Origin of the sequence: Streptomyces sp. NPDC005863 (genome assembly GCF_042871345.1) — a bacterium.
Taxonomy (GTDB): Bacteria; Actinomycetota; Actinomycetes; order Streptomycetales; family Streptomycetaceae; genus Streptomyces.
The window spans coordinates 328,511-524,227 of sequence record NZ_JBIAII010000006.1 but is presented as its reverse complement, the minus strand read 5'-3'; the positions used below and the strand labels follow the sequence as shown (position 1 = coordinate 524,227).

Annotated in this window: 164 protein-coding genes, 2 tRNA genes and 1 riboswitch; of the genes, 76 read left to right on the top strand and 90 right to left on the bottom strand. The window is 72.1% G+C overall.

The annotated features are described in order from the left end of the window. The coding region (locus ACFYO9_RS23795; RefSeq protein ID WP_358776126.1) for a hypothetical protein at positions 1 to 193 on the top strand (193 nt) is incomplete at its 5' end. Between the two features lie 228 nt (positions 194 to 421). On the opposite strand, the gene ACFYO9_RS23790 is transcribed toward ACFYO9_RS23795, so the two are convergent. After that, a complete protein-coding gene (locus ACFYO9_RS23790) occupies positions 422 to 1,429 on the bottom strand; it encodes a stage II sporulation protein M (protein ID WP_358776128.1) in 1,008 nt (335 codons plus the stop codon). Positions 1,430 to 1,516: 87 nt separating this feature from the next. Between ACFYO9_RS23790 and ACFYO9_RS23785 the strand changes: the two genes are divergently transcribed. Further along, on the top strand, positions 1,517 to 2,533 hold the full coding sequence (locus ACFYO9_RS23785; RefSeq protein WP_358776130.1) for an RDD family protein: 1,017 nt from the start codon (positions 1,517 to 1,519) through the stop codon (positions 2,531 to 2,533). Between the two features lie 16 nt (positions 2,534 to 2,549). On the opposite strand, the gene ACFYO9_RS23780 is transcribed toward ACFYO9_RS23785, so the two are convergent. Both ACFYO9_RS23780 and ahcY read right to left on the bottom strand, forming a co-directional pair. Further along, positions 2,550 to 3,176 (bottom strand): hypothetical protein, encoded by a 627-nt coding sequence (locus tag ACFYO9_RS23780; RefSeq protein ID WP_358776132.1) that lies wholly within the window; start codon positions 3,174 to 3,176, stop codon positions 2,550 to 2,552. A 181-nt stretch (positions 3,177 to 3,357) separates the two neighbouring features. Then, complete coding sequence (gene ahcY / locus ACFYO9_RS23775) at positions 3,358 to 4,812, bottom strand: adenosylhomocysteinase (protein WP_355820253.1); 1,455 nt, start codon at positions 4,810 to 4,812, stop codon at positions 3,358 to 3,360. Positions 4,813 to 5,170: 358 nt separating this feature from the next. On the opposite strand from ahcY, the gene ACFYO9_RS23770 reads away from it, so the two are divergent. Beyond that, positions 5,171 to 7,318, top strand: a complete 2,148-nt coding sequence (locus ACFYO9_RS23770) for a fructose-specific PTS transporter subunit EIIC (protein WP_358776134.1) — start codon at positions 5,171 to 5,173, stop codon at positions 7,316 to 7,318. A gap of 79 nt (positions 7,319 to 7,397) precedes the next feature. Here ACFYO9_RS23770 and ACFYO9_RS23765 read toward each other — a convergent pair whose 3' ends face one another. The 7 genes from ACFYO9_RS23765 to ACFYO9_RS23735 form a co-directional block, all read right to left on the bottom strand. Then, positions 7,398 to 8,357: a cation diffusion facilitator family transporter gene (locus ACFYO9_RS23765; protein WP_355820249.1), complete on the bottom strand. Its 960-nt coding sequence runs from the start codon at positions 8,355 to 8,357 to the stop codon at positions 7,398 to 7,400. Positions 8,358 to 8,468: 111 nt separating this feature from the next. Further along, positions 8,469 to 9,620, bottom strand: a complete 1,152-nt coding sequence (gene manA / locus ACFYO9_RS23760; RefSeq protein WP_358776136.1) for a mannose-6-phosphate isomerase, class I — start codon at positions 9,618 to 9,620, stop codon at positions 8,469 to 8,471. Between the two features lie 55 nt (positions 9,621 to 9,675). Next, positions 9,676 to 10,875 (bottom strand): SIS domain-containing protein, encoded by a 1,200-nt coding sequence (locus ACFYO9_RS23755; RefSeq protein WP_358776138.1) that lies wholly within the window; start codon positions 10,873 to 10,875, stop codon positions 9,676 to 9,678. A 55-nt stretch (positions 10,876 to 10,930) separates the two neighbouring features. Beyond that, on the bottom strand, positions 10,931 to 11,107 hold the full coding sequence (locus ACFYO9_RS23750) for a Trm112 family protein (protein WP_098242904.1): 177 nt from the start codon (positions 11,105 to 11,107) through the stop codon (positions 10,931 to 10,933). 198 nt (positions 11,108 to 11,305) lie between these two features. Continuing rightward, entirely contained in the window at positions 11,306 to 12,670 is a 1,365-nt protein-coding gene (locus ACFYO9_RS23745) for a phosphomannomutase/phosphoglucomutase (RefSeq protein WP_358776140.1), read from the bottom strand. Between the two features lie 196 nt (positions 12,671 to 12,866). Next, positions 12,867 to 14,483 carry an L-lactate permease gene (locus tag ACFYO9_RS23740; RefSeq protein ID WP_358776142.1) on the bottom strand — a complete coding sequence of 539 codons (1,617 nt, stop codon included), beginning with the start codon at positions 14,481 to 14,483 and terminating at the stop codon, positions 12,867 to 12,869. Positions 14,484 to 14,609: 126 nt separating this feature from the next. Beyond that, entirely contained in the window at positions 14,610 to 14,987 is a 378-nt protein-coding gene (locus tag ACFYO9_RS23735) for a DUF3499 domain-containing protein (RefSeq protein ID WP_355820241.1), read from the bottom strand. A 310-nt stretch (positions 14,988 to 15,297) separates the two neighbouring features. On the opposite strand from ACFYO9_RS23735, the gene ACFYO9_RS23730 reads away from it, so the two are divergent. Further along, entirely contained in the window at positions 15,298 to 15,750 is a 453-nt protein-coding gene (locus ACFYO9_RS23730) for a metallopeptidase family protein (protein ID WP_355820239.1), read from the top strand. Between the two features lie 116 nt (positions 15,751 to 15,866). Here the strand turns inward: ACFYO9_RS23730 and ACFYO9_RS23725 are convergent, their stop codons facing one another. The 3 genes from ACFYO9_RS23725 to ACFYO9_RS23715 all read right to left on the bottom strand — a co-directional run bounded on the left by ACFYO9_RS23725 (position 15,867) and on the right by ACFYO9_RS23715 (position 21,683). Then, a complete protein-coding gene (locus ACFYO9_RS23725) occupies positions 15,867 to 17,357 on the bottom strand; it encodes a DUF5719 family protein (protein ID WP_358776144.1) in 1,491 nt (496 codons plus the stop codon). Beyond that, entirely contained in the window at positions 17,354 to 21,118 is a 3,765-nt protein-coding gene (locus ACFYO9_RS23720) for a glycosyltransferase (RefSeq protein ID WP_358776146.1), read from the bottom strand. Before ACFYO9_RS23720 ends, ACFYO9_RS23725 begins: the two co-directional genes overlap by 4 nt. 301 nt (positions 21,119 to 21,419) lie before the next feature. Further along, complete coding sequence (locus tag ACFYO9_RS23715) at positions 21,420 to 21,683, bottom strand: WhiB family transcriptional regulator (RefSeq protein ID WP_016642094.1); 264 nt, start codon at positions 21,681 to 21,683, stop codon at positions 21,420 to 21,422. A gap of 672 nt (positions 21,684 to 22,355) precedes the next feature. Between ACFYO9_RS23715 and ACFYO9_RS23710 the strand changes: the two genes are divergently transcribed. Genes ACFYO9_RS23710 through ACFYO9_RS23700 form a run of 3 tightly spaced genes read left to right on the top strand, consistent with a single transcriptional unit; the run spans position 22,356 to position 25,205 of the window. Beyond that, the gene (locus tag ACFYO9_RS23710) at positions 22,356 to 22,910 is read left to right on the top strand and encodes a cysteine dioxygenase family protein (RefSeq protein WP_358776148.1); all 555 of its coding nucleotides are present in this window, start codon (positions 22,356 to 22,358) and stop codon (positions 22,908 to 22,910) included. A gap of 34 nt (positions 22,911 to 22,944) precedes the next feature. Then, positions 22,945 to 23,901, top strand: a complete 957-nt coding sequence (gene cofD / locus ACFYO9_RS23705; protein WP_358776150.1) for a 2-phospho-L-lactate transferase — start codon at positions 22,945 to 22,947, stop codon at positions 23,899 to 23,901. Further along, entirely contained in the window at positions 23,898 to 25,205 is a 1,308-nt protein-coding gene (locus ACFYO9_RS23700) for a coenzyme F420-0:L-glutamate ligase (RefSeq protein WP_358776152.1), read from the top strand. Before cofD ends, ACFYO9_RS23700 begins: the two co-directional genes overlap by 4 nt. A 644-nt stretch (positions 25,206 to 25,849) precedes the next feature. On the opposite strand, the gene ACFYO9_RS23695 is transcribed toward ACFYO9_RS23700, so the two are convergent. The 3 genes from ACFYO9_RS23695 to ACFYO9_RS23685 all read right to left on the bottom strand — a co-directional run bounded on the left by ACFYO9_RS23695 (position 25,850) and on the right by ACFYO9_RS23685 (position 29,499). Beyond that, on the bottom strand, positions 25,850 to 26,863 hold the full coding sequence (locus ACFYO9_RS23695) for a DNA-3-methyladenine glycosylase 2 family protein (RefSeq protein WP_358776154.1): 1,014 nt from the start codon (positions 26,861 to 26,863) through the stop codon (positions 25,850 to 25,852). 53 nt (positions 26,864 to 26,916) lie between these two features. Continuing rightward, complete coding sequence (locus tag ACFYO9_RS23690) at positions 26,917 to 27,999, bottom strand: NDP-sugar synthase (protein WP_358776156.1); 1,083 nt, start codon at positions 27,997 to 27,999, stop codon at positions 26,917 to 26,919. A gap of 138 nt (positions 28,000 to 28,137) precedes the next feature. Then, on the bottom strand, positions 28,138 to 29,499 hold the full coding sequence (locus tag ACFYO9_RS23685; RefSeq protein ID WP_358776158.1) for a peptidoglycan recognition protein: 1,362 nt from the start codon (positions 29,497 to 29,499) through the stop codon (positions 28,138 to 28,140). 137 nt (positions 29,500 to 29,636) lie between these two features. Here ACFYO9_RS23685 and ACFYO9_RS23680 point away from each other — a divergent pair, with 137 nt between their 5' ends. From ACFYO9_RS23680 to ACFYO9_RS23665, 4 genes are all read left to right on the top strand, one after another. Beyond that, on the top strand, positions 29,637 to 30,389 hold the full coding sequence (locus tag ACFYO9_RS23680) for a TIGR03089 family protein (protein WP_358776160.1): 753 nt from the start codon (positions 29,637 to 29,639) through the stop codon (positions 30,387 to 30,389). Between the two features lie 176 nt (positions 30,390 to 30,565). Continuing rightward, positions 30,566 to 31,930, top strand: coding sequence for an LCP family protein (locus tag ACFYO9_RS23675; RefSeq protein WP_358776162.1), 1,365 nt, complete (start codon positions 30,566 to 30,568; stop codon positions 31,928 to 31,930). Positions 31,931 to 32,155: 225 nt separating this feature from the next. Continuing rightward, positions 32,156 to 33,910: an LCP family protein gene (locus tag ACFYO9_RS23670; protein ID WP_355820218.1), complete on the top strand. Its 1,755-nt coding sequence runs from the start codon at positions 32,156 to 32,158 to the stop codon at positions 33,908 to 33,910. An 86-nt stretch (positions 33,911 to 33,996) separates the two neighbouring features. After that, on the top strand, positions 33,997 to 35,667 hold the full coding sequence (locus ACFYO9_RS23665) for an LCP family protein (protein ID WP_358776164.1): 1,671 nt from the start codon (positions 33,997 to 33,999) through the stop codon (positions 35,665 to 35,667). Between the two features lie 103 nt (positions 35,668 to 35,770). Here the strand turns inward: ACFYO9_RS23665 and ACFYO9_RS23660 are convergent, their stop codons facing one another. Then, a complete protein-coding gene (locus tag ACFYO9_RS23660) occupies positions 35,771 to 36,808 on the bottom strand; it encodes a glycosyltransferase family 2 protein (protein WP_355820214.1) in 1,038 nt (345 codons plus the stop codon). Positions 36,809 to 36,956: 148 nt separating this feature from the next. Between ACFYO9_RS23660 and ACFYO9_RS23655 the strand changes: the two genes are divergently transcribed. Beyond that, positions 36,957 to 38,432, top strand: a complete 1,476-nt coding sequence (locus ACFYO9_RS23655; protein WP_358776166.1) for an LCP family protein — start codon at positions 36,957 to 36,959, stop codon at positions 38,430 to 38,432. 218 nt (positions 38,433 to 38,650) lie between these two features. Here the strand turns inward: ACFYO9_RS23655 and ACFYO9_RS23650 are convergent, their stop codons facing one another. Next, the gene (locus tag ACFYO9_RS23650) at positions 38,651 to 39,232 is read right to left on the bottom strand and encodes an acyl-CoA thioesterase (RefSeq protein WP_358776168.1); all 582 of its coding nucleotides are present in this window, start codon (positions 39,230 to 39,232) and stop codon (positions 38,651 to 38,653) included. Between the two features lie 130 nt (positions 39,233 to 39,362). Here ACFYO9_RS23650 and ACFYO9_RS23645 point away from each other — a divergent pair, with 130 nt between their 5' ends. Both ACFYO9_RS23645 and ACFYO9_RS23640 read left to right on the top strand, forming a co-directional pair. Continuing rightward, on the top strand, positions 39,363 to 40,712 hold the full coding sequence (locus tag ACFYO9_RS23645) for an LCP family protein (protein WP_358776170.1): 1,350 nt from the start codon (positions 39,363 to 39,365) through the stop codon (positions 40,710 to 40,712). Between the two features lie 172 nt (positions 40,713 to 40,884). After that, positions 40,885 to 42,210, top strand: coding sequence for a dipeptidase (locus tag ACFYO9_RS23640; RefSeq protein ID WP_358776172.1), 1,326 nt, complete (start codon positions 40,885 to 40,887; stop codon positions 42,208 to 42,210). Positions 42,211 to 42,256: 46 nt separating this feature from the next. Here ACFYO9_RS23640 and ACFYO9_RS23635 read toward each other — a convergent pair whose 3' ends face one another. Beyond that, positions 42,257 to 42,670 (bottom strand): VOC family protein, encoded by a 414-nt coding sequence (locus ACFYO9_RS23635; RefSeq protein ID WP_355820189.1) that lies wholly within the window; start codon positions 42,668 to 42,670, stop codon positions 42,257 to 42,259. 23 nt (positions 42,671 to 42,693) lie between these two features. Continuing rightward, a complete protein-coding gene (locus ACFYO9_RS23630) occupies positions 42,694 to 43,092 on the bottom strand; it encodes a VOC family protein (protein ID WP_358776174.1) in 399 nt (132 codons plus the stop codon). 107 nt (positions 43,093 to 43,199) lie between these two features. Between ACFYO9_RS23630 and ACFYO9_RS23625 the strand changes: the two genes are divergently transcribed. Next, positions 43,200 to 43,715, top strand: coding sequence for a CGNR zinc finger domain-containing protein (locus tag ACFYO9_RS23625; protein WP_358713404.1), 516 nt, complete (start codon positions 43,200 to 43,202; stop codon positions 43,713 to 43,715). A gap of 351 nt (positions 43,716 to 44,066) precedes the next feature. On the opposite strand, the gene ACFYO9_RS23620 is transcribed toward ACFYO9_RS23625, so the two are convergent. Further along, positions 44,067 to 45,410, bottom strand: a complete 1,344-nt coding sequence (locus ACFYO9_RS23620; protein WP_358776176.1) for a UDP-glucose/GDP-mannose dehydrogenase family protein — start codon at positions 45,408 to 45,410, stop codon at positions 44,067 to 44,069. 174 nt (positions 45,411 to 45,584) lie between these two features. On the opposite strand from ACFYO9_RS23620, the gene ACFYO9_RS23615 reads away from it, so the two are divergent. Then, positions 45,585 to 46,742: an acyl-CoA dehydrogenase family protein gene (locus ACFYO9_RS23615; RefSeq protein WP_355820182.1), complete on the top strand. Its 1,158-nt coding sequence runs from the start codon at positions 45,585 to 45,587 to the stop codon at positions 46,740 to 46,742. Between the two features lie 53 nt (positions 46,743 to 46,795). On the opposite strand, the gene ACFYO9_RS23610 is transcribed toward ACFYO9_RS23615, so the two are convergent. The 8 genes from ACFYO9_RS23610 to ACFYO9_RS23575 form a co-directional block, all read right to left on the bottom strand. Beyond that, positions 46,796 to 47,314, bottom strand: a complete 519-nt coding sequence (locus ACFYO9_RS23610) for a hypothetical protein (protein WP_358776178.1) — start codon at positions 47,312 to 47,314, stop codon at positions 46,796 to 46,798. Positions 47,315 to 47,402: 88 nt separating this feature from the next. Beyond that, positions 47,403 to 47,633 (bottom strand): DUF397 domain-containing protein, encoded by a 231-nt coding sequence (locus ACFYO9_RS23605; RefSeq protein WP_358776180.1) that lies wholly within the window; start codon positions 47,631 to 47,633, stop codon positions 47,403 to 47,405. 384 nt (positions 47,634 to 48,017) lie between these two features. Continuing rightward, the gene (locus ACFYO9_RS23600) at positions 48,018 to 48,848 is read right to left on the bottom strand and encodes a helix-turn-helix transcriptional regulator (protein ID WP_358776182.1); all 831 of its coding nucleotides are present in this window, start codon (positions 48,846 to 48,848) and stop codon (positions 48,018 to 48,020) included. Beyond that, positions 48,845 to 49,375, bottom strand: coding sequence for a DUF6879 family protein (locus ACFYO9_RS23595; protein ID WP_358776184.1), 531 nt, complete (start codon positions 49,373 to 49,375; stop codon positions 48,845 to 48,847). The genes ACFYO9_RS23600 and ACFYO9_RS23595 overlap by 4 nt, the downstream gene beginning before the upstream one ends. Then, entirely contained in the window at positions 49,359 to 49,565 is a 207-nt protein-coding gene (locus ACFYO9_RS23590; RefSeq protein WP_125055969.1) for a hypothetical protein, read from the bottom strand. The genes ACFYO9_RS23595 and ACFYO9_RS23590 overlap by 17 nt, the downstream gene beginning before the upstream one ends. A 370-nt stretch (positions 49,566 to 49,935) precedes the next feature. Further along, on the bottom strand, positions 49,936 to 51,120 hold the full coding sequence (locus ACFYO9_RS23585; protein WP_358776186.1) for a dipeptidase: 1,185 nt from the start codon (positions 51,118 to 51,120) through the stop codon (positions 49,936 to 49,938). Positions 51,121 to 51,124: 4 nt separating this feature from the next. After that, complete coding sequence (purE, locus tag ACFYO9_RS23580) at positions 51,125 to 51,658, bottom strand: 5-(carboxyamino)imidazole ribonucleotide mutase (protein WP_355807255.1); 534 nt, start codon at positions 51,656 to 51,658, stop codon at positions 51,125 to 51,127. After that, positions 51,655 to 52,788: a 5-(carboxyamino)imidazole ribonucleotide synthase gene (locus ACFYO9_RS23575; protein WP_388666537.1), complete on the bottom strand. Its 1,134-nt coding sequence runs from the start codon at positions 52,786 to 52,788 to the stop codon at positions 51,655 to 51,657. Before ACFYO9_RS23575 ends, purE begins: the two co-directional genes overlap by 4 nt. 247 nt (positions 52,789 to 53,035) lie before the next feature. Here ACFYO9_RS23575 and ACFYO9_RS23570 point away from each other — a divergent pair, with 247 nt between their 5' ends. Continuing rightward, on the top strand, positions 53,036 to 53,545 hold the full coding sequence (locus tag ACFYO9_RS23570; RefSeq protein WP_355807259.1) for a GtrA family protein: 510 nt from the start codon (positions 53,036 to 53,038) through the stop codon (positions 53,543 to 53,545). A 19-nt stretch (positions 53,546 to 53,564) separates the two neighbouring features. Here ACFYO9_RS23570 and ACFYO9_RS23565 read toward each other — a convergent pair whose 3' ends face one another. Then, positions 53,565 to 54,845 (bottom strand): ATP-binding protein, encoded by a 1,281-nt coding sequence (locus tag ACFYO9_RS23565; protein ID WP_358776190.1) that lies wholly within the window; start codon positions 54,843 to 54,845, stop codon positions 53,565 to 53,567. A 250-nt stretch (positions 54,846 to 55,095) separates the two neighbouring features. Further along, positions 55,096 to 55,773 (bottom strand): response regulator transcription factor, encoded by a 678-nt coding sequence (locus ACFYO9_RS23560; RefSeq protein ID WP_150168682.1) that lies wholly within the window; start codon positions 55,771 to 55,773, stop codon positions 55,096 to 55,098. 467 nt (positions 55,774 to 56,240) lie between these two features. On the opposite strand from ACFYO9_RS23560, the gene ACFYO9_RS23555 reads away from it, so the two are divergent. Both ACFYO9_RS23555 and ACFYO9_RS23550 read left to right on the top strand, forming a co-directional pair. Continuing rightward, the gene (locus ACFYO9_RS23555; RefSeq protein WP_358776192.1) at positions 56,241 to 57,737 is read left to right on the top strand and encodes an oligopeptide:H+ symporter; all 1,497 of its coding nucleotides are present in this window, start codon (positions 56,241 to 56,243) and stop codon (positions 57,735 to 57,737) included. 203 nt (positions 57,738 to 57,940) lie between these two features. Then, positions 57,941 to 58,831, top strand: coding sequence for an alpha/beta hydrolase (locus ACFYO9_RS23550; protein ID WP_358776194.1), 891 nt, complete (start codon positions 57,941 to 57,943; stop codon positions 58,829 to 58,831). Between the two features lie 890 nt (positions 58,832 to 59,721). Here the strand turns inward: ACFYO9_RS23550 and ACFYO9_RS23545 are convergent. The 6 genes from ACFYO9_RS23545 to ACFYO9_RS23520 form a co-directional block, all read right to left on the bottom strand. Continuing rightward, the gene (locus tag ACFYO9_RS23545; RefSeq protein WP_358776320.1) at positions 59,722 to 61,062 is read right to left on the bottom strand and encodes a hypothetical protein; all 1,341 of its coding nucleotides are present in this window, start codon (positions 61,060 to 61,062) and stop codon (positions 59,722 to 59,724) included. Continuing rightward, on the bottom strand, positions 61,062 to 62,255 hold the full coding sequence (locus ACFYO9_RS23540) for a hypothetical protein (RefSeq protein ID WP_358776322.1): 1,194 nt from the start codon (positions 62,253 to 62,255) through the stop codon (positions 61,062 to 61,064). The genes ACFYO9_RS23545 and ACFYO9_RS23540 overlap by 1 nt, the downstream gene beginning before the upstream one ends. Before the next feature lie 68 nt (positions 62,256 to 62,323). Further along, positions 62,324 to 63,409: a hypothetical protein gene (locus tag ACFYO9_RS23535; RefSeq protein WP_358776196.1), complete on the bottom strand. Its 1,086-nt coding sequence runs from the start codon at positions 63,407 to 63,409 to the stop codon at positions 62,324 to 62,326. Positions 63,410 to 63,480: 71 nt separating this feature from the next. Further along, a complete protein-coding gene (locus ACFYO9_RS23530) occupies positions 63,481 to 64,224 on the bottom strand; it encodes an LPXTG cell wall anchor domain-containing protein (RefSeq protein ID WP_355807268.1) in 744 nt (247 codons plus the stop codon). Between the two features lie 238 nt (positions 64,225 to 64,462). Beyond that, on the bottom strand, positions 64,463 to 64,972 hold the full coding sequence (locus tag ACFYO9_RS23525) for an ATP-binding protein (protein ID WP_358776199.1): 510 nt from the start codon (positions 64,970 to 64,972) through the stop codon (positions 64,463 to 64,465). 272 nt (positions 64,973 to 65,244) lie between these two features. Next, positions 65,245 to 65,613 (bottom strand): STAS domain-containing protein, encoded by a 369-nt coding sequence (locus ACFYO9_RS23520; protein WP_355807272.1) that lies wholly within the window; start codon positions 65,611 to 65,613, stop codon positions 65,245 to 65,247. A 249-nt stretch (positions 65,614 to 65,862) separates the two neighbouring features. Here ACFYO9_RS23520 and ACFYO9_RS23515 point away from each other — a divergent pair, with 249 nt between their 5' ends. Then, positions 65,863 to 66,801, top strand: a complete 939-nt coding sequence (locus ACFYO9_RS23515; RefSeq protein WP_358776200.1) for an RNA polymerase sigma factor SigF — start codon at positions 65,863 to 65,865, stop codon at positions 66,799 to 66,801. Between the two features lie 93 nt (positions 66,802 to 66,894). On the opposite strand, the gene ACFYO9_RS23510 is transcribed toward ACFYO9_RS23515, so the two are convergent. Then, positions 66,895 to 67,635, bottom strand: a complete 741-nt coding sequence (locus ACFYO9_RS23510) for an ABC transporter permease (protein ID WP_355807276.1) — start codon at positions 67,633 to 67,635, stop codon at positions 66,895 to 66,897. Position 67,636: 1 nt separating this feature from the next. Then, positions 67,637 to 68,602 (bottom strand): ABC transporter ATP-binding protein, encoded by a 966-nt coding sequence (locus ACFYO9_RS23505; protein ID WP_358776203.1) that lies wholly within the window; start codon positions 68,600 to 68,602, stop codon positions 67,637 to 67,639. A gap of 247 nt (positions 68,603 to 68,849) precedes the next feature. Here ACFYO9_RS23505 and ACFYO9_RS23500 point away from each other — a divergent pair, with 247 nt between their 5' ends. The 9 genes from ACFYO9_RS23500 (at position 68,850) to ACFYO9_RS23460 (ending at position 77,084) form a co-directional block, all read left to right on the top strand. Further along, positions 68,850 to 69,020: a hypothetical protein gene (locus ACFYO9_RS23500; protein ID WP_157877838.1), complete on the top strand. Its 171-nt coding sequence runs from the start codon at positions 68,850 to 68,852 to the stop codon at positions 69,018 to 69,020. Between the two features lie 66 nt (positions 69,021 to 69,086). After that, positions 69,087 to 69,665: a VOC family protein gene (locus tag ACFYO9_RS23495; RefSeq protein WP_358776205.1), complete on the top strand. Its 579-nt coding sequence runs from the start codon at positions 69,087 to 69,089 to the stop codon at positions 69,663 to 69,665. A gap of 41 nt (positions 69,666 to 69,706) precedes the next feature. After that, the gene (locus ACFYO9_RS23490) at positions 69,707 to 70,633 is read left to right on the top strand and encodes a SagB/ThcOx family dehydrogenase (protein WP_358776207.1); all 927 of its coding nucleotides are present in this window, start codon (positions 69,707 to 69,709) and stop codon (positions 70,631 to 70,633) included. Next, entirely contained in the window at positions 70,630 to 71,880 is a 1,251-nt protein-coding gene (locus ACFYO9_RS23485; RefSeq protein ID WP_358776209.1) for a coproporphyrinogen-III oxidase family protein, read from the top strand. Before ACFYO9_RS23490 ends, ACFYO9_RS23485 begins: the two co-directional genes overlap by 4 nt. Positions 71,881 to 71,901: 21 nt before the next feature. Beyond that, positions 71,902 to 72,942, top strand: coding sequence for a TOMM precursor leader peptide-binding protein (locus tag ACFYO9_RS23480; RefSeq protein ID WP_358776211.1), 1,041 nt, complete (start codon positions 71,902 to 71,904; stop codon positions 72,940 to 72,942). After that, complete coding sequence (locus tag ACFYO9_RS23475; RefSeq protein ID WP_358776212.1) at positions 72,935 to 74,305, top strand: YcaO-like family protein; 1,371 nt, start codon at positions 72,935 to 72,937, stop codon at positions 74,303 to 74,305. The genes ACFYO9_RS23480 and ACFYO9_RS23475 overlap by 8 nt, the downstream gene beginning before the upstream one ends. After that, positions 74,283 to 75,140, top strand: a complete 858-nt coding sequence (locus tag ACFYO9_RS23470) for a CPBP family intramembrane glutamic endopeptidase (RefSeq protein WP_358776214.1) — start codon at positions 74,283 to 74,285, stop codon at positions 75,138 to 75,140. The genes ACFYO9_RS23475 and ACFYO9_RS23470 overlap by 23 nt, the downstream gene beginning before the upstream one ends. Next, entirely contained in the window at positions 75,137 to 75,913 is a 777-nt protein-coding gene (locus ACFYO9_RS23465) for a type II CAAX prenyl endopeptidase Rce1 family protein (RefSeq protein WP_358776216.1), read from the top strand. The genes ACFYO9_RS23470 and ACFYO9_RS23465 overlap by 4 nt, the downstream gene beginning before the upstream one ends. A 67-nt stretch (positions 75,914 to 75,980) precedes the next feature. Next, complete coding sequence (locus tag ACFYO9_RS23460) at positions 75,981 to 77,084, top strand: LLM class flavin-dependent oxidoreductase (protein WP_358776218.1); 1,104 nt, start codon at positions 75,981 to 75,983, stop codon at positions 77,082 to 77,084. A 2,433-nt stretch (positions 77,085 to 79,517) separates the two neighbouring features. On the opposite strand, the gene ACFYO9_RS23455 is transcribed toward ACFYO9_RS23460, so the two are convergent. The 5 genes from ACFYO9_RS23455 to hutU form a co-directional block, all read right to left on the bottom strand. Next, positions 79,518 to 80,165, bottom strand: coding sequence for a response regulator transcription factor (locus ACFYO9_RS23455; RefSeq protein WP_358711535.1), 648 nt, complete (start codon positions 80,163 to 80,165; stop codon positions 79,518 to 79,520). 130 nt (positions 80,166 to 80,295) lie between these two features. Beyond that, complete coding sequence (gene hutI / locus ACFYO9_RS23450; RefSeq protein ID WP_358776220.1) at positions 80,296 to 81,468, bottom strand: imidazolonepropionase; 1,173 nt, start codon at positions 81,466 to 81,468, stop codon at positions 80,296 to 80,298. Between the two features lie 235 nt (positions 81,469 to 81,703). Next, on the bottom strand, positions 81,704 to 83,068 hold the full coding sequence (locus ACFYO9_RS23445; RefSeq protein WP_358776324.1) for a formimidoylglutamate deiminase: 1,365 nt from the start codon (positions 83,066 to 83,068) through the stop codon (positions 81,704 to 81,706). Beyond that, positions 83,065 to 84,267 (bottom strand): allantoate amidohydrolase, encoded by a 1,203-nt coding sequence (locus tag ACFYO9_RS23440; RefSeq protein ID WP_358776326.1) that lies wholly within the window; start codon positions 84,265 to 84,267, stop codon positions 83,065 to 83,067. Before ACFYO9_RS23440 ends, ACFYO9_RS23445 begins: the two co-directional genes overlap by 4 nt. A gap of 29 nt (positions 84,268 to 84,296) precedes the next feature. Beyond that, complete coding sequence (gene hutU, locus ACFYO9_RS23435) at positions 84,297 to 85,979, bottom strand: urocanate hydratase (RefSeq protein WP_358776222.1); 1,683 nt, start codon at positions 85,977 to 85,979, stop codon at positions 84,297 to 84,299. Between the two features lie 227 nt (positions 85,980 to 86,206). On the opposite strand from hutU, the gene ACFYO9_RS23430 reads away from it, so the two are divergent. Together ACFYO9_RS23430 and ACFYO9_RS23425 are read left to right on the top strand one after the other, a co-directional pair. Continuing rightward, the gene (locus tag ACFYO9_RS23430; RefSeq protein ID WP_358711551.1) at positions 86,207 to 87,574 is read left to right on the top strand and encodes a diaminopimelate decarboxylase; all 1,368 of its coding nucleotides are present in this window, start codon (positions 86,207 to 86,209) and stop codon (positions 87,572 to 87,574) included. 339 nt (positions 87,575 to 87,913) lie between these two features. Next, positions 87,914 to 89,269 (top strand): APC family permease, encoded by a 1,356-nt coding sequence (locus ACFYO9_RS23425; protein WP_358776223.1) that lies wholly within the window; start codon positions 87,914 to 87,916, stop codon positions 89,267 to 89,269. Between the two features lie 66 nt (positions 89,270 to 89,335). On the opposite strand, the gene ACFYO9_RS23420 is transcribed toward ACFYO9_RS23425, so the two are convergent. Beyond that, positions 89,336 to 92,296: a BTAD domain-containing putative transcriptional regulator gene (locus tag ACFYO9_RS23420; protein WP_358776225.1), complete on the bottom strand. Its 2,961-nt coding sequence runs from the start codon at positions 92,294 to 92,296 to the stop codon at positions 89,336 to 89,338. A 182-nt stretch (positions 92,297 to 92,478) separates the two neighbouring features. On the opposite strand from ACFYO9_RS23420, the gene ACFYO9_RS23415 reads away from it, so the two are divergent. From ACFYO9_RS23415 to ACFYO9_RS23405, 3 genes are read left to right on the top strand one after another with little or no spacing between them, the layout of a single operon-like run. Next, on the top strand, positions 92,479 to 93,408 hold the full coding sequence (locus ACFYO9_RS23415; RefSeq protein WP_358776227.1) for a hypothetical protein: 930 nt from the start codon (positions 92,479 to 92,481) through the stop codon (positions 93,406 to 93,408). 17 nt (positions 93,409 to 93,425) lie between these two features. Then, complete coding sequence (locus ACFYO9_RS23410; protein ID WP_358776229.1) at positions 93,426 to 95,765, top strand: protein kinase; 2,340 nt, start codon at positions 93,426 to 93,428, stop codon at positions 95,763 to 95,765. A gap of 2 nt (positions 95,766 to 95,767) precedes the next feature. Beyond that, a complete protein-coding gene (locus ACFYO9_RS23405; RefSeq protein WP_358776328.1) occupies positions 95,768 to 98,002 on the top strand; it encodes a PQQ-binding-like beta-propeller repeat protein in 2,235 nt (744 codons plus the stop codon). A gap of 41 nt (positions 98,003 to 98,043) precedes the next feature. On the opposite strand, the gene ACFYO9_RS23400 is transcribed toward ACFYO9_RS23405, so the two are convergent. Together ACFYO9_RS23400 and ACFYO9_RS23395 are read right to left on the bottom strand one after the other, a co-directional pair. Next, entirely contained in the window at positions 98,044 to 98,877 is an 834-nt protein-coding gene (locus ACFYO9_RS23400) for a MurR/RpiR family transcriptional regulator (RefSeq protein ID WP_358776231.1), read from the bottom strand. Further along, positions 98,874 to 100,433: an aromatic amino acid ammonia-lyase gene (locus ACFYO9_RS23395; RefSeq protein ID WP_358776233.1), complete on the bottom strand. Its 1,560-nt coding sequence runs from the start codon at positions 100,431 to 100,433 to the stop codon at positions 98,874 to 98,876. Before ACFYO9_RS23395 ends, ACFYO9_RS23400 begins: the two co-directional genes overlap by 4 nt. Before the next feature lie 142 nt (positions 100,434 to 100,575). On the opposite strand from ACFYO9_RS23395, the gene ACFYO9_RS23390 reads away from it, so the two are divergent. The 6 genes from ACFYO9_RS23390 (at position 100,576) to ACFYO9_RS23365 (ending at position 106,077) form a co-directional block, all read left to right on the top strand. After that, entirely contained in the window at positions 100,576 to 101,859 is a 1,284-nt protein-coding gene (locus tag ACFYO9_RS23390) for an ATP-binding cassette domain-containing protein (protein ID WP_358776235.1), read from the top strand. Beyond that, a complete protein-coding gene (locus tag ACFYO9_RS23385) occupies positions 101,856 to 102,503 on the top strand; it encodes an ABC transporter permease (RefSeq protein ID WP_358776237.1) in 648 nt (215 codons plus the stop codon). The genes ACFYO9_RS23390 and ACFYO9_RS23385 overlap by 4 nt, the downstream gene beginning before the upstream one ends. Before the next feature lies 1 nt (position 102,504). Beyond that, positions 102,505 to 103,176 (top strand): ABC transporter permease, encoded by a 672-nt coding sequence (locus ACFYO9_RS23380; RefSeq protein ID WP_358776238.1) that lies wholly within the window; start codon positions 102,505 to 102,507, stop codon positions 103,174 to 103,176. Between the two features lie 22 nt (positions 103,177 to 103,198). Further along, positions 103,199 to 104,131, top strand: a complete 933-nt coding sequence (locus tag ACFYO9_RS23375) for an ABC transporter substrate-binding protein (RefSeq protein WP_358776330.1) — start codon at positions 103,199 to 103,201, stop codon at positions 104,129 to 104,131. An 87-nt stretch (positions 104,132 to 104,218) separates the two neighbouring features. Further along, the gene (locus tag ACFYO9_RS23370; RefSeq protein ID WP_358776240.1) at positions 104,219 to 105,646 is read left to right on the top strand and encodes a cytosine permease; all 1,428 of its coding nucleotides are present in this window, start codon (positions 104,219 to 104,221) and stop codon (positions 105,644 to 105,646) included. Between the two features lie 11 nt (positions 105,647 to 105,657). Beyond that, a complete protein-coding gene (locus ACFYO9_RS23365; protein WP_358776242.1) occupies positions 105,658 to 106,077 on the top strand; it encodes a hypothetical protein in 420 nt (139 codons plus the stop codon). Positions 106,078 to 106,099: 22 nt separating this feature from the next. Here the strand turns inward: ACFYO9_RS23365 and ACFYO9_RS23360 are convergent, their stop codons facing one another. Next, complete coding sequence (locus ACFYO9_RS23360) at positions 106,100 to 106,861, bottom strand: SDR family oxidoreductase (protein ID WP_358776244.1); 762 nt, start codon at positions 106,859 to 106,861, stop codon at positions 106,100 to 106,102. Positions 106,862 to 107,033: 172 nt separating this feature from the next. Here ACFYO9_RS23360 and ACFYO9_RS23355 point away from each other — a divergent pair, with 172 nt between their 5' ends. Continuing rightward, positions 107,034 to 107,876 (top strand): helix-turn-helix transcriptional regulator, encoded by an 843-nt coding sequence (locus tag ACFYO9_RS23355; protein WP_358776245.1) that lies wholly within the window; start codon positions 107,034 to 107,036, stop codon positions 107,874 to 107,876. A 478-nt stretch (positions 107,877 to 108,354) separates the two neighbouring features. Here the strand turns inward: ACFYO9_RS23355 and ACFYO9_RS23350 are convergent, their stop codons facing one another. Then, complete coding sequence (locus ACFYO9_RS23350; RefSeq protein ID WP_355807316.1) at positions 108,355 to 109,743, bottom strand: cystathionine beta-synthase; 1,389 nt, start codon at positions 109,741 to 109,743, stop codon at positions 108,355 to 108,357. A 164-nt stretch (positions 109,744 to 109,907) separates the two neighbouring features. Here ACFYO9_RS23350 and ACFYO9_RS23345 point away from each other — a divergent pair, with 164 nt between their 5' ends. The 3 genes from ACFYO9_RS23345 (at position 109,908) to ACFYO9_RS23335 (ending at position 113,663) form a co-directional block, all read left to right on the top strand. Continuing rightward, a complete protein-coding gene (locus tag ACFYO9_RS23345) occupies positions 109,908 to 110,930 on the top strand; it encodes an SGNH/GDSL hydrolase family protein (RefSeq protein ID WP_358776247.1) in 1,023 nt (340 codons plus the stop codon). Between the two features lie 342 nt (positions 110,931 to 111,272). Beyond that, positions 111,273 to 112,490: an acetyl-CoA C-acetyltransferase gene (locus tag ACFYO9_RS23340; RefSeq protein ID WP_358776249.1), complete on the top strand. Its 1,218-nt coding sequence runs from the start codon at positions 111,273 to 111,275 to the stop codon at positions 112,488 to 112,490. Positions 112,491 to 112,748: 258 nt separating this feature from the next. After that, positions 112,749 to 113,663 carry a hypothetical protein gene (locus ACFYO9_RS23335; RefSeq protein WP_355807322.1) on the top strand — a complete coding sequence of 305 codons (915 nt, stop codon included), beginning with the start codon at positions 112,749 to 112,751 and terminating at the stop codon, positions 113,661 to 113,663. A gap of 75 nt (positions 113,664 to 113,738) precedes the next feature. On the opposite strand, the gene ACFYO9_RS23330 is transcribed toward ACFYO9_RS23335, so the two are convergent. Continuing rightward, on the bottom strand, positions 113,739 to 114,050 hold the full coding sequence (locus tag ACFYO9_RS23330) for a hypothetical protein (protein ID WP_358711507.1): 312 nt from the start codon (positions 114,048 to 114,050) through the stop codon (positions 113,739 to 113,741). Between the two features lie 102 nt (positions 114,051 to 114,152). Between ACFYO9_RS23330 and ACFYO9_RS23325 the strand changes: the two genes are divergently transcribed. Next, positions 114,153 to 114,383, top strand: coding sequence for a DUF4287 domain-containing protein (locus ACFYO9_RS23325; RefSeq protein WP_355807324.1), 231 nt, complete (start codon positions 114,153 to 114,155; stop codon positions 114,381 to 114,383). A 99-nt stretch (positions 114,384 to 114,482) separates the two neighbouring features. On the opposite strand, the gene ACFYO9_RS23320 is transcribed toward ACFYO9_RS23325, so the two are convergent. The 3 genes from ACFYO9_RS23320 to ACFYO9_RS23310 all read right to left on the bottom strand — a co-directional run bounded on the left by ACFYO9_RS23320 (position 114,483) and on the right by ACFYO9_RS23310 (position 118,027). Beyond that, entirely contained in the window at positions 114,483 to 115,412 is a 930-nt protein-coding gene (locus tag ACFYO9_RS23320) for a Bax inhibitor-1/YccA family protein (RefSeq protein ID WP_355807325.1), read from the bottom strand. A gap of 66 nt (positions 115,413 to 115,478) precedes the next feature. Continuing rightward, positions 115,479 to 116,831 (bottom strand): MFS transporter, encoded by a 1,353-nt coding sequence (locus ACFYO9_RS23315; protein WP_358776251.1) that lies wholly within the window; start codon positions 116,829 to 116,831, stop codon positions 115,479 to 115,481. Continuing rightward, on the bottom strand, positions 116,828 to 118,027 hold the full coding sequence (locus ACFYO9_RS23310; protein WP_358776253.1) for a 4-hydroxybenzoate 3-monooxygenase: 1,200 nt from the start codon (positions 118,025 to 118,027) through the stop codon (positions 116,828 to 116,830). The genes ACFYO9_RS23315 and ACFYO9_RS23310 overlap by 4 nt, the downstream gene beginning before the upstream one ends. Before the next feature lie 199 nt (positions 118,028 to 118,226). Between ACFYO9_RS23310 and ACFYO9_RS23305 the strand changes: the two genes are divergently transcribed. Further along, positions 118,227 to 119,894, top strand: a complete 1,668-nt coding sequence (locus ACFYO9_RS23305; protein WP_358776255.1) for an IclR family transcriptional regulator C-terminal domain-containing protein — start codon at positions 118,227 to 118,229, stop codon at positions 119,892 to 119,894. Between the two features lie 135 nt (positions 119,895 to 120,029). Here ACFYO9_RS23305 and ACFYO9_RS23300 read toward each other — a convergent pair. Continuing rightward, positions 120,030 to 120,112: transfer RNA gene (locus ACFYO9_RS23300), tRNA-Leu, on the bottom strand. Between the two features lie 420 nt (positions 120,113 to 120,532). Between ACFYO9_RS23300 and ACFYO9_RS23295 the strand changes: the two genes are divergently transcribed. Beyond that, positions 120,533 to 121,303 carry an ABC transporter ATP-binding protein gene (locus ACFYO9_RS23295; RefSeq protein WP_355807331.1) on the top strand — a complete coding sequence of 257 codons (771 nt, stop codon included), beginning with the start codon at positions 120,533 to 120,535 and terminating at the stop codon, positions 121,301 to 121,303. Positions 121,304 to 121,480: 177 nt separating this feature from the next. Then, complete coding sequence (locus ACFYO9_RS23290) at positions 121,481 to 123,994, top strand: ABC transporter permease (RefSeq protein WP_358776257.1); 2,514 nt, start codon at positions 121,481 to 121,483, stop codon at positions 123,992 to 123,994. Between the two features lie 143 nt (positions 123,995 to 124,137). On the opposite strand, the gene ACFYO9_RS23285 is transcribed toward ACFYO9_RS23290, so the two are convergent. Then, positions 124,138 to 125,436: a cyclopropane-fatty-acyl-phospholipid synthase family protein gene (locus ACFYO9_RS23285; protein ID WP_355807334.1), complete on the bottom strand. Its 1,299-nt coding sequence runs from the start codon at positions 125,434 to 125,436 to the stop codon at positions 124,138 to 124,140. Positions 125,437 to 125,667: 231 nt separating this feature from the next. Beyond that, positions 125,668 to 127,071, bottom strand: coding sequence for an NAD(P)/FAD-dependent oxidoreductase (locus ACFYO9_RS23280; protein ID WP_358776259.1), 1,404 nt, complete (start codon positions 127,069 to 127,071; stop codon positions 125,668 to 125,670). Positions 127,072 to 127,523: 452 nt separating this feature from the next. Here ACFYO9_RS23280 and ACFYO9_RS23275 point away from each other — a divergent pair, with 452 nt between their 5' ends. From ACFYO9_RS23275 to ACFYO9_RS23265, 3 genes are all read left to right on the top strand, one after another. Continuing rightward, a complete protein-coding gene (locus ACFYO9_RS23275) occupies positions 127,524 to 127,733 on the top strand; it encodes a hypothetical protein (RefSeq protein ID WP_355807338.1) in 210 nt (69 codons plus the stop codon). A 99-nt stretch (positions 127,734 to 127,832) separates the two neighbouring features. Continuing rightward, a complete protein-coding gene (locus ACFYO9_RS23270) occupies positions 127,833 to 128,105 on the top strand; it encodes a type II toxin-antitoxin system Phd/YefM family antitoxin (protein WP_355807339.1) in 273 nt (90 codons plus the stop codon). Continuing rightward, entirely contained in the window at positions 128,102 to 128,371 is a 270-nt protein-coding gene (locus ACFYO9_RS23265) for a type II toxin-antitoxin system RelE/ParE family toxin (RefSeq protein ID WP_358776261.1), read from the top strand. The genes ACFYO9_RS23270 and ACFYO9_RS23265 overlap by 4 nt, the downstream gene beginning before the upstream one ends. A gap of 9 nt (positions 128,372 to 128,380) precedes the next feature. Here the strand turns inward: ACFYO9_RS23265 and ACFYO9_RS23260 are convergent, their stop codons facing one another. The 11 genes from ACFYO9_RS23260 to ACFYO9_RS23210 all read right to left on the bottom strand — a co-directional run bounded on the left by ACFYO9_RS23260 (position 128,381) and on the right by ACFYO9_RS23210 (position 140,985). Continuing rightward, the gene (locus ACFYO9_RS23260) at positions 128,381 to 129,334 is read right to left on the bottom strand and encodes a Ppx/GppA phosphatase family protein (protein ID WP_358776263.1); all 954 of its coding nucleotides are present in this window, start codon (positions 129,332 to 129,334) and stop codon (positions 128,381 to 128,383) included. Continuing rightward, a complete protein-coding gene (locus tag ACFYO9_RS23255) occupies positions 129,331 to 129,870 on the bottom strand; it encodes a DUF501 domain-containing protein (protein WP_358776265.1) in 540 nt (179 codons plus the stop codon). The genes ACFYO9_RS23260 and ACFYO9_RS23255 overlap by 4 nt, the downstream gene beginning before the upstream one ends. A gap of 21 nt (positions 129,871 to 129,891) precedes the next feature. Beyond that, entirely contained in the window at positions 129,892 to 130,371 is a 480-nt protein-coding gene (locus ACFYO9_RS23250; RefSeq protein ID WP_355807347.1) for a septum formation initiator family protein, read from the bottom strand. Between the two features lie 131 nt (positions 130,372 to 130,502). Beyond that, the gene (eno, locus tag ACFYO9_RS23245) at positions 130,503 to 131,792 is read right to left on the bottom strand and encodes a phosphopyruvate hydratase (RefSeq protein ID WP_355807349.1); all 1,290 of its coding nucleotides are present in this window, start codon (positions 131,790 to 131,792) and stop codon (positions 130,503 to 130,505) included. Positions 131,793 to 132,100: 308 nt separating this feature from the next. Next, on the bottom strand, positions 132,101 to 132,820 hold the full coding sequence (locus ACFYO9_RS23240; protein WP_358776267.1) for a transglycosylase family protein: 720 nt from the start codon (positions 132,818 to 132,820) through the stop codon (positions 132,101 to 132,103). 4 nt (positions 132,821 to 132,824) lie between these two features. Continuing rightward, positions 132,825 to 132,994, bottom strand: a riboswitch (cyclic di-AMP (ydaO/yuaA leader). Between the two features lie 228 nt (positions 132,995 to 133,222). Continuing rightward, a complete protein-coding gene (locus tag ACFYO9_RS23235; protein ID WP_358776269.1) occupies positions 133,223 to 134,302 on the bottom strand; it encodes a transglycosylase family protein in 1,080 nt (359 codons plus the stop codon). A 139-nt stretch (positions 134,303 to 134,441) separates the two neighbouring features. Continuing rightward, positions 134,442 to 135,752, bottom strand: a complete 1,311-nt coding sequence (locus ACFYO9_RS23230) for a cytochrome P450 (RefSeq protein ID WP_358776271.1) — start codon at positions 135,750 to 135,752, stop codon at positions 134,442 to 134,444. Between the two features lie 107 nt (positions 135,753 to 135,859). Beyond that, positions 135,860 to 138,112 (bottom strand): hypothetical protein, encoded by a 2,253-nt coding sequence (locus ACFYO9_RS23225; protein WP_358776273.1) that lies wholly within the window; start codon positions 138,110 to 138,112, stop codon positions 135,860 to 135,862. A gap of 43 nt (positions 138,113 to 138,155) precedes the next feature. Next, positions 138,156 to 139,223: a nucleoside triphosphate pyrophosphohydrolase gene (locus ACFYO9_RS23220; RefSeq protein WP_358776275.1), complete on the bottom strand. Its 1,068-nt coding sequence runs from the start codon at positions 139,221 to 139,223 to the stop codon at positions 138,156 to 138,158. A 40-nt stretch (positions 139,224 to 139,263) separates the two neighbouring features. Next, positions 139,264 to 139,932, bottom strand: a complete 669-nt coding sequence (locus ACFYO9_RS23215; RefSeq protein WP_358776277.1) for a SurA N-terminal domain-containing protein — start codon at positions 139,930 to 139,932, stop codon at positions 139,264 to 139,266. Positions 139,933 to 140,214: 282 nt separating this feature from the next. Further along, positions 140,215 to 140,985, bottom strand: a complete 771-nt coding sequence (locus tag ACFYO9_RS23210) for an N-acetyltransferase (protein WP_355807363.1) — start codon at positions 140,983 to 140,985, stop codon at positions 140,215 to 140,217. 161 nt (positions 140,986 to 141,146) lie between these two features. Between ACFYO9_RS23210 and ACFYO9_RS23205 the strand changes: the two genes are divergently transcribed. From ACFYO9_RS23205 to ACFYO9_RS23180, 6 genes are all read left to right on the top strand, one after another. Further along, complete coding sequence (locus ACFYO9_RS23205) at positions 141,147 to 141,428, top strand: phosphopantetheine-binding protein (RefSeq protein ID WP_355807365.1); 282 nt, start codon at positions 141,147 to 141,149, stop codon at positions 141,426 to 141,428. Next, positions 141,418 to 142,644, top strand: a complete 1,227-nt coding sequence (locus ACFYO9_RS23200; RefSeq protein ID WP_355807367.1) for a beta-ketoacyl-[acyl-carrier-protein] synthase family protein — start codon at positions 141,418 to 141,420, stop codon at positions 142,642 to 142,644. The genes ACFYO9_RS23205 and ACFYO9_RS23200 overlap by 11 nt, the downstream gene beginning before the upstream one ends. A 47-nt stretch (positions 142,645 to 142,691) precedes the next feature. Beyond that, on the top strand, positions 142,692 to 144,818 hold the full coding sequence (locus tag ACFYO9_RS23195; protein ID WP_355807369.1) for an MMPL family transporter: 2,127 nt from the start codon (positions 142,692 to 142,694) through the stop codon (positions 144,816 to 144,818). Continuing rightward, positions 144,799 to 145,911: a type III polyketide synthase gene (locus ACFYO9_RS23190; protein ID WP_355807371.1), complete on the top strand. Its 1,113-nt coding sequence runs from the start codon at positions 144,799 to 144,801 to the stop codon at positions 145,909 to 145,911. Before ACFYO9_RS23195 ends, ACFYO9_RS23190 begins: the two co-directional genes overlap by 20 nt. Before the next feature lie 95 nt (positions 145,912 to 146,006). After that, the gene (locus ACFYO9_RS23185) at positions 146,007 to 146,939 is read left to right on the top strand and encodes an acyl-ACP desaturase (RefSeq protein WP_355807372.1); all 933 of its coding nucleotides are present in this window, start codon (positions 146,007 to 146,009) and stop codon (positions 146,937 to 146,939) included. Beyond that, positions 146,936 to 147,472: an isoprenylcysteine carboxylmethyltransferase family protein gene (locus tag ACFYO9_RS23180; protein ID WP_355807374.1), complete on the top strand. Its 537-nt coding sequence runs from the start codon at positions 146,936 to 146,938 to the stop codon at positions 147,470 to 147,472. The genes ACFYO9_RS23185 and ACFYO9_RS23180 overlap by 4 nt, the downstream gene beginning before the upstream one ends. A gap of 49 nt (positions 147,473 to 147,521) precedes the next feature. Here the strand turns inward: ACFYO9_RS23180 and ACFYO9_RS23175 are convergent, their stop codons facing one another. Further along, a complete protein-coding gene (locus ACFYO9_RS23175; protein ID WP_355807376.1) occupies positions 147,522 to 148,247 on the bottom strand; it encodes an HNH endonuclease family protein in 726 nt (241 codons plus the stop codon). Next, positions 148,244 to 148,972, bottom strand: coding sequence for an MOSC domain-containing protein (locus ACFYO9_RS23170; RefSeq protein WP_355807378.1), 729 nt, complete (start codon positions 148,970 to 148,972; stop codon positions 148,244 to 148,246). The genes ACFYO9_RS23175 and ACFYO9_RS23170 overlap by 4 nt, the downstream gene beginning before the upstream one ends. A gap of 142 nt (positions 148,973 to 149,114) precedes the next feature. On the opposite strand from ACFYO9_RS23170, the gene ACFYO9_RS23165 reads away from it, so the two are divergent. After that, the gene (locus ACFYO9_RS23165; RefSeq protein WP_358776281.1) at positions 149,115 to 149,573 is read left to right on the top strand and encodes a nuclear transport factor 2 family protein; all 459 of its coding nucleotides are present in this window, start codon (positions 149,115 to 149,117) and stop codon (positions 149,571 to 149,573) included. 24 nt (positions 149,574 to 149,597) lie between these two features. Here the strand turns inward: ACFYO9_RS23165 and ACFYO9_RS23160 are convergent, their stop codons facing one another. The 4 genes from ACFYO9_RS23160 to mfd all read right to left on the bottom strand — a co-directional run bounded on the left by ACFYO9_RS23160 (position 149,598) and on the right by mfd (position 157,045). Continuing rightward, complete coding sequence (locus tag ACFYO9_RS23160; protein WP_355807380.1) at positions 149,598 to 150,185, bottom strand: Uma2 family endonuclease; 588 nt, start codon at positions 150,183 to 150,185, stop codon at positions 149,598 to 149,600. A gap of 49 nt (positions 150,186 to 150,234) precedes the next feature. Next, the gene (locus ACFYO9_RS23155) at positions 150,235 to 151,167 is read right to left on the bottom strand and encodes a helix-turn-helix domain-containing protein (protein WP_355807381.1); all 933 of its coding nucleotides are present in this window, start codon (positions 151,165 to 151,167) and stop codon (positions 150,235 to 150,237) included. A 298-nt stretch (positions 151,168 to 151,465) separates the two neighbouring features. After that, entirely contained in the window at positions 151,466 to 153,478 is a 2,013-nt protein-coding gene (locus ACFYO9_RS23150; protein ID WP_358776283.1) for an NACHT domain-containing protein, read from the bottom strand. 36 nt (positions 153,479 to 153,514) lie between these two features. Next, on the bottom strand, positions 153,515 to 157,045 hold the full coding sequence (mfd, locus tag ACFYO9_RS23145) for a transcription-repair coupling factor (protein WP_358776285.1): 3,531 nt from the start codon (positions 157,043 to 157,045) through the stop codon (positions 153,515 to 153,517). Between the two features lie 287 nt (positions 157,046 to 157,332). Here mfd and ACFYO9_RS23140 point away from each other — a divergent pair, with 287 nt between their 5' ends. The 3 genes from ACFYO9_RS23140 to ACFYO9_RS23130 are packed head-to-tail and all read left to right on the top strand — an operon-like array spanning position 157,333 to position 159,804. Then, positions 157,333 to 157,836 (top strand): SigE family RNA polymerase sigma factor, encoded by a 504-nt coding sequence (locus tag ACFYO9_RS23140; protein WP_358776287.1) that lies wholly within the window; start codon positions 157,333 to 157,335, stop codon positions 157,834 to 157,836. After that, positions 157,829 to 158,266: a hypothetical protein gene (locus ACFYO9_RS23135; RefSeq protein WP_358776289.1), complete on the top strand. Its 438-nt coding sequence runs from the start codon at positions 157,829 to 157,831 to the stop codon at positions 158,264 to 158,266. The genes ACFYO9_RS23140 and ACFYO9_RS23135 overlap by 8 nt, the downstream gene beginning before the upstream one ends. Before the next feature lie 56 nt (positions 158,267 to 158,322). Next, positions 158,323 to 159,804, top strand: coding sequence for a DUF2079 domain-containing protein (locus tag ACFYO9_RS23130; RefSeq protein ID WP_355807390.1), 1,482 nt, complete (start codon positions 158,323 to 158,325; stop codon positions 159,802 to 159,804). A 121-nt stretch (positions 159,805 to 159,925) separates the two neighbouring features. Here ACFYO9_RS23130 and ACFYO9_RS23125 read toward each other — a convergent pair whose 3' ends face one another. Then, the gene (locus ACFYO9_RS23125) at positions 159,926 to 162,508 is read right to left on the bottom strand and encodes an FtsX-like permease family protein (RefSeq protein ID WP_358776291.1); all 2,583 of its coding nucleotides are present in this window, start codon (positions 162,506 to 162,508) and stop codon (positions 159,926 to 159,928) included. After that, on the bottom strand, positions 162,505 to 163,293 hold the full coding sequence (locus ACFYO9_RS23120) for an ABC transporter ATP-binding protein (RefSeq protein WP_355807394.1): 789 nt from the start codon (positions 163,291 to 163,293) through the stop codon (positions 162,505 to 162,507). Before ACFYO9_RS23120 ends, ACFYO9_RS23125 begins: the two co-directional genes overlap by 4 nt. A 458-nt stretch (positions 163,294 to 163,751) precedes the next feature. On the opposite strand from ACFYO9_RS23120, the gene ACFYO9_RS23115 reads away from it, so the two are divergent. Then, positions 163,752 to 165,287 carry an MFS transporter gene (locus ACFYO9_RS23115; protein ID WP_358776331.1) on the top strand — a complete coding sequence of 512 codons (1,536 nt, stop codon included), beginning with the start codon at positions 163,752 to 163,754 and terminating at the stop codon, positions 165,285 to 165,287. Positions 165,288 to 165,334: 47 nt separating this feature from the next. On the opposite strand, the gene ACFYO9_RS23110 is transcribed toward ACFYO9_RS23115, so the two are convergent. From ACFYO9_RS23110 to ACFYO9_RS23100, 3 genes are all read right to left on the bottom strand, one after another. Further along, a complete protein-coding gene (locus ACFYO9_RS23110; RefSeq protein WP_355807396.1) occupies positions 165,335 to 166,237 on the bottom strand; it encodes a cellulose-binding protein in 903 nt (300 codons plus the stop codon). Between the two features lie 301 nt (positions 166,238 to 166,538). Next, a complete protein-coding gene (locus ACFYO9_RS23105) occupies positions 166,539 to 169,142 on the bottom strand; it encodes an SUKH-4 family immunity protein (protein ID WP_388666534.1) in 2,604 nt (867 codons plus the stop codon). 847 nt (positions 169,143 to 169,989) lie between these two features. Further along, positions 169,990 to 170,976, bottom strand: a complete 987-nt coding sequence (locus ACFYO9_RS23100; RefSeq protein ID WP_355807400.1) for an SMI1/KNR4 family protein — start codon at positions 170,974 to 170,976, stop codon at positions 169,990 to 169,992. A 441-nt stretch (positions 170,977 to 171,417) separates the two neighbouring features. On the opposite strand from ACFYO9_RS23100, the gene ACFYO9_RS23095 reads away from it, so the two are divergent. Together ACFYO9_RS23095 and ACFYO9_RS23090 are read left to right on the top strand one after the other, a co-directional pair. Beyond that, entirely contained in the window at positions 171,418 to 171,912 is a 495-nt protein-coding gene (locus ACFYO9_RS23095; protein ID WP_388666531.1) for a YwqJ-related putative deaminase, read from the top strand. An 83-nt stretch (positions 171,913 to 171,995) separates the two neighbouring features. Beyond that, the gene (locus ACFYO9_RS23090; RefSeq protein ID WP_355807404.1) at positions 171,996 to 172,529 is read left to right on the top strand and encodes an SUKH-3 domain-containing protein; all 534 of its coding nucleotides are present in this window, start codon (positions 171,996 to 171,998) and stop codon (positions 172,527 to 172,529) included. Between the two features lie 25 nt (positions 172,530 to 172,554). Here ACFYO9_RS23090 and ACFYO9_RS23085 read toward each other — a convergent pair whose 3' ends face one another. After that, the gene (locus ACFYO9_RS23085; RefSeq protein WP_355807406.1) at positions 172,555 to 173,865 is read right to left on the bottom strand and encodes a histidine kinase; all 1,311 of its coding nucleotides are present in this window, start codon (positions 173,863 to 173,865) and stop codon (positions 172,555 to 172,557) included. Between the two features lie 167 nt (positions 173,866 to 174,032). Between ACFYO9_RS23085 and ACFYO9_RS23080 the strand changes: the two genes are divergently transcribed. The 6 genes from ACFYO9_RS23080 (at position 174,033) to pth (ending at position 179,160) form a co-directional block, all read left to right on the top strand. After that, on the top strand, positions 174,033 to 174,920 hold the full coding sequence (locus ACFYO9_RS23080) for a hypothetical protein (protein WP_358776297.1): 888 nt from the start codon (positions 174,033 to 174,035) through the stop codon (positions 174,918 to 174,920). 24 nt (positions 174,921 to 174,944) lie between these two features. Continuing rightward, a tRNA-Gln gene (locus ACFYO9_RS23075) sits at positions 174,945 to 175,019 on the top strand. Between the two features lie 123 nt (positions 175,020 to 175,142). After that, positions 175,143 to 176,591 (top strand): bifunctional UDP-N-acetylglucosamine diphosphorylase/glucosamine-1-phosphate N-acetyltransferase GlmU, encoded by a 1,449-nt coding sequence (glmU, locus tag ACFYO9_RS23070; protein WP_358776333.1) that lies wholly within the window; start codon positions 175,143 to 175,145, stop codon positions 176,589 to 176,591. A 114-nt stretch (positions 176,592 to 176,705) separates the two neighbouring features. Continuing rightward, positions 176,706 to 177,680, top strand: coding sequence for a ribose-phosphate diphosphokinase (locus tag ACFYO9_RS23065; protein ID WP_358776299.1), 975 nt, complete (start codon positions 176,706 to 176,708; stop codon positions 177,678 to 177,680). A gap of 165 nt (positions 177,681 to 177,845) precedes the next feature. Next, positions 177,846 to 178,442: a 50S ribosomal protein L25/general stress protein Ctc gene (locus tag ACFYO9_RS23060; protein ID WP_355807412.1), complete on the top strand. Its 597-nt coding sequence runs from the start codon at positions 177,846 to 177,848 to the stop codon at positions 178,440 to 178,442. A 115-nt stretch (positions 178,443 to 178,557) separates the two neighbouring features. Beyond that, positions 178,558 to 179,160, top strand: coding sequence for an aminoacyl-tRNA hydrolase (gene pth / locus ACFYO9_RS23055; RefSeq protein ID WP_358776301.1), 603 nt, complete (start codon positions 178,558 to 178,560; stop codon positions 179,158 to 179,160). Between the two features lie 3 nt (positions 179,161 to 179,163). Here pth and ACFYO9_RS23050 read toward each other — a convergent pair whose 3' ends face one another. Beyond that, a complete protein-coding gene (locus ACFYO9_RS23050; RefSeq protein ID WP_358776303.1) occupies positions 179,164 to 179,775 on the bottom strand; it encodes a Uma2 family endonuclease in 612 nt (203 codons plus the stop codon). A gap of 110 nt (positions 179,776 to 179,885) precedes the next feature. Continuing rightward, positions 179,886 to 182,630 (bottom strand): phosphoenolpyruvate carboxylase, encoded by a 2,745-nt coding sequence (gene ppc / locus ACFYO9_RS23045; protein ID WP_358776305.1) that lies wholly within the window; start codon positions 182,628 to 182,630, stop codon positions 179,886 to 179,888. A gap of 292 nt (positions 182,631 to 182,922) precedes the next feature. Between ppc and ACFYO9_RS23040 the strand changes: the two genes are divergently transcribed. Further along, positions 182,923 to 183,960, top strand: a complete 1,038-nt coding sequence (locus ACFYO9_RS23040) for a fatty acid desaturase (RefSeq protein WP_355807418.1) — start codon at positions 182,923 to 182,925, stop codon at positions 183,958 to 183,960. Further along, a complete protein-coding gene (locus tag ACFYO9_RS23035; RefSeq protein WP_355807419.1) occupies positions 183,957 to 184,643 on the top strand; it encodes a TetR/AcrR family transcriptional regulator in 687 nt (228 codons plus the stop codon). Before ACFYO9_RS23040 ends, ACFYO9_RS23035 begins: the two co-directional genes overlap by 4 nt. A gap of 6 nt (positions 184,644 to 184,649) precedes the next feature. Here ACFYO9_RS23035 and ACFYO9_RS23030 read toward each other — a convergent pair whose 3' ends face one another. The 3 genes from ACFYO9_RS23030 to ACFYO9_RS23020 form a co-directional block, all read right to left on the bottom strand. Next, positions 184,650 to 185,270: a Uma2 family endonuclease gene (locus tag ACFYO9_RS23030; RefSeq protein WP_358776306.1), complete on the bottom strand. Its 621-nt coding sequence runs from the start codon at positions 185,268 to 185,270 to the stop codon at positions 184,650 to 184,652. A gap of 124 nt (positions 185,271 to 185,394) precedes the next feature. After that, positions 185,395 to 185,760, bottom strand: a complete 366-nt coding sequence (locus ACFYO9_RS23025; RefSeq protein ID WP_358776308.1) for a glyoxalase — start codon at positions 185,758 to 185,760, stop codon at positions 185,395 to 185,397. After that, the gene (locus ACFYO9_RS23020; protein WP_358776310.1) at positions 185,757 to 186,593 is read right to left on the bottom strand and encodes a trans-aconitate 2-methyltransferase; all 837 of its coding nucleotides are present in this window, start codon (positions 186,591 to 186,593) and stop codon (positions 185,757 to 185,759) included. The genes ACFYO9_RS23025 and ACFYO9_RS23020 overlap by 4 nt, the downstream gene beginning before the upstream one ends. Before the next feature lie 141 nt (positions 186,594 to 186,734). Here ACFYO9_RS23020 and tamR point away from each other — a divergent pair, with 141 nt between their 5' ends. Further along, on the top strand, positions 186,735 to 187,232 hold the full coding sequence (gene tamR, locus ACFYO9_RS23015) for a MarR family transcriptional regulator TamR (protein ID WP_355807425.1): 498 nt from the start codon (positions 186,735 to 186,737) through the stop codon (positions 187,230 to 187,232). Here the strand turns inward: tamR and ACFYO9_RS23010 are convergent. Further along, positions 187,191 to 187,964 (bottom strand): response regulator transcription factor, encoded by a 774-nt coding sequence (locus ACFYO9_RS23010; RefSeq protein ID WP_355807427.1) that lies wholly within the window; start codon positions 187,962 to 187,964, stop codon positions 187,191 to 187,193. The genes tamR and ACFYO9_RS23010 overlap by 42 nt on opposite strands. A 263-nt stretch (positions 187,965 to 188,227) precedes the next feature. Here ACFYO9_RS23010 and ACFYO9_RS23005 point away from each other — a divergent pair, with 263 nt between their 5' ends. Next, the gene (locus tag ACFYO9_RS23005) at positions 188,228 to 188,683 is read left to right on the top strand and encodes a GNAT family N-acetyltransferase (protein ID WP_358776335.1); all 456 of its coding nucleotides are present in this window, start codon (positions 188,228 to 188,230) and stop codon (positions 188,681 to 188,683) included. Positions 188,684 to 188,693: 10 nt separating this feature from the next. Here the strand turns inward: ACFYO9_RS23005 and ACFYO9_RS23000 are convergent, their stop codons facing one another. From ACFYO9_RS23000 to galT, 4 genes are all read right to left on the bottom strand, one after another. Next, positions 188,694 to 189,041: a DoxX family protein gene (locus ACFYO9_RS23000; protein ID WP_358776312.1), complete on the bottom strand. Its 348-nt coding sequence runs from the start codon at positions 189,039 to 189,041 to the stop codon at positions 188,694 to 188,696. Between the two features lie 155 nt (positions 189,042 to 189,196). After that, entirely contained in the window at positions 189,197 to 190,351 is a 1,155-nt protein-coding gene (galK, locus tag ACFYO9_RS22995; protein ID WP_358776314.1) for a galactokinase, read from the bottom strand. 30 nt (positions 190,352 to 190,381) lie between these two features. Further along, the gene (gene galE / locus ACFYO9_RS22990) at positions 190,382 to 191,335 is read right to left on the bottom strand and encodes a UDP-glucose 4-epimerase GalE (protein ID WP_358776315.1); all 954 of its coding nucleotides are present in this window, start codon (positions 191,333 to 191,335) and stop codon (positions 190,382 to 190,384) included. Beyond that, positions 191,332 to 192,393 carry a galactose-1-phosphate uridylyltransferase gene (galT, locus tag ACFYO9_RS22985; protein ID WP_358776317.1) on the bottom strand — a complete coding sequence of 354 codons (1,062 nt, stop codon included), beginning with the start codon at positions 192,391 to 192,393 and terminating at the stop codon, positions 191,332 to 191,334. The genes galE and galT overlap by 4 nt, the downstream gene beginning before the upstream one ends. A 213-nt stretch (positions 192,394 to 192,606) precedes the next feature. Between galT and ACFYO9_RS22980 the strand changes: the two genes are divergently transcribed. Next, complete coding sequence (locus ACFYO9_RS22980; RefSeq protein WP_358776318.1) at positions 192,607 to 194,292, top strand: sodium:solute symporter family protein; 1,686 nt, start codon at positions 192,607 to 192,609, stop codon at positions 194,290 to 194,292. Positions 194,293 to 194,315: 23 nt separating this feature from the next. After that, positions 194,316 to 194,615, top strand: a complete 300-nt coding sequence (locus ACFYO9_RS22975) for a hypothetical protein (protein ID WP_355807438.1) — start codon at positions 194,316 to 194,318, stop codon at positions 194,613 to 194,615. Between the two features lie 34 nt (positions 194,616 to 194,649). On the opposite strand, the gene ACFYO9_RS22970 is transcribed toward ACFYO9_RS22975, so the two are convergent. Continuing rightward, complete coding sequence (locus tag ACFYO9_RS22970) at positions 194,650 to 195,387, bottom strand: LuxR C-terminal-related transcriptional regulator (RefSeq protein WP_355807440.1); 738 nt, start codon at positions 195,385 to 195,387, stop codon at positions 194,650 to 194,652. Between the last annotated feature and the right edge of the window lie 330 nt (positions 195,388 to 195,717).

The following is a 195,717-nucleotide window of genomic DNA, read 5'->3' as shown; positions in this document are numbered from 1 at the left end:
GGCGTTGACTTTTGGCACGCTGTTGAGTTCTCAAGGAACGGACGCTTCCTTTGTACTCACCCTCTCGGGCTTTCCTCCGGGCGCTTCCCTTCGGTATTTCGTGTTTCCAACCTTACCAGATCCGTTTTCCGTTCCGTTTCCGGTTCGGGTTTCATTTCCGGTGGCCGTTGGAGGGCCTTTGCCTTTCGGCTGATCCGACTTTATCAGAAGTTTTCCGCCGGACTTACCGGCTTCGGATTCCGATTGATCGGGGGTGGCTTCTCGTATCGATGAAATTCGAGAAGCAAGCAGATGTTAACTGCCGCCGCTGGACGCTGTCCAGCTCTAGGCAACTGTTCGAATCTACCTCCCCGGTCCTGCCGTGTCAACGGCTTTTCCGGGGCGAGAAGGAGACTAGCAGGCCTGGAGGGTCGAACGCACATCACGCTGCGAGCGGGACCGACGCGCTGCGTTCGTGCTGGTCGACGTCGCCCGTCTCGCCCGCGCGGGCCGCTCTGCCGCCCAGTACGTAGACGTACGCGAGGAAGGTCAGCTCGGCGCCCACTCCGATCGCGATGCGGGCCCATGTGGGGAGGCCCGAGGGGGTGACGAAGCCTTCGATGGCTCCGGAGACGAACAGGACCAGGGCCAGGCCGATGGCCATGCCCAGGGCTGAGCGGCCCTCTTCCGCCAGGGCCGTGCGGCGGGTGCGAGGGCCCGGGTCGATGACCGTCCAGCCGAGCCGCAGACCCGTACCGGCGGCTACGAAGACGGCGGTCAGCTCCAGGAGGCCGTGGGGCAGGACGAGTCCCAGGAAGGTGTCGAGGCGGCCGGCCGAGGACATCAGGCCGATGCCGACGCCGAGGTTGAGCATGTTCTGGAAGAGGATCCAGATGACCGGGAAGCAGAGGAAGGCGCCCAGGACCAGGCACATCGCGGCTGCCTGGGCGTTGTTCGTCCAGACCTGGGCGGCGAAGGAGGCCGCCGGGTGGCTGGAGTAATACGTCTCGTACTCGCCGCCCGGACGTGTCATCTCGCGGAGGTCGCCGGGAGCCGCGATCGAGGACTGGACCTCGGGGTGGGTGGCGATCCACCAGCCGATGACGGCGGCCAGGACGGTCGAGAGCAGGGCGGTGGGGATCCACCAGCGGCGGGAGCGGTAGACCGCCGCCGGGAAACCGCGGGTCAGGAAGTGGGTCACGTCCCGCCAGGATGCACGGCGCGTGCCCGTCACGGCGCTTCGCGCGCGGGCCACCAGGTGGGTCAGGTGGCCGGTGAGCTGCGGGTCCGGGGAGCTGGACTGGATCAGGGAGAGGTGGGTGGCGGTGCGCTGGTAGAGGGCGACGAGTTCGTCGGCCTCGGCGCCGGTGAGGTGGCGTCGGCGGCGCAGCAGGGCGTCAAGACGGCCCCATTCGGCCCGGTGGGCGGAGACGTAGACGTCGAGGTCCATCGGATGGCTGCTCCTCGTACTGCGGCGCGGGATGGTTCAGCTTGGCAGACTGGCCACTCCTACGGCAGTGCGGGAAGGGCGGCAGGCGTGAGTGAGCTTGTGACGGGTGAGGCGGTGGCGTTGGAGCTGCGCCCCGCGAAGCTGCCGAGCCGGTCGCTCGCCGTGCTGATCGACCTGGCGGTGGCGTGGACGGTCTATCTCCTGGTGACCATCGGGGTCCTCGCATCGACGGCGTCGCTGGACGACGCAGCCATGGCCGCCGTCGCGGTCGCCGGCTTCGTACTGATCCTGGTCGGCGGGCCCATCGCGGTGGAGACGCTCAGCCATGGGCGCTCGCTCGGGAAGCTCGCGTGCGGGCTGCGGGTGGTGCGGGACGACGGGGGGCCGATCCGGTTCCGGCACGCGTTGGTGCGGGGGGCCGTGGGGGTCGTCGAGATTCTGCTGACCTTCGGGGTCGTCGCGTGCATCGCGTCGCTGGTGTCCGCGCGCGGGCGGCGGCTCGGGGACGTGTTCGCGGGGACGCTGGTCGTACGGGAGCGGGTGCCCACGGTGCAGGCCGCCTTTGTGCCTCCGCCTCCGCCCTGGCTGGCGGGGCGGTTCTCCGGGCTTGACCTGTCCGGGGTTCCCGAGGGGTTGTGGCTGGCGATCCGGCAGTACCTCTCGCGGGCGGGGCAGCTGGATCCGCAGGTGGGCTGGACCATGGCCGAGCGTCTCGCCGGTGATCTGGTGGAGTGCACCGGGGCGCCCGCGCCGTACGGCGTTCCGCCGGCCGCCTTCCTGGCCGCGGTCGTGCACGAGCGCCAGGCTCGGGACGCGCGGCGGGCGTTTGGGGCTGGGGGTGTGTTTGCGCCCTCGGGGGCTGGGGGTGTGTTTGGCGGGGAGGCCGGTGCGGGGACTTCGCGCGGTGCGGCTGGGGCGGTCGGTGCCGCTGGTACGGCTGGTTCCGGCGGCTCCACCCACCTCCCCGTCTCCCCCGGTACTCCAGCCCCTCCTGCCCCTTCTGCCCCTCCCGTCTCCCCCAGCCACTCCGCCCAGCCCGGCGCCGCCGACGGCTCCGGTGGCGAGGACTCGCCTCCGGCCACCGGGTTCGTGCCGCCCGTCTGAGCCGTCCGCGGGGGCCTCACGTGAAGGTCGACGGTGGGTTTTCCAGGCGTTCGAGTTCGATGCCGGGGGCCGCGAGGACCACGTCGCCGGTGAGGTGGACGGTATGCTGTTCGCCGGTGTCCAGGGCTGTGACCTGGTATTCGTCGACGGTCAGGGGTCCGTTGTCAGTGGCGTGTGCTTCGCTTTTCAGCAGGGTCCAGGACTGGTCGAGGGTGCGGGGGGCCAGGACCGGGTCCGTGAAGGCGACCAGGCGGATGCGGGTCGCGGGGGACGCGGGGGTCAGGCGCAGGAGCCGGGCCGTCGCGATGAGGAAGGCGGGGGATGTGCCGGTGAAGGCGTGGGCGGGGGCGTTGTCTTCGGTGGCGCGTGTGCCGGTGGGGTCGGTGCGGACCCAGGTGACGCCGTTGAGGGCGCCGGCGCGCACCTGCCAGTCGCCCGCGCGGAGTTCGAGGCGGATGGGGCGCCCGCGGTCGTCGAGAGCGAGGTCGACGGAGCCGGCGGGGATGCCTGTGGGGGTTCCTGAGGGGGTGGTCCGTTGGGAGACGTAGCGCCAGCCGGAGGGGCCGGGGGCGCAGTGGAAGTGTTCTTCACCGAGGGGGGTGTGGTCGTGCGGATCGTGGAGCGAATATCGGCCGCGGGGCATGGGCTCTGTTCCTGGTCCTCGGGTGGGTGGCCGTCTCACAAGGGATGGGTTGCCGTCTCAAGGTGACGGTGGCCGTCGTAGGGGGCTGGGTGGCCGTCTCACAGGGGCAGGCCCCCGCCACGGGGGCGAGGGCCTGCTGAAGTGACGCTGACCGGCGGCCGGTCGGCCGACGGCCGCGGTCTCAGTAGCGGTAGTGGTCGGGCTTGTACGGGCCCTCGACCTCGACGCCGATGTAGGCGGCCTGCTCCGGGCGGAGCGTGGTCAGCTTGACGCCGAGCGAGTCGAGGTGGAGGCGGGCAACCTTCTCGTCCAGGTGCTTGGGCAGCACGTACACGTCGGTCGGGTACTCCTCCTGCTTCGTGAACAGCTCGATCTGGGCCAGCGTCTGGTCCGCGAAGGAGTTGGACATCACGAACGAGGGGTGGCCCGTCGCGTTGCCCAGGTTCAGCAGGCGGCCCTCCGACAGGACGATGAGGACCTTGCCGTCGGGGTAGGTCCAGGTGTGCACCTGGGGCTTGACCTCGTCCTTGACGATGCCCGGCGTCGCCGCCAGACCCGCCATGTCGATCTCGTTGTCGAAGTGACCGATGTTGCCCACGATCGCCTGGTGCTTCATCTTGGCCATGTCCGCGGCCATGATGATGTCCTTGTTGCCCGTCGTGGTGACGAAGATGTCCGCCTTGTCCACGATCTCGTCGAGCGTCGTGACCTGGTAGCCGTCCATCGCCGCCTGCAGCGCACAGATCGGGTCGACCTCGGTGACGATCACGCGGGCGCCCTGGCCGCGCAGGGATTCGGCGCAGCCCTTGCCGACGTCGCCGTATCCGCAGACGACGGCGGTCTTGCCGCCGATGAGGACGTCGGTGGCGCGGTTGATGCCGTCGATCAGCGAGTGGCGGCAGCCGTACTTGTTGTCGAACTTCGACTTCGTCACGGCGTCGTTCACGTTGATCGCCGGGAAGAGGAGGGTGCCGTCACGGTGCATCTCGTAGAGACGGTGGACGCCGGTGGTGGTCTCCTCGGTGACGCCGCGAATCTCCGAGGCCAGCTGGGTCCACTTCTGCGAACCCTCGGTGATCGTGCGGTTCAGCAGCTGGAGGATGACGCGGTGCTCGTCGTTCTCGGCGGTGTCCACCGAGGGGACCTTGCCGGCCTTCTCGTACTCCACGCCCTTGTGTACGAGGAGGGTGGCGTCACCGCCGTCGTCCAGGATCATGTTCGGGCCGCCGGTGGGCGTGTTCGGCCAGGTCAGCGCCTGCTCCGTGCACCACCAGTACTCCTCGAGCGTCTCGCCCTTCCAGGCGAAGACGGGGATGCCCTGCGGGTCCTCCGGCGTGCCGTTCGGGCCGACCGCGATGGCGGCGGCGGCGTGGTCCTGGGTGGAGAAGATGTTGCAGGAGACCCAGCGGACCTCCGCGCCCAGCGCGACCAGGGTCTCGATGAGCACGGCGGTCTGCACCGTCATGTGCAGCGAGCCCATGATGCGGGCGCCGGCGAGCGGCCGGGTGGCGGCGAACTCCCTGCGGATCGCCATCAGACCGGGCATCTCGTGCTCGGCGAGGGTGATCTCCTTGCGGCCGAAGGTGGCCAGGGAGAGATCGGCGACCTTGAAGTCCTGGCCGTTGATGAGAGTCATGAGTGAGCTGCTCCTCGTGAGTGGAGTCGAGGGTGGACATGGCTGACCTGCGGCGTCGGGCACATGGGTGCACGGACGCGCGCAGCGCAGTCCGTCGGAGGCCCTCTCTCCCTCGGACAGTCCGTGCGGGGACTGCCCGACCGCCATCAGCAGCGACGTCTGGCTCATCCCCAAGCTACACCGATCGGCCCAGTCCGCCCCAGCCCGCCTCCGAGCACCGCATGTCTGGCGGATAGGCCGTCAGACCCGGACGTTATGGGACCTTTGCGAGTTTGATCCTGGGCTTATGTGTTGCAGGATGCCTTGAGATCGGGAACATATGCGCGATCTTGTGCGGCAAAGGTGTTAGGAGATCTACGTGACCAGTCCGGCCGATCCCCCCATAGGCGGGGCCAGCAGCGGGCAGCGGAGGCTGAAGCTGCTCGCCGTGACCGCCTGTCCGACCGGTATCGCCCACACGTACATGGCCGCCGAGAAGCTCTCGCAGGCGGCGGAGAGCCTCGGCGTCGACATGAAGGTGGAGACACAGGGTTCCATCGGAGCCGAGAACGTTCTTTCTGACAACGATGTCAGAGAGGCGGACGGCATCATCATCGCAGCCGACAAGGATGTGGATCGCAGCCGGTTCGCAGGCAAGCGTGTGCTGTCCGTCGGGGTGTCCGAGGGCATCAGCCATCCGGAGCGGCTGATCGAGCAGGTGCAGAGCGCGCCCGTGCACGACGGGGGTGGGGCCGGCGGCGGTGCCGGGCAGCCGTCCGGTGGCGGTACGGGCGGCGGCGGCGGTGGAGGCGGCCGGGAGCGGAGCGTCGCGTACAAGGCGCTGATGAACGGCGTCTCGTACATGATTCCGTTCGTGGTCGTCGGCGGGCTGCTGATCGCCGTCTCGCTGTCGCTCGGCGGGCACACCGACCCCAAGGGCGGGCTCGTCATCCCGGACGACTCGTTCTGGATGCACGTGAACCAGATCGGCACCATCGGGTTCACGCTGATGGTGCCGATCCTGTCGGGTTACATCGCCTACGCGATCGGGGACCGGCCCGCGCTGGTGCCGGGCATGATCGGCGGGTGGATCGCCAACACCGGTGAGCTGTACGACTCCAAGGCGGGCGCGGGCTTCATCGGGGCCATCGTCACCGGCTTCCTGGCCGGTTATCTGGTGCTGTGGATCAAGAAGGTCAAGGTCCCCAAGTTCGTCCAGCCGATCATGCCGATCATCGTGATCCCCATCATCGCGACCACGGCGCTCGGGCTGTTCTTCATCTACGTCATCGGCAAGCCCATCTCGTGGGTCTTCGAACATCTGACGAGCTGGCTCAGCGGGATGACCGGGACCAGCGCGATCCTGCTCGGCGCGATCCTCGGCCTGATGATCGCGTTCGACATGGGCGGTCCGGTCAACAAGACGGCGTTCCTCTTCGGCACCGGGCTCATCGCGACCGGCAACCAGACCGTCATGGGCATGTGCGCCGCCGCCATTCCGGTCATGCCGCTGGGGCAGGGGCTCGCGACGCTGATCCGTAAGCGGCTCTACGACGAGCAGGAACGGGAGACCGGGCTCGCGGCGTTGTTCATGGGCTTCTTCGGGATCTCCGAAGGTGCGATTCCGTTCGCGGCGGCGCGGCCCGCGCAGGTCATCCCCGCCAACATGCTGGGCGGCGCGGTCGCCGGTGCCATCGCCGGCATGGCGGGCGTCAAGGACGCGGTGCCGCACGGCGGGCCCATCGTGGCGGTGCTGAGCGCCGTCGGCGGCGTCCCGATGTTCTTCCTGGCGATCGCCGTCGGTTCGGTCGTCACGGCGCTCACAACCGTGACGCTGGTCGACCTCAGCGAGCGCAAGCGGCGCGGGGCTCCGCTCGTCGACGCTCCGGGCGGTCCCGAGCCTGTGCCGGCCGGGGTCGGGACCGGTGCCGGGGCGAGCGCGGGTTCCGCCACGGCGGGCGGTCTGCGCAAGGCGCCGGAAGCGGCGGCTCCCGTACCGGCGGCGGCTCCTGAGCCGAAGCCGAAGCCCGAGCCGGAGCCCGCCACCGAGCCGGAGCCCGAGCCCGCCGGTGAGGTCCTCTCCGGTTACCTCACCGAGCAGACCGTCGAGGTCCGGCTCGCCGCGTCCGACAAGGAGGCCGCGATCCGCGAGATGGCCGCGCTGCTCGCCTCCACCGGCAAGGTCAACGACGTGGAGGAGCTGGTGCGGACCGCGCTGCGGCGCGAGGAGCAGGGCACCACCGGGCTCGGCGAGGAGATCGCCATCCCGCACGCCAAGACCGACGCCGTGGACTCGCCGCTCGTCGGGTTCGCCCGGTCGCCCGAGGGCGTCGAGTGGGGTTCGCTCGACGGTACGAAGGCCAGGCTGATCTTCATGATCTCGGTACCGGAGGCCGCCGCCGGCGACGAGCACCTGCGGATTCTCGCGCTGCTCTCCCGGAAGCTGATGGACCCCGGCTTCCGCGAGCGCCTGGAGACGGCGCCGGACGACGCCGCGATCCTCGACGTGCTGCGCGAGGTGCGGTAGCCGCTCACCGGATGCCCGTACGTGGAGGGGCCCCGCACCACACCGGTGCGGGGCCCCTCCACGTACGTACGAAAAGGGCTCAGTGGCCGCCCGGCGCCTTCGCCGGGTTGGTGCCCGCGGCCGCTGCCGTCTCGCTGAAGATGTCCGGCTCCAGGTAGATGACGCGGGCGATCGGGACGGCGGTGCGGATGCGCTCCTCGGCGGCGTTGATCGCCGCGGCGACCTCGGCGGCGGTCTCGTCGTGCCGGACGGCGATCTTCGCGGCGACCAGCAGCTCCTCGGGGCCGAGGTGGAGCGTGCGCATGTGGATGACCTTGGTGACGGTGTCGCCGTCGACCACGGCCTTCTCGATCTCGGCGACCTCCGCGGTGCCCGCGGCCTCGCCGAGCAGCAGCGACTTGGTCTCGGCCGCCAGGATGATCGCGATCAGGATGAGCAGGATGCCGATGCAGAGGGTGCCGACGCCGTCCCAGACGCCGTCGCCGGTGGCCAGGGCGAGGCCGACGCCGCCGAGCGCGAGGACGAGGCCGACCAGCGCGCCGAAGTCCTCCAGGAGGACGACCGGCAGTTCGGGGGCCTTGGCGCGGCGGATGAACTGCGCCCAGCTGAGGCCGCCGCGCGTCTCGTTGGACTCCTTGATGGCGGTACGGAAGGAGAAGCCCTCCGCGATGATCGCGAACACCAGGACCCCGACGGGCCAGTACCAGTGCTCCAGCTCGTGCGGGTGCTTGATCTTCTCGTAGCCCTCGTAGATCGCGAACATGCCGCCGACCGTGAAGAGGACGATCGAGACGAGGAAGGCGTAGATGTAGCGCTCGCGGCCGTAGCCGAAGGGGTGTTGCGGGGTCGCCTCGCGCTGGGCCTTCTTGCCGCCGAGGAGCAGCAGTCCCTGGTTGCCGGAGTCGGCGAGGGAGTGGACGCTCTCGGCGAGCATCGACGAGGAACCGCTGAAGATGAACGCGACGAACTTCGCCACCGCGATCGCGAGGTTCGCGCCGAGTGCCGCGACAATCGCCTTTGTTCCGCCTGACGCGCTCATGAGTGCCCGGGGTCCCTTCGCCTTCGTACGTTCTCGGCCGTCGCGGACGGGCCGTGCTTTGCCCGCCCTTTGCGGTGGGTCATTGTTGCAGCACGCGAGGGCGGCGGGGCGTCAGGCCACCACGGTGGCGCGGAATACCGTGCCCGTTCCGGACACTTCGGCCTTTTCGCCCGCTGGGACAAAGGCGGACTCGCCGGGCTTCAGGGGCAGTTCGCCCGCGCGGACCGAGCCGGCGGTGCAGAGCAGGATCTGCGGGGTCGCGGCGGTGAGGTCGTGCGCGGCGGCGCCCTCGGGCAGGACGAAACGGGAGAGGCGGAACTCGTCGATCGGGGTCTCGTAGACCTCCTCGCCGTCGACCGAGGCCTCGGGGCGCAGGACGCCGGGGTCGGTCGCCTCGAAGCGGACGATGCGCAGGAGTTCGGGTACGTCGACGTGCTTCGGCGTCAGGCCGCAGCGCAGCACGTTGTCGGAGTTGGCCATGATCTCGACGCCGAGGCCGTCGAGGTAGGCGTGCGGGACGCCGGCGCCGAGGAACAGAGCTTCGCCGGGCTGCAGTTGGACGTAGTTGAGGAGCATGGCCGCGATGACGCCCGGGTCGCCCGGGTAGTGGTGGGCGATGTCCGCGTACGGCTCGTGGGCGCCGCCGAGGCGCCGGGCGGCGGCCGTGACCTCGGTGACCGTCTCGGCCATCTGCTCGGGGTCGGCGCTGAGCACGGCGGTCAGGACCTCGCGCAGGGCGGCCTCTTCGGGCTGGGCGTGCAGCAGGTCGACGTACGGCTTGAGGGAGTCGACGTCGAGGGCCTCCAGGAGGTCCGCGGTCTCGGCCGGGTCCCGGAAGCCGCACAGGCCGGCGAACGGCGTGAGGGCGCAGATCAGTTCGGGCTTGTGGTTGGCGTCCTTGTAGTTGCGGTGCGGGGCGTCGATCGGGACGCCGCGGCGCTCCTCGTCCTCGTACCCCTCCTTCGCCTGGGCGAGGTCGGGGTGGACCTGGAGGGAGAGGGGGGCGCCCGCGGCGAGGAGCTTGAGCAGGAAGGGCAGCCGGGGGCCGAATTTGCTGACGGCCGCCGGGCCGAGTTCGCGCTCCGGGTCCGCGTCGACGACCTCGTTCAGCGCGCCGCGGTCGGTGCGCGAGGGTGCGCCGGGGTGGGCGCCCATCCACATCTCGGCCTGCGGTTCGCCGGTCGGCTCGGCGCCGACGAGCTCCGCGATGGCGGTGGTGGAACCCCAGGCGTAGGGGCGGATGGTGTTGCTGAGGCGGTCCACGGAGGGGTGCTCCCTTACGTACGCGAATGCTGAACTGCTGCCGGTGCGGCCGGGGTCATGATGGGTCCCCCGCGGCGAGCGCCAGGTAAACGGCGGCGAAATCCGTGACGGCGATCAGCTCCGCGAGCGCTTCGAGGTCGTCGTCGCTCTCCGGTTCGAGCTCGCTGATCGCGACGTCGTGGCCGTGCGCGAGCTCGCGGGCGGCGGGCGCCGCGGTGAGGCCGCCTGCGTCGACCGGGGAGTCGCGGAGCAGCACCACGCGCGCGCGAAGGGCCGCCGGGTCCTCGACCCGGTCGCGGAAGAAGTCGTCGGTGGCGTCGCCGCCCGCGGGGTTGCCGGCGAGGAGGGCGCCGTGCGCGGGCAGCGCCTCGGGGAGCTCGGCGGCGAGCGCGGCGTGGCCGGCCAGCTCGGCGAGGGTGGCGGCGAAACGGCGGCCCGCGCGGGCGGCTGCGGGTCCCTCGGTCCAGATCAGCGGGAGGGCGTCGGCCAGCTCGGCGGCGAGCGTCTTGGCGGGGTTGCTGTAGGTCGCGATGGCCGGACCGCAGCGTTCCGCGAGGTGGTCGAGCCGGTCGGCGACCTTCTGCAGGGTGTCTACGGGGGCGGCGATCAGCCCGGTGCGGTCGAGCAGCACGAGGAGCGGGACGAGCAGGGCCCACAGGGTGCCGGGGGCGCCGGGCGCGGACTCGTCCTCGACGCGGCGTGCCTCGTACGTGGCCAGGTCGCGGTCGGCGTCGTCGTGTGCCCCTTCGTACGCGCCGTAGGGCGAGCAGGCCATGGGGACGGTGAGGCCGTGGCTGCCGTCCACGCTCTCGGCGAGCGGGGTGCGGGCGGGGGCCACCGCGACGACCGTGCAGCCGCGGCGGTAGGCCTGCTCGGCGAGGAGCGAGAGGCCCGGTTCGGTGCCGTCCGGGGTGGCGATGAGCAGCAGGTCGACGGGGCCGGCCCAGCCGGGCAGCGCCCAGCGCAGGGCGCCCGCTGCGGGGGCGACGCCGGTCGGGGCGAGGCGGATGACGGGGCAGCCTGCGCCCGCGAGGCCGTCGAGCAGGTCGGCGACGCAGACGGCGGCGGTGCCGGGTCCCGCGATCAGGACGGCCCTGGGGCGCCCGTCGGGCTTGAGTTCCGTGAGCCCGGCCTCCGCGGCGTGCCGGACGGCGGTACGGACGCGGGCGCCCGCCTCCGCCGCGCCGCGCAGCAGTCCGCGGCGGTCGGCGCGGGCCAGTGCCTCCGGGGCGTCCAGCAGCGACTCGTCGAGCATGGGGTCGGCCTTTCGGTTCGCCGTGCGCGGTCTCCTGCGGGTGCCGGTACGGCCGTTACGCGGGGCGGCGGGCCTCGTCGACCAGGAGGACGGGGATGCCGTCGCGGACCGGGTAGGCGAGGCCGCACTCCTTGGCGTCCGCCGTGCAGATCAGCTCGGTGTCCGTCTCCTTGAGGGGGGCGTGGCAGGCCGGGCAGGCGAGGATCTCCAGGAGGCCGGCTTCGAGCGGCATGGGGTGGGTCCCTTCGAGCTGATGTGATGGCGTGGTGGTGCTGGCCCGCGCGCGGTGTCCGCGCCGGTTCCGCTCAGGATGCGGCCTGGTCAGCCTACCTCCGTGCGGGGCGGGGCGCGGGGGTGCGGAGGGGCCGGTGGGCGGGCCCCTCCGCGGGGTGCGCGGGGCGCGCGGGTCGGCCGGGGCGGACCGGCGGGGTCAGCCGCGGATGATGGCCAGGGCCTCGTCGCGCGTCTTGGCCATGGTCGCCTCGTCGCGGGCCTCCACGTTGAGGCGCAGGAGGGGCTCCGTGTTGGACGCGCGGACGTTGAACCACCAGTCGGCGGTGGTCACGGTGAGGCCGTCCAGCTCGTCCAGGGTGACGCCGTCCCGGCCGCCGTACGTCTCCTTGATGGCGGCGAGGCGGGCGGTCTGGTCGTCGACGGTGGAGTTGATCTCGCCGGATCCCGCGTAGCGGTCGTACTGGGCGACGAGGCCGGAGAGCGTGCCCTGCTGGCCTCCCAGGGCGGCCAGGACGTGCAGCGCGGCGAGCATGCCCGTGTCCGCGTTCCAGAAGTCCTTGAAGTAGTAGTGCGCGGAGTGCTCGCCGCCGAAGATCGCGCCGGTCCGCGCCATCTCGGCCTTGATGAAGGAGTGGCCCACGCGGGTGCGCACCGGCGTGCCGCCGTTCTCCTTCACGACCTCCGGGACCGACCAGGAGGTGATGAGGTTGTGGATGACCGTGCCCTTGCCGCCGTGCCTGGCCAGCTCGCGGGAGGCGACCAGGGCGGTGATGGCGGACGGCGAGACCGGGTCGCCGTTCTCGTCGACCACGAAGCAGCGGTCCGCGTCGCCGTCGAAGGCGACGCCGAGGTCGGCGCCCTCCTCGCGCACCCGCTGCTGCAGGTCGACGATGTTGGCCGGGTCCAGGGGGTTGGCCTCGTGGTTGGGGAAGGTGCCGTCCAGCTCGAAGTACATCGGCACGAGTTCGAGCGGCAGGCCCTCGAAGACGGTGGGGACGGTGTGGCCGCCCATGCCGTTGCCCGCGTCCACGACGACCTTCAGCGGGCGGATCGCGGTGAGGTCGACGAGGCCGCGCAGGTGGGCGGCGTAGTCGGTGAGGGTGTCGCGCCGCGTGAGGGTGCCGGCGGTCGCCGCGGGCTCGGGGGCGCCGGTGCGCTGCCAGCCCTCGACGAGGGCGCGGATCTCGGCGAGGCCGGTGTCCTGGCCGACGGGGGCGGCGCCCGCGCGGCACATCTTGATGCCGTTGTACTGGGCCGGGTTGTGCGACGCCGTGAACATCGCGCCCGGCAGGTCCAGCGCGCCCGAGGCGTAGTACAGCTGGTCCGTCGAGCAGAGCCCGATCTCCGTGACGTCGACGCCGCGCGCGGCCGCCCCGCGCGCGAAGGCCCGCGACAGGCCCGGCGACGAGGGGCGCATGTCGTGCCCGACGACGATCGCGTCCGCGGACGTGATCTGTGCGAAGGCCGCCCCGAACAGCTCGGCGAGCGACTCGTCCCACTGGTCCGGGACCACTCCGCGGACGTCGTACGCCTTGACGATCTGGGACAGATCAGCAGTCACGGCCAACCCTCTCTGCAGGTTCTGCGAGTTCAGCGAGTCCATCGAGTACATCGAGCACGTCGCGCACATCGAGTACGGAGTGCTCTCCGCGGTCACCACAAAACTACCCGCTGGCACCGACACCGAGCCGTGCGTGGCCGATCACCGCCCCGGCGACGCCGCGTATCCCTCCCCCGGCGAGACCCCGCGCCCGGGCTCACGGCAGCATCCAGCCGAGTACCGCCGTGCTCTGCCCCACCACGATCAGGCACATCACGAGGAGCAGCCCGAGGCTCCAGGGCAGCACCTTGCGCAGCAGGTCGCCCTCCTTGCCCGCGAGTCCGACGGCGGCGCACGCGATGGTCAGGTTCTGCGGCGAGATCATCTTGCCGAGGACGCCGCCCGAGCTGTTGGCGGCCGCGAGGAGTTCCGGGGAGAGCCCGGACTGCTGGGCCGCCGTCACCTGGAGGGCGCCGAAGAGGGCGTTGGACGAGGTGTCGGAGCCGGACACCGCGACGCCGAACCAGCCCAGTACCGGCGACAGGAAGGCGAGCCCGGCGCCGGCGGCCGCTACGTAGTGCCCGATCGTGGCGGCCTGCCCGGAGAGGTTCATGACGTACGCGAGGGCCAGTACGGACGTCACGGTGAGGATGGCGTGGCGCAGTTCGTGGACCGTGGCGGCCCATTCCCGTACCGCCACGCGCGCGTGCACCCCGATGACCGCCGCGGTGGCCACACCGGCGAGCAGCACGAGCGTGCCGCCGGTGGAGACGAGCGGCAGCGAGAAGACGTTGCCGCCGACCGGCTTCCCGGAGGGGTCGCTTACGTTCAGGAAGGGCCAGTCGAAGGTGCGGGTCGCGCGGGCGAGGAAGTCCTTGACGGCGGGGATCTGGGCGATCGAGAAGATGGCGACGATCAGGGCGTACGGGGCGTAGGCGCGCACCACTTCGGGGCGCGGGTCGTCGTGGTCGAGGTCCTCGCTGCGGGCGCCGGTGAGGACGGCGGCGCGGACGGGCTCGGTGGCCGGCCTGCGCGCGTGCGGCACCGCGAGGAGCGCGCCGGCGCCCGCGAGGGCCGCGCCGATGTCGGCGAGCTGTGCGGAGACGTAGTTGGAGGCCGCGAACTGCGCGGTGGCGAAGGCGAGCCCGCATGCGAGGGCGGGCACCCAGGTCTCGCGCAGGCCGCGCCGCCCGTCCACGAGCCCCACCAGGAGCAGCGGCACGACCAGGGCGAGCAGCGGCGTCTGGCGGCCGACCACCGAGGCGACGGTGTCCAGCGGAAGGTCCGTCACCTGAGCGAGCGTCACCACGGGGGTGGCCATGGCGCCGAAGGCGACGGGCGCGGTGTTGGCGACGAGGGAGACGACCGCGGCGCGCACCGGGTCGAAGCCGAGGGCGACGAGCATGACCGCGCTGATCGCGACGGGCGCCCCGAAGCCGGCGAGCGCCTCCAGGAGCGCGCCGAAGCAGAAGGCCACGACGAGGGCCTGGATGCGGGGGTCGTCGGAGAGCCGTCCGAAGGAGCGGCGCAGGATGTCGAAGTGCCGGGTGCGGACCGTCATGCGGTACACCCACAGGGCGTTGACAACGATCCACAGGATGGGGAAGACGCCGAAGAGCGCGCCCTGTGCGGCGCTGGAGGCGGTCTGGCCGAGCGGCATGCCGTAGGCGAGCCAGGCGACGAGGACGGCGACGGCGAGGCCGATGAGCCCCGCGCGGTGTGCCTTCATGCGGACGGCGCCGAGCAGGACGAGGACGGTCAGGAGGGGCAGGGTCGCGACGAGTGCGGACAGGCCGAGCGAGTCGGCCACGGGCTCCAGTTGCTGCACGAACACGGGCGCCTCCCGGGCGATGGGGTGGCGAAATCGTCATGTCCGCAACAAACGGACGTCAATGCTCCGGACGGAGAAGATCCGGTGAGATCTAGTGAGGGCCCGGGCGGGGTGCTCCGGAGCGGCGCGTCAGGAGTCCGGCGAGCGCAGCACCCGCAGATGGCCGCGGCGCGCGACCTCCATCGGGTCCGCCGCACGCGCACCGCCGCCGCCGGCCTCGGCCGTACGCTCCTGCGGGCGGGCCGCCTCGCGCACCGCGTTGGCGAGCGCTTCGAGGTCGTCGCCGGAGGGGCGGGCGGGACCCGACGCGTCGGCGAGCCGGACGACGTCCCAGCCGCGGGGCGCGGTGAGCCGCTCGGAGTGCTCGGCGCACAGGTCGTAGCAGTGGGGTTCGGCGTAGGTGGCGAGGGGGCCGAGGACCGCGGTCGAGTCGGCGTAGACGTACGTCAGCGTCGCGACGGCGGGACGGCCGCAAGCGGTGCGCGAACAGCGACGTACAGGGCTCACGACGTTGGACGGTACCGCACTCTTGAGCGGGCCGCGACGACTCTCCCTGAGGTCACCCCACCGTGTCGTGTCCTCACGCGCGTGCCGTGGTGTGCCGCACGGACCTCGCTGACCTGCGTGGACACCAGTGGTCCCAAGGGCTCACGGTGTTGAAACCGGTCACCACATGGCGCGGATCACGTCATTTGGCGCGGGCCCGACGGTCCCGGAGAGATACGGAATCGAGTCCAAGCTTGGCCGGAACGGTCAGGAAGCGACATGTCGCGCACCGCGCGGAAAGGGCGATCTCGGGGACTACGCTGCGTCAGTGATGGACGACCCCGTACAGCCACCTCCCGCCGACCCGAGGCCCCGCCGCCGCGACCGCCACGGCCGGGGCATGCGCGGCCCCGTGGCACCGCCGCAGGTCCCGCTCTCCGCGAGCCGCGGCGAGGCCTTCACCGACCTCGTGCAGGACTCCGTGGAGCGCCTGGAGCGGCGCTGGCCCCAGCTCACGGAGATCGAGTTCCTGGTCCTCGAGGTGCCGCCACCGGCGCGCCCCGACGCGGAGTGGCAGGACGAGGTGGTGCCGCTGGGCGGCACGATCACGGCGGCCGAGGGGCGGCCCGCCCGCGTCGTCATCTACCGGCGCCCGGTGGAGATCCGCACCAAGGGGCGCGAGGAGCGCGCGGCGCTGGTGCACGAGGTGGTCGTCGAGCAGGTCGCCGAGCTGCTCGGCCTCTCCCCGGAGTCGGTCGACCCGCGCTACGGGGACGAGGAGTAGCCCGCCCGTACGCCGGCGCCTGCGCACCCCGCCCCCGGGAAGCCTCCGCGCCCCCGGGAAGCCTCCGCGCGGCCCTACTTCTCCCCCGCACGGCCCTACTACTCCGCCGCGCGGTCCTACTTCTGCAGAACCGACAGGTCCCGCTCGGCCGTCGGCACCGCGACCGTCCCCCGGTCGTCCGGCAGCGTCTGGACGGTGAACATCGGGATGCCCTCATCGGTCCGCGACAGCATCCGCGACGCGTGGACCGCGCCTCCGGAGACCGGCTCGACGGTGAGGGCGTAGGCGCCCTTGAGGCCGCTCGGCACCGGCGGGTGGTCGATCTCCAGGGTCGTGCCACCCTTGACCGTGTACGTCTTCGAGGCCGGCGTGCCGCCCTCCGTACCGGCCGACGCCGTGACCTTCACCCGCGCCGACTTGCCCGGCGCGACGAGCGAGAGGACCGAGCCCTTGGCGCGGTTGTCGGCGACCGTCGCGCGGGTGCCGACCGCCTCCGTCGCCGGGATGAACGCCGTCTCCTGCTTGCTGTCCTTGCCCCGGGTGACCCGCAGCGCCGCCACCACGGGCACCGCCTTGTCGGTCGGCGTCAGGAGCAGCGAGCCGGCCTCGCCCTTGGTGACGTCGTCGAGGTCGACGGCGGCCGTCATGCCGGACTTGACCTGGAGGCTCTCGTGCCCGGCCGGGGTGATCGTGCCGGTCGGCGAGGCCAGCTGGACCTTGAGGTCGGCGTCCTCGGCGCCGGGGGCGTAGGCCACCAGGCGCACCGAGGTGGCGTCCTTGGGGATGCCGGGCAGCACCAGGCTGTCGGCGGGGTCGGCGGAGGCGGGCAGCCAGTCGCCGCCCAGCTTGTCGTCGGAGGACTGCACGGCGGCCGCGACCCGGCCGCTGCGCGCGGTCACGTGCATCGTCAGGTTCGGGTACTGCTTGTCCGCGAGCGTGGAGAGCAGCACCGGGACGCTGGAGTGCGGCTGCACCTGGATCGAGTCGCCCACCTGGGAGGTGACCTCGCCGTCGGGGCCGAAGAGCTCCACGTCGACGACGGCGGCGGAGTCGTCCGGGTTCGTCAGGTGGATGTAGTCGCTGCGGCCCTTGGCGGTGCTCGCGCCCGGGAACCAGAAGTCGGTGTCCGGCGCGGTGCAGTTGGCGCCCTGCATGCCGCGGCCGCTGCCCGCGGCGTACGTGGTGGTCTGCTGCACGGTCCAGCCGGGGGCCAGCGCGCCGTCGGCCGTGCCGATCAGGGCGGGCGCCTCCGCGCCGGACTCCTCGCCCGCGACCGGCTCGCCCGGCGCCTTCTGGGTGAGGAACGGCTTGGTCTTCTTGCCGTCGTCCTTGGGCGCGTCCGTCAACGCCTTGGTCACGGGCACCAGTTCCGCGGTGCCCTTGGCCGCGCCGCCGCTCCCCTTCGGGGTGTACGCGGTGTACGAGGTCTCGGCGAGGTCGGAGCCGCTGGGCACCGGGCAGAGCAGGCTGGTGCGTTCGACGGGCTGGTGCGCCGCGCTCTTCGCGCCGTCGCCGCCGGTGCCGTCCCGGCCGCCGAACGCGGCGAATCCAGTGACCGCGCCGAGCGCGACGGCCACGGCGATCAGGGACTGGGTGGTGCGGTTCACTGCTGGCTCCCGTCGGGGCGCTCACTGTCGGTGCCGTGCGGCGGTCGCGGGGGCAGCGGCGGCATCGGGGGCTGCTGCTCGTCGTACGAGGGGTCGTACGGCTGCCCGTACTGCTGGTCGCCGCCGTACTGGTCACCGCTGTACCGGTCACCGCCGTACGCCTCGTTGCCGTACGTCTCGTTCCCGTACTGCCCGCCGCCGTACTGCTCGTTGCCGTAGACGCCGCCGGCCCCGCCGTAGGACGCGTACGGGTCGTACTGGCCGTCCTGCTGGGCGTCCTGCTGGTATCCCTGCTGCTCGTACGTCCCGTCCGGGTGGGCGCCCTGGTAGGAGCCGTCCTGGTAGCCCTGCCCGGCGCCGTACGCGGCCTGTTCGGCGCCCGCGTGGGCGGGGGCCTGCCACGCCTCGTGGGACGCCGCCTGCTGCGGCACCGCGGCCAGTGCCTCCTCCGAAGGAGGAGGCGGTACGTCCTGGCCCGCCTCCTGGGCGGCCTGCTCGCTCTGCGCGCGCAGCCTGCGCGCCCTGCGGCCCTCGCCCTCGACCGCCTGGGCCGGCACGACGGGCTCCTCGGGGAGGTCGTCGTCGACGTCGCGGCGGCGCCCCGGCAGGGCGAGCACCACGAGGACGACGCCGAGCGCGCCCTGCGCCCACAGCCAGGCCGTGTGCGTCAGCGGGGTGTCGAACGTGACGTCCAGGTGGCCGCCCGCGGCGGGCAGTTCGAAGCCCTGTGCCCAGCCGTCCACAGTGGTGCGGGGCAGCGGGCGGCCGTCGAGGGTCGCCGTCCAGCCCGGGTCGGCCGAGTCGGCGAGCCGCAGGACACGGCCCGCGTCACCGGAGTCGATCTTCGTGTGCAGCTCGACGGGTCCTGCCGCGACGGGCTCCGGGTCGCCGGTCTTCGGCACGACGGCGGCGCGCGAGACCTGCCGGTCCACCCGCCACAGGGCGCTCCCGTCCTCCTGGCTGAGCCGGGTCAGGCCGGGGGTCGCGTCCAGGGTGCGGCCCATCTGGCGGGGCGCCCCGTCCCGTACGAGGACGTAGCGCACCGCGAAGCCGCCGAGCTGGTCGGCCTGGTCGGCGCCGGATCCCGCGACGAGGTGGGCGACGATCCTGTCGAGCCGGTCGTCGTCGGCGGCCGCAGCGGCGAGTTCGGCGTCGCCGAGCCGGCCGCCGGAGCCCCGTACGAGCGTGTAGGCGACGTTCGCCGCCGTGTCGCTGTCGAGGACGAGCGTGCGGGCCTGGTCCTCGGTGCCGCTCTCCTCGGCGACGAACGCGGGCACCTGCACCGGGTCCCGCCGCTCCAGGGGGCCGTCGGCGCCGCCGATCATCCATCCGGCGGCGATGCACAGCGGCCCCGCGGCCGCGGCGAAGGCGATGAGCGCGGCCACCGGCTGACGCCAGCCGAAGCTCTGCTCGGCGACCCGCGCGCGGGCACCGTCCGCGCCGAGCGCTGCGGCGGCCAGGAGCGCGATGCCGTAGGCGAGGGTGGCCGGCCCCGCCCACGTCGAGCCGTTCGACAGGACGGCGAAGACGAGCGACACCAGGGCGGCCGCCCAGGCGGTGTGGACCGCGCGGCGGCGCTCGGTGCGCAGCAGGGCGCCGAGGGCGGCGAGGACGATGCCGACGAGCAGCAGTCCGTGCACGGTGCCGGGGCCGCCGGGGCTCGCGCCGAGCAGGTCGAGGGCGCCGGCCGAGTCGGCGCCGAACTCCAGGCCCGCCTCCCGGAAGAAGCCGAAGGGCAGCAGCGTCAGGGACCACGGCGCGAGGAGGAGCAGCGGGGTGCCGAGCGCGGCGAGGAAACGCAGGCCGTAGGCGGTGATGTCGCCGCGGCGCAGCACGAGGAGGGCGAGGCCGAGCACCAGGGCGATCGGCCAGACGATCGGCGTGAAGGCCGTGGCGAGGGTCAGCAGCAGGGCGTACGCCCACGTGGCGCGCCAAGTGCCGCGGGTGCCCCGCGCGGTGGCCAGGCCGCTCGCCGCAATGCCCGCGCGCGCGATGAGCGGCAGCAGGACGGCGAGGACGGCGGTGCCGATGCGGCCGCCCGCGAGCGCGCCGGTGGCGGCGGGCAGGAAGGCGTACGCGATCGACGCCCACGCGCGCAGCAGGCGCGAGGTGACCAGCGGCCGTGAGGCGAAGTACGCGGCGAAGCCGGCCAGCGGCACGGAGCCGACGAGCAGCACGGTGACCGCGAGCCCGGTGGAGCCGAGGAAGAGGGTGCACAGCCCCGCGACGAGCGCGACGTAGGGCGGCGCGCCCTGGGTGCCGCCGGTGCCGACGGGGTGCCAGCCGTCCAGGTAGCGCGCCCACAGCTCCGCGGAGTCGGCGGGTGCGGGCAGCAGCGCGCCGCCCGCGAGGGCTCCGGTGCCCAGCAGTTGGCGGCAGGCGATGAGCGAGGCGAACAGGAGCACCACGAAGAGCATCGGTCCCGGTTTACGGGCGACGCGCTTGAGGCGGGCGAACTGTTCGATCTGCAGGAAGTCGGCGTCGTCGCCGCCGGGTCCGGATTCGACGACCCCGTGCCGCCCCGCGCCGGCGGGGGCTTCGGCGTCGGCGCGGCCCATGAGGCCGCCCGCGGCCTGTTCGACGGTGGCGCGCACGGTGGCGCCGGGCGGCGGGAAGAGCTGGCGCAGCTCGCCCGCGTCAAGGGCGGACCTGCCGCGGGTCTTGCGGGCGGCAAGGACGCGTCCTGGCCGCAACAGCGTGGTGAGGAGTCCCGCGATCTCGTCGACGGCCTGTCCGGGCGCCTTGCCGACGAGGTAGGCGACGGTGCGCAGCAGGGTGCCGACGACGATTCGGAAGAGGACCCACGCCAGCACGGCCGAGCGGGCGTTGACGAGCAGGGTGTAGGTGGCGCCCGCCTTGTCCACGCGGTGCGGGGAGGTCGCCGTGCGGCCGACGCAGTCGACGGTGCGGCGCTCGCGCGAGGAGGCCTCGGCGTGCCGCACGACGGCTTCGGGGGCGACGAGGACGCGGTGGCCCGCGGTGTGCGCACGCCAGCACAGGTCGACGTCGTCGCGCATCAGCGGCAGCCGGCGGTCGAATCCGCCGAGCTCTTCGTAGACGTCGCGGCGGATGAGCATGCCGGCGGTGGAGACGGAGAGCACCGGGCGGACGTGGTCGTGCTGGCCCTGGTCCTGCTCGCGCCGGTCGAGGCCGGTCCAGCGGCGGCCGCTGTTGGCGATGGTGACGCCGACCTCCAGGAGCTGCCTGCGGTCGTACCAGCCGCGGAGCTTGGGGCCGACGACGGCGACGTCCTTGCCGAGCTCGTGTTCGTTCTCCACGACGCGCAGCAGTTCGGTGAGGGCGTCGGGGTCGGGCGCGCAGTCGTCGTGCAGCAGCCAGAGCCATTGCACGGGCTCGCCGTGCGGCAGCTCGGGCAGGTCGTACGCGTCGTCGCGCCAGCTGCGGCTCACCGGGTCCCAGCCGCTGGGGCGTTTGAGGTACGGCAGCTCTTCGGGGGTGAGCACCTCGGCGGTGCGGACGGCCTCGTCGACGGCGGTGCCGAAGCCGGAGCGGCGGGCGAGGTGCAGCACGCGGTCGGCGCCGAGGGCCTCGGTGACCAGGCGGGCGGAGTCGTCCGCGCTGCCGGTGTCCGCGGCCACCGCGTTCTGCACGGGGCGCTCCTGGCCGAGGAGCCCGGCCAGGGCGTCGGGCAGCCAGCGGGCGCCGTCGTGGGAGACGAGCACGGCGGTCACGACGTGCCGCGGGAACTCGGGTGCGGCAGCGTCGTGGTGACGGGCTGCCGAATGGCTGTGCACGGACATCGAGGTACGGGCCCCGGTTCGATGGACTGCGGTGGACGCCTGCGCCCTGCGGGGGCGCCGGGGCGTCTCGGACGGGGCCCCACACTAACGGCTGGCATGAGGACGGCCCGCCGCCTGTGGATAACCCACGGGTGACGGGCCGTTCGTTGCGCATTGGTTGAGGGAGGTGTGTGCCGAATTGATCGGGCGGCACGCCCCGTCGGGGTCGGGTTCCTTCACGTGCTTCCTTCGTCCTGCCTGCGCGTACCGCCGTCCTGCCTGCGCGTACCGCCTTCTCGTACGCGGGCGGGAGCGCTCGGCCTCAGACCGCGGCCTTCTTCAGCCGGCGCCGTTCGCGCTCCGACAGGCCGCCCCAGATACCGAATCTCTCGTCATTGGCGAGTGCGTATTCGAGGCATTCCGAACGGACCTCGCAGGCGAGGCAGACCTTCTTGGCCTCGCGCGTGGAGCCGCCCTTCTCGGGGAAGAAGGACTCGGGGTCGGTCTGGGCGCACAGTGCGCGCTCCTGCCAGCCGAGTTCCTCGTCCGCGTCCTCGACCAGCAGTTCCTGAACCAGCTCGGTCATGTGCGCCCCTCGTCTGTCTGTGCGTCCCCGTGGTGCTGCCGCTACCGATTTCGGCTGAACGACACGAGTGAAATTACAAGTGCGCCGATCCGGGCCAGTCAAGCCGAGATCTGCTATTGGGCCCCTTATTCACTCTGCGGAACCAAGGGTATGCGGAAAGTGTTCAAATCGGCATAAACCATGACACCGGTCGACGGCCCGTCCGACGCTCCGTCGAACGTTCCCACTCGGCGGACCCCGTGAGGTCTCACTAGGGAGGACGTCGATGTTTGAGAGCCGGTTGCTGCGCCATGTGTCCCCGGAGTCGGGTGCACAAACCTTTCGCCTGACAGAACAACCGGATGAGGTGAACCATGTTCCACATACCGGACATCGAGTTGACACCGAAGGTGTGAGCCGGTCTTCTGGTGGGCATGCTCGCGAACATGGCTCTTTCGATGACCCGCACCAGCGGGTCCATCGGTGCTGCCCACGCGCGTTGTCGCTGTTCCTGCTCCAGCTGTTGAGCCACTCCAGCTGTTGAGCCGTTTTCCCCGCTCCACCCCGTGACGGGCGTTTCCGGCCCCGGCCTCGGTCCCGGTCTCCGCGACCGTTTCCGGCCGCACCGCCCTCCGCGCGCTCCACCCTTCTTCGCGCCACCCCAGCACCCATACGTTGAGGAACCACCGCACGATGAACAGCGACAGCGACCTCCAGATCGCCGGCGACCTCCTCGAGGTCCCGCACCTCCTGCAGCCCGTCCGCGAGCACCCCGCCACCGTGGCCGGGTTCGCCGGCCTCGCCCGCGCCATCGCCGCCGACCGCTCCCAGTGGGAACACCTCGTCGAATACGACGCCACCAGCCGCTGGTACCACCGGCTGCGCACAGTTCCCCAAGCTCTCGGCTCCGCTCGAGCAGGGGAGGCCCCTATCGGCTACGAGGTGTGGCTGCTCTCCTGGGTGCCCGGACAGGGCAGCGGACCGCACGACCACGGGCGCTCGTCCGGCATCCTCACCGTGCTGCGGGGCGAGTTGACCGAGCACACCGAGCGGGGCTCACGGGCGCTCGGCGCGGGCGCGCAGCGCGTCTTCGCGCCCGGGTACGTCCACGAGGTCGTCAACGACTCCCTCGAACCCGCCGTCAGCCTGCACGTCTACTACCCCGGCCTGACCGAGATGCCGATGCACGCCGCCCGGTGCGCCGCCGCGCTTGCCCCCGACACCACCGAGGATGTCGTGACCGCCTGACGCACTGTCGTACCCGCCTGACATGCTGGGGGCCATGCGCATTGTGGTTCTGGCCGGCGGCATCGGCGGCGCCCGTTTCCTCCGCGGGCTCAAGAAGGCCGCGCCCGACGCGGACATCACGGTCATCGGCAACACCGGTGACGACATTCACCTGTTCGGGCTGAAGGTCTGTCCCGACCTCGACACCGTGATGTACACGCTGGGCGGCGGCATCAACGAGGAACAGGGCTGGGGGCGTACGGACGAGACGTTCAAGGTCAAGGAAGAGCTCGCGGCGTACGGCGTCGGGCCCGAGTGGTTCGGGCTCGGCGACCGGGACTTCGCCACGCACATCGTGCGGACGCAGATGCTGGGCGCGGGCTACCCCCTCAGCGCCGTCACGCAGGCCCTGTGCGAGCGGTGGCAGCCCGGAGTGCGGCTCATCCCGATGTCCGACGACCGCGTCGAGACGCATGTCGCGGTCACCGTCGACGGCGAGCAGAAGGCCGTGCACTTCCAGGAGTACTGGGTGCGGCTGCGCGCCTCCGTCGACGCGCACGCCGTGGTGCCGGTCGGCGCCGAGCAGGCCAAGCCCGCGCCCGGCGTCCTCGAAGCCATCGCCGAGGCCGACATCGTCCTCTTCCCGCCGTCCAACCCGGTGGTGAGCGTCGGCACGATCCTCGCGGTGCCGGGCATCCGCGAGGCCATCGCGGACGCGGGCGTGCCGGTCGTCGGCCTCTCCCCCATCGTCGGCGACTCCCCCGTGCGGGGCATGGCCGACAAGGTGCTCGCCGCCGTGGGCGTGGAGACCAGCGCGGCGGCCGTCGCCGAGCACTACGGCAGCGGGCTGCTCGACGGCTGGCTCGTCGACACGGTCGACGCGGGTGTCGTGGAGCGGGTGGAGAGCGCCGGGATCCGGTGCCGGGCGGTGCCGCTGATGATGACCGACGTCGACACCACCGCCGAGATGGCCCGTCAGGCCCTCGCCCTCGCCGCGGAGGTACGCGCGTGACCTCGCCGTCCTACCGCGTGTGGGCCGTGCCGGGACTCCCGGAGGTACGGGAGGGCGACGACCTCGCCAAGCTGATCGCGGCCGCCGAGCCGGGGCTCGCCGACGGCGACGTGGTCCTCGTCACCTCCAAGATCGCCAGCAAGGCGGAGGGGCGGATCGTCGAGGCGGCCGACCGTGAGGCGGCCATCGACGAGGAGACCGTACGGGTGGTGGCGCGCCGCGGCACGCTGCGCATCGTCGAGAACCGGCAGGGCCTCGTGATGGCGGCGGCCGGCGTCGACGCGTCCAACACGCCCGCCGGCACCGTGCTGTTGCTGCCGTCGGACCCCGACGCGTCGGCGCGGGCGGTGCGGGAGGGGCTGCGGGACGCGCTCGGCGTGGACGTCGGCGTCATCGTGACCGACACGTTCGGGCGGCCCTGGCGGGCCGGGCTCACCGACGTCGCCATCGGGGCGGCCGGGGTGCGGGTCCTCGACGACCTGCGGGGCGGGAGTGACGCGTACGGCAATCCGCTGAGCGCGACCGTCGTCGCGACCGCGGACGAACTCGCCGCGGCGGGCGACCTCGTGAAGGGCAAGGCCGCGGGACTGCCCGTCGCGGTGATCCGCGGGCTGCCGCACGCGGTGGCCGCTCGTGACGAGCCGGACGAGGGGGCCCGTCCGCTGGTGCGCGGTGCGCGCGAGGACATGTTCCGGCTCGGCACGTCCGAGGCGGTGCGGGAGGCGGTGACGCTGCGGCGTACGGTCCGTGAGTTCACGGACGAGGAGGTCGACGGGGGCGCCGTGCGGCGGGCGGTCGCGGCGGCGGTCACCGCGCCGGCGCCGCACCACACGACGCCGTGGCGGTTCGTGCTCCTGGAGTCCGCCGAGACGCGGGTGGAGCTGCTCGACGCCATGCGGGACGCGTGGATCGCGGATCTGCGGCGGGACGGCAGGTCCGAGGAGGCCATCGCCAGGCGGGTGCGGCGCGGGGATGTGCTGCGCAGGGCGCCGTATCTGGTGGTGCCGTGCCTGGTGATGGACGGCTCCCACACGTACGGGGACGCGCGGCGGGACGGGGCGGAGCGGGAGATGTTCGTGGTCGCTGCGGGGGCGGGCGTGCAGAATTTCCTGGTCGCGTTGGCCGGGGAGCGGTTGGGCTCCGCGTGGGTTTCGTCGACGATGTTCTGTCGGGGTGTGGTGCGGGAGGTTCTTGGGCTGCCGGGGGGGTGGGACCCCATGGGGGCGGTTGCGGTCGGCCACCCGACGGGGGAGCCTGCGGCTCGGGCTGGGCGGGGTTGGGGGGACGTTGTGGTGGTTCGTTGAGGGTCCCCTGCGGGGGGCTGGGACGGTCTTTTTGCGCAGTTCCCCGCGCCCCTGAGGTGTCCCCGCGGTCCGTCGTCTGCTGCGGGCCGTGGTCGTTCTTTTGCGCAGTTCCCCGCGCCCCTGAACGTCTGGCCTCCGGTCCGTTGTCGACTGCGGGCCGTGGTCGCTTTTTGCGCAGTTCCCCGCGCCCCTGACGTGCCCCCCCCTGGTTCGTTGTCTGCTGCGGGCCGGGGGTCGCTTTTTGCGCAGTTCCCCGCGCCCCTGAGGTGCCCCCTCCGGTCTGTCGCCCGCTGCGGGTCGTGGTCGTTCTTTTGCGCAGTTCCCCGCGCCCCTGAACGTCTGGCCTCCGGTCCGTTGTCTGCTGCCGGTCGTGGTCGCTCTTTGGCACCCCTGGTCTGCACCCGGCGCGTCAAATCGCCCGCCACCCGCACCCGGCCGCGGACAGGACCGCCCTCAGGGGCGCGGGGAACTGCGCCACCAGCCAGCGCGCGCCCGCAGAGAAACACCCGCCGGAACCACCCCCCAGGGGCGCGGGGAACTGCGCAAAAAACGACCCCCGGCCCGCACCAAAACAACCGACCAAAGCCACCCCTCAGGGGCGCGGGGAACTGCGCAAACGCACCCGTTACGCGGCCCCCGCCCCCTCACCACGCCGCGATGTTCGTGCGCCGCATCCGTGGCTCGCGGCGCGGGGGCGTGTGGCCGCTCAGGCAGATGAGGCGGGTCGCCCGGTGGCGTTGGCCCGCGTAGGGGGTCAGCAGGCGCAGCATCTCCGCGTCGTCCGCCTCGCGGTCGTCCGCGAGCGCGTACCCCACGATGCCGGGCAGGTGCACGTCCCCCACCGTCACCGCGTCCGCCGCCCCATTGCTCCGCTGCACCGTCTCCGCCGAGGTCCAGGGGCCGATGCCCGGGATCAGTTCCAGGCGGGCCTGCGCCTCCGGCGGATCCATCGCCGCCGCCTCCTCAAGACGTGCCGCCCGCGCCACCGCGCGCAAAATCGTGGACGCCCGCTTGTTGTCCACGCCCGCCCGGTGCCACTCCCAGGAGGGGATCAGCGCCCAGGTGCGGGGCGCCGGCATCACGTACAGGTCGGGGCCTGGCCCCGGGGCCGGCTCGCCGTACGCGCGGAGCAGCAGGCGCCACGCGCGGTACGCCTCGTCCGTGGTGATCTTCTGTTCCAGGATCGAGGGGATCAGGGCCTCCATGACCAGACCCGTACGGGTCAGCCGCAGGCCGGGCCGTCGGCGTTCCGTCACCGCGAGCAGCCGGTGGTGGGGGGCGAAGGCGCCCGGGTCGTCCGACGCGCCCAGCAGATCGGGGAGCCGGTCCAGGAACCACTCCGCGCCCGGCCCCCACGCCTCCGCCTCGACCGTCCCGGAGCGGACGGTGACCCGCAGCGTGCCGGGCCCCTCCGGCGTTCGGCTCGCGCGCCAGACGGAGCCGTCGGGGGTCCTGCGGAACGCCGGGTCGGCCGGTCCGCGGCGCAGCGCGCCGAGGGTCAGGCCGAGGTCGACGGGGAACGGCGGCTTCCAGGCGCGGGTCCGGGCGGCGGCCGGGTGCGGCGCCGTGTTCTGGTGCGGGAGGGCGTCCTTCGGTACGACCGTCTCGCCACCGCGCACGGTGGTGCGGGTGGGGCGCGGGGCGAAACGGGACGACATCTTTATGAGGGTAGGCGACGGCCCGCCCCCGCGGGGCACCTACGGGAGGGCCCCTACCGGTCCGAGGAGAAGCGGACCGCGCCCGCCGGCAGCGTCGCCCCGCACCAGACCCGTACGCCCTCGCGCAGTTCGTTGTCGGCGCCGACGACCGCCCCGTCGCCGATCACCGCGCCGGTGAGCGCCGCGCGGGCGCCGATCCGCGCTCCCGCGCCGATCAGGGAGTCCGTGATGACCGCGCCGGGTTCGACGACCGCGCCGGCGAGGATCGTGCTGCCGCAGACGCGGGCGCCCTCGCCGATCCGCGCGTCCTCGCCGACGACCGTGCCGCCGGTGAGCTTCGCGTCGGGGGCCACGAGGGCGGTGGGCAGGGTCAGGCTCTCGCCGCGGCGGCCGGGCACCGCCGGGGAGGGCGCGCGGCCGAGGACCAGGTCGGCGGAGCCCCGTACGAACGCCTGCGGGGTGCCCAGGTCCAGCCAGTACGTGGAGTCGACCATGCCCTGGAGGTGGGCCCCGGCGGCGAGGAGGCCGGGGAACGTCTCGCGTTCGACGGAGACCGGGCGGCCCGCGGGGATCGTGTCGATGACCGAGCGGCGGAAGACGTACGCGCCCGCGTTGATCTGGTCGGTGACGATCTCCTCGGGGGTCTGCGGCTTCTCCAGGAAGGCCGTGACCCGGCCGGTCGGATCGGTGGGGACCAAGCCGTAGGCGCGCGGGTCGTCGACCTTGGTGAGGTGCAGCGAGACGTCGGCGCCGGACTCCTCGTGGGTGGCGACCAGGGCGCGGATGTCCAGGCCGGTGAGGATGTCGCCGTTGAAGATCAGGACCGGTTGGTCGGGGCCCGAGCGCAGCCGGGACGCCACGTTGCGGATCGCGCCGCCGGTGCCGAGCGGCTCGGTCTCCGTGACGTACTCGATGTGCAGGCCGAGCGCCGAGCCGTCGCCGAAGTACGGCTCGAAGACCTCGGCGAGGTAGGAGGTGGCGAGGACGATGTGCTCGACGCCCGCGGCGCGGGCCCGCGCCAGCTGGTGGGTGAGGAACGGGACGCCGGCCGCCGGGACCATCGGTTTGGGCGTGTGCACCGTGAGCGGCCGAAGCCGGGTTCCCTTGCCGCCGACCAGGAGGATCGCTTCTGTCACCTGTCGTCTCTGCTTCCTGCTGGGGCCGGCCGAACTTCGCGTTTCGGCCGGCCAGTGTATGCAGACGGATGTGCAGATCGTGCAGATCGCGCAGTTCGGACGGTGCGTCGGAGCTCAGCGGCCCTGGAGTTCAAAAGCTCAGCGGCCCTGGAGTTTCGCCGAACTCGTCCGGGTCGAACCGAGCTTCTTGTACAGGCGGTTCCCGGGGCACTCGGTGGCGAATCCGTCGCGGTGCCCGGAGATCACGTGGAGCCGGACCTTCTTGCCCTTCTTGTACTTGCCGCCGCCGGACGTCAGGACGGTGGTGCCGCGCGGGTTGGCGCCGTACAGACCGAGCTTCCACGCGGTCAGCTTGGCGACGGCCTTGACGGCCGCCTTCGGCGGTGCGGTGGTGCTGTACGTGCCGAGGACCGCGATGCCCGTGGTGTTGGTGTTGAACCCGAGAGTGTGGGCCCCGAGGACCGGCTTGGCCACACCTCCGGCACGGCCCTCGTAGATGGTCCCGCACTTGTCGATCGCGAAGTTGTAGCCGAAGTCCCGCCAGCCGCTGCTCTTGACGTGGTAGCGGTAGATGCTGCGCAGCACGGACGGCGCCTGTGAGCAGCGGTAGTTGTTGCCGGACGCGCTGTGGTGCACGAAGGCCGCCTTGACGGTCTTGGTGTACGCGAAGTTCTTCTCGCGGAGCCGTTCGTCGGCGCCCCAGCCCTTGCGCGTGACGATGCGCGGCCGCGGGCCGATGTGCGGGCGCGCCTTGCCGGCCGCCTCCGGACCGCCGCGGGCGGCGATCAGGTCGTCCTCCGACTGGCGCTTGGTCAGTTCGGGGATGACGGCGGCGCCGATCGGCGCGAGGTCCGCGTTGACCGCGGAGGACGCGGCGGACTCGGCGGTCAGCGCGCCGGCGTGCCCCACGTCGAGCTTGGCGCCCTGCGGCGGGGCCTCGTCGCCGGGGTCGACCAGTTCGATCCGCAGCCCTTCCGGGAGCCGGGGCGGGGCGGCCCGGTCCGCGCCCTGGGGCCGTTCGGGCCGTACGCGGATCTCGACGCCGTCGGACGCGCCGACCCACAGCGGCGCGGTGGAGCCGCGGACCGTGCCGGTGCCCCGCTCGGCGGTGTCGAGGTCGGCGGCGTGTTCGTGGTTGTGCGTCTCGACGTGCTGCCAGCCGGACCAGGTGCGGGTGCCGGTCGCACGGGTGCGGACCTGGACGGTGCCGAGCAGTTCGGCGTCCGGGTCGTTCCAGACGACGCCCACCAGGGAGAAGCGGCGCACATCGCGCTGGGCCAGGCCCTGTTCGCTCACCTCGGCCGGGCCGAGCGAGCGGTCGGAGTCGAGCGGGACGAGGGGCAGGGACTGGGTGCTGCCGGGCACCGCCTCCGTGGCGGGGCCGGCGGCCGACGGTGCGCCGGGCGTCGCGGCCCGGGCGCCGGACGCCGGCAGGGTGAGGGGCAGGGCGAGGGCGGCCGCGCACGTGACGCCGATCGAGGAAGCAAGGAATCCACGCATACGACTGATAGTTGGCATATCCGTGCATATCTGTCCATCGGGAAACTGACGGGTCGTCGGCCGAGTGCGGGTCATCGGATCGCTCGCACTCCCCGCCACGCCGGGGCCGAGCGCACCGCCCGCGTACCCTTGCGCCCGTGAACGCCAACGACCGCACCCCTGCCGACCTGCTGCGATCCGCGCTCGCCTCGGACCCGGCCCGTCCCCTCGTCACCTTCTACGACGACGCCACCGGCGAGCGCGTGGAATTGTCCGTGGCCACCTTCGCCAATTGGGTGGCCAAGACCGCCAATCTGCTCCAGGGCGACCTCGCCGCCGAGCCCGGCGACCGGGCCGTGCTGCTGCTGCCCGCGCACTGGCAGACGGCCGTGTGGCTGCTCGCCTGTTCGTCGGTGGGGGTCATCGCCGACGTGGGGGGCGACCCGGCCTCGGCCGACCTCGTCGTCAGCGGCCCGGACTCGCTGGACGCCGCGCGCGCCTGCTCCGGGGAGCGGGTCGCGCTCGCGCTGCGCCCGCTCGGCGGACGCTTCCCGCAGCCGCCGGCCGGCTTCGCGGACTACGCGGTGGAGGTGCCGGGGCAGGGCGACCGGTTCGCCCCGTACGCGCCCGTCGACCCGGACGAGCCCGCGCTCGCCGTGGACGGCGTGGAGCTGACCGGCGCCGCCCTGGTGGAGCGGGCGGCCGCCGACGCGGAGCGGCTCGGCATCGCGCCCGGCACCCGGATCCTGTCCGGCCTGCCGTACGCCACCTGGGAGGGGCTGAGCGCCGGGCTGTACGCGGCGCTCGCGGCGGGCGGCTCCGTGGTGCTCTGCCGCCACCTCGACCGGCTCGCCGAGGACGGCCTCCGCAAGCGGATCGAGGACGAGCTGGTGACGGTCACGGCGGGCTGACGCCTCCGGCCCGCCCCCGCCTCTCCTCCTGCACCCCTCCTCCAGCCCCTCCATCCCCTTTTTGTCCCCCGTTCGGCCCACACCGTCCCCGGGCCCGGAGGCCCCCGGCGCCGCGCCGGTCCATGGTCGTAGGAACCGACCACGCACCGACGCAGCCATGAGGGGTGGACGCTCACGTGACCGAGACCGCAGGCACGCCTTCCGGACCGGACGAGCCGCCGGCCCCGGAGGGCGCACCGCCTGAGCCGAAGGCCACGTACGGACCCGGGACCGGCGCGAGCGCCACCGGCACCGGCGTCGTCCGCCGCAGACGGCGCTGGCTGCGCTACACGGCGCTCGGCGTCGCCGTCCTGGTGCTCGGGGCGGGGGGCGTGGGCTGGGCGGCGTACCAGAAGCTCAACGGGAACATCACGACGGACACCGACGCCGCGGACGAGCTGGCGCGGTTCGAGAAGGAGCGTCCGACGGCGCTGGTCAGCGGCGCCCAGAACATCCTGCTGCTCGGCTCCGACACCCGCGCGGGCCCCGGCAACCGCGAGTACGGCCGGGATCCGGGGACCCAGCGTTCGGACACCACGATCCTGCTGCACCTGGCGGCCGACCGGCACAGCGCGACGGCCGTGTCGATCCCGCGCGACCTGATGGTGGACATCCCCGGCTGCCTCCGCTCGGACGGCAGCCGCACCCAGCCCCAATTCGCCCAGTTCAACTGGGCGTTCGAGTTCGGTGGGACGGCCTGCGCGATCCGTACGGTGGAGAAGCTCACCCGGATCCGCGTCGACCACCACATGGTCGTGGACTTCGCGGGGTTCAAGGACATGGTCGACGCGGTCGACGGCGTCCAGGTCTGCATCAGGGCGCCGATCGACGACACCGACGCCAAGGTGGCGCTCCCGCCGGGCCTGCGCTCCCTCAACGGCGAGCAGGCGCTCGGCTACGTACGCGCCCGCAAGAGCCTCGGCAACGGCAGCGACACCGACCGGATGGACCGCCAGCAGCAGTTCCTCGCCGCGCTGGTCAACAAGGTGCAGAGCAACGACGTCCTGCTCAACCCGACGAAGCTCTACCCGGTGCTCGACGCGGCCACGTCCTCGCTGACGACCGACCCCGGTCTCGCCAGTCTGCGGGGCCTGTACGACCTGGTGCGCGGCATGCGCGACATCCCCACGGAACGGGTGCAGTTCCTGACCGTTCCCCGGCAGTCCTACACGTACGACGCCAACCGCGACGAGCTCGTCGAGCCCGCGGCGGACCAGCTCTTCACCCGGCTGCGTACGGACAGCCCGGTCGTGGTGGACCCGCGGCGGACCGAGAGCTCCGGCCCCGGCGAGGCGCGCACCCGCACGGAATCCCCGGCCACCCGACAGCCGTCCGCCTCGGAACGGCCCCCGGCCGAGGAGCAGCCCTCCCCCGACGAGGACGGCGACGGCGACGGCTCCGGCGAGGACGGGAGCGACGACAAGCCCGACGATCCGGCGCCCACGCCGTCCCCCGTACCGACATTCCGGGGCAACACGGCCGCCGGATCCACCTGTAAGTAAAACGATCCCCAAGGGATGGCGCCGCCCCACAAAGAAATGGGGCGGATTGCCCAGTTGTAGGGGAGTGGAATTTGTCACCGGCGTCGTCCGACGCTGAACTGGGCGGATAGTGTGAGCGATCCGGTGCGCCGGGCCCCGACGGCCACGCATCGCTGGAACGACTGACCGAGCGCCTTCTTGAGGGGGTAAGGCGCCGCGTGGCCCCGACGGAGGACGCTAACAACCGTGGACGCGCAAGGCCGTGGGCGGGCGGAGAACATCGATCCCGCAGACCAGTGGGTGCTCAATCCGGACACCGGTGACTACGAGTTGCGGCTGAGCCCTTCCGCAGGGCAGTCGACCGTGCCGGGTCCCCGTGGCTCGTCGACCCGCAGAAGCGGCCGCGGCCGCACCGAAACGGGCCGTGAGCGCTCTCGTCGGGACGAGCGCGACGAGCGCCACGAGGAACGACGCGAGGTGCCGGGGCAGCGGCGGCGGCGCGTCAAGGAGCCGGAGCCCGGCTCGGGCGGCGGCCGGCGCAAGCAGAAGCCGCGCAAGTCCAAGGGCAAGAAGGTCCTCGTCTGGACGGGCGGCACGCTGGCGTTCCTGCTCGTCGCGGGGTGTGCCGGCGGCTACCTCTACTACCAGCACCTCAACGACAACATCACGTCGATAGACGACGACGGCGCGGGCACCGGCGGCTTCAGCAAGGACCGGGCCATCAACATCCTGGTGATGGGCACCGACAAGCGCAGCGGCAGCGGCAACAAGGGGTACGGCGACGAGGGCAGCGTCGGTCACGCAGACACGACGATCCTGCTGCACGTCTCCAAGGACCGTACGAACGCGACCGCGTTGAGCATCCCGCGCGACATGATCGTCGACATCCCGGACTGCCCGACCAAGCAGGACGACGGCAGCACGAAGAACATCGCCGGCACGCAGAACTCCCGCTTCAACGAGAGCCTCGGCCAGTCCGACCGCACGCCGAGCTGCACGATGCGCACGGTCAAGGCCATCACCGGCATCACGCCCGACCACTTCATGGTGGCCGACTTCAACGCGGTCAAGACGCTCTCCAGCGCGGTCGGCGGCGTGGAGGTCTGCCTCGGCAAGGACATCGACGACCCCAAGTCGCATCTGAAGCTGCCCAAGGGCAAGCACACGATCGAGGGCGAGGACGCGCTGGCGTTCGTCCGCACCCGCCACTCGGTGGGCACCGGCGGCGACTTGAGCCGGATCGAGCTGCAGCAGCAGTTCCTCAGCGCGCTGATGCGCAAGCTCAAGTCGAACGACACCCTCACCAGCCCGACGAAGATGGTCAAGCTCGCCGAGGCCGGCACCGAGGCGCTCACCGTCGACTCCAAGATCGCCGACATAATGAAGCTCAAGGACCTCGGCATGGAGGTCGGCAAGCTCGACGTGAAGAACCTGAGCTTCGCCACCGTCCCGGTCGTCGACAACCCCAACGAGAAGGTCCACACCACGGTCGTGCCCGACCCGACCAAGGCGGAGCAGCTCTTCGCGATGATGCGCGCGGACCAGTCGCTGACCGCGGTGAAGAAGAAGCAGAAGAAGGAGAAGGCCGAGGTGGCCGCCCGCCTCAAGGGCCCCAAGGCCGACGCCTCCGAGGTGCGGGTCGACATCTACAACGGCAGCGGCAAGACCGGCGCCGCTCAGACGACTCTCACCTGGCTGCAGAACAATGAGGGCGTGCTCAAGTCCAGCCAGCTGGGGAACGCGCCCTCGAACCTGAAGAAGACGACGCTCGAGTACGCGCCGGACCAGGCGGACCAGGCCCGTCGGCTCGCCGACATCATGGGTCTGCCCGCCGCCGCCCTGAAGCCGGGCAAGAGCGAGAAGAACGCACAGGGTCTGCCGGCCATGAAGCTGACGCTCGGTGGCGACTTCGAGGGCGCGGGGGTGCCCGTCGACGCCTCGGCGAAGGTGCCGAAGGACATCAAGAAGGTCGAGGCGGACAAGACTGTGTGTGCCAAGTGACCTGAAGCGGTCGTTCTGCATCTAACAGTGCGCCAAGGCGCCGCAGAGCGGCCGCAGTTCGGGAATGGGGCGGGGAGGGGCTGGGGATGAGGCAGAACAGCGTGCGTAAGGAGGGGACACGACGACGTGTCCCGCACGCCCGTGATCACGGCTGGGACGGCGCGCACGAGGACGCGGCAGGCCCCGACAAGCCCGCGCGGAGCGGCGCCGAGCCCCCTCAGGGCAGTAACGGGCACCGCCGCGGCCGCGGTGCGGGCGGCGGTGGCCGGCCACCGCGCCGCAAGCGCCGGGTCCTGCGGTGGTCGGCGACGATCCTCTCGGTGCTGATACTCGGCACGGCCGGCGCCGGATACCTGTACTACCAGCACCTCAACAACAACCTCGAGACGGACGACCTGAACCTCGGGGAGCACCGGGCGCCCGCGCCCACCCCCAACGCCGCGGGTCAGACCCCGCTGAACATCCTCCTCATCGGCTCGGACGCGCGGGACTCCAAGGCCAACCAGAAGCTCGGCGGGGCCAAGGACACCTTCGGCTCACCGCCGCTCGCGGACGTACAGATGCTGCTGCACCTCTCGGCCGACCGCTCCAACATGTCGGTCGTCAGCATGCCGCGCGACACCCTGCTGCAGATCCCCAAGTGCACCGACCCGGACGACGGCAAGGTCTATCCGCAGACCGGCCCGCGGAACATGACGAACGAGTCCCTGGGGCGCGGGGGTCCCGGCTGCACGGTCGCCACCTGGGAGAAGCTCACCAACATCCACATCAACCACTTCATGATGGTGGACTTCTCGGGTGTGGTCTCCATGGCGGACGCCATCGGCGGCGTCCCGGTCTGCGTGGACCGCAACATCCACTCGCGGGACAGCCAGGGCCACGGCTCGGGCCTGAAGCTGAAGAAGGGCACCACCGAGGTCAAGGGCAAGCAGGCCCTGCAGTGGCTGCGCACCCGTTACGGCTTCGAGGGCGGCACCGACATCAGCCGCGCCAAGGCCCAGCACATGTACATGAACGCGCTGGTCCGCAAGCTCCGCGAGAACACCGGCCTGACCAGCCCCAACCAGCTGCGCAAGCTCGCCGAGGAGGCGACGAGCGCGCTGAAGGTAGACGACGGCCTCGGCACCATCAAGAAGCTGTACGACCTGGGCAACGAGCTCAAGAAGGTCTCGCCGAGCCGTACGACGATGACGACCATGCCGTTCGACTACGCGGGCGCACGCGTCGTCCCCAAGCCCGGCGACGCGGAGCAGCTCTTCCGGCTGGTCCGCGACGACGTCCCGCTGGACGGCAAGGGCGTGAAGAAGCCGGCCAAGGAGAAGGCGTCGGACGATCCCGCCGCCGCCGACGACGAGATCGCGGTGCAGGTCCAGAACGGCACCCGGACCGACGCGGAGCCGCCGGTCAGCGGCCGGGCGGCGACGGTGGCGCAGCTCCTGGCCGGCAAGGGCTTCAAGAAGGCGACGCCGGACGCGGCCACCGCGCTGACCGAGGAGCGGACGCTCGTCCGCTATCCCAGCAAGGACCTGGAGGGCGACGCCCAGCGGATCGCCAAGTCGCTCGGTCTGCCGCTGAGTTCGGCGAAGAAGTCGACGGACGTCTCCGGGGTGACCCTGGTCGTCGGCGCCGACTGGCGCGAGGGCGAGCGGCCGCCCAAGCCGAAGAAGAAGGACGACAGCACGCCGGACTCCGCGGACGCGCTCAGCGGTTCCGACAAGAAGGCGTGCATGAAGGTCGACCCGAACTTCAGCTGGTAGGCGTACGGGAACGTACGAGAACGCAGGTGTACGGGAGACGGCCCGGCCCCACCTCATCGGTGCGGCCGGGCCGTCTCGTCCCGTATCGGCGGGCCCGCGGCCGTCAGGCCTCCTGCGCGGTGCCCAGGACGGCCGGGCGGCGCGAGGCGATGACCCGCTTGGCGAGCGAGCGCGGGCTGGTGAGGAAGCCCCAGCCCCACGACATGTGCATGGTGGCGAGCGCCACCGGGATCTGCAGGCGTGCCTTCAGGGGCAGGCCCTTGCCCGCGGGGACCGACCCGGCGGCTATCGCCGCGAGGTAGCCGCCGGGGACGACGAAGCCCCACGGGGTGAGCGCCGCGCCCACCACGATGCCCGCGGCGATGGCGCAGACCGCGGTCGGCGGCGCGAGGTAGCGCAGATTGATCGAGCCCTCGTGGTAGCGGGCGACGACATGCCGCCAGCGGCCGTAGTCCTTGTACTGCTTGGCCAGCGCCTTCATGCTCGGCCGCGGGCGGTAGGAGACCTTCAGCTCGGGCGAGAACCAGATGAGGCCGCCGGCCTCACGGATGCGGAAGTTCAGCTCCCAGTCCTGGGCGCGGATGAACTCCTCGTTGTAGCCGCCCTGCCGCTCCAGGGCCTCGCGGCGGAAGACGCCCAGGTAGACCGTCTCGGCCTGCTGGGGTTCGCCGCCGGTGTGGAAGGCGGCGTTGCCCACGCCGATCTTCGAGGTCATGGCGGCGGCGACCGCGTGCTCCCAGTCGTTCTGGCCCTCGGCGTGCATGATGCCGCCGACGTTCATCGCGCCGGTCTCCTCAAGGAGCCGCACGGCGGTGGTGATGTAGCCGGGCGAGAGCGCGGCGTGGCCGTCGACGCGCACCACGACGGGGTGCCGCGACGCCTTGATGGCGGCGTTCAGCGCGGCGGGCGTGCGGCCGGTCGGATTGGGCACCGTGTGCACCCGCGGGTCCTCCCGGACCAGCTCGGCGGCGATCTCGTCCGTGCGGTCGGTGGAGGGGCCGAGCGCGACGACGACCTCCATCTCGCCCGCGTACTCCTGCTGCAGGATCGCGTGCACGGCCTCACGCAGATGCCGCTCCTCGTTGAGGACGGGCATGATCACGGATACGGCTGGAGGCAGCGCCTCGGACTTCGCGTTCATCACGCGTCACGTTACCGCGAATGGGGGACACGGGTGCGCGCCAACCGGGTCGCTACCCCGGGCCGCATTTCGTATGGCCTTACCTTTCTCGGGTCCCCCGGCCCGTCTCCCACCCCCAGCCGCCCGTCACCGCGGAGGTGTTCCGCACGTGCCCACACCGCCCCGCTCCCCCGCCCCCGCGCCGCGCCCCCGCCCACCGGCCCAGCGCGCCCGGCGGACGTCCGCCGGGCGGCGGAAACGGCCCCGCTGGGCGATGCGGCTGGCGTGCACCGTCTCGGTGACGGTGCTGGCCGCGGCGGGCATCGGGCACTCGGTCGTCACCAGCCTGGACACGGGCATCCGACGGGTGGACGTCTTCCGGGACATGAAGAACAGGCCCGAGTCGGGCCACGGCATCAACGTGCTGCTCGTCGGCACCGACGGCCGGGACAAGATCACCCCGGAGGAGAAGGAGAAGTACCGGCTCGGCGGCGCGCCCTGCCACTGCACGGACACGATCATGATCGTGCACATCTCGGAGGACCGGGACCGCGCCAGCGTGGTGAGCCTGCCCCGGGACAGCTACGCCGACCTGCCCCCGCACACCGACCGGAACACCGGCCAGAGGCACCGCGAGCACCCCAACAAGATCAACGCGGCGTACGCGGAGGGCGGCCCCAACCTGACCGTGCAGACCGTCGAGCACATGACGAAGGTCAAGATCGACCACTATCTGGAGGTCGACTTCCTGAGCTTCATGAAGACGGTGGACGTGCTCGGCGGGGTGCGGATCTGCACGGCCCGCCCGCTCCGGGACTCCCACACGGGGCTCGACCTGGCGGAGGGCACGCACCAGCTGAACGGCGGCGCGGCGCTCCAGTACGTACGCTCCCGTTACGTGGACGGCGCCTCCGACCTGGGCCGCATGCAGCGCCAGCAGCGTTTCCTCGCGGCGCTCATCGCGAAGGCGACGAGCAGCGGGGTCCTGCTGAACCCGGTCAAGTTCCGCGACGTGACGCGGACGCTGCTCGGCTCCGTCCGGGCCGACAAGGGCTTCGGCACCGGCGACATGCTGGACCTCGGGCGAGCGATGCGGGGCTTCTCGCCCTCCTCGTCGGAGTTCACGACGGTGCCGCTGGACGCCACGGGGCAGGTGGTGCCCGGCATCGGCTCGACGCTGAAGTGGCACCCGGTGAAGGCGGGGCGGCTCTTCGAGGCGCTGCGCCAGGACCAGCCGCTCGCGGCGCACCGTCCCAGGAGCAAGGCCACGATGGTCGACGTCTCGCCGCAGCAGGTCCGGGTCCAGGTGGAGAACGGCACGGGGGCGCCGGGGCTCGGCAAGAAGGTCGACGCGGGGCTGCGGGCGACCGGCTTCCAGACCACGGGGGCGCCGGCGGACGTGCCGGGCGCGGCGGCCCGCCCCGCCCCGCGGACGGTCATCGCCTTCGACCCGCGCTGGGACCGCTCGGCGAAGTCCCTGGCGACGGCGCTCCCGGGCGCGGAACTACGCCCGGTACCGGGCCAGGGCCCGACCCTGAAGGTCATCGCGGGCACGGACTTCAAGGAGGTCCGCAGGGTCCGGGCGGAGGACGCCCAACAGGGAGAATTCGGAGCGATCAGAGGCGACGAGGTGACGTGCGACTAGCGAGCCCCGTAAGGGGCGCGGGCCCGAGCGGGGGCGCCCCGTAAGGGGCGCGGGGAACGGCGCGAGCAACCCCACGCAGCCCGCACGGGAGAACGCACCGGAACCACCCCTAGGGGCGCGGGGAACGGCGCGACAAGCCACAACAAACCCGCACCAGAAAACCCCCCGAAGCCCCCACCCCCCACCCCACCCCGCCCAAGGCCCAGGGGCCAGCAACCTCAGTCCTCGAACCCCTCGGCCACCCGCGCCTCCCGCAACTCCTTGATCGCCCGGCGCCGCGCCAACCGGTGCGTGCGCCGGATCTGCGCCTCCTGGTAGCGGCGCCGGTCACGGTCCGTCTCGGGCACCACCGGAGGAACCGTACGCGGCTTGCCGTCCGCGTCGACCGCCGCGAAGACGAGGTAGGCCGAGCCCACCTGCTGCGCGGGCGTCGACTCGTTCCAGCGCTCGGCGAGGACCCGGACGCCGACCTCCATGGAGCTGCGCCCGGTCCAGTTGACCTGCGCCTTCACATGGACGAGGTCGCCCACCCGCACCGGCTCCAGGAACACCATCTCGTCCATGGACGCGGTGACCGCGGGGCCGCCCGAGTGGCGTCCGGCGACCGCTCCCGCCGCGTCGTCCACGAGTTTCATGATCACGCCACCGTGCACCGTACCGAGGAGGTTGGTGTCGTTGTGGGTCATGATGTGGCTGAGCGTGGTGCGGGAGGCCGATGTCGGCTTGCCCTCGATCGCCCCGCGGGCCTGGGGATTCTCCTCCGGCCTGGACGCCGTCGGACGGGGAGCCTGGTCTGTCATGCCCTCCACCCTATGCCGGGCTTCCGCCCGCCCCCCTCCCCGCCCGCTTTGCATCAGCTCTGCTACAGCACTGCGTCGAATTCCCGACCGCCCTGTAAGGCGCGGGGTGCGAGACGGCACACTGGGCCACATGAGCGATTGGCCTGACGATCAGGGCGGCGGCCGGGGGTACGGCCGCGGCAGCGGGGACTCCCAGCCCGACGGCGCCCGCGTGATGCGACATGTGCAGCGCGGCCCGGCGTCCCGTCCGGCCGGTCCGCCGCCGGGCGGGGTGCCGCAGCAGCCCGCGTACGACGACGGCTACGGCGAGGGGTACGGCGACGGCCGCCCGTACGGCGACGCCCGGGACGACGTCTTCGAGCCGCGCGCCCCGCGCCAGGGCTCGTACGGCCAGAACCCCGACAGCGCGTACGACAGCGGTTACAACACCGGCCAGGTCTACGGCCAGGGCGGCGGCAACGGCGGCGGCCCCGCCTCGGCGACGCGCGCCCCGCGCCCCGCGCCGAACTGGCGCAAGCGGCTCAAGTGGGGCGCGATCACCCTGGTCACGGTGCTGGTCGTGGTCTCCGTCGCCACGTACTTCTGGGCCGACTCCAAGCTCAAGCGCGAGGTCGACCTCTCCAAGGTCATCGAGCGGCCCGAGGGCGGCGCCGGCACGAACTACCTGATCGTCGGCTCCGACAGCCGCGAGGGCATGACCGCCGAGGACAAGAAGAAGCTCCACACGGGTTCGGCCGAGGGCAAGCGCACGGACTCGATGATGATCCTGCACGTCGCGGACGACGGCGGGAACACGATGATCTCGCTCCCCCGCGACTCGAACGTCACGATCCCCTCGTTCAAGGGCGCCGAGTCCGGCAAGCTCTACCCGGGCACCGGTCGGCAGACCAAGCTCAACGCCGCGTACGCCGAGGACGGCCCCGAACTCCTCGTGCGCACCGTCGAGTTCAACACCGGCCTGAAGATCGACCACTACGCGGAGATCGGCTTCGGCGGCTTCGCCAAGATCGTGGACGCGGTCGGCGGTGTCGAGATGGACATCCCCAAGGCCTTCAAGGACAAGTGGTCGGGCGCCGACTTCGAGGCGGGCAAGCAGACGCTCAACGGCCAGGAGGCCCTGGCCTTCGTCCGCACCCGGCACGCCTTCTCCAGCGACCTGGACCGCACGAAGAACCAGCAGAAGTTCCTCGCGGCCCTGGCCCACCAGGCGGCGACGCCCGGCACGGTCATGAACCCGTTCAAGCTCTACCCCACCATGGGCGCGGGCCTGGACACCCTGGTCGTCGACAAGGACATGGGCCTGTTCGACGTGGCCTCGATGTTCTGGGCGATGAAGGGCGTCACCGGCGGCGACGGCAAGTCGATGAACATCCCGATCTCGGGCTCCGCCGGCGGCAACCTCGTATGGGACAAGGCCAAGGTCAAGAAGCTGGTCGAGGAGCTCAACAACGACGACGCGGTGACCGTCACGAGCAGCTGAGGCGTCCGTCCACCGCCGAAGGGCCCCGCCGATCCGCCGGCGGGGCCCTTCCGTGTGCGGCGGGCCCGTCGGCGGGGGTTACCCCGAACGCTCCGCCCGCCGAGAAGCCGCGGCCGCTCCGTGTCACGGTGGTGCGAACTGGCCGCCCCCGCCGACGTCCGGAGCACCCGCCATGGCAGACCTGCAGGAGGACCTCTCCACCACCGCCGAGGCGGGGGAGCTCGACACGCCCCCCGTCCCGCCCGAAGCCATCCCCTCCCCCGACACCGGGACCCTGCGCGAGCCGGCCACCGAGCCCGTACCCGTAAGGGATCCGCTGCCGTTGCGGCATCCGCTGCCCACCCGGGAGCCGCTCCCCGTACGGGAACCCCTCCCCCTACGGGAGCCGCTGCCGGCCCGGGAGACCGGGACGGGCCGCCCCGAGCCGGTCGGGTCCGCGGATCCGGTCGATCCGGCTGAGCGGGCGGATCCGGCTGACCCGGCCGACCCAGCCGACCCGGCCGAGCGGGCTCGTGCGCTGCTCGCCGCCCATCCGGTCGCCGACGGCTACAGCGGTCTGCCGTGGGCGCTGCGCCAGCTGTCCTGGCATGACTTCGAGACGGGCGACAGCGGCCTGGAGAGCGACGTGCCGCGGCTGCGCGCGGGACGGGTCGGCGCGCAGTTCCTGTCGGTGCACGTGCCCGAGGGCCCCCGCGCCGACCGGCCCGTCGGCGCGACGCTCGAACAGATCGACTTCGTACGGCACCTCATCGCCGCCCACCCCGAGGGGCTGCGGCTCGCCCGCAACTCCTCGGAGGCGGCCGACGCGCGCAACTGCGGGCGCATCGCCACGCTGATCGGACCGGCCTGCGGGGCCGCGCTCGGCGACTCGCTGGGGGCGCTGCGCGCGCTGCACAGCCTCGGCCTGTGCGCGGTGACGCTCTCCGGCACGTCGTGGGCGGGGCCGGGCGGCCTGACCCCGTTCGGCGAGGAGGTCGTCAGGGAGATGAACCGGCTCGGGGTCCTCGCGGACCTGTCCGGCGCGTCCGAGGCGACGGCGCGGCGGGTCCTCGCGGTCTCCAAGGCTCCGGTGATCTTCACCCGCTCCGGGGCCCGCGCCCTGCGCGACCATCCGGCGAACCTCACCGACGAGCTGCTGACGGCGGTGGGCGCCGCCAAGGGGCTGTGCCTGGTGCCGCTCTCCGCGGACCGCACGGGGCCCTCGGTGCGCGAGGTGGCGGACCATTTGGACCACGTGCGGCGGATCGCCGGGCCGGAGTGCGTCGGCCTCTCGGGGACGTACGACACGACCGAGGCGCGGCCCGACGAGCTCGCCGACACGGCGAGTTACCCCCGGCTGATCGCCGAGCTCGTCGAACGCGGCTGGCCCGACGCGGAGTTGGCGCTGCTCACCTGGGGCAACGTCCAACGCGTCCTGCGCGGAGCGGACTTCACGGCACGGGCCACGCGGGACCGTCGGGCGCCGTCCACGGCGCGGGTGGAGCGCCTGGACGGCTGAGCGGGCCGGCCGGCCGGGCGGGTTGGCCGTCTCTTCTCCGGGTCCCCTAGGGGATCTTGCAGAGGCAGAAGGGGTGGCCCACCGGGTCGGCGTACACGCGGAAGTCGCGCTTGCCGCCGTCGTCGTCCAGGTCCAGCGGCCGGGCGCCGAGGGCGATGACCTTCTTCTCGGCGGCCTCGATCTCCTCCATGGTGCGTCCCGCGTCGAGGTCCAGGTGGACCTGCTGGGCGTTCGCGTCGGAGCGGGGCCACTCCGGCGGGCGCAGGTCGCTCACCCGCTGGAACGACACCTTGACGCGGCCGGGCAGGACGAGGTCCACCCAGTCGCCGTCGTCCTCGATGGTGCCGCCGATGATCTGCGCGTAGAACTCGGCGAGCCGGCGCGGCTCGGGACAGTCGAGGACGACGTTGCGCAGCGTGGCGAAGGGGGTGGGGGTGTCCTGGGCGTGGGCCTCGGTCATGTCTCGCTCCTTCGACGGGTGGATCAACAAGCGCAGAGGCAGAACGGGTGCCCGGCGGGGTCCGCGTAAACCCGCCAGGAACGGTCGCGGTCGGCGGCGTCGAGGACGGTGGCGCCGAGCGCGAGGATCTCCTTCTCCACGGCGTCCATGTCGTCCATGTCCTCCACTGTGAGGTCGAGGTGGAACTGTTGCGAGGCGTCGGGGGACGGCCAGGACGGGGGTACGAAACCGGGGGCCTCCTGGAAGGCCAGGGTGGCTCCCCCTTGGCCCCCGTGGCCCCCGTGGTCCTCGTGGGTCTTCAGGTCGTACCAGCCCTCGTCGCCGGGGGTGGGGGTGCCGCCTATGACGGCCGCGTAGAACTCGGCGAGGGCGAGGGGGTCGGGGCAGTCCAGGACGACGACGTTGAGCTTGGCGAGGGGCATGGTTCCCGCTTCCGTCAGGAGGGATTACCGGTCACGGATTACCTGTTAAGGGCGTTCAGCCGGTAACGGTTACTCCATACTCCCGCCAAAGGGGTAACGTCGCAACCATGAACGACAGAGCGCCCGCGCCGGGAGGGCTCGCGCTGATCCAGGAGCTGGTGAACACGCTCAACCTGGAGACGGGTGCGGACTCGCTCGCGACGGAGGAAGGGCTGCGGGCGTTCGGGCTCGCGCCGGGTGACGCGGGGGCGCTGCGGGGTGCGCAGGAGCTGCGGGAGTCCTTGCGGGCGGCGTGTCTCGCGCACGCCGGGTATCCGCCGCACCGGTCCGTGCGGGGGTTGACCGAGCTTCTCGCGGAGGGGCCCGTACGGGTACGGGTGGACGCCGCGTCCGGCGCCGCGTCGCTCGCGGCGTCCGACTCCGGGTCGCTGACGGCGCGGGTGGCGGTCGCCGTCGCGGAGGGGCTGGTCGCCGGGACGTGGCTCCGCCTCAAGGCGTGTGAGGCGGGGGACTGTCACTGGGCGTACTACGACCGGAGTCCCGCGGGGCGGGGGCGGTGGTGTGACATGGGGGTTTGTGGGGCGCGGGCCAAGATGCGGGCGTATCGGCTGCGCCGGGCTTGAGCGGATTTGGGGTTGGGGTGGGGGGCGGTTGCTCTTCGGGTGCGGGTTTGTTGTGGCTTGTCGCGCCGTTCCCCGCGCCCCTGGGGGTGGGCCCCCGGTGCGTTCTCCCGTGCGGGCCGCGTGTGGTTGCTCGCGCCGTTCCCCGCGCCCCTTAGGGGTGGTCCCCGTTGCGTACTCCCGTGCGGGCCGCGTGTGGTTGCTCGCGCCGTTCCCCGCGCCCCTAGGGGTGGTCCCGGTGCGTTCTCCCGTGCGGGCCGCGTGGGGTTGCTCGCGCCGTTCCCCGCGCCCCTTAGGGGGCCTCCGGGCGCCCTCGGGGCTGGCGCCGGTGGTATCCGCTCGAGCCCCGCCGGGTTACGCCTGGGGGCGGCCCATGGCTCGGTAGGTCCAGCCTGCTGTGCGCCAGCTCGTGGGGTTCAGGGCGTTGCGGCCGTCCAGGATCAGCGGGGTCGTCGCCGCCGCCGCCAGTTCCGCCGGGTCCAGGTCGCGGAACTCCTGCCACTCCGTGAGGTGCAGGACGACGTCCGCGCCGCGGACCGCTTCCAGGGCCGTGTCCGCGTAGCCGAGCGTGGGGAAGAGGCGGCGGGCGTTCGCCATGCCCTTGGGGTCGTACACCGTGACCTGGCCGCCCTGGAGGTGGATCTGGCCGGCGACGTTCAGGGCCGGGGAGTCCCGTACGTCGTCCGAGTCCGGCTTGAACGTCGCGCCGAGCACCGCGACCCGCTTGCCGAGGAACGAGCCGCCGCCCAGCGCCTCCCGCGCCATCTCGACCATCTGGCCGCGCCGCCGCATGTTGATGGAGTCGATCTCGCGCAGGAAGGTGAGGGCCTGGTCGGCGCCGAGTTCGCCGGCCCGCGCCATGAACGCGCGGATGTCCTTCGGCAGACAGCCGCCGCCGAAGCCGATCCCGGCCCGCAGGAACTTCTTGCCGATCCGGTCGTCGTACCCGAGGGCCTCCGCCAGCATCACGACGTCGCCGCCCGCCGCCTCGCACACCTCGGCCATGGCGTTGATGAAGGAGATCTTCGTGGCGAGGAAGGAGTTGGCGGAGGTCTTCACCAGCTCGGCCGTCGGGAAGTCCGTGACGACGAACGGGGAGCCTTCGGCGATCGGCGTCGCGTACACCTCGCGCAGCAGCTCCTCCGCGCGCTCGCTGCGCACGCCGACGACGATCCGGTCGGGGTGCAGCGTGTCCTTGACGGCGAAGCCCTCCCGCAGGAACTCGGGGTTCCAGGCCAGCTCGACCCGGTCGCCCGCGGGGGCCAGCTCCGCGAGGCGCGCCGCGAGCCGGTCCGCGCTGCCCACCGGCACGGTGGACTTGCCGACGACCAGGGCCGGCTTGGTGAGGTGCTTGGCGAGGGACTCCAGGGCGCTGTCCACGTAACTCATGTCGCACGCGTACTCGCCGTGCTTCTGCGGGGTGTTCACGCAGAGGAAGTGGACGTCGCCGAAGTCCGCCGCCTCCGCCCAGTCCATGGTGAAGCGCAGCCGGCCGCTCGCGCCCTCGAAGCCCGCGACGTGCTTGCGGAGCAGCTCCTCCAGACCGGGCTCGTACATGGGGACCTCGCCCCGCGTGAGCATGTCGATCTTCTCGGGCACGACGTCGAGCCCGAGCACCTCGTAGCCGAGCTCGGCCATGGCCGCGGCGTGCGTGGCGCCGAGATAGCCGGTGCCGATCACGGTGATCTTGAGGGCCATGCGGTGCTCCAGAGGGCTGTGGCGTCAGTGCGCAGACGAGCATAGTCCCCGTGTCCCGGCCGCTCACCGGGCACGATTTCTGCTGTCGCGAAGCTCACGTATCCCTTGCGTGGGGCGCACCACTAAAATTTGGGTTACTTAACGGTAATTAGCGTCCTTGGAGCGTGAGAGACCTTGGCCGGATCGGCTGATTTCGACCTGTACCGCCCGTCCGAGGAGCACGACATGCTCCGCGACGCGATCCGCTCGCTGGCCGAGGCGAAGATCGCGCCCTTCGCCGCCGCGGTCGACGAGGAGGCCCGCTTCCCGCAGGAGGCGCACGACGCGCTCGTCGCCAACGACCTGCACGCGGTCCACGTACCGGAGAGCTACGGCGGCGCCGGCGCCGACGCGCTCGCGACGGTCATCGTGATCGAGGAGGTGGCGCGCGTGTGTGCCAGCTCCTCGCTGATCCCGGCCGTCAACAAGCTCGGTTCGCTGCCGGTCATCCTCTCCGGCTCCGAGGAGCTGAAGAAGAAGTACATGTCGGCGCTCGCGGGCGGCGAGGGCATGTTCTCGTACTGCCTCTCCGAGCCGGACGCCGGTTCCGACGCGGCGGGCATGAAGACGAAGGCCGTGCGCGACGGCGACTTCTGGGTGCTCAACGGCGTCAAGCGGTGGATCACCAACGCGGGCGTCTCCGAGTACTACACGGTGATGGCCGTGACGGACCCGGAGAAGCGGTCGAAGGGCATCAGCGCCTTCGTCGTCGAGAAGGGCGACGAGGGTGTCTCCTTCGGCGCCCCGGAGAAGAAGCTCGGCATCAAGGGCTCCCCCACCCGCGAGGTCTACCTCGACAACGTCCGCATCCCCGCCGACCGCATGATCGGCGAGGAGGGCACGGGCTTCGCCACGGCGATGAAGACCCTGGACCACACCCGCATCACCATCGCGGCGCAGGCCCTCGGCATCGCGCAGGGCGCCCTCGACTACGCCAAGGGGTACGTCAAGGAGCGCAAGCAGTTCGGCAAGCCGATCGGCGACTTCCAGGGCATCCAGTTCATGCTCGCCGACATGGCGATGAAGATCGAGGCGGCCCGCCAGCTGACGTACGCCGCCGCGGCCAAGTCGGAGCGGGGCGACAGCGACCTCACCTTCCAGGGCGCGGCCGCCAAGTGCTTCGCCTCGGACGTGGCGATGGAGGTCACGACGGACGCGGTCCAGCTCCTCGGCGGCTACGGCTACACCCGTGACTACCCGGTCGAGCGCATGATGCGCGACGCGAAGATCACCCAGATCTACGAGGGCACGAACCAGGTCCAGCGGATCGTGATGGCGCGCAACCTGCCGTAGAGACCCCGGCACGGACGACAGCCCCTGGTATCTCGCCAGGGGCTGTTCTGGCATCAGCACGGTCGCGGTGGTCGAGGCGAGTGGACCTTGGTCGGGGCGTCCCCGGTGTGGACAGTCGGGCAGCCAAGGTCCGGTGCCGCCCGGTTCGGGGAGCACGTCACTAGGGCTACGGACAGAAATGCGGGCCTCTCCAGGTAGAAGCCGTGGGACACGTCTCCGCCCCAACCGAGCTGTTCCGCAGCGGAGTTGACCAGAAGCGCCAGCCGCGTACTGTCGCGGTCCGACTCGCAGGCGAACCGGGGTGCATACGCGGTCAGTTGTTGCCCGAGCCACTCCGCCGCTTCCTTCGGCTCCTCCCAGGTATCGCGCACCAACTTCGCGGGCTTGATCAGCCAGTGCGCCGTTTCCAGCGGCGGCAGGTCCACGGTCGGGAACTCCGCCTTCACTTCCTGGTACCGCGCGATCAGCTCCGGCTTGTCGGCCGGAGGAGGATCAGGATGCGGAGGCCGTCTCAGCGCCTCGTCGTCGAACCGTTGCTTGGAGCCGGTCCACAGGTAGCCGTGGTGGTGCAACTGTCGTCCCGTTCCATGCGAGAAGAGAGGAGCGCCCCCGGCCGCGCCTCGCGGGGCGAGCCGGGGCCGGCGGCGCCAGAGGTGGCCGTCAGGCAGACAGGCCGAAGCGGACCGGGTCGATACCGGCCGCGCTCAATTCCTCGGTGGTGAAGCGCAACGGCTCCGCACCCGGCCGCTTGCTGTCGCCCAACGCCCACGCGGCGGGGCCGATCTTCGCCAGCGTGGCGCAGGACTCGCCGTCCGGATGCGTGTTGCCTCCGCATGCCTTGTAGAACGTGGCGCCGTCGATGGGCAGGCTGTACAGGTCGGTTTCGGGCATGGGTGTGCCTTCCTGTGGGGTGAGTGCTGGGGCGGACTAAGAGCCGGCACTGATCCGTTTTCGACACGTACAAGACACCCGGGCCAACAGCCGTCGCGGACTCCCGCAAGAGCTCATGCAGCGTCGACCTGGCGTTGTCTTTCATGGCGTTGGTCAGGCTGTCGACCAGTAGTGCGGCCTCAGACGGGAGCAGATCCATCTCCGTGTCTGCCGTATGCCGACCGTTCTTCGTCAACCACATGGGGACACGAATGTTCCCATCCACATCCCGGTACGCCGGACGGCTTGGGATCGGGTCCATCCGCCAACCCTGCGGGACCTTCTGGCTGTCGTTCTTCGGTTCGGTCGGCATGAGTACATCCTCGGACCGTCACCGAGGAACCTCTAGCCCGTTTCCTGTTGCCTCAAGAAGTCGTCCCGGAGCCCTGCAACGAAGTGCCTCATTTCCTCGCCCGTGACGGCCGCGCCCTCGAAGCCATCGAACTTGTTCAGGTATAGCTCGACGTCCCTGGCTTCGGTGGTGGTGATCTCAGCATGAGGGATCTCCATGATTGCCAGGTTGGTGTCGAAGAGAACAAAGGAGGAACTGGGCAAGTCAGCCATAGGTGACGACAGGGGAAGCACCCCGATACCCACATTCGGCATTCTCGATATGGTGATGAGCTTGTCCAGCTGCGCTGCCAGCATCGAGGGGCGAACGATTTTCCATCTCAGCACGGACTCAGTGACCACGAACCGAAAGGTTCGGTCGGTGTCGTGCAAGACCTCTTGCCGGAGCAGGCGTGCACCCATCATCTTCTCTAGGGCGCCTTGCGTGTAGCCGTGTCTACTAAGGATGGCGCGAGCGTATTCGGGGGTCTGGAGTAGGCCAGGAATACATGACGGCTGGAAGAGCCGCATGAGGGTCGTTTGTGCCTCTATCGCCCGGATCTCGTCCTGGTGCTTGTGAAGCCCGGTACGCCGCAGGATGCGCCACGCCGTCGCCTCCGTGGCGGCCTTACGGGCAGCTTCGGTGAGTCGGGCCTTGACCTCCTCCGAGACCTCCAAGGCAGTGAGGATGCGCTCCACGTCTATCAGGCTCGGCGCAAGCGCTTCGTTCTCAATCTTGCTGAGCTTGCTCGGAGACATGACAGCGCTACGGGCGACCGCCTTGGCCTGCTTTCCGCTGGCTTCTCGCAGTTCCCGTAGCGCTCGACCGATACTGATGTTGTTCACGCTGGCTTGTGCTGCTCCCACCAGCCGCGGAACGGTACAGCCTTACTCAAGGCTGCGTCTCGACGCTCTAGCCATTCCTGCGCCTGCTCCTCGGGGAATATTTCTGCACCTAGGAACTCTCCGCCATCGCCGTACCGCATAGTCACGATCGAGCGTTCATCGAAGGCCCAGAAGTCCGGCACACCCTCAAGCGGGTTCGGCTGTTCGGTGGTGTCCAGGATGAAGAACTCTTCCCCGGCTTCCTGGTTCCGGACGTAACCCCAACCGAGTTCGAACCGCAGGTAATCACTCAGGGGGCGAGCCAGGATGTGCACGCGGTACATGCGCTTACCGGCATGTGTGGCATCTCGTACGGTCGTGACCCAACCGGCCGACTTATACTCTTCCGGCTGTGACTTACCGGCCAAGAATGCGTGGTAAGCGTCGACCCCACCCGACTTGCTGTAGTCGTCCAAGGTCTCAAGGCGGAACGCTTCACGCTGAAACTCCGTGAAGAGCTTTCCGAACTCGTCAGGCGAGATGTTCACGGGCCACCCTCAGAATCAGCGACATTGGGATACGCACGGCGGTTTCGTTGTTCGGTAGCTGCATGGTGGTGAGCGCTTCCTCGTCATCCACCTTGAAGCCTTGCACTAAGACGCTCCCCGTGCCCTCTACCGCCCACACGGTCGGGCACGGCCCCTCGTCGCACTCGCTTGCGAGCTGGTTGAGCTTCACTGGCCGACCCCCTGCGTAGGTTGGTGTCCTGTTCGATCCTCGCGATGCCGTGACAGGCGGGTCAAGGTGGCCCAGTTGAGAGAACAGGAAACTCGGCACGCTCGCCGCATGCCGCAGCCGTGCGGGAAGGGAAGGAAATGCTGGGGAAGCACCCCGCGGAGGGGGTGGCTCCCCAGGTCAGAGCCGTGTTCGCTGTAAAGCACGCAGATCTACGAGGGCACGAACCCGGTCCAGCGCATCGTGATGGCGCGCAACCTCCCGTAACGCGCCCTCCCGGCGCCGGGGCTGAACCAAGGTTCCACGCACCCGGCGCCGTGGCGCTGTGCCCACCCGTTCCGCCGTGCGGAATGCCTGCCCACAGCGGGAACGACTAGCCGTCCAGCTGCTCCAGCGTCGCGATCGACGGCCCCCTGTGGGACTTGAGGTCGCGGGACACGTCCTCCGCCGCGCCCAGCACCCGTACCGCGTTCCGCCACGTCAGCTTCGCGAGGTCGGACGTGGACCAGCCTCGGTCGAGGAGTTCCGCGATCAGGTTCGGGTAGCCCGAGACGTCGTCCAGACCGTTCGGCGTGAACGCCGTGCCGTCGTAGTCGCCGCCGATGCCGATGTGGTCCACGCCCGCCACCTCGCGCATGTGGTCGAGGTGGTCGGCGACCGTCGCCGCGGTGGCGATCGGGCGGGGGGTCGACTCCTCGAAGGCCGCGTGGACCTTCATGCCCGCCACCGAGGTGTCGAGGTGGTGGAAGCCGTTGGCCCGCATGTTCTCGTCGGCGGCCGCCGTCCAGTCGACCGCCGCCTGCAGGACGAACTTCGGTACGAAGGTCACCATCGCCACGCCGCCGTTGGCGGGCAGCCGCTCCAGGACGTCGTCCGGGATGTTGCGCGGATGGTCGCAGACCGCGCGCGCGGAGGAGTGCGAGAAGATCACCGGGGCCACCGACGTGTCCAGGGCCGCCCGCATCGTCGTCGCCGCGACGTGCGAGAGGTCCACCAGCATGCCGACGCGGTTCATCTCGCGCACGACCTCGTGGCCGAAGGCGGAGAGGCCGCCGACACCCGGCTCGTCCGTCGCCGAGTCCGCCCACGCGATGTTGTCGTTGTGCGTGAGCGTCATGTAGCGGACGCCCAGCGTGTGCAACGCCCGCAGCGTGGCGAGGGAGTTGTTGATGGAGTGGCCGCCCTCGGCGCCCATCAGGGAGGCGATGCGCCCCTCGGAGCGGGCCTGCTCCATGTCCGCGGCGGTCAGGGCGCGGGCCAGGTCCGCGGGGTGGCGGGTGAGCAACTGCTCGACGCAGTCGATCTGTTCGAGCGTGGCGCTGACCGCCGAGTCGCCGGTCAGGTCGGTGCGTACGTACACCGACCAGAACTGCGCGCCGACGCCGCCCGCCCGCAGCCGGGCGATGTCCGTGTGCAGGCTGCCGGTCTGGTCGGCGGCGATGTCGAGGCGGCCGAGGTCGTAACCGGCCTTCTCGCGCAGCGCCCACGGCAGGTCGTTGTGGCCGTCGACGACGGGGAAGTCGGCGAGGAGCGCGCGTGCTTCGTCGAGGGAGCTCATGCGATCACTTTCCCGAACCGAAGCCGAATCCGGAACCCGCGCCCTCGACCTTGGTCCGCAGCCGCTTGCCCTTCTCCGTCGCCTGGTCGTTCAGCTCCTGCTGGAACTCCCGCATACGGGCGAGGAGTTCGGGATCGTGCGCGGCGAGCATCCGGGCCGCGAGCAGGCCCGCGTTGCGCGCGCCGCCCACCGAGACCGTGGCCACCGGGACGCCCGCCGGCATCTGCACGATGGAGAGCAGGCTGTCCATGCCGTCCAGGTACTTCAGCGGGACGGGGACACCGATCACCGGCAGCGGCGTCACCGACGCCAGCATGCCGGGCAGGTGGGCGGCGCCGCCCGCGCCCGCGATGATCGCCTTGAGACCGCGGTCCGCGGCCTGCTCGCCGTACGCGATCATCTCGTGCGGCATGCGGTGCGCGGAGACGACGTCGACCTCGAAGGGGATCTCGAACTCGGCGAGCGCCTGCGCGGCCGCCTCCATGACGGGCCAGTCCGAGTCGGACCCCATGACGATGCCAATAACGGGGGAGGTCATTCGGTGATCGTTCCTCGGAGGTAGCCGGCTGCGTGGCGGGCGCGGTCGAGGACCTCGTCCAGATCGTCGCCGTAGGTGTTCACGTGGCCGACCTTGCGGCCGGGCTTCACGTCCTTGCCGTACATGTGGATCTTGAGCTGCGGGTCGCGGGCCATGCAGTGCAGGTACGCGGCGTACATGTCGGGGTAGTCGCCGCCGAGGACGTTGGCCATCACCGTCCACGTCGCGCGCGGGCGCGGGTCGCCCAGCGGCAGGTCGAGCACCGCGCGGACGTGGTTGGCGAACTGCGAGGTGATCGCGCCGTCCTGCGTCCAGTGGCCGGAGTTGTGCGGGCGCATCGCCAGTTCGTTGACGAGGATGCGGCCGTCGTGCGTCTCGAAGAGCTCGACGGCGAGGTGGCCGACCACGCCGAGCTCCTTGGCGATGCGCAGCGCGAGCTCCTGCGCCTCCCCCGCGAGGGCCTCGGAGAGGCCGGGCGCGGGGGCGATGACCGTGTCGCAGACGCCGTCGACCTGCTGGGACTCGACGACGGGGTAGGCCACGGCCTGGCCGTGCGGGGAGCGGACGACGTTCGCCGCGAGCTCGCGCACGAAGTCGACCTTCTCCTCGGCGAGCACCGGGACACCGGCCCGGAAGGGATCTTCGGCGTCCTCGACGGAACGGACGAACCACACCCCCTTCCCGTCATAGCCGCCCCGCACCGTCTTGAGGATCACGGGGAAGCCGTCGCCGCCGTCCACCGCGCCCTCGGCCGCGAAGGCGGCCACGTCGGCCGGGTCCTCCACGATCCGGTGGCGCGGGCAGGGCACGCCGATCTCCGTGAGCTTCTCGCGCATCACGCCCTTGTCCTGGGCGTGCACCAACGCGTCGGGCCCCGGACGGACGGGGATGCCGTCCGCCTCCAGGGCTCTGAGGTGCTCGGTGGGTACGTGTTCGTGATCGAAGGTGATCACGTCGCAGCCCCGCGCGAACTCACGCAGCGTGTCCAGGTCGCGATAGTCGCCGATGACGACTTCGCCGACGACCTGGGCCGCGGAGTCCTGCGGGGTGTCACTGAGGAGCTTGAATTTCAGGCCGAGGGGGATGCCCGCCTCGTGGGTCATGCGGGCGAGCTGACCGCCGCCGACCATGCCGACTACCGGGAACGTCACACCCCCAGGGTATCGGCCGGTATCCGCCGCCGGACATCGGCCGGATCCGGTGCCCTCCGTGACCCCCGCGTCACAGCGGTGCCACAGTGTCCGGGCGCCCGCGCGCGCCGGGCAGGCCCGCTGGTTAGCATGGCTGGGTCGACACGACCGAAACACCAATCCGTCGGCACGTACACGACCGGGACGCATCGACCGGTACGCATCGACGGGGGCTGGGGCGACGACCATGACGGAACGCGGCGCACTGCGGGTGCGGCTGAACAGCCTCAAGCGCGAGATCGCCAAGTTCGGGGCCGTGGGGGCGGTCGGGACCCTGGTGAACTTCGGCGTCTTCAACCTCGTACGGCACGTGACGGATCTGCACGTGGTGCGGGCCAGCGTGATCGCGACGGTGGTCGCCATCGCCTTCAACTACGTGGGGTTCCGCTACTTCACGTACCGCGACCGCGACAAGAGCGGCCGCACCAAGGAGCTCACGCTGTTCCTGCTGTTCAGCGTGGTCGGCCTGGTGATCGAGAACGGCGTGCTCTACGCCGCGACGTACTGGTTCGGCTGGGACGGCAAGCTGCAGGCGAACTTCTTCAAGTTCCTCGGCATGGGCATCGCGACGCTCTTCCGCTTCTGGTCCTACCGCACCTGGGTCTTCAAGGCGCTGCCCGCCCGCGAGACCGTCGCGCATGCGGAATCGTTCCTGGAGGAGCCGGAGGAGCCGCCGGTCGTACGACGGGCGAGCTGAGCGGTCCCTTCGTCCTCGCTCACCGCACCGTGTGGTCCTCCGGGGCGTCGGGGTCGACGCCCCGGGAGAGCGGCGTGCGCGACAGGAAGAGGCCGAACACCGGCGGCTTGGTCTGCAGCATCTCCAGGCGGCCGCCGTCCGCCTCGGCCAGATCCCGGGCCACCGCGAGGCCGATTCCCGTCGAGTTGCGGCCGCTGATGGTCCGCTCGAAGATCCGCGCGCCGAGGTCGGCGGGGACGCCCGGCCCCTCGTCCGTGACCTCGATGACGGCCTGGTTGCCGGTGACGCGGGTACGCAGGGCGACGGTGCCTCCCCCGTGCATCAGCGAGTTCTCGATCAGCGCGGCGAGCACCTGCGCCACCGCGCCCGGCGTGCCCACCGCCTCCAGGTGCCGCTTGCCCGAGCTGACGATGGCGCGGCCCGCGCTGCGGTAGGCCGGGCGCCACTCCTCCAGTTGCTGCTTGACGACCTCGTCCAGGTCGAAGGCGACGGCCGAACCGGTGCGCGGATCACGGGAGTTGGTGAGCAGCCGCTCCACGACGTCGGTCAGCCGCTCGACCTGGGCCAGCGCGATCGTGGCCTCCTCCTTCACGGTGTCGAGCTCCTCGGTGACGGTGATCTCCTCGAGGCGCATGGAGAGCGCGGTGAGCGGGGTGCGCAGTTGGTGCGAGGCGTCGGCGGCGAGCCGGCGCTCGGCGGTCAGCATGCGGCCGATCCGCTCGGCGGAGGAGTCCAGGACGTCGGCGACCCGGTCCAGCTCCGGCACCCCGTACCGCTTGTGGCGGGGGCGCGGGTCGCCGGAGCCGAGGCGCTCCGCGGTCTCGGCGAGGTCGGTGAGGGGGGAGGCGAGGCGGTTGGCCTGGCGCACCGCGAGGAGTACGGCGGCGACGATGGCGAGCAGCGCCACGGCGGCGATGATCAGGAGGGTACGGCCGACCTCACGGGTGACGGCGGCCTTCGGCTCCTGGACGGTGACCTGCTCGCCCTGCTCGCCGGGGCGGGTGACGCTGATGACCTCGCCGCCGGGGCGGGTGCCGATCTCGATGGGCGCGCGGCCCGGGAGCTCGATGCGGGCGTAGCGGTCGGTGGCGACCTGGTCGCGCAGGATGTCGCCGGTGATCTTCTCCTCGCTGATCAGCCGGCTGTCGACGATGCTGGCGAGGCGCAGCGCCTCGGAGTCCACGCGCTCCTTGGCGCTGCTGCTGATCGTCTTGGTCTCGACGATGACGAGGCTCACGCCGAAGACGGCGATCACGACGAGGACCACGGCGAGGGTGCTGTTGATCAGGCGACGGCGCATGGGGTCAGTCTCTCGCGTGCGCCCCTCCCGGGGCACGGGGGACGGTTTGCCTCACCCCGTCAGGGGCGTGGGGAACTGCGCGGCCGGCCCTCCACAACCCGCAGACGCGTCTGCCTGCGGCGGTTCAATGGCGGCTGCGGGCCGTCCTCGCCCGCTCGCGCCGTTCCCCGCGCCCCTTACGGGGCTCGGCCCCCCGGAGGCGCGGGGAACTGTGCGCCGTCCGGGGCCAGGCCCCCCGGAGGGGGTGCCGTCAGCTTTTTTCGAAGCGGAAACCTACGCCCCGTACCGTCGCGATGTACCGGGGGTTCGCCGCGTCGTCGCCCAGTTTCTTGCGGAGCCAGGAGATGTGCATGTCGAGCGTCTTGGTCGACGACCACCACGTCGTGTCCCAGACCTCGCGCATCAGCTGGTCGCGGGTGACGACCCGGCCCGCGTCCCGTACGAGCACCCTCAGGAGGTCGAACTCCTTGGCGGTGAGCTGGAGTTCTTCGTCGCCCATCCACGCGCGGTGCGACTCGACGTCGATCCGTACGCCGTGCGTGGCGGGCGCCTCCTTCGGCTCGCTCGCCCCGCGCCGCAGCAGCGCCCGGACCCGGGCGAGCAGCTCGGCGAGGCGGAACGGCTTGGTCACGTAGTCGTCGGCGCCCGCGTCCAGACCGACGACGGTGTCCACCTCGTCGGCGCGCGCGGTCAGGATGAGGATCGGCACCGTGAGCCCGTCGGCGCGCAGCCGGCGCGCCACCTCCAGGCCGTCCATGCCGGGCAGCCCCAGATCGAGGACGACAAGATCGACACCGCCCTGCAGACCGGCGTCGAGGGCGGTCGGGCCGTCCTCACGCACTTCGACCTCGTAACCCTCCCTGCGCAGGGCGCGAGCCAGTGGCTCCGAGATGGACGCGTCGTCCTCGGCGAGCAGTACACGGGTCATGGAGTGATGGTAGTCCGCACTGGACAGCCCTCGTGAGCTGCTCGCACAGTGGAGGTGCGAGCCTGCGTCCCTGGGATGCGATTCTGAGAAACACCTTTGAATGTGTGCCATTGGTTGCAGCGACACCTGTGATCCATGTCTCAAGTCCTTCCATATGCATCCCTGCCGTGTCGTATGGTGACCCAACGCCTGATGCACTACTCAAGGACCTTTGGCCCGCTGTGCGCGCCTTAGGTCTCTTTTATGTGCGGGCCGGCTCCGGCCAGCCTTGAAAGGAATGACCTGTGGTCGGGCCCTGAGCGTGAGGATGCGCCAGGGTGTGGATCCCGGAGTCGCCGTCCCTCATCTCTCGACAGGGGTGAATCTCCCCTGGGCGTGGGGTTGGACGCCGCGACAACGGTGCCGACCGCCCCCCACCGGGCGCGCTCACGCTCCTGCCGCGCGTCCCGAACCCACGAGGATCGACCATGGCGTCCAGCCTGACGAAGGACTCGGCCAGTACCCCTGGCAGCGAGAAGACCTTCTTCGGCCACCCCCGCGGACTGGCCACACTCTTCATGACCGAAATGTGGGAGCGCTACAGCTTCTACGGCATGAAGGCCCTGCTCCCGCTGTATCTGATCGCCCCCGGCGGCATGGGCATGAGCGCCACGACGGCGACGGCGATCTACTCCGTCTACATGTCGATGGTCTACCTGCTCGCCATGCCCGGCGGCTGGATGGCGGACCGCTTCTGGGGTCCGCGCAAGACGGTCGTCATCGGTGCCTCCGTCGTCATCCTCGGACACATCACGCTCGCGCTGCCGACCTCGACCTCCTTCTTCGCCGGCCTGGCGCTCGTCGCCATCGGTTCCGGCCTGCTGAAGGCGAACATCTCCGTGATGGTCGGCCACCTCTACAAGGGCCCGCAGGACCCGCGCCGTGACGGTGGCTTCACGCTCTTCTACATCGGCATCAACCTCGGTGCCTTCCTCGCCCCGCTGTCCATCGGCACGGTCGGCGAGAACGTCAACTGGCACTTCGGCTTCGCGCTCGCCGCGGTCGGCATGGCGCTCGGCCTGGCCCAGTTCATGCTCGGCTCGCGCCACCTGAGCGAGCAGAGCAGCGTGATCTCCCAGCCCGCGACGCCCGAGCAGCGCCGCTCCGCGCTGCGCACCGGCCTGATCTGGCTGATCGTCGCCGCCGCGCTCTACACGCTGATGGGCGTCACCGGCAACTTCGCCGACTGGGCGCTGATGCCGCTGATCATCGCCGGTCTGGTCATCCCGGTCACGGTCCTCGCCCGCATGAAGCGCGACAAGGAGCTCTCGCAGCTGGAGCAGTCGAAGCTGTCCGGCTACATCTGGTTCTTCGTGGTCGCCGCCGTCTTCTGGATGATCTACGACCAGAACGGCTCGACCCTGTCGATCTTCGGCAAGGGCTCGACGACCAACAACCTGCTCGGGTTCGACTTCCCGACCTCCTGGTACCAGTCGCTGAACCCGATCTTCATCATGGCGCTGGCCCCCATCGTCGCCTCGGCCTGGCTGTGGCTGAACAAGCGGGGCAAGGAGCCGAGCACGGCCGTCAAGTTCGCCTCCAGCCTGACGCTGATCGGCATCTCGTTCGCCGTCTTCCTCATCCCGCTGATCGACACCGCCAACAACGGCGGCCGGGTCAGCCCGATGTGGCTCGTGGCGATCTACTTCATCCAGACCGTCGGCGAGCTCTGCCTCTCCCCGGTCGGCCTCTCGCTCACCACGAAGATGGCGCCGGAGAAGTACAGCGCGCAGATGATGGGTGTCTGGTTCCTCGCGGTCACCGCGGGCGACTCGGTGACGGGTCTGCTGACGTCTCCGCAGCTCGGGGTCGATCTGAACAACTCGGGCGCGGTCGCGGTCGAGGCGATTCTCGCGGTCCTCGCGGGCTTCGGGATCTGGACGTCGCGCAAGAAGGTCAAGGAACTGATGGGCTCGGTCAACTGACCGTTTCCCACCATCTGTGAGGCCTTCCGCCGTGGAAAGGGCCGCTGCTCCGGGTGACGGAGCGGCGGCCCTTTTCGCTGCTGTGTCTCCGTTGCTTGTGTTTCCTTCGCGGCATGCGAACAGAGGGCCGTTCGGCCACTCGCGGTGGTGGTGCGGAGCGTTTCTGCGGGTGCGGGGCGGCCGTGGCGTGGAGCATCTGGCCCATGCGTCGTACGTTGCTGTCCTTGGCCCTCTGCGGGGCGCTCCTGTCGTCCAGCGCGGCGGCGGAGGCGACCCCCGAGGTCTCGTCCCGGCCGGCTGCCGGGCTGCCCTCCGCCCCCTCCGCCTCCCCCTCCCCTGGCCAGGTCTTCCGGTACGGGGGACATCCGCGCCAGAACATCACCGTGTACGGGCGGAAGGGGCCCGCGCTGGTGATCCTGCACGGTGGTTACTGGGCGCACGACACGGACTGGAGCGGGTGGGCGCGGTGGTTCGCGGCACGCGGGTTCACCGTGTACGACACGGACTACCGGCTGACGTCGGACGCGGTGTGGCCCGCGCAGCGGGACGACGTGCTGGCGGCGCTGCGGTGGGTACGGCGGCACCGGGGCGGTGGGCGCCCGCTCGTCCTCGGCTCGTCGGCGGGCGGGCACCTTGCGCTGCAGGCCGGGTTGTACGGGGCCGGGCGGGACCGGGTACGGGGGGTCGTGGCCCTCTCCCCCGTGGCGTCGCCGTACCGCGCCTGGCGGGACGGGGCGCGGCTCGGGGCGTCCGCGGAGCGGCGCAGGCTGCGGGGGGCCGCGGAGCGGCTTGCGGGGTGTGTGCCGGGGTTGTTGGGGGCGGGGCGGGGGTGTGGGCGGACGTGGGAGGACCTGTCCGTCGCCTCCCACGCGTCTGGGTCGACTGACGCGCCGTTGTTGCTGGTCCACTCCGTGGGGGACTTTGTGCCGGTGGCGCATTCTGTGGAGGTGGCGGAGGCGGAGAGGGGGGCGGGTTCGGGTTCGGGTTCGGGTGACGTCACCGTCCCGACGGTGGCGGGGTCTGCGCACGGGGGTGCGGTGCTCAAGGGGCGGGGGGTGGCTGGGGCGGTCGTGAGCTGGCTCAGAAGGCGGTAGCCCTGCGGTCGGCTTGAACAGAGCTTGCGCAGTTCCCCGCGCCCCTGAACGTCTGCCCGCGCCAGTCCGTTTCCGAGTGCGGGCCGCACTCGGTCGCTCGCGCAGTTCCCCGCGCCCCTCAGCGTCTGCCCCCCGCCCGTCCATTTTCGAGTGCGGGCCGCCCTGGGTTGCTCGCGCAGTTCCCCGCGCCCCTCAGCGTCTGCCCCCGACGGTCCGTTTTCGGGTGCGGGCCGCCCTCGGTTGCTCGCGCAGTTCCCCGCGCCCCTGGACGTCTGCCCGCGCCGGTGCGATTTCGAGTGCGGGCCGCCCTCGGTCGCTCGCGCAGTTCCCCGCGCCCCTAAGCATCTGCCCCCGCCGGTCCGTTTTCGGGTGCGGGCCGTGCCTGGTTGCTCGCGCAGTTCCCCGCGCCCCTGGACGTCTGCTCGCGCCGGTCCGTTTTCGGGTGCGGGCCGTGCCTGGTTGCTTGCGCAGTTCCCCGCGCCCCTTGGCGTCTGCCGGCGACCCTTTGTCTTCGGCTGCGGGTTTCTTCTTTGGTTGCTCGCGCAGTTCCTCGCGCCCCTTGAAGGGGGCCCCGCTGAGGGGGCTTTAGGGGCGCGGGGAACTGCGCGAGCAACCCCCGCGGCGCCGCAGACACACCACCACAGGCAGCCCCCAAACCCTCGCACCGCGCCGGCCCGCCTCAACGAGGCCCCGCCGAAGTGGCCCTCAGGGGCGCGGGGAACTGCGCGAACAGCCCCCGCGGCGCCGCAGACCAACCACCACAGGCAGCCCCCCCAGGTCCCCCAGGGGCGCGGGGAACTGCGCGAGCAACCCCCCGCCGCGCCGCAGACGAACCACCACAGGCAGCCCCCAAGTCCCCCAGGGGCGCGAGGAACTGCGCAGGATCAACCTCAGCGCACGCCGCCACGCCTAGGCAAGAACGTGAAGACCGCCCCGCCCAAAAGGATCACCGTGCCGGCCACCAGACCCAGCGCCCGCAACGCGCCATCGTGCTCCGCGCCCGTCTCCGCCAGACCGCCTCCGCCCGAGGAGGAACCGCCACCCGCGGCGGAGCCGCCCGCCGCAGAACCCCCCGACGCCGTACCCCCCGACGCCCCGCCCGGCAGGGCCTTCGTGTCGATCTCCAAGGAGACCTCACTCTTCGTCGGCGTACACGTCGTCGTCGTACCCAGCGCCTTCACCGTCAGGACGCCCGGCGACAGCGTCGACTTGCCGTCCGCGCCCGGCTTGTACGTGCCGGTCAGGTCGGAGATCGTCATCGGGTCACCGGACTTGATGGGGTCCTTGTTGGTCGGGCCCTCCACATGCACCGTGCCCTTGTCCGCGCCGCCCAGCTTGACCTCCATCGACGGCTTCACCGAGTCCGCCGGGATGTCGGCGGGGCTGTCCATGACGGCCTTCTTGAACTGGACCGTGAGTCCGTAACTCCCGCCGTCCTTCTTGGCGTTGATCTGGACCGGCGACGTGGCTTCCTTGTCGCCGATGGGCGTCTTGCACTTGTAGGGGGTCTGGACCTCCTTGCCCGGGAAGTCGGTCTGACCGTCCCCGCCCCCCGTGGTGCCACCCCCGGAGGTCCCGCCGCCCGGCGTTCCTCCGCCGGAGGTCCCGCCACCCGTGGTGCCCCCACCGGACGTGCCGCCGCCCGAGTTGCCCCCACCGGAGGCGCCCCCGCCCGACGTGCCGCCGGCCTCCGTCACCTTGATCGTCGCGCCCGCCTTCACCGACTCCTCGGGCTTGCACTTCGTGTCCGTGGAGATCGGCTTGCTGACGTTGATGTCGTACGCGTCCGGCGTGAGCGTCACCTCACCCGGTGCTGTCAGCTTCAGTTTGCCCTTCATGTCCGACAGGAGCATGGGGCTGTTCTTCTTGATGGGCGGATTCGTGCGCTCCCCCGCCATCGCGACGTCCCCGGTCTGGCCGCCGGCCACCTTCAGCGTGCCGGTCGGCTTCACCGTGTCCTTGTCGAGGTCGAGCACGTCCGGGTTGTTGGACGCGGCCTGCGTCGTCTTCCAGACGATGTCGACCTCGTCGCCGACCTTCGCCGTGGCGGGCGCGGTGATCTCCACCTTGGTCGTGCCGTGCACGGGCGGCAGACCGGAGATCGACGGGGGTATGCACTCCGTCTTGTAGGCCACTTCGGCGGCCTGCGCGGGGCCCGCGGCCAGCAGGATGCCCGCTCCGCCCAGCAGGAGCGCGACCGAGGTCGCGCCCGCTCTCCGTCGATGCGTGATCACGTGGTTCCTTTCGTCGGACTGTTGTCGGACGGTGCGGAGAGCCGGCCTGCGGGTGCGCCGGGGTCTGTGTCGGGGGTGAACCAGGGCAGCGGGGTCGCCGGCCCACCGGCGGCGGAGCCGCTCGTACCGGATCCGGCGGCACCGGACGACGTGGGCCCGCCCGCCCCCGCACCCGTACCCGTGTCCGTGCCCCCGAGAGCTTGCGTACGTGTCGTCGGCGCCGCGTGCGCCGCCCGCCGGTCCGCCGCCAGCGCCCCCTGCGGAAGCCTCAACTGCGGCAGGAGGCGGGCGAGTTCGGCCAGGCGGCCCGTGCGGTGCCGGCCCGCCCGCGCGGACCTGCGCCGGTTCGGGCGGAGCCGGTCGACGACCGCCATGCCGATGCGGAAGACAGCCGCGGGCACCACGACGCAGAGCAGGAGCCAGAAGACGGTCACGCCCCACGGGCGGCCCACGCCCCACGGCTGCTCGGCGAGGACCTTCCCGCCGAACTTCAGCGAGACCAGGTAATCGCCGTGCGCGCCCGCCGAGAGCTCCACCGGCAGCGTGATCCGCGCCTTCTTGCCCGGCGCGATGGTGCCGCGCCACTGTTGCTCCTCCCACTGCGGCGCGAACACGCCGTGTGAGGTGCCGACTTGGAAGACCGGGTCCTTGACGGGGGCCGAACCGACGTTGCCGACGGTGAACTCCAGCTTGCGCTGCGCCGGTGCGCCGAACCAGGTCAGAACCCCGCTGGAGCCTTCGAGCCCGGTGTCCGTCAGGACGGAGAGCCGCCCGCCTCCGGCCTGTTCGGGCAGCGCCTTCACGGGATGGCCCGCGACCTTCAGCACCGCGTCGACCTGCTGGGTGTCGCCCGTCACCGTGGCGACGTGGACCACGCAGGGGCAGGGCGCGGGCGGCTCCGCCACGGGGAGCTTCTTGCGGAAGGCGCCGGACTTGTCCGTGGTGACCGCGCGTCCTTCGGAGTTGGCGCAGGAGTTGGTGCCGCCGACGACGCCCTTGCCGGGCTCGGCCTGACCGCAGACGAGCATCATCAGCAGGGCATCGGGCCGCCACCCCGTGCCCTTGACGGTGACGGACCCGCCCTTGCCCGCCTGCGACGCGGAGAGCCGCACGGCGGGCCTGTCGTCGGCGGCCGCCGCGCGGGTCTGCGGCAGCAGCAGGAAGCCGAGCACGGCCAGCGCGGCAAGCACGGCGAGTACGGCGCCGGCCGCGGGACCGTCAGCGGGGCCGTCAGCGGGGCCGGGCCTGTTCTTCCCGTTCACAGTTCTTCTCCCGTCCCCGCTCGGGCCAACTCCCGCGCGCCGTTCTCCTGTTGGGCCTCCGGGTCCTGGTGGGCCTCCGGTTCGGGCTCTTCGGGGCGCCGCCGCCGTCTGCGTACGAGAGCGATGACGCCGCCCGCGGCACCGAGCAGCAGCGCGCCCACGCCCGCCACGGCGCCCCACGGCACGAGGCGGGCCGAGCCCGACGCAGTGTCCCTGGCGCCGCCCGCCGCCGTGGCCGTGAGCTCGACGTCGACCGCGTCGAACGCCGGGGCGTCCTTCCACGGCTCGGTCAGGGAGACGCGGCGGCCGGGCAGCAGCTCGACGGGCAGCGTCCGCGCGGGGCGGTCGAGGAGGGTGCCGAACAAACCCTCCGCGTGCACCGCGAGTCGCGGGGTCAGCACGGTGTTGCCCCGGTTGACCAGGCCGTACGTGATGCGGTCCGCGTCGGCGTCGAGTTTGACGCGCTCGACGGTGAGCGCAGAGAGCGTCGGCCCGCCCACCCGCAGGTGCACCCGCACGCCCACCGTGCGCCCGCCGCCGCTCGCGACGATCGCGCCCGGATGGTCGCCGGGCAGCGCGCCGGCGGGGACGGTCACCGTGAACGGCACCTCGGCGCGGGTCCGCGGCGGCACCGTCACCCGCCGGCGCGCGAAGGTGAGCCACGCCCCGGTCTCCTTCGGCCTGCCCTTGGCCGGGGTGACGGAGACCGCCCCGGACGCGGTGTTGTCCGCGTCCGCGCCCCGCAGCGAGACGGTGCGGGGCTTCGGCCCCGGGTTGGTGACGGACAGGGTGTCCTGGAGCACGGAGCCGGGGGTGCCCTCCGCGTAGAAGGCGGGCCGCCCGTCCTTCGCCGGCCGGGTGCCGCCGCCCGCGGAGGGCGCGACCGTCCACGGCGCGGAGCCGCCGCCGTCCGCGTGCGCGGGGGCCGCGCCGGCCGCCACCAGGGCGACGGCACACAGCACGGCCCGCGCGGCGGACCGCCTCGGCTGCCTCGGCCGCCCCGGCTGCTTGTGCTGCTTCGGCGGCATTGACGGCACCGACGGCTCGGGCGGCTTCGGCGGCTCGGGCGGCTTCGGCGGCATCGGCGGCTCCTGGTCCGGCGTACGCGGTCGGTCTTCTGCGCCTGCGGGGGCGTCGGCGGCGTCCGGGCGCGCTACCGCGTGCGTGCCGCCTGGTTCCTGCGGGTCAGCCAGAGCGCGCCGGCCGCACCGGCGAGCAGCACCGTGCCGCCGAGGGTGCCGAGCGCGACGGCGGAGTCCGCGGGTCCGGTCTGCGGGAGCTCCTCACCGCCGGAGGGAGCGTTGTTCGAGCCGCCGGAGGTGCCGGAGCCGCCGGTCCCGCCCGAGCCACCCGTCGTACCGCCGCTGCCGGAGTCGGAGCCGCCGGAGCCCTTCACGTCGAGTTCGAGGGAGGGCTTGGGGTTGTTGGACGGCGTGCACGTGGTGGTGGTGCCGAGCGCCTTGATGGTGAGGACGCCCGCGGTGAAGGTGACCTTGCCGCTCTTCTTGGGCGTGTACGTCCCCGACAAGTCACTGATCTTGATGGGGGTGTTGGCCGGGATCGCCGCGGAGTTCGGGGCTCCGGAGACCGGCACGGTGCCGCTGTCGGCCCCGCCCACCTTGATCACCGCGCTGGGCTTCATCGCGCCCTTGCCCAGCTCCACGGGGCTGGAGGAGACGCCCTTCTGGAAGGACATGGTGAGCTTGTAACCGCTGCCGCTCTTGACGCTCTTGATGTCGATCGGCGAGACCGCCCCCTTGTTCCCGATGGGCGTCTTGCACTGGTAGTTGACGTCCTGGACGGCGGCCTGCGCGGCGGGGGCGGCCATCAGCACCGCTGAACCGCCGGCCAGGGCGGCGGCAAGCGCGAGCGCGGCCGATTTCTTCGTGTGCGACACCTCGTTGTCCCCTCATGCCGGTCGTGGCGTGCCGCGGTGCGGAGTTACCTGTGTTACTGACGGCACATCAGATTGGGCGCTCAAGGTACGCCCGGGACCTTGCCGAGGGAAGACAAAGAACGCGCCGGATCCAGGTGATCCGGCGCGCGTACGAACCGTGGGTAACAGGGGCGGGCCCCGAGCGGGAGTCGACCCGAGAGGGAGCCGACCCTGGAGGGGTGGACCCAAGCGGGCGGGCCTAGGCGGGAGCGCCCAGTTCCGCCCACACCGTCTTGCCCAGGACCCCGGGGCTCCGCACGACGCCCCAGTCCAGGCAGAGCCGCTGGACGATGAACATGCCGTGGCCGCCGGGCCGGCCCGCGCGGTGCGGGGTGCGGGGCGTGGGCTCGCCCGTACCCCGGTCGGAGACCTCGATGCGCAGCACCTTGCCGTCGCAGGAGAGCCAGAGCTCGTCGGGGCCCTCGGCGTGCAGGCAGGCGTTGGTCACCAGCTCGGAGACGACCAGGAGCACGTCCTCTGCGGCGGCGCGCCGGTCGGCGCCCTCGGCGGGCAGCCAGCCCCACGCCTGGAGCGCCTGGCGGGTGTAGTCCCGGGCGAGCGGGACGATGCCGCTCTCCCCGGTCAGGCTGAGCCTGCGGACCTGGCGGCCCGCAGACGATCCGGAGACCCGGTCCGCGGGAGCGTCCGCGACTGCGGCCTCGGACTCCGGGCCGCGGTCGCCCGGCGAGTAAGGCCGGGTGGTGCTCATCAGCGCTTCACCTCACCGACAAGAGGACTGAGGACTCTGGATGGGAAGAGAACTCTGGACGAGTAGAGGACATCGGCTGCTTGCCGTTCTGACGATTGGCGTGAGGGTCCGTTGTCGACGGATCCAGGTCTCTCCTGCCCGGCCGAACCGTGAGAACACCCACTTGTTCCACACGGATCTTGTGACACCGGTAACGTCATGATCACACAGTGGCAACTGACGCATAACTTTCGCGTGCGGCCCCTGCGTCCTCACTCTCCGACGCCACCGGTTCACTCACCGAGAGCCTCGTCGAGTGTCGCGTGGACGGAGAAGACGGCCTCGGCACCGGTGATCTCGAAGACCCGGGCGACCACCGGCAGCATCCCGGCCAGGTGCACCCCGCCCCCCGCGGACTCGGCCTTGAGCCGCGCCCCGAGGAGGACATTGAGCCCCGTGGAGTCGCAGAACTCCAGCCGCGAGCAGTCGACGACCAGGCGCGCATAGCCCTCTTCCAGGCACTTCTCGAGTGGCTCGCGCAACACGTCGGCGGTGTGGTGATCCAGCTCACCCGCCGGGGTCACCACGGCACTGGTGCCCGTCTTTCGCACTTCGACCAGAAGCCGGCCCCTGTGCGCGCTGCCGACCGTCCCGCGGTCCATCGTCACTCTCTTCCGACCGTCGTAACTGTTGATGACGCCCCCGAACACTACGCCCTCACCACGCTCCCCGGTAGCCGAACATCGCCCCGAATTCGGACATTTCACCGCCTAACGCACTTGCGAGCGACGCGCGGAAGCGGGTAGGGGTAGTAGAGACAGCAATCGACACGGACGGCTTTGGAGGCGCCGCACACCGCAGTGCACGTATGGGCATCGGCAGCCATATGCCGAGAACGATGGAGGACACCCATGTCACCCCGGCTCGACGAATCGCATACTGACCAGGCGTCGTCGACACTTCCGCCGCACCGCTCCGCGACCACGATCCCGGACCCCGCCGACACGTCCCTGTCGGTTCCCGAGGCCGTGGCGGAGATCCACGAACTTCCCGAGCTCCCGGAGATCCCGCCGTACGCCACGGTGGGCCCGGTGGACGCGAGGGCCCTGTCCAAGACCCTCTTCGAGCGCGTCGAGTCGCTGGAAGAAGGCACGCACGAATACGCGTACGTCCGCAACACCCTGGTCGAACTGAACCTCGCCCTGGTGAAGTTCGCGGCCTCCCGGTTCCGCTCCCGCAGCGAGCCGATGGAGGACATCATCCAGGTCGGCACCATCGGCCTGATCAAGGCGATCGACCGCTTCGAGCTCAGCCGCGGCGTGGAGTTCCCCACCTTCGCGATGCCGACGATCGTCGGTGAGATCAAGCGCTTCTTCCGTGACACCAGCTGGTCGGTACGGGTTCCGCGCCGGCTGCAGGAGCTCCGACTGGACCTCGCCAAGGCGGGCGACGAGCTCGCCCAGCAGTTCGATCGCGCCCCCACGGTGGGCGAGCTCGCCGAGCGCCTGGGCATCTCCAACGACGAGGTCGTCGAGGGGATGGCCGCGTCCAACGCCTACACGGCGAGCTCCCTGGACGCGCAGCCCGAGGAGGACGACTCCGAAGGCGCGCTCGCGGACCGCATCGGGTACGAGGACCACGGCCTCGAAGGCATCGAGTACGTCGAGTCGCTGAAGCCGCTGATCGCCGAACTGCCGCCGCGCGACCGGAAGATCCTCTCGCTGCGTTTCGTCGCCAACATGACGCAGTCCGAGATAGGCGAGGAGCTGGGCATCTCCCAGATGCACGTCTCGCGCCTGCTCTCGCGCACGCTCGTCAAGCTCCGCAAGGGGCTGACGGTCGAGGAGTAGCAGTACGTCGCACTGTGCTTGAACGGCCTTGTGGGGCCCGCCTGTTGAAGACGGCGGGCCCCACAGTCGTTCCCCTGCCCGTCCCGCCCCGGCTCACACCCGGGCCAGGACCGCCGCCTTCGAGCGGGCCAGGACCACCCCGCCGAGGACCACGCCCCACCCGGCCAGGACGAGGAGCGGGCGCAGGGGGGGCGGGTCGGGGCCGCCGGGGGTGACCAGCGCGGCCAGTTGGTCGAGGCAGCGCGTCGGGAGGTAGTCCGCGGCGCGCCGCAACCCCGCGGGGAAGTCGTCGAGCGGGAACCAGAGGCCGCCGAGCAGCGCCAGCGGGAAGAAGACGCCGAGGCAGGTGAACTGCGCGGCCTCGCCGACCGCGACCAGGCCGACCGCCAGGCCCGCCACCACGAAGACGAGGCTGGCGCCCCAGATGACGGCGAGCGCGGCGAGCCAGTCGGCGGCGGGCATCGACACGTCGTTGACCAGCGCGCCGAGGGCGAAGACCACCACGGTCGCGGGGAGCGTGGCGAGCCACGCGGTGAGCGCCTTGGCGCCCAGGTAGGCGCGGGCGGAGAGCGGGGTCAGCAGGATCTGCCGGGCCCAGCCCTCGCCGCGCTCGGCGCCGAGCCGGATGCCCGCGCCGTTGAGCGCGCCGAAGAACGCGCCGGAGACCGACATGGAGAGCATGTAGTCGCGGGCGAAGTGCGGGCTGTCGGAGATCGCGTCGGAGGCCACCACGGTGAACATCAGGTAGAAGCCCGCGGAGAACAGCACCGAGAAGGTGAGGAAGTAGCCGCTGCGGATGAGGCACAGGGTGTCCAGCTTCGCGTAACGCAGCACGTCAGCGCTCCTCCTCGTCGAGCAGGGTGGCGACCGCGTCCTCCAGGGAGGCCGAGGTGAGCGTGAGGCGGCGCGGCACGGTGCCCTCCGCGCCGCCGGCCTTGGCGTAGAGCGCGGCGAGCGTCGCGTCGCTGTCGGTGGTGGTCAGGACGTGCGTGCCGTCGTCGCACTTCTCGGCCGTGCGGACCCCGGGCAGGCCGCGCAGCAGGCTGCCGGGCAGCGGCTCGTCCGTACGGAAGGAGATGCGGCTCTCGGTGAAGGCGGAGCGCAGGTCGCCGACGGTGGCGTCCGCGACGATCCGGCCGGCCCTGAGCACCACGACGCGGTCGGCGAACTTCTCCGCCTCGTGCAGGTAGTGGGTGGTGAAGAGCACCGTCGCGCCGTCCCTGGCCCGCTCGTTGAGGATCTCCCAGAAGCGGGCGCGGGCCGCCACGTCGAGGGCGACGGTGGGCTCGTCGAGGAAGAGCAGCTTCGGCAGCCCCGCGAGGGCGAGGCCGAGCCGCAGGCGCTGCCGCTCGCCGCCGGACAGCCGGGTCACCTGCCGGGTGCGCAACGGGCCGAGGCCGCACTCGTCCAGGACCTCGGCGGCGGTCCGCCGGCCGTACAACTCCGTGACCAGGGTGAGGAGTTCACCGACGCGCACGTTGCGCATCAGGCCGGACTCCTGCAGCATCGCGCCGAGTTCGCCGGCCGCGAGGGCGGGGCCCGGCGGGCCGCCGAGCACCTCGACGGTGCCGGCGCGCGGGCGCAGCAGGCCGAGCATGACGTGGGTCAGCGTCGTCTTGCCCGCGCCGTTGGCGCCGAGCAGCGCCACCCGCTCGCCGCGCCGCACGGCGAGGCTGACCCCGGACAGGGCGTGCACCTCGGATTCCTCGCGGCGCCGGGATGCTCCGCGGCGCCGGGACCCCCCGCGGCGCCGTACGACGTCGACCTCGCGCACGCGCACCAGCACCTCTGCCGCCGCCATCCTCGCCCCTCGCCGCTCGCCCCAATTCCCGACGTAACCGAGCCGCGCCAGAGTAGCAGTAGATCGTTTTCGTAAAGGTCCACCATCGCTTACCGATGACATTTGTCACCGGTAATTGATGACGCAACATCTGGAATCCTTCGTTGACAGCCGCGCTCCGCACTTCCAATACTTTGGGCACTTGTGCGGAACATTCCCGATTTACGTTCCGCGCCGCACCGATAAATGATCCGGGAGGTGAATTCACTTGAAGATCGAGAGCGTGATCGTCGTCGAGCACCGCAGTTCGGCCCTGCAGCCGGGCCTGGTGTCCGCGGCCGACGGCGCCGCCTTCGGTGTCGTGGTGCCCGGGGCGTCCTCCTGCTGCGCAGGCTGTACGTCCACGTCCTGCGGGGCCGTGGTGCGCCCGCTGGCGTGAGAGAAGGGGTGCCGGGCGCGAGGGTGTGGCCCGGCACCTCCACCCCGGAAGGAGAGAGGCGATCCGATGATTCCCAAACCCGTCATCATCAATGTGCCCGTCGACGACGTCGACGCCGGAATCGATTTCTACGAGAGTTTCCTCGGGCTCCGGCTCGCCCGCTCGCTCTCGCCCGACCAGATATCTTTCCACGCGCCGGTCTCCAGCGACGGGATACTCCTCACCGTCAACAAGCGGAATTTCCCGGGCGAGGGCGTGACACTGATGTTCGCCGTCGAGGACATCGACGCGGCGCTCGCCTCGTGGAAAGCGGCGGGCGGGACCGTCGTGGCCGGTCCCTATGACCTTCCGCTGCCCCGGAAGATCCGCGACGAGTTCCGCGATCAATTCCGGGACAGCCCCTTCTTCCGGGGCGAGGCGGGCGACTCGATGGGCCGGGGCGCGAGCCTGCACGACGCCGAGGGCAACCGGATGGGGATCGTCGAGCTCAGCGAGTGGGCGCACGCGACGTTCGCCCTCGGCGCGTACGCGCGTCCGGTCACCGCGGAGCAGCTCAAGGACCAGTCCATCGCGCTCGCCCGCCGGGTGCCGGCCACCACCGAGATGTTCGACGCCAACGATCCGGCCGACGCGGCCGACGACTGAAGCCGACGTCTGAAGCGGCACCGGTCAGGAGGGCCCACCGCATGAACGAGGATTCCGGTCTCACCCAGTTCAGCCTCGGCATCAACGCCTACCGCGTCCTGGCACCCGAGGCGCGGGCGGTGGGTGTGCGCACCCACCAGCTCCGGTTCGACAACCTGGGCGCCGAACCGGCCGGCCCCGCCGGCAGCCGGGTCGCCGAGGAGTTCCTCGCCGCGGGCCGGTTGCGGGCCCACGACCGCGAAGGCGCCCTGTCCGCTTCGGACTACTTCGGCGACGCCATGGTCACCACCCTCGCCCAGCTCGACGACGACCCCGTCGCCGCCCACCAGCGCACCGAACTCCCGCCGTCCGTCGCGGCCACCATGGAGCTCGGCGAGGCCCTGATGCGGCGGCGCAGCGTACGCCGTTACAGCGGGGATCCGATCGCCGCGGCCGAGCTGGCGACCGTGCTGCGCCTTGCCGACGGGCTCACCGCGGAGGCCGACGTGGAGCTGCTGCGCGGCGGCCACGAGACGTTCCGCTTCCGTACGGCGCCCAGCGGGGGCGGTCTCTTCCCGGTGGCCCTGCACGTGGTCGCGCTCGACGTCACCGGCCTGGACACGGGCGTCTACCGCTACCAGCCGGTGCGCGACGTACTGGTCCGCGAGGACGGCCGGGCCGGCGTCGACCGCGTACTCGACGCCTTCACGACGCCCGGCACGGCGATCGCCTTCGACACCGCGGCGGCGCTCGTCGTCATGGTGGCGAGCCCCTGGCGGAGCATGCGCAAGTACGGGCCGCGCGGCCTGCGTTTCGTCCTGCACGAGGCCGGTGCCATCGCGCAGAACATGCATCTCGCGGTGACCTCGCTCGGCCTCGGCTCGACCGACTGCGCCAGCTTCGTCGACGACGAGCTGCACGCGGCGCTCGACATCGACGGGGTGCTGCGGGCGGCCGTGCACGCGGTGGTCCTGGGGAGGCTGGAGTGAAGGGTTACGCCGAGGGCGCCGACCGGGACCTCCTCGTCTATCTGCACATCCCGTTCTGCCGCTCCAAGTGCCACTTCTGCGACTGGGTGACGGAGGTCCCCACCGCCGAACTGCTGCTCACCGAGACCGACCAGCCGCGCCTGCGGTACATCGACGCCCTCTGCCGTGAACTCATCGAGCGGGGCGCGGCGTTGGGGGCCGCGGGCTACCGGCCGACCATCCTGTACTGGGGCGGCGGCACCGCGTCCATCCTCACCCTGGAGGAGATCGGGAAGGTGGGCGCGGCCCTGCACGCCGCGTTCCCGCTCCGCGACGGGCTGCGCGAGGCGACGATCGAGTGCAGCCCCGAGACCCTCGACCCGGCGAAGCTCGCCGCCTTCCGCGAGGTCGGCTTCACCCGGCTGAGCAGCGGCGTGCAGTCCTTCGACGACAGCCGGCTGCGCACCCTGGGCCGCAGCCACGACGCGGACCGGGCCCGCCGCATCGTCCAGGAGGCGTCCGACGCCGGGTTCGAGGACATCAGCATCGACCTGATCTGCGGCTTCCCCGGCCAGCCGCCGTCCGAGACCCGCGACGCCGTGCGCACCGCCCTCGACCTGCCCCTCACCCATGTCGCGCTCTACCCCTACCGGCCCGCGCACGGCACCGTGATGCGCCGCCAACTGGGCCGCGGCAACCGGCACATCGACCGCGACGAACAGAAGCGCGGGTACGCCGTGGGCGCCGAACTGCTCGTCGACGCGGGCTTTCCGGAGTACGCGATGAGCCACTTCGGGACTCCGGACCACCTCTGCCACAGCGACCTCGCCTACTTCCAGCTGCGCTCGGACTGGGCGGGCTTCGGCTCCGGCGCCACCTCGGTGCTCGGCGGCCGCTACCTCGCGCACGCCCGCGGCCGGCTCCTCGACTACAACCGCGACCCGTTCGCCTTCGACGAGGAGTACGACCTTGCCTCGCCCGCCATCGCGCCCCGGCTGCTCTACCAGTCCCTCACCACGTACGAGGGGGCCCGCAGGCAGTGGTGGGAGCGGCGCACCGGGCGCCCCTTCGACGAGGTGATGGACCAGCGGGCCTGCCGCACCCTCCTGGACTTCTTCGCCTCCGTCACCACCGTGGAGCGCGACGAGGACGGGCTGCGGCTGCCTCCCGGCGACATCGCCGACGCCTTCATCGAGCTGCAGTACCTGAACGCGCCCCGGCAGGGGCGCACCGACCTGTCCGTGACTGCCGCCGCACTCATGGGCTGACCCGACCGGGAGGAGAAGTCCGTGCCCACGCGACGCACCAGCCGCACCGTGCGCATCAAGTCCGTCTATTCGGTGGTCCCGCACGACCGCGACACGGTGGAACTGCGCTCCGGCGTATGGAATCCGCAGTCCATCACGCTCGTCGACCACAGCGGCGCGGGCCGCCTCAGCACCCTCGTCAGCGGGCTCGACGGCACCAGGGACCGGGCCGAACTCGCCAAGGAGGCCGGCGTCACCCGGACCGAACTGGAAGCCCTGATCGACCACTTGGACCAGCTGGCCGTCCTGGAGCACGGCCCCTCCAGCGCGCTCGACGCGTTCCTCGACCGCACGGCGAGCGGACGCGTGGAGCGGGCCACGCTGCCCGACGTACGCGTCCTCGGCGGCGCGGCGGCGGCGCGGGTGTCCGGGCTGCTCGGCGCGCACGAGCAGCTCACCGTCGGCGCGCCCGGCGCCCACGCCGAGCAGCTGCGGCTCCTCGACGACTGCCCGCTCGACGTCCTGGAGGACGGCCTGGCCTTCGAGCGGTTCGTGGAACACTTCGAGGACTGGCGCGGCAGCCTCCTCGTCCACGTCGCCGACACGGTGCACCCGCTGCGGCTCGCCGTCCTGAACCGCGTCGCGCTCGCGCTCGGCACGCCGTGGATCCAGGCGGCGCTGGACGGCCCGCTGCTCCTGGTCGGCCCGACCTTCGTGCCCCACAGCACGGCCTGCTTCACCTGCTTCGAGACCCGCGTCGTGATGAACCTGCGCGAGGGCGCCGCCTACCAGCGCTACAAGAAGGCGCTGGCCGGCGCCGAAGGACCGGGCGCGGAGCACGGCGACGGCGGCACCGGCGTCCTCTCCTCGCTGCTCGCCTCGCACACCGCACTCGAAGCGCTGAACATGGCGGTCACCGGCATGACCAGCACGGTCGGCAAGGTGCTCGGCGTCTATCTGCCGTCGATGGAGATGGTCTACTCCGAGGTGCTCAGGCTGCCCGGCTGCCCCTCCTGCGGCGCGGTGCCCGAACGCGACGGCACCGAGGTGTACTTCGACGTCAGGCGGTGGGTCGATGCCTGAGCTGCGCACCGCGTCGGGGCTCCGCGTGGTCGAGCCGCCCGACGTCCAGACCCGGCGCCTGCGCCGCCGCATGCACGCGCCGCTGTGCGGGCTCATGCCCCAGCTCGGCTTCCTCACCCGGCCCCGGTACGCGCCCCGCCTCATGGTCTCCGGCGGCGACCTGACCGGCGTGCACGTGCTGCGCGACCAGCCCCGGCCGAAGCTGGGCAGCTACCACATCGGTGGCTACGGCGTGCGCCCGTACGAGTCGCACATCCGCACCCTGGGCGAGGTCGTGGAGCGCTACGCCGGGTACGTGGCCGCCGTCAGCGAGGCGTTCCCGGTCCGGTTCACCGCCGAGGCGGAACTCGCCGACGAGCCGCACTTCCCGGTGAGCTCCTATCTCCCGTACACCGACGAGCAGTTGGCGGGCGAGGGCTTCCCCTTCCGGCGCCCGCTCCCCGGTGACCCGCTGGGCTGGAGCCGCTTCACCTGTCTGCGCGACGGTACGGACACCTGGGTGCCGGCCCAGCTGACCACCGTCGGCTATGTGATCCGCGACGCGGAGGGCGAGCCCTGGGTGCAGCCGGCCGTCACCACCGGCACCGCCGCGCACACCGACCCGCACAAGGCGGCCCTCGGCGCGCTCCAGGAGATGGTGCAGATCGACGCGGCCGTCGGCCACTGGTACGGCGGGACCAGGTCGGTGCGGATCCGGCCCGGCGCGCGCTGCGCGGCGCTGTTCCGGCTCGTCGACCGGCACTGTCATCCGCTGGGCGGGCGGCCCGAGTTCCATCTGCTGCCCAGCGCCGACCTGCCCGGCTTCACCGTCGCCTGTCTGATCCGCGAACCCGGTGGCCAGATCCCGGCGGTCGCCGTCGGCCTCGGCGCCGACGTGTCCCTGGAGTCGGCCCTGTACAAGGCGTTTCTGGAGGGCGTGGGGGTGCGGGCGCTGGCGACCTGGACGAGCGTGCAGGACCACGCGACGGGTACCGGAGGCTCCGGCACCGCGGGCGGTGACGAGGCCATCTTCGACCTGGAGAGCAACGTCGTCCTCGCCGCGTCCGCCAAGGGCGCCCGCGTGGTCGAGGCGCGCTACGGCGACTGCGACGAGGCCGGCGCCGACGAGCTGCCGCCCGACCCGGTGGCCGTCGCCCCCGAAACCTCCGTACGCGCCCTCGTCCGCGCCTTCCACGACACGGACAAGCGCCTCTACTGCGGCGACCTCACCACCGTCGACGCCGCCGAACTCGGCTTCGTCGTCGCCCGGTTCTGGAGCCCCGACCTGCTCACGCTGCCGCTGCCCAGCGCGCCGACGGCGGCCCATCCCCGGTTCGGGGCGTACGGAGGGTTCCGGCGGCATGCCCCTCATCCGTTCCCCTGAACCGGCCGGTGAGCTGTCCGGTGAACTGGCCGCTGAACTGACCGGCTTCGTACCGGCCGACACCCGTCCGCTGCTCGCCGCCACCGTGGTGGTCCTCGGCCTCGCGTCGATGACCGTCGCCGCCCATCTGCACACCCGCTGGGCGGGCCTGCGCCGGCTGCCGATGCTCGGCCTGCACCTCGGGGTGTGCGCGCTGACGGTGCTCGGTGGCGCCGCGCTGCTCGGCACCGGCGTCCTGCGTCCGGTGCGGGACGCGGGCTGGGCGGGGCTCGTCGCGGGGCTGCTGCTCGGCCCGGCCGTGGGGTACGCGGCGACCGGCGCCGACCGATCCGTGACCCGCTGGTGGGGGCGGCGTGCCGGGCACGCCGTACGGGACGACCGGCCGGTGGCGCTCCGGTCGGGGCACGCGCGGCCCGCCGGGGTCGCGGTCGGCGGCGCCGCTCCGGCCGGGCGGCGCACCGGGCTCATCGAGGCGCGCAACGACTTCGCGCCGACCTCGGCGGACCTGCGGGTCCACCTTCCGCTGCTGCTCGCGGTGGCGGCGGCCGAGGAACTCGTCTACCGGGGCGTGCTGTTGGGCCTCGCCCTGCGCGCGGGCCCGGCGGTCGTGGTGGCGGGCGCGGTGCTCGGCGTCCAGCTCGTCTTCGCCGTGTCCCACGTCTTCTTCGGCTGGGGCCAGGTGCTGTCCAAGCTGCCGCTGGCCGCGCTGTGCACGGCGGCCGTGCTGCTCACCGGGACGGTGCTGCCCGCCGTGACCGGGCACGCGCTGTTCAACCTGCTGGTCTGGCGCTACCACCGGGCACGCCCCTCGGCGGTTCGCAGGACCGGCCCATGAGTACGCCGCTGCGCGTCCTCGTCCTGGTCACCGTCGTGATCGTCTACTACTGGCTGGGCAAGGCCCTGTTGTTCCGCGCCGTGCGCCGGCTCGCGGCCGTGACCCGGGTCGGCCCCGCCCGCTGGGGCACCGCCCAGCGCGCGGACGTCTTCGAGCTGGCGGCGGCGGGGGCGAGCCACGTCGTGGTGGTGGCGGTGCTTCTCGCCGTGAGCGGCATCGGTCCCGGCATCCTGGTCGGCGGTCTGGGCCGGCCGGAGCTGCTCGCCCTGGGCGCGCTCCTCGGCGTCGGCGAACTGGCCATCGGGTCGCTGCTCTGCCGGGCGCTGATCGAGGTGCGGTTGGCGGGAGGCGGGGGTGGGGGTGGGGGGTCTGTCCGGTCGCGGGCCCGCGAGGATCACGGGATGTCCCTGCGCTCCTGGCTGGGGCGTTCGCGCGGCGGATGGATCCGGCACCACCTCACGGCCCTGAAGGTGCTGCCGCTGTGGGCGGCGCTCGGCCTCACCGGGGTCCAAGTCGCCTCCGAGGAACTGGTGTTCCGCGGTATCGCCCTGACCTGGCTGCGCGACGCGGGCCCCGCGGTCGCGCTCACCACGTCCATCGTGCTGTTCGTCGTCATGCAGGCGTTCTTCATGTCCTCCTGGCGGGGGGCGATGTTCCCCGTCGTGGGCGGCGTGGTGATGGGGGTCGTGCACGGCCTGGTGTTCTGGGCGGTGCCGGATGTGGCGCCGCTGGTGGTGGCCCACGTCGTGTTCTTCGTCTTCGCCGTCATCTAGGTCACCGGGTCACCCAGGTCACCCAGGTCATCCAGCATTCGAAGCAAGGAAAAGGGGCACATCCACCATGGAACTGGAGCACGGTCTGTCGTTCCTGCCCGACGCCGAACACCACGGGCTGCCCGCGCCGGAGTACTTCCGGACCCTGCTCGATCTCAGCCGGTACGCCGACGAGGCCGGGCTCAGCCATGTGAAGATCACGGAGCACTATCTGCGCGCGTACGGCGGTTACTGTCCGAGCCCGCTGGCGTTCCTGGCGGGCGTCGCCGCCGTGACCAGCCGGGTGCGGCTGATGACCGGCTGCGTGCTGCCGGTCTTCCACCATCCCCTCCAACTCGCCTCGGAGGCGGCGATGGTGGACGCGCTCAGCGACGGCCGGCTCGACGTCGGGTTCGCGCGGGCCTATCTGCCGTACGAGTTCGAGGCGTTCGAGGTGCCGATGGACGGCAGCCGTGAACGGTTCGTCGCCACGGTGGACGCCGTGCGGCGCCTGTGGACGGAGGAGAAGGTCACGGTCGACACGCCGTTCTTCCGGTTCGCGGAGGCGACGGCGCTGCCGCGGCCTGTGCAGGTCCCGCATCCGCCGACGTGGATAGCGGCGGTGCGCTCCCGGTCGAGTTTCGCCTGGGCGGGCGAGCAGGGGCACGGCCTTCTGGTGACGCCGGCGTTGACTCCGCTGGAGGAGATGGCCGACCACATCGCGGTCTACCGGGAGAGCTTCGAGCAGGCCGGGCACGGGGGCGGGGGCGAGCGTTCGCGGGTGCTGGCGAGCCTGCCGTTGTACGTCGGTGTGGACGACCGCGAGGCGTTCGCGACGGCGGATCCGTTGCTCGCCCACTACCTGCGGGTGTGGGCCGAGTCGACCGACGCGTGGACGTCGACGGTGTCGTCGGACTACCGCGGCTATACGGGCATGAGCCGGGCGATCCGCGCGATGACCCCCGAGTCGTTCCGCACGCTGGGCGGGGCGGTCGTGGGCGGCCCACGCCGGGTGACGGACCGCGTCGCCCAGATCGCCGAGATCCTCGGCGTGGACGGCTTCCTGTGGCAGGTGGACTTCGGGGCGGTGGGTGGGGTGGTGGCGCGGGCGAGTGTGGAGCGGTTGTGCGCGGACGTGCTGCCTGAACTGGCGTCGGGGGGTTGGGGCCCGACGCCGTCGGTGGGCCGGTGACGTCGATTCTCACCGGGCCCGCCCGGGTGCGAGGCCGGCGGACAACTCCGCGCCACCCGGAGGTGACCCTTCGCTGGCCCGGTACCTTCGATTCTTACCGGGGCCACCCAGATGTGAGGCCGGCGGGCAACACCGCGACACCCAGAGGTGACCCCTTCGCTGGCCCGGCACCTTCGATTCTTACCGGGGCCGCCCGGGGTTTTGCGAAGTGTGGCGCCTCCGGGCCGGCAGTAAAGGGCGCCCTACGGGCGTCGGCTTCGCCGATTCCGCTCCGCTCCACCCTTGACTCCCGTCCCTCCACCGCGACTTGACCTTCGACCCGGACGGCCAGGGGTGGGGCCGGCGGGGTCTGGGGGTTGGGTCATCACGTTTCGCTGCCGGGTGCGGACCGGTCCAACGTGGGCGGAGGCCACGGTGCGAGCTCGGCCCACGGCCGGTGTGGTCGGGTCATCAGCTTTCGCCGCCGGGTGCGGCCCCGTCCATCGTGCGCCGAGGCCACGGTGCGAGCTCGGCCACCCCAGCGACCTCGCCGCTCGGGTCATCACCTTTCATCGCCGGGTGCGGACCGGCCCATCGTCGGCAGGTGTCACCTTCGATGCGCTGCCCGGGGCAGGGGCCTGCCGTCCCGGCGCCTGTCACCTACTTTGGGAAAGTTGCGAATGAATATGCCGCGCGCCCCCCTGTCACGCTCCAAGCGCCCCCCGGAATCGTTCCATCCGCCGAAGGAAATGGGGTGGGTGGGTTCTCTGCAGGCTGTGGAAATCGTGGGACTGGTGGGTTCTCGTGGCACATGAGGTGTGTGGGGCGGATGGGGTCGGTGGGGCCGCCGGGCTGGGTGGATGGGCCGGACCCTGTGATCGAGCACCTGCTGGGCGGCGCGCGGGGCGTGGCAGGGGGGCGCGCGGGGATCTGATTCGCAACTTTCCCAAAGTAGGTGCCAGACCCCCAGCGCCACGGTCCGCATCGGTAGCTCGACACGCACTCCGACTCTGACGCCCACCCACGATGAGCCGCCCCGCACCCGGCAACGCGAGTCCACGATCCGAGCCGCGAGGCCGCCGGGTTGGCCGCGCACGCACGTGGCCCGCACCCACGATGGGCCGGGCCGCACCCGGCCGCGAGAGGTGATGACCCGAGCGGCGAGGCCGCGTTGACGGCGGAGCTTCGCCCCTGGCATCCGCCCGCGATGGGCCGGGCCGCACCGGGCCGCGCGAGCTGATGGCCCGAGCATCGTGGCCGCGTGGACGGCCGAGCCTCGCCCCTGACGCCCGCCCACGATGGGCCGGGCCGCACCCGGCCGCGCGAGCTGATGGCCCGAGCATCGTGGCCGCGTGGACGGCCGAGCCTCGCACCTGACGCCCGCCCACGATGGGCCGGGCCGCACCCGGCCGCGCGAGGTGATGACCCGAGCGGGGAGGCCGCTGGGGTGGCCGGGCACGCACCGTGGCCTGCGCCCACGATGGTCCGGTCCGCACTCGGCAGCGAGAGCCGATGACCCGACCGGGCTGGCCGTGGGCCGAGCGCGCACCGGGGCCTCCGCCCACGATGGACCGGTCCGCACCCGGCGGCGAAAGGCGAGGACCCGACCACACCGGCCGTGGGCCGAGCTCGCACCGGGGCGCCCGCTCACGATGGACCGGTCCGCACCCGGCAGCGAAAGCCGATGACCCATCCCAGCGAGTCCGCCGCCTCACCCCTGGCCGTCCGGGTCGAAAGTCAAGTCGCGGTGGAGGGACGGGAGTCAAGGGTGGAGCGCAGCGGAATCGGCGAAGCCGACGCCCGAAGGGCTCCCTTTACTTCCGGCCCGGAACCGCCACACTCCGCAAAACCCCGGGCGGCCCCGCCCACCGGCAAAGGCACCGGCCCACCGAAGCGTGACCTCCAGGCCCCACCCCTACCATGGCCCCCGCCCACGATGGACCGGACCGCACCCGGCCGCGAAAGCCGATGACCCGACCACACCGGCCGTGGGCCGAGCACGCACCGTAGCCTCGGCGCACGATGGACCGGGCCGCACCCGGCAGCGAAACGTGATGACCCAACCCCCAGACCCCGTCGGCCCCACCCCTGGCCGTCCGGGTCGAAAGTCAACGTGCGGTGGAGGGACGGGAGTCAAGGGTGGAGCGCAGCGGAATCGGCGAAGCCGACGCCCGAAGGGCTCCCTTTACTGCCGGCCCGGAACCGCCACACTCCGCAAAACCCCGGGCGGCCCCGGTGACCAGCAAAGGCACCGGGCCAGCGAAGGGTGCCTCCAGGCCCCACCCTTACCGTGGCCCCCGCCCACGATGGGCAGAGGCGCCCGCCACCCCCACCCCCGGCCGCCCGGGTCGAAGGTCGACGTGCGGTGGAGGGGTGGGAGTCACTGCCGGACCGGAGGCGCCACACTCCGCAAAAACCCGGGCGGCCCCGGTCACCGCCAACCTCTCCGGCCCCTCAGATCCACCCCAACCTCGCCGCCGCCGCAGCCGCCTCATGCCGATTCCGCGCCCCCGTCTTCGCAATCGCCCGCGACAAATAGTTGCGCACCGTACCCGGGGACAACGACACCGCCGCCGCAATCTCCGCCACCGTCGCCGACTGCCGCGCCACGCCCAGGACTTCGCACTCCCTCGGCGTAAGGGGACATCGCTCGGTGAGCAGCGCCCGTACGGAGAGCTCCGGGTCGAGTACCCGCTCTCCCGCCATGACCCGCCGGATCACGTCCCACAGCCCCGTCACCGACACCGTCTTCGTGACGAACGCGCACGTCCCCGCCGCCACCGCCCGACGCAGCTGCGCCACGTCCCCCGCCGTCGTCAGGACGATGCACCGCGCACACGGACAGCGTCTGCGCAGGGTCGCCACCGTCTCCAGGGCCTTCTCGGTCCGCTCCAGGTCCACCAGGACGACGTCCGGGGCGCACCGGACCGCCTCGCGGACCACGTCGGCCCCGCCCCCGGCGACCCCCGCGCCGCCGACCAGCCGCAGTCCCGGCTCCTGTTGCAGCAGGCGCGTAAAGGCCTTGCGGTCGAGCGTGTCGTCCTCCGTCACCAGCACGGTGATCTCACGGTGCCGGGTCCATACGACGTTGTCGGTCTCCACTCCGTGCCTCCCCCGTAAGACATCCGTCCAAGGCTGCCACGCCCTCCCGGCCATACGCCCCATGGGAATCCGGCCAAGGGCGGGCGTCCCAGCCACCCCAGGCCTTCACACGGGGCACAGTCCGGACGCGTCAGACCGCCCGGACTCCCCGCCGCCACACCCCGCTCACCAGCGGCACCCCCGGGCGGTAGGCCAGGTGGACGTGGCTCGGGGCGTTCAGGAGGGTCAGGTCGGCTCGGGCGCCCTCGCGGAGGACGCCGATGTCGTCCCGGCGCAGCGCCGCCGCGCCGCCCGCCGTCGCCGACCAGATCGCCTCGTCCGGCGTCATGCCCATGTCCCGTACCGCCAGGGCGATGCAGAACGGGACCGAGGAGGTGAAGGACGAGCCAGGGTTGCAGTCCGTGGAGAGGGCCACCGTCGCCCCCGCGTCCAGGAGGCGGCGGGCGTCCGGCCACTCGGCGCGGGTGGAGAACTCCGCCCCCGGCAGCAGCGTCGCCACCGTGTTGCCGCTCGCGAGCGCGTCGACGTCCGCGTCCGTGAGGTGCGTGCAGTGGTCCGCCGACGCGGCGTCCAGTTCCACGGCCAGCTGGACGCCGGGACCGTACGAGAGCTGGTTCGCGTGGATGCGGGGGTGCAGCCCCTTCGCCTTGCCCGCGGTCAGGATCGCGCGGGCCTGGTCGCCGTCGAACGCGCCCTTCTCGCAGAAGACGTCGATCCAGCGGGCGTGCGGGGCGCAGGCCTCCAGCATCTCGCCGGTGACGAGGTCGACGTACGCCGCCGGGTCGTCCGCGTAGTCCGGGGAGACGATGTGCGCGCCGAGGAACGTGACCTCCTCCGTGTGGCGGGCCGCGATGCGCAGGGCGCGGGACTCGTCCTGCGTCGACAGGCCGTAGCCCGACTTCGTCTCGAAGGTGGTCGTGCCCTGGCGCAGGGCCTCCGCCAGGTAGTGGGTGAGGTTCGCCTCCAACTCCGCGTCCGTGGCCGCGCGGGTCGCCGCCACGGTCGTACGGATGCCGCCCGCGGAGTAGGCGCGGCCCGACATGCGGGCGTTGAACTCCTGGGTGCGGTCGCCCGCGAAGACCAGGTGGGAGTGGGAGTCGACGAAGCCGGGGATGACGGCGTGGCCCGCCGCGTCGTGGGTCTCGTCCGCCGCGGGCGCCTTGGCGGCGGGGCCCACCCAGGCGACCTTCTCGCCGTCCAGGACGACGGCCGCGTCCGTCAGGAGGCCGAGGGGGCCGCCGTCGCCCCGGGCGGGGTCGTTGGTGACGAGGCTCGCGATGTTCGTGATCAGGGTGGTGGTCATGGGGTCCGGGTCCTCTGAGAGTGCGGGTGGGTGGGGGCGGACGGTGTGCCTCCGGCGGTTCTCTCCCCGATCCCGCCCCTTCCCGAAATCACCGGCTCCGCCGGCCACGTGGCTCGGGAGATCACCGGCTCCGCCGTGTTCGTCCTCAAGCGCCGGACGGGCTGACATCTCTCCGGCTCGGGCACGGGCACGGGCTCGGGCTCGGGCTCGGGCTCGGGCACGATCAGGCAAAGCGTCAGTCTCGCAGCGCCGCCACCGCCTCCCCCAGCGCGGACGCCACGTCGGGCACCAGCACGTGCGCCCCGTCCCGTACGACATGACGGCCCCCGACCACCGTGTCGCGGACGTCCGCCGCCGTCGCCGCGAACACCGCTGTCTCGGCGGCGAGGCGCGGCACCGGGCCCGCCGTGCGGACCGAGTCCAGGGCGATGGTCGTCAGGTCCGCGAGCGCGCCCGGCTCGATCGTGCCCGCGTCCGGCCAGCCCAGGGCCGCGTGGCCGTCGGACGTCGCCGCGCGCAGCAGCGCCGCCGCCGTCCAGTGGCCTCGCGTGTGCGAGCGGAGGCGTTCGTTCAGCTCCATCGCCCGCGCCTCTTCGAGGATGTCGATCACCGCGTGGCTGTCGCTGCCCAGGGAGAGCGGGCTGCCGGCGCGCTGCAGGCGGACCGCGGGGCCGATGCCGTCCGCCAGGTCGCGTTCCGTCGTCGGGCACATGCACGTACCCGTGGCGGAGTCGCCGAGGAGCGCGATGTCCTCGTCCGTGAGGTGGGTGTTGTGGACGCCCGTCGTGCGCGCGCCGAGCACGCCGTGGTCCGCGAGCAGCCGCGTCGGCGTGCGGCCGTGGACCGCCTGGCACGCCTCGTTCTCCGCCGTCTGCTCGGAGAGGTGGACGTGGAGGGGGGCCCGGCGGGCCGCCGCCCACTCCGCCACCGTGCCCAACTGCCGTGCGGGGACCGCCCGTACGGAGTGGATCGCCGCGCCGATCCGGGCGTGCGCGCGGTCCTTGAGGGAGGAGACGCGCTCCGCCCAGCCCTCCGTCGTACCGTCGGAGAAGCGGAGCTGGTGGCGGTCGGGCGCCTTGCCGCGCTCCGCGTCGAGCAGGCCCGACGCCACGTACGCCGTGTCCAGGAGGGTGATGCGCACGCCCGCGTCCGCCGCCGCCTGGATCAGCGCCTCGCCCATCGCGTTGGGGTCGGCGTACGGCGTGCCGCCCGGCGCGTGGTGCAGGTAGTGGAACTCGCCGACCGTGGTGATGCCGGCCAGCGCCATCTCCGCGTACACCGCCCGCGCCAGCGCGTGGTACGTCTCGGGGGTGAGGCGGTCCGCCACCGAGTACATGACCTCGCGCCACGTCCAGAACGTGCCGGAGCCCACCTGGACGGTGGAGCGCAGCGCGCGGTGGAAGGCGTGCGAGTGGGCGTTGGCCAGGCCCGGGAGCGTCAGGCCGCGCAGGACCGTCGCGCCGGGCGGGGGCGTCTCCACCTCCGTGCGGACGGCCGTGATCCGGTCGCCCACCACGTCGACCGCGACCCCCGGCTCGACGTACGTGTCGAGCCAGGCGTGCTCCAGCCAGTAGGTCCCCGTCGAGCTCTCCGTCGTCACCTGCACGCCAGCCCTTCCAGTACGTCGGCCAGTGCGGTCACCCCGGCCAGGCAGTCGTCCTCGGCGGCGTACTCGGCCGGGGAGTGCGAGACACCCGTGGGGTTCCGTACGAACAGCATGGCGGTCGGGATCGACCCGGACAAAATACCCGCGTCGTGTCCGGCGCCCGTGCCGAGGACGGGGAGCGGGCGTTCCGCGCGGGCGCCGAGGATCCGGCCCAGCTCGTCGCGGAGGGCGTCCTCGAAGTCGATGACCGGCGTGAAGGACTCCCGGACCACGTCGAGGTCGACGCCGTGCCGGTCCGCGTACTCGCGGGCCGCCTTCTCGATGCCGGTGACGACCGTGTCGAGGGTGGCCTGGTCGGCCGCCCGCGAGTCCAGCCAGCCGCGGACCAGGGACGGGATCGCGTTGACGCCGTTCGGCTCGACGGAGATCTTGCCGAACGTGGCGACGGCGCCCGCGAGTTCGGCCTCGCGGCGGGCGGCGAGGACGGTCTCCGCGTACGACAGCATCGGGTCGCGGCGGTCCACGAGCCGGGTGGTGCCCGCGTGGTTGGCCTCGCCCCGGAAGTCGAATCGCCAGCGGCCGTGCGGCCAGATGGCGGACGCGATGCCGACGGGGTCGCCGGTGAGGTCGAGCGCGCGGCCCTGCTCGACGTGCAGCTCCACGAACGCGCCGATGCGGGCGAGCCGTTCGGGATCGGGGCCGATGCCGTACGGGTCGTGGCCGGCCGCCTCCATCGCCTGCGGCAGGCTCACGCCGTCGCCGTCGCGCAGCTTGTGCGCGGCCTCGACGGTGAGCTGTCCCGCGGTGAGCCGGGAGCCGACGCAGGCCAGGCCGAAGCGGGCGCCCTCCTCGTCGCCGAAGTTGGTGACGGCGATCGGCCGACTGAACTCGACGCCGCGGGCGCGGAGTTCGTCGAGGGCCGCGAAGGAGGTGACGACGCCGAGCGGTCCGTCGAAGGCGCCGCCGTCGGGGACGGAGTCCAGGTGGGAGCCGGTGACGACGGCGTCCCCCTGGCTCGGGTCGCCGTGCCAGGCCCACTGGTTGCCGTTGCGGTCCAGCTCGTAGGTGAGGCCGCGGGCGTCGGCCTGCGCCTTGAACCAGGCGCGGCAGTCTGCGTCGGCGCCGGTCCAGGCGTAGCGCCGGTAGCCGCGGGTGCCGCTGTCCCGTCCGATGGGTTCCAGGTCCCGCCACATGTCCAGGAACGACGGGGGCCGCGCGTCGCTCACGCGCCCTCACCCTCCCGCATGGGAACCCGTACACCCTTGTCGTCCGCCACGGACTCCGCGATGTCGTATCCCGCGTCGACGTGCCGGATGACGCCCATGCCGGGGTCGTTGGTGAGGACGCGCCGGATCTTCTCGCCGGCGAGCGGCGTGCCGTCGGCGACCGAGACCTGGCCGGCGTGGATGGAGCGGCCCATGCCGACGCCGCCGCCGTGGTGCAGGGAGACCCAGCTGGCGCCGGAGGCGACGTTGACCATGGCGTTGAGCAGCGGCCAGTCGGCGATCGCGTCGGAACCGTCGAGCATGGCCTCCGTCTCGCGGTACGGGGAGGCCACGGAGCCGCAGTCCAAGTGGTCGCGGCCGATGGCCAGCGGGGCCTGGAGCTCGCCGGAGGCCACCATGTCGTTGAAGCGCTCCCCCGCCTTGTCGCGCTCGCCGTAGCCGAGCCAGCAGATGCGGGCGGGCAGGCCCTGGAAGTGGACGCGCTCGCCGGCCATCTTGATCCAGCGGTGCAGCGACTCGTTCTCCGGGAAGAGTTCGAGCAGCGCCTTGTCCGTCTTGTGGATGTCGGACGCCTCACCGGAGAGCGCCGCCCAGCGGAACGGGCCCTTGCCCTCGCAGAAGAGCGGGCGGATGTACGCGGGCACGAAGCCGGGGAAGTCGAACGCCCGCCCGTAACCGGCGAGTTGGGCCTCGCCGCGGATCGAGTTGCCGTAGTCGAAGACCTCGGCGCCGGCGTCCATGAAGCCGACCATGGCCTCGACGTGCCGGGCCATGGACTCCCGGGCGCGGGTGGTGAAGCCCGCCGGATCCTTCGCCGCGTACGTCTGCATGTCGTCGAAGTCGACGCCGACGGGGAGGTAGGCGAGCGGGTCGTGGGCGGAGGTCTGGTCCGTCACGATGTCGATCGGGGCGCCCTCGGCGAGCATCTGCGGGAGCAGGTCGGCGGCGTTGCCGAGCAAGCCGATGGAGAGCGGGCGGCGGGCGTCCCTGGCCTCGACGGCGAGCTGGAGCGCGTGGGCCAGGTTGTCGGCCTTCACGTCCAGGTACTTGTGCTCGATGCGTCGCTCGATGGCGCGCGGGTCGACGTCGATGCAGATCGCGACGCCGTCGTTCATGGTGACGGCGAGCGGCTGGGCGCCGCCCATGCCGCCGAGCCCCGCGGTGAGGGTGATGGTCCCGGCGAGCGTGCCGCCGACCCCTTTGCCCATTGAATGCAGCTTGGCGGCGACGGCGGCGAACGTCTCGTACGTGCCCTGGAGGATGCCCTGCGTGCCGATGTAGATCCACGAACCGGCCGTCATCTGCCCGTACATGGTGAGGCCGAGCTGCTCCAGGCGGCGGAACTCCTCCCAGTTCGCCCAGTCGCCGACCAGGTTGGAGTTGGCGATCAGGACGCGCGGGGCCCACTCGTGGGTCTGCATGACGCCGACGGGGCGGCCGGACTGGACGAGCATCGTCTCGTCCTGCTTGAGGGTGCGCAGGGTGCGGACCATCGCGTCGAAGGAGCGCCAGTCGCGGGCCGCCTTGCCGGTGCCGCCGTAGACGACGAGCTTGTCGGGGTGCTCGGCGACCTCGGGGTCGAGGTTGTTCTGCAGCATCCGCAGGGCGGCTTCCTGCTGCCATCCCAGGGCGCTCAGTTCGGTGCCGCGCGGCGCACGTACGGGGCGGGGTCCTGACATGGCGGTGCCTCCTCGGAACTGTGACCTTGTTATTCACATCCTGGGGTCCTGAATAGAGCTAGTCAATAGCGAACGGATGCGCGAGTACGGCAGCGGGGGCGTGCGGCGGGTGATTGGCTGGATCAATGGGCACCACCGAAGAACCTCGAGCGCCGCGCGCGGCAGAACCCCATACGCCTCGCGAGGCAGGCCCCCGTACACCGGACGTCGTGGAGCCGCCGACCGAGGTGCTCGCCCGGGCGGCCGACCGGAGCGCCGCCGCCCGCACCGACGCCGCCGCCCGCCGCGACCAGGCCGTCCGTGCCGCCGTCGAACAGGGCGTCGTCGGCCCCGCCGCACCCGTCGTGGGCCTGCTCGACGTCGTCGGGATCCGGGCGAGCGCCGCCGCCCTGCACGCCGCCTTCGAAGCCGTGACCCCGCCGGGCACGCCTGTCCTGCACGCCTTCGCGGTGAAGGCGGCCCCGCTCGTCCCGGTCCTTCGGCTGCTGCGGTCGGCCGGCATCGGCGCGGAGGTGGCGAGCCCCGGGGAGCTGGCCCTGGCGCGGGCCGCCGGGGTGCCACCCACCCGGACCGTCCTGGACTCGCCCGCCAAGACCCCCGCCGAACTGCGCGAGGCGCTGGCGCTCGGCGTCGCCGTGAACGCGGACAACCCGCAGGAGCTCGACCGCATCGACGCGATGACCCGCTCGGCGGTGACCGGCTCGCCCCTCGGCATCCGCGTCAACCCGCAGATCGGCGGCGGGGCGATCGGCGCGCTGTCGACGGCGACGCCCACGTCCAAGTTCGGGGTGCCGCTGCGGGACGAGGACGCCAGGCAGTGGGTGGTCCGGGCCTTCCTCGACCGCCCGTGGCTGACCCGCCTGCACGCGCACTCCGGGTCGCAGGGGATGCCCCTGGAGATGATGGTGCGGGGCGTCGCGGCGACGTACGAACTGGCCGAGGAGATCAACGAACGCGTCGGGCGGCGCCAGGTCGACACCATCGACATCGGCGGCGGCCTGCCGGTCAACTTCGGCTCGGAGGAGGAGACCCCGACCCACGCGCAGTACGCGCGGCGCCTCAAGGCGCGGGTGCCGGGGCTGCTCGACGGGCGGTACGGCCTGGTCACGGAGTTCGGCCGCTCGCTCCTCGCCAAGCACGGCACGATCCTCGCGCGCGTGGAGTACGCGAAGCGGGCGGGCGGCAGGTTGATCGCCGTGACGCACGCGGGCGTGCAGGTGGCGACCCGGACCGTGTACATGCCGGCGTCGTGGCCGCTGCGGATCGGGGCGTACGACGGAAAGGGGCGCCCCAAGGGTGGGGCGGCCGTCGGCCAGGACATCGCGGGGCCCGCGTGTTTCGCGGGCGACCTGCTCGCCGAGAACAGGCCGCTGCCGCTGCTGGAGGCGGGGGATTATGTGACGGCGCTGGACACGGGGGCGTACTACTTCGCACACCACTACTCGTACAACAGCCTTGGCAGGCCCGGGGTTTACGGGTTCGCGGAGCGGGGGGACGGGGTGCGGTTCGCCGTGGTACGGGAGGTGCAGACGCGGGAGGAGATCGTACGGGAGGCGGGCGGCGGCCCGGAACGGGACGGTTTGCGCCAGCTGTAACCCTGTTCCCACGCCGACGTCCACGGTGGCCCGGCGCCCGTCCGGTGCGGGGTCATCAGGATCGTTTCAAACCGCGGGGCGGTGGGGGCTGGTCGCGCAGTTCCCCGCGCCCCTGAACGGCACCTGCGGCTCGCTACCCGTTCAGTGCGGGGTTGTCCGGGGTTCCTAGGGGCGCGGGGAACTGCGCGATCAGCCACACACCACCCGCACCCATCCACGCACCCGCCCCACCCACCCCCGAAATCCTCTGAGGTTGCTCAAATCGCGCATGGGCGCGCACGCACCGGGCAGACCCACCCACCAGGACGTGTTCCCGGCCCCAGGGAAGGCTGGCCCCACGTGACCGAACCCCGCACCGCCCCATCGCCCGCCGAACACACACTGCACCGCGCCATCGGCCCCAAGCTGCTGATCCTCTTCGTGATCGGCGACATCCTCGGCACCGGCATCTACGCCACCACCGGCAAGGTGGCCGGCAAGGTCGGCGGTGCGTTGTGGGTGCCGTTCGCCATCGGGTTCGTCGTCGCCGTCCTCACGGCCGCCTCGTACGTCGAACTCGTCGGCAAGTACCCGAAGGCCGCCGGCGCCGCGCTCTACACGCAGAAGGCGTTCAAGACGCCGTTCCTCACCTTCATCATCGCCTTCATGGTGATGTGCTCCGGACTCTCCTCGGCGAGCGCCGCGGCCCGCGCCTTCAGCGGGGACTACCTCGGCGAGCTCACCGGCGACGCGCTGCCGCCGACCCTCGTCGCCATCACCTTCATCCTGCTGCTCGCCGCGCTGAACCTGCGCGGCGTGTCGGAGTCGGTGAAGGCGAACGTCGTCCTCACCCTCGTGGAGCTGACCGGCCTGGTCATCATCCTCGCGATCGGCGCGTACGCGGTCCTGACGGGCGACGGCGAACCGTCCCGCCTCACGGAGTTCGAGACCGGCGACGGCACCGGATTCGCCCTGATGACCGGCGTCCTCGGGGCGACAGCCCTCGGCTTCTTCGCCTTCGTCGGCTTCGAGGACTCCGTCAACATGGCCGAGGAGACCAAGGACCCCGTCCGTACCTTCCCGCGCGCCATCTTCATCGGCGTCGCGGTGACCGGCACGATCTACGTCCTGGTGGCGCTGGTCTCGTCCCTCCTGGTCGACAGCAAGACCCTGGAGGGGTCCAGCGGCCCGCTGCTCGAAGTCGTCAAGGCGGGCGGCGTCGACTTCCCGCACAAACTCTTCGCGCTGATCGCCCTGTTCGCGGTCACCAACTCCGCGCTGATCAACATCATGATGGCCTCGCGGCTCTGCTACGGCATGGCCAACGAACGCATCCTGCCGCGCGCCATGGGCCGCGTCCTGCCCCGCCGCCGCACGCCGATCGTCGGCATCGTCTTCGTCTCGCTGCTCGCCATCGGCCTGGTGTCGACCGGCGAGATCGAGGGCCTCGGCGACACGACGGCGTTCCTGCTCCTGTGCGTGTTCGCGGTGGTCAACGTGGCCGTCCTGGTGCTGCGTCGCGACCCCGTCGAGCACCGGCACTTCCGCGCGCCGACCGTCGTACCCGTACTCGGCGCGATCACCGCCCTGATCCTCGCGAGCCCGCTCGCCGACCGCCCCGCCGAGGTCTACGTACGGGCCGGCGTCCTGGTCGCGATCGGCGTCGGCCTGTGGGTGGTCAACCAGGTGGTGCTCCGGGCCAAGGGCGAGGAGTAGTGGCCAGGGGCGAGGAGTACCCCTGCCCCGCGTAACCCCTGCCCCGCCCCCTGGCGGGCCCGGCCCTCACGCCGGGCCCGCCAGGGAACGGGCGATACGGAACTGGCGCTCCGCCTCCGCCGGGTCGCCCGCCGCCGCGTACGTGCGGCCGAGCCTGCGGCGGACCTCCATCTCCAGGGGGCGACTGGTGTGCTCGGTGAGCGTGGCCAGGGCCTCCCGCTGGAGGGTGATGGCCGAGGGCAGGTCTCCGCGGCCGTGTTCCGCGGCGCCCAGCAACGACAGGCTCGTCGCACGCAGTTGGAGGTCGCCGACTTCCTGGGCCAGCTCCGCCGCGCGCCGCGCCAGGTCCTTGACCTCGGTGTGCCGGCCGAGCGCCAGGTGGGCCTCCGCGGTGAAGCAGAGGGTCTTGCTGATCATCCGGGGGCGGCCGATCTTCTCGGCGAAGGTGAGCGAGGTGGCGTAGTACGTGAGCGCCTTCTCGTGCCGGCCCTCCTGGTCGTGCAGCGCGCCGAGCTGGCAGCTCGACATCCCGGCCAGCCAGTCGTCGTCGAGCCGGGAGGCGAGGCCCATGACCTCGCTCAGGTGGGCGGCCGCCTCCGGAAGGCGGCCCAGCGCGCGCTCGGCGGCGCCCATGACGGCGATGGCCCGTGCCTGCTCGCGCAGGTCGCCCCGGGGGCGGGCGATGCTCAGCGCGTCCGCGCACCAGGCGTACGCCTGCCGGAAGCGGCCCTGGTAGATGTCCGCGATGGCCAGGCAGTTGCGCAGGGAGGACGGCATCCGCCGGTCCTCGGCCAGGTCGGCGCCGGGCAGCGCGAGCTCCAGGGCGGAGCGGCACTCGTGGAAGCGGCCCTGCCGGACCAGCGGGTCGACCAGGGACTCGGCGATCCAGCAGGCGTCGTCGCGCCGCCCGGCGGCCGCCGCGAAGGCGACCACGTCGAGGAGTTGGCCGCCCGCGGCCTCCAGCCACGCGTCGGCCTCGCGCCAGTCCGCGAAGGGGGCGTCGGAGACGTCGGGCCCGGTCGGATACCCCTCGGGGCCCCAGTCGCTGGCGATGCGCCCGGCGGCCGTGTAGAGGTGCAGGACGGCGGCGCGGTCCGCCGCGGCCTCCTCCGGTGCGGTGGCGGCGAGGCGGCGCGTGTGGTCGCGTACGAGGTCGTGCAGCCGGTAGCGGCCGGGCCGCGGCTGCTGCAACAGGCTCGCGTCGACCAGCCGCTCCAGGAGGTCCTCGGCGTCGTACTGCGAGCCGCCCAGCATGGCGGCGGGCGTGAGCCCGTCGAACTCCGCGGTCGGCGCCTGCCCCAACGCACGGAAACCGCGCCGCAGTTCGGGGGCGAGCAGGTCGTACGACATCCGGAAGGCGGCCTCCACGCTGCGGTCCTCCGCACGGAGCTCGCCCAGCCTGCGTTCGTCGCCCGACATCCGGCCGACCAGATGGGCGACCGTCCAGGACGGCCGGTTCTGCAGCCGGGCCCCGGCGATCCGCAGCGCCAGCGGGAGGCCGCCGCACCGGCGGGCGAGCTCCTCGGCGGCCTCCGGTTCCCGTCCGGCGCGCGTCTCGCCGAGGAGGCGCGAGAGCAGGGCGACCGCGTCGCCGGTGTCCAGCGGTTCCACGGTGACCCTGCGGTCGGCGTCGAGGCCGGGCAGGCGCTGGCGGCCGGCCACGAGGACGCGGCTGCCGGGGCCGGCGGGCAGCAGGGGGCGTACTTGTTCCGCGCTGCGGGCGTCGTCCACGACGAGCAGCAGCCGCAAGGAGCTGGTGGCGGCGCGCCAGGCGGTAAGCAACTCGTCCATCTCGTCGGGGAGTTCACCGTCGGCGCCGTTGACGGCGCGGAGCAGCTGGTGCAGGGCGCGCTGCGGGCGCAGACTCTCGTGCGGGGCGCCGTGCGTGTGCAGGTCCACGAACAGGCAGCCGTCCGGGTACTGGTCGTGCAGCGTCCAGGCGGCACGGACCAGGAGCGCGGTCTTGCCGACGCCCGCGGTGCCGTCGACGGCGGCCACGGCGACGGAGTCCGCGGGCACCGGCGCGGTGAGCAGGGCGAGTTCCGGCTCCCGGCCGACGAGCCAGGCGGTGTCGCCGGGGAGTTCGTTGCGGCGGGGGCGCGAGGGGGCGGTCGCTTCCGGGGGTGGGGTTCCCGTGGCGGCGGGGGTGGTGCGTTCGGCGCGGGGTGGCGGGGCGGTGCCGAGCAGCGCCGGATCGTCCCGGCGCAGTACGGCCTGGTGCACCCGGCGCAGTTCGTCGCCGGGTTCCACGCCCAGCTCGTCGCGGAGCCGGTCCCGGGTCTCCCGGTAGGCGGCGAGCGCTTCGGCCTGGCGGCCGCCGCCGTACAGGGCGCGCATGCGCAGGGCGGCGAGCGGTTCGTCGTACGGCTGCGCCATGGGCGCGGCCAGCAGCTCGTCCAGGGCCTCCGCGTACCGGCCGAGGAGGACCAGGCACTCCACCCGCTCCTGGTGCAGGGTGCGGCGCTGCCGGGCGAGGCGTTGTCGCTCGGCGTCGGCGAGCGGTCCGGGCAGGCCGGCGAGCGGCTCCCCGCGGAACAGGTGCAGGGCGCGGGTGCAGCGGTCGAGGGCGGCGGCGAGGTCACCCGCGGCTCTCGCCCGGCGTACGGCGTCGCCGTGCTGGGTCAACTCCCCTATGTCCGTGCGGGTTTCGCCGGGTACGAAACGGTAACCGCCGCGCTCACCGCGGATGACGGAGGCGGTGGGTCCGGCGCCGGGGGCGTCCAGCGCCTTGCGCAGGGGGTAGACGTAACTGGGCAGGACGCGGCGGCCGGTGCCGGGTGGTTCGAGTCCCCATACGTCGTCGAGGAGTTGCTGCTGGGTGACGAGGGTCTCCGCGCGCAGGACAAGGGCGGCGAGGACCGCCTGCCGGCGCACGGGCCCGAGGTCGAGCGGGACGTCGCCGCGGTGGGCGGTGACGGGGCCGAGCAGGGCGAGCCGCGGCGGTCCTTCGGCGGCCCCGGCGACTGCGGGGCCCTCGCCACCCTCCGTGCCGGGCCTGCCCCGTGTACCCGCTCTCTTGGTTCCCACTGCGAACTCCCCCATGGTCTACGCACCGTTTCCCGCTTCAGCAGAATTTCATCGGCATTGCAGTGTCTCGCGAGAGGGTTCGGCGCGTCGTGTCCGGTCCCGGGCGATCTCCGTTCCGGCCCGCTCCGGGACGGGTTCCCGCCGGTCCCGAGGGTGTGAACCGTAGGAAAGCGAGCTGCTCCGTGAGCGAGAACCCGCAGGTGGATCCCCTACAGGGCTTCGGCGAGGCGCACCAGGGCGCCGGCCAGGCGTACCAAGGCGCCGGCGGCCAGGCGTATCAAGGCCCGGGCCAGGCCCCGCCACCCATGCCCGGTCAGGCGCCGCCACCCGTCCCGCCGCAGGCGCCGGGCGGCGCGCCCTCGGCGTGGTCGCAGCCGGTACCGCCCGGCGGCACGGGCGGACCCGGCGCCTCGGGCCCCGGCGGCGGCCGTTCGCGTGCCTGGCTGATCGGGGGCGCCGCGGCGCTCGTCGTGGCCGTGATCGTCGGCGTCGTCGTCGCCACGTCGGGCGACGACGACAAGGACACCTCGTCGGGCAAGCCCGCGGGCGTGCCGGGCGGCGTCGCCAAGCCGAAGGGGCCCAAGGGGCCCATGGACGAGGAGCCTTCGGGCGGCAAGGCGTACAGCAAGGTGCCCGACGGCTGCGAGCTGATCAAGGCGTCGACCGTCGAGAAGATCCTGCCCGGTGGCGCGTGCACGCCCAGCGCGATGGACAAGGGAGAGGCCGACACGCCCCTGATGATCACCAGGATGCCGCGATGGGAGTCCGACGACTCGGCCAGCTATCAGAGCCTGTCGGTGAGCCTCACGATCGGCGCCAGCGTGAAGGGCCAGTACGACCTCAAGAAGCGCAGCGCTCTCAACGATCTCAACGGCACGCTCAAGGTGGAGGGTTCGCGGCCGGTGAAGGGACTCGGACAGGAGGCCCTCGTCGTCGACACCGTCGACGCCCGGCAGGGCACGATGGCCAAGGGAGAGGTGGTCGTCAGGGACGGCAACGCCTCGATCAGCGTGGAATTCAACTACAGCCGGGACGACTCCGGCACCACCCGGAAGCAGGCCGACGGCGCCGCCATCACCGCCGCCCGCGACGTGCTCGGCTCCCTGAGCTGACCGCCGCGGCGACGACCGTGCCCACCCACCCCTACGCGGACGGCGACCCCACGGCCGTACAGGCCCCGCACACCACCGTGCCGCAGCCGCCAGCCGCCCCCGCCACCCCGACCCGGCCGCTGACCGCCGCCCCGGAGCCGCCGGGCCAGGGCCACCGCGCCCACCCGCCGCGACACGGCCCCGCCCGCATCGGCCCCTACGAGGTCTTCCAGCTCCTCGGCGAGGGCGGCATGGGCCGGGTGTACCTGGCCAGGTCGCCGGGGTCGCGGCTGGTCGCCCTGAAGGTGATCCGGCCCGAGTACGCGGAGGCGCCCAACTTCCGCGGACGGTTCCGGCGCGAGGCCGAGTCCGCCCGCCGCGTCAACGGCTTCTTCACGCCGCCCGTGCTCGACGCGGACGCGGACGCCCCGCAGCCCTGGCTGGCCACGGCCTACGTCCCCGCGCCCTCGCTGCACGATGTCGTACGCGGCTTCGGCGTGCTGTCCGAGGCGGGGCTGCGGGCCTTGGGCGCCGGCCTCGCGGAGGCGCTGCCCGCCATCCACGACGCGGGCATCGTGCACCGCGACCTCAAGCCCGGCAACGTACTCGTCACCGAGGACGGGCCCCGCGTCATCGACTTCGGCATCAGCAGCGCGGTGGACGCCACCCAAGTGACGCGTACCGGCGCCGTGATGGGCACGCCCGGGTTCATGGCGCCCGAGCAGATCGTGTCGAGCCGCGACGCCGGTCCCGCGGCGGACATCTTCTCGCTGGGCTGCGTCCTGGTCTACGCGGCCACCGGGCGCGGCCCCTTCGGCTCGGGAGGGACGGCCGAGATCCTCTACCGGGCCGTCCACCAGCCGCCCCAACTCGACGGCGTACCGGCCGCGTTGACGGAGCTCATCGGCGCCTGCCTGGACAAGGACCCGGCCCGCAGGCCGACCGCCGCCGCCGTCCTCGCCGCGCTGGGGGCCGCCGATCCCGCCGCGCTGCTCGTGCCGGGCCTGCGCGATGACCTGGCGCGGCGACGGGCGCACGCCGACGTCCTGGTGTCCGCACCGCCCGTGCCCGCGGCGTCCCTCGTGGCGTCCGCCGACTCCTTCGACACCGCCACCCGCGGGAGGCCCAGCCGCCGCAGGTTCCTGTGGCTCGCCGCGGCCGGCACCACCGTCGCGGCGGGCGGCGGGGCGGCGGCGCTGGCAGGCTGGCGCCCGGCGCCCGGCACTAACCCGGCCCGCGACGGCGGCAGCAGCGGCAGCGGAAGCAGCAGCGCGGGCAGCACCGGCAGGTCCGCGCCCAAGGTCCCGGCCGGCCCCGCGCCCCGGTGGTCGGTCCCCCTGAAGAAGCTCTCGACCCCGCAACTGCAGCTCCTCGGCGACGTGCTGGTGCACTGGGAGCAGCGGCGCGCGACCGCCTACGGCACCGCCGACGGGAAGGAGCGCTGGGAGGGGGAACTGCGCATGCCCTCCGGCGTCTCGGGGACCCCGACGTGGCTGGGCGTGGGCGGGTCGACGCTGTTCGCCTCGGTCTGGAGCGGCGAACGCGGCCTCCTGTTCGGCCTCGACGCCACCGGCAGACAGAAGTTCACGCACACGGTCACCGAGTCGAAGGCCGGTGCGCTCTCCGCCGACTTCGTCGAGAGCCTCCTGTCCGTCGCCGGCCCGGTCGCGGTCGTCGGCACCAGCGGCCACAAGGGGTACGGGGTCGCCGCGGTCGACCTCGGCTCGGGCGAGGTGCTCTGGTCGCGCAAGGTCAACGGCAGCGACTTCCAGGCGTACGCGGACGGGGACCGCTGTTTCCTCCAGGACAACGGCACCCTCCGCGGTCTCGGCCTGCGCTCGGGCGACGAACGGTGGAAGGTCGGGAACGTCATCGAACCCGGCGCCTATCCCCGGCTCTCCACCGACGGGAAGACCCTGCTCGTCGCGAGCACCAAGGTGCAGGCCTTCCGCGCGGCCGTCGGCAAGAAGCTGTGGACCGCCGTCAACGAGACGACGTCCATCGGCGCGGCCCGGGTCCGCGGCGAACGGGCGTACCTCTACGACAGTCCGGGCACCGTGTTCGCCCTGGACATGCGCGACGGAGAGCAGGTCTGGCACCGGGCGAGCCCGGTCCATCTGACGTCCCCCGGCGGCGCCCACGACCAGGGGCCCGCCGCCTCCTCGGCCGTCCTGGCCATCCCCACCTGGGCCACCGGCGACGTCCCGGGCTTCATCGTGCTCCGCCGCTCCGACGGGAAACCGCTCTGGGCGCACCAGCCCGCCGGCGACGGGGACGGGGCCGGGGGCAAGAGCAGCTGGCTGCTCCAGCTCACCGGCGACATGCTCTACGCCGCGTCCGACACCACCCTCCACGCCTTCCGGAGCGACACGACGTGACCATGCCGCCCACCCCGCCCCTGCCGCCGTCCACACCCTCCGTGCCGCCGTCAACCGGCCCCGCACCCGTCCCCGCACCCGCGCCGCCCTCGCAGGCCGCCCCGCCCCCGCAGGCCGCCCCCGTCGCGTACATCGGCCCCTACCGGGTGATCCGGGAGCTCGGCGCGGGCGGCATGGGCCGGGTCCACCTCGCCGCGTCGCGCAGCGGCCGCGCGGTGGCCGTCAAGGTCGTACGGCCCGAACTGGCCGCGGACCCCGACTTCCGCCGCCGCTTCAAGGCCGAGGTCGACGCCGCCCGCGCGGTGTCCGGCGCCTTCACCGCGCCGGTCGTGGACGCCGACCCCGAGGGGCCGCAGCCGTGGCTCGCCACCGCGTACATCCCCGGCCCCTCCCTCACCGACGCCCTGGACGCCCACGGGCCGATGCCCGAGCCCACCCTGCGCGTGCTCGGCGGCGGCCTGGCCGAGGCGCTGGCCGCGATCCACCGCGCCGGGCTCATCCACCGCGACCTCAAGCCGTCCAACATCCTGCTCACCCTCGACGGGCCCCGGGTCATCGACTTCGGCATCAGCCGGGCCGTCGACGGGACCGTGCTCACCGCCGAGGGGCAGGTCGCGGGCTCGCCCGGTTTCATGTCGCCGGAACAGTCGAGAGGGGGTGAACTCACCGCTGCCAGCGATGTGTTCGCCTTCGGCGCGGTGCTCGCCTTCGCGGCCACCGGCGTGCCGCCCTTCGGCACCGGCGCGGTGCACGCCCTCCTCTACCGGGCCGCCTACGAGGAGCCGGAGCTGACCGGCGTCCCGCACGGCCTGCTCGGCATCGTCACCGCCTGCCTCGCCAAGGATCCCGCCCACCGCCCCACTGTGGAGCAGTTGCAGACCTGGCTGCGCCCGGAGACCACCGCGGGCTGGCTCGGCGCGGTCGAGCTCCAGGTGACCGAGGACCAGCGCACGCTGGCCGGCGCGCTGCGCGGCCCGCTGCTCGGCCGCCGCGGGCTGCTGGCCGGCGGCGCCGCGCTCGCCGTGACCGCTGCGGCGGGCGGCACCGCCTGGTTCCTGAGCTCGCGCGGGGACGGCGCGGGCCCGTCGGCCACCCCCGAACTCGTCTGGACCAAGGAACTTCCGCGCCCCGGCATGTTCCTGGACGAGGTGACCCGGTCCACGCTGCTGTGCACCGAGAAGGCCGTGGGCGCCTGCTTCGACCGGAGCACCGGCAAGCTCCTGTGGAAGGACCTCGACGGCCAGAACACCGACGCCCTCGCGGACGACAAGCACGTCTACACGGTGCGCACCGACGGCAAGGTGTACGGGTTCGACGGCCGGTCGGGGAAGAAGCTGTGGGACGCGCCGGGCGGCGATGACGCTCCCCAACTCGGCTTCACCGACGGTGAGTTGGTGCTGACCAGCAGCCGCGGGCGGTTCCGGGCCCTGGAGGCGTCGAGCGGTGAGGAGCGGTGGACCTCCCCGGAGACGAAGGAAGTCGGCTCGGTCATCGGCGTCACCCCGGCGGGCGCGCCGCTGCTCTGGGGCAGCGCGTCGAAGGTCACCCCGGGCGCGATGCTCATGGGTTGTGCCGCACTCGACCGCAAGACCGGCGAGCGGCTGTGGGCGAAGGACCTCGTCACCCTCCAACCGCCGGAGAAGGGCACGAAGAGCAAGGTGCTCCACGGCATCGACGCCGACATGAAAGTGCTCGCCCTGGACCCCGAGGCCGGCCGGACGCTCTGGAGCAGGCCGACCCGGCTGCCGCCGACGAACAGCGAGATCATCGGCTACTCACGATCCCTGAGCCTGCTCGACGGCACCCTGTTCTGCTACCCGAGCACCGGCTTCAACGGCTCGACCCGCGGCCTGCTCGCCGCCTTCGACCCCGGCTCGGGCAAGACCCTGTGGTCGGTGCGGACCACCGCCCGCGGCAACCGCGGCTTCGCGCGCGCCGGTTCGACCGTCTGTTACCTGGACAAGAAGGTCCTGTACGGTCTCGACGCCGCGACCGGCGCGAAGCGCTGGACGGCCGGGTCGGGCCTCGCCGACCTCGACCTGCTCGGCGCCGTGCGCGGACTCTTCTTCGCCGCGGGCACGAAGGGCCTCTACGCCTTCGACGCGGGAACCGGCGAGCAGGTCTGGCACCACCGGGTCTCCGGCGGCTCGGGGAAATGGTCGGGGCGGGCCGTCGGCGGCGACCTGTACGCCGCCTGGTCGGGCAGGCTGTTCCGGGTCAGGGTGCCGCAGGCGTAGGGCGGACCGCGCCCGCCCCACACACAGCGACGGGGGCGGGGTCACTCCACGAACAGCCCCCGCGCCGCCGCCCCCGCGTCGAACTCCTCCAACCGGGCCTGGGCGTCCGGCAGGTCGTCGCACATCGCCTCCAGCAGGACGCGGCCGAGGAGCATCGGGGCGCACGCCGTGTCGAAGGCGAGGCCGGTGCCGACCGCGGCCGGCAGGAGGAGGTCGGAGTGGGCGGCGACCGGGGCGAACGCGGAGTCGGCGACGGTGACCACCGTCAGGCCCGCGGCCCGCGCGTGGGCGAGCGCGTCGACGACCTCGCGGGGGTGGCGCGGCAACGCGAAGCAGAGCAGCGTCGTGGCGCCCGCCCGCACCGCCGCGTCGACGCGGTCGGCCAGCATCGTGCCGCCCTCGTCGAGCAGGCGCACGTCGGGGTGGACCTTCGCGGCGAAGTACGAGAAGCCGTACGCCTGCGACGCGGCGGCCCGCAGGCCGAGGACGAGCAGGGGGCGGGACGCGGCGAGGAGCCGGCCCGCGCGCTCGACCGGCGCGGGGTCGGCGAGGACCTCCGCCAGGTGCCGGAGGTTCTCGATCTCCGCCTCGACCGCCTGCTGGTACTCGTTGGCGGCGGCCGCCCCCGAACTCTCCGCGGGGGCCACGTCCCGCAGGTGCCTGCGCAGCGCCGGGTAGCCGTCGAAGCCGAGGGCGACGGCGAAGCGGGTGACCGACGGCTGGCTCACCCCGGCCAGTTCGGCGAGCTCCACGCTGGAGAGGAAGGGCGCGTCGGCGGCCCTGCGCACCATGCAGTGCGCGATGCGCCGCTGCGTGGGCGTGAGCCGGTGGCCCTCGAAGAGCACCTGCAGTCGCGCGGCAGGGCTGTCAGTCATGCCGTCCCCCTCAGAAGGTCCGTACCCGCACTCGTTCCGGCGCCGGGCTCCGACCACAGTCCGGTGAACCGGTCCAGCAGCCCGGTCGCCGCCGTCACATCATCCGTCAACGGCCGGTCGGCGAGCTCCGCGTCCAGGACCGCGTCGGCGAGTTCGAAGGCGCGGGCGAGCGGGGTGTCCGGGTCAAGGCGCAGGCCGCGCTCGCGCAACGCCCGGGTGGCCGCGACCAGTTCGCAGCCGACCACCAGACGGTACGCCGCGCAGGCGCGCAGGGTCTGGCGGGCGGCCAGGGAGGCGAAGCTGGCCTGTTCCTCGACGCCGCGGGAGAGCACCGCGTGGCCGAGGGAGGCGGGCGCGGAGAGGGCGCGCAGGTCGCCGAGTGCGGCGCCGGCGGCGTATTCGAGGATCATCACGCCCGACGAGGCCGGTTCGCCGTCGGCGAGGAAGGGGCGCAGGCGGGTGAAGGCCGGTTCGTTCAGGGTGGACAGGCGGGAGGTGGAGAGCCGGGCGACCTGGGTGGTGGCGAGCCTGAAGTGGTCGAGTGCCAGGGTGAGTTGGGCGAGGTAGAAGCCGCCGTGGTGGTAGGCGGCCAGGTCCTCGGGGCAGATCAGCGGGTTCTCGGCGGCCGCGTTGATCTCGACGGTGAGGACGTCCTCCAGGGCGGTGGCCGCGTCGTGCGCGGGGCCGTGGATCTGCGGCAGACAGCGGAACCCGTAGGGGTCCTGGATGCGGCCGAGCGGCGGCGTTGGGCGGTCGGGGGCGCCGAGCAGGTGGCGCATGCGGGCGGCGACCGCGTGCGAGCCGGGGTGGCGGCGCGCCTCGTGGACGGGCAGCGCGTACGCCTCGTACGACCCGTCGACCGCCATCAGGGACAGCGCGGCGACCACCTGGGTGGCGCCGATCAGGCCGCGCAGTTCGTGCAGGGCGAGCGCGGACTGGCCGAGGGTGAGGGCGTTGCTGCTGATCAGGGCGAGGGCGTCATTGTTGTCGAGGGGCTGGGGGGCGGGCGGCTTCCCGGGGCCCTGCCAGGGGTGTTCGCCGGCGAGCGCGAGGCCCATCTGGGCGAGGGCGGCGATGTCGCCGGTGCCGACCGAGCCGAACTCGTTGACCGTCGGGTAGGCGCCGGCCTCCAGGGCCTCGCAGAGGGCGGTGACGACGCTGGGGCGCAGGCCGGCGCCGCCGGCGAGCAGCTGGTTGGCGCGGACGGCGAGCATCGCGCGGACCTCGCGGGCGGGCAGCTCCTCACCGATGGCCCCGGCGTGCGAGCGCAGCAGCCGCAGGCCGTGGTCGGCGGCCGCCTCGGTGGGCACATCCTCATTCCGGTTCGCGCCGACGCCGGTGGAGCGGCCGTAGACGCGGCCCCACGCGGCGATCTCGCGGGCGGCGTTCCAGGAGTTCTCGGCGCGCTGCATCCCGTCGGTGGCGGGCACCGGCCTGGCATCGGATTCGGCCAGGCGTACGACGTCTGCGACCATCATTCCCCGGCCGTCGAGGATGACGACCGCTCCCCTGTCGCCGGTCGCCGTGTCCGCGATACGAGACGACTTCACTCGCATTCCCTCCTCAATCGGACGTCCTGTCTTGCCCATCGGCCACTTGTTACCAGGGTTTTCTGCCGGAAGCGCCGAGAACTATTGACAACCTATTCAGACAGCAAGAACTCTGCATGACGATATACAGCCGGGCAAGGGACTCCACATGATCCAGTTCGATACGGTCCACAAACGCTTCCCGAACGGCACCACAGCGGTCCACGACCTCACCCTCGAGATGCCGGAAGGCGGCGTGACCGTCCTCGTCGGATCTTCCGGTTGCGGCAAGACGACGACGCTCCGCATGATCAACCGGATGGTCGACCCGACCTCCGGCACCATCCGCGTCGGCGGCCGCGACGTCCTGGAGCAGGACGCGGCGGAGCTGCGCCGCTCCATCGGTTACGTCATCCAGCAGGCCGGGCTCTTTCCGCACCGCACGGTCCTCGACAACGTCGCCACGGTGCCGCTGCTGCTCGGCTGGGGCCGGCGCAAGGCCCGCGCCCGCGCGGCCGAGCTCCTGGAGACGGTGGGGCTCGCCCCGGACGCGGGCAAGCGGTACCCGCACCAGCTCTCCGGCGGACAGCAGCAGCGGGTCGGCGTGGCCCGCGCGCTCGCCGCGGATCCGCCGGTGCTGCTCATGGACGAGCCGTTCGGCGCGGTCGACCCGGTGGTCCGCACCCAGCTCCAGGACGAACTGCTGCGACTCCAGCGGGAGTTGAACAAGACCATCGTCTTCGTCACGCACGACATCGACGAGGCGGTGCGGCTCGGCGACCGGATAGCCGTCTTCCGTACGGGCGGGCACCTCGTGCAGTGCGCCGAGCCGACGGAGCTCCTCGCCCGCCCTGCGGACGACTTCGTCGCGGACTTCCTGGGCGCGGAGCGGGGCCTGAAGCTGTTGTCCCTGACGACGCTGGCGGGTGTCCCGCAGGGGCCGGCCCCCGAGGGCGGGGCGTGGACGCTCCGCATGGACGCGGCGGGGGTGCCGGTTGCCTGGCGGCACAAGGACGGTGACGCGGCCGACGTTCCCGTACGGGCGCTGCGTGACGCGGACTCGCTGCTGTCCGCCCTCAACGAGTCCATATCCGCCCCGACGGGGCTGGTGGCCCGCGTCGACGCGGCGGGCGTCCTGACCGGCGTGTCGTCCCGGGAGGACATCCACGACGGGGCGGGAGCGGCCCACGAGAGAGGCCGCGGCCCGGTGGGGGCGGGGCAGTCGGCTGCGGGCCCGGTGGGGGCTGGTCGCGCAGTTCCCCGCGCCCCTGAGTCGACCACCGGGCCCGGCACGGAGGAGTCCCGCCCAGAGGTGCGGGCCGAGGAGGACCACCTAGGGGCGCGGGGAACTGCGCGACCAGCCGAGAGCGATCCGCACCCGCCAGAGGACCCCCCGCGGCAGACGGACCCGCGCCCCAAGGGTGACGCCGCCCCCGCCGAGGGCCCCGCATGACCATCGACTGGTCGTGGATCGGCGACCATGCCGATGACCTCACCACCCTCACCCTCTCCCACCTCCAGGCCGCCCTCTCGGCCGTCGCCCTGGGGTTGCTCATATCTCTCCCGCTGGCCGTCGTCGCCCACCGCGTCCGCCCCCTGCGCGGACTCCTCCTCGGGCTCTCCAACGTCCTGTTCACCATCCCGTCCATCGCCGTCTTCGTGCTGCTCCTGCCGGTCAGCGGACTCACCCGTACCACCACCGTCACCGGCCTGACGATCTACACGCTCGTCGTGCTGCTGCGGAACACCGTCGAGGGCCTCGACTCCGTGCCCGCGAGGACCAAGGAAGCCGCCAAGGCCATGGGCACCCGGCCGCTGCGCACCCTGCTCACCGTCGAACTCCCCCTCGCCCTGCCGGTGATCATGGCGGGCGTACGGATCGCGACGGTCATGTCGATCTCGCTGGTCTCCGTGGCGACGTACATCGGCGACGGCGGACTCGGCCAGCTCTTCACCGACGGCTTCCAGCGCAACTTCCCCACCCCGGTGATCGTCGGCGTCGTCCTCACGCTGCTGCTCGCGCTCGTCGCGGACGCCCTGCTCGTCACCCTCCAGTACGTCCTGACGCCCTGGACCCGCCGCCGCAGGAGTGCCTGACATGTACGAACTCTTCAAGGACCTCGGCGCCTGGCTGGTCAGCGACGAGCAGTGGACGGGCCCGGACGGCATCGCCCACCGCCTCGCCGAGCACCTGCAGTACTCGCTGCTCGCCACCTTCATCGCCGCCGCCATCGCGCTGCCGCTCGGCCTGCTCATCGGGCACACGGGGCGTGGCGCCTTCGTCGCCATCAACCTGTCCTCGTTCGGCCGCGCGCTGCCCACCGTCGGCCTCGTCGTGCTGGTCTTCCTGGCGAGCGGGCTCTCCATGTGGCCCGTCTACATCGCGCTCGTCGCGCTCGCGGTGCCGGCCATCGTCACCAACACGTACGCGGGCATGACCGCCGTCGACCTCGAGGTGAAGGACGCGGCGCGCGGCCAGGGCATGCGCGCCCACCAGGTGCTGTTCCAGGTCGAGTTGCCGCTCGCGCTGCCACTCATCATGACGGGGCTGCGGCTCGCGCTGATCCAGGTCGTCGCGACGGCCACCATCGCCGCGTACGTCTCCTTCGGCGGGCTCGGCCGGTACGTCTTCGACGGCCTGGCCCAGCGCGACCTGGTCCAGGTGCTCGGCGGCGCCGTGCTCGTCGCGCTCGTCGCCGTCGTACTCGACCTCGCGCTCGCCGCCCTGCAGCGCACCCTCTTCCGCCACCGCCCCGCCCGACAGGCCTAGGAGCACACACCAGATGGCCCCCATATCCCGCAGAAACCTCATCGGCGGACTCCTCGCCACCGCATCCGTCCCCGCGCTCGCCGCCTGCAGCGGCGGCATCACCTCGCTGAACGGCGACGGGTCCGGCGGCGGCGGAGGCGGCTCCAGCAAGGGCGGCGTCACCATCGGCACCGCCAACTTCACCGAGAACCAGGTCCTCGGATACCTGTACGCGGCCGCCCTGGAGGCGGCCGGCGTGAAGACGAGCGTGCGCCCCAACCTCGGCACCCGCGAGATCCTCATCCCCGCCCTCAAGGGCGGCGACATCGACCTGCTGCCCGAGTACCAGGGCGCGCTCCTGCACTACCTGGACCCCAAGGCGAAGGCCGCCGAGGAGGGCGAGATGCAGAACGCCCTCGCCATGCGCCTCCCGCGCGGCCTGCAGATCCTCCCGTACGGGAAGGCCGAGGACTCCGACGCGTTCGTCGTGACCCGCGAGACCGCGAAGGAGTACGGCCTGAAGTCCCTCGCCGACCTGGCGAAGCACAACGGCAAACTCGTCATCGGCGCCGCCGCCGAGGTGAAGAAGCGCACCGTCGGCGCGGTCGGCCTGAAGGACGTCTACGGCGTCGAGTTCAAGGAGTTCAAGTCGCTCGACTCGTCCGGGCCGCTGGTGAAGGGCGCGCTGCGCAAGGGCGACGTCGACGTCGCGAACCTCTTCACCACCGACACCGACATCGCCGCCGAACACTGGGTCGTCCTCACCGACCCCAAGCACCTCGTCCCCGGCCAGCACGTCGTCCCGCTCGTCGCCGACCGCAAGGCCGACTCGACCGTGCGCAAGGCGCTCGCCCGGCTCGGCGCGCTCCTGACGACCGAGCAGCTCACCGAGCTCAACCGCCTGGTGGACAAGAACAAGAAGGACCCCGAGGACGTCGCACAGGACTGGGCGGAGCGGCACGGCCTCACGAAGTAGCAGCACGGCCTCACGAAGCAACAGCACGGCCTCACGAAGTGACAGCAGGGAAGTCCCGTACGGAACGGAACAAGGGAGTTGACCGGCATGGCGGCAGAGGACCTGGTGGAGCGGCGCTCCATCGACGTCGTCCCCGACGACGAACGGCACGGCACGGCGTTCAGCCAGTTCACGCTCTGGCTCGGCGCCAATCTCCAGATCACCGCGGTCGTCACGGGCGCGCTCGCCGTCGTCTTCGGCGGCGACGTGGTGTGGTCCCTCGTGGGCCTGGTCCTCGGCAATCTGCTGGGCGGCGCGGTGATGGCCCTGCACTCGGCGCAGGGCCCGAAGCTCGGCCTGCCGCAGATGATCCAGTCGCGGGCCCAGTTCGGGGTGAAGGGCGCGGTCGTCCCGCTGCTCCTGGTCATCCTCATGTACGTCGGGTTCTTCGCGAGCGGCAGCGTGCTCGCCGGACAGGCCACCGCGGAGCTCACGCACACCGACGACACCACCGGCATCGTGCTCTTCGCCCTGGTCACGGCGGTCATGGCGGCGGTCGGCTACCGCGTCATCCACACCCTCGGCCGGGTGGCGAGCGTGATCTGCGCGCTCGCCTTCGTCTACCTCGGCATCCGGCTCCTGGACCGCGTGGACCTCTCGGCGCTGCTGTCGGACGCCCACTTCGACCTGCCGATGTTCCTGCTCGCCGTCTCCCTCTCGGCCTCCTGGCAGCTGGCCTTCGGCCCGTACGTGGCCGACTACTCGCGCTATCTGCCGCGCACGACGTCGGCGAAGGCCACGTTCTGGTGGACCCTTTCCGGTTCGGCGCTCGGCTCGCAGTGGTCGATGACGTTCGGGGTGCTCGTGGCGGCGAGCGCGGGGGACGCCTTCCTCGCCGACCAGGTCGGCTATGTGGTCGGCCTCGGCGGCACCGGTCTGATCGCCTCCTTCCTGTACTTCGTGATCGCGCTCGGCAAGCTGACCATCAACGTGCTCAACACCTACGGCGGCTTCATGTCGATGGTGACGAGCATCAGCGGCTTCCGCGGACAGCGGGTCCTCGGGCAGCGCGGGCGGGCCGCGTACATCGCGGTGATCATGGTGGCGGGCACGGCGGTCGCGCTGCTCGGCAAGGACAGCTTCCTGACGTCGTTCAAGGACTTCCTGCTGTTCCTGCTGACCTTCTTCACGCCCTGGTCGGCGATCAACCTGGTCGACTACTACCTGATCTCGCGCGAGCGGTACGACATCCCCGCCCTCTTCGACCCGCGCGGCCGTTACGGCGCGTGGCGCTGGGACGCCCTCGTCGTCTACGGGGCCGGGGTCCTCGCCCAGCTCCCCTTCCTCGCCACGCACTTCTACACGGGCCCGCTGGTCGAGCCGCTGGGCGGCGCCGACGTCTCATGGATCGTGGGGCTCGTGGTGCCCGCGGTGCTGTACTGGGCGCTCGCCCGCCGGAACCGGCCCGTTCCTGGGGGTGGTGCCCGGACGGAAAGGGGGGTTAGCCCCACCGCGACCGAGGCGCCCGCGCCGTAACGTAACCGGGTATGGAAGCCCGTGACCCCGAACTCAAGAAGGAACTCGACGCCACTCTGCACGCCCGCAGAGAGCTCGGCGAAGAGTACGACGCCGCCTTGGTCGACTCGTTCCTGGGGAAGATCGAGCAGCGCCTGGACGGCACGGTCGACCGCCGGATGCGCCGCCACCTCGCCGAGCAGCAGATGGTGGTCGCCCGCGGCGCCCGCACCCCCGGCAGCCCCGTCGACTCCTGGAGCGAACGCTGCGGGTTCGGCGTGATCTCGCTGATCCTGGCCATCCCGCTGTCCGCCATCGCCGTGGTCAACGCCGACCTGACCGGCCTCTTCGTCTGCTGGGCCGGCATCTTCGGCGTGAACGCGGTGCACGCCCTGCGCGGCGCCGACCTGGGAGGGCGCCGCAGGGAACGCTCCTCGGAGTGGGACGACTGAGGGCGCACCGCGCCCCGGCGGCTCACGCCTGGCGGGTGGGCAGCACGATCAGCTGACGCAGGTTGACGTGGCGCGGCCGGCTCGTCGCGTACGCGATGAGGTCGGCGACGTCGTCCGCGGCCAGCGAGCCGATCGCGCCGAACATGCCGTCCAGCTGCCCGCTCAGCTCCGTGTTGTCGATGTGCCCGCGCAGCCCGGTCTCGGTGAGGCCCGGCTCGACGTTGGTGACGCGCACGTCCCGCGGGCCGAGCTCGGTGCGCAGCGACTCCGACAGATAGGTCAGCGCGGCCTTCGTCGCCCCGTACACCGCGTAGTGCGGGAAGGTGACGTGCGCGCCGACGGACGAGATGTTGACCAAATCAGCTGTCCCGCCCCCGTCGGCCGCGGCGATCAGGTCCGGCGTGAAGGCGCCGATGATCCGCAGCGCGCCCGCCACATTGGTGTCCAGCATGCGCTGCCACTCGTCGGTGCGGTGGGCGGTCACCGGGTTCGGCAGCATCACGCCCGCGGCGTTCACCACCAGGTCGACGCGTCCGTACGCCGCGTGCACGCGCTCCACGGCGGCGTCCACCGACGCCTGGTCGGTGACGTCGGCGGTGACGGCGAGCGCCCGGCCGCCGTCCGCCTCGATCTTCCCGGCCAGCTCGTCGAGCAGCTCCGCGCGCCGGGCAAGCAGGACGACGCGGGCGCCCCGGGCGGCGAGCAGCCGGGCCGTGGCCTCGCCGATGCCGCTGGCGGCGCCGGTGACGAGGGCGGTGCGGTCGACAAGGTTCTCGTACGACATGGCTGAACTCCCTGTGTGATCAGTGGGGTCGGTGCGGGGTCGGTGCCGTCCGGGGCGTTCCCCGGCGGCGAGAACCACTCTGCGCGTCCCGTGCCGCGCTACCCAGGGCTGTGCTTTTCCTGGGTCCGGCAGTACCAGGCTGGAATCCGGCCGCCCCTCTAGGATCGACCGCATGGACGGCGACCTCGGAGACTTCCTGCGCTCACGGCGCGGCCGCATACAGCCCGCGGACGTGGGCCTCACCGCGCACGGGCGGCGGCGCGTGCCGGGCCTGCGTCGCGAGGAGGTCGCGCAGCTGGCGGGCGTCAGCGTGGACTACTACATCCGCCTCGAACAGGGGCGCGGGCCCTCGGTGTCCGACGCGGTGCTCGACGCGATCGCCCGGGTGCTGCGCCTGGACGAGACGGAGCACGCCTATCTGCGCACCGTGGCCCGGCCCCGGCCGCGCCCTCGCCGGCCCCGGGCCCCCGCGCAACGGGTCCGCCCCGGCCTGCGGTTGCTCCTGGACACCATCGACCGGGCGCCGGCGTTCATCTTCGGCCGCCGCATGGACGTGCTGGCCTGGAACGCGCTGGCCGACGCGCTCAACGGCTTCTCCGCGCTGTCGCCCGCGGAACGGAACGTCCCGCGCCAGGTGTTCCTGGAAGGCCCCGGGCGCGACTGCTACCCGGAGTGGGAGGCGGTGGCCGCGGAGACGGTCGCGTATCTGCGCCTGGACGCGGCGCGCTGCCCCTCGGACGCGGAACTCTGCGCCCTGGTGGGCGAGTTGTCCGTCAAGAGCGAGGATTTCCGGCGACTGTGGGCCGACCACCAGGTGAAGGAAAAGACCCACGGCGTGAAGCGGATGAACCATCCGGTGGTGGGGGAACTCGTCCTCCCCTACGAGACGTTGGCGCTGCCCGGCGATCCCGACCAGCTCATGGTCGTCTACACCCCCGAGCCGGGCTCGGAAAGCGCGGACCGACTGTCCCTCCTGGCCAGCTGGACCACCCCGACCGAACCGGCCCGCCCCTGAGCTCCCCGGTTGCGCAGTTCCCCGCGCCCCTAAGTGATTCGTCCTTCTGCGGGCGCGCCGTGGCTGATCGCGCAGTTCCCCGCGCCCCTGGGTGGGCCCCGTGAACGCCCGCCGTCAAGTGCCGCCCGCCGGAGGTGCCGTCAGGGGCGCGGGGAACTGCGCGACAAGCCCCCACCGGGCCGCAGACGAAGACCGCAGGTCAAGGCCGCTCACGGGGACCACCGCACCGCCGGAGAGGTCCCCGGAGGCCGGGACGACGGTGGTCCCCGTGAGGGACGTGCGGCCGGGTCAGAGCCGGACGCACGTCCAGACGTACGAGGAGGCCCGGGAGCCGCTCCGGAGTTCCTGACGCCGACAAACACCACTGTGCCGGAGCCGTGTTAAGCGGGTGCTGCGCACACATGACACCCACGTACCACTTCGGAGAAGCCCCGTACCACTTCGGAGAAGCCCCGCACCCCCTCCGCCAAGACCAGCGTCAGCGCCCCTGCTCCGCCAGGAACGCCAGCAGGTCCTGCCGGCTCACGACCCCCGTCGGCTTCCCCTCGACCAGGACGATCGCCGCGTCCGCCGCACCGAGCACCGACATCAGGTCCGCCACCGGCTCCCCGGAGCCGACCTGCGGCAGCGGCGCCGACATGTGCTTCTCCAGCGGGTCGGAGAGCGAGGCGCGCTGCGTGAACAGCGCGTCCAGGAGCTCGCGTTCGACGACCGAGCCGATGACCTCCGCGGCCATCACGTCGGGGTGCCCCGCGCCCGGCTTCACGATCGGCATCTGCGAGACCCCGTACTCCCGGAGCACCTCGATCGCCTCGCCGACCGTCTCCTCGGGGTGCATGTGCACCAGCGAGGGCAGCGCGCCGCCCTCCTTGCGGCGCAGCACGTCGCCGACGTCCGGCTGGTCGCCGTCCTGCTCCAGGAAGCCGTAGTCGTTCATCCACTCGTCGCTGAAGATCTTGCTCATGTAGCCGCGGCCGGAGTCGGGCAGGAGCACCACCACGACGTCGTCGGGGCCGAGCCGCTCGGCGACGCGCAGCGCCGCGACGACGGCCATGCCGCAGGAGCCGCCGACGAGCAGCCCCTCCTCCTTGGCGAGGCGGCGGGTCATCTGGAAGGAGTCCTTGTCGGACACCGCGATGATCTCGTCCGTGACGTTCCGGTCGTACGCCGTGGGCCAGAAGTCCTCACCGACGCCCTCGACGAGGTAGGGCCGCCCGGAGCCGCCGGAGTACACGGACCCCTCGGGGTCGGCGCCGACGATCGTGACGCGCCCCTCGGAGATCTCCTTGAGGTAGTTGCCGGTACCGGAGATCGTGCCGCCGGTCCCGATGCCCGCGACGAAATGGGTGATCTTCCCCTCCGTCTGCTCCCAGAGCTCGGGGCCCGTGGAGTGGTAGTGGGAGAGCGGATTGTTGGGGTTGCTGTACTGGTCGGGCTTCCAGGCGCCGGGCGTCTCGCGGACGAGGCGGTCGGAGACGTTGTAGTACGAGTCCGGGTGCTCGGGGTCGACGGCGGTCGGGCAGACGACGACGTCGGCGCCGTACGCGCGCAGCACGTTGATCTTGTCGAGGGACACCTTGTCGGGGCAGACGAAGATGCACTTGTAGCCCTTTTGCTGGGCCACGATGGCGAGGCCGACCCCGGTGTTGCCGGAGGTGGGCTCGACGATGGTGCCGCCGGGCTTCAGCTCCCCGCTCTGCTCCGCCGCCTCGATCATGCGCAGCGCGATGCGGTCCTTCACGGATCCGCCGGGGTTGAAGTACTCGACCTTGGCCAGGACGGTCGCCTGGATGCCCGCGGTCACGTTGTTGAGCCTCAACAGCGGGGTGTTGCCGACGAGGCTGATCATCGAGTCGTGGAATTGCACCGTTGTCTCCGGGCTGCGATGTAGTGCGACGAATTGGTGCGGTCAGCCTAAGGGTCCACCTCATCCGTTCACCTCCGCTTGCGATTGGCCGACCGTGCTTACGGGGCAATGAGTGGATGTACGGCCCTTTGGCGCGGTACGGCACGAGGAGGTGGCTGCAGGGCATGTCGAGGGCGAGGGTGGCACGACGGATCGCGGCGGGCGCGGCGTACGGCGGAGGAGGCATCGGGCTGCTCGGGGCGGCCGCGGTGGGCGTGGTGCTCGCCGAGGTGCAGCTGGCGAAGCGGAACGTGGGCAACGGCGGGCACGCGGATCCGCCGCGCGCGGACGGCCGCTACGGCGGGGCGTTCGCCGACAGCGCCGCGCGGGCCACCGGCCTGGAACCGGTGCGGTTCGCGATGCTCGGGGACTCCACGGCGGCCGGGCAGGGCGTTCACCGGGCCAAGCAGACGCCGGGCGCGCTGCTGGCCTCCGGGCTCGCCGCGGTGGCGGAGCGCCCCGTCGACCTGCGGAACGTGGCCCTGCCCGGCGCCCAGTCGGACGACCTCGACCGGCAGGTGACGCTGATCCTCTCCGACCCGTCCTGGGTGCCGGACGTCTGCGTGATCATGATCGGCGCGAACGACGTGACGCACCGGATGCCGCCGACGCGGTCGGTGCGGCATCTCTCGGCGGCGGTCCGCAGGCTCCGTACGGCGGGGGCGGAGGTCGTCGTCGGCACGTGTCCCGACCTCGGCACGGTGGAGAACGTCTACCAGCCGCTGCGGTGGATGGCCCGGCGCGTCTCGCGCCAGCTGGCCGCGGCGCAGACGATCGGCGTGGTGGAGCAGGGTGGCCGGACGGTGTCGCTCGGCGACCTGCTCGGTCCGGAGTTCGCGGCGAATCCGCGGGAGCTGTTCGGTCCGGACAGGTACCACCCCTCCACGGAGGGGTATGCGACGGCGGCGATGGCGGTCCTGCCCACGTTGTGCGCGGCGCTCGGCGTGTGGCCCGAGGAGGAGCGGCCCGACGTCTCGCGGCGCGAGGGCTTCCTGCCGGTCGCCCGGGCGGCGGCGCGGGCGGCGTCCGAGGGCGGTACGGAGGTCACAGCGGCCATGCCTACGGGCCCCCGGGGCCCATGGGCCCTCCTCAAACGCCGGCGCCGCCGCCGCATCCACGCCCCAGAACCGTCCCCACTCCCCCACTGAGGCCCGGGGGGCCCGGGGGGGGCGTGTCCTTACCTGCGGGTGGGCGGGGGCTGATCGCGCAGTTCCCCGCGCCCCTGGGTGGTCTCCGTGGCCGTGCGCCTTCAGGTGCCGTCGGCCGGAGGTGCCGTTAAGGGGCGCGGGGAACTGCGCGGCCAGCCCCCACCGGGCCGCACGGCAGGAGCGAGACCCAGTCCGCTCAGGGCCCCGCGGCCTGAGCGCCCGCTTAGAAATGCGTCCCGTCTCACACCCCCCACCCGGTGACCGACAGCGATACGTGCAGGTAACTTCCCAAGGAGTTCCGCCCCGTTCCGTCCCGCCGCCCTCTCGCCACAGGAGCACTCGATGCCCGAAGCCGTGATCGTCTCCGCCGCCCGCACCCCGATCGGCCGCGCCTTCAAGGGCTCCCTGAAGGATCTGCGGCCGGACGACCTGACCGCCACGATCATCGAGGCCGCCCTCGCCAAGGTCCCGGAGCTCGACCCGAAGCTCATCGACGACCTGATGCTCGGCTGCGGCCTGCCCGGCGGCGAGCAGGGGCACAACCTCGGCCGCATCGTCGCCGTGCAGATGGGCATGGACCACCTGCCGGGCTGCACCATCACCCGTTACTGTTCCTCCTCGCTGCAGACCAGCCGCATGGCCCTGCACGCCATCAAGGCGGGCGAGGGCGACGTCTTCATCTCCGCCGGCGTGGAGATGGTCTCGCGCAGCAAGAACGGGACCAGCGACCACCCCGACACCCACAACCCCCTCTTCGCCGACGCCGAGGCCCGTACCGCCGCCGTCGCCCAGTCCGAGGGCTCCACCTGGCACGACCCGCGCGAGGACGGCCTGGTCCCGGACGCGTACATCGCGATGGGGCAGACCGCCGAGAACCTCGCCCGCGCCAAGGGCGTCACCCGCAAGGACATGGACGAGTTCGGGGTCAGGTCCCAGAACCTCGCCGAGGAAGCCCTGAAGAACGGCTTCTGGGAGCGCGAGATCACCCCCGTCACGACCCCCGACGGCACCGTCGTCAGCAAGGACGACGGGCCCCGCGCCGGCGTCACCCTCGAAGGCGTCCAGGGCCTCAAGCCCGTCTTCCGCCCCGACGGACTCGTCACGGCCGGCAACTGCTGCCCGCTGAACGACGGCGCCGCCGCCCTCGTGATCATGAGCGACACCAAGGCCCGCGAGCTCGGCCTGACCCCGCTCGCCCGGATCGTCTCGACCGGCGTCACCGGCCTCTCCCCCGAGATCATGGGCCTCGGCCCGGTCGAGGCGAGCAAGCAGGCGCTCAAGCGGGCCGGCCTCACCGTCGACGACATCGACCTCTTCGAGATCAACGAGGCCTTCGCCGCCCAGGTGATCCCCTCCTACCGCGACCTGGACATCCCGATCGACAAGCTCAACGTCAACGGCGGCGCCATTGCGGTCGGCCACCCCTTCGGCATGACCGGCGCCCGCATCACCGGCACGCTCATCAACTCCCTCCAGTTCCACGACAAGCAGTTCGGCCTGGAGACGATGTGCGTCGGCGGCGGCCAGGGCATGGCGATGGTCATCGAGCGCCTCAGCTAGGGCGCAACCCCCCGATTTCGTTGACACACAGTTCGCGGTGTTGACCCTCAGTCCCTGCATCACTTCGTGACCCAATCTCCCCCAGGATGTGACCTATCTCCTGGGGGAGATACATATGCCCAGCTCAGCGTGGTGCGGGGGTAAACCCCGGGCCCAAAGACCTGTCCCATTCGTGACGTAATGCACTGACAGGTGGATCGTGCAGGCTTCAAGCTGATGTAGGAAGTCGGGGGTCGACTTGAAACCGGGAGTACGTCAGTGAGCGCCTTGCCTCTTGCCCTGCTGCTCTCCACGGCCGCTGCCACGGCCGTGGGCGCCGCTGCCCTGCACGCGGTGCACGGACTGCGGAAGCAGCTCGCCGAGATCACAGCCCTGCACACCGAACTGGCCGAGAGTCGTGCCGCCGTCGGTCCGCACCCCACGGTGCCGGCCGCCCGCACCACGGTGGACACCGACGAGATACGCGCGGCCGTCTCCGAGGCCCTCGCCGAGGAGCGCGAGCGCGAGCTCGCCGAGGCCCGCGCGTTCTGGGCCGCCCAGGAGGCCCGCGACGGCTCCGACGGGGCCGCGCTGCTCGGCGGGCTCCCCGGCCTGTCCGGCCTGCCCGAGAGCATCGCCGACGAGCTGTTCCTGCCGCGCCAGGCGGACTTCGCCGGCCTGGACGCGGAGAGCCTGGAACCGGTCGTCGAGCCCTTCGCCGACCCGGCGGGCGCCGGCGAGTTCGCCGGCGGCACCTCCCAGGACGGCGTCTTCGGGGGAGACTCCCCGGAGCTGGCCGCGGCCCGGCGCCGGCACCCCTCGCACCCGGACTTCGTGCCGGTGCAGACGCCGGCGTCCCCCGACCACGACGGCCGCAGCGACCACGACGCCCCCGGCGACCACGAGCGCACGGTCGCCTGCCTGGAGGAGCTGGCCGACGCCCGCACCGCCCTCGCCGACGTCCGCCCGGGCCCGCTCGGCACGCTGGACGTGTACGTCTTCGCGGACGGTACGACGCTGTGCATGACGCCCGGCCACCGCGAGACCGCGGAGCTGCTCGCCGCCGCGCTGCGCGAGGGCCGCACGCCGTTCCTGCTGGGAGGCTCCGGCATCTCGGGCGCGTACGCGCTGACCTTCGAGTGCGGCACCGAGAACATCTACATCCTGGCCGACCGCGTCATCGCGTCGGTCTGACGGAGTCCGGCCACGCGCGTGGCCGGACCCGCCCCGCCCAGCCCGCCCCGGGCCGAGGTCCTGGACCGAACCGTCCTAGACCCCGGCCTTTTTCTGCGCCTCGGCCACGAGGTCCAACGCCCGCGCGAGGTCCTCGGGCCCGGTCAGGACAAGGGCGAGATCGCGCCCCGCGACGGTGATCTGGTCGGCCGCGGCGAACATCCCGGCGTCCGGCATCTCCCGCGGCTGCGCCGCCGGTTCCTCCACACGCTGCGTCCACAGCGCCAACTCCCTGGCCAGCGCCAGCGCTTCGGCCGCCGCCCCGCGTTGCAGCCGGCTCTGCGGCGCGGCCCGCAGGCGGTCGGCGAATTGGTCCACTGCGGCCGTCAAAGGCGTCGTATCGAGCACCACGCGAGCCTATGTGCCTTTCCGGGACTGTTGCCAACGCCCCGGCGCTCAGGCACGGTGGCGTGAAGGACGGAACACATCGCGACGCGTCCGGAGGCGCCGATGTCCCAAGTCTTCTCCGAGGAGACCCACCGCAACCTGCTCGCCCGTATCCCCCAATGCACCGGTCGTGAAGTGTCCGACTGGCTCCGTGCCGTGGACGAAGGCCCCTCTCTCTTCCGCTTCGAGGAGAAGGTCAGCTGGCTCCGCGCCGAACACAACCTCGCGTACGGCCACGCGAAGGCGATCATCCACGAGTACGACCTCAGGCGGGCCGCCCGCAAACTGCTCTGACCGCGCTCCCTCACCCACCACACGGCGAAGGGCCCGCGGACCGTTCCCGGTCCGCGGGCCCTTCGGGGTTGCTCGTCCTGTGACGACCGACCGCCTGGGTCAGTCGTTGCCCGAGAAGATGGCGATCAGGCGCAGGAACTCCATGTAGATCCAGACGAGCGTCATCGTCAGACCGAACGCGGCCAGCCAGGCCTCTTCCTTCGGCGCGCCGTACGCGATGCCGTCCTCGACCTGCTTGAAGTCGAGGGCCAGGAAGCACGCGCCGAGCAGGATGCCGACGATGCCGAAGACGATGCCGAGGCCGCCGGAGCGGAAGCCCAGACCGTCGCCGCCGCCGAAGACCATGAACAGCAGGTTCACTGCCGTCAGCAGCAGGAAGCCCATCGCCGCGGCCATCACGAAGCCGTAGAAGCGGCGGTTGACGCGGATCCAGCCCGCCTTGTACGCCACGAGGACGCCGATGAAGACCGCCATCGTGCCGAGCACGGCTTGCATGGCCGCGCCGCTCGCGATGCGGTTGTCGACGACGCTGGAGACGACGCCGAGGAAGACGCCCTCCAGTGCGGCATACGTCAGGATGAGCGCGGGCGAGGCCTTGCGCTTGAACGCCTGGACCAGGCCGAGCACCATCGCGACGAGGCCTGCGCCGATCGCGATGCCGTACGACTTGCTGATGTGGGCGTCGTCCACCGGCAGCAGCGCCCAGGCGAGCGCGGCCGTGACCACGAGCGTGCCGAGCGTGGTGGCGGTGCGCATGACGACGTCGTCCATCGTCATGCGGCCGGCGCCTACGGGTGCCTGGGGGGCGCCGTGCTGCACGTCCTGCTGCGCGTACGGATTCGTGGCGTAGGGGTTGCCCGCGGGGGCCTGCTGGCCTCCGGCGTAGGGATTGCCCTGCACGTACGGATTGCCCTGGTGGGTCTGGGTCGCGCTCGCGGGGCCCCCGGCCTGCGGCTGCCCGCCGAAGCCGGCGTAGCCGTTGTCGCGGCTGAACCCCCGTCGCGAGAAGACCGGGTTACTGCTCCTCATTTCACTCCTCCATGGCCACCGTGCGTGGCTTTGCCTCAAGAGTAATGCGTAGGCAAAAGGATGGACCTAGTGCTTGGGGAGGATCTTTCCCTCTCTGTGACCGAGAACGCACGGGGAGGCCCCCACTGTTCCCGTATCGGAATCGTTCGCCCGCGCGAGTGGCACCAGGGAGATGGCGACCGCCCCGAGGACCGCGGCGACCGCGAAGGTGGTGAAGCCGAGCGAGGCGTCGCCGTCCGTGACGACCGCGCCGCCGAGCCAGGGCCCGACGACCGCCCCGGTGCGCCCGACGCCGGTGACCCAGCCGAGCCCCGTGGCGCGCTGCGCGGGCGGATAGACGGAAGGGGCGGCCGCGTACACCATGACCTGCGCCGAGAAGAGCCAGATTCCGGTGACGAAGACGACGGCGTAGGCGACGGTGAGCGGCAGCTGGGCCTTGAGCAGGAAGGCGCCGCAGGCGGTGAGCAGGAACCAGACCGCGGAGACCGGGACGGCGCCGAAGCGGTCGGCGGTGCGCCCGGCGATCAGCATGCCGACGATGCCGCCCGCGTTGATCACCATGAGGAAGGTCACGGAGGAGGAGAGCGAGTAGCCGGAGGCCCGCATGAGCTCGGGCAGCCAGGTGGAGACGCCGTAGACCAGGAGCAGCCCGGCGAAGGAGGCGAGCCACAGCAGCGGGGTGGCCAGGCGCCGCCCCGGCGCGAAGAGCGCGAGGACGGCGGCGAAGCGTCCCCGGGCGCCTGCCTCGGCGGCCTGCGCCGGGGTCGGGGCGGGCAGCGCATAGCGGGCGGCGACCGTCTCCGCGTCACGGGTGCGCCCCTTGGCGAGCAGCACGCCGGGCGACTCGGGCAGCCACCGGAGGACCAGCGGGACGGCGACGAGGGCCGGGACGACGCCGGCCCAGAAGACGACGCGCCAGCCGTGGTCGGGGCCGAGCGCGAGCCCGAGGCCCGTCGCCGCCATGCCGCCCGCGTGGTACGAGGTCATCATCAGGCCGGTGGCGAGCGCGGCCCGGCGCGGCGGCGCGAACTCGGCGACGATCGCGAGCCCGATCGGCATCAGCCCGCCGAGCCCGAGCCCGGAGACGAAGCGCCCGGCGCCGAAGACGGCGACACCCGGCGCGAGCGCGCACAGCGCGGAGCCGAGCGAGAAGACGACGACGCTGCCCGTCACCATCGGCTTGCGCCCCAGCCAGTCGGTGAGGGTGCCGCAGCCGAGGGCGCCGACGAGCATGCCGAAGGTGGTCCAGGAGCCGACGGTGCCCGCGGTCGACGCGGTGAAGCCGAAGTCCTTGTCGTCGATGAGGTGCGGCATGACGGCGCCGTAGATGTTCACGTCCATGCCGTCGAAGAAGACGACGAGCCAGCACAGGGCGATGACGGGCGCGACGGCCCGGAAGGTGCGCTCAGGGGGGTTCACCGGCTCTGCCTCTCGGTCTGGGTCAGGGGGAAGCCGGTGTAGGCCTCCGCGAGGTCGGTCTCGGCGGACCGCGCGGTGGTGATGCGGTCCAGGCGGGCGAGCTGGATGCGGTCGTCGAAGGGGGTGGCGTCGGGCGCGCGGTGCAGCAGGGTCGTCATCGCGTAGCTGAAGCGCTCGGCCTGCCAGACGCGGCGCAGACAGGTCGCGGAGTACGCGTCGAGGCGGCTCGGATCGCCCGTGTCGCGGTGGTGGACCAGCGCGCGGGCGAAGGTGGTGACGTCGCCGACGGCGAGGTTGAGGCCCTTCGCGCCGGTCGGCGGGACGATGTGCGCGGCGTCCCCGGCGAGGAAGAGCCGCCCGTGCCGCATCGGCTCGTGGACGTAGCTGCGCATGGGGCTGACGGAGGTGGCGGTGAGGGGGCCGCGGCGCAGCGTCCAGGCCGGGTCGTCGGTCTCCAGGCGGCGGTCGAGCTCGTCCCAGATCCGCGGTCCGGTCCACTCGCGCGGGTCGGTGCCGTCGGGAACCTGGAGGTACGCGCGCGTGACGGTCGGCGAGCGCATGGACAGCAGGGCGAAGCCGCGCTCGTGGCGGGCGTAGACGAGCTCGTCGTGGGAGGGCGCCACGTCGGCGAGGACGCCGAGCCAGGCGAAGGGGTACGTGCGCTCGAAGGTCCGGGAGAGCCCTTCGGGGACGGCCGCGCGGGACACGCCCCAGAAGCCGTCGCAGCCCACCACGTAGTCGCACACCAGGGTGGACTCGCGGCCCTCGTGCCGGAACCGCACGCGCGGGCTCGTGCTCTCGGCGCCGGTCACCTCCAGTGCCTCCGCCCCGAAGAGCAGCGGCCCGCCCTCCGCCAGCTGCAGTGCGATGAGGTCCTTGCAGACCTCGGTCTGGGCGTAGGCCATGACGGATCTGCCGCCGGTCAGCGCGGGGAAGTCGACGCGGTGGCGTCGGCGGTCGAAGCGGAGTTCGATGCCGTGGTGCGGCAGGCCCTCGCGGTCCATGCGGGCGGCCGCGCCCGCCTCGCGCAGCACGTCGACGGTGCCCTGTTCCAGGATTCCGGCGCGCTGGCGCCGTTCCACGTACGCGCGGTCCCGGCTCTCCAGGACGACGGATTCGATGCCGGCCCGGTGCAGGAGGCGGGCGAGGAGCAGCCCGGCCGGTCCGGCCCCGATGATCCCGACGGTGGTGCGCATCGCTCGATCCCCTCCCGCGTCCACCCCGCGCACGCCCCGCTCTTGTTCGCCTGGTGAACTTTCGTTCATAATGTGTTGCCGGGAGTCTCTGGCCGCGCCTGTGCGCTGTCAACGGTCGTGCGGCATCCGATTTCCCGGCCTTCCGGCTTCCGGTCTTCCCGGGGCCGCGGGTCTTCCCGGCAGCGAGGAGCGCGGCGCCATGTCCGACGAGTCCGTGGAGTCCGTACGTCCCCTGGAGCGCGGGCTCGCCGTGCTGCGGGCCCTCGCCCCCGCGGAGCCGGGCCGGCTGCGCGCCGGCGATCTCGTGCGCGCCACCGGCCTTGCCCGCTCCACCGTCGACCGGGTCGTGGCGACGCTGGCCCACCTCGGCTACGTCCGCGTGCGCGGCCAGGAGCTGCACCTCACCCCCCGCCTCATGGAGCTCGGCAACGCCTACCTCGCCGCCAGCGGCCTGACCGGCGAGGTCGCGGCCCGCACCGCCCGGCTCGCGGACGAGCTCGACGAGTCGGTGTCGCTCGCGGTGCCGGACGGCGACGGGGTGCGCTTCGTGACGCAGGCCGCCCGGCGCCGCGCGATGTCGGTGGCGTTCCGCATCGGCGACCTGCTGCCGCCCGAGCGGTGCGCGCCCGGCGCGCTCTTCGCCCAGGGGTGGGACGAGGCGCGCTGGGCGGCCTGGCGGGCCCGCACGGCCGCCCCGGACGCCCCCACGGCCGTCCAGGACGCGAGCGCCGCCTACCCCGCGCTGCCGCCGGGCCCCGCCCCGCACGCCCTCCCCGACCTCGCCGGCCGCGTCGCCCGCTCCCGCGAGACGGGCTGGGCCCTGGACGACCAGCTGATCGAACCGGGCCTGATCGCGGTGGCGGTCCCGGTGCGCGACGGCGCGGGCCGCATCCGGTACGCCCTGTCGGCGGTGAGCCACACCAGCAGGCACACGGCGGACGGCCTCGCCGACGCGATGCTGCCGCGGCTGCGGGCGGAGGCGGCGCGGCTCGCCCGCCTGTCGGCCGCACAACCGCCGCCGCCCGCCGAGGAGTCGGCCCGCACCCCCGCCACGGATGCCGCGGCCGCCAAGGCGGACCTCGGTCCGGGCTTCCTGCAGTCCCTGGCCCGGGGGCTCGCGGTGCTGCGCGCCCTGGGCGAGGCGCGCGGCGAGGGCCTGGCGCTCACCGCGCTCGCCGCGGCCACCGAGCTGCCGAGGGCCACCGCGCGGCGCTGTCTGCACACCCTGGAGCGGGCCGGGTACGCCGCCCACGACGGCCGCCTGTACCGCCCGCTCCCCCGCATCCTGGAGCTCGGCCACGCCCCGCTGTCCGGGCTCACCTTCGCCGAGATCGCCGAGCCGCACCTGCGCGCCCTCACGGACCGGGTGCGCCAGTCCGCGTCGGTCACCGTCCTGGACGGGACCGACATCCGGTACGTCGCGCGGGCCGCGGCGGCGCGCGTCATGAGCGTGCACATCACGGTGGGCACCCGCTTTCCCGCGTACGCCACCGCGATGGGCCGGGTGCTGCTCGCCGGGCTCCCCGGCCCCGAGCGCGCCCGGCTCCTCGCCGCCGCGCCGCCCCGCGCCCTCACCGCGCGGACCGTGACGGAGACCGGCGCCCTCGCCCGGCTCCTCGACCGGGCAGCCGCCGACGGCCACGCCACCGCCGACCAGGAGCTGGAGGAGGGCCTCCGCTCGGTGGCCGTGCCGGTCAGGGACGCGCGGGGGCGGGTGGTCGCGGCGCTGAACGTCGCCCAGCACGCGGGCTCCGGTCCGCTCGCCGAGGCCCGCGACGCGCTGCTGCCCGTACTGCGGGAGACGGCTGCGGCGATCGAGACGGATCTGCACACGGCGGCGCGCTTCAACGCCGTACGGCTGTCCTGAGCGGACGCGAGGACGGGCGGGCGAGGACGAGCGGGCGAGAGGGCGGCGGCTCGGCACGGGGCATATGCCTGATGGCGCATCAAATCGTGCGCGGGGCAACGGATTTGGCGGTGCCCGAGGGCAGGACAGCGGAAGTGCCCGGAGCCGGACTCGAACCGGCACGCCCCCGAGGGGCAGCGAGGTTTAAGCTCGCCGTGTCTGCATTCCACCATCCGGGCAGGCCATGGGCTCCGCGTCGAGGCTTCGACCCTATCGGGAGGCGTCCCCCGAACAGCGGAAGGTCAGCCCGATGTTGTCTTATTTTATTGACGTCTGAGGGTGCATCAGTCCTCGGCACAGTCCATCGGTACATGCCGGAGGCCTGTCCTCGGGCTCGGCCGGTCTCGTGGGCCTCTGCACGGAATGACGGAATTTAGCCGCCCTGAGGTTCCCGTCGCCGCTGTCACCCGCTTTCCGGATCGGCCCCGTCTGTCCCCCTTCCGCATCAGGGACGCGTGTCATCCCCAGGTATGACAGGGGCTCCTCAAGTCCGACTGGAGAGGGCCCCCGGAACCGGAGCAGCGGGTGACTCCACGGCGCTGATCGGCCAGGACGATGGAGTACGTCCCTACTCGTCGTCCCGACAGGAGCACCCTCCCGTGACCACCACCCCCTTCGCCACCCGCGCCACCGCCGTGGCGGCCCGCGCCACGGAACTGTCCAAGGTGTACGGACAGGGCGAGACCCAGGTGGTCGCCCTGGACCGGGTCTCCGTCGACTTCGGACAGGGCGAGTTCACCGCGATCATGGGCCCCTCGGGCTCCGGCAAGTCGACCCTGATGCACTGCGTCGCCGGTCTGGACAGCTTCAGCTCCGGCTCGGTGCGCCTCGGCGAGACCGAGCTGTCGACGCTCAAGGACAAGCAGCTCACCAAGCTCCGCCGGGACAAGATCGGCTTCATCTTCCAGGCGTTCAACCTGCTGCCGACCCTGACGGCCCTGGAGAACATCACGCTCCCCATGGACATCGCCGGCCGCAGGCCCGACAAGCGGTGGGTGGAGCAGGTCATCGAGATGGTCGGCCTCTCCGGCCGCCTCAGCCACCGGCCCACCGAGCTCTCCGGCGGCCAGCAGCAGCGCGTCGCGGTGGCCCGCGCCCTCGCCTCCCAGCCGGAGATCATCTTCGGTGACGAGCCGACCGGAAACCTCGACTCGCGCTCGGGCGCCGAGGTCCTCGGCTTCCTGCGCAACTCGGTGCGGGACCTCGGCCAGACCGTCGTCATGGTCACCCACGACCCGGTGGCCGCCTCGTACGCGGACCGCGTGATCTTCCTCGCCGACGGGCGGGTCGTCGACGAGATGCACGGGCCCACCGCGGACGGGGTGCTCGACCGGATGAAGCACTTCGACGCGAAGGGGCGGACGAGCTAGTCGCGGCTCGGCTCCGGGTGGCTCTCCCCTGCCGCCGTCGGGGCCCGGCCTTTGTTCGGGACCGCGGGCCCGTCGTGGCTTGTCGCGCAGTTCCCCGCGCCCCTGAGAAGGCACCTCCGGTGCCCTTTCTCTCCCCTCCGCGCCCCTCCCCCCTCACCTCACCCTGGACTCATACCCATGTTCCGTACCGCCCTGCGCAATGTGCTCGCGCACAAGGCCAGGCTGTTGATGACCGTGCTCGCCGTCATGCTCGGCGTCGCCTTCGTCTCCGGCACCCTGGTCTTCACCGACACCTTCGGCAACGCCTACAAGAACAAGTCGGCGAAGAGCTTCGACCACGTCTCCGTCGCCATCCAGTCGGACGGCGGCTCCTCGGACGACGAGTCCAAGCAGAAGCCGAAGCTCACCGACTCGCTGCTGAAGGAGGCGCAGGGGCTGCCCGGCGCGGACTCCGCCATCGGGTCCGTCTCCGGCTTCACCGCCCTCGCCGACAAGGACGGCAAGCTGGTCGGCGGCGAGTGGGGCACCACCGGCACCAACTACTACCCGGGCAGGGACGGCAAGGACCCGCGCTACGACTTCGTGCGCGGCGGTGCCCCGAAGTCCGCCGGCGACATCGCCCTGGACAGCCGTACCGCCGAGCGCACCGGCTACAAGGTCGGCGACACCGTCCGCTACTCCACCGACGGCCCGGTGCGGACCGCCAAGATCAGCGGCGTCTTCGACACCGACAACGGCAGCGTCGTCGCGGGCGGCAGCCTCGCCGTCCTGGACAACGCGACCGCGCTCAAGGCGCTCAACAAGACCGAGTACGACGAGATCGACGTGAAGGCCGCCGCGGGCACCTCCGAGTCGGCCCTGAACGCCTCCGTCGAGAAGATCCTGCCCAAGGACACCTCGACGATGACCGGCGGCGAGCTCAAGACCGATCAGGACGACATGATCGAGCAGCAGACCAGCTCGATGAGCCAGGTCCTGCTGATCTTCGCCGGCATCGCCCTCTTCGTCGGCATCTTCATCATCGCCAACACCTTCACCATGCTGGTCGCCCAGCGCACCAAGGAGCTCGCCCTCATGCGGGCCGTCGGCGCCTCGCGCCGCCAGGTCACCCGCTCGGTGCTCATCGAGGCCTTCGTGGTCGGCCTGATCGCCGCCGTGGCCGGCTTCGGGCTCGGCATCGGCGTCAGCCTCGGCCTGCAGGCCCTGATGAACTCCGGCGGCGCATCGCTGCCCGACGGGCCGCTGGTCATCGCGCCGACGACGATCGTCGTGGCGCTCCTGATCGGTGTGGTCGTGACCATGCTCGCCGCCTGGCTGCCGGGCCGGCGCGCCGCGAAGATCCCGCCGGTCGCCGCGATGAACAGCGTCCACGCCACGCCGACCATGCGCGGCCTGGTCGTCCGCAACACCATCGGCTCGCTCATCGTCGCCCTCGGCACGGTCATGCTGTTCATGGAGGACAACTATGTGATGGCGGGCGGCGCGGGCATCGTCCTCGTCGGCGTCATCGTGCTGACCCCGCTGCTCTCCCGGCCGTTCATCGCCGCCTCCGCGCCGCTCCTGAAGCCGTTCGGCGTCACCGGCAAGCTGTCCCGCCTGAACTCCGTGCGCAACCCGCGCCGCACCGCGTCCACCGCCGCGGCCCTGATGATCGGTCTGACCCTCATCACCGCGATGACGGTCGTGGCGACCTCCATGGGCAGCGCCATCAACAAGATGGCGGCCGGCTCCATGAAGGCCGACTACAGCGTCTCCATGGCGAACTTCGAGCCGCTGACCCCCGAGGTCCGCCAGAAGCTCGACAAGATCCCGGACGTCGAGTCGACCACCCCGCTGCGCACCGCTTACGGCGAGGCCGACGGCAGCTACACCAACGTCAACGGCGTCGACCCCAAGACCTTCGGCGACCTGGTGGGCCTGGACCTCACCAGCGGCTCGGTGGCCGGCCTCAAGGACGGCACCGCGCTGATCGACACCGACACGGCGAAGGACAAGGGCCTCACGACGGGCGACACCTTCCCGCTGAAGTTCGAGGACGACGACAAGACCGTCAAGCTGAAGGTCGCCGGCGTCTACGAGCGCAACGAGATGCTCAGCGGCCTCTTCACGCCGACCTCCGTCGTCGACCCGCACGTCACCAAGGTCCTCGACAAGCAGGTCCTGGTGAAGATGGCGGGCGGCGCGTCCGACCGCGCCGAGGACGCCATCGTCAAGGCGCTCGGCGACAACCCGGCCATCACCATCCAGGACAAGGACGCGATCAGCAACGCGGTCGCGGGCGGCATCAACATGATCCTGAACATGCTGTACGGCCTGCTCGCCATGGCCATCCTCATCGCGGTGCTCGGCGTCATCAACACGCTGGCCATGTCGGTCTTCGAGCGCAAGCACGAGATCGGGATGCTGCGGGCCATCGGCCTGGACCGGGCGAAGGTCAAGCAGATGGTGCGGCTCGAAGCGGTCATCATCTCGCTCTTCGGCGCGGTGCTCGGCATCGTCCTCGGCCTCTTCATGGGCTGGGTCGTGGGCGGCAGCATCGCCGAGAAGGTCGCCACGTACTCCATGGAGATCCCGGTCGCCCGGATCGCGATCTTCCTGGCCGTCGCGGCGGTGGTCGGCGTCCTCGCGGCGGTGTGGCCTGCGCGGAGCGCTGCGCGGCTTAATCCGTTGATGGCCATCAAGGCGGAGTAGCTCCCGCTGGGGGTAGCAGGGGAAGGGCCCCGGGCGAGGAAACTCGTCCGGGGCCCTTCGGGTTGACGTATATCGCCGCTTCGCGGCTCGTCCTCAAACGCCGGACGGGCTGAAAGCGCGCCGGGCGCGCCGGGATTCCGACGCTACGCCGTCCAGGTCCTCGCTCTCAGCGGTAGGGGCGACGTTCCGTTCTCCCTCGTCTTCACTGCCAGGACCTGGTTCACGCCGATGCGGTTGCGTTCGAAGGCCAGGGCGGAGGCGGCCATGTAGAGGCGCCAGATGCGGGCCCTGCCCGGGGAGGTCAGGCGTTGGCCCTGGGGCCAGTGGGCCTCCAGGTTGGCCACCCAGCGGCGCAGGGTGAGGGCGTAGTGCTCGCGGATGGCCTCCACGTCGCGCACCTCGAAGCCGGCCCGTTCCAGGAGAGCGACCGTGCTGCCGAGGGGCGCCAGCTCACCGTCGGGGAAGACGTACGCGTCGATGAACTCGTCCACGCTGTACGCCGACTCGTCCGTCTGCGGGCGCCGTGCGATCTGGTGGTTGAGCAGCCGCCCGCCGGGTCCCAGGAGGGCGTACAGGTCGTGCGCGTACTCCAGGTACCGCTCGGCGCCGACGTGCTCGGCCATGCCGATGGAGCTGATGGCGTCGTACGGGCCGTCGCGCACGTCGCGGTAGTCCTGGACGCGGATCTCGATGCGGTCGGTCAGGCCCTCCTCGGCGATCCGCTTCCTGGCATACGCGGCCTGCTCCTGCGAGAGCGTGACGCCGACGACGCTCACACCGTGCTCGCGGGCCGCGTGGATCGCCATGGAGCCCCAGCCGCAGCCGACGTCGAGCAGGCGCATGCCGGGCTTCAGGGCGAGCTTGCGGGCGACGAGTTCGAGCTTGTCGCGCTGGGCGCCCTCCAGGGTGGCGTCGGGCGACTCCCAGTAGGCGCACGAGTAGACCATCGAGGGGCCGAGCACCAGCTCGTAGAAGTCGTTGCCGACGTCGTAGTGGTGGCTGATGGCCTGCCGGTCGCTGCCCTTGGTGTGGCGGTGCAGACGGCCGTGTCTGCGCATCTCCTCGGGCGGCGGGGACGGCGGCAGGAAGGGCGCGGAGAGCGCGAACAGCTCGCGCGCGGCGGCCCGGAACCCCGGGTCCCGCAGCGAATCGCGCAGGCTCCGGGCGTCCTCGCCGCGCTCCCAGATGAACTCCGCGAGCAGGTCGAGGGCGGCGAACAGATCGCCGTCGACGTCCAGGTCACCGGCGACCCAGGCGCGGGCCAGGCCCAGTTCGCCCGGCTTCCAGAGCAGATGGCGCAGGGCACGGCGGCTGCGTACGACGAGGACGGGGGTGCCCGGCGGCCCCGCCTCCGACCGGTCCCAGGCGCGGATGCGCACCGGCAGGGGAGCTCCGATGAGCTGCTCGGCGATCTTCTTCAGCCGCAGTGCGGCGTCCTGCATGACGCACACCTCCGAATGGTCCCGGAACGGTCCAACACCACGTAAACACCGAAGACCCCCGGGCGCAGTCCCGTTGCCGCGTCACGGAACGGCAAAATAGATGCCCACCCCATCTACTTGCTCGCGGGCCCCGCGGGATCCCGCGGGGCCGCCTTCCCGGGCACGCCGAAGGGGGCCGCCCGCACCACGGATGGCGGACGGCCCCCTTCGGGGTGGATCAGTGACGCGAGGTCAGGAGGCCTTGGCCTTCTCCTCGGTCTTCACCGCGGGCGCCGGCTCGGCGGCGGCAGCGGGCTTCGGGGCGGGCTTGGCCGCCTCGTAGAACTCCTCGCGCGGCGTCTCCATGGCGCCGAGCGAGACGACCTCGCGCTTGAGGAACATGCCGAGGGTCCAGTCGGCGAGGACGCGGATCTTGCGGTTGAACGTCGGCATCGCCATGCCGTGGTACCCGCGGTGCATGTACCAGGCGAGACGGCCCTTGAGCTTGATCTTCATCTTGCCCATGACGATCATCGCGACGCCCTTGTGCAGGCCGAGACCGGCGACCGCACCCTTGTTGGCGTGGCTGTACTCCTTCTGCGGGAAGCCCCGCATGCCGGAGATCACGTTGTCGCCGAGGACCTTCGCCTGCCGCAGCGCGTGCTGGGCGTTCGGCGGGCACCAGGCGTTCTCGTTGCCGGCCTTGCGGCCGGCGACGTCCGGCACCTGGGCGTTGTCGCCCGCGGCCCAGATGTAGTCCGTGCCCTGCACCTGGAGCGTGGTCTGGGTGTCCACGTGGCCGCGCGGGCCGAGCGGCAGACCGAAGCGGGACAGCGCCGGGTTCGGCTTGACGCCCGCGGTCCACACGATGGTGTTGGAGTCGACCTCGAGGCCGTTGTTCAGGACCACGTGGCCGTCCACGCAGGAGTCCATGCCGGTCTTGAGGTAGACCTCGACGCCGCGGCTCTCCAGGTGCTCCTTGCCGTAGGCGCCCAGCTTCGGGCCCACCTCGGGCAGGATCTTGTCGGCCACGTCGACGAGGACGAACCGCATGTCCTCGCGCTTGACGTTGTTGTAGTACTTGGCCGCGTCGCGGGCCATGTCCTCGACCTCACCGACGGTCTCCGCACCCGCGAAGCCGCCACCGACGAAGACGAAGGTCAGCGCCTTGCGGCGGACCTCCTCGTCGGTCGTGGAGTCAGCCTTGTCGAGCTGCTCGAGGACGTGGTTGCGCAGACCGATGGCCTCCTCGATGCCCTTCATGCCGATGCCCTGCTCGGCGAGGCCGGGGATCGGGAAGGTGCGGGAGACCGCGCCCATCGCGATGACCAGGTAGTCGAAAGGCAGCTCGTACGCCTCGCCGACGAGCGGCGCGATCGTGGCGACCTTGCGGTCCTGGTCGATGGTGGTGACCCGGCCGGTGAGAACCTCGGCCCTCGGCAGCACGCGTCGCAGCGGTACGACGACATGCCGGGGCGAGATGTTGCCGGCGGCGGCTTCGGGGAGGAAGGGCTGGTAGGTCATGTACGACCGGGGGTCGACGACCGTGACGGTCGCCTCTCCGAAGCGCATCTTCTTGAGAATGCGCCGAGCTGCGTACAGGCCTACGTACCCACCGCCTACTACGAGGATCCTGGGACGCTCCGTGGTGCTCATGCCATCGAGTATCCACCCGCCCGGCGGGGGTCGCTCGTGCGCCCCTTCACAAGCATGCCCAGGGGCTCTGCTACACTTCGCCGCCCACGTGACAGAGGTCATGGCGTCGCGGGGGAACCAGGACGTCACACGAGTCGTTGTTCACCCCTTGTGAGCTGCTCGTCCTGGCCGCGCGACGAGGTGGACCACCGGCCGTGCCCGCTCCCGGCCCTCGCCCCGGAACCTCTGATCCGGAGGCCGTAAGGCCCTTCCACGGACCCTTTCGGGGGTCAAGTGACCCAGAACCTCGTCCATCGGGACCGAATTCCTTGTGAAGAACTTCACGAAGTTTCCCGACGGAGTGTCGCCGCGAGGCCCGTCACCCTGTCGCACCAGCACCTGTTGCCCGCCCACCGGGGCTGCGTTCAGATCGTAGAGCGATCACCAACCCCCCTATTGATTGGGAGAGCAGCATGCGCATCCGTACCGCCATCGCCGCAGCGGCCCTGGCCACCGCAGCCACCCTCGGTGCCGCCGGCACCGCCCTCGCCGACGACCACGACGGCCACAACGGTCACAACGAGGCCGAGTTCAGCGGCAACGCCCCGTCCCACGAGTCGGCCGACTGGGGCAACGGCAACTGGAACTCGGTGGCCGCGTTCGGCGACCTGGTGCAGGACTGACGCGTCCCACCGCGTGACGAGCGGGCCCCGGCACCTCTCCAGGTGCCGGGGCCCGCTCGTGCCTGGCGGCGTGTACACACGAATGCGTACACTCGCCCCATGACCGAGAACACCGCGACCGTCAGGGACGCACGCGCTCACTTCGCGGAACACATCAACCAGGCCGAGGAGGGCACGCCGACCGTCATCACGCGCAACGGTGCCCCGGTCGCCGCAGTCGTACCGATCGCCGACTTCGAAGCGCTGGAAGACGCGGCCGACATCATGCTGGCCCGCGAAGCGGAAGCAGTTCTGGCCGACGGCGAGCCCACCGTTTCGATGGCCGAACTGCTGGCGGACCTGTTCAGTGAGCGCGGTGAAGGCGCCACATGAAGTACGCGTTCCGGTTCACCGCGGCAGCACAACGGCAGATCCGGGCCATCGACAGACTCGACGCCATGCGCATTCTGACCGCGCTGACCGCACTCGGCGACGACCCGTACCGCCAGGACGCCGACATCAAGAAACTCACCGGCCCGTCGGGCCTCTACCGGCTCCGGGTCGGGAGCTACCGGGTCGCCTACCAGATCAACGACGGTGAACTCATCGTCCTCGTCGTCAAGGTGGGGGACCGGCGGGACGTCTACCGCAACCTGTAGCGGCCCCTCCTACCGCGCCGCGAGCGCCGTATGGAAGGCGATGCCGTCGAGGATGTCGTGCTCGCTGACGACGACCTCGCGGGCGCCCACCCTGTCCATGATCGCGAGGAGTACGAGGGCGCCCGACGCGATGACGTCGACGCGGCCCGCGTGCATCACCGGGATCGCGGCGCGCTCGTCGTGCGTGGCGTGCGTCAGCCGCTCCACGATCTCCTTGACCCGCTCGTACGGGATCCGGGAGTGGTGGATCGCCCGGGAGTCGTAGGCGTCGAGGTCCAGGGCGATCGCGGCGACCGTGGTCACCGAACCGGCCAGGCCCACCAGCGTGCGGGCCTCCTTGAGCGGCACCGTCCGCTCGGCGAGGTCGAGGGCCGCCTCGATGTCGGTGCGGATCGCGGCCAGCTGATCCGGCGTCGGAGGATCGGTGACCACGCCGTCCCGTACGAGGTGACGCTCGGTCATCCGCACGCAGCCGACGTCGACCGAGCGGGCGGCCTGCACCTGGTCCGCGCCGACCACGAACTCCGTGGAGCCGCCGCCGATGTCCACGACCAGGTACGGCGTCGCCATGTCGTCCCGGCCGGTCAGCTCCTTGGTCGCACCGGTGAAGGAGAACTCGGCCTCCTGATCGCCGGTGATGACCTCCGGCTCGACGCCCAGGATGTCCAGGATGCCGCGCACGAACTCGTCGCGGTTCTCCGCGTCGCGGGAGGCGGAGGTGGCGACGAAGCGGACCCGCTCGGCGCCGTGCTCCTTGATGACGGCGGCGTACTCGCGGCAGGCCGCGAAGGTGCGCTGCAGCGCCTCGGGGGCGAGGCGGCCCGTGCGGTCCACGCCCTGGCCGAGGCGGACGATCTGCATCCGGCGGTCCAGGTCGACCAGCGCGCCGGTGGCGGGGTCGGCGTCGGCCACCAGCAGGCGGATCGAGTTCGTGCCGCAGTCGATGGCGGCGACCCTGGTCATGCGCCCTCCCCCTGCGGGACCGCGCACGGCGTCACGCACGGGCCCTTCGCCCACCACTCGGGCAGCATCGCGAGGGCCTCGTCGCCCAGCGGGTTCACCCCGGGGCCCGCGGCCAGCGAGTGGCCGACCAGGACGTGCAGGCACTTCACGCGGTCCGGCATGCCGCCCGCGCTCGGGAAGCCCTCCAGGACCTCGATGGCGTCACGGCGCGCGATGTAGTCCTCGTGCGCGGCGCGGTACGCGGCGGCGAGATCCTGATCGGTCGTCAGCCGCTCCGACATCTCCTTCATGACGCCGTTGGCCTCCAGGGTGCCGATCGCGGAGGCGGCCCGGGGGCACGTCAGGTAGTACGTCGTCGGGAAGGGCGTCCCGTCCGGGAGGCGCGGCGCCGTCTCGACGACGTCCGGCTGCCCGCAGGGGCAGCGGTGCGCGATGGCCCGGAGCCCGCGCGGCGGGCGGCCGAGCTGCTGCTTGAAGGCCTCGACGTCGGCGTCGGTGGGCTCGGTGCGCTCAGTGGTCGGCGGGGGCGTTTCCATGCCTGTCTTTCCATCGGTCGGTCAGTTGTCGGAACGGTCGGCCTTGTCGACGCCGTCCCAGACGTTGGAGTACCAGGGGCGGGCGGCCGCGCCCTGGTCCGGGCGCCGGCTGTGCGCCGCGGCGGGGTCGATCACCGTGAAGCCGGTCTCGCCGGGCATCACGTAGTGCAGCCGGTCGCGGATGCGCTGCTCCGCGTACGCGTCGTCCTGCCAGCGGGCCTTCTCGTCACGCAGCTTCTCGACGTCCGCGTGGTGCTCGGCCTGCTGCCGGCGCAGATCGTCGATCTCGGCGCGCTGGGAGACGTACTGCCGCATCGGATAGGCGAGCGCGACGACCAACGAGCAGAGCACGAGGGCGAGAAGGGCGGCGCGGCCGGTGAGCCGGGAGCGGCGGGCCTGGCGCTTGGTCTGGGAGCGGTAGACGCGCTCGGCGGTCTGCTCGCCGAGCAGCCGCAGGCGGGTCGCGGTGGAGAACCGGTCCTTGGTCCCGGCCTTGGCCATGGTTCCGCCTCCCCAGAGCTGCGCGTATACGTGCGTACGTCCCCGCACACGGTACGGGACCGGGTGCGGGGACGTACGTAACTACTGGTCCGCGAAGCGGCTGTGCCTACTGGTCCGCGAAGCGGCTGTGCCTACTGGTCCGCAAAGCGGAACCGCGGGAAGGCGCTGCGTCCGGCGTAGACGGCCGCGTCGTCGAGGATCTCCTCGATGCGCAGCAGCTGGTTGTACTTGGCGACGCGCTCGGAGCGGGCCGGGGCGCCGGTCTTGATCTGGCCGCAGTTGGTGGCGACGGCCAGGTCGGCGATGGTGACGTCCTCGGTCTCGCCGGAGCGGTGGGACATCATGCACTTGAAGCCGCTGCGCTGGGCCATCTCGACGGCGTCCAGGGTCTCGGTCAGCGAGCCGATCTGGTTGACCTTGACGAGCAGGGCGTTGGCCGAGTTCTCCTCGATGCCGCGGGCCAGGCGCTCGGGGTTGGTGACGAACAGGTCGTCGCCGACGAGCTGCACCTTGTCGCCGAGCTGCTCGGTGATGGTGTTCCAGCCGGCCCAGTCGTCCTCGAACAGCGGGTCCTCGATGGAGACCAGCGGGTACGAGGCGACGAGCTCCGCGTAGTACTCGGTCATCTCGGCGGCCGAGCGGGACTTGCCCTCGAACTCGTAGGAGCCGTCCTTGTAGAACTCGGACGCGGCGACGTCGAGGGCGAGCGCGATCTGCTCACCGGGGACGTAACCGGCCTGCTTGATGGCCTCCAGGATGAGGTCGAGCGCGGCGCGGTTGGAGTCCAGGTTCGGGGCGAAGCCGCCCTCGTCGCCGAGGCCGGTGGACAGGCCCTTCTCCTTCAGCACCTTCTTGAGGGTGTGGTAGACCTCGGTGCCCCAGCGCAGCGCCTCGGAGAACGACTCGGCGCCGATCGGCGCGATCATGAACTCCTGGATGTCGACGTTGGAGTCGGCGTGCGACCCGCCGTTCAGGATGTTCATCATCGGGACGGGCAGCAGGTGCGCGTTCGGACCGCCGAGGTAGCGGAACAGCGGCAGGTCGCTGGCCTCGGATGCGGCGTGCGCGACGGCGAGCGAGACGCCGAGGATGGCGTTGGCGCCGAGCGAGGCCTTGTTGTCGGTGGCGTCCAGGTCGAACATGGCCTGGTCGATCAGGCGCTGCTCGGTGGCGTCGTAGCCGACGAGCTCCGGGCCGATCTGCTCGATGACGGCGAGGACGGCCTTCTCGACACCCTTGCCCTGGTAACGGTTGGGGTCACCGTCACGGAGTTCGATGGCCTCGAAGGCACCGGTGGAGGCACCGGACGGAACGGCGGCACGACCGGTGCTGCCGTCGTCGAGGCCGACCTCGACCTCGACCGTGGGGTTGCCTCGGGAGTCCAGGATTTCCCGGGCTACGACGACGTCGATGGACGGCACGAGCATCTCCTTCTGGGATGTGACGCGTTTACGCGAGCCGCTTCGGCCCTGCGTCTCCTGAGCCTAACCGGCTCCGGGGCTTCAGCCAGCCGACCGCCCGTCCCGTGGGACGGACAAGAGGCGAAATCCCCGGGAAACAGGACGGAAGACCGCGTTTTACTCGCTGGTAGCGAACACGGCGGGGGCGGACATGGCCCCGCCCCGGTGCGTACGGGGGATACGCGCACCGGGGCGGGGAGCCCGTGGGGACGGGGTGGCCGTGCGTCCGCCGAGGCACGGCCGGGTGGGCCCCGAAGGGCCCGGGAGGCTCAGCTGAGGTGCAGCTGCTGGCCCGGGTAGATGAAGTCGGCGTCGTCGATGATGTCGCCGTTGAGCTTGTAGACCTTCTGCCAGCCGCCCTTGACGTGGTGCGACTGGGCGATCTTGGAGAGGGTGTCGCCGGACTCGACCTTGTACTCGCCGTCGCCCTTCTTGACCGTCTTGCCGGTCGGGGTCTCGACGGTCTTCTTGGACTCGGTCTGCGGCGTGGGCTGCGGCTTGGGCGCGGCCTGCTTCTGCTCCGGAGCGGCCTGCTGCTGCGTCTGCTGCGGCTGCGTCTGCTGCGGCTTCTGCTGCTGCGGGGCCTGCTCCTGCTGGCCGCCGCCGCTGCTGGGGGAGGCGCCCGAGAGGCCGACGCCGCAGGACGGCCAGGCACCCTTGCCCTGGCCCGCGAGGACCTTCTCGCCGATCTCGATCTGCTGGGCCTTGGAGGCCTTGTCGGCGGACGGCGCGTACTTGGTGCCGCCGTACGCGGCCCAGGTGGACGGCGAGAACTGCAGACCGCCCTGGAAACCGTTGCCGGTGTTGATGGACCAGTTGCCACCGGACTCGCACTGGGCGACGGCGTCCCACTCGGAGGCGGTGGCGGCGGAGGCCGAGCCGGCCGCCATCAGCGGAGCGGCGACGGCCGCGCCGGTCACACCGACGAGGGTGGCGACGCGCGTGGCCTTGGACGGACGACGGTGCTTGCCCTTGCTGGAAAGCAGCATGAGTTGATCCCCTACACCGACGCCTGCGAGGTGAGCTGTCGGGTTCGGGCCGATGTGGTTGCCCGGTCGCACTTCTCGAGTGCGACTTCACCCCTAGCCGTTCCCGTCCGTCTCGCGGCGCTCAGCCTCTCGGCTGCCCCACCCCTCAACGGACGGACCCGGCACAAACCTTGGGTCCCCCGCTCCTGCCCACGGCGCTCTTGAGCGACGACTGTTCCCGTCCGGCCGTTGGCAGGATTCGGCGTACCGACCGGCGGGGCCCACCAGTGGCGAGCGGTGACGACGGTAATCACGTCTTCCACACAATTTCAAAGACGATCAGGGCTTCTGAGACCCATGTCTCACTCGCGCCAAAGCGGACATACGACGCGAAGACCCCGCCCGACTCTTCGTCAACTACCGTTACTTTTCGCCCAGATCGAGGCTCTGACCGGGGAGGATGAGGTCCGGGTCGCCGCCGACGGTCTTCTTGTTCTCGGCGTAGAGCTCGTGCCAGCCGCCGTCGACGTCGAGGTCGTCCGCGATGAGCGAGAGGTTGTCCCCGGAGCGCACCGTGTACGTCCCGTCGGCGATGCCACCGTCACGGTCGGCGCCGCGCGACGCGTGCCGCCCCGGACGGTCGCCGCCGGCCCGCTCGCTCTCGTCGACGCCGCCGCGGTGGCGTCCCGCCGACGCGCCGTCCGAGCCCTCGGCGGGCGTGGTCGACCCCTCGGAGCCGGACGAAGCGGGGTCCTGCGACCCGGACTTGCCGTCGGCGTCCGCGTCATCCGCGTCATCCGCGTCGGCCTGGTCGCCCTTGCTGTCCTTGCCGTCCTTTTCGCCGGACTCGTCGTGATTCTTGTCTCGCGCGTCGTCGGCCGAGCCGGGCGTGTCGTCGTCCGCGGACGGTTCGCCGGCGTCCGAGGACGGGTCGGCCTTCTCGCCCTTGTCCTCGCCCTTGTCCTCGTCCGTGCCCTTGTTCTTGTCCGCGGAGTCCTCGGAACCCTCGGTGTCCTCGGAGTCCTTCGAACCGTCGGCCTTGTCGCTCCCGGTCGGGCCGGTGGAGTCGGACGTGTCGTCCGGGGTCTGCGGGAGGGGGGCTCCGGGGTCGACGTCGGCCGCGGCGCCGCCGTCGGTGAGACCGGCGATCGGCGCGCAGCTCGGCCAGGCGTCGGTGCCCTTGGCGTCCAGGACCTTCTCGGCGACGGCGATCTGCTGCGACTTGGAGGCCTGGTCGGCGCTGGGCGCGAACTCGAGGCCGCCGTGGGCCTCCCACGTGTCCTGGGAGAGCTGGAGCCCTCCGTAGTAACCGTTGCCCGGGTCGGCGCTCCACGCGCCGCCGCTCTCGCACTGGGCGAGCTTGTCCCACGTGGCCGTGTCGGCCGCGCTCGCGCTGGTGGCGGCGAGCAGCGGGATGGCGATGGCTGATCCGGTGACGCCTGCCGCGACGATGAGAGCCGGGGCCTGGCGGGGGCGTCGGTGACGACCATGACCGGAGAGCATGCGGTTGCCTTTCAGGAGACTGCGGCGACAACTGGGGCGCCCGGGGGCGCTCAAGTCGTCGTGAACGTAGCCGCAGTCGAACGCTTGTCACAAGTCGATGCAGCGGAGATCACGTGAACATCACAGTCGTGACGGCCCGTCAGTCACGGCCCTGGGGCTGTGCGTCCGTGAACTCCACCGGCAGCGTGCGCAGTCCCCGCATGATCAGTCCGCCACGCCACCGCAAATCGGCGGGATCCGCCGCGAGTTGCAGGTCGGGAAGGCGCCGCAGCAGCGTCGCGAGGGCGGTCCGGCCTTCGAGCCTGGCCAGCGGTGCGCCGAGGCAGTAGTGGATGCCGTGGCCGTATCCGAGGTGCTGATTGTCACGGCGGGAGAGGTCCAGGGTGTCGGCCCGTTCGAAGCGGTCGGGGTCGCGGTCCGCGGCGGCGAGGACGACGAGGACGGGGTCGCCCGCGGCGATGTCCTGGCCGCCGATGCGGACCGCCTCCGTCGCGTACCGCCAGGTGGCGAGCTCGACGGGGCCGTCGTAGCGCAGCAGTTCCTCGACGCCGGTCTCCAGGAGCCCGGTGTCGCCCTCGGCGAGCGCCCGCTGCAGCCGCGCGCGCTGCTCGGGGTGGGTGAGGAGTGCGTACAGGCCGTTGCCGATGAGGTTGACGGTGGTCTCGAAGCCGGCGAAGAGCAGGATGAAGGCCATGGCGGCGGCCTCGTTCTCGGTGAGGTGCTCGCCGTGGTCGGAGGCCTTGATGAGGCCGGAGATGAGGTCGTCGCCGGGGTCGAGGCGCTTTCGGTGGATGAGCTCGGCGAGGTAGCCGCGCATCTTCTTCACGGACCGGGCCACGCCGCCGCGGGGCCCGCCGCCGTGCCGGATCATCATGCCCGCCCAGTCGCGGAAGTCGTCCTGGTCCTCGCGGGGGACGCCGAGCAGGTCGCAGATGGCGTAGATGGGGAGCGGGAAGGCGAACTCGTGGATGAGGTCGGCCGTGCCGCGGGAGTCGCCGCTCCTGGCGACGATCGCGTCGATGAGCTGGTCCGTCAGTTCCTGCACCCGGGGCGCGAAGGCGGCCACGCGGCGCGGCGTGAACGCCTTGGAGACGAGTCGGCGCAGCCGGGTGTGGTCCGGCGGGTCGATGTTGAGCAGATGCGTCATCAGCTCGGCCTTGCGCTCGCCCGGGATGCCGGTCTTGCCCTTGGCGTGGGCGGACTCGTCGTGGTGCGCCGGGTTCTTGCTGAGCCGCTGGTCGGCGAGGGCGTCCCGGGCGTCCGCGTACCGGGTGACCAGCCAGGCCTCCACGCCGCTCGGCAGGGTGGTGCGGTGCACCGGCGAGTTCTCCCGCAGCCAGGCGTACGCCTGGTACGGGTCGGTGGCGAACTCCCAGCTGAAGAGCTCGGGCCGCGGCGAGCCTCCGGCGGCGGGGCAGGGGGTGACGGCTGGGGGCTGCTGGTCGTGCATGGGGTCGACGGTATCTGTTTATGCGGGCCTGTCCGACCCTTCCCTTCGTCGCCCGGAGGGCGGCTTCGCGACGCGGAAGAGAGAGTGGTCGGACGGGTCGGACAGGTCTAGGGGGGCGTCGGGCGGAGTGGGCCCTTGAGGCGGCGGGTGGCCGACTCGTCGCCGGCTGCCCGGGCGATGCGGAAGTAGTGGACCGCCAGGTGCTGGTGGACCTGGCCGAGGAGGGCCGCCGCGCCCGGCTCGTCCGCGTCGGCGGCGGCCGTGAGATAGGGGACCGCCTCCGCGTAGGCGACGCGGGTGGCGAGCAGGTGGCCCAGCGCGGCCGCGGCCCGGGTGTCCCCGCGGCCCGCCGCGTCGCGGAAGAACCCCTCGGCCCCCGCCAGGTCCCCCTCGTCGCGGGCGAGCCGGCCGAGCCACAGCAGGGCGTGCACGTCCCCGCTCGCCGCGCGCGGCGTGAGGGCGAGGCGGAAGGCGGCGGCCAGCGCGTCCAGTTCGGCGGTGTCGTGCGGCTCCAGCTCCCGGTACGCGCGGATCCACGCGCTGTCCGGCAGCGGCTCGGTACCGGCGGACCGGGCCGCGTCCGCGACCAGCGACCCGCACGCCCGCCAGGTGCCGGGCCACTCGCCGGGCACGAGCAGCCCGCTCACCCCGTGCCGGAGCGCGGCGGCCCAGGCCAGCGCCGCGTCGAGCTCCTCGCGCCCGGCGTCGTCCGCCCCGGACTCCTTCCCGTACTCCGCCTCGTACTCCTCCTGGAACCGCGTCAGCAGCTTCGGCGTGACGCCCCGGGTGAGCCCGCACCGCGCGAGGTCGATCGCCGCGCGCACCAGCAGGTGCCCGAGCGGATGCGGGCCGCCGCGCCGGGCGGACCTGCGCCACTCGTCCCACAGTTCGGGCCCCACCGCCAGGTACTCGGTCACGCCGAGCGTGCCGCGCCACCGCACGGCGTCCACAAGGCGCGGGTCGTCGGCGGCCGCGAGCCGCGTCAGTTCCGCCGCGCTCCAACGGCACGTCAGCTCGACGGTGGCGGCGGCGCTGAGGACGCGCGAGGCCGGGCCCGCGCCGAACCGGTGCGCGTCGTACGCCTCGTCGCGCATCGTGGCGAGCACCAGCACGCCCTCGTGGGTGAGCCGGGCGAGCAGGCCCGCGGTGAGGCCGTGCTCGCCGAGGTGGTCCTCCAGGTCGTCGAGCCACACCACGTGCCGGGCCGTGGGGGCGCGGTCCGGGATCCTGCCCGGCAGATCGCGCAGGTCGGTCCCCGGCTGCGGGGCGTGGACCCGGGCGTCGTCCCCGGCGCCGTGCTGCAACGCGGCCCAGGCGGTCATCGTCTTGCCGGAGAGCGGCTCACCCGTGACGACGACCAGACCGCCGTCGGTCACGGCGAGCGTGATCATCGCCGACAGCTCACGGTGGCAGTCGCGTTCGACGTACGGCGGCAGGCGCTGCTCGAAGCCGAAGCGGCGCGCGGGGCGGACGCCGGGGGCGTGCCGGCGCAGCGCGCCGACGCGGGGCCAGCCGTCCGCGCCCTGCGGTTGCGGTGCGCCGCCCGCGTAGTTGTTCTGGACGCCGATCACCTGGCCGCCGGGCCCTGCGGCGCCCGCGCCGACCTCGACGTGATCACGGCCGGCCCGGGGCGACGTCAGGTGCAGGCCGCCGCTGATGACCCCCGACTGGATGAGGTACTCGACGGCGCTTCGGGACACGCTGTTGTACGGGCTCGGGGGCACGCCGTTGTACGGGGCCGGGGGCACGCCGTTGTACGGGCCCGGGGGCACGCTGTTGTACGGGCCCGGGGTCGCCGGGCCGACGGGCGCGCCGGGTGGCGGAACGGGCGCCGGTCCACCGGGCGGTGGCGGAAGGGACGGCTCCGGTAACCCCGTCGGGTCGGGCGACTCCGGCGGGGGCGGGCGGCGGAACAGGCGGCTCGGCTTGCGCGGCGCCGAAGCGTCCCGCGGGAGCCGCGCGAGGTAGGACAGCGGGGTGCCGCAGACCTCGCAGAAGGTCGGCTCCCACGCGCGGTGCCCCTGCGGACAGAGCACGGACCGGCTGACGATCCCGCCCCCGCCGAACTCCGTCACCAGCGCCAGGAGTTCCGCCCTCACCTCGTGCGGCCGCCGCGCCGGGGCGGACGCCGCCGCGCACAGGTTCCGGTACCAGCGCGCCTCGAACTCCCGGGGGTCCGCGCCGGCGCGGGCGAGCTGCCGCGCGGCGACGTCCAGCATGAGGCCGTCACCTGCCGCGACGCCCCCGGCCAGCAGGAACCGCGAGAACCGGGGCCGCGCCTCGGCCCACCGCCGCGACCCCATCGCGGCCACCAGGGCGGCGGTCGCCGAAGCCGCCAGCTGCTCCCACTCCGGTTCCACGCGAACCCCCTCCGTAGCCGAACGGCTCCAGGGAGCAACGGTACTAGCGCAGGTCCGCCGCTCCCCCGCCTTCGGCGGCACGGACCGCGTCGCGATAGGCCCGCGCCGCGACCCGCAGCGCCGCCTCCGGGTCGACGCCCTCCGCCTCGGCCCGGAGCGCCAGCGCGAGGAGTTCGTACCCCACGCCCTCCCCCGTCGGCGCCGTCACCTCAAGCCCCTCCGTGCGCGCCCGGGACGCCAGCTTCGCCGTGAGCGCCAGGCCGGGCTGGCCGAGCGGGACGCCCTCGGTGACCGAGGTGCGCTGCTTCTCCTGCGCCTTGGTGCGCAGCCAGTGGGCCTTGACGTCCTCCGGGGTCCGCGCCGACGCGTCGCCGAAGACGTGCGGATGGCGGTGGATGAGCTTCTCGACGATGCCGCCCGCGACGTCGTCGACGGAGAACGGCGCGTCCTCCTCCCCCGGGCCGCCCTCCTCGGCGATCCGCGCGTGGAAGACGACTTGGAGCAGGACGTCGCCGAGCTCCTCGCGCAGCTCGTCCCGGTCGCCCTCCTCGATCGCCTCGACGAGTTCGTACGCCTCCTCGATCGCGTACTTCGCCAGGCCCTCGTGGGTCTGGCGCGATGACCAGGGGCATTCCTCGCGGATCCGGTCCATCACCTGGACGAGGTCGAGCAGGCGCGCGCCCGGCAGGTCGTACGAGGCGGGCAGCAGCTCCAGGTCCGGCATGGCGACCCGGCCGGAGCCGGCGAGCCGGGCCAGGCCGTCGGTGAGGGGGCTCTCGCCCTCGGCGGTGGCGAGCACCAGGACCGTGCGGCCGCCGGCGCAGGCGTCGACCAGCTCCTGCGCGGTGGGCGCCGCCTGCTCCACGCGTACGCCCGCCTCGCGCAGATACGGCAGCTGCGGGTGGTCGGCGTCGCCGCACAGCACCGCGTCGGCCGCGTGCAGGGCCTGCCAGGCGGGCCAGGACAGCAGGCCGGGCGCGACGCGGTGGCTGGTGGTCAGCAGGATGACGCGGCCGACGGAGGCGCCGGGGCCGTCGGGCGCGTGGAGTGCGTCAAGCGTCCGGGAGGCGTCGGGGGCGTCGGCCGGGGGCGGGGTCTCGGTCTCGTTCACCCGTCGAACGTAACCCAGCCCGCCGACACCACCCGGCCGGTCAGGCCCGCTGCTCCTGCTGGGACGCCCCGGTCTCCGAGACCTGCCGCAGCCACGGCGTCTTCGTGTCCATGCGCTTGTTCTTGTCGACGTTCCACGCGCCGTAACGCGGGTTCAGATCGATGTCGAGCTTCTTGGAGGCGCCGGAGAGCGCCTTCCAGAACTGCGCCTGGCCCTGCGGCGAGTTCATGTCCGCGCCCAGCTTCCGGGCGAGCTTCTGCGCCTCGATCTCGGTCCGCAGGCTCTCGTCGAGGCGGGCCGGGGCGACGCTGTACTGCTGCAGCCAGCCGCGCTCCAGGGCCTTGCGGCCACCGGCCTGCTGTTCGAGCCCGGTGCGCATGGTCTGGATGTCGCGGCGCGTGACGTCGACGCCGGCGTCGGTGGCCGCGCGGTGCAGCACCTTGTCCAGGACCATGGTGTGCAGCGTGGAGCGGGTGAGGCCACCGGACTTGGCGATGGCCTGCGAGTACTGCGCGTCGTCGGGGACCGCGGCACGCTGCGCGTCACGCACCTCGTTCACCCGGCCCTCCAGCTGCGCGACCGTGATGCGGTCGCCGCCGACGACGGCCGCGGCGCCTGGGTGCGCCTCGCTGCCGCAGGCGGTCAGGAGGGGGGCCGCGGCGACGGCGGCCGCGGAGAGGATGAGCGCTGTGCGACGACGGCGGTGCAAGGAAGCCTCCCGTTGGAGATTGTGCAAATCGCTGCGGCGCGCTAGCGCCTCCACCAGGGGCGGTGGTCGGGCGACGGGCGGGCGCACAAAGTCTTGCGGTGATCGATGGTAGGCAGTGGCCGTCGTCTCGGCCAGCCATTCGACACCTATTCGACCAACGATTTCCCGGGGGTTGGGGCACCCTCGCCCGCCGTACGAGCGCGGGCCGCGCACATGTCCGAAGCGGTGGTCTCCGGGGAGCGGGCGCCTTGCGGCGTGCGGGCGCCTAACGACGTGCGGGCGTCACACGGTGTGCCGGACCCAGACGTTCGGCTCGACGTACACGCCGTAGCCGCGCGCCGGTTCGCAGTGCACCGGCACCAGGGCGCCCGGCACCTCGACCGGGCCCTCGGTGTCGAAGGGCAGTCCGGTCCACTCGCGCCACTGCGCGGTCGACCCGGACACCGTCATGGAGGCGTGCGCGACCTTGTCGATGACGCCGCCCGCCCGCACGTGCACCCGCAGCCACGGGTCGTAGGGGAGACCGTCCTCGCGGGTGCGGTACGCGTACTCGTCGATCGGTGCGGCCGGTTCGAGGTGCTTGGCGTTGGGGCGTACGGGCGCGACGACCTCGGAGAAGCCGCGGGCGCGGGCGTTGTCGCGCATGGCCGCGAGCATCCGTCCGGAGAGGCCCTTGCCGCGCGCGGTCTCGTCGACGGTGATCTCGATGGCGCTGACGGTGTCCGCCCGCTTGCCGTGCCGCAGGTCGGAGAAGGCCCACAGCATGACCTGGTCCCAGCCGCCGTCGGGCAGTTCGCCGCCGGTGCGTTCGCGCAGGGCGAGCGGGACGCTGAAGGCACGGGCCAGAACTTTTGCGTCACCGTCGCCGGCGCCGGTGGAGGCGTCCTCGTCGGTGGCGACCAGGACGTACTCCGGGAGTTCCGCGACGATCCGGCCTATCAGCGACCAGCCGACGGGGTCGTGCAGGATGAACTCCGGCCAGTCCTCGGCCATGCGCCAGGCCGGGCCCACGAGGTCGGGCCGCTCGGCCAGGGTGGTGATCTTCAGGTCCATGGGGCGGACGGTACGGGGTCCGCGGGGCAGGTGGGAACGGGTTTTCGTGCGGGGAGGCGTCCTCGAGGCGACGGACCCGGGCGGCCGGACCCGTGTCCCGCCCGCGCGGAAGATCGTTGGGGCAGTGCCCGCTGCCCGGTGAGAACTCAGGAGACGAAGGCATGTCACAGATGGATGAGGCGTCGGTGCGGAGTCTGCGGCGTCCGGAGCTCCCGGAGGAGTTGGTGGCGCTGCTGACCGGCCACCTCGACGTGAAGGTCGAAGCCGACCAACTGTCTCCCGCGACGACCTTCGAGAGCCTCGACATGGATTCGCTGTCGCTGATGGAGATGGTGATCGCGGCAGAGGAGGAGTTCGGGATCGTCCTGCCCGAGAACGCGCTCGACCTGCGCCCGGCCTCCACCCTTGGCGAGGCGGCGCAAGCATTCGAACGTGCGCTCTGACATCGCGGTCACCGGGCTGGGCCTGGTGACCCCGGCCGGCCGGACCGCGGAGGCGAACTGGACGGCTCTGTGCCGGGGCCGCTCCCTGGCCGCCGCGGACCCTGAACTGGAGGGGCTTCCCGTCGACTTCTCCTGCCGGGTGACGGACTTCGACGCGGACAAGGAGCTCGGCCGCGCATCGGCGCGACGGGTGGACCGCTTCATCCAGTTCGCCCTCGTCGCCGCCCGTCGCGCCGTCGCTGACGCCGGCCTCGACCCCCGTACGTGGAACGCGGAGCGGGTGGGGGTCGTGCTGGGGGTCGGATCGAACAGTCTGAGCACCTACGTGGGCGAGTTCGGTCACCTCGGTGCGGAGCGGCCCGACCGCGTCTCGCCGCTCGCGCTTCCGCGCAGCGTTCCCAGCATGGCCGCCGGTGAGGTCGGGATCGATCTGGGAGCCTCCGGACCCAACTTCACCACCGCCAGTGCCTGTGCCTCGGGTGCCACCGCGATCGGAATCGCCCGGGACCTGCTGCGGTCGGGTACGTGCGACATTGTGCTGGCTGGCGGCAGCGAATCCGCTCGCTCCCGAATGACGGCCACCTGCTTCACCCGGATGCGGGCGCTGTCCCGGCGCCGGGAGGAGCCCGCCCTGGCCAGCCGGCCGTTCGACGCGCGCCGCGACGGCTTCGTCCTCGGCGAGGGGGCCGGTGTCCTCGTCCTGGAACATGCCCGCGCCGCCCGTGCCCGCCGGGCCCCGGTCCAGGCACTCCTGACGGGGTACGGCGCCGGAGCCGACGCCCACCATCCCATCGCCCCGCATCCGCGCGGAGACGGAGCGGTCCGCGCCATCCGCGCGGCGCTGGCGGACGCGGGACGCGGACCGGATGACATCGCCCACGTCCATGCGCACGGCACCTCGACCCCGTTGAACGATGCGGCCGAGGCCAGGGCTCTCACCCGGGTCTTCGGTGACGACGGGCCGCCGGTCACCGCGTCCAAAGGCGTGATCGGACACGCGCTGGGGGCGGCCGGCGCCATCCAGGCGGCGTACACGGTCCTCGCCCTGCGGCACGGGCTGATCCCGCCGGTGGCGAACTTCCAGGGCCAGGACGGCGATCACAAGCTCGACATCGTCACCGGGCGGCCGCGGCCCACGCACGGCGGGACGGCCCTCAGCTGTTCCTTCGGGTTCGGCGGCCAGAACGCGGTCCTGCTGTTCACGGCTGCCCCCTAGTGCGGGCCCCGCACCCGCACGCAGACCCGCGGAGGGCCCACCCGGCGGTGCGCCGTGCCTGGCTGATCCTGGCCTGCGCCGTACTGGCGGCGGTGTGCGCGGCGGCGCTGACGCCGGCCGCCTTCTCGGCGCTGAGCACAGGCGGGGCGGTCGCCACGGGTACCGAGGCCGAACGCGCCGCCCGACAGGCCGAACGGCTCGGCGTGCCCTCACCCGATCTCGTCCTGGCCCTCTCCCAGCGCCCCGGCACCGGCCGCAAGGGCGCCGTCCAGGATGCCGCCACCGCGGTGCTGCGGTCCCTGGAGGGACGCAGCGACGTCAAGACCGCCTGGTCCGCGCGGACCACGCCGGCCACCTGGCTGCGGTCGAACGACGGCCGCACCCTGCTGGTCCCGGTACGGCTGCGGGGGACCGACGAGGAACGCAAGCAGGCGGCCCACCGTGTGGTCGCCGCCGCCCGCGCGGCTGCCCCGGAAGCCGACGTACGGCCCAGCGGCGCCACCTGGGCCAACCGGCAGATCGACGAGCGCGTCGAACACGACCTGCGGAGGTCCGAACTCCTGGCCGCCCCGGTCCTGTTCGTCGTCCTCGTCCTCGCCTATGGCTCGGTGGTCTCCGCATTCCTGCCCGTGATCGGGGCCGCGCTCACCATCGGCTGCGCCATCCCGGTCCTGGGCCTGTTCGCGCAGGTCGTCGACATCTCGCGGGTCGCGGTGAGCGCCGCCTGCGCGATCGGGTTCGGTCTGGCCGTCGACTACAGCCTCTTCCTGCTCGCCCGGGTACGGGAAGAGCGCGCGCGAGGCGCTGACCTGGACACGGCGCTGGCAGCCGCCCGGCACACCAGCGGCCGATCAGTGGCGTTTTCGGCCGCCGCCGTCACCGTCTGCCTGGCCGGCGCCCTGACCGTCCCGGTGCCGATGCTCCGCGCCCTGGCCCTGGCCGGCATGACCGTCGCCGTGCTCGCGGCCCTGGTCACCCTGACGGTGCTTCCCGCCTGCCTGCGCGTGCTGGGCCCCCGAGCCCAGGCCTGTGATCCACTGGCCCGGTGGCGACGTACCCGTATCGGTGACGAAAGCCGCTTCTGGCGCCGCGCGGCCTCCACCGTCACCGCCCGGCCGCTGATGGCCGGAGGTCTGTCACTCCTGCTCCTGGCCCTCCTCGCGCTGCCGTCACTCCACGCGCGCCTCGGCATCGTGGACGAACGCACGCTGCCCTCGTCCGCCCCGGCCGCCTCGGCGGCGCAGCGGGTGCGCGCCGACTTCACCGCACCGCCCGAGCGGTTCCTCACCGTGGTGGTGACCGGCCCCAGGGCGGCCGGGGGCGCCGTGGCCCACGGTGAGCGGCTGGCCCGGCTCCCGGGCGTCACCGCCGTCCGCGTGGCGTCCACGTCTCCGGCAGCCGAGGGGGCCGTGCTCCTGGCGGCCACATCCGCTGCCCCCGACACCCGAGCGGCACGGACGACGGTGCGGCAGGTACGGGGGGCCTCTGCACCGGGGAGTGTCCTGGTGGGCGGACGCGCCGCGGAGATCACTGACACCGCGCACCGTGTCCTGGACGCCCTCCCCACCTGCCTGCTCCTGCTGGGAGCGGGCCTGATGCTCCTGCTGACCGCCTTCACCCGCACGGTCGTCGCTCCCCTGAAAGCGGTGGCCGTCGCCGTAGTGAGCCTCGGCGCGATCCTGGGGGCCTTGGTCGTCCTCTTCCAGGACGGCCACGGCAGCGCCTTGCTCGGCGGCTTCACCACGACGGGTTCGCTGGACGCCTCCGTACTCCTGTTCGTCCTGTTCATCGCCCTGGCCCTGTCCGTCGACTACGAGGTCTTCCTGCTCGGCCGCATCCGGGAGGAGTTCGATCGCCGCGGCGACAACCACGCGTCGATCGTCGAAGGCATCGCCCGCACCGGTCGCCTGCTGACGTCCGCTGCGGCGGCCGTGGCCGTCTCGACCGCCGCGATGGCCACCTCGCAGGTCGCCCTGCTCAAGTTCATCGGCATCGGGGTCGCGCTCGGCGCGCTCGTCGACGCCGTCCTGGTACGTGGGGTGCTGGTACCCGCCGTGATGGCGGCTCTGGGCCCCCTCAACTGGTGGTCCCCTGCCCGTATCGGGTCCCGGTCCGGGATCGTCGCAGCCGACAAGAAAGGCGGGGCTGATCCAGATGCACCAGGCTCCCCATGACCGCACCCGACCACCGACGGCCACCGCCCCACGAGTGGCCGCGATCCACACCGTCTTCCCGCCCTACACCTACCCCCAGCGTGAGATCCTCGCCACTCTGGCCCGCACCACCGCGCTGGAGTCGCCAGCGGGCGCGCTCGTGCTCCGCAAGATCGCGCACAACTCGGGCATCGACACCCGCTCCCTGGCGCTGCCGCTGGAGAAGCTGGTCGAACTCGCCCGCCAGCAGGACTTCACCGAACAGAACCGTCTGTGGCTCGACGTGGCACTCGACCTGGGCGAGCAGGCCATCACCGGCACCCTGCGCGCCGCCGGCATCCGCCCGCAGGACGTCGACGCGGTGATCACGACCACCGTCACCGGCATGACCGTGCCCTCACTGGAAGCCCGCCTCGCCCACCGAGTGGGGCTGCGGCCCGACGTCAAGCGCATCCCGCTGTTCGGCAGCGGATGCGCCGGCGGCGCCGTCGGCCTGGCCCGGCTCCACGACTACCTGCTGGCCCATCCGGACCAGGTCGCCGTCCTGCTCGCCGTGGAACTCACCAGCCTGACCTACCAGTTCCACGACACCGCCGTTGCCAACATCGTCGCCGGCAGCCTCTTCGGCGACGGCGCCGCGGCAGTCGTCGCCACCGGAGCCCAGCGGAACGGTGCTTCCCATGGGCCCGCGCTGGTGGACACCCATAGCCTGTTGCTTCCCGGCACCGAGGACGTCCTGGGCTGGGACATCGGCTCCCACGGCCTGCGCGTTCTGCTGGCGCCGGAGGTCCCCACCCTGACGGAGGAGCACCTGCCCGCAGCCCTCCGTCCCCTCCTCGAACGGCACGCGCTGACGCCGGACCACATCGCCGGCTGGATCATTCACGGCGGCGGCCCGAAGGTCTTCACCGCAGTGGAGCGCGCTCTGCGCCTGCCGCCGCGCGCCCTGGAACTCACCCGGCGCTCCGTCGCCGAGCACGGCAATCTCTCGTCCGTCTCCGTGCTGGACATCCTGCAGGCCGCCATGAAGGCACCCCCACCGCCGGACAGTCCCGGCGTGGTCGCCGCCATGGGTCCGGGCTTCGCCATCGAACTGGTCCTCCTCAGCTGGTAGGCGGCCGCCTCGGCCGGCAGGCCGCCGCCTTGCCGAACGCCGGTGGAGGGACCGCCTCGTCGAACTCGACGGACCGCACGAAAAGAAAGGTGACCATGCGCGCCCTCCCTGAAGACGTACGCATCCTGATCGACCTCGAACCGGTGGTGGCCGACGCCCTGGACGACCATCTCCGGACCACCGTCGACTGGTATCCGCACCAGTACATCCCGTGGAGCCAGGGCCGTGACTACGACGGCGTCCTCGAAGGGGAGCCGTGGAACTCCTCCCAGCCGAAACTGAACGCGGCGGCGCGGGACGGCCTGATCCACAACCTGCTCAGTGAGGAGAACCTGCCCAGCTACCACCGCGTCATCGGGGAGATGCTGTCGCTGGACGGCCCCTGGGGCACCTGGGTCCATCGCTGGACCCTCGAGGAGGACCGGCACGGCACCGCGATCCGCGACTACCTGATCGTCACCCGGAACGCAGACCCGGTCGTGCTGGAGAACGACCGCGCCCAGCACATGCGGCACGGCTACGAGATCGACTACCGCGGCGACCTGATCGCCTCCCTGGTCTACGTCACCGTCCAGGAACTCGGAACGCGCGTCAGCTATCAGGGAATCCGCCGGCTGTGCGACGAACCGGTGTGTGCGGCGCTGATGCAGTGCATCGCCCAGGACGAGAACCGGCACATGCTCTTCTACCGCACCACCCTCCAGGCATGCATGGAAATGCACCCCGACCGAACCCTCCAGGCTGTGGCCAAGGTCTTGAGGACCTTCCGTCCCCCGGGCCACGGAGCACCGGGCTTCGGCCGCCTGGTCAGCTCCATGGCCAGGTCGGGCATCCTCTCTCCGGAGACCTATTACAAGGACATCGCCCTACCCTTCGTCCGCATGCTCGGCGTCATCGACGCCACCGGACTCGCTCCGACCGGCCGGCGGGCCCAGGAAGACATCGCCGCCCATATGAAAGAGGCAGCCGACCGCGCCACGAGGTACCGCGCACTCGCCGAACGACTCGACCACCTCGCGACCGCGTGACGCCTCCCGCGGGCCTGCTTCTCCTCATCGCCGCCATCGCCGCCGTGCGCCTGGTCGAACTGGGGGCCGCACGCCGGAACGCACAGTGGGCCTTCACGCGAGGCGGTGTCGAGTACGGACGGCGCCACTACCCCGCGATGGTCGTTCTCCACGTCTGTCTGCTCGTCGGCATCCTCGCGGAGGTCACCCTCGCCGACCGCGCCTTCGCTCCACTGATCGGCTGGCCCTGCCTGGTCGTCCTCTCTCTGGCACAAGCAGGCCGTGCCTGGTGCATGCGCGCGCTGGGACCCCAGTGGAACACTCGCGTCATCGTCGTGCCCACGGTTCCCTTGGTGACCACCGGCCCCTACCGCTGGATGCGGCATCCCAACTACCTCGTCGTCGTGGCCGAGGGCATCGCCCTGCCTCTCGTCCACACCGCGTGGATCACCGCGCTGGCCTTCACACTCGTCAATACGGCCTGGCTCGTGGTGCGTATCCGTACGGAAAACAGGGCGTTGTGGCCCGCGACGGGCTCGATTCTCACCGGGTAGGTGTGGCTGAGCACGGCGAGGCCGGCTCCCGCGTCGCTTGGGGACGGGGTCAGCGGGCGTGGAAGCGGGGCGGGGCCGTCGTCGGGGCCGTGCCTGTAGGGAGTTTCTCGGTGGGGCACGTGGTCAGCACCTTCTTCATGGCGTCCCGTTCGGCCCCGGTCACCCACACCCCGTACTTCTTCTTCACCGCGACCTGCCCGGCCACGTACACGCAGCGGAACCTCTTGTTCGGCGGCAGCCAGGTCGCCGTGTCGCCGTCGCTCTTGCCGCGGTTCGTGCCGGCGTCTACGGCGAGGAGGTTGAGCGGGTCGTTGGCGAAGGCGATCCGCTTGCTCGGCTCCCAGCGGAACGCGCCCTTCTGCCAGGCGTCCGAGAGCGCCACGAGATGGTCGATGTCGACCTGGCTGCGGCCCCGCCGGAACGTCACGTCCCGGCCGGTGTACGGGTCGGGCGCGAGCGTCCCGGCCACCACCCGGCAGTCGCCGCCCTGGTACCTGACGTCCTTGAGGTCGCGTTTGAGGATGTCGTCGCGGGTCGGGCAGTGGTTGGAGTCGGTGTCGGCCCAGGCGGTGCCGAACCGCTCACGGGCGTAACCGGTCTTGGGCGCACGGCCCTTGACGGTCAGCGCGTCGACCGCGGCGAGCGCGGAGCCCGCCCGCGCGCCGGGCCCCGCCGCCCCGCCCTCCGCCTTGTCCTGGTCCGCGCCCTCGCAGCCGGTGAGGAGCGCGGGCACGGCGAGGGCGGCGAGCAGGGCCGCGGTGGTACGCCGGTTCACCGGACGACCAACGTGTCGCCGAGGGCGAGCGGCGCGGGCGCCACCACGTCCGTGTGCAGGCCGATGCACATGCCGCGGGCGGTGGTGAGGGTCTTCAGGACCCGGTTGTCCTCGGGCAGGCCGGGCTGGGCCTGGGTGACCATGACGCACCGCTTCACGCGTTGCAGGCCGCGCAGCCGCAGCGGGCCGCCCTCCCGACCGCCGTCGGTTTCGGCCCCGCTGCCGATGACGATCTCGCGGCCGACCCAGTCCTCCTCGATCCACGGCTCCTCGGTCTCCACGACGACGTTCTTGCGCAGCCGCCGTACGTCGACGGGGTCGGCGTCGCCGAGCAGATCGGCCAGCGCGCGGAGCGACGCCGTGCCGACGATCGAGATCGGGGAGACGTCCTTGTGGCTCGTCTCGCCCTCCCGGACCAGTTCGACGCCCGCGCCGAAGCGCTCGGGGATCCGCGGGTCGCCGGGGCGCAGCGTGGCGCCGTCCGGTGCGGTGACGACGGGCGACGACGTGCCGTCCCCCTCGTACGTCGCGTAGTGCTCGAGCATCCCGCGCACGCGGCGGAAGCGGGCGTGGTTCTTGCCGCTGCCCAGTTTGCCGTCGGGGTGGCGCAGGGCCCACTCGCGGTCGCCGACGACGCCGCGCGGGCCGACGTCGAGCCGCTCGTGCTCCTCGCCCAGCATCGACTTCACCGGAAACCGGTACAAACCCACGACCTTGAGCGTCACGACGCTCTCCCCTCCCCTGGGCGGAATCTCCCGGCCCCACGGTAGCGCCCGCGGTCCGGCCCTTACCTCAGCGGTAATCGACCGGTCCGCCGCGCCCCGGCAGGATCGGGCACATCAGCCGCACCGAGCCCCGGGAGGGACCATGACCGCCACGCACGCCGCCGGCGCCACGCACACGGCCGGCGCCACGCACACGGCCGACGCCACCCGCGCCGTCGTCCAGGAATTCCTCGCCGCCCGCGTCGCCGGTGACACCGCCCGGATGGTGGAGATCTTCGCCGACGAGGTCGACTGGCTGCTCGCCGAGAACCCGGCCGTGCCGTGGATCCGCCCCCGCTCCACCGGCGCCGAATGCGCCGCCCAATCAGCGGAGTTGGCGGAGCACACGGTGGCCGAGGACGCCCGCGCCTCCGTCGACACCTTCCTCGTCGACGGCACGGAGGCGGTCCTGATGGGTCACCTCTCGGGCACGGTCCGTGCCACCGGCAAGACCTTCGAGGGCCCCTTCGCGCTGCACCTCACGGTGGAGAACGGCCGCATCACCCGGCACCACCTCTACGAGAACAGCCTGTCGATCGCGCAGGCGTGCACCGTGGACTGAGCCGGTTCACGGGGCCCCGGGCCCTCACTCGTAGCGGGGCAGGCCCTCCGTGGAGATGGTCCACTCGGCGATGGTGACGTCCTCGCCGTAGACGAACTCCTTGCGGGTGGCGTAGCGCGGCCCGTCGGGCGTGGAGTGGATGTCGGAGAGGACCGCCCCCGTGCCGGTGCGGGGATCGAAGATCGCGTACACCGGGATGCCGAGGAGCGGGTAGTCGCGGGTCTTGCCGACCCAGTCGTTCTCGGGGTTCGAGCGCGAGACGATCTCGATGGCGGCGATGAGGGTGCGGGGGTCGAAGGGCCCCTCGCCCTCCATGTCCGCTTCGTCGATGACGATGATGTCGGGCAGCCGCAGCACCCCCTCGGAGACGTCCTCCACGTCGGGCGCCCCGGTGTGCGCGATCCGCCCTTCGGGCATGACCGACTCCAGACGTCGCCGCAGCCGTAGGGCGGTGAGTTCGTGGGGCTTGCTCGGCGACATCATGTCGTGGACGATCCCTTGCTTCGTGATTTCGAACTTGCCGGCGATCCGGTCGTCCATCTGCTCGACGAATTCACGCATCGCCCGGTAGTGAGGGCTGCCCTGCTGTGCACCGTCCGGGGCGATGGTCATGGCGTGCGCTCCTCGTCTGTGCCCTGGGGCAAGGGTCGTCACGTTCATGCTAGGCGGCCTCCGCCGGGTCGGGCGGGCAGCCGCGGCAGTGGCCCGGCTCCGGTGCGCGGAAGGCGCGGTCGCAGGCTTCGCAGGTCTGGAGCGGGTCGGGCCGCCGTGGCCGCACCGGCAACGGTGGCGGCAGCAGCGCGGTGAGGCGGTGGGCGAGGAGGGCGGCCGGGTGCCGCAGGCCCTCGGGGAGGTGCGCGGTCAGGGTGCGGCGTACGGCGTCGGGGGCGGCCCCGCGTTCCAGCCAGGCCGCGACGGCGGGGGCCAGCCGGCGGACGTCCCGCTCGGCGAGCAGCAGCCGGGGCTCGTGGCGGTACAGGTCCGCGAGGAGCGCGACGGCGGTGCGGTGCCGGTCCAGGTCCGGGGTAGCCGGTTCGGGCAGGGGCACGTGGGCGGCCCGCCCCGGCGGCTCGGGTGCGGGCTCCTCGGATACGGGCTCCGCGAGGGCGCGCCCCGGTGCGGGTGCGGGTAAGGGCGCGGGTGTCGGCGCCGGGTCCGGGTCGGTGGCCGGGGCGGTGGCCGGGGTCGTCCGGGCGTCGGGGTGCGGGCGCGTGTCAGGGTGCGGGTGGGTGCCCGGCTGGTTGTACGAGACCGTCCGGGTCACCACCCGGCCACCGGGCAGCCGCTCCCGCGTACGGGCGAGGTAACCGTGCCGCTCCAGCTCCCGCAGGGCCCCGGCGATGCGGTGCTCGCTCTCGGGGAAACGGGCGGCGAGGAACTTGATGCCGATGCGGGCCCCGGCGGGCAGCGACTGGATGTGGACGGCGAGCCCGATCGCGAGGAGGGAGAGGCCGCGGTGCTGGGCGAGGTGATTGCCGATGACCGTGTAGCGGGCCGTGTGGCGCGAGTTGATGTGGACGACACCGGATCGGGGGGTGTCGGCGGGTACGGAGGACGGGGCGCGCGAGGGCGCGCTAGGCTGCACGAAAGCCATCGGGAAGGTCTCTCTCTTCCACTTTGGTCAGGCCCTCGGCCGGGATGCCAGTCCCACCGAGGGCCGTCACACGTCTGCGGTTGTCGCGGCGAGCATATGCCCGTGAACAGCCGTGAGTTCCAGCCCAGTTGGTGAATGTCACCCGCGCGAGTGACGAGCCGCGAACGGCTCCGGGCCGGGTTGGTGGGGAGGTGATTCCCCCAGGTCTTTCAAGCTTTTACGTCGCCGACGACCAGGTCGCGGTGAGCCGGTTCGCGGCGGGCCGGGTCGCGGACGTCCGCGACGCGGCCCCGCACCCTCACGGCCGCTCCACCGGCTCCGGATGCCGTACGAGCCACTCCTGGAACTCGCGGTGGCGGAACTGGTACGCGATGCCGGACGTACGCATCAGACCCGCCGTCACCGCCCAGTCGAGGAACCGCGCCGGGCGGAAGCGGAGCCACCGGTGTGACGCGAGGAAGGTCAGATGGCCCACCCAGTCCCGCTGCAGCGCCAGGATCCCCGTCAGGAGTAGGCCGCCCATGAGGACGTCCACGGGCTCCGCGCCGCCCGTGGTCGCCGCCCCGGTGCCCGGCACCCCCACGCACAGGACGAAGGTCCACCAGCCCGCCCGCACCGGCCCGGCAGGACCGACCGCCGTGCTGTCCAACTGGGCCGCCGCGGACCAGACCAGGAGCGCCAGGGCGAGCCAGCCGATCAGCAACAGGCTCAACGTGTTGCCGCCACCGCCGCCCACCGCGTCGGGAAGCGCCCGCCACACGGCGACCGCCAGGAGGGCCCCCACGACATACGCCGCGACGCTGTGCGCGCCCGCCCGCAGGAGCCTGCGCAGGCCGAGCCGCCAGAGCGGACTGCCCGGCGGCGGCATGGCGACCTCCGCGAGCAGCCAGGCCGTGTTCAGGCCCCGCACCTCCTCGACCAGCGAACCGGCCGCCACCGAGAGCGCGAGCACGGCCATCACCGTCACCTCGATGTCGGACCGCCACGACCGCGCGAGCACCAGGACCGCCGGCACGGCCGCCAGGACAAGGCCCGCGCAGACCACCCCGCGCACCCGGCGCGCCGGCAGCCGCTCCCCCAGGCGGTGCAGCACCAGGTCGGTCTCCGCCGCGCTGCCCGCGCCGAGGAGGACGGCAAGACGGTGCAGCCGGCGGTGGATGTCGCGGGGCCGGTAGCGGTCGGGGGCCCTGGGCGCGCTGCTCACCGACGCCTCGATGAACCGGCTCATCAGCAGATCCGCGACGTCGCCCGCGGTCGCGGCGGGCAGCAACTCCCTCGGGTCGCCGTCCCGTTCGTACACCCTGCTGGCCAGGGTCAGCCGCCACGGCGTCGACAGGGCCGCGGCCAGCACGCCCTGCGGCGCCGCCGTCAGCTCGTCGAGGACCGGCTGCCACAGGCCGGGGCGCCGGGCCGCGCCGCGCTGCCCCAGGTAGCGGAGCGTCTGCTCCGGTGAGACCGGGTCGATCTCGATGCGGGCGGCGTCGAGCATGTGGCTGCCGTCGGCCTCCAGCGCGTCGTACTGGCGGGTGCGGCAGGTCAGGACGAGCGGCGCGGGATCCGTGCCGTTCTGGTAGGTGGCGAGCGCCTCCAGGGCTCCGCGCGCCCGGGACTCCGAGGCGGCCACGTCGTCCGCGTCCATCTCGTCCAGGCCGTCGAGCACCGGCAGGACCATGCGTGCGGCCATGACCGCCCGCGCGGACCGCGGCGGCAGGCCGAAGTCCCGTTCGATGTGGCGGACGAGCCAGTCGGCCAACGGCTCGTCCGCGTCCCAGTCGGCCGGCGCGACGAGCACGGCGACCGGTTCGCCCTCGGTCCGGGCCTTGTTGAGCTCCATGACCAGCTTTCTGGCCAGGACGGTCTTGCCGGCGCCCGCCGCGCCCGTGATGACCATGCGGCGCGGCCGCAGCGCGCGGTAGTCCTCCACCACCCGCTCCAGTTGCCCGGCCGGCCCGGCGGGCAGCTCCGCCGCGCGGGCGTGGGCGTAGGGGCGGAAGGTGAACGTCACATCGATGGCCGCGAGGTCGCCGCCGAGGCTGTGCGTCCACTGCGGTTCGCCGACCGAGCGCACCTCACGGGCGAGCCTCGCGACGGCCGCCGCCTGGTCCGCGTACGCCCCCGGCCGCGCCCACAACAGCGCGACCAGCGCGACCACGAGCCCCGGCAGGCCGACGACCATGGAGACCAGGCCGCTGCGGTCGGACACCGCCAACGCCTCGTGCTCCGGGGCCAGTACGTAGACCAGTGCCCCGGCGACCAGCACCGCGCTCGCGCCCGCCCAGGCGATTCCCGTCCCGCGTCCCCCGGATGCCATGGTCGCCATGGTGCCGCAGGACGCGGGAAGCGGACCCTAGGATCCCAGGATCGACGTGAGGAACTCCCCTACCCAGCCGAGCAGTTCGCGGCCGACCAGGGGCTTGCCGCCTACCTTCGCCGTCTTCGGGCGGGGGACGAGGACCTGCTGGGCGGTCACCTTGATGACCGTGCCGGGGTAGAGCCGCTTGAGGCGGAGTTCCTGGGACTCCCGCAGGTCCACGGGGGCGAAGCGGATGTTGTTGCCCTGGAGGACGATCTCGCCGACCTCGCAGGCGCGGGCCAGCATGCGCAGGCCCGCCACCAGGAGGAGGTTCTCCACCGGCTCCGGCAACTTGCCGTAGCGGTCGGTGAGTTCCTCCCGTACCGCCTTGACGTCCTCCTCCGTGGTGGCCGACGCGATGGCGCGGTAGGCCTGCAGGCGCAGCCGCTCGCCGGGGGCGTAGTCGTGCGGGACGTGCGCGTCGACCGGCAGCTCGATCTTGACCTCCAGCGGCGGTTCCTCCTCCACGCCGCCCTCCAGGGACGCGCGGTAGTCGGCCACCGCCTCGCCGACCATGCGGACGTAGAGGTCGAAGCCGACGCCCGCGATGTGGCCGGACTGCTCGCCGCCGAGGAGGTTGCCCGCGCCGCGGATCTCCAGGTCCTTCATCGCCACGTACATGCCCGCGCCCATCTCCGTGTGCTGGGCGATCGTCGCGAGGCGCTCGTGGGCGGTCTCGGTGAGCGGCTTCTCCGGGGGGTAGAGGAAGTACGCGTACCCCCGGTCGCGGCCACGCCCCACCCGGCCGCGCAGCTGGTGCAGCTGGGAGAGGCCGAAGTTGTCGCCGCGCTCCACGATCAGCGTGTTGGCGTTGGAGATGTCGATGCCGGACTCGACGATCGTCGTCGAGACGAGCACGTCGAACTTCTTCTCCCAGAAGTCCACCACCACCTGCTCCAGGGCCTGTTCGGACATCTGGCCGTGGGCGGTGGCGATCCGCGCCTCGGGGACGATGTCGCGGAGCCTGGCGGCCGCGCGGTCGATGGACTCGACGCGGTTGTGGATGTAGAAGACCTGGCCCTCACGCAGGAGTTCGCGGCGGACGGCCGCGCCGATCTGCTTCTCCTCGTATGGCCCGACGAAGGTGAGCACCGGGTGGCGCTCCTCGGGCGGCGTGGTGATCGTCGACATCTCGCGGATGCCGGTGACGGCCATTTCGAGCGTACGGGGAATGGGGGTCGCCGACATGGTGAGCACGTCGACGTTGGCGCGGAGCTTCTTCAGCTGCTCCTTGTGCTCGACGCCGAAGCGCTGCTCCTCGTCGACGATGACCAGGCCCAGGTCCTTGAACTTCGTCTCGGAGGAGAACAGGCGGTGGGTGCCGATGACGATGTCGACCGAGCCCTCGCGCAGCCCTTCGAGGGTCGCCTTGGACTCCGTCTCCGTCTGGAAACGGCTGAGCGCCTTCACGCTGACGGGGAACTGCGAGTACCGCTCGGAGAACGTGCCGAAGTGCTGCTGCACCAGGAGCGTCGTGGGCACGAGGACCGCGACCTGCTTGCCGTCCTGGACCGCCTTGAAGGCGGCGCGGACCGCGATCTCCGTCTTGCCGTAGCCGACGTCGCCGCAGATCAGGCGGTCCATCGGGACCGTCTTCTCCATGTCCTCCTTGACCTCGGCGATGGTGGTGAGCTGGTCGGGCGTCTCCACGTACGGGAAGGCGTCCTCCAGCTCGCGCTGCCAGGGCGTGTCGGAGCCGAACGCGTGGCCGGGGGCCGCCATCCGCGCGGAGTACAGCTTGATGAGGTCCGCGGCGATCTCCTTGACCGCCTTCTTGGCCCGCGCCTTCGTCTTCGTCCAGTCGGCGCCGCCGAGCCGGTGCAGGGTGGGGGCCTCGCCGCCCACGTACTTGGTGATCTGCTCCAGCTGGTCGGTGGGGATGTAGAGCCGGTCGCCGGGCTGGCCGCGCTTGGCGGGCGCGTACTCCACGACGAGGTACTCGCGGGTGGCGCCCTGCACGGTGCGCTGCACCATCTCGATGTAGCGGCCCACGCCGTGCTGCTCGTGGACGATGTAGTCGCCGGCCTCCAGGGTCAGCGGGTCGATCGTCTTGCGGCGGCGGGCCGGCATCCGCTGGCCGTCCTTGCCGGCCGCCTTCTGGCCGGACAGGTCGGTCTCGGTGAGCACGGCGAGCTTGAGCGCCGGGTCGATGAAGCCGTAGTCGATGGAGCCGCAGGAGACGTGCACCAGCGAGGGCGTCAGCTCGCCGAGGTCGCCGTCGAGGCGGGCCGCGATGCCCTCGCCGCCGAGCACCTCGACGGTACGGGCGGCGGGGCCGTGGCCCTCGGTGACGTAGACGGTGCGCCAGCCGTCGGCGAGCCAGCCCTTGGTGTCGGCGAGCGCCTTCGCGGTGTCGCCGCGGTAGGTCTCGGGGGCGTGCATGCCCAGCTTCAGCGTGTCCTCGTCCAGCTCCTCGTCGGCGGCGAAGGGGCTCACCGACCACCACATCATGTCGAGCTCGCGGGCGTGGTCCCGGACGTCCGCGATGCCCCACAGAGACGCCGCGTCCACGTCGATCGGGGCCTCGCCGCCGCCCGCCGTCGCCGCCCAGCTGGCCTGCAGGAACTCCTGCGAGGTCGCGACCAGGTCCGCCGCGCGGGTGCGCACCCGCTCCGGGTCGCAGACCACCGCCATGGACCCCTTCGGCAGCACGTCGATGAGCAGCTCCATGTCGTCCACCAGGACCGGCGCCAGTGACTCCATGCCCTCGACCGCGATGCCCTCGGCGATCTTCCCGAGCAGCTCGCCCAGCTCCGGGTGCTCCTCGGCGAGGGCAGCGGCCTTCTCCCGTACGTCCTCGGTGAGCAGCAGCTCGCGGCAGGGCGGCGCCCACAGGCCGTGCTCGGCGACCTCCAGGGAGCGCTGGTCGGCGACCTTGAAGTAACGGATCTCCTCGATGTCGTCGCCCCAGAACTCCACGCGCAGCGGGTGTTCCTCGGTGGGCGGGAAGACGTCGAGGATGCCGCCGCGCACGGCGAACTCGCCGCGCTTCTCGACCAGCTCGACACGGGAGTACGCGGCCGCGGCGAGCGCCTCGACGACCTCGTTCAGATCGGCGCTCAGCCCGGTGCGCAGCGCCACGGGCTCCAGGTCGCCGAGCCCCTTGACCTGCGGCTGGAGCACCGAGCGGACCGGCGCCACGATCACCGAGACCGGGCCGGTCTCCGGGTCGTCGGGGCGCGGGTGGGCGAGGCGGCGCAGCACCGCGAGGCGGCGGCCGACCGTGTCCGAGCGGGGCGAGAGCCGCTCGTGCGGCAGCGTCTCCCACGAGGGGTACTCCGCGACGCCGTCCGGCGGCAGGATCGTGCGCAGCGCCGCGGCGAGGTCCTCGGCCTCCCGCCCGGTGGCCGTCACGGCGAGGACGGTGCGGCCGGACTCACGGGCCAGCGCGGCCACCGCGAAGGGCCGGGCCGCGGGCGGGCCGACCAGGTCGACGTGCATGCGGTGGCCGTCGGTCGCGGCCTGGGCCGCTTCGGCGAGTGCCGCGTCCTTGACGACGGCGTCGAGCAGACCGTGCAGGCTCATGGAGGCTTTTTCCGTCCAGATAAACCGGAGTGGTGGGCGACAACCGGCATGGGTGGGCAACGCGAACCGCCCGGCACGTCGTACGGGCCGGGGGTCTCCAGCGTACGACTCCGCGCTGATCGGCGCGGCCCGCCCCGAGCACCCCGCACAATGTCCGGAAAATACCTGTCCGAAAATTCCCGGCCCCACCGTGTAAACCGGGCAGGTGTCCGAGGCGTACTGCTTTCGAGAACCCCGCGCCGTACGACGTACACACCGCACGCGCACCGCACGCATCAGGAGACCACTTGACCGACGAGGAGTTCGAGGCGTTCTACGCGCACTCCGTGAGACCGCTGGTCGGGCAGGTGTATCTGATGACGGGCGACCTCCACGAGGCGCAGGACGTGGTCCAGGAGGCCTTCGTGCGCGGCTGGGCCCGCCGCTCCCGCCTGGAGCGGGACGCCGGGCCCGAGGCGTGGATCAGGACCGTCGCGTGGCGCCTCGCGGTGAGCCGGTGGCGGCGGCGCGGACGGTCCGCGGACGCCTGGCGGCGCCACCACGGGGAGCGGCCGGGCACCGCGCCCGAACCGGACCCCGGGGCGGTCGCGCTGGTCGCCGCGTTGCGGCGGCTGTCCGAGCGGCAGCGGCGGGTGGCGGTCCTGCACTACGTGTGCGACCTGTCCGTCCAGCAGGTCGCCGCAGAGACCGGGATCGCGGCGGGGACCGTGAAGTCCCATCTGTCCCGTGCCAGGGCGGCCCTCGCGCCGCATCTCGACGACGCGCTCACCCCGGAGGAGCACCGTGACTGAGCCCAGGACCCCGGCCGACGACAGGCTCGCCGGCGCGCTGAAGCGGGCCGCCGACACGGGTGCCCTGGCCGCGGCGCCGGCGCCCGCCGGACAGGTGAGCGCGCGCGGCGTCCGCCGCCGGCGCCGCGTCTACGCGGTGACCGCCGCGCTCGCGGTGTGCCTGGTGTCCGGCGGCGCCGCGCTCGCCTCGGTCCAGCTCGGCCGGGGCGGCGCGCCGGTCGGGCCCGCGGTGCCCCCGAGCCCCACGAGGTCGGCCTCCGTACCGGAGTCCTCGCGCACCTCGCCCTCCCCCGTGACGCGCTCCCCCCTGACACCCGCCACCGGCACGCCCCCGTCCCTGACCCCCTCCGGCCCGCCCGCCTCCTCCCGGTCGTCCACCGCCCTTGTGACGACCCCGCCGACGGCCACGCCCACGGACACGGGAGGCTGAGTCCTGGATCCCGGACCCTCCGCCCGTACCGCCCACTCTCACCAGGAAGCCACCCCATGCCCGGAGCCCACCCCGACGCCACCGCCCCGGAGCGTGCCGACGAGCTCATACCGGGGCGGGACCGGTCACCGTCCGCATCCGCGAACGGCCCGGCGCCCGCCGACACCGCCCGCACCAGGGCCGACCGGCTCTGGGACCGCGCCCCGCTGCTGCTCGCGGCCGCCCTGTTCGCCGCGTACACGATCGTGTCCGTCGGCCGCTACCGGCGGATGGAGAGCCGCTCCTGGGACCTCGGCATCTTCGAGCAGGCCGTCCGCGCCTACGCGCACCTGCAGGCGCCGGTGGCCGACCTCAAGGGGCCCGGCGCCAACATCCTCGGCGACCACTTCAGCCCCGTCACCGCCCTGCTCGCCCCCTTCTACCGGCTCTTCCCCTCGCCCCTCACGCTGCTCGTCGCGCAGGCGCTGCTCGTCGCCGTCTCCGTCGTGCCCGTCACCCGCGCCGCGACCCGGCTCCTCGGGCGCGGCTCCGGTACGGCGATCGGTGTCGCGTACGGGCTGTCGTGGGGCGTCCAGCGCGCCGTCGACTTCGACTTCCACGAGATCTGCTTCGCGCTGCCGCTGATCGCCTTCTCCCTGGAGGCGCTGCTGCACCGGCGGTGGCGGGCCGCCCTCCTGTGGGCGCTGCCGCTCGTCCTCGTCAAGGAGGACCTCGGCATGACGCTCGCGGCCATCGCGGTGGTCGTGGCGATCCGCTGCCGGCGCAGCGACCCCAAGGCCCTGCCCTACGCCCTCGGCGTCGCCGCGTTCGGCGCCGTCGCCACCCTCGTCACCCTCACCCTGGTCATCCCGGCCTTCAACTCGGTCGGCGCGTACGACTACTGGGACAAGGTCGGCGACTCCGGCGGCGCCGGCATCCTCGACGGCACCGGCACGAAGCTGCGCACCCTGCTCTGGCTGCTGCTGCCCACCACCGGGCTGCTCGCCCTGCGCTCGCCGCTGCTCCTGATCGCGCTGCCCACCCTCGGCTGGCGCTTCGTCTCCGGCGACGACCACTACTGGGGCACCGACTGGCACTACAGCGCCGTCCTGATGCCGGTCGTCCTGCTGGCCCTCGCCGACGCCGCCCACACCGCGCGCCGCAGCGGCCGGGGCTGGCTGCGCCGGTACGCCGACCGCCTGCCGGCCTGCGCCGCGGCCGCCGCGCTCGCCCTCACCACGGCGCTGCCCCTCGCGGGCGTCACCGAGGCGGCGACGTACGAGAAGAGCGGGAAGACCGCCGCCGTGGACCGGATGCTGAGGCGCATCCCCGACGGGGCCACGGTCGAGGCGAACATCGGGCCGATCAGCCGGCTGACCTCGCGCGCCCGGGTCTTCTGGGTGGGCGCGGCCCGCCCGGTCGTCCCCCGCTACGTCGCCCTGGACGTCCGGGACGGCTGGACCAAGGACCCGGTCAAGTACGCCAACTCCCTGCATCCCGGCACGCGGTACGTCCTGGAGGACACCGCCTACGGGTACGTGCTGCTGCGCAGGGACTGACCCGGCGGGGGCGCGAACGGCAGCCGGCCCCGGCAGGCGCTGTGCGCGCCCGCCGGGGCCAGGTCCCCCGCACCCCCGTGGCGGTGGCTATTCGGTGGTGGTGGCTATTGAGTGGTGGCGGCTATTCGGTGGCGATGGCGTTGAGGACGTTCATCCGGCCGGCCCGGAAGGCGGGGACCAGCGCCGCGAACAGGCCCACGAACGCCGACCCGACGAAGACCGCGATGATCGTCGGCCAGGGGATCTCCAGGACCTTCAGGCCCTCCAGGGCGAGCAGCTTCTGCGCCGTGGCGCCCCAGCCCATCCCGAGCCCGAGGCCGAGCAGCGCGCCGAAGAGGGCGATGACCACCGACTCCATGCGGATCATGCGGCGCAGCTGGCGGCGCGAGAGGCCGATCGCCCGCATCAGGCCGATCTCCCGGGTGCGCTCCACCACCGACAGGGCCAGGGTGTTCACCACACCGAGGATCGCGACGATGATCGCGAGGCCGAGCAGGCCGTAGACGATGTTCAGGAGCTGGCCGACCTGGTCCTTCAGGGTCTGCTTGAAGTCGGTCTGGTCCATCACCTTGTACTGCGGGTACTTCTCCAGGGACTTCTTCAACGAGGCGTACGCGGCGTCCTGTCGGCCCTTGTCCGCCGAGGCGAACATCATGTCGTTCTGCGGGATGCGGTCGGCGGGGACGTACTTCTCCATCGTCGTGATGTTGAGGTACATCGCCCCCTTGTCGACGGAGGTGTCGTCGGAGGTGACCGCGGCGAGCCGCAGCTTCGCCGTCCTGCCGTGGTCGAAGGCGATCTTCAGCTCGTCGCCGACCTTCAGGCCGTGCTTCTTCGCGAACGCGTCGCCGACCGACATGGCGTCGGGGCCGTAGGCGGCGGACAGCTTGCCCGCGGTGGTCTCGCGGCGCAGGTCCGTGGCGTAGGAGGGGTCGGCGGCGCTCAGGCCGATGTCGTCCACGGTCTTGCCCGCGGGGGTGGTCAGGTCCGCGTCGATCTGCTTGTAGCGGGTGATGTGCCCGATGTGGTCGGCCTTGCCGAGGGCCGCGGCGGCCTTCTCGGTGATGGAGATGCCGGGCTGGGTGGGCTGGACGATGAAGTCCGCGCCGACCGACTTGTCGAGCTCGTCGGTGGCCGAGGCGACCATCGAGGAGCCGACGACGGAGAGACAGGCGACCAGCGCGAGGCCGATCATCAGGGCCGCGCCGGTGGCGCCGGTGCGGCGCGGGTTGCGCAGCGCGTTGCGCTCGGCCATCCGTCCGACGGGGCCGAACATCCGCAGCAGCACCGCGCTGATGACGCGGACCACGCCGGAGGCGAGGACGGGACCGATGACGACGAAGCCGACGAGGGTGAGCACGACGCCGCCGCCGAGGAACAGCGAGCCCTCGCTCGCCTTGTCGGCCTGCGACGCGGTGTAGAGGGCGAGGCCGCCGGCGCCGGTGAGGACCAGGCCGAGGAGGGCGCGCAGGGCGCTGGAGCGCCCGTCGGCCGGGGTGCCGGCGTCGCGCAGCGCGGCCATCGGCGAGACCTTGCCGGCCCGGCGTGCGGGCAGGTAGGCGGCGACGACGGTGACGACGATGCCGAGGACCATGCCGATGACGGGCGTCGTCCAGGCGACGGTGAGGTCGCCGGTGGACAGTTCCATGCCCATGCCGGACATGAGCTTCATCAGGCCGACGGCGAGGCCGATGCCCGCGCCGACGCCGAGGATCGAGCCGAGGACGCCGAGCAGCAGCGCCTCGACGAGCACCGAGCGGTTGACCTGCTTGCGGCTGGAGCCGATGGCCCGCATCAGGCCGATCTCGCGGGTGCGCTGGGCGACCAGCATCGAGAAGGTGTTGATGATGAGGAAGATGCCGACGAGGAAGGCGATCCCGGCGAAGCCGAGCATCGCGTACTTCATGACGTCGAGGAAGCTGCCGACGTCCTTGCGGTTGTCGTCCGCGGCCTCCTTCTGCGTCTTGATGTCGTACGGGGCCTTGCCCAGGGTCTTCGCGACGGCGGCCTGCAGCCGGGTGTCGCTGACGCCGGCGTCGGCGCTGAGGTTGACGTGCGTGAACCGGCCGGTGGCGCCAAGGAGTTCGCGCTGGGCGGTGGCGGTGTCGAAGTAGAAGATGGCGGCGCCGGGGTTGGTCACCTTGAAGGTGGCGATGCCGGAGATCTTCGCGGTGTGGTCGCCGGCGGCGGCGACGGTGCGCAGCTCGTCGCCGATCTTGAGGTCGTGCTTGTCGGCGGTGTCGGCGTCGACCATCATCTCGGTGGGTCCGCGCGGGGCGTGGCCCGAGGTGATCTCCATCGAACGCAGGTCGTCGTGCGTCCAGTTGCCCGCGATGGTCGGGCCGCCGCTGGTCGGCCCCATGTTCTTGTTCTCGGCGTTGACGACGGTCACGCTCTGGCTGACGATCGCGCCCTCGGCGGCCCGTACACCGTCGGCCTTCCCCGCCTTCTTCACGACGGAGGCGGGCAGGGACTCGGGCTTGCCGCTGCGGGGCGGGTCGCCCGCGTCACCGGCGGGCTTGGGGCTGACGGTGACGTCGGCGGAGGTGGCCGCGAAGAGCTTGTCGAAGGTGGTGCTCATGGTGTCGGAGAAGACGAGCGTGCCGCACACGAACGCCACCGACAGGATGACGGCCACCCCGGAGAGCGCCATGCGCCCCTTGTGCGCGAAGAAGTTGCGCATCGAGGTCTTGAGGACGGTCATGACGTGCGCCCCCGGGCGTCGAAGGACTTCATGCGGTCCAGGACCTGGTCGGCCGTGGGGTGGTGCATCTCGTCGACGATCCGGCCGTCGGCGAGGTACAGGACGCGGTCCGCGTACGAGGCGGCGACCGGGTCGTGCGTGACCATCACGATGGTCTGGCCGAGGTCGGTCACCGAGCGGCGCAGGAAGCCCAACACCTCCGCGCCGGCCCGGGAGTCGAGGTTGCCGGTCGGCTCGTCGCCGAAGATGATCTCGGGCCGGGAGGCGAGCGCGCGGGCCACGGCGACGCGCTGCTGCTGGCCGCCGGAGAGCTCGGTCGGGCGGTGCTTGAGGCGCCCGGCGAGACCCACGGTCTCCACGACCTGGTCGAGCCAGGCCCGGTCGGGCTTGCGGCCCGCGATGTCCATCGGGAGCGTGATGTTCTCCAGGGCGTTCAGGGTCGGCAGCAGGTTGAACGCCTGGAAGATGAAGCCGATCCGGTCCCGGCGCAGCTTGGTGAGCTTCTTGTCCTTGAGGCCGGTGATCTCGGTCTCGTCCAGGTAGATCTGTCCGTCGCTGACGGTGTCGAGGCCCGCGAGGCAGTGCATCAGGGTGGACTTGCCGGAGCCGGAGGGGCCCATGATCGCGGTGAACTGCCCGCGGGCTATGTCCACGTCGATGTGGTCGAGCGCGACGACCCGGGTCTCCCCGGATCCGTACGCCTTGACCACCTGGCGCGCCCGTGCCGCCACGGCCGTGTGTCCTCCAGTGCCCCCGTGCCTGGGTGTTGCCACAGCCGTTGTCACGGTAAGTCTCCTATGTCGGTCATGCGAGGCGTCAGGTGTGCGTGCGCCGCGGGCTTCGATGGGTGCGGCGCCCGCACGGTCCCGTGCGGTGCGCCTTCGGGTCTCAGTCTCGGGCCCGTGAGGGGTCCGGCGCGCTGGTGCTCAGCGCACTCTTCCGGTGGGGTAAACCCCACCCCCGGTGGTGTGGTTGTCCGCGCCGGCCCCGTGCCCGGCTCGTAAAGCCAATCTAAGGACCGTCCGGGCCCGGCTCATCCTCCAGGGGGACGAACGCTCCCCGGTCCGTTGTACGGAGGTACCCCTAGGGGATCTCCACCCGCCGGTGGAGGCCGTCTCAGGGTCGGCTCCACCCTGCCCTCCACCCGGGACCGGGTGAGAAGGTGACCCGCAGCAACTGGTTGCAGGGGGAAGGGACTTCCGTGGGCACGCAGGACGCGACACCGGGCGCGACACCCGGCGGGATACCCGGGCCGGCACCCGGCACGGCGGCGGGCTCCGCACCGCGCCCGGCGCGCGGCAGGGGCCCGGTCGTCGCCGCGCTGATGCTGGCCATGGCGCTGGCCGCCGTCGACGCCACGATCGTCTCCACCGCCGTCCCGCAGATCGTGGGCGCCCTCGGCGGCTTCTCGATCTTCTCCTGGCTGTTCTCCGGCTACCTCCTCGCGGCCACCGTCACCCTGCCCGTCTACGGCAAGCTCTCCGACACCTTCGGCCGCAAACCCGTCCTCATCGTGGGCTGCGTCCTGTTCCTGCTCGGCTCCGTGCTCTGCGCGCTCGCCCGGAACATGGAGTCGCTCATCGCCTTCCGCGTCGTCCAGGGCCTCGGCGGCGGCGCCGTCCAGGGCACCGTGCAGACCCTCGCCGCCGACCTCTACCCCCTCAAGGAGCGCCCCAAGATCCAGGCCAAACTGTCGACGGTGTGGGCCACTTCGTCCGTCGCGGGCCCCGCGCTCGGCGGCTTCATCGCCTCGTACGCGGACTGGCGCTGGATCTTCCTCATCAACCTGCCCATCGGCCTGGTCGCGCTCTGGCTCATCGTGCGCCACCTCCACGAACCCGCCCGCGACGCCGTGCCGCGCCCCCGCGTCGACTGGCCCGGCGCACTCGCCGTCTTCGCCTGCGGCGGCACGCTCCTGACCGCCCTCGTGCAGGGCGGCGTCGCCTGGGACTGGCTGTCGGCGCCCTCCCTCGGCCTCTTCGCCGCCGGGCTCGCCCTGATCGCCGTCGTCGTCCTCGTCGAACGCCGGGCCGCGGACCCGATCATCCCCGGCTGGGTCTGGCGCAGGCCCGCCATCGCCGCGGTCAACCTCGCCCTCGGCGCGCTCGGCCTGCTGATGGTCGCGCCCACCGTCTTCCTGCCCACGTACGCGCAGTCCGTCCTCGGACTCGCCCCCGTCGCCGCCGGGTTCGTGCTCTCCGTGATGACCCTGAGCTGGCCGGTCTCCGCCGCGCTCAGCCAGCACGTCTACCGCAGGATCGGCTTCCGCAACACCGCCGTCACCGGCATCTCGGCGGCCGCGGCACTCCTGTTCGCCTTCCCCCTGCTGCCCTACCCCGGCACCGCCTGGCAGCCCGCCCTGCTCATGCTGCTGCTCGGCGCGGCCCTCGGACTCTTCCAACTGCCGCTGATCGTCGGCGTCCAGTCCACCGTCGGCTGGGCCGAACGCGGCACCGCCACCGCCTCCGTGCTGTTCTGCCGGCAGATCGGCCAGACGCTGGGCGCCGCCCTGTTCGGGGCGGTGGCCAACGGCGTCCTGAGCGCACGGCTGGGCGGGTCCGGCTCGCTCGACTCGGTGGCGCGCGCCCTGGACGACCCCGGCGCCGTCACCGACCCGGAACCCCTGCGCCGGGCCGTCGACGCGGCCGTGGACGCGGTGTACCTGGGGGCGGCATGCGCCGCCGTACTGGCCCTGGGCGTCCTGCTCCTCCTCGCGCCGCGGCGCTTCCCCGTACTCCAGGAGAAACCCGTACTCCCGGAGGAACAGGACAAGGCGTAACCCGCGAGCCGTAACCCGGCCCTGGTCCCCTGGTCGGCCCTGGTCCCCTAGGGGGTCTCCTCCGCCGGCGCGCGGCCCGTCAGCGTGGCGAGGCTGCTGCGTACGTGGTCCATGTGCGCCCGCACCTCGTCCCACCGCTCGCCGTGCTCACGCAGTATCCGCTCCGTCTCACGGACCAGCCGTTCCTCACGCACACCCGCCTGGGCAACCAGCTCCGCGCCCCGCGCCTCCGCGTCCTCCTGCCGGTGCCGCGCGGACTCCGCCGTCTCCGCCAGGGCCCGCTCGGCCTCGGCGAGCCGCGCCTGGGCGGCCGCCACCCGCTCCGCGTCCCGCGCGTCCGACGCCGCCTCGCGCTCCGCGGCCTCCCGCCCGGCCGCCTCCCACCGCTCGGCCTGCTCCTTCTCCTGCTCGGCGAGCAGGCCCTCGCACCGCTGCCGCATCTCCCGCAGCGCGCCGAGCGCCTCGCTCCGCCACGCCTTGACGTCCCGCCGCGCGCCGACCCGGATCTCGTCGGCCGTCGCCCGGTCCGCGAGCAGCCGCTGCCGGGTCCACTCCTCCGCCTCGGCCCCGACCTTCTCGGCGTGCGCGTGCGCGGCGTCCCGCGTCTCCCGCGCCGCGGCGTCGGCCGCCTCCGTCAGCTCCTGCGCCTCGGCCCGCGCGGCCTCCCGCACCGCGGCGGCCTCGGTCTCGGCGAGCGCCAGGATCTGCCGGGCCCGCTCGCTGAGCGAGTCGTACGTCTGGGGGGCGAGCCGCGACACCACGTCCCGCAGATGCTCGGCCTCCACCTCCATGTCCCTGGCCAGGACGGTCAGCCGGGCGGCCCGCTCCCACGCCCCGTCCCGCTCCTGGGAAAGCCCGGCGACGTACGCCTCCACCTGCGCCGGACGGTAGCCGCGCCCCCGCCCGGTGAAGAAGCCGTGCGGCGACGACGGTGCCCCGCTGCTGCTCATCCTTGGATCCCCTCTCCGACGGACCACGCGCGCACTGCACGATTGGCGCACATCTTGATGGATCAAGCGGAAGCGCTCATAACGCGACACTCCGCCCACTCCACCCGGTCAAGGATGCGTCAATTGGCGGCAGAAGTCGGAATCGCGGCGACGTGCGATGCGTCGCACGCCCCGAATGGGCGAGGCGCCCCATCCCGATCACGGGCGAGGCGCCCCACCCGGACCACGGGTGGGGCGCCTCGGCCGGACCACGGGTGGGGCGCCTCGGCCGGCACGTACGCCTGCGGGCTGTACCTGCGGGCTACAACAGCCCGTCCCACATCTGCTCCAGCAGCACCGACCACCAGCTCTCCGGCGAGGCGAGCGCCGCCGGGTCCAGCGCGGCCAGCTGGTTCTGGAAGTCGACCGTCCAGCGCCCCGCCTGCTCCTGGTTGAGCCCGAAGCGCAGCCGCCACATCCGGCCCAGCAGCGCCATGCAGCGCGCGAACTCCGGCAGCCCCGTGTTCACGAACTGCGGCGGCACGGGAGCGCCGCCGGGACCCGCCTCCACCGGCACGGCCACGATGTTCGCCGTGCCGTACTGGACGCAGAGCGCCCGGCCGAAGTCGCTGCCCATCACCAGGTACGAGCCCGCGTCGGACGCCGGCTGCACCCCGCGCTCCTGCGCCAGCTCCGCCAGCGTCGGCACCGGGCGCCCCGGCTGGGCCTGCGCCCAGAAGAACGGCCCGAAGTCGACGGGCAGCCCCGCCACGACGAGCGTGTGCGCCACGATGTCCGGCACGCCCTGCCGCGACACCGCGCGCTGGTCGAACCGGAAGAGACCGGGCCCGAACGCGGCGGCCAGCTCCTGGGCGACGCCCTCCGGCGGGATCGCCGGGGCCTGCGGCATCGGCTGCAGCGGGGCCCGCACCGGCGCGGGCCGCGCGGGGCCGTCCGCGACCTGGTGCAGCTCGCCCTGGTGGGCGAGGAGTTGCTGCATGCCCTGCTGGCGCGAGGCGTGGTCCCTGCCGTACGGGGCGATCGAGGTGATCCGCGCCTGCGGCCAGGTCTCGCGGATCATGCGGGCACAGTACGCGCCCGGCAGCTCGCAGGACTCCAGCTCCGTGTGGAGTTCGAGGACCTGCTGCGGCGGCACGTTCATGCCGCGCAGCTCGTGCAGGATCTGCCACTCCGGGTGCGGGGTGCCGGGCGCCGAGCGGCGGATCAGCTGCTGCTCGGACCCGTCGGCAGCGCGGTAGCGCAGGACGGCCTGGTAGCCGGGACCGACGGTGGGCTGCCCGACGGGCGGCTGCGGGGCGCCGTACGGCGGGGCGCCGGGGGTGCCTTGGGCGCCGGGGGCGCCGGGAGCGCCGGGTGCGGGCTGCTGCATCGCCGCGGGCGGCGGGGGCATGCCGGGTCCGCCCGGCCCACCCGGACCGCCGACCGCGGGTCCGGCCAGCATGGTCGCGGCGTGGTGGACGTCGCCGCCGGGGGGCGGGGGGGTGCCGGGGGCGGCGGGGGCGCCGGGACCGGCGGGGGTGCCGGGGGCTCCGGGCGGGCCGGGGGGCTGGGGCGCACCAGGGGCACCCGGCGCACCGGGAGCACCGGGCGGCTTCAAGCCACCGGGGCCGCCCATGCTCGGGTCGGCCAGCATCGTCGCGGCGTGATGCACACCGCCCGGAGGCGTACCGGGAGCACCGGGCGGACCGGGGGGCTGGGGCGCACCAGGGGCTCCCGGCGCGCCGGGAGCACCCGGCGGCTTCAGACCACCGGGGCCGCCCATGCTCGGGTCGGCCAGCATCGTCGCCGCATGGTGCACACCGCCCGGAGGCGTACCCGGGGCGTCCGGAGCGGGCGGGGCCGCGGGCGGCTGCCCGTCCGGGCCGAGGGAGGAGACGAGCTGCGTCGGCACGTAACCCCCGGCAGGGGCGCCGGGACCGGAAGGCGGCGGCGTCGCCCCGGGGGGCGCGCCGGGCACACCGGGCGGCCCGGGAGGCGGCGGAGTACCGCCCCCGGTCGCACGAGGCCCACGGGGCGGACCCTGCGCCTTACTGGTGGCGGCATCAGCGATGTCCCCGGCACCGGAGTGCGGAGGCATCGGCGAACTGGCGGGCGGCTGCGGGGAGTTCGGGGGCGGACCGGCAGGCGCGCCGGGCCCCTGCGGGTAGCCGTACGCGTTCGGGCTCCCGGCACCCGGAGGCGGCGTCGAACCGGCAGGCGCGCCAGGACCCTGCGGATAGCCGTACGCATTCGGATCCCCGGCACCCGCAGGCGCCGGCATCGGCGAACCGGCAGGCGGCTGCGGAGAGTTGACGGGAGCACCGGACCCCTGCGGGAAGCCGCCACCCGGAGGCGGCGTCGAACCGGCAGGCGCACCAGGACCCTGCGGATAGCCGTACGCATTCGGATCCCCGGCACCCGGAGGTGGCGTCGACCCAGCAGGCGCGCCAGGACCCTGCGGGTAGCCGTACGCATTCGGATCCCCGACACCAGCAGGCGGCGGCATCGGCGAACCGGCAGGCGGCTGCGGAGAGTTGGCGGGAGTGCCGGGCCCCTGCGGGAAGCCGCCCCCCGGAGGTGGCGTCGACCCAGCGGGCGCACCAGGACCCTGCGGGTAGCCGTACGCATTCGAGCCCCCGGCACCCGCAGGCGGCGTCGACCCGACAGGCGCGCCGGGACCCTGCGGGTAACTGGCCCCCGCAGGCGGCGGCAGCGGTGAACCCGTGGGCGACTGGGGCGCGTTGGCCGGCGGACCAGCGGGCACACCCGGCGCCGCGGGACCGGACTGCCCGCTCGCCGAAGGCATCCCCGCACCCGGCGTCGCCGGGCCGGGCTGCCCGCCCGCCGAAGGCACCCCCGTTCCCGGCGCCGAGTCGTCCAGTGCCGGTGCGAGCGCCGTGCGGGGAAGCTGGCTGCCCCCGTGCATCAGCGCCGTCTTGGCGTCCGGCGCCGCACCCGGCGGCGGGGTGTCGTTCTCGTCCAGGCCGGTCAGCGGCGGCGCGAACACCGTCGCGGGCAGCGGCACCGAGTGGTCCTCGCCCCCGTCGGCGTTGGTGTCCGTACCCGCCCACGGCGTCGCCCCGGCGGGCGCACCCGGCGACGTCGACGGCACGCTGTCGTCCCGGTCGGGCTCGTCGGACCCACCGGCCGCCGGCCACGGCGTACCGCCACCGGGAGCGGCGGAGGCCCCCGGCGCCTGCGAAGCCGAACCCTGAGCCGGACCCGACGCGGCGGCCGCACCCGGCGCCTGCGAAGCCGAAGCCGGAACCGAAGCCGGAGCCGAAGCCGGATCCGACGCACCGTCGGCCGCATCCCCCGCATCAGACCCCGCGCCGGACCCCGACTCGGACCCCGACCCGGACGTCCCCGACTCCGCCCGCCGATCCGGAATGCCCAGCTTGTCCGCCGCCTCCTGGAGCCACTCCGGAGGAGTCAGCAGGAACGACGTCTGATTGAGGTCGACCCGCTCCGGCGGGGCCGGCACCGCGTCCTCCGGCGCCGCGTCCGGCACCCCGTACTCCTCCTCGTACCGGCGGATCACCTCACCCACCGGCAGCCCCGGCCACAGCGTCGCCTCACCGCTGTCCCGGGCGATGACCAGGCGCTGCGCGCCGCCGTCGGACACCGGACCGTTCTCCCGGTCCTCCGCCCACACCACGAAGCCCAGGTCGAACTCCCGGACCCGCACCTCACGGTGCTGATAGCCGGGCACATCGCCGTTGACCCACTCCTCGGCGCGGTCCTGCGCCTGCGCGAACGTCACCATCGCCACATCACTCCCCACCCGAGGACACGGGGACGGCGTGCGCGAAGCCGCCGTCCACCATCAGGTTCGCCACCGTCTCCAGCTCCGGCGGATTGCCCGCCAGCCGGGACAGGAACGCGTCGAAGTCGTCACCGCACGGCAGCAGCAGCCGCCGCACCCGCTCCGCCGGCGGCCACGCGTCCTGGTCGCGCACGTCGTCGTACGCGCAGAACCAGACCGAACCGACCCGGTCGCCCTTGACCTTCACCGCCAGCAGACCGCCCTGCACGAAACCGACGCCCAGGTAGTCCTTGGTGAGGTGATCGCGCAGACACTTGTTGACGTACACCAGATCGTTCACCGCGGCCTCGTCCCGCACCGTGAAGAACGGCTGGTCCACCAGCAGGCCCAACTCCGCGTCCAGCGCGGCACCGACCGGCGCACAGCCGCCCGCCGCCTTCAGGAAGGAGCGGTAGGCACCCGGCAGCCGGTAGCCCAGATCCTCCTCCACCCCCTGCACCTGCTGCTCCGTCACCGCGACCGTCGCCCTCGGCAGACCGAAGTGCGCCGGACGCGTCTCCTGCAGCGGACGCGTCCCCCGCTTGTCCTGGTCCACCGGCGTCGTCGCGATCCCGCCGTGATGCCGCAGCAGCGCCTTCACCTCGACCGGAACCAGCTCCAGACGACGGCCGCCCGGCACGTGGTGCCACGTCCAGCCGTGCGGCGTCGCCACCGCCGGGATCGTGTCCCACAGGTCGTGACCCGCCGCCGCCGACGCCGCGTTCGCCGACACGTAGTCCGTCAACCGCAGTTCGTCCACGCCGAAACCCTCCGGCGGCTCCGCGATCTCGGCCGCCGCACGCGCATAGGCGGAGAAGTCCGGATAACCGTGCTCATCCACCCGTACGCCTCTGGGATGGCGCGCGGCACGGACCGGATCCGGGAAGTGCACGACCTGCCCGGCGTACGCCGCGTTCGGCGGCGCGGACTGCTGCCCCAGCCGACCTGTCGTCATGGCGGTTGCCCCCTGCGGCACTGTGGAAGGTTCTGGTTCTGTCGTGTGCACCGAGCCGCGGAACCGGCCCACTCCTGCGCATCTGGTTCCACATCTCGTACTGCGATGCCGACACAGCCTATGCGCAAGGACGACACCGGTCACCGGGCCTCCGGTTCCATGACCACCAGCCACCGGACCGTCACCCTGCGACGAAACCGACGGAAAGCCAGGCGTGTCGCAGTGCCCCAGCTTCCGCACCACCCGCCCCATTTGGCAGGCTGTACCTCCGCGACGCGGGGGCGTGGCACACGCGGTGACGACCGCGAGCAGGGGGAGGGAAGAGCACCAATGCACACAGCACACAGCGGCCTGCCCGGCCACGCACCGTCCACCACGGCGGCCGCCACGGCACCCGGCACGCCCGACGACACCCGGGCCACGGCCCACGGCCCGGCCACCATCCCCACCCCGAACACCGGGGACCCACGCGTCGGCTGGAGCGCCACCGCCGCCCACGCGCCCATCCTCCGCCAACGCCGCGACGGCATCCTGCCCACCGTCGCCGCCGCCCTCTCCGTACGCGGCCAGACCACCCTCACCTGCACCGCGGGCCGCGGCGAGGAACCCCCCACGCTCCACCCGCTCGTCCAGGACTTCCTCGACACCCTCACCAGCGGCCAGCGCGAACGCTTCACCGGCCGCTGCGCCGAGGCCATCCTTATCTCCCGGCACCTCACGGCCGCCGACGCCGGCCGCTCCAAGCGCGCCGCCCGCAGACCCATGACCAACGGCGAGGCCCGCAAAGCGCTCAAACACGCCAAACTCACCACCCGCCGCATCCGCGAGGACGGCGACCCCCTGCACGGCGGCTTCGCCCAGCCCTGCCGCTCCTGCACCGCCCTCACGGCCCACTTCGGCGTCCGCGTCGTCGACCCCACGACCACCGAAGCCTGACCGGCCACCGGCTGCCGGCCGCCGGATCCCGCAGCCACCGCGGACCCCCACGACCGTCCGAACGACCGAACAAGGGCCACCCCATGCACCCCGAACACGCCGCCACCACCGCCGCACCGGCCACCGGCACCAGCACCCGCTTCCCCGTCCCCGTCGACGCCGCCCTGCGCGCCGCCGGCTGGCGCCCCGGCCACTGGGACATAAAGCAGGCAGAGATCTGGGCCGACGCCCTGCGCCGCCACACCTCCCCCGCGGGCCACCGGCACACCGTCTTCCCCGCCGCCGTCGAAGCCTGGGCCGAGTTCGGCGGCCTGCACATCACCCCACAGGGCCCCGGCCGCCAGATCGCGCCCGCCACCGTCCACCTCGACCCCATGTACGGACTCCACCTCGCCCGCACCCTCGGCGACCTCGGCCGCGCCCTCGACACCGAGGTCTGCCCCATCGGCGAAGAACCCGAGAACCAGGCGCTCCTCGCCATCGACACCCAAGGCCGCGTCTACAGCCTCGACCACAGCGGCGACTGGTTCCTCGGCGCCCACATCGACCAGGCCCTCGCCACCCTCGTCACCGGCGCCCAGCCCACCCGCCTCTCGGCCGGCACCAAACCCGCGTAACAGCTCCCCGCAGCTCCCCGCGGGCCTACGCCGCCGCCGGCAACACCGCCGACACCCGGAAACCCCCACCGTCCGTCGGCCCCGACACGAACACCCCGCCGAGCCCCGTGACCCGCTCCTTCATCCCCACCAGACCATTGCCGCCACTCGGCAGCCGCGCGTCCTGCGAACCACCCGCCTCCGGCGGCGGCTCGTTCTCCACCTGCATCGCGATCTCCGCGCCCCGATACGCCAACCGCACATACGTCTTCGCGCCCGCCGCGTGCTTGTGCACGTTCGTCAACGCCTCCTGCACCACCCGATAGGCGGTCTGCTCCACATCCGCCGAACAGTCACGCGGCTCCCCCTGCACCGACAGATCCACCGCCATGCCCGCCGCACGGGACTGCCCCACCAACTCCTCCAGCTCCGCCAGACACGGGCCGTCCTCGTCCACCGCACGCGACGCCGCCGCGGCCGCCGCCGCACCCACCGCCGCCAACGGCAACGGCTCCGCGTACTTCGCCCCCTTCGAACCGTCCCCCGTCCGCAACACTCCGAGCATCTCGCGCAACTCCGTCAGCGCCTGCCGCCCCATGTCCCCCACCAGCGCCGCGTTGCGCACCGCCTTCTCCGGATCCTTCCGCGCCACCGCCTGCAACGCCGCCGCGTGCACCACCATCAGGCTCACCCGGTGCGCCACCACGTCGTGCATCTCCCGGGCGATCCGCGTGCGCTCCTCGTTCCGCGCCCACTCCGCCCGCTCCTCCGCGCGCTCCGCCAGCAACTGAAGCTCCCGCTCCAGACTGTCCGCCCGCTCCCGCATCCCCTCCACGAGGCGGCGCCGCGCGCCCACGTACAGACCGAGCAGCACCGGTGGCGCGGTCACCCCGATCGCCGCGGTCACCGCGAAGAACGGGATGAACTCACTGGCGATCGTCGGGCTGCCCTCCGCCATGTCCTGATTGGCCCGCACCAGCGCGACGATCAGCGTGCCCGCCATCGACATGCCGGCCAGCGCGCCCGTGATGCGGCGCGGCAGCTCCGATGCGGCGAGCGTGTAGAGGCCGACGACGGTCAGCAGGACGCCCATCTGCGCGGGCGTGATCGCGATCGATATCAGCACCACGGCGACGGGCCAGCGGCGCCGGATCAGCAGGGCCGCGCCCGCGAGCACGCCGAAGACGACGCCCACGGGTGCGGGCAGTCCCGAGTCCCGCGCGAAGGTGACCCCCTCCGCCCCGCACTCCGCCGCGGACACCGCGGCGAGCCCCACGTCCAGCGCGGCCCCGCGCCACCTCTCCCACCACCACGGCCCGGTCATGGCCGTGGTGCGGTCGTCCCCCGTCGTGGTCATGCCTTCCAGCGTACGGGCGTTCCGCCCCGGTTTTCCGGTGAGTTTCCGGCTCGGTGATCCAGCACACGCCGCGTTCGACCGGAAGCGAAACCTGCCGGTATCCCTCGAACTGTTGAACCCTTCCCGGTTCCCCACCGGACGTCCGCATTCCGGACAACGGTCGACCCATGACGGAGATCACGCCCGACAGGGGCGCGTCCAGGAACAAGTACGAGGACTTCGAGGGGCTGCGGGAGAGGGCGGTGGCGTTACGCCGGGAGGGGCTGAGCCGCCGCCAGATCCGGGACCGCATCCAGGTCGACAACAACGACATCCTGAACCGCCTGCTGGAGGGCGAGCCGCCGCCGGAGTGGACGAAGCGCCCGAACGCGAAGGACGACCTGCGGGAGCGGGCACGGGAGCTGCGGCTCCAAGGCCTCACCTACGACCAGATCCAGCTGGAGCTGGGGTGCTCGAAGAGTTCGATCTCGCTGTGGGTACGGGATCTGCCGAAACCGGAGCGGCGCAACCCGCACGAGCAGGCGAAGCTGGCGGCACGGAAACGGTGGGAGCACGAGCTGGCGGTGCGGGATGTGGAGCGGCAGCGCGTCAAGGAGACCGCGCGGCAGGAGATCGAGGACCTGTCGGACCGCGAACTCATGGCGGTCGGAGTCGCGCTCTACTGGGCCGAGGGGGCGAAGGACAAACCGTATGCCCGCCGGGAGAACGTCCTGTTCGTCAACAGCGACCCCGGGGTCATCGAGGTCTATCTGTCCTGGCTCCGGCTGCTGGGCGTGGAGCGTGAGCGTCTGACCTACCGCGTGATGATCCATGCCACCGCCGACGTGAAGGCCGCCGAGCTCTACTGGGCCGACCTGGTCGGTGTCGACCACGCCGCCCTGCAGAAGACGACGATCAAGAAGCACAACCCCAAGACCGTCCGGAAGAACGTGGGCGAGAACTACCGGGGGTGCCTGGTAGTCCGCGTGACTCAGGGAGCCGAGTTGTACCGCCGCATCGAAGGGTGGTGGACTGGGATCGTGGCATCGGCCACCGGGATCAACGTCACACCGTGAACCAGGTAAGGTCTGACGCGGCATTCCGCCGTGGGGTAGCGGCATCCCGCAGGCCTTTGGAGCCTTGAGACGCTGGTTCGAATCCAGCCGGCGGAGCCAAAGGTTCGGGTCCTGACCGCAAGGTCAGGACCCGCCCTCATTTCCACCCCCCAACGCCCCGGTATCCTGCGGATGTCCACCCCACCAGGCACCCCCAGCCATCCGAAGCCGAAGGGCACCCCCGTGAGCGCCAACCGCCCGGCAGCCGTCGTCGTCCTCGCAGCGGGTGAGGGAACCCGTATGAAGTCGGACCTTCCCAAGGTCCTGCACGAGATCTGTGGCCGTTCCCTCATCGGACACGTCCTGCACGCCGCATCCGCGCTCTCGCCCGAGCAGCTCGTGACCGTCGTCGGTTTCCAGAGCGAGCAGGTGCGCGAGCACCTGGCGGCCATCGCGCCGCAGGTGCGCACCGCCTATCAGGCCGAGCAGAACGGCACGGGGCACGCCGTACGGATCGGCCTGGAGGAGCTGGGCGGCACCGTCGACGGCACCGTGATCGTCGTCTGCGGCGACACCCCGCTGCTGACCGGCGAGACGCTGCGGCAGCTCGCCGGGACGCACGACGGCGACGGGAACGCGGTGACCGTGCTGACCGCCGAGGTGCCGGACGCGACCGGCTACGGCCGCATCGTGCGCGACGGGGCGAACGGCTCCGTGACGGCGATCGTCGAGCACAAGGACGCCACCGAGTCGCAGCGCGCGATCCGTGAGATCAACTCCGGTGTGTTCGCGTTCGACGGGCGGCTGCTCGCCGAGGCGCTCGGCAAGGTGCGTACGGACAACAGCCAGGGCGAGGAGTACCTGACGGACGTGCTCGGGATCCTGCGCGAGGCCGGGCACCGGGTCGGTGCCGCCGTCGCCGGGGACCACGAGGAGATCGCGGGCATCAACAACCGCGTCCAACTGGCCGCCGCGCGCCGCACGTTGAACGACCGGCTGCTGACCGACGCGATGCTCGCGGGCGTGACCGTGGTGGACCCGGCGTCCACGTGGGTCGACGCGACGGTGACCTTCGAGCGGGACGCGGTGGTGCATCCGGGCACGCAGCTGCACGGGGCCACGCATGTGGGCAAGGGCGCCGAGGTCGGGCCGAACACCCGGCTGACGGACACCCGGGTCGGTGCGGGGGCGCGGGTGGACAACTCCGTCGCGTACAGCGCGGAGGTCGGGGAGCAGGCGAGCGTCGGCCCGTTCGCGTATCTGCGGCCGGGCACCCGGCTCGGGGTGCGCTCCAAGGCGGGTACGTATGTGGAGATGAAGAACGCGACGATCGGTGACGGTTCGAAGGTGCCGCACCTGTCGTACGTGGGGGACGCGACGATCGGTGAGTTCTCCAACATCGGTGCGGCGAGCGTCTTCGTGAACTACGACGGTGAGGCGAAGCACCACACGACGGTGGGGTCCCACTGCCGTACGGGTTCGGACAACATGTTTGTGGCTCCTGTCACGGTGGGGGACGGTGCGTACACCGCCGCGGGGTCCGTGATCACGAAGGATGTGCCCGCGGGTTCGCTGGCCGTGGCGCGGGGCCAGCAGCGGAATATCGAGGGCTGGGTGGCCCGTAAGCGTCCGGGGAGCGCGGCCGCGAAGGCGGCGGAGGCGGCGTCCCGGGAGCCGGCCGGCGAAAGCTGACCGGAAACAGGTGCGCCTGACACGGCGTACCGTGATAGGTGCACATTCGGCCGACTCGACGCACCGGGACGCGTGAGTACGGCAGCGGGAAGAACTCTCTGAGGAGACAGTGCTGTGACCGGGATCAAGACGACCGGCGAGAAGAAGTTGATGCTCTTCTCCGGCCGCGCCCACCCCGAGTTGGCCGAGGAGGTCGCACACAAGCTGGGTGTCGGCATCGTGCCGACGAAGGCCTTCGATTTCGCCAACGGTGAGATCTACGTCCGCTATCAGGAGTCGGCGCGCGGCGCCGACTGCTTCCTGATCCAGAGCCACACCGCTCCGATCAACAAGTGGATCATGGAGCAGCTGATCATGATCGACGCGCTGAAGCGCGCGTCGGCCCGCTCCATCACCGTCATCGTGCCGTTCTACGGTTACGCGCGGCAGGACAAGAAGCACCGTGGGCGTGAACCGATCTCGGCGCGTCTGATCGCGGATCTGATGGCGACCGCGGGTGCGGACCGCATCCTCACGGTCGATCTGCACACGGACCAGATCCAGGGCTTCTTCGACGGTCCGGTGGACCACCTGTTCGCGCTGCCGATCCTGGCGGACTACGTGGGTGCGAAGGTCGACCGTTCGAAGCTGACCGTCGTGTCTCCGGACGCCGGCCGTGTGCGGGTCGCCGACCGCTGGTGCGACCGTCTGGGGGCCCCGCTGGCGATCGTGCACAAGCGCCGTGACAAGGACGTCGCGAACCAGGTGACCGTCCATGAGGTCGTGGGTGAGGTCAAGGGCCGCGTCTGTGTCCTGGTGGACGACATGATCGACACGGGTGGCACGATCTGCGCCGCCGCGGACGCGCTGTTCGCGCACGGTGCGGAGGACGTCATCGTGACGGCGACGCACGGTGTGCTGTCGGGTCCGGCGGCGGACCGGCTGAAGAACTCCAAGGTGAGCGAGTTCGTGTTCACGGACACCCTGCCGACGCCGGGAGAGCTGGAGCTCGACAAGATCACGGTGCTTTCGATCGCGCCGACGATCGCGAACGCGGTGCGTGAGGTCTTCGAGGACGGTTCGGTGACGAGCCTCTTCGAGGAGCAGTAAAGATCCTTTTGGGTGTGGCCTCCCGGCCGAGTAGACTTCAGAAGTTGCTCGGCGAGGGAGGCCGCACTTTTTTGTGTGGCTGTCCGTTATCGACGCGCTCTTCGTAGCAGGCCAGTCGTATGGCCGGGTAACCCCATCCGACACCTGTTAGTTCGAGGAGTGCACATGGCTGAGGTCAAGCTCAAGGCTGAGACCCGCACCGAGTTCGGCAAGGGCGCCGCCCGCCGCATCCGTCGCGAGGACAAGGTTCCCGGCGTTCTCTACGGTCACGGCGCCGAGCCGGTCCACCTGGCGCTGCCGGGCCACGACCTGCTGATGGCGCTGCGTACGCCGAACGTCCTGATCTCCCTGGACGTGGACGGCAAGACCCAACTGGCGATCCCGAAGGCCGTGCAGCGTGACGCCCTCCGTCAGGGCATCCTGAAGCACGTCGACCTGCTGCTGGTCCGCAGCGGCGAGAAGGTCACGGTCGAGATCCCCGTGCACACCGAGGGCGAGCTGGCCCCGGGCAGCAACCTGCTCGAGCACGTGCTGAACACGCTGCCGGTCGAGGCCGAGGCGACCCACATCCCGACCGAGGTCACGGTCTCCATCGCGGGCCTGGACGCCGGTGCGTCCATCCTCGCCAAGGACATCCCGCTGCCGTCCGGCTCCACGCTGGCCATCGACGAGGACGCGGTCGTCATCCAGGTCCTGGCCGCGCAGGCCGAGGAGGCCCCGGCCGAGGGTGGCGCCGAGGGCGACGAGGCCGCCGAGGCCTGAGCCTCGCGTCGGATCTGATCGGATCTGAACGGATCGGAACGAACGGCAGCCGCCGCTCCCCGTCGGGGGGCGGCGGCTGCCGCGTATGGACGGGACTTGGGCGTATGAAGGAGACATGGACGTGACGACGGATGCCAGCGCCCCCTGGCTGATCGCGGGCCTCGGCAATCCGGGTCCCGAGTACGCGATGAACCGGCACAACGTGGGGTTCATGGTGGCGGATCTGCTGGCCCAGCGGATGGGCGGCAGGTTCAAGCGGGCGGGGAAGGCGCAGGCGCAGGTGGTCGAGGGGCGCATCGGTGCGCCCGGTCCGGCGAGCCGCCGGGTGATCCTGGTCAAGCCCATGTCGTACATGAACGTCTCGGGCGGTCCGGTGACGGCGCTGCGCGACTTCTACAGGGTGCCGACGGAGCAGATCGTCGCGGTCCATGACGAGCTGGACATCGACTACGGCACGCTGCGGCTGAAGCTGGGCGGTGGCGACAACGGCCACAACGGTCTGAAGTCGATGACGAAGGCGATGGGCGCGGACTACCACCGGGTGCGGTTCGGCATCGGGCGTCCGCCGGGCCGGATGCAGGTGGCGGACTTCGTCCTGAAGGACTTCTCGTCGGCGGAGCGCAAGGAGCTGGACTATTTCGTGGACCGCGCGTCCGACGCGGTGGAGGCGCTGGTCACGGAGGGGTTGGAGCGGGCGCAGTCCACGTACAACTCCTGAGACCTAGGACTGTCGCGGCTCCTCCTGCATCATGTCCTTCGCGCTGTACCGGGGCAGGTCACCGGTTTCGATGGTCCAGGTGCCGAGGTCGGTGGCGATGGTGGCCGGTTTGCCGTAGGGCTGCTTGGACAGGCGGTTTCCGTAGGCGGGTCGCCCCGCGCTGCTGTCGATGTCCCACAGGTAGGTCCAGGTGCCGTCGCGGGGATCGACGATCAGGTAGTGCGGGATGCCCATGGCCGGGTAGTCGTCGACCTTGTGCTGATAGTCGTTGTTCGGATTCGAAGGAGAGACGATCTCGACAGCCAGGACGATCTCCCGCGGATCGAGCGGATCGTCGGTCAGCATGGCCTCTTCCCGGGCGATGAGTATGTCGGGAATGCGGAGCTTGCCGAGCGCCACGTCGTCCGTATCCGTGGACTCGTAGGCGTAGAACCCCGGGGGAAGCTGAGGGTCCAGCTGCCGGGTGAGCTGCTTGGCGACCACTTGGTGGCGCGGCCTCGGATTCATCATCATCACGAGCTGCCCGTCGCTGATCTCGGGCCAGCTGAATCCAGGGGGCGGCGTGAAATGCTCCCGCAGCTCACGCAAGTGCCGGTAAATCGCCTGCTCAGTCATGGGTCCTCCCGGATCCAGTATGACGACGCGGCCACGCCTCGGGGCATGAGATACGAGACGGCCCACCCGAACGAGTGCGCGGGTGGGCCGTCAGCGGTCGGAGAGGGTGATCAGCCCGTGTTGCGCAGGCCCGCGGCGACGCCGTTGACCGTGAGCAGGAGGGCTCGGCCGAGCAGCGGGTCGGGCTCCTCCTCGGCCGCCGCGGCGTCCCGCTGGCGCTTCAGCAGGGCCACCTGGAGGTAGGAGATCGGGTCCAGGTAGGCGTCGCGGATGGCGAAGGTCTGCTGGAGCGCCGGGTGGGAGTCGAGGAGCTGCTCGCCGCCGGTGATGCGCAGGACCTCGCGGACGGTCAGTTCGTGCTCTTCCTCGATGGTGGTGAAGACGTGCCGGAGCTCGTCGGGCACGAGGGTCTCGACGTAGTGCCGGGCGATCCGCAGGTCCGTCTTCGCGAGCGTCATCTCGACGTTGGAGAGGAAGTTGCGGAAGAAGTGCCAGTGCTCGTGCATCTCGTCGAGGACGGTGTCGAGGCCGGCCTCGCGCAGCGCCTTGAGGCCGGAGCCGACGCCGAACCAGCCGGGGACGATCTGCCGGGACTGGGTCCAGCCGAAGACCCACGGGATGGCGCGCAGGCCGTCCAGGGAGACGCCGGAGCCGGGGCGGCGGGAGGGCCGCGAGCCCAGGTGCAGGTCGGCGAGCTGGTCGACCGGGGTGGAGGCGAGGAAGTACGTCGGCAGGTCCGGGTCCTCGACGAGCCTGCGGTACGCGGAGTGCGCGGCGTCGGAGACGACGTCCATGGCGGCGTCCCAGCGGGCGAGGGCCTCGTCGGACTGGCGGGGGGCCGTGTGCAGGGCGGAGGCCTGCAGTGTGGCGGCGACCGTGAGCTCCAGGTTCTCCCTGGCCAGTGACGGGACGAGGTACTTGTCGGAGATGACCTCGCCCTGCTCGGTCACCTTGATCTCGCCCTCCAGGGTGCCCCAGGGCTGGGCGAGGATCGCGTCGTGCGAGGGGCCGCCGCCGCGGCCGACGGTGCCGCCGCGGCCGTGGAAGAGGCGCAGGCGGACGCCGTAGCGGTGGGCGACGTCGCGCAGCCGGCGCTGGGCGCGGTGGATCTCCCACTGGCTGGTGGTGATGCCGCCGAACTTGGAGGAGTCCGAGTAGCCGAGCATGACTTCCTGGACGTCGCCGCGCAGGGCGACCAGGCGCCGGTACGACGGGTCGGCGAGCATCTCGTCGAGGATGACGTCGGCGGCGCGCAGCTCGTCGGTGGTCTCCAGGAGCGGGACGATGCCGATCTTGGCCCAGCCCGCGTGCAGGTCGATGAGGCCGGCCTCGCGGGCGAGGACGGCGGCGGCGAAGACGTCGTCGGCGCCCCGGCACATCGAGATGATGTACGACTCGATGACTTCGGGGCCGAAGACCTCGAGGGCCTTCTTGACGGTGTGGAAGACGCCGAGGGTCTTCTCGCCGGCGGCGTCGAGCGGTGCCGGGGAGGGGGCGAGCGGGCGCCGGGACCTGAGCTCCTTGGCGAGGAGCTTCTGGCGGTACTCGCGGGGCATGTCGGCGTAGCGCCAGGACTCCTCGCCGAGGCGGTCGAAGAGCTGGCCGAGCGCGTGGTGGTGGGCGTCGGCGTGCTCGCGTACGTCCATGGTGGCGAGCTGGAGGCCGAAGGCGGCGAGCGTGCGGATGGTGCGGTTCATCCGGCCGTCGGCGAAGAGGGCGCCCTTGTGCTCGCGCAGCGAGGTCTGGATGAGGGTGAGGTCGTGCAGCAGCTCGGCGGTGCCGAGGTAGTCGCGGCCCTCCACGTGCGCGGTGCCCTTGGCCAGGCGCTGCTTGGTGTTCTCCAGCTTCTGCCGGATGCAGGTGGCCTTGAGGCGGTAGGGCTCCTCGGCGTTGAGGCGCTTGTAGCGGGGGCTGATCTCGGGGAGCCGCTCCAGGTCGCACTGGAGGGAGGCGCGCAGTTCCTCGGTGGCTCCGGTGTAGCGGATGGAGTTGGAGAGGAAGCCGCGCAGCTCGTCGATCAGGTCGAGCGCGTCGTTGATGCCGTGCTCGTGCTGGAGGATCAGGACGTCCCAGGTGACCTCGGGGGTCACGTTGGGGTTGCCGTCGCGGTCGCCGCCGATCCAGGTGCCGAAGCTGAGGGGGCGGGTGCCTTCGGGCAGCTCGACGCCGACGCGTGCCAGCTCGGCGGTGAGGTCCTCCAGGACGTCGCCGACGGCGCCGGCGTGCAGCTCGTCGAGGTAGTAGATGGCGTTGCGGGCCTCGTCGGCGGGTTCGGGGCGCACCACGCGGAGCTCGTCGGTCTGCCAGACGAGGTCGATGTTCTCGGCCAGTCGGGTGTCGTGGCGGCGCCGGTCGGACTCGATGACCGGGGTCTCCAGGAGCGCGGCGACGCGGCGGAGCTTGTTGAGCACCGAGCGGCGGGCGGCCTCGGTGGGGTGCGCGGTGAAGACGGGGCGCACGTTGAGGTTGCGCACGGTCTGGCGCAGGTGCTCGGGGTCGGCGTCCTTGAGGCGGTCCGCGGTGCGGGAGAGGAGTCCGCCCTCGGCGGCGCGCCGGGTGCGGAGCTCGCGGCCGCGGTGGACCTGCTCGGTGACGTTCGCCAGGTGGAAGTAGGTGGAGAAGGCGCGGACCAGCTTGGCGGCGGTCTCCAGTTCGGTGCCGCCGAGGAGCTTGGCGGCGGCCTCGCCGTCCTCGCGCGTCAGGCGGCGGACCTTTTCGACCAGTTCGAGGAGTTCGGGACCCTCTTGGCGTACGAGGGTCTCGCCGAGCAGGTCGCCGAGGCGGCGGATGTCGGCGCGCAGCTCGGTGCTGGCGTTGCTGGTGGCCTGCTGGCCCCGGTCGTCGGCACTGCTCACAGGTGCGGCTCCTTGCAGTGTTGAAGCACGTCAAGTCTGGGAGGGGTCCCCGGTGGGGATATGGGTAACCGGGGGGAGATACAGAGCGGACCGCGCTGTCCGACCGTGTCCAAGGATAGGCATCACCTCGGGCGCGGAGCTCTCGGCCTCTTGCCGCGAGGCTCCGCACTGCCATACTTACGTCGCCGTAGGTTACGGAACCGTAGGAAACGCGGTATCGCAGCCGTGGCAGGAACCGTGCCCACGCACTGCTCCCACCTCAACCCTCCTCGACCCCACAGGGGACGTGCCCATGACGACAAGCTCCGATGCGTACTCCGACACCGATGTGATCGACGACGCTTCGCGGACGACCGGTGACCCCGGCGCCCCGCTGCCCCCCGCGACACTGGGCGGCGAGCAGAAGCGCTCACTCGAACAGCTCGCCCTTCTCCTCTTCATCGTCGTTCCCTTCGTCGCCGTGCTGGGGGCCGTGCCGCTGGCCTGGGGCTGGGGCGTGAGCTGGCTGGATCTGGGCCTGCTCGTGTTCATGTACTACCTGGGGTGCCACGGCATCACCATCGGCTTCCACCGTTACTTCACGCACGGCTCCTTCAAGGCGAAGCGGCCGCTGCGGATCGCGCTGGCGGTGGCCGGGTCGATGGCGGTGGAGGGCCCGCTGGTCCGCTGGGTGGCCGACCACCGCAAGCACCACAAGTTCTCCGACGCGGAGGGCGACCCGCACTCCCCGTGGCGGTTCGGCGAGACGGTCCCGGCCCTGATGAAGGGGTTGTGGTGGGCGCACATCGGATGGATGTTCGATGAGGAGCGGACGTCACAGGAGAAGTACGCACCGGACCTGATCAAGGACCCGGCGCTCGTCACGATCTCGCGGCAGTTCCTGTTCTGGACGATCGTGTCGCTGGGCATCCCGCCGCTGGTGGGCGGGCTGGTCACGATGTCGTGGTGGGGCGCGTTCACCGCGTTCTTCTGGGGCTCGCTGGTCCGGGTCGCGCTGCTGCACCACGTGACGTGGTCGATCAACTCGATCTGTCACGCGGTGGGCAAGCGCCCCTTCAAGTCCCGGGACCGTTCGGGCAACGTGTGGTGGCTCGCGGTGCTCTCCTGCGGGGAGTCCTGGCACAACCTGCACCACGCCGACCCGACGTCGGCGCGGCACGGTGTGATGAAGGGGCAGATCGACTCGTCCGCGCGGATCATCCGCTGGTGCGAGCAGCTGGGCTGGGCGTCCGACGTGCGGTGGCCCTCGCAGTCGCGCCTGGACGCGCGGCGCAGGCCCGCGGGTGAGGCCGAGTCCCGGCGCGGGGCGCGCTCGCCCGACGCGGCATGATGGACGACGTGGCGACCGACTCCAGCAATCCCAGCCCTGCCGGCAAAGAGAAGCAGCCCCGGCGTGTCCGCCGGACCCGGATGACGGGTGCCGAGCGCCGGGAGCAGCTGCTGGACATCGGCCGTACGCTCTTCGCCGCCAAGGGGTTCGAGGGCACGTCGGTGGAGGAGATCGCGGCCAAGGCCGGGGTCTCCAAGCCGGTGGTGTACGAGCACTTCGGCGGCAAGGAGGGGCTGTACGCGGTGGTGGTGGACCGCGAGATGCGGGCGCTGCTCGACATGGTGACGGGGGCGCTGACGGCGGGCCATCCGCGCGAGCTCCTCGAACAGGCCGCGTTCGCCCTGCTCGACTACATCGACACGTACACGGACGGCTTCCGCATCCTGGTGCGCGATTCCCCGGTGGCCCAGTCCACCGGCACCTTCGCGTCCCTGATCTCCGACATCGCGACGCAGGTCGAGGACATCCTGGGCCAGGAGTTCAAGGGCCGCGGCTTCGACCAGAAGCTGGCGCCGCTGTACGCACAGGCGCTGGTCGGCATGGTCGCGCTGACGGGCCAGTGGTGGCTGGACGTCCGCAAGCCGAAGAAGGCGGAGGTGGCGGCCCACCTGGTGAACCTGGCGTGGCACGGCCTCGACGGCCTGGAACCGAAGCCGCGGCTGATAGGCCACCGGAAGAGCTGACGCCGGTCAGCTCCGGGTGATGGCCTCACCGATGGCGAAGCCCTTGGCGGGGCCGCTCGGGACGACGGCGTCGGTGCCGTACGGGACGCGGTGCTCGTCCTCGTAGCTCTCCTTCTTCGGGTTGGGCGCGGTCAGGACGAGGACCGCGCCGTCCTCGTCGAAGTCGTCGACGATCACATAGACGGGGATGCCGGCGCGGGCGTACTCGCGACGCTTGCGGACGCGGTCGCGCTCGATGTTGCGGGAGCCGGGTGAGACGACCTCGACGACCAGGGCGACTCCGGAGGCGTCGACGCCGAGGTCTTCCTCGTTGGGGATCTCGTCGAGGTCCTCCGGGGCGACGAAGAGGTCGGGAATCCAGGACTTGCGGCCGTGGATGACGTTGATGTCCTGGAACGGCAGGTAATCGCCGCCCGCCAGGTGCCGGTCCAGCGCACGACGGCAACGGTTGATGAGCACGCCGTGACGACGGCGACCGGTGGGCGACACCTCGATGGCTCCCTCGATGATCTCGGCGCGGTAGCCCTCGGGGAGATCCATGGCCTTCCACGCCTGCCACAGGACCTCGTCCAAGTCGGGTACCGGGTTGTTCACCACGGGGGTCACCTCATGTGCGAGAGCGGTCATCGTGCAGCACCTCCTCCATCAGTGTGGGCGCGGGCGCCACTGCGGCACAAGCGACACGGTGACGGTACGGCGCCAAGTGCATCGTCACCCGAAAAGCCCCCGGCGATCACCCGAACGTGCGAGGTCAGGCCAACGGTTCGAGGAATTCGAGGCGGTTGCGGACCGGGTCCCACGAGTAGAAGCGGCGGTGGCCCGGCAGGTTGTCGTCCCAGGTGACGTCGGCGCCGTGCACGGTGAGCCGGTCCGCGTAGGCCTCGATGTCGCGTACACGCAGTCCAGGGTGGGCCTTTTGCGCGGGGCGGAAGTCGTCCTCGACGCCGACGTGCAGGCGTACGCCGCCCGCCTCGAACCAGCAGCCGCCGCGTGCCGCGAGCACCGGCGGCTTCGGCACCTCCGTCATGCCGAGCACGTCGACGTAGTAGGACCGCAGCAGGTCCTCGCTGCCGGGCGGAGCGGCGAGCTGGACGTGGTCGACGGCGGTGAGCGTCACGCCGTGTCTCCCTTCCTGGCCACCGCGAACACCCGGCGGAAGGGGAACACCGTGCCGTGGGAGGACGGCGGGTAGGCCTCGCGCAGGAGCTCGCGGTACTCCGACAGGAACGCCTCCGTGGCGGCGGGGTCGTCGGCCAGGGCGGTCAGGACCGGGCGCAGGCCCGTGCCCTTCACCCAGTCCAGGACGGGGTCCTCGCCGGTGAGCAGGTGCTGGTACGTCGTCTCCCACGCGTCGACCTCGCAGCCGAGGTCCGCGAGCCGTTCCAGGTACTCCCCCGGCGTCAGGACCGCGTCCGCGTGCCGCAGGCGTCCGCCGAGCCTCCCCCGCCACCGCTCGGAGCCGCTCAGTTCCCGCATCAGGACGTGGCTGGGGGCGTCGAAGTTGCCGGGCACCTGGAAGGCGAACGTGCCGCCGGGCGTCAGGGCGTCGGTCCAGGCGGCGAAGGAGTCGGGGTGGCCCGGCACCCATTGCAGGGTCGCGTTGGACAGGATCAGGTCGTACGTCGCCGGGGCCGGTGTCCATCGCGCGGCGTCGGCGTGGGCGAAGTCGAGGAGGCCGCCGCCGGCCGTGGGGCCCGCCACCGCCTCCGCCCTGGCCAGCATCTCGGGGGAGTTGTCGAAGCCGGTGATGTGCGCGGTGGGCCAGCGCTCGGCGAGGAGCCGGGTGACGTTGCCGGGGCCGCAGCCGAGGTCGGCGACGCGGGGCGGACGGCCTGCGGCGGGGAGCTCGGGGACGCGGGCGAGCAGGTCCACGAAGGGCCGGGAGCGGTGGTCGGCGTGGCGCAGGTACTGGTGGGGATCCCAGGTGGCGGCGGCTGCGGATGCGGGCATGGTGGGCCTCCTCGGCGACGGCGCGGGGAACGCGGCGGGACGGCGGGATGACGTCCCGTACGCGCTCCGACGGCCATCTTGACTTCGAAGTATCTTGACGTCAAGAGACTTCATGTCGACAGACCCCCTACACTGATCGTCATGGAGGACGAGGTCGATCGGCTGGTCGCAGCGTGGCGCCGGGAGCGCCCGGACCTCGACGTGGAACCACTCGAGGTGCTCAGCCGCGTGAGCAGGCTCGCGCGGCACCTGGACCGTGCCCGAAGGCTCGCCTTCTCGGAGCACAATCTGGAGCCGTGGGAGTTCGACGTCCTGACGTCGCTGCGGCGCGCGGGCGCGCCCTATCAGCTCTCCCCCGGCCAGCTCCTGACCCAGACGCTCGTGACGTCCGGCACGATGACGAACCGCATCGACCGCCTCGCGAAGAAGGGCCTCGTCGAGCGGCTGCCGGACCCCAGCGACCGGCGCGGCGTCCTGGTGCGGCTCACCGAGGAGGGCCGGGACCGCGCGGACCAGGCCCTGGCCGGACTCCTGGAGCAGGAGCGGGCGATCCTCGCCGAGCTCTCCCGCGCCCAGCGCGGCGAACTGGCGGGGCTGCTACGCCAGTTGACCGCCCCGTTCGACAACATCCCCGGCTAGGTCGGCCGGTCCGACGCCCGCGCGCCGGGCCAGCGCCACCGCGGCGAGCGTGGAGTGCACGCCCAGCTTGCCCAGCACGTTCTGCATGTGCGTACGCACCGTGTGCGGGGAGAGGAAGAGGCGCTCGGCGACGGCCTTGCGGCCGAGCCCCGCCACCATGCAGCGCAGCACCTCGCGCTCGCGCGGGGTCAGCGACTCCACCAGGCGCTCGGACTCGGTGCGGTGTTTGCGGGCCGCGGTCAGTTCGCGCAGGACGCCGGTGAGCAGGGCGGGCGGCAGATGGGTCTCGTCGCGCAGCACGCCCCGTATGACCGTCAGGAGCCGGGAGAGCGAGCAGTCCTTGGCGACCCAGCCGGACGCGCCGGCCTGCAGGGCGAGCGCCGCGCGGCGCGGGTCGTCCTTCTCGGCGAGCACCACGGTGCGCACGGCGGGCTGGCCGGTGCGGACGCCCGCGACCAGCGAGATGCCGTCGACGAGCCCGTCGGCGTTGCCCTCCTGGACGGAGACGGCGGGCCGGGCGGCCAGGACGCTCGCGGCGCTGCCGAGGTCGGCGTCGACGAGCAGCACGTCGTACCTGCGCCCCTCGGCGATCGAGCGCTCCAGGCAGCGCAGTGCGGCGGGACCGCTGCCGGCCGCCGACACCTCGACGTCGGGCTCGGCCGCGAGCGCGGCGGCCAGCGACTCGGCGAAGATGCGGTGGTCGTCGACGACCAGGACTCGAATACGAACCACAGAAACCCCCTTCCCCGCGCTCCCGGCAGGGAGCTGGGGATACCCCGTCATCGGAGAACGGCTGGTGCGGGTACGGCGCCCGGTGCGGGGGTCGACGCGGTGGCCCGGCCGCCGCCGGACGTGACCGCTGCCCCCACGCCGGGCGCTGTACCCGACTGTCTCGCCCCCTGATCAGTGCCGGCCCCCACCGGCACTGCCCTTCAGAGTAGGGCCGCACGCCCGCAGCGGAAGGTGATTTGCAGAACTGATTGGCCGACGCGTTTATGGTGAGCCATATGTTTCGGATGGAGACGGGAGTCGACAAAGAGCGGCTGGGTCTGCTGCGTTCGCGGCTGAGCGAGACGAACACGGCGGCGTCGGCGGAGCTCCGCGCGCTGCGCGGCACCCGCGAGGACCAGGAAGTCCCGCTGGCCGTCTGGGCGTTGGACGAGGCGGGTGAGCTCGCGGCGGGGATCGCCGCGCACACCTGGGCGCGCTGGCTGCACGTGGACTACCTATGGGTCGACGACCGGCACCGCGGGGCGGGCCTCGGCTCGCGGCTGCTCGCTCAGGCGGAGCGCGTGGCCGTCGAGGAGCGCGGCTGCCGCAGCTCCCGGGTGGAGACGTGGGACTTCCAGGCGCCGGGCTTCTACCGGAACCAGGGGTACGAGCTGGTGAGCGTGATCCCCGACTACCCCGAGGGCGTCAAGGAGTTCACGCTCACCAAGCGGCTGGCCTGACCCCGCGGGCTCAGGCCGCGAGCCCCACGACCAGGGCGCCGGCCACCGGTGCCGCGTACAGCAGCGGGAACGGGATGTGCGCGTACCAGCGCGCCCGCACCACGGTGACGACGGCCCCGGCGAAGTACAGCACCAGGGCGATCGCCGCCACGGTCCCGAGCACCGGCACGAACAGGCCGGCGAGCAGTCCTGCGACGCCCGCGGCCTTGGCGGCGCCGAGCCAGGGCAGCCACGTCATGGGGACGCCGTAGTCGGCCATCGGCTGCACGACCCACTGGGCGCGCAGGAAGACGGAGACGGCGGAGAAGCCCACCATCGCGGCGGCGATCAGGGTGACGACGGTGTGGGTGGTGGACATCTGGGACGCTCCTCTGTCGCGCGGCCGCCGGGGCGGTGCCGCCCCGCCGGTGCCGTTCTTGGCTGTTCACTGCCATGACGGAGCGCACCGCACCGATGTGACCGGTCGGCGGAATCTTTTTCCGCCGGGTTCCGCCGGGCCCGGTCACCGCCCGTTCACGCCTCCCGGCGTGCCCCCGCCGACGGGGCCGCGGGGAACACCCGCGGGGCCGTGAAGCCCGCCGTGTCGAAGGCCGCGAGGACGGACTTCGTGACCGTCTCCGCGTCCGCCGCCTCCACCAGGACGATCGCCGAGCCGCCGAAGCCGCCGCCGGTCATCCGGGCGCCGAGCGCGCCCGCCGCGTTCGCGGAGCTCACCACCAGGTCCAGCTCGGGGCAGGAGATGCGCAGGTCGTCGCGGAGCGAGGCGTGTCCCTCGGTGAGGACGGGGCCGGCCGCGCGGACGTCGCCGGCGTCGAGGAGGCCGATGACCCGCTCGACGCGGTGGTCGTCCGAGACGATGTGCCGCACGTACCGCCGGATCCGCTCGTCCGTCAGCCGCTCAAGCGCCGCCGGGAGTTCGTCGTACGGCACGTCCCGCAGGTGTGTCACGCCCAGGATGCGGGCGCCCTCCTCGCAGCCGGCCCGGCGCTCCGCGTACGCCCCGTCACCCAGCTCGTGCTTGACCCGGGTGTCGACGACGAGCAGCCGCAGGCCGTGCGCGTCGAGGTCGAAGGGGACCTGTCGTATCGCGAGGTCGCGGCAGTCCAGGTGCAGGGCGTGGCCCTCGGTGGCGCACGCGGAGGCCATCTGGTCCATCACGCCGCACGGCACGCCGACGAAGGCGTTCTCGGCGCGCTGGGCGAGGACCGCGAGACGCGGCCGGTCGAGGCCGAGTCCGTACAGGTCGTTCATGGCGAGGGCCGTGACGACCTCCAGGGCGGCCGACGAGGACAGGCCCGCCCCGGTGGGCACGGTCGAGGCGAGGTGGATGTCGGCGCCGCCGGACACGTCGTGGCCCGCGTCCCGCAGCGCCCACATCACACCGGCCGGGTAGGCGGCCCAGCCGCCCTGTCCGTACTTCGACAGGGGTTCGAGGGCGTCGACGCGGAGTTCGGCGACGGGGGCGTCGATGTCCGCGGAGTGCAGCCGCAGGACGCCGTCGGTGCGCCGGGCCACGGCCGCCACCGCGGTGTGCGGCAGCGCGAGGGGCAGCACGAACCCCTCGTTGAAGTCGGTGTACTCGCCGATGAGGTTGACCCGGCCCGGGGCCGACCACACTCCCTGCGCCGGGTACCCGTACAGCTCGGCGAACTTGGCCGCTACGTCCATCAGTTGCCCCTCAGCCCCTCGTTTTTTCTCTCAACGCCGGGCGAACGCCCAGGCGTCGGCGACGATGCCCGCGAGGTCCGCGCGGGTCGGGTTCCAGCCGAGCTTCTCGCGTGCGGTGGCGGCCGAGGCGACCAGGACCGCCGGGTCGCCGCCGCGGCGCGGGGCCATGACCTCCGGGATCGGGTGGCCGGTGACCTCGCGGACGGTCTCGATGACCTCGCGCACGGAGAAGCCGTTGCCGTTGCCGAGGTTGCAGATGAGGTGCTCGCCGGGGGTGGCGGCGTCGACGGCGAGGAGGTGGGCCTCGGCGAGGTCGGCGACGTGGATGTAGTCGCGCACGCAGGTGCCGTCCGGCGTCGGGTAGTCGTCGCCGAAGACGTTGATCGCCTCGCGGCGGCCCTGGGCGACCTGGAGGACGAGCGGGATGAGGTGCGACTCGGGGTCGTGGCGCTCGCCGCAGTCGCCGTACGCGCCCGCGACGTTGAAGTAGCGCAGCGAGACGGCGGCCAGGCCGTGCGCGGCGGCCTCGCCGCTGATCATGTGGTCGACGGCGAGCTTGGAGGCGCCGTACGGAGAGGTCGGCGCGGTCGGGTCGGTCTCCGTGATGGGGGTGTGCACGGGCTCGCCGTATGTCGCGGCGGTGGAGGAGAAGACGAGCCTGCGCACGTCGGCGTCGCGCATGGCGGCGAGCAGCGCCATGGTGCCGCCGACGTTGTTGTCCCAGTACTTCTCGGGCTTCACGACGGACTCGCCGACCTGCGAGAAGGCGGCGAAGTGGAGCACGGCGTCGTAGGAGGAGTCCAGCCACTTGGCGGCGTCCCGGATGTCGCCCTCGACGAACGCGGCGCCGGCGGGGACGCCTTCGCGGAAGCCCGTGGAGAGGTTGTCGAGGACGGTCACCTCGTGCCCGGCCTCGATCAGATGCTGCGCCACCACACTTCCGACGTAGCCCGCACCACCGGTGACCAGGTACTTACCGCTCATGAACTCGCTACCTCTCGCAGTCGCTGGGCCGCGGCTTCCGGCGGCACGTCGTTGATGAACACGCTCATGCCGGATTCGGAACCCGCGAGGAACTTCAGCTTGCCCGAAGTGCGGCGAATCGTGAAAAGTTCGAGGTGCAGGCCGAAGTCGTCCCGGTTGATCCCGTCATGTCCGTCGAGCCCGGTGAACGGCGCCTGGTGCCAGGCCGCGATGTAGGGGGTGGGGGTCGCGCCCGAGGTGTCGAAGATCCGGTCGAAGCGCCTGAGGAGTTCCAGATAGATCCGCGGGAACTCCGCGCGCGCCGCGTCGTCGAGGGCGAGCAGGTCGGGGACCCGCCGCTTGGGGTACAGGTGCACCTCGTAGGGCCAGTGCGCCGCGTACGGCACGAAGGCCACCCAGTGCTCGCCCGCCAGGACGACCCGCTCGCCGGCGCTCTCCTGCGCGACGATGTCGTCGAAGAGGTTGCCGCCGGTGGACTTCTTGAACGCGGCGAGCGAGCGCAGCATCAGCTCCGTGCGCGGGGTGACGAAGGGGTAGGCGTAGATCTGGCCGTGCGGGTGGCCGAGGGTCACGCCGATCTCGGCGCCGCGGTTCTCGAAGCAGAACACCTGCGCCACGGAGTCCAGGTGGGCGAGTTCGGCGGTGCGGTCGGTCCAGGCCACCAGGACGAGTCCGGCCTGCTCGGGGGTGAGGTCGGCGAAGGAGGCGGTGTGGTCGGGGGTGAAGCAGACGACCTCGCAGCGGCCCGCGTCGCCGGCGAGCGAGGGGAAGCGGTTCTCGAAGACCGCGACGTCGTATGCGGAGTCGGGGATCTCGCTGAGCCGGTCCCCGGCGGAGGGGCACAGGGGGCACTCGTCGGCCGGCGGGTGGTAGGTGCGGCCCTGGCGGTGCGAGGCGATGGCCACGCTGTCGCCGAGCAGGGGGTCCCGGCGCACCTCCGATGTGGTCGAGACGGGCCCGAGCGGGCGCCGGTCGACGGCGTCGCGCACGGTGTCGTCGCGCACGTCGTAGTAGATGAGCTCACGACCGTCGGCGAGACGGGTCGAGGTCTTCTTCACGTCAGGGGCTCCTCACCACCCACCCAACAGAACCGAACATAACAAATCACAAGCCAACAGCTCCGTCAATGCCCGCAGCCCTGGGGGCGGGGGAACGGTTCGACCCGTCGGCTCGATCACAATCAAACAAAGAACACCAACAGAACTGTTCAGTTATTGAAGCAAGGGGCGTAGGTTCCGGTCTGATCCGTTCGCGCAACGAAGCGAGTTCACATGCTGTCCCCGACACAAACCCTGGCCGAGGGGCTTCGGCTGCCCACCAACGGCCTCGACTACGCGATCCTGGCGATCTACTTCGCCGTGGTCCTCGGCATCGGCTTCGCCGCCCGGCGCTCCGTGAAGACCAGCCTCGACTTCTTCCTCTCGGGCCGCTCCCTGCCCGCGTGGGTCACCGGTCTCGCCTTCGTCGCCGCGAACCTCGGCGCCACCGAGATCCTCGGCATGGCCGCGACCGGCGCGCAGTACGGCGTCGCGGTCGTCCACTGGTACTGGATCGGCGCCATCCCGGCCATGGTCTTCCTCGGCCTGGTCATGATGCCCTTCTACTACCGCAGCAAGGTCCGCTCCGTCCCCGAGTTCCTGCTCCAGCGCTTCGACAAGTCGGCGCACCTGCTCAGCTCGGCGCTCTTCGCCTTCGCGGCGATCCTCATCGCGGGCGTGAACCTCTACGCCCTGTCGATCGTCGTCGAGGCGCTGCTCGGCTGGCCGCAGTGGGTGGCGATCGTCGTCGCGGGGCTCTTCGTCCTCGCGTACATCACCATCGGCGGTCTCTCCTCGGCGATCTACAACGAGGTCCTGCAGTTCTTCGTCATCCTCGCCGCGCTGATACCCATCTGCGTCATCGGCCTGAAGAAGGTCGGCGGCTGGGACGGCCTGTCCGGCTCGATCGAGAAGCAGCACGGCGACAACTTCATGACCGCCTGGGGCGGCACCGGCATCGGTGACGCCAATCCGCTCGGCGCCAACTGGCTGACGATCGTCCTCGGCCTCGGCTTCGTGCTCTCCTTCGGCTACTGGACGACCAACTTCGCCGAGGTGCAGCGCGCGCTCTCCGCCAAGAACCTGAGCGCCGCCCAGCGCACCCCGCTGATCGCCGCCTTCCCGAAGATCTTCATCGTCTTCGCGGTGATGATCCCGGGCCTGGTCGCCGCCGTCCTCGTCCCGAAGATCGGCACGGCGGGCTCCGACCTGACGTACAACGACGCGATCCCGTACCTGATGCAGGAGTTGCTGCCCAACGGCGTGCTCGGCATCGCGGTCACCGGTCTGCTCGCCGCGTTCATGGCGGGCATGGCGGCGAACGTCTCCTCCTTCAACACCGTGTTCACGTACGACATCTGGGCGAAGTACGTGAAGAAGGACGAGGAGGACGGCTACTACCTGAAGTTCGGCCGGCTCATCACCGCCCTCGGTGTGCTCGCCTCGATCGGCACGGCCTTCATCGCCTCGTCGTTCGAGAACATCATGAGCTACCTGCAGACGCTGTTCTCCTTCTTCAACGTCCCGATGTTCGTCGTCTTCATCATCGGCATGTTCTGGAAGCGGGCGTCGATGAAGTCCGGCGTCTGGGGGCTGCTCGCGGGCACCACCGCCGCGATGGTCAACTACTTCTGGATCTACAAGCAGGGCATCATCGACATCCCGTCCGACCAGGGCGCCAACTTCGTCTCGGCGATGGTCGGCTTCGCCGCGGGCGCCGTCGTGATGGTGGCCGTCACCCTGTTCACCGAGCCCAAGCCGGAGGCCGAACTGGCCGGTCTGGTCTACGGGACGGTCTCGCCCGACCTGGAGGCGGACGGCGTCGAGGCGGGCGACGACGCGTGGTACCGCAGGCCGGCGCTGCTCGGCTGGGGCGCCGTCGTACTCGCCGCCGCCTGCTACGTGCCGTACTCGTTCTAGCCTCGATCGGAGGACCGAAGACCATGTCTGATCTGCACAAGCACGTCTCCGACCTGGAGGCCAAGTCCGCCACGGCGGCCCGGCTCTTCGACATCAGGCGCATCATCGGCGGCCTGTTCGTCGTCTACGGGGTCATCGTGACGATCGCCGGGATCACCGCGTCCGACGCCGACCTGAAGAAGGCCGAGGACATCAACATCAACCTGTGGACGGGGCTCGCCATGCTCGCCCTCGGGCTCTTCTTCCTGGGGTGGCTCTGGCTGCGCCCGATGGTGGTGCCCGCGACGGAGCCGGAGACGGAGCCGAAGGAAGAGGACAAGTAACCCCTCGCTCGTCCTCCCCGGCCGGGGCCCGGCGTCACCGCGGTGACTCGGGCCCCGGCGCCGTCTCCAGACCCTCGGGGCCACCGTTGTGCGCGTACGAGGAAACCGGGCGCTCGGCGCGCTCCAGCAGACCCGTGCGCGCGGCGAGCGCGGCGGCCTCCAGGCGCGAGCCGACGCCGAGCTTCATCAGGACCCGCTGGACGTGGGTGCGCGCCGTGCTCGGGGCTATCCCCATGCCGGCCGCGATCAGCCGGGTGTCCTCGCCGTCCGCGACCCGGACCAGCACCTCGACCTCGCGGGGCGTGAGCATCTGCAGCAGGCGCTGCCCCTCGTCGTCGGGCTGCGCGGCCGGGTTGAGCAGCTCGCTGAAGGCGCCCTGAAGCAACTGGGGCGCGACGGCCGCCTCGCCCGCGCGCGCCTTCATGATGGCGCGCTCCACGCCCTCGATGCGCTCGTCGTGGCGCACGTACCCGGAGGCGCCGGAGGCGAAGGCCGCGGCGATCCCGCGCGGGTTCGGCACCGGACCGAGCACCACCACCTGCACCTGCGGCCGGTCCCGCTTGATCTTCACCACCGGGTCGAACATGCCCGGTTCGGCGGGCGTCGCCGTGCCGAGGAGGCAGACCTCCGGGGCCCTGCTGATGACCAGTTCCGCCGCGCCCGCGGCGGGCGCGGCGGCGGCGAGCACCCGGTGCCCGCGCAGTTTCAGCGCCGAGGCGAGGGCCTCGGCGAGCAGTCGATGATCGTCGACCACCATGAGCCGCACACCCATAGCAACCCCCCACTTCCCCGACTGATCCCCAGATCCACCGGTCGCCCCGCTCTCCCGCTCCCCGTGGACCGCGGGCCCCCCGGCCCACCGTCCCCCGGAAGCTACACGCTTGTTCGACGTTACGCGCCCCCTACCGGCCAGAAGCGGCCCGTAATGCCGAAATCACTGCCCTTGGGGGGCGCCGGGAAGGACCGGGTGGTACGCGGACGGCGGCGGGCCCCCCCCCCCGGGGGGGGGGGGGGGGCCCCCCCCCGGCCGGAAACCGCCGGGGCCCGCCAAAAACGGGCCCAACCCCCCGGCCAGTTAAAAATAAAGTACCAAAAGAAAGGG

Coding starts and splice junctions, on each gene's coding strand:
- ACFYO9_RS23790 (WP_358776128.1), bottom strand. CDS start 1,429: ATGGACCTCGACGTCTACGTCTCCGCCCACCGGGCCGAATGGGGCCGT.
- ACFYO9_RS23780 (WP_358776132.1), bottom strand. CDS start 3,176: ATGCCCCGCGGCCGATATTCGCTCCACGATCCGCACGACCACACCCCC.
- ahcY (WP_355820253.1), bottom strand. CDS start 4,812: ATGACTCTCATCAACGGCCAGGACTTCAAGGTCGCCGATCTCTCCCTG.
- ACFYO9_RS23765 (WP_355820249.1), bottom strand. CDS start 8,357: ATGAGCGCGTCAGGCGGAACAAAGGCGATTGTCGCGGCACTCGGCGCG.
- ACFYO9_RS23755 (WP_358776138.1), bottom strand. CDS start 10,875: ATGCTCGACGAGTCGCTGCTGGACGCCCCGGAGGCACTGGCCCGCGCC.
- ACFYO9_RS23750 (WP_098242904.1), bottom strand. CDS start 11,107: ATGCCGCTCGAAGCCGGCCTCCTGGAGATCCTCGCCTGCCCGGCCTGC.
- ACFYO9_RS23730 (WP_355820239.1), top strand. CDS start 15,298: ATGGACGACCCCGTACAGCCACCTCCCGCCGACCCGAGGCCCCGCCGC.
- ACFYO9_RS23720 (WP_358776146.1), bottom strand. CDS start 21,118: ATGTCCGTGCACAGCCATTCGGCAGCCCGTCACCACGACGCTGCCGCA.
- ACFYO9_RS23715 (WP_016642094.1), bottom strand. CDS start 21,683: ATGACCGAGCTGGTTCAGGAACTGCTGGTCGAGGACGCGGACGAGGAA.
- ACFYO9_RS23710 (WP_358776148.1), top strand. CDS start 22,356: ATGAACAGCGACAGCGACCTCCAGATCGCCGGCGACCTCCTCGAGGTC.
- cofD (WP_358776150.1), top strand. CDS start 22,945: ATGCGCATTGTGGTTCTGGCCGGCGGCATCGGCGGCGCCCGTTTCCTC.
- ACFYO9_RS23695 (WP_358776154.1), bottom strand. CDS start 26,863: ATGTCGTCCCGTTTCGCCCCGCGCCCCACCCGCACCACCGTGCGCGGT.
- ACFYO9_RS23685 (WP_358776158.1), bottom strand. CDS start 29,499: ATGCGTGGATTCCTTGCTTCCTCGATCGGCGTCACGTGCGCGGCCGCC.
- ACFYO9_RS23665 (WP_358776164.1), top strand. CDS start 33,997: ATGAGGCAGAACAGCGTGCGTAAGGAGGGGACACGACGACGTGTCCCG.
- ACFYO9_RS23660 (WP_355820214.1), bottom strand. CDS start 36,808: ATGAACGCGAAGTCCGAGGCGCTGCCTCCAGCCGTATCCGTGATCATG.
- ACFYO9_RS23650 (WP_358776168.1), bottom strand. CDS start 39,232: ATGACAGACCAGGCTCCCCGTCCGACGGCGTCCAGGCCGGAGGAGAAT.
- ACFYO9_RS23645 (WP_358776170.1), top strand. CDS start 39,363: ATGAGCGATTGGCCTGACGATCAGGGCGGCGGCCGGGGGTACGGCCGC.
- ACFYO9_RS23640 (WP_358776172.1), top strand. CDS start 40,885: ATGGCAGACCTGCAGGAGGACCTCTCCACCACCGCCGAGGCGGGGGAG.
- ACFYO9_RS23635 (WP_355820189.1), bottom strand. CDS start 42,670: ATGACCGAGGCCCACGCCCAGGACACCCCCACCCCCTTCGCCACGCTG.
- ACFYO9_RS23630 (WP_358776174.1), bottom strand. CDS start 43,092: ATGCCCCTCGCCAAGCTCAACGTCGTCGTCCTGGACTGCCCCGACCCC.
- ACFYO9_RS23625 (WP_358713404.1), top strand. CDS start 43,200: ATGAACGACAGAGCGCCCGCGCCGGGAGGGCTCGCGCTGATCCAGGAG.
- ACFYO9_RS23620 (WP_358776176.1), bottom strand. CDS start 45,410: ATGGCCCTCAAGATCACCGTGATCGGCACCGGCTATCTCGGCGCCACG.
- ACFYO9_RS23605 (WP_358776180.1), bottom strand. CDS start 47,633: ATGCCCGAAACCGACCTGTACAGCCTGCCCATCGACGGCGCCACGTTC.
- ACFYO9_RS23585 (WP_358776186.1), bottom strand. CDS start 51,120: ATGAGCTCCCTCGACGAAGCACGCGCGCTCCTCGCCGACTTCCCCGTC.
- purE (WP_355807255.1), bottom strand. CDS start 51,658: ATGACCTCCCCCGTTATTGGCATCGTCATGGGGTCCGACTCGGACTGG.
- ACFYO9_RS23575 (WP_388666537.1), bottom strand. CDS start 52,788: ATGGTCGGCGGCGGTCAGCTCGCCCGCATGACCCACGAGGCGGGCATC.
- ACFYO9_RS23570 (WP_355807259.1), top strand. CDS start 53,036: ATGACGGAACGCGGCGCACTGCGGGTGCGGCTGAACAGCCTCAAGCGC.
- ACFYO9_RS23565 (WP_358776190.1), bottom strand. CDS start 54,845: ATGCGCCGTCGCCTGATCAACAGCACCCTCGCCGTGGTCCTCGTCGTG.
- ACFYO9_RS23560 (WP_150168682.1), bottom strand. CDS start 55,773: ATGACCCGTGTACTGCTCGCCGAGGACGACGCGTCCATCTCGGAGCCA.
- ACFYO9_RS23555 (WP_358776192.1), top strand. CDS start 56,241: ATGGCGTCCAGCCTGACGAAGGACTCGGCCAGTACCCCTGGCAGCGAG.
- ACFYO9_RS23550 (WP_358776194.1), top strand. CDS start 57,941: ATGCGTCGTACGTTGCTGTCCTTGGCCCTCTGCGGGGCGCTCCTGTCG.
- ACFYO9_RS23535 (WP_358776196.1), bottom strand. CDS start 63,409: ATGCCGCCGAAGCCGCCCGAGCCGCCGAAGCCGCCCGAGCCGTCGGTG.
- ACFYO9_RS23525 (WP_358776199.1), bottom strand. CDS start 64,972: ATGAGCACCACCCGGCCTTACTCGCCGGGCGACCGCGGCCCGGAGTCC.
- ACFYO9_RS23520 (WP_355807272.1), bottom strand. CDS start 65,613: ATGGACCGCGGGACGGTCGGCAGCGCGCACAGGGGCCGGCTTCTGGTC.
- ACFYO9_RS23515 (WP_358776200.1), top strand. CDS start 65,863: ATGTCACCCCGGCTCGACGAATCGCATACTGACCAGGCGTCGTCGACA.
- ACFYO9_RS23505 (WP_358776203.1), bottom strand. CDS start 68,602: ATGGCGGCGGCAGAGGTGCTGGTGCGCGTGCGCGAGGTCGACGTCGTA.
- ACFYO9_RS23495 (WP_358776205.1), top strand. CDS start 69,087: ATGATTCCCAAACCCGTCATCATCAATGTGCCCGTCGACGACGTCGAC.
- ACFYO9_RS23490 (WP_358776207.1), top strand. CDS start 69,707: ATGAACGAGGATTCCGGTCTCACCCAGTTCAGCCTCGGCATCAACGCC.
- ACFYO9_RS23475 (WP_358776212.1), top strand. CDS start 72,935: ATGCCTGAGCTGCGCACCGCGTCGGGGCTCCGCGTGGTCGAGCCGCCC.
- ACFYO9_RS23470 (WP_358776214.1), top strand. CDS start 74,283: ATGCCCCTCATCCGTTCCCCTGAACCGGCCGGTGAGCTGTCCGGTGAA.
- ACFYO9_RS23465 (WP_358776216.1), top strand. CDS start 75,137: ATGAGTACGCCGCTGCGCGTCCTCGTCCTGGTCACCGTCGTGATCGTC.
- ACFYO9_RS23460 (WP_358776218.1), top strand. CDS start 75,981: ATGGAACTGGAGCACGGTCTGTCGTTCCTGCCCGACGCCGAACACCAC.
- hutI (WP_358776220.1), bottom strand. CDS start 81,468: ATGACCACCACCCTGATCACGAACATCGCGAGCCTCGTCACCAACGAC.
- ACFYO9_RS23440 (WP_358776326.1), bottom strand. CDS start 84,267: ATGTGGCGGGACCTGGAACCCATCGGACGGGACAGCGGCACCCGCGGC.
- hutU (WP_358776222.1), bottom strand. CDS start 85,979: ATGTCAGGACCCCGCCCCGTACGTGCGCCGCGCGGCACCGAACTGAGC.
- ACFYO9_RS23405 (WP_358776328.1), top strand. CDS start 95,768: ATGCCGCCCACCCCGCCCCTGCCGCCGTCCACACCCTCCGTGCCGCCG.
- ACFYO9_RS23400 (WP_358776231.1), bottom strand. CDS start 98,877: ATGACTGACAGCCCTGCCGCGCGACTGCAGGTGCTCTTCGAGGGCCAC.
- ACFYO9_RS23395 (WP_358776233.1), bottom strand. CDS start 100,433: ATGCGAGTGAAGTCGTCTCGTATCGCGGACACGGCGACCGGCGACAGG.
- ACFYO9_RS23390 (WP_358776235.1), top strand. CDS start 100,576: ATGATCCAGTTCGATACGGTCCACAAACGCTTCCCGAACGGCACCACA.
- ACFYO9_RS23385 (WP_358776237.1), top strand. CDS start 101,856: ATGACCATCGACTGGTCGTGGATCGGCGACCATGCCGATGACCTCACC.
- ACFYO9_RS23380 (WP_358776238.1), top strand. CDS start 102,505: ATGTACGAACTCTTCAAGGACCTCGGCGCCTGGCTGGTCAGCGACGAG.
- ACFYO9_RS23370 (WP_358776240.1), top strand. CDS start 104,219: ATGGCGGCAGAGGACCTGGTGGAGCGGCGCTCCATCGACGTCGTCCCC.
- ACFYO9_RS23365 (WP_358776242.1), top strand. CDS start 105,658: ATGGAAGCCCGTGACCCCGAACTCAAGAAGGAACTCGACGCCACTCTG.
- ACFYO9_RS23360 (WP_358776244.1), bottom strand. CDS start 106,861: ATGTCGTACGAGAACCTTGTCGACCGCACCGCCCTCGTCACCGGCGCC.
- ACFYO9_RS23355 (WP_358776245.1), top strand. CDS start 107,034: ATGGACGGCGACCTCGGAGACTTCCTGCGCTCACGGCGCGGCCGCATA.
- ACFYO9_RS23345 (WP_358776247.1), top strand. CDS start 109,908: ATGTCGAGGGCGAGGGTGGCACGACGGATCGCGGCGGGCGCGGCGTAC.
- ACFYO9_RS23340 (WP_358776249.1), top strand. CDS start 111,273: ATGCCCGAAGCCGTGATCGTCTCCGCCGCCCGCACCCCGATCGGCCGC.
- ACFYO9_RS23325 (WP_355807324.1), top strand. CDS start 114,153: ATGTCCCAAGTCTTCTCCGAGGAGACCCACCGCAACCTGCTCGCCCGT.
- ACFYO9_RS23320 (WP_355807325.1), bottom strand. CDS start 115,412: ATGAGGAGCAGTAACCCGGTCTTCTCGCGACGGGGGTTCAGCCGCGAC.
- ACFYO9_RS23310 (WP_358776253.1), bottom strand. CDS start 118,027: ATGCGCACCACCGTCGGGATCATCGGGGCCGGACCGGCCGGGCTGCTC.
- ACFYO9_RS23305 (WP_358776255.1), top strand. CDS start 118,227: ATGTCCGACGAGTCCGTGGAGTCCGTACGTCCCCTGGAGCGCGGGCTC.
- ACFYO9_RS23290 (WP_358776257.1), top strand. CDS start 121,481: ATGTTCCGTACCGCCCTGCGCAATGTGCTCGCGCACAAGGCCAGGCTG.
- ACFYO9_RS23285 (WP_355807334.1), bottom strand. CDS start 125,436: ATGCAGGACGCCGCACTGCGGCTGAAGAAGATCGCCGAGCAGCTCATC.
- ACFYO9_RS23280 (WP_358776259.1), bottom strand. CDS start 127,071: ATGAGCACCACGGAGCGTCCCAGGATCCTCGTAGTAGGCGGTGGGTAC.
- ACFYO9_RS23275 (WP_355807338.1), top strand. CDS start 127,524: ATGCGCATCCGTACCGCCATCGCCGCAGCGGCCCTGGCCACCGCAGCC.
- ACFYO9_RS23270 (WP_355807339.1), top strand. CDS start 127,833: ATGACCGAGAACACCGCGACCGTCAGGGACGCACGCGCTCACTTCGCG.
- ACFYO9_RS23265 (WP_358776261.1), top strand. CDS start 128,102: ATGAAGTACGCGTTCCGGTTCACCGCGGCAGCACAACGGCAGATCCGG.
- ACFYO9_RS23260 (WP_358776263.1), bottom strand. CDS start 129,334: ATGACCAGGGTCGCCGCCATCGACTGCGGCACGAACTCGATCCGCCTG.
- ACFYO9_RS23255 (WP_358776265.1), bottom strand. CDS start 129,870: ATGGAAACGCCCCCGCCGACCACTGAGCGCACCGAGCCCACCGACGCC.
- ACFYO9_RS23250 (WP_355807347.1), bottom strand. CDS start 130,371: ATGGCCAAGGCCGGGACCAAGGACCGGTTCTCCACCGCGACCCGCCTG.
- ACFYO9_RS23240 (WP_358776267.1), bottom strand. CDS start 132,820: ATGCTGCTTTCCAGCAAGGGCAAGCACCGTCGTCCGTCCAAGGCCACG.
- ACFYO9_RS23235 (WP_358776269.1), bottom strand. CDS start 134,302: ATGCTCTCCGGTCATGGTCGTCACCGACGCCCCCGCCAGGCCCCGGCT.
- ACFYO9_RS23230 (WP_358776271.1), bottom strand. CDS start 135,752: ATGCACGACCAGCAGCCCCCAGCCGTCACCCCCTGCCCCGCCGCCGGA.
- ACFYO9_RS23210 (WP_355807363.1), bottom strand. CDS start 140,985: ATGGACCTGAAGATCACCACCCTGGCCGAGCGGCCCGACCTCGTGGGC.
- ACFYO9_RS23205 (WP_355807365.1), top strand. CDS start 141,147: ATGTCACAGATGGATGAGGCGTCGGTGCGGAGTCTGCGGCGTCCGGAG.
- ACFYO9_RS23190 (WP_355807371.1), top strand. CDS start 144,799: ATGCACCAGGCTCCCCATGACCGCACCCGACCACCGACGGCCACCGCC.
- ACFYO9_RS23185 (WP_355807372.1), top strand. CDS start 146,007: ATGCGCGCCCTCCCTGAAGACGTACGCATCCTGATCGACCTCGAACCG.
- ACFYO9_RS23165 (WP_358776281.1), top strand. CDS start 149,115: ATGACCGCCACGCACGCCGCCGGCGCCACGCACACGGCCGGCGCCACG.
- ACFYO9_RS23160 (WP_355807380.1), bottom strand. CDS start 150,185: ATGACCATCGCCCCGGACGGTGCACAGCAGGGCAGCCCTCACTACCGG.
- ACFYO9_RS23155 (WP_355807381.1), bottom strand. CDS start 151,167: ATGGCTTTCGTGCAGCCTAGCGCGCCCTCGCGCGCCCCGTCCTCCGTA.
- ACFYO9_RS23150 (WP_358776283.1), bottom strand. CDS start 153,478: ATGGCATCCGGGGGACGCGGGACGGGAATCGCCTGGGCGGGCGCGAGC.
- mfd (WP_358776285.1), bottom strand. CDS start 157,045: ATGAGCCTGCACGGTCTGCTCGACGCCGTCGTCAAGGACGCGGCACTC.
- ACFYO9_RS23130 (WP_355807390.1), top strand. CDS start 158,323: ATGCCCGGAGCCCACCCCGACGCCACCGCCCCGGAGCGTGCCGACGAG.
- ACFYO9_RS23125 (WP_358776291.1), bottom strand. CDS start 162,508: ATGACCGTCCTCAAGACCTCGATGCGCAACTTCTTCGCGCACAAGGGG.
- ACFYO9_RS23110 (WP_355807396.1), bottom strand. CDS start 166,237: ATGAGCAGCAGCGGGGCACCGTCGTCGCCGCACGGCTTCTTCACCGGG.
- ACFYO9_RS23105 (WP_388666534.1), bottom strand. CDS start 169,142: ATGCACGGGGGCAGCCAGCTTCCCCGCACGGCGCTCGCACCGGCACTG.
- ACFYO9_RS23100 (WP_355807400.1), bottom strand. CDS start 170,976: ATGACGACAGGTCGGCTGGGGCAGCAGTCCGCGCCGCCGAACGCGGCG.
- ACFYO9_RS23090 (WP_355807404.1), top strand. CDS start 171,996: ATGCACCCCGAACACGCCGCCACCACCGCCGCACCGGCCACCGGCACC.
- ACFYO9_RS23085 (WP_355807406.1), bottom strand. CDS start 173,865: ATGACCACGACGGGGGACGACCGCACCACGGCCATGACCGGGCCGTGG.
- ACFYO9_RS23080 (WP_358776297.1), top strand. CDS start 174,033: ATGACGGAGATCACGCCCGACAGGGGCGCGTCCAGGAACAAGTACGAG.
- ACFYO9_RS23060 (WP_355807412.1), top strand. CDS start 177,846: ATGGCTGAGGTCAAGCTCAAGGCTGAGACCCGCACCGAGTTCGGCAAG.
- pth (WP_358776301.1), top strand. CDS start 178,558: ATGGACGTGACGACGGATGCCAGCGCCCCCTGGCTGATCGCGGGCCTC.
- ACFYO9_RS23050 (WP_358776303.1), bottom strand. CDS start 179,775: ATGACTGAGCAGGCGATTTACCGGCACTTGCGTGAGCTGCGGGAGCAT.
- ACFYO9_RS23040 (WP_355807418.1), top strand. CDS start 182,923: ATGACGACAAGCTCCGATGCGTACTCCGACACCGATGTGATCGACGAC.
- ACFYO9_RS23035 (WP_355807419.1), top strand. CDS start 183,957: ATGATGGACGACGTGGCGACCGACTCCAGCAATCCCAGCCCTGCCGGC.
- ACFYO9_RS23030 (WP_358776306.1), bottom strand. CDS start 185,270: ATGACCGCTCTCGCACATGAGGTGACCCCCGTGGTGAACAACCCGGTA.
- ACFYO9_RS23020 (WP_358776310.1), bottom strand. CDS start 186,593: ATGCCCGCATCCGCAGCCGCCGCCACCTGGGATCCCCACCAGTACCTG.
- tamR (WP_355807425.1), top strand. CDS start 186,735: ATGGAGGACGAGGTCGATCGGCTGGTCGCAGCGTGGCGCCGGGAGCGC.
- ACFYO9_RS23005 (WP_358776335.1), top strand. CDS start 188,228: ATGGTGAGCCATATGTTTCGGATGGAGACGGGAGTCGACAAAGAGCGG.
- ACFYO9_RS23000 (WP_358776312.1), bottom strand. CDS start 189,041: ATGTCCACCACCCACACCGTCGTCACCCTGATCGCCGCCGCGATGGTG.
- galK (WP_358776314.1), bottom strand. CDS start 190,351: ATGGACGTAGCGGCCAAGTTCGCCGAGCTGTACGGGTACCCGGCGCAG.
- galE (WP_358776315.1), bottom strand. CDS start 191,335: ATGAGCGGTAAGTACCTGGTCACCGGTGGTGCGGGCTACGTCGGAAGT.
- ACFYO9_RS22980 (WP_358776318.1), top strand. CDS start 192,607: ATGCTGTCCCCGACACAAACCCTGGCCGAGGGGCTTCGGCTGCCCACC.
- ACFYO9_RS22975 (WP_355807438.1), top strand. CDS start 194,316: ATGTCTGATCTGCACAAGCACGTCTCCGACCTGGAGGCCAAGTCCGCC.
- ACFYO9_RS22970 (WP_355807440.1), bottom strand. CDS start 195,387: ATGGGTGTGCGGCTCATGGTGGTCGACGATCATCGACTGCTCGCCGAG.